This is a genomic window from Shewanella indica (genome assembly GCF_033842865.1).
GTDB classification, from domain to species: domain Bacteria; phylum Pseudomonadota; class Gammaproteobacteria; order Enterobacterales; family Shewanellaceae; genus Shewanella; species Shewanella indica.
Window position 1 is genome coordinate 4,046,327 of the sequence record NZ_JAWXXR010000001.1, and the last position, 230,686, is coordinate 4,277,012.

Genomic DNA, 230,686 nt, shown 5'->3' on the forward strand with positions numbered 1-230,686 from the left:
CACACCCAGGCCAAAGAAGTGGATGAACATGAGTTTTTCTACTCTCAGGAGACAGGCGGCACCATAGTTTCCAGTGCGCTGAAACTGATGCACGAAATTCAACAGGAACGCTATCCGGCCAATGAATGGAATATCTATGCCGCCCAGGCATCCGATGGCGACAACTGGGCAGATGACTCGCCCACCTGTTATCAGATCCTCGAAACACAACTGCTACCCGTAGTACGCTATTTCAGTTACATAGAAATCACCAACAGGGCGCACCAGACGCTCTGGCGTGAATATGAAACCCTGCAAAAACAATTCGATAATATGGCGGTACAACATATTCGCCAGGCGGAGGATATCTATCCCGTCTTCCGCGAATTGTTCAAGAAGCAGGCGGTTTAAGGGGAAGCGATTATGAGCAAAATGAAAACACGCCAGCCACTGAGCGACGGGCCTGAATGGACTTTTGAGCTGCTGGAAACCTATGAAAAGGAAATCGCCCGGGTCGCGGAGCATTATCGTCTTGGGACCTATCCCAATCAGATAGAGGTGATCACCGCCGAGCAGATGATGGACGCCTACGCCAGCATTGGGATGCCCATAGGGTACACTCACTGGTCCTTCGGTAAGCGTTTTATTGAAACCGAGCAGGGTTATAAGCGCGGCCAGATGGGGCTGGCTTATGAGATAGTCATCAACTCCAACCCCTGTATCGCCTATCTGATGGAAGAAAACACCCTCACCATGCAGGCCTTGGTGATAGCTCACGCCAGCTTTGGCCACAACAGTTTCTTCAAAAACAACTACCTGTTCCGCACCTGGACAGATGCCGGTTCCATCATTGATTATCTTGTCTTTGCCAAGCAATACATCAGTGAATGCGAGCGTAAATATGGCATAGATGAGGTGGAAAACTTGTTGGACTCCTGCCACGCCTTAATGAATTATGGCGTCGACCGCTACAAGCGCCCAACAGAAATCTCGTTTCGTGAAGAGCAGGCGCGCCAGAAAGAGCGCGAGGCCTATCTGCAAACCCAGGTCAACGACTTGTGGCGCACCATCCCTTCACAGCAGACCAAGGAGGAAGCCAAACAGCAAAAACGTTTTCCGTCAGAGCCACAGGAAAACATTCTCTACTTTATCGAAAAACATGCTCCATTGCTGGAGCCCTGGCAACGGGAACTGGTGCGTATCGTACGCAAGATGGGGCAGTATTTTTACCCGCAACGTCAAACCCAGGTAATGAACGAGGGCTGGGCCACCTTCTGGCATTACACCCTGCTCAATCATCTCTATGACGAAGGCTTGGTCACCGACAGATTTATGTTGGAGTTTTTACAAAGTCACACCAATGTGGTGGCTCAGCCCCCCTACAACAGCCCTTATTACAACGGCATTAACCCCTATGCCCTGGGATTCAATATGTTCTGCGACATTCGCCGCATCTGCGAACAGCCAACTGAAGAAGATAGATATTGGTTCCCGGATATCGCCGGCAGCGATTGGCTGAAAACGCTACATTTTGCCATGGAAAACTTCAAGGATGAGAGCTTCATCAGCCAGTATCTTTCCCCCACCATGATCCGCAAGTTCAAGCTGTTTGGTGTGCTCGATGATGAAAGCAAAAACTATCTGTCGGTATCTGCCATTCATGATGAACAGGGATACCGGGAGATCAGGCAAATTTTGTCTTCACAATATAATCTGTCCAACAATGAGCCCAATATTCAGGTACACAATGTTATGGTCAATGGCGATCGCTCGCTGACACTGAGGTATATCCCCAGTAACGGCATTCCTCTGGCAGACAGTTGCCGGGAAGTACTCAAACACCTGCATAGATTGTGGGGATTTGATGTAACCCTGGAGCAGAAAGAGGATGACGGCGAGATCAGAGTACTGGCCTCTTGTCCTGACAAAGGCGAATATATCTGACCGTCATCTGAGTAGGTTGTCCCACCTTGCCTCACAGGCCATTTACTCACAACGCAAAACAGAAGCTCCTGCTATACGCAAGAGCCTTTCTGTTTCATTGAGTTAGCTTCTACCTGTTAGTTTAGCGGCATCCTTAAACAGGGTAAAAAAGTTATCTGTGGTGTATTGGGCCAACTCTTCAAAGGACTCACCTCTGAGCTCGGCAACAAACTCGGCGACATCACGAACAAAGGCCGGCTGATTCTCTTTTCCCCGGTGAGGCACGGGTGCCAGATAAGGCGAATCGGTTTCGACCAGCAGCCTGTCTTTGGGGATTTTACGGATAACACTTCGTAGCTCACCGGCATTTTTAAAGCTGACGATACCGGAAACCGAAATATAAAAGCCCAGATCCATCGCCGCCTTGGCCATTTCCCAGTTCTCGGTAAAGCAGTGCAGTACCCCGCCGCACTGTTCAGCGCCACCGTTCTTCAATATGGCTATGGTGTCTTCTCTGGCATCCCGGGTATGAACAATCAAAGGCTTGGCCACTTCTCTTGCCAGCGCCACTTGTTGCTCAAAGCATTGTTGCTGCAAGGCCTTGGTATCATCGGCATAGAAATAATCCAGCCCTGTCTCGCCAATGGCCACAACTTTCGGGTCGGCGGCATAACGCTTGAGTTCATTGAGATCCAATCCCTCTTTCACATCCAGAGGATGCACCCCGGAAGACAGGAACACCTGCTCAAACCCGGCGACTTTGGCCTTCATCTCTGCAAAACCTTTTTGCCGGACATTGACGCAAAGAAAATAGTCTACCCCCCGAGCCTTGGCGGCATCGAGCAACTGACTGAGACTGTCGGGATCCGGCGCGGCTTTGAGGCGGTCGAGATGGCAATGGGAATCAACTAACACTTGAACATCCACCCAAAATAGAAAAGGACGGCAAGGATAGCGCCCTACATAGTGCAGGTCAAATCGCCCGAGGCCAGCTCTCTGGAGAGGAGTTTTTCGATATGATGCTTGTGTGATTCGGGATCCGAGAGAATTTTAACCCCTATTCCGGCCGGCCGTCCTCCGGAAGCGCCGAGCGGGTTAATCCACACCACGACCCCCTGAAACTCATTGACATGAGTGGAGCCCGGCAAACGATAACCTATCTGGATCTCCTGACCGAGGAAATGCCCCTCGGTCGTTGCCACAAACAGGCCCGCCGGCTGAATAAAAGGCATGTAAGCACGATACAACTGGTGCAGGGTGTCAAAATTCACTGTCAGATCGACCATAGGATACTTTTTAAGTTTTCAGTCTCTTATATTCTAAGACATAATTCTGGCAAAGCGCCAAGTAGTTGACACTCGGCATCTGGCTCAGACGATTACAGGTATCCATCACCTTGGCAGCCAGGGTCGCTATTCGCGTCCGTAGCAAGGGGTCCTCCCCTTCGGTGGTTAACAGCTCTCTATGCAACACCAAGTATAAAACTCTAAGTACATCAGAGATTTGTTCTTCACCTACTGCTAACAAACTAGCACAGAGATGACCCGTTAACAAACTGGCGCGCCAATCGCGGCGATAATCCAATAAGGTCTGGTATCTGTCAGATTGCAAAACCTCTGCCAATTTTAGCGGCCCGCCGACGACGGGCAAACACCAGGTAACATCGGCCGGCAGCGGCAATTGCTGCGCCAACCAGGACTGAATGGCACTCTTGTCCGGCAGTTTTACCTGCACTCTCTGACAACGACTGGATATGGTCGGCAGCAGCCCGGCGGTGCTGTCGGTCTGTAGAATAATCAGCGTCCCCTGCCCCGGCTCTTCCAGGGTTTTCAACAGTGCATTAGCCGCAGCTTGATTGAGGCGCTCGCTTTGGGCGATAAGCGCCACACGCTGCCCTCCTTGCTGGGCCGTGGAGGTCAGATCCTGACAAAGCGTCCGCACCTGATCCACTTTAATCTGTTTACCATCGGCTTCGAGAAGATGAAAATCGGGATGATTGCCGGCGAGCAGCAGTTGGCAGCTCTTGCAATGACCGCACTCTCCCCAAGCTGTGGGTTCGCTGCACAGGGCCGCCGCGGCTATCTCTTCGGCAAGCTTCAGGCCGCCATAGCCCTGGGAAAGCCCCAGCAGCAAGGCATGAGGCATCTGAGCCGAGTGCAGTTGCTGCATAAAACGGGCTTTGGCGTCACTCAACCAGGGCATGTCCACTTTCATCACTCCTTATACCGCGTGCTTACCAATCTTTGGTTTGCAACACAGCCAGAATATCTTTATGTACTTCGGCCATGCTCTGACTGGCGTCGATAACCGCTATGCTGTCGTCCTGTTGTGCCAGGCTCAGATAGGTGGCACGGGTGCGTTCAAAGAAGGCCAGTTCCTGCTGCTCGATTCGATCCAGCTCACCACGGTTGGCGGCGCGGGTTAGCCCAAGGCTTGGCTCTATGTCGAGATATAGGGTCAAGTCTGGTTTAAAATCCCCAAGGGTGGCGGCACTGACTGCGCTGACCAATGGCATCAAACCTCGACCACCGCCCTGATAAGCCAGGGACGACAGGTTGTGTCTGTCGCCGAGTACCCAACTGCCCTCGGCCAGTGCCGGCTTGATCACTCGGGCCACCAGTTGCGCCCTGGCGGCATACAGCAGCAGACATTCAGATTCATCACACAGAGGGTCGCTTGCATCGGCCACCTTCACCAAGTCGCGGATCTTCTCCGCCAACGGGGTACCGCCCGGCTCACGGGTACAGACAGGTGCCTTACCGGTATGTTTTTCGATAAAGTCTCGCACCAATGCGATGGCGCTGGACTTACCGGCGCCTTCCAGGCCCTCGATAACGATAAATTTTGCAGTGGCTTTTTGTGGCATTATCTCTTTCTCTGATACTGGTTCACGGCGCGGTTATGTTCGGCCAGTGTACGGGAAAATATATGACTGCCGTCATTGCGGGAAACGAAGTAGAGGTACTCTACGGCTTCCGGGTGTGCGGCCGCCAGCAAGGCTTCCCGCCCGGGCGCGGCAATAGGCGTTGGCGGCAGCCCAAAAATACGATAGGTGTTAAATGGCGTTTCTTCACGCAGATCTTTACGGGTGATATTGCCATCAAAGCGCTCACCCATGCCGTAAATTACGGTGGGATCTGTCTGCAAACGCATGCCTTTTTTCAAGCGATTGACAAATACCGCCGCTATTTTGCCGCGCTCCTCTGCCAGGCCAGTTTCCTTTTCTATAATGGAAGCCAGGATCAAGAGTTCATAGGGACTCTTGAGCGGAATACTCTGATCCCGCTGCTGCCAGATACTCTCCAACTGTTGCTGCATCTTGATAAAGCTTTGGGTCAACAGGGTATTGAGCTCAGTGCCGGCACGATACTGATAGGTATCCGGGAAAAATTTGCCTTCCGGCAAGCCGCTGCTATCCCCTTGGGCTTCGAGCACATCGATAAACGGCTCGTCGCTGACTTTTAGATGCACCAGGGTCTGCAGATACGCTTGCCACTCACGAATTGTCTTGCCCTCTACCAGCGTCAGGGTAAAGGTCTTCTCATCACCGGCCACCAGCCGCTCCAGCAAAGACACAGGTGTGTCGCCGGGTTCAATCTGGTAAAGACCGCTGCGAATGGCGGTCGTCTGCGGGTATAGCTTACCCCAAAGCTTCCAGTGCCAGTCAAACTCCAACAGCTGCTGATTTTGCAACTCTTGCCCCAACTGGTAAAAGGAGGTGCCTCGTTTCAGCAGCAGCTCTCTGGGTTCATCCAGCTTAAGCTCGGTGGCCGCAAAGCGGTTGAGTTCGCTATAACCCCAAAAACCGACGCCCAGTGCCAAAGTCATCAGGGTAAACACAAAGGCCAGGGCCGCAACTAAGCATTTTTTCATAATTGGATAGCAAGTGCCTTGCGAAGAGGTGTGCTGCCGGGCCAGAGTTCAAAGCTTTGCTGATCCACAGCAATAACATCGACCAAACCCAACAGACTGTTACTGATAAAGAGGTGCCGCGCCCGTTGCAGCATCTCTGTGTTGATAGGACACAACTGCACATCTATGCCCTGGTCGAGCAAGGCCACAATCAACTGCTGTCGCATCACTCCGGAGACACCGCAGTAATTCATGGCCGGTGAATATGCCGTCAGTTTACCTTGCTCATTAGGTAGTAGCAGAAACAGATTGGCCATCGAGGATTCGAGCAGTAAATCGTCGCAGTCCAGTACCAGCCAATCATCAAAACCTTCAGGCAATAACTGCGTCTTGATAAGCACCTGTTCCAGACGGTTGAGGTGTTTAATGCCGGCAAGCCTAGGCTGTTTGCCAAGCCTGATGGATGAGGTCTTGAGGGCAATCCCTTTTTGCTGCCAATCTGGGTAATGCGCCGGCAATGGCGCCAGGCTGATGACTTCGGTGACTAAAGCGTCTGCCGACGGCGTATAACCACGTCCCCCCTCTCCCCGGGTGAGCTGCAACTTAAGGCAGCTATGGGGATTGGCGGCGGCGATACGCTTGAGGCTTGAGCGCAAGGCATCCGATGCCTGCCAGACAAAACCCAAACGCAGCGCCCCCTGAGTCAAGCGGGCAAGATGTTCATTCAGAAAGGCTATCTGTCCCTTACCATCTACCGCCATGGTTGCAAACAGGCCATCACCATAGGTAAAGCCTCGATCGCGAACGCAGACGCTATCCTGCTCTTTTCCCTGAACCCAGACACCACTCATGCGCAATCCAGGGCTCAGTCCTGGCTGATCCGACTGGCGACCGCATCCTGCTGATCGCGATACTTGGCGTTCTTGCGGGTATTGTAGGGTCTGGCCACAGGACGAGACAGGCGCTCAAAGTTCAGTGCCCCTATGGTCATCATGGGACGAAGTGCCAGCGGTAATTTACCGCTGTTGTAAAACTCAAGCACAATCCGCCCCTGCCAGCCCGGATCGATACGGTGCGCCGTCACGTGCACCATCAAGCCCAGACGCGCCAGTGATGAACGACCATCAAGCCAACCGACTATGTCGGAAGGCAGGTGAACACTCTCATAGGTCACCGCCAATGCCAGCTCGCCCGGATGCAGAAAGAAGGCTTCGCCATCGGCGATATCAATCTGCTCGCTCATCACTCTATCCAGCGCGGCCTGCACTTCGGCCTTGGGACCACTGAGATCTATATAAGGCGCAGTGTGATCCTTGAACACCCGAAACTGGTTACCCAGACGCACATCAACACTCACGCCACTGATGGCCTCTATGCCGGGACGGGGATCTATGACTATGCTGCCCTCGTCCAGACATTGTTCAATTTCGATATCAGTTAATCGCATCTCGCCTTCTAGCTCCCTGGATACTTGTGGTTATTTCGCCAGCAAATGCTGGATTCTGGCCTTGAGAATATCGGTGGCAATCCGGTTCTTGCCGCCCTTTGGCACTATGATGTCGGCATACTGCTTTGAGGGTTCGATAAACTGCAGAAACATGGGTCTTACCGTTTTCTGGTACTGGCTGATAACAGACTCCATGGTGCGGCCTCGCTCGGCCACATCACGGGTCAGACGTCGCAGCAGACAGATATCCAGCGGTGTATCCATAAACACGCTGGCATCCATCAGTTCACGCAGCTTAGGGTCGGTCAACAGCAGAATACCTTCGAGAATGATGACCTTTTTAGGGGTCATCTTCAAGGTATCGCTGGTGCGGGTATGCTCGGCGTAGCTATAGCAGGGAATGTCCACTGCTTGCCCCTGCTTGAGCGCTACCAGGTGAGTGCTGAGCAGTTCATGGTCCAACGCCTTGGGATGGTCGTAGTTGGTCTTGACCCTCTCCTCCATGGACATATGGCTCTGATCCCGATAGTAGGCATCCTCATTGATAACCCCTATCTGATCTGTCCCTAAGTCTCGGCATAGCTCTTCAAATATGGTCTTGGCGATCAAACTTTTACCTGACGCCGAAGCCCCTGCTATCCCGATAACGACACACTGTGGCGAATTCATGCTGCGAAAACCTTACTCATCATCTGCTATTGCGATTGAAATACCGCTGTGATTCTTTTGTTTTGCCAGTTGGGCACCCACACGGCGAGCGATATCCCGGTAAATGCCGGCAACTTCACCCTCAGGCGCGGCCACCACAGTCGGCTCACCGTTATCCATATCCTCACGGATATTGATATGCAGAGGTAAGGCACCCAGCAAAGGCACTTGATAACGCTCGGCTATCTTGCTGCCACCATGAGTACCGAAAGGATGCTCTTTATGACCACAGGCAGGACACAGATGGAAACTCATATTTTCCACAATACCGACGACGGGGATGTTCACCTTCTGGAACATGGTGATACCTTTCTTGGCATCGGCCAGGGCGATATCCTGAGGCGTTGTGACTATCACGGCGCCGCTGACCGGCACTTTCTGCGACAGGGTAAGTTGGATATCCCCTGTGCCCGGAGGCATGTCAATCATCAGGTAATCCAGCTCAGGCCATTGGGTTTCATTGAGCAGTTGCGCCAAAGCGCCAGCGGCCATAGGGCCACGCCATACGGCGGCCTGATCATCGGTCAGCATGAAACCAATACTCTGGGCGCTGATACCGTGAGCCGTGGCGGCTGTCATATGCACGCCATCGGGGGATACAGGTCTGAATGTCGGGATCCCCAGCATCAATGGAATGGAGGGGCCATAGATATCGGCATCCAAAATACCCACCCGGGCGCCTTCTGCCGCCAGGGCCAAGGCCAGGTTAACCGCTGTGGTAGACTTACCCACACCACCCTTACCGGAAGCAACGGCAATCACCTGCTTCACGTTGGGAATAGGGGCAATATTGCCAAGGGCCGAGTAGCTGAAAGGCTCAAAGCCAATCTCGCACTCCACCTCGTCGATGGCATCGAGCTTGGACAACTCATTGGTCAGCGCAATCACAGTATCGCGATATTGGGTCTGACAAGGATATGGATACAAGATGGTCAGCAGCAGCCTTTTACCATCCAAATCCAACTTACGAATACAACCGGCATCGACTAAACCCTGGGCCAGGTATGGATCCTGAAACGCATTGAGAATGGCAAGAACCGGACCGAGCAGATCGTCACTGAGACGATAGTCCTGAGAAGCAGAAGACAAAACGCAATCCCCTTTTGATAAATTTCGCCAAGTGTACCAGATAATGATGCGATTATTAGAGTAGAATTAACTCACTCATGTCAGGTTTTGATGAAAAAGCCGGATTAATCGGTTAGTATCTATGCCATTCTTTCAGGGCCTAGATTTAACAGAGAAAAGATGGCAACTACACAACGTAAAATCCTTGTTACCAGCGCGCTTCCATATGCCAACGGTCCCATTCACCTGGGCCACATGCTCGAGTACATACAGACAGATATCTGGTCCCGCTTTCAAAAACTTCGTGGCCATGAGTGTCATTATATCTGTGCCGATGATGCCCACGGTACACCTATCATGCTCAAGGCCCAGCAGATGGGGATCCAACCCGAAGAGATGATCGCCAAGGTCAATCAAGAGCATCAGCAGGATTTTGCCGAGTTCAATATTGCCTTTGACAATTATCACAGCACCCACAGCGAAGAGAACCGCCAGCTGGCCAACGAGATCTACCTCAAACTGCGCGATAACGGCTATATCAAGAGCAAGACTATTTCCCAGCTGTTCGATCCGGAAAAGTCCATGTTCCTGCCGGACAGATTCGTCAAGGGCACCTGCCCCAAGTGTAAGTCTGAAGACCAATACGGCGACAACTGCGACGCCTGTGGCGCCACCTACAGCCCAACCGAGCTGATCAATCCGCGCTCTGCGGTATCCGGTGCCACCCCGGTCATGAAAGAGACAGAGCACTTCTTCTTCGATCTGCCTGCCTTTGAAACCATGCTCAAAGAGTGGACCCATTCAGGGTCATTGCAGAGTGAAATGGCCAACAAGCTGGATGAATGGTTCGAGCAAGGCCTGCAGCAGTGGGATATCACCCGTGATGCGCCCTACTTTGGCTTTGAGATCCCCGATGCGCCGGGCAAATACTTCTACGTTTGGCTCGATGCGCCTGTGGGCTACATGGGTTCATTCAAGAACCTCTGCGACAAGCGCCCGGAGCTGGACTTTGACGAGTTCTGGAATGCCGACTCAAAAGCTGAGGTGTATCACTTCATCGGCAAAGACATAGTCTATTTCCATAGTCTATTCTGGCCGGCCATGCTCAAAGGCGCCGGCTACCGTCAGCCAAGCAGTGTCTATGCCCACGGCTATGTCACGGTCAACGGCGCCAAAATGTCCAAGTCCAAGGGCACCTTTATCAAGGCCCGTACTTACCTGGATCATCTGGATCCTGAATATCTGCGCTACTACTATGCCGCCAAGCTCTCCAGCCGCATTGACGATCTGGACCTGAACCTGGAAGACTTTGCCGCCAGAGTCAACTCGGATCTGGTCGGTAAGCTGGTTAACCTGGCAAGCCGCACCGCCGGCTTTATCGTCAAGCGTTTTGACGCCAAACTGGCCAAAGTGGAAGACAACAGCCTGGCCGAATCCTTTCTGGCCAAACAGGAGCTGATCGCCGAGCTGTATGAAGGTCGCGAATACGGCAAGGCGATGCGTGAAATCATGGCGCTGGCCGATGTCGCCAACGCTTACGTTGCCGATGAAGCTCCTTGGCAATTGGTGAAAAACGAAGAAACCTTGGCCCGCGCCCATCAGGTATGCTCAGTGGCGCTGAATTTGTTCCGTATTCTGGTGACTTATCTTAAGCCGGTACTGCCGCGCTTGGCCGCCGATGTTGAAGCCTTCCTCAAGCTGGAACTCAGCTGGAGCGGCTTGGCAATGGATATGGCCGGTCACCAAATCAATCCGTTCAAGCCTATGATGCAACGTATCGAGCTCGATAAAGTGAGCGCCATGGTGGAAGCCTCCAAGGAAAGCCTCAAAGCAACCGAAGACACCCCCAAGGCCAGTGGTCCATTGGCGGATGACCCTATCAGCCCAACCATAGAGTTTGACGACTTTGCCAAGCTGGATCTGCGGATTGCGCTTATCAAGAAGGCCGAGCATGTCCCTGAAGCCAACAAGCTGCTCAAATTACAGCTAGATCTCGGCGGCGAAACCCGTCAGGTATTTGCCGGTATCAAGTCGGCTTATGCGCCGGAAGATCTCGAAGGCAAACTGACAGTAATGGTGGCCAACCTGGCTCCTCGCAAGATGCGCTTCGGCCTGTCTGAGGGCATGGTGCTGGCCGCGGGCCCTGGTGGTAAAGAACTGTGGATCCTTGAGCCCCATGAAGGTGCTCAGCCGGGCATGAGAGTCAAATAAACTCACATCCATAAATCCCCCTAAGGCCACTTCCGTGGCCTTTTTATTGGATCTACCCAGCTAAATTAGCAATTAGAGCTTGATAACTTGATGTCTCTGATGCCTTTGGTTACCCTCTGTGCATAAATAACAGCCCTAAAGGAAGGATCCTATGGCTGAATCCCCCTTCCATATCATGCTGGAGGAAACCGCAAAACTCCCCATCCGCCAAGCGGTATGGAGCGCAATGTCGGATTTGTTTCTCGATACCGATGTCACTCTGCACTACCCCGGCATTATCCGGGTATGTGCTCTTTCTCCTTATTCCCTAAAAGAACTGGAGCATATTCTGTATCGGGAAGTTGCGCCTGTTTGTGGCCCCAATTTATTCGACGTCTGTGGTGAGTGGGCGGGCTTCGATGAACAATGGCTCAAGGAGCAAATCTTACTGCGACTCAACAGTTCTCCCTGTCTTTGGCAAAGAGTAAAGCTGCACTTGGCAGAACGAATGTTCAATGATTATTTAACACCTCACTGGCAACTGCTATCGACACAGATTCATAGTAGGCGCAATAACACACTCGCTGACAAGCTTTGAAATAATATTGAATCAATTTTATGCAAGCTGTTGCATATATTAATATTTTTTTCAAAAAAACACTCAATGTCTGGTTTTTTATCTCAACTTTCGTGTTAAGGTTTGCGCCGTCTTTCACGACATAAACCTCCAGCCTAAACAGATAAGTAAGATCCAACCGTGGCCCATACAAATAGCCTTCCAGCCCCTTTGAATATTCTGCTGCCCATGCGTCGTTATCGGTTGAGCTTTCGTCATCAGCAGTTGGAAATCCTGGGTAAGGTCTCACGCTTTTTACTGCAGTCTTTTACCTTATACGGCGTAACTCAGGAACAGATCCAGCAAGTTACCGCACTGACAAGCTCACAACTAACGCCACTGCTGGAACGTTTATGTGCGCTCGGCTGGCTGGAAGATGACCTGCGCCAATTAACCCCACAAGGGAGTCAGATGGCGCTGGCTTGTGAACTGACTGAGCTGAGCTTTGTGCTGTGGCTTGATGTGATGGATCCACAACTCAATCCCGTTTGGTGCCACGATGAACAGCTGTTATTGAAAAACAACCCCTCCGAACCCTGGATGACCTTGAGAGAGTACGAAACAGACTGGAATATTCAGCAGGTGCTGCAACAGCAAAGACTGAACCGCCGACTGGCCTCCAGCCTGGAAAATCAAGGGGAGCTAACCGAGCTGATGCAACAGCTTTGTCCGGCCAAGTATCACAGGATGTTGCAGGAGCAGCGTACTGCCTGGCAGCCACAGCTTGAGATTATCGGCGATGAAACAGAGCTTCGTTATGCCTGGGTCGAGCTTGATAGCGAAACATCATTAACTTCGGAAAAACGCGGCACACTGCTATTAAAAGCACCGGTGCTCGAATATCAGGCCAATTACACAGTGCCGCCCCTGCTCGACTCAGCACTGGCAAGTCCCCCAACCAGTCAACTCCACTTGTGCCAGTTGAGCGGCGCCGTTATCAACACCAGCGAGCGAGTCGAGGGCAACGCTAGTTGGCCCAAGAGCGCTGAAAAGCCCATAAGCGAACTGTTGCAAGTCATCGCCGCGAAAGAGCAGCCCCTTGATACCGGCATTAGTCGTCACATCACTCTGAACCAGAACCTGCGCCCGCTGCGACTCGACAAGCCGCAGCTGATGACGGCACTCAAGGCACAATTTGAAACCTCGTTGGAGCCAAACCAATGAAAACTGTTTCACTGTTTGCCAGTAAGACCCTGGAAGTCGGCAGTGCCCGGCAAGCGAGGCTCTACCAGGCTGGCCGAATAGGTTATCAACTGATGCGCGGCGCCAAAGGGGTTAACCCTGTCTTGGTGTGGGTCGATGCCGCCATTTCTGTACTGGACTGCCTCAACTCCTATTTTAAGCTGCAGCGTGCCAAAGAAGTCACCGAGCAGTTGCAAGCTCAAAAACGTACGTTGCAGCATCAACTCAAAAACCTCAGCAAACAGATGGCACTGGAGCAAACGCTCTGGCAAATGGAGGCCGAGGAACGCATGACACTGCTGCAACACAGATTACAGCACGACAATCAACTGACGACTCAACTTGTCACAGAGCTGCAAAGTCGCCGCCAGAGTCTGGAGATCTTTCTTGGACAGTTGCAACACCTGAGAAGTACCGCGCGCCGTGAGTGCCCAGAGCTCAGACGACTCAGCAGACTGACCGATGAGTTAATGAAGGCACAACTCTTGTGCTTGGTCGGCGCTTTTGAGTAACACCAAGCTTAGTTAAAGATTTGCGATTCACTATCATCAACCCTATTCACCTAAATCAGGGCTATTGAAGTTCAGAGGGCATACACAAATGAAAACTCCCAGCCGTATTGGCACCAAGTCCCCAGCCAAAGCACAAAGCAAAACCCCGGAGCTAAGCGGCGCAGAAGTCGTTGCACTAGCCAAAGAAGCGGTCAGTGCTTATCAGAGTTACAACCAACTGGAAACTGCCAGAGCGGAAACTGAAAGAGTCAAAGCCGAAGCATTAAAAGAGATAGAGCTGTCCGACAACGAATTACGTCAGGCACAACTCAAACATCAGGAGCGCTGTCAGGAAATCGCCCTCGACAGGCTCAAGGCCGACAATGAACATCAACTCAATGAACAGGCCCACCAACGCTGGCAGCAGGATCATCAAAGTCGCGAGCAGACGATTGAGATTTTGCGCCGTAAGGTGAGTTTGGGTGAAGCCAGCGATGAAGAATATCAGCTGCTGCAACTGCTGCATAAATTGCCAAACCTTTAATCCAGGAGTTTATTGAGTGCTGCCAGCCATCATCATAGGCATAGGGGTTACTGTCACAGCAACTGCGACCGCTTGGTTGTTCGATAGAGCCACAGCTAAAGAGCATCAGCGCCACGACGAGTTGCGCGGAGACATAGACGCTCTCAATCGGCGTTATAACAGCATGGCGGCAGAGCACGACAGGCAGCAAGCTCTACAGTTAAGTCAGTCGCTGCAGCAACTCTGCTCCAAAATGGAAGCTCAACATCATGAGCTGCTGAATAAGGTCAGCCTGATAGACGCCGAACTCCAACTGTTACCCGAGCAAATAGCCACAGAGCTCAATGATGAGGGGCTCAGCCCCTATCGGCGCCGGGCGCTGCAGCAAAGTTATTGTCAGGTAGAAGATGCCCGCAGCCGCCTGGTTGCCTACAAAGACTATCTCGACTGGTATCTGGCACAACTCAAAGCCGTGCGGGATACGCTCGACACCGAGCCTTCAGTATCTGAACTCAAAAAACGCCTGGATGAGCTTACGCCACCGAGCCCGACCTTACCTGCAGAATGGCTCTATGTCGGAAAAGTGGTGCTGGTAGAGCAAGATGAACTGGATAGAGACCTGCCCTTCAACAGCAGGCTGCATCTTGGCAATAACCTGGGCTTGCAGGGCTGGAGCAACGACCTGCAGCGCAAGCTGTTTTTCAGCTATGACGATCCACAAGCCATTCCATTGCAAATAACTCACCAACGCAGCGGCAAGAATGGCACCCGGTTATTCTATGCCTGTGTCGCCAGAGGTGTCGCCTGGGTAGAGGCGATAATGGCGGCCAGGCCAATGGCATTTGAAATTGAACGCCGGGTAGCCAAAGGCTATCTGGCCCATACCCAAGGCAAGGCCATATCCGCCTTTCTGCCAAGGCAAATGACTCCCAACCCCATGTTGGAACTGTTGCCGGGCCAACAGATACAGGCTTGGCCTGAGCTTTACAACCTGACGCTGGATGCCAGTCCCGGCCAGCAGCAATCCCGGGGAAGAATTCAACTCAATATGCTGGACACGGCCGAACTCGGCGGCACAGATGAAGGCTCACTCTATCTTTACCTGCCTTCGGAGCTGTTTTCTGAGCAAGAGCTCATGGCGCTGCGGGCGGATGATCCAACCCCCTGGCGCTTGCTCCATTCAGATATGGAACAGGACAGTGGTGACTTGCAACTGGCCCGCCACACTCTGGCGCTAAACTGCCAAATTGATACCAAGCAAGCCTGTTTGCGGGTCAGCGATGTCGAAGACTTTGAAGACAGAGGTCAGGGGTATGAACTGCCCTTTATGTTGATCCCTGCAGACAGTGCTCTTGAGTCCAGTGTGCTGGCCAATCCGGATGGTATCAGTGCCCTTGTCGCCTTTATCAATCACTTGAGCAGCAGTGAAGCCGACAGCCAGGCGCGGATGGCACAACTGAAGATGCTGGGTCAGTGGCAAAGCGTGCTCGATTATCAGCAGGCGCAGTTGGATATCACCTTGGTGGGACGGGCCGACAAACTGCAGGAGCAAGATCAGGACTTACTGCTGCACTTTATAGTCGATGACAGTCAGCACCAGCTGCTGACAAATTTCAAAGCCGGGTTCAAAGCGCAGCAAAGCAGTGGTTTTTCGCCTCGTTGCACCCTCGAATACTGGGGCGAAACCGCTGCAGGCGAATTTGTCTGGCTCAATCCCCTTCCCGCCCGGCAACAAAACCGCCTGGAAGTGACTATCGATTCCGGTAGTTTGCAGCTGAGGCTACCGCAAAAATGGGCACAAGAGCTGCAATCCACTCAAGTCGGTGCAACAAAAACCAGCCTGCGGCTCAGTCTCAAGTTATTTGACGAAGCGCTGCAGCGACAACAAGCGGCTTTGGATGCATTTCGTAACGATGCCTTGGTCGAGCCCAGGCTGAAGCAGATACTTCTGGCACCGGGCAGCTATACGCCGCAACAGGACCCATTCTGGCAACACAGATTGCGTGAAGATCTTTGCTGGCAAAATACCCAACTGACCGAACGCCAGAAACAGGTTATCCGCACAGCACTCAGTGAGCAGCATCTTGCTCTGATCCAGGGGCCGCCGGGTACCGCCAAGACCACTTGCATAGTGGAGATGCTGCATCAGATTTTCCACCATCGTCCAGAGACCCGGGTATTATTGGTATCGCAGCAACATGCGGCGGTAGACAACGCCCTGGCACGCTTTATTGATTTACACCAAGCCTTGCTGGAAAAGCAAGAGGTGCGGCTATTGAGAATTGGGGCCGATGACAAGGTCAGTGGCAAGCTCAGTGACTACACCATTAAACAAAAACTGAATGACTTTGAACAGCGAAGTCGCCGCAGTGCCCTGGCCTGTACAACCGAAGCCGAACCTTTGCCTGAGCTGGCTCACCGTTGGCTGTACGGCGTTTTGGGCACAGAGCAGGAACAACAAAGGCTTGATAAAGAGCTCAACTGGATGTTACTGGCAGATCATAATCTGGTTGGCGCAACTTGCGTTGGGCTCGCCTCCAGACGTCAAAGCATAGATCAGCTCAGGTTCGACCTCGTCATCATTGATGAAGCCGGTCGCTCCACGGTACCCGAACTCATGATCCCTCTGCTCAGAGCCCGCAAGGTGATACTGATAGGCGATCATTTCCAACTGCCTCCCAGCGTTGCGCCGCTACTGCAGACAGATGAAGCCAATGACGAATTGCCCTTTTTGAACGAATGTTTCCTGGAAACCAGTTTCTTTGAAGGCCTCTATGATCAATTGCCGCCCACAAGCAAAAGCTTTTTGGCTGAACAGTTCCGAATGCCGGAAAAGATAGGCGATCTGGTCGCCGAGCTCTTTTACAGCCCCAATGGTGAGCGACAACTGTTCAACGGCCGACAACTGAATGAACAAGACTTCGTCCTGCCGCACACCTTGATTTGGAAAGATGTCGCCGGTCAACAGCAACAAGAAGGCACCAGTAAGTACAATCGCGAAGAAGCCGAGGCGATAGTCACCTTTATTAAGAACCTGGCAGACAAAAATAACCACCGGGGGAACACCACTGACGTGCGGGTGACTCATCAGCCTGCCACGCCTCTGGGCATAGCCGTCATCACCCCCTATGGCGCCCAGAAACGACTGATCCGTGCCCTGATGAGCGAGTTATCATCGCCCGCGGCAAGTGGCGAATATCGGTTGGGTCAGTTCAATATCCGCATCAATACGGTGGACAGCTTTCAAGGCAGCGAAGATGAGATAGTCTGTTATTCTACGGTGCGAACCCAGGGCAACCTGCGTTTTATTCTCGACTGGAAACGACTCAATGTGGCCTGCTCCCGCGCCAAGCAAAGCTTGCTCTTCTTCGGCGATCTCGAGTTTCTGAGTCGCCCGGGCGCCGCCGGGAAACACAGAAACCTGTTTGCCGAAGTGATAGCCAGAATTCCCAAACATTGCCGATTACGAAGAAAACCGGATGCCGACGGCAAAAGCCCAAGACAAGCTACGGGCAAAAAAGCGACACATTCACCCAAAAGACCAATGGGAAAACCGTTAAAGAACCGGCCTCCCAATGATAAACAATCAAGGCATAAACGGCACAAACTCGCGCCCAAGACCGAGCAGACGGTTTAATAACTGTCTGTTTTCCTTGGGCTTGGCCGGAAATGGAGTTCGGGCGCCAAACGACTATAACCCCTCAGGTAAGCCATGCTCACTTATCCGGAGTGTGGCTTTCAAGTAGCCGTAAACTTCAACTGCGCCCGAACAATTGCAAAGGCCTGATTATCAAAGCGACAGCAAGCCTTTTGTTCGTATTTTCCCTCCAAGAGCAAACTTAACTCTGACAACTCACCTTGTGAGCGCTCAGATACTTGCTCCATCTATCCTTTCGTCTGCAACAGCTCATTTGGTGTATCCATTTTGTCCCGGTTACAAAAGGTATTCCGGCATTCGATCACATTTTATCAAATGATAACAATTATCACTTGCGATCGTATTTATAGGTCTATAACTTTGTCCCCCACTTAACGCTTATTTACTCATTCGCTTCATTTGTTAATCAGGACAGATACTCATGCCTAGCTATAAATTTAAGCTCAATGCCCTGCTGCTCGCTATGCTGGCATCACCGGCCTTTGCCGACGATGCTGTCGAGCGCGGAAATCAATCAATCGAAAAAATTGTCGTTTTGGGGGAAAAGACAGAGAAATCATTGAAAGACGTGAGTTCATCTGTATCTGTCATCACCGAGGAGCAGCTTAAGACGCTGCAATACCTGTCGGTGCATGACGCCATCTCAGAAATACCCAACCTGGTAGTGCTGTCAGGGCAGATGCCCAATATCCGCGGGATTTCCGGTAACGGCGCCGCCACCGGCTTTAGTGGGGTTTCCGGCGGCGCCAAGACCCGGGTATCAACCATAACCGATGGTGTGGCAGAACCTTTTATGGCGGATTTGACCGGCGATACCGGCATGTGGGACATAGAGCAAATTGAAGTGTTTCGCGGTCCCCAATCCACCAGTAATGGCCGCAACAGCATAGGTGGCGCCATGTTTATCAAGACCAAGGATCCGACTTTTGACTGGCAGGGTGCCGCTCGGGTGGGTTACCGCAGTGAGAGCCAATATATAGACTCGGCCGCCGCCATCTCCGGCCCTTTGATTGAGGATGAACTGGCCTTTCGCCTATCGGCGCAGCATACCGATGGTGAAACTTACGCCAACCCGATTATCCATGAAGCTAACCCGCCGGGCTTTGATCTGAATAAGCTCAACACAGACAGAATAAGAGCCAAACTCCTGTGGGAGCCCGCAGCCATTGACGGCCTCAAGGCCATGCTCAGCTATGCCAAAAACCATGAGCGCGGCAACACGGGACGGCAATACTTCAGTGGTGACGATCCCTTTAAGTATCAGCCCATCAACCCCAGAAACATGGACACTGAATCAGATACCGGCAGCATCAAGCTGGACTACAGGATCGGTGACAATTTTTCGGTCGACTTCTTGCTGGCCAGAATGAACTACCACTGGGTGATGGATACCTATGACAAGGATCCTGCTACCGAGCAAGTGGTGAGTATGGAGGAGTCCAACACCACGGCTGAAACCAAGCTGCATTTTGGCCTTAACAGCGAGCTTTACAGCGGCTTTATCGGCCTCTACTATTTCAAGCGCGATCAAGACTTCAACAGTAGCGGCGGTACGGTTTATCGCGGCGACGACAATAGTGACTCCAAGGCGGTTTTCGGCGAATTTACCTATAACGTCACCGATGACTTCAGGATCACCGCCGGAGGCAGGGTTGAACGGGAATCCCAGCTGCGTAATTTCTGGATGAAGCAGCCGCAAACGCCCATAGAAGATACCCTGGACAACAGTAAGACCATCAAGTTGCCCAAGCTGGTATTGCAGTACGATATCAATGCCGAGACCACAGTCTCCTTAAGCGGTCGCCGTGGCTACAACGCCGCCGGTGCGGCGATAGGCTTCCCGGAAAATGAGTTCTACTTCTACGATGAAGAGTACGTTAACGCCTATGAACTTGGGCTGAGAACCAGCCTGGATGGCGGTAATATCAACCTGAGCGCCAACCTGTTCTACAACGACTACGACGGATATCAGGCCACGGGCTCTGCCAGACGGGTTATCAACATGGACAAGGTGATTACCTATGGTGCCGAGTTTGAAGCCTCAGCCATGGTGACCCGGGATCTGCGCCTGCACGGCGGCCTTGGGCTGTTGAGTTCGGAAATCAAGGAACCTGGAGAAGGTTATGCCTCTGCCAAGGGCAATGAACTGGATTCGGCCCCCTCAATGACCGCCAATCTCGGTGCCCAGTATTGGCTGACAGATCAGCTTACCTTCAGTGTCTCCGCCAACTATGTCGGTGAGTACTATGGTGACTTTGAGAACACAGAGGAACGAGTTGCCGGTGACTATGTGCTGGCACGTATGTCGCTCAATTATGAGACTGACAACTGGATCTTCAACGCCTTCGTCAACAACGCCTTTGATGAGAAAGCCGTGTTGAGTCGCTCTCCGGCTGCCCGTAACTACCCGGATGGCTATGCGGCAATAGTCGATCCCCGTAACTTTGGGGTCTCTGTCACCTACCGGTTTTAGCCTTAGATAAGCCCAAAGGCTCCAAAGGGAGCCTTTTTAATTTTATTGAAGCCCCTTTGACAAAGGGTTACGGTTTCAAAGCCGGTTCATGACTGAGCCGCAAACCACATGAAGTAGGCATAGTTTTACAGCATGCACTTGGCCAGGCTGCAGATACTCCCTGGATGCCGAAGGCCCAAAAAACGATACATCACAGTTATCGAGTTCGGCATTGAGCAAGGCCCAAGCCCCTGGAAGGATCGAATCACAAGGGCAGCAACAATTTTTGAATGGAGTTAGGGGCTAGTTCGTCGGCGGAATGGAATAAGTGCCCACGGCATGAGCCACAACTTCGCTGTGTCCATCTGAAAACACAGACACTTCGGCAATCGCCAATGATTTACCCAATTTCAGCAGCCTACAATCGGCAACTATGTCACACTCGGCGCTGGGTTTACGCAGGAAGTTGATATTCAGGTTGGTAGTTACCGCCAGAGGCACTATACCTATTTCCGCCAACAAGGCGATATAGATGGCAATATCGGCTAACTCCATCATGGCCGGCCCTGAGACAGTACCGCCGGGGCGCAGGTGCGCCTGAGTTATCGGCTTACGCACTCTGGCCGACTTATCTCCCAGATGTTCAATCACAATACCGCTCTGTGGCAGCTCGCGTTCGATAAAAGCTTGCAGCTCAGCGATAGTCACCATCTAAACCTCCTTGATTATTTGGTCAATCTTGCGGTATCAATGGGCCATGGGTATCACTTGAGCATTAACAGCCTCTGGTTTAGCCATGTTTGCCCTTCTACTCCTGTTTGGTTCTGGGCTTTGATACCGCTTTTAATTGTTGCCGCCGTTTAAGCTCCCGCCCCTGAAGGGTAAATATCAACCAGACTAACAGCAAAGGCAGCATTGGGACTATCCCCCAAAGCAAACCCATTAAGCTTGCTACCATGGTGTATTTAAGCTGATATACCGGCACCAACACCCAAAGGGGATAGCTGTAGAACAATCCTCGCACCAGACGCATAGACAAACTGCGACGCAGCTCGGCGCCGGGCAGCGAAGCAAACATCAAGGCAAACCAGCCCAAAACGCCCGTCAGCAGTGCAAAACCCAGCACAAACTGGATCAATAGTTCCGGCATTCCCTCTCCCTGAGTATAAGCTTCCAACCCTTTTGCCCGATTTACAGCGCTGACCGGAGATCGCCTGTCAGCCAGGAGTGGTCATCGCAGAAACAAAGGTCAAGCACCCACGGCCAACTCGCTCACTTTCAGCTTAATCACTGCCAGAATCACACCCCGGATCCGCAGCGGCGGTTTCCGCTGCACTATGGCCGGCACTGGCCTCATGCAGGCTAGCGACCGTAAAATCCTGTGGCCGACCAAAGATAACCTCCGCAGCTTCCCTTCTCAGTTGACCATAGTCCGGCTCACTGGAACCTTGAGTTATGGAGGTTTGCATCGAAATGCGGGAAAATTCGGCCGGTGAGCAGTACATGGCATAGGCATAATATTCGTTGGTCGAAATACCGCCATGACTATCACAGGCTCTGGGAGGACGCCTGAGCTTTTGTCTGATTAAAGCCCTTTCCAGCTGATTTCTGGAGTAATATCTCTTCTTGCCATAATGCTTTAGCAAATCCCTGGATAGCCTACGGGCATATTGCTTTATTTTTTGTTTTCGAAACAGATGGGCAAACATAAGAACTCACTCTGCTTGGCTCGCTTCTCCAATATGCCGCTTTGTGCTCAAAGCCTGATTGGATCCCACTTGCCGAGCGGCACCAAAAAACAGATATGGCGCGGCAAATAAGTTAATGATCAGGCTATAAAACAGCAGCAACGCCACACCCAAACCTGTCATGATGGTTTCGGCGCCGCCTGAGCCTTGTCCCAGAATCCGCAACAAACCGTAAATAAAGATAAGCCCGGCGGCCAACCAGCATACGTTCATGGCGCTCCGTCTTGTCGCCGATAAAACCAGCTTGCCGAGCGTATCAGACCAGGCAGTAAACTATGACCACAGCCCGGTTCAATTTCTCATCCTGGTTTCGCGGCTAGGCTTCCAGAGCCAACTGCAGCAAGAAGTCCAGTTGCACTCTGGCATCGCCTCTTTGAGTCTTATCAATAGCTGGTTCACCCCCGAGACGCAGTGCCGGGGTGTAAAAGTAGATCTGGTTTGGCTGCAGCCTGCCTTGCTGGTCGCTGACTTGTTGAAGTTCCCTCTTCCTGAAGAAGCTGGTTTGCACTTCATCGTCACAACACCAGTCGTTGAAGAAGTCTTCCATGTTCCAGGTGAGCACATCTGTCTGTGAAGTGTGGGGATCGATAAAGGCGATATCTTCATCCCCTTCATCGCTCAGGAGCCGATAATAAAAAATGTCGCCAAAACAGCTGATAGCGAACGGGATGCGACTCATGTCTTCATCCAACATCAGCCAGCCCCAGAGATTGTCCAGGTATTCATCCGGATCAATAAGTTGGATTAAACCATCACCATAGTGGCCAAAGCCATGTTGTTGCCACAGTTCCAATAAGCACTCGGGCAAATGGTCCTGATATTTGGCAAGAGTTGGCGCCGATACTGATTTGATATCTGCGCCGGGTGGCAGATGGTCGATAAAAGATTGCAGAAGCATTGAGGTAAAATTCCTTTTTCCTATCAGAATAACTGTCACAAAACCTTGGGTTTTCCGTGACCTTGATTTGAAAGCCTTAAGGCACCTAGGTATAGATATGAGACCTGGATAAGGCCGGCTTCGATTATGCGGCCTTTGATAGCATGATTGCAATCCCGAGAGACGCACCGGCTATACACAGAGCCCAAAAATCGCTGCGACAGTATCAGTATTTTTCCGGAAACATCTTCCGATAACAAAGCCCTCCACCATAAGTCAGGCTGTCACCACCGAATTCATCCATCACAGTAAGCGGCTGCCCCGCCACTTCAATAACGGCTTAGAGGTAATCACCCTCGGTTTGCTTAAATACTGCTTGCACGGCTTTCCTTATAAAATTCTTTTTTGAGGCTGTTTCTCAGTTGGTCACTGCTCAGCTTCTTTGGCCGCCAGCCACTCACATTCCGCGGTATTGGCCAATTCCCCCAATTGACGACGCTGATCCCGCCCTTGCAAACCGCAGCGAGTCCCCTTGCGAATAGGTACTGCATATTGAATATCACGGGCTTGTTGTTTAAGAAAGGCATTGCCGGAGCGGCGATACTCTGCCACTTCCCGCTCATTGAGCTGGATCATAAAGCGGTTGTTATGTCGGCAAAGCACGTCCAGATATAGCTGCCCTTCATGCTCCAACAAATACCATTGCCCTTGAGCCATCGCCAGTACTCTCATACTCAGCTCCCGATTATGCCGCTTTTGCCGAAAGAGGCACAAAATTACAGCAGCGTAAGCCACTCTGAGGTATCTGCCAGAATAAACTCATAGCGTTTGCCATCATTGAGAATGACCCGCAGCGCATCTGCCGATATAGGGAAAATACCGCCGCCAGTAGCCAGACACTTTTCTACCGCGCAGATATCATCTCGCTTGAGAGTGTAGGGCCCCAGCCCCAGTTGCTGATTGAAAGGCACAAACTTGAGTTCATTGCCGGTCAAAGAAATCTTGCCATCGGCTTTGGCCACTCCGTTCTGCACTGTAGTCATTGACGATTTGATCAGTTCTGCTGCCATCCTTGCTTCCTCTTGGGTGATGCCTTGCTTCCTTAAGGCCTTGTTGGCATAAGCCATCAATAATGTTCAAACTACCCCAATAAATGGGATTTGTCATCCCGATGAACAGGCACTGCTGCACTGCAGGGCTCAGGCGATAGCCTCTGGCAGGATGATCTCCGGCGCGCCAAAACAGTGAAGATAGCCATCAATAATGGCCAGCGCGTCTTCATCCGAGCAGAGATAAACGGGCAAACCATGCCGCTCTGCCACTTGCTTTGCACGCCGTTTTTGGCTGAGGCCATGGGATTGCTCTCGGCTCTGCGAATGAACCACATGGGGCACAAATAAAAGGTCGGCCAAGCCCAGCGCCTTCAGGTTTTCAAGGCCCACTGTATTGCTGTCACCACAAAGCGCCGCGGTTTCTATGTTGGCGGTCAGCAGCATGGCGCCGGCACTGACACCAACCAAGAGATGTCCGGATGCAGCATAACTCTTGAGTTTCTGCTGTTGATTGCGACTATGCAAGCCATGTAAAAAACGGTAAGTATCCCCGCCCGAGAGATGCACTAAAGGCTTATCCAGTAACCTCTGCATCACAGTGTTGTTAAAACCCTGTTCAAAATCCAGGTAGGTGTTGAGACCTATGCCAAGGCCTTGATAAAACGCCTGTGTTGGCCGGTAGAAATCCCCCTCGGGATCAGGCTCTGAACCTATGTAACCACCCGCTTGCCCTTTAAGCCCCAGAGCCTCAATAACAAACGCAAGCGCCTCACGGCCTCTTGCGCTTTGGTGATTACTGAGCAGCAGTAGATTCATACTTTTTCACTCCTTGAAAGTCGGCAACTTCTTACAACACCCTGAGTTTCCCACTCACAGCCTCAACGGCCATTCGCGCCGTGATTGATAAAGTTCTTCAGCCCAAGACATCAGCGCAGGGAGTCAAAAGCAGCCAGCAGTGCTTCATCTTCTCTTTCTAACAGGCATTCGCCAATCTCATCTATGGGTAACGTAGCGCTGAGGGACAACAGCTTAAGGGCTTCAATATGCTCAAGAGTCAGTTCATGCTCGGTAAGCAAGAGCGACCAATCGAAACTGTCGACAAGCGCCTGCTCGACACCATCGGCATACAGCTGGTTAAACCTTTTTGGGTTGTGACCGAAGATCAATGCCGCCAAGCAAGCATATTCGCCGAATTCACTGTCATCATCAAAGCAGTAATCCAACGCTATGCCCCGACTCAGCAAGGCTGCCAAAGCCTGTTCACCGGCTCCATCCAAATGGTATTCATTGTAAAACAAACAGGCCGCCGCCGTAGCCAGTGCCTCATGGGAGAAGGCGTATCTGGGCAGTAGAAAATTAAAAATGGCGTAAGCGTCAGACTCTCCTGCAAAGACCAATGCCAACAACCGGTTATGGTCCAAGCGGCCACCCACTGAAATAAACGCGCTAATAAAACCGAGATAAACATCGTGACACAGCCGGTAAAGATGTTCAGGGTCGTCTTCGACCAAGCTGCCATCCGGGCCGTTGACTTTGATGATGTCAAATAGCGGCGTAAACTGCTTCGGCTCGGAATAATACGTCACACGGCAATACATAAGGTAATAGATTTGATAGTCCTTGATAACGGCGTTCGCTCTGAGATAAGAGATGATCTCAAGCCCGGCCGGGTCTTTCTCTATCCTGAACATATATTGGGACCAGGCTTTCGGCATATGCTGGCGCAAATAGTCCAGATTGCCTTCTTCAATATGTTGTTTTATCTCATTTAATCCACGAAACACGGCATTCCTCTCATAACAGGTGTAAATCTTCTCCGGGAAATCCCGGGCCTGGTAGGTAAAAGACCTGAGTTAGGGCTGACTCAGTTTTTGCTCAAGCGCCCGGTTCTGAGCCATAATCTCTTCGAGAAAAACCGAATCATGCAGCCTGGCCAATTGCAGCGCCTTGATAGACGCCGCCATTGCCTTATCGAGCTGTTGGTTAAGCGTATAGGCCGTTGCCAGGCTGTCCCAAAGGATTTCCGAGCGAGCGAATTTCTCTACTCCTTGCTCCAATATGGCAACGCCCCAGGCAGTTTGGCCCTCATAGGCGGCCTTTAGGCCGTATACGTTGAATTGATGTGCCGACAACGGAAAGGTATAGCCATACTCGGCAGTTTTTCCCCTGTAGAACGCCAGCAGTTGTTGCAGTGGCATCACATCGACTTGTGGTACCGCGTTCCAGCCACTGAAGATGGCTTTAAGCCCCTCGACATTGCCAATCAAGGGAGTGCTGTCGTGGGTTTCTCGGGCAAAACGGGCATTGAAAACCTGTAGCTTTGACGGCTGTTTGGTTTCCAGTTTTTGCAGCATGGCGTCAAAGGCCTGCGCCATCTCGCCTGGCTCACTCGCCATACTGAGAAACCAGCGCATGGGCGCTTTGCGCTCGCGAGCCTGGTATTTGTCATAATCTGTAATCAAGGTGCCATCGTCCCACCAGAGGCTGGGACTAATGGCTATCGCGGCATTGAAGGAAGACGCCGGACCGAGCGCCTGATAACTGCTGTAAAGCCCGGCCAAAGAGTGGCCAAATATCGTCCGGTAAGGCGCCAGACGGTAACGTTCACTCAATGCAGGCAGCAGTTCCTCTGCGATAAAACGGTTATAAACATCAGCCTTTCCCGCCCTTGCGGCGAAATCTTCCGGCTCTGTGGGAGTAAAGTACTTGAGTCTGTCGCGGGTGCTTATGCCCACCACTATCATTTCCGGCACTATGGCGTATGTGCTCAAAAAGCCGACGCTGGATGCCACATGATGAAACTGGGTCGAACCATCAAGTACCAACAGCAAGGGGTAGTGAAAACTGTCTGAATGTCGATAACTCTCGGGCAAAGCAATCTGAACTGTCACGGCTTCATCGATAAGCCCGGCCGCAAGTGTAAAACGCTGCTGTTCGGCCAATACAGTCAGAGGCAGCAAGGCACAAAGCAAAAATACAAATCTCATGGAAATCCTTGTCAATAAAACGTCTTTAACGGGCTTTCAAAGGTCGGCCGGCGCGGGATGAAAGGCTGACGGTCAATAGCTGATGACTGCGGGCATCCGTCGTTGCCAAAAGTCTGTATTCACCTTCCCGGCGTCCTCTTTACCTGGATTTAAAAGCAGCCGGGTTACAAACGGCCTTTGAGCGGGTGCTGAGTTTGCCAACCGCTGGCTCCGCGGCTGCTGACAAAATACACCAGCAGATCAGCGGCACTGCGATGGCTGACCCAATGAATCAGTGACGTGGCCATTGAGCGGCTCGCCACCTGATACCAGAGACTATCCTGATTGTGCGTAGCGCCGCGGCTGTCGACTCGATAAACCAATAGATCGGCGGCCGCGCGGGAGCTGACTTCATATACCAACACCTTGGCCGCTCCCCGAACCTGAACCTCATAAATAAGTGCCATAAAACCTCCCTGTAGTAGCTTGGCTATTTGTAATGTGGATGTTAACTCCCGAGATAATCAGCAAACTCAAGATCCAATTACAATATTTTTCGGTATTACAATGACGACAGGTATAAACATCCTTCCTCTCAGACTCAAAGCCAGAGACTGGATTAGGAGCTCAACACTATGACCATGCAGTTTGGTTGGATGACTTAATCACCTTGATTGCACAGGCGTCACATTTCTTGTTTCTTATCATCCATGCCCAAAATAATCATTTACCCAAAATCGAGTGAGTTTGTGCATGATGCATTCATATTCAGTCGTCACTCGTAGTTGTGCTGCTTATGAGTTAAAACCAAATAGCGGCATATAGTCATTATTGTCTCCCAGGTTGACCTCTAAGCGCAGCACCTTGTAACACATGGCAAACAAAGACTCTCCCAACCAACGGGGATCAAAAGCCTCGAGGGCCCTGAGCATGCCTGCAGGGCCGGCATCGCCCTTGAGCTCTATAGGGGTCAACACATCGATAAAACTGGCCACCAAACCGTAGAGATCCCGTTCAGCATCTCCTTCCAGGGCCCAGAGATCCGGGTCGGCATATTGAGCAGCATAGTGTCTGGCCGCTATGTCCTGACCCAGGCCAAAGTTCAAAAGCACGGCGCTGTCGCCATTACAAATAATATTCTTCGGGCAGATGGCTCGATGGAAGATATCCAATCTGTGGAGATACTGCAGCGCCGTCAGCAACTGTCTAAACCAGCCTATCACCTGTTGCGGCGATTGGATCTCGGTGCAATCCAAAGCAACGCCCCGCTCCCAGGCCCTGGCAATGAAGACCCGGTCGCTGCCGCCAAGTTCGCCAAAGGCCAATACCCGCTCCACATTGGGGTGATAAATGCGGCTCAGGCTGCGGTATTGATGACATACACGCCCCACTCGCCGACCACCAGAGCATCCACCTCCATCGCTCGCCCGGACTGAGTCGGGATCTCAATATTGGTCAGCAGCAGATAATCTTTGGGTAACTCATCACCCAGCAGTTCAAAGGCCCAGCGCTCGGCGTCGTTGACCGGGGTTCCAAAACTGATGTGTTTGGCCATATCACTCTCCCTGAGATTGGCAATCAGTGGGGGCAGAATAAAAAGCTAGAGAATAAAAAGCCACCCAAATTTGGGTGGCTCAGGAAAAATTCACTTATCTTCAGTGGTGGCAGTGCTCATCACACTCATGGTCATCATCAGCAAACTCGTCATCGCCGTCCTGATGCTGCATCACGCCCCAACCATCTGTCATACCATCAAACTCGGCGGCAAAGCTGTTCAGCTCGGTTTCGCGCGCCACCAATGCCTGATACTCGGGCACCATATTGATGCAGACAATCAGCTCCCACTTTTCTATCTCTTCGTTGAACTGCAGCTCAACTTCGCCGGCCTGCTCGGATTGACTCAAATCTTCCAATGCCGATTCAGCGTCGCGCTGATCATCAAACACCAGGAAAAAGTCCACATCCAAAGGCTTGTTCAGGTCGATACCCGACTCCTGCATTGCCTGCAGCATCTTGCCGTTGTCATCATCTGGAAATTGCATTCTGTTCCCCTTGCGCTTATTGCGCCGCCACTATTTTAACCGTTTCGCCGTTGAAGCTGACCAGATCGCCCGGCAGCAATTTCTTGCGCTTGCGGGTTTCAACTTCGTTATTGACCAGCACCAGCCCTTCGGCAATCACATGCTTGGCCTCAGCGCCGGCACTGGTCATGCCTTCTGCCTTCAGCACCTTATAAAGCTCAATATACTCATCGCCGCTATTGAGGGTGAATTCGCTCATTTTCTGTGTCACTGTGACCTTGCCTTGCTGGAATTGACTCTATTTGGGGCGGATTATAGCAGCAAGCATCCGCTTGGGGGAGAGAAGTCAACGACGCTCATCACTGAGCAGGCCATAGGCCCTGTCATCCACCCAAAGTTCGCCGATACGGAAGTTGTGCCGCAATATTCCCTCAAGCTCGAAGCCGCACTTCTCCATGACCTTGGCCGAAGCCAGATTATCATTGGCGCAGTGACCGATGAACTTATGAATATTGAAGCTCAAACAGCCCCAATCTATTACCCCGCGCAGCGACTCAGTGGCATAGCCCTTCCCCTGCATATCTGGATGCAACAGGTAACCCACCTCGGCCTGCGCCAGCTCAGGATCGACGCAGTAAAAGCCGGTCAAGCCGACAAAGCTGTCACTGCCCAATTCTTCAATCACCAGCGTCAGCCAGTCGCCGGACTCATAACGCCAAGGCTGGCTTCGCTGCTCAAACTTGGCTTTGAGCAGTGGTTCGGGTTCGGGATCTCTAACAAAGCGGCCCACCTCAGGATCGCAATGCAGTGCCAGAAACGCCGGCCAATCTTGCTCCTTCAGAGTCCTGAGCCTGAGTCTATCGGTATAGATTTCTATCACTTGCTTAAACTCTTACAGCTTAACCGCGACTGGTAACTTCAAGCAGGTGAAAACCAAAAGCCGTTTTCACCGGCCCCTGTACTTCATTGAGCGGCGCGCTGAACACCACTTCATCAAACTCACGCACCATCATTCCCGGGCCAAATGAGCCCAGCTCGCCGCCTTGTGCACCAGAAGGACAGGCAGAATGTTGACGGGCCAACTCGGCAAAATCGGCGCCATCGATAATCTGTTGTTTCAAGCTGGCGCATTCTGCTTCGGTTTTTACCAGTAGATGTCTTGCTGTTGCCTGTACCATAATTTGCTCCTCAGTAATCTTGGCCAAGTGGCCTTTTTTCGGTCGGTCACCGAACAAACCCGGCCAGTATAATATCATTCTGTGTCAGAAGTTAACTGACACAACAATAATGGCAGGCCGTGAGTCGAAGCTAAAAAACGCCGTCAGATGACGGCGTTTTGAGTTTGCTTATCAAAGACTCGACTTAAATTCAGTCTCAGGCTGATGCTTTTTGCTTCAGCTGTTTTTCTATCCAGAGATCTATCTTGGCTTCCATCACCGCCATGGGTAAGGAACCAGTGGTAAGGATTTGATCGTGGAAGGCCTTGAGGTCAAAATTATCCCCCAGGGCTTTCTCGGCCCGGGCTCTGAGCTCCAGGATCTTCAGCTGACCAACTTTATAAGACAGTGCCTGACCAGGAATTGCCATATAGCGCTCCACCTCGGCGATGATGTCGCTTTCCGCCAGTGGAGAGTTGTCTTTCATATACTGAATCGCCTGTTCACGGCTCCAGCCCTTGGCATGCAGGCCAGTATCCACCACCAGACGCATCGCCCGCAGCATTTCATCCGAGAGCTTGCCGAAATACTGGTACGGATCTTCAAACAAACCCATCTCTATTCCAAGATATTCGGCATAGAGGGCCCAGCCCTCTTCAAAGGCGGTGTAACCGCTGAAACGTTGGAACTCAGGCACGCCCTGCAGCTCTTGCTTGATGGCTATTTGGAAGTGGTGACCCGGCGCCGCCTCATGCAATGACAAAGTGGTCATGCCCCACTTGGGCTGAGCTTTCAGATTATAGGTGTTGATGTAAAACACCCCTGGACGACTACCATCGACGGCCGGTGCTTCATAGGAAGCTCCCGCAGCCGATTTTTCACGGAAGCTTTCAACCGGCTTCACCACATAGTCGGCCTTGGGCATCACATTGAAGTAACCGGGCAATACGGCATTGATCTTGTCCTTAAGCACCATATAGCCGTCAATTAAGCCCTGCCTGTCACTGAAGAAGTACTCTGGCTCGGATGACAGTGAAGCAAAGAAGGCCTTGAGATCACCTTCAAAACCCACTTGCTGGCGCACCTTGTCCATTTCATCGAGGATCCGCGCCACTTCCTTGATGCCGATTTGGTGAATATCGTCCACAGCCATAGTGGTTGTGGTATGAGCATTGGCCAGATGTTGATACCAAACTTTACCGTTAGGCAGCGCCCACCAACCGTCAGTAGCCCGCGAGGCCGGCAGATAGGTTTGCTCGAAATATTGCTTGAGTGAGGCGATAGCCGGCAGCAGTTCTTGGCTGATCATCTGCTGGTATTCCTGCTCAATCAAGGCGCGTTCGGCGGCATTGAAACTCTCGGGCATCTTGGTCACAGGGGCGTAGAAAATGCTATCTTGAGGCTTATCCACCAACTGCGCCTGCAACTGAGGGATAAGCCGCTCGACCAATACCCGTGGCAGCACAACCTTGCTGGCAATGCCTTCATCCATACGCTGTTTCGCCAGCTCTGTCCATTTGACAAAACCTTTCACCCTCTGCTGCCAGTTGGCGTAATCCTGCGGGGTATTGAAAGGCTGGGCACTCTCACCACTGCCAAGCTGCACCATGGTAATCACTGTGCTGTAGAACTGGCTTATCGGCATAAAACGGCTGGGGAAGGTTTCATCCACCAACGCCATATCCCTGTCATAAACAAACATGTCGTAACTGAGTTGCAACTGTTCGGGCAAAGCTTGTTTGTCTATGGTCTTGGCCTGGGCGGCGTAGCGACTGTTAAGTTCATGGCGCTGCTTGAGGTAGGCCTCGGAGAGATCGCCACCGAAAGTATCGTTATAGTCATTGACCCCAACAAAGGTGGCGTAGATGGGCTCAAGCTTGAGGTAATCCTTGAAAAATTGATCCACCATGGCGAGGTAAGCCTGCTCTGCCGTTTGTACCATTGCCGCAGCGGGCTGTTGCTCCGCCTGTGGCTGAGTCACCAAACTGCTCTCCTCTTTAGAGCAACCGCTCAACGCCAAAATAATAGAGCACAGCAAAAACCCTTTTTTCATTGTCGTTATTCTCCTGTCACAACTCAGTAGATGGATTGGTTAACTATACTTGTAGCAGTCACTAGCTCGGAGCCAACCCATGATTTATTCCTTCAGCAACTCGGGTTTCAGGGATCCGGAAACCGGGGTCTATAACCGGACCTATTTTATGGAAGTCTTTCACCGTGAATGGTATCGCCATCTGCGAGATCACCAGAGTCTGGCGCTATTGTATCTTTGCCCTCACATACATGAAACAGTTAACCAACCTCACTTGCTGGAATTCTTTGCCAAACAGGTGCAGCAAGCCTTGCTGCGCAATACTGATCTATTGGGACGCATCAACCACCAACTGTTCGCCCTCGGTCTATTCAACGTCGATAAGATGGGAGCCCAAAAGGTCATCGAACGGATTAATGAGAAAATCAACAAGTTCAGCGAAGAATACAACAAATTTCATCACCTGCAGCTGGACTACCGTCTGGCGGCCTGTATTTGCCAACCCAACAGAGAACTGAAACCCGAAACCCTGTTTATTGATGTTGAAACCCTGACCCATCAATTGGAACAGCAAGACAACACGCTTTCCAGCGTCAGGGAGATCCACTGAATCAGTGCAAAAGGCTTATCGCAGAATCGCAAAGGTCTCAACAGCAGATTATTTATGACTAAACTGGTCAGGATAAAATGAACCTGGCCTTGGTTAGTTTTGCTGCCCCAAACGGCTGAAATAACCGGGTGGATACCCGAGCCAATGCTTGAAACTTTGACGAAAGTGACAACTATCACTATACCCCAAACGCTCGGCAATCTCGCTCACCGACAGTTGGCCTTCGAGGATCCAGCTTACCGCTCGCTGACACCTTTGCTGATCCACCAGGCGTTGATAACTGCTGCCGAGGGCCGCCAACTTGCGCCTCAAACTACGACTGCTCATGTGTAACCTGAGTGCCATGGTTTCCAACGTTGGCACCAAGGGGAAATCGCCATCAAGTTCGTCAATAATTTTTTCAACCAGCGAACTCTGCTGCTCAAAACTTTGACTGCGACCTGAGAACTGAGTCAGATCCACCGCAAGCGTCAGCCAAGATTTGTCGAGGCGCCATTCATTGAAATCACTCTGGAACTCCACCCGCTTGGCCAGTTTTACCAAACTTGCAGACTGCATCAAGATGCCGGTAACACTGATAGCGTTAAAAACTATCTCTTGTCCGGTCAACTCCCGCGCCAAACTCAGTAATGCGCCTATACTGTGAAGAAATTCACCACGATAGATTAACGGTTCGGCCCGGCCGGTATTAAGCCAGCGCAGACGGATTTGATGCTCATCCTCCAGCAGTAAAAGATCAGCAAAGCTGCCCACCCACTTGGGATGATTTAGCACAAACTCCAGGCACTCACCAAGGCTCCGACATTCTCCAAGCAAAGGCAACAGAAAACCCAAATCAGTTACCCGAGTGTAGAGCCCGGCCAACAGGCTAACATCCTCACGTCGACTGCGCTGCATTAGAAACGCTATCGTGGCGCTGAGTTGCCAAACCCTTACCCATTGGCACTCCTTGAGCTCATTGATACCCGTACCTATGTGCAGGCATATCTCTTCAGCAGCCTCGGTTCCCAATTGTGACTGAATAAAACGAATAAGGTTGGCCAGTTCAAAAGCCGGGTACGCCTGATCCCCAACCATCATATTGGCTCGGTATTTGATCTGCATAGCCATTGTTGTCTTTTTGTTAATTACCAAAAATGGTTTTAGCGTATCCAGCAAGAGAATTAAAGACACACCGCATAAAAAACCCCGGGAAGCCGGGGTCTGATTATCGAGTTAGCGAGATACCAAAGGTTAGATTGGTCGATTTTTCTCAGCCAACTTGTTATAGCAGGCGTTGAGCATCAAAGAAGCGCTGTGAGCCAACTTGTCGGCCAGTTTCTTACGCAGCTGATATTTCACTTTGATCACAGTCCGATCCGAGGCCAGCTTCAGCAAGAGGTCGTCACTGGTGCCCACTTCATCTATGAGTCCCAGCTCTATAGCTTGCTGACCATACCAATGCTCACCTGTTGCAACCCTGTCCAGCTCCAGTTGCGGCCGATAACGACCGACAAAGTCTTTGAACAGCAAATGGGTTTCTTCCAGTTCCTGTTGGAACTTGGCTCTGCCTTCATCAGTATTCTCACCAAAGAGTGTCAGAGTACGCTTAAAGTCACCGGCGGTATGCTGCTCATAATCAATGTCATGCTTCTTCAGCAGCTTATTAAAGTTGGGTAATTGGGCAACAACACCTATAGAACCTATGATAGCAAACGGTGCAGCAATAATACGATCGGCAACGCAGGCCATCATATAACCGCCACTGGCGGCTACTTTATCCACGCATATGGTCAACGGCAATCCGGCACTGCGGATCCTGTCCAGTTGGCTGGCTGCCAAGCCATACCCATGAACCATGCCACCACCACTCTCAACACTGGCTACGACTTCATCCCCTTCCTCTGCAATAGCCAAAATAGCGCTGATCTCTTCCCGCAGCGACGCGACTTCGGCGGCTTCTATGCCGCCTTTGAACTCGATGACATATACCTTGGGATCTTTGACGTCCCCGGCATCCAGTGCCTTGTCATGGGCTTTTTGTTCAGCTTTGAGTTGTTTCTCATAGGCCTTGAACGCCTTTTTGCCCAAGAGCTCAGCCTTGAGATGATGCTTGAGCGATTTGAGTTCATCACTGAGATGAGTCAGTTTCAACTCGCCCCTGTCACTCTTTTGTTTTACTGCCGATGCCACCACAATCACCACTATGGCGCCGATAGCAACCACCAGGGTAATCGCCTTGGCAAGAAATAGTCCGTACTCGTATAAAAATTCCACTAGGGGTTCCTTTCACCGCGAGAAAGCACACAAAATTGCGCTATTCTAGCAGGCCTTTTATGGATAAAAAACCCGATGCAAATCAGTTAAACGAACATCAATAAAATTAAGGGCTTCAGAGAGATTTTAACCATCCTTCTGCAGCCCTTGTTGTCTCTATGCTTTGTCTATTAAAACGCCGTTTTATTTTTCAGCCAAGTAATGAGTAAAACATGCCTGATTATCTAAAAAAGTGGCAAACTAATCCGCATTTGGCACTTGTATTCATCAATGCCTTTCTTTCACTCCCAAAATGGATCAATTCCTATGTCAAATATCACCGACCCGATTATCTACTTGGGTAACGATGCCTGATGGCCACTGACGAAGGCATCCAATGCAGTTCTAGCGCGGCTTTCGGCATCAGCCAGACTGTCGCTGGCCAGCATAGGCTCAACCACCTCGTAATAACACTTGATCTTGGGCTCGGTTCCCGAGGGACGCACTATCACCCGGGCACCACCTTCAAGGTGGAAGGTCAACACATCACTGGCCGGTAATTCGATGATCTCCCGCCGCCCATCGGCGTAACGTCGCTCGGCCGATTTGAGATCCTCGATCACCAATACTGCCATACCGGCGATGGACTCGGGGGGATTGGCCCGCAGATGGGCCCCGATATCCGGCGTTCCCGGCTTGAGCGCTATGCTCACTTGAGTATTGAGGTGCAAGCCATAGTCGCGATAGAGTTGTTCCAGTCTGTCCCAGATGGTTTTGTCCTGTGCCGCCAGCTCGGCTGTCAGCTGGGCAAAAGCCACCAGCGCCGACAGGCCGTCCTTATCCCACACCATACTGCCCACTGTGTAGCCCAGCGCCTCTTCATAGGCGAACAGGAATTTATTGTTGTCGCTCTGGCGCTGCATACCAACATTGGTGAGCCACTTGAAACCTGTGAGCGTGGTATAAAACTCACCGCCATTGGCCTTGGCGATTTTGGAGAGCAAGGTTGAAGATACGATAGTGGTTCCCAGCAGACGCTGATTGGCCGGCGCCTTAGACAATAGATAGTGGCCCAGCAAGGCTCCCACCTGATCGCCGGTGAGCATTTGATATTCGCCGTCATCGCGGCGCACGGCCACCGCCAGCCTATCGGCATCCGGATCGTTGGCACAGGCCAGCAGCGCCTGATGCTGCTTGGCCTCGGCAATCACCAGAACCATGGCGCCCTTCTCTTCCGGGTTAGGGAACTTAACCGTTGGGAAGTCACCGTCCGGTTTTTCCTGGGCGGCGACAGAATAAACCTGAGTAAAACCGGCATCCTTGAGCACTGTCTTGGCCATTTCTGCGCCAACACCATGCATGGCGGTATAGGCCAGGCTCACCCTTTCGGGCGCCGTTTTGTGCTGCAAGACATCGGCATGGAACACACCGCGGCGATAATCCTGATAAAAATCATCCTGCAGCCAGATGAGTTTACCCTGCTTGGTGGCTTCACTTTGCTCCAGCCAAGGCAGCTCTTCATTGGCAGCCTTGTCAATGCAGGCAGCAATACCTGAGTCGTGTGGCGGAATGATCTGCGCGCCATTGCCCCAATAGACCTTGTAGCCATTGTATTGCGGCGGGTTATGGCTTGCGGTCACTACGATACCGGCGGCAGCTTCAAAGTGTTTCACCCCAAAGGCCACCAGCGGCGTGGCAGCTACTTTGGCGGTGAGTCGCACCTTAATCCCCATGGCGGTCAACACGCTGGCGGCATCATGGGCGAAGGTACGTGAATCATGGCGGCCATCGAAACCTATCACCACACCGCGGCTGGCGGCATCCTTGACCTGGGCGAGCAGATACTGCCCCAGGCCCGCTGTGGTTTGGCGGATAACCAAACGGTTCATCCGCATTGGACCGGCGCCGACCACGCCCCTGAGACCGGCGGTGCCGAAGGCCAAGCGACCGGCAAAGCGAGCTGACAATTCAGTTTCATTGCCTTCGGCTTTAAGACTCAACAGCTCATCCCGGGTTGTAGGGTCGGGATCTATCTCCAGCCAATGTTTCAGTTGCAGCTCCAGATGAGTATTCATAAGTGGCCTCTTTGATAATCAGTTTCATTCCAAAGTAAGAAAAACTCAGGTCCGCGACAAGTGAATTTGCATTAATTTTATGATTTTACTCAGGCTTTAGCGCCTGTCTTCCCGCTTAAGCTAGCTGTTTATCGTCAGTTTGGGGTGTTGGCAGCGGTAATTAAGGACTAAGGAAGGTTGAGCGCTCGGCTTTCATAACACCTGTGACTGACAAACAGATAGATGCAACTATTTCAGCGGGACATATTAATGGAGATGACATTGTTGAAGATCTCCTTGTCAAATTGCTGCTCCAGTTGCTGCCGCCAAGGCATGGGGCAGACACGCACCAGAAAGAACTGCTCACGAGAAGTATCTGTCACAAACGCCATACCGTGCTGCATCAATTCATAGTGAATATCATGGACAAATACCATGGAAAAATTCTGCCGCCCGGTTAGCTGGTTGATATCCTCACGACTCATGCTGACCCCGTGTTCTACCTGCTCGAAGCGCTTATAAAGCCAGTCGGCAAACTCTTTGGCACTGACCATAGACATAATCCCATTCCTTATAGAAGTTTGAGCCACTCAAAGCTTTGTCAGCCGTTCGAAACCCAGCCAGATAGGCGATGGTATAGAGTGCCTATGACGAGACAAGTCAATTAATCATCGGCTGGCTATATTCATAAACTATAGTCGAGCACAGCAAACTAAGGAGTTGAATAGCCGTCAGCGCGGAAGGCGCCGCTGAATTGATAGGGAATACATGAGCAGAAAATGCCTCGCAAACTTAATTGCGAGGCATTTGGCTAAACGAAAGAAATTATTATAAGGTTTTCTAAAGCTTGAAAATATTATCCCCTGAATCCCTGTCTACCAGCTTGATGAAGGGATCGACCCCGACATAGGCAGGCTTTTCGCTCAGCACCAGTTCGAGATGATTCTCGCCGCTCTTGAGCCGGTATTTCTGCAGCGACAGCACCTGTTCATCCTGTTTGAGCTTGTCCGGGTTGACCTTGAAGGCGCCTATATCAATCCACTCGTCCAGCGGTACCTCCTGCTCAGCGCCCTTCTCTGAAGCGACCCGGCGCTGGGCATAGATATCCAGACTGACTTTAAACTGGCCTTCCGGCGTTTCGGTTACCTTGGCCTCGGTCAGACGCAGGTCATAGAGGCTGATTTCAGAGAAGGAGTCCTCAATGAAACGCGCCTCGGCGCCGTCCGTATCCCACTTCAGATAGCTGAGCAGGTCCAGAGTGGTCGGGAAAGGATCGCCGCGGAACTTGTAGCGCTCAAGGAATGCCTTCAAATTGGCATTGAGCCGTTCTTCCCCCAGGCGGTCACGGATCCCCATCATGATCACCGAGCCTTTCTGATAATGGATATAACCCTGCCCTTCACTGCGCAGTAACGGCTGTTCGCCCTTGCTTTCCGATGAGCGACCTCGCAGGTAGCGGTCAAGCTCATACTTGAGGAATCGGCGCAGCATCTGCGGGCCATACTTGTGCTCCATCACCATCAGCGCCGAGTATTGTGACAGGCTCTCGGAGATAACCGCACTGCCCTGTACATCGGCAGCACCAACCTGATGCCCCCACCACTGGTGTGCCACTTCGTGGGCCGTCACATAATAGACGGGGTCAATATTGTCCGAGTTGCGCAGGTCGGTGATAAAGCCGATACGCTCAGAGTAAGGCACAGTGTTGGCAAAACTCTGGGCAAAGGAGCGATAACCGGGAAACTCTACTATACGCAGTTGCTTGTGTTGATAGGGACCAAAAGCCTGGGTGTAATAGTCGATAGAGTCTTTCACCGACTCTATCATTCGCTCCACGTTCCAATAGTGGGCCGAATGGTAGTACACCTCGATCACTATGCCCTTGTACTGCTGCCGGTCCACTTCGAAACGTCCGGAGAGGATCGAATAGAAGTTCACCATGGGGCTGTCCATCTTGTAATGGAAGAAGTTGCGACCATTTTCACGCCATTGCCGCTGCAGGTATCCAGGAACCAGGGCCATCTGTTGGCCCGAGGTGGAAACCGTGGCTTCAAAGTCGATAAAGTCGCCGTCTACGCCAAAGAAGTTCTGCCGATAAAAGCGCGTGTCTTCCAGCTTATTGGCTCTTGGTTTGTCTTCAAGACCACGTTTCTCACGCTCGTGGCGATCGCTGAGTTCATAACCTTCCTGATACCCAAACTGAGGCAGCAGCTCGATATTATTGATAAAGGTGCCGTTTTCGACCACAGACAGATCGAAGTTGGACTCTTCAACCCCTTGGGTTTCCCGAATCAAATGAATGCGGCCGCTGATTTTCTCCCCCGGCGGCAACGGCTTGTCAAACACCAGCCAACTGATATTGAACTTATCGTCAAACTCGCCCAGAGTCGCCCCCGGTAAGATGATACTGAGATCTTCCGCGCGGGTGTGGGACGGTAGACTGACCAGTAATTTGCTTATCGGCTTGTCCTGTTTGTTGACCCAATCAAGCTTGATATCGGCCTCGATTCGCCGTGACTCGGGATAGATATCAATGTCGGCCTTGACCGCAGTGGTGGTCAGCACGGGCAAAGACGCATACTGCTTGAATTTCTTCTCATAGTCGGCACGCAGGTCGGTTTCCTCATCATTGGTATAGTAATGATTGACCACCTTGGTCTGGTAGAAGATATAGCTGCCGCTGGCAACAAACAGCAGCACACCAAAGGCCGCCAGCAAGCGTCCCTTGGCCCCCAGCTGACCGCCCAGCAGGGCAAACCTGTGTTTCAGAGGCTGTTTCGGCCCCCTGTGATAGAGACCATAACCCAGCACAAACAGCAGCAGTGAGAAACCGCCCCAATAGAGCATATACAGGCTGTGGCTCAAGAGTCCCCAGCCGTAACCATTCATATCCGAATAAACCAGGTAAGGGGAAGCGCCGAAGTTATACAGCGAATGACCAAATCCCCAACTTGCCATCACAAAGGTCGTCAGGTAGTAAGCGACAAACAGTCCCATACCGGCATACTTGTTCGGGCTGAGCACCTGAAAGAAGAACGCCAGTACCGCCGACATCAGCAGTGGCAACAGATAGTAAAAGCCCAACCTGATGGCGTATTGAGCCAATTCGAGATTGTACTGCCCCTTGAACAGTTGGAACGTAATTGTAGTCAGGGTCGCCAACAGGTACAACAGCGCCATCACCAACACCACAGCCACCAGTTTGGAAGCCCAGAACACCAGGTTCGGCACCGGCAGACTGTCGACTATGTCCCCCATTCCGGAGTTGCGCTCACGCCAGACAATCTCGGCGCTGTAGTAGATGAGTACTATCACCATCAACAAGCCGGTGGCCCCGGCAATATTATCGACCATGTCCTGGGTCAGCGGCCAGTTGGAGGTACCATACCAACCAAAATCACCGAACATGGGCCCAACCAGGTTAAAGACGGTGAGCAGCCCCAAAATCACAAACGGTGCTGTGTAGAGCACCTGGCGGATTTCAAAGCCGACTCGAGCCTTGAACTGCGCCGAAGTCGATGGCGAGCTTGCGCGGCTCAGTTGCTGCAAAGGCTGCAATGTCGGGGTTGCAGACTGCTTGCCGGCGCGTTTGTCCTTCTTGCGAGTAAGTGTTGGTTGGCGCCAAACCTTGGCTACAAGCAGCAAGATGACCGCCAGAGAAAGCCACATGGCGCGGTTGCTGAGCATAACACCGGTCAGCTCCACCAACTGGGTGTTTTTCTCGGCTATGGTCCAGTAACGGGTAAGGTCGGCAAAGGTGCGCAGTGCAAAGGGATCCAACATGGCCGCCAGGGTGCGAAACTGCGGCTGGCTGGCCAGTTCGCCGGTGAGGTTATAGATAATAAGCAGTGCTACGGCGGTCAGATACAAACCCATCATGGAGCGAAAACGGCTGGCCATGGCATAAAACAGCGCCGATATCAGCAACAGGCTAGGCGCGGCCAACAGCAGCAAGGGCAGCAGATAATAGCTGAGCCGATTTTCACCGAAACGGCTGGCATCGACCCAAGGCATAAAAGAGCCGAGCCACATCGCCAGCGGCACCATGGAAAACACCGCCATGACCACCAGATAACTGCCGAAAAAACGCCCCAACTGATAGGCCAGCGGTGTCAGCGGTTTGGAATAGATCAGTTCCTCCATCCCGTGCTGCTGGTTGCGCACCGCTGTGCTACCGACAAAGTTGACCACGGCAAACATGGAGATAAAGCTCATGATCAGCAGGGTCTGGGCAATGCTGAAGGGGCTGTTCTTCAGCACCTCTCCGCCACCACCTATCTGGACATTGTTGGATACAACGGATAGAAAGCTGATTAAAAACAACAGCAAAGAAACAACATAAAAAGATGGCTGCCGCAGATAGTAGCGCCATTCAAAGCGTAACATGGAAACAAACATGGGCAGTTCCTCAGGCAGCCTGAACCGGCTTGCTGTTGCGGTGGCGATGCAGGGTGCTGAAATAAAGATCTTCCAACCCCGGCGTTGCCTGAGTAAAACCTTCCGGCGCCGAATCGGCCCAGACATGCAGCACAGTGCGACCGGCAAACAGGCGTTTGGCAATCACATTGAGCTGTTGTTCAAGCTCGCTGGCCTCGGCCTGGCTAACGGTGCGAGTCCAAATTTTTTGCTCCAAAGAGGCCACCAAATCCATGGGATTACCCTGCAGCAGGATCTGACCACCGGCGAGCACCGCCATATTGGCGCAAAGCTCCGAGACATCTTCCACTATATGGGTCGAGAGGATAATCACCTTCTCTTCCCCCAGGCTCACCAACAGGTTGTGGAAACGGTTGCGCTCCTCAGGATCCAGGCCGGCAGTGGGTTCGTCGACAATCAACAGTTTGGGGTCGCCAAGCAGCGCCTGCGCAATCCCGAAACGTTGACGCATACCGCCGGAAAAACCGCTGACCGCCTTATTCTTGTGTTGATAAAGGTTGGTGTGTGCCAGTAAGCCATCCACCATCTCACGCCGTTCACCCTTGTTGTTGATCCCTTTGAGAATAGCCAGGTGATCGAGCAAGTCCCAGGCGCTGATCCTGGGGTAAACATTAAAATCCTGCGGCAGATACCCCAGGGTCTGGCGCAATTTTTGCGGCTGTTTGAGAATGTCTATGCCGTCGAAACTAATGCTGCCGCTATCGGCACTTTGCAATGCGGCTATGGTGCGCATCAAAGAGGATTTGCCTGCACCGTTGGGACCGAGCAGACCAAACATCCCTTTCTCTACCTGTAGATTTACATTATCCAGAGCCTTAACACCGTTATCATAGGTCTTGCTTAGGGCTTCGATACTGAGCATAGTTTCCTCATGCCGGAGAGATAAATGATGACCAAGCTAGCATGATTTAAACCTTGCGACCCGCAAAACTTGTAACAAAAAATCATACATTTAACATACTTTGTTCGCTAACGCCGATAACCTTTTACTGGACACTTTCTCTTGTGCCGTTTGCCAACGGCTCGCGGCATCATCAAGAAGAATTAGCAGATACATTGATTATCCTGAGCGGGCACCCCTGGTTCGCGCTCCAAAAGATGCCGCCGGTGATGGATTATGCTATGTGCAGCACCTTGGCTGGACTATTTCACTTTTTTGCAGCGCCACCTCAGGAAGGGGCTCAAGGCTGACTTGTCCCAGGCTAAGGCGACTGTCGGCAAGGGTGAGCCTGATACGTTTGGCATTGAATTCGATATAAATAAGCGCCGGCTTTGTGCCGGACAACAGCTGCAACATATCATTTGCTTATGATTTTCTTGAGCTTAGGGAAGCCGACTTCGACTTGCCCCTGCATGCCTTCAGTCAGATGCCTTGAACGCCAATTGCTGTGTAGCCACTCTCTACAAAAGAGAAGGCCACGAGGACTTATTCGCACCTTCCTTAGTTCGAGTGACCAAGAGAGCGCCTTAGCTTACTCATCCCCTGTTCCATACTGACGATAACCCTGTAATCCAAGTCACGCTTGGCGGCTGAGATGTCATAGTAATGGCTGCAGGAAAGCTGTTTGGCGACAAAGCGGGTCATCAACGGCTCCTGCTTGATAGCCAGCAGTCGGTATATTCCTTCGAGCATGGCGCCAATGGCGTAGGCCAAAGTGGCCGGCACCCGCTTTTCCACCGCGGGTAAATTGTCACAGGCAAGAATGCTGTCGAGCATGGCCGCCATAGTCAGGGGCTGATCGTTACTGACAAAATAGGCCTTGCCATTGCAGCGGCTAGGTTCGGCCAGCAGGCTCCTGGCTGCGCTCAGGTGGGCAAAGGCGGCATTGTCGATATAGATGGTGTCCACCAATTTGTCTTCACGGCCCACCAACTTGAGCCGGCCCTTGCGGCCTCGCTCCAGCACGCGGGGCACCAAATGAGGATCGCCAGGCCCCCAAATCAGGTGCGGCCGAATGGCCACTGTCTTCAAGCCCTCTTTGGCACCGGCCAGCACCAACTCTTCCGCTTCCGACTTGGAGGCGCCGTAATGGTTGAGATAACGCCTGGCGTAGGGAACCGACTCATCGATACCGGCCTCATCCTTGCCATCGAAGGTGACACTCGGCGTGCTGGTATAGACCAGATAACCAATCCCCAATTCACGGGCGCAGGCGATGATGTTTTCTGTCCCCAACACATTGGGGCGAAAATAGCTTGCTCTGCTGCCCCAGACTCCAGCCTTGGAGGCAACGTGAAAGATAAGCTCACAGCCATTGAGGGCTTGTTTCAATGCTTGCTTGTCGCAAATATCGGCGCGCACCATGGTGGCGCCCATGGCCTCGAGCGCCGGATAATGGCCCCTGGCCACCCCCACTACCTGAATACCGGCGGCCAGCAGCGGCCGACATATGGCCGCTCCCAAAAAGCCTCCGGCGCCTGTCACCAATACCCGCTTGACTCGGGTCGCGAGTTCCCGGGCCAGCGCCAACAGCTCGGGATGAAGTTCATCATGCCCTTTCTCTTGTGACAAAGCCGCTGTCTCTTGTAATAAAGCAGCAGTCTCTTGTGATAAAGCCGCTGGCAAATCCTGCGACGAGGCCGGTGAACAGTCCCGTGATGACGAGGCTATTGACTCAGGTGATTGAGATCGTGGTGCAGATGTGGCCATAGTGGGTTTCTGTCTCTGTTATCTATTTTGGTTTTCAGCCGTTTCCATCCAACTGTTTTTGCGCCCAAACGGCAAGTTGCTCGCGGAATATCTTGGCATTGTGGCGCACATCCATGGGAAACCCCGGATGCAACATAAAATGCCTGATGCCCCGGGTCAGTGGCTGCTTGTCGGCAAGTGCCTGCAACTCGGTAAACAGCTGTTGCTGCTCGACTGGCGATAGGGATTGCTCAAGCTCGATGCAGATAAGCGGCGCTTTTTCGGGCACAGTGCTATCAGGGGAAGTGCTATCAAGAGAAGTGCTATCAGCGCCAGTAGTATAAGAGAAAGTGCTCTCTTGGACTTTCCCACCGCCGCCAGGCTTATTCTGCGTCAGTTCAACGCCAACCAATGCCGAACGTTTAACCTGAGGATGGGTATTGAAAATCCGCTCACAGGGAATAGACAGATAGCGCTTTTGCAGCTCACCGTCCTCAATGACATCCACTCTGTGGGCCTTACGGCCACACATCCACAAGCTGCCCTCGGCATCAAGATAACCGAGATCGCCCATCCGGTGCAGTTGCCTGCCTTCATAGGCAATTTTGGCCTGCTTGTTGGCGCCTTCGCGGCGATAGTAGCTCTGGTTGACCACAGCGCCGTCAACGACGATTTCGCCTATCTCTCCCGTCGCCAACTCGAGAGTCGGCGACCAGCTGTCGATGGCCTCTTCACTGATCCCTATGATACTGACCCTTATTCCGGATACCGGCTTACCGACACAGATGCCGCCGCCCTTGTCGGTGATGGCGGCGGTAGCGCCAAGCGCCTTGCTGCCAATCATGGAGACAGGCAGGGATTCGGTGGCACCATAGGAGTTGAGCACTTCGACATCCTCGGCCAACATGGCGGAGAAACGCGCTATCGCCTTGGGATCGGCCGGTGCGCCGGCGGATATCACCCGCTTCAGGCTGTGCAGCCGGCGCCCGTTTCCGCCCTGTCCCAAACAGTCGAGCAAGGCGGGATTCACAAACATATTGCTGCAGGCATAGTGCTCTATGGCGGCAAACAGGTTTTCCGGTCTGGCGGTTATCGGTTTGCTGGCATCCATTTCAGGTACAATTGATGCCATCCCCAGCGCCGGACCAAAGAGGGCAAATAGCGGGAAGGTCGACAGATCCCGCTCGCCGGGACGAATGCCATAGTCATGTCGCAGCGCGGTTATCTGCGCCTCAAACATACCGTGGCTGTAAACCACGCCTTTTGGAGTGCCGGTGCTGCCACTGGTAAACAAGATAGCCGCCATCTGCTGCGCGCCGAGCTTCGCCATGGGAAATGTGACTGACTCAGGTGCCCTGGCCAGCAAACGGCTGACACTGCTGCCACCCCAAGGAGGGTTACGGCCAAGAAAGCCTTCACCTGCCGTCAACAACAAGCGGATACTGGGTTTGCCCCAACCGAACAGCAATCTGGCCACATGGGCCTTGGGGATCCCGATAAAGGCGTCGGGCTCGGCTTCCGCCAGACACTGCTTGAGCTTGGCGATCCCCATACCTGGGTCCACCATCACAGGGATGATCCCCGCCTTGAACAGGGCAAAGGTAAGCACAAAAAACTCTATCCCCGGAGTGACCATAAGCACGGCTTTCATCCCGGGCTTGAAGCCATAGTCGAGCAAAGCGCAAGCGAGTCGGTCGCTGTCGCTGTCCAGGGTCTTGAAATCAAGCTCCTGGTAACTGAACTTACCAGCGCGGCGACGCTGCACTGCAACCGCCAGGTCTTCACTCTGACTAATGGCCGCCTGCTTCAGGTGGCGACACAGGTTGTGCCCCTTGGCAGAGTTTGCCTCCGGGGCCGGTTCATTTGCAGCCGCTTGCGAGTCTTCGGCGGGTGGGAGCATCTCAGTCAGCGCTCCCGGCTGGGGTGATTTCCGCCGATACATTTTCTCTAGGGTTAGATGTTTGTTCGTCGGCGCTTTGAGCCACGGCTGTTTCAGCGATAAAGCGGCGAATATGGGCTATCACCTCATCACTGGCGTCTTCAAGAATATAATGGCCGCAGTCGGCAAAGGCGTGCAGCTCGGCTTTTGGCAAACGCTGCTGCCAACCTTCAAGGAAGTGCCGGTCAAAGACAAAGTCCTTGAGGCCCCAAAGAATAATGGTCGGCACTTGGGTAAACTGCTGCAAACTGGCATCAATCGACTGCACCAAGTCCCAGTTTCTGTCGCCGGGCTTGAGCGGAATATCCTGTACAAACCTCAAAGTCGAGATTCGATTTTGCCAGGAGTTGAATGGTGCCACATAAGCGCGGCGCACATCCGCAGCCATGGGCGCACGTTTGACGCCTACATAGGAAGCGGCGGACGAGAAAGCATTGAAGCCCCGTACCAGCAGGGTGCCAAGCGCGGTATCGCGGCAGATTTTCAGCGCCAGCGGTAAGGGCTTGCTCTTTGGCAAACCGAAGGCGGCGGTATTGAGCAGCACCAGGCGTTTAATCCGCTCGGGATAGCGGGCGGCATAGCCCATGCCTATCATGCCGCCCCAGTCATGCAGCACAAGTGTGATATTGCTGCGAATATCCAGACTGTCCAGCAGTGCTTCCAGATCGTCGATACGCTGCGCCAGAGTGTAGTCATAGGCATCATCGCCCGGTTTGTCGGACAAGCCGCAGCCGATATGATCCGGCACCACACATTCATATTGGTCGCTTAACGCCTGCACCAGGTTACGGTAGTAAAAAGACCAGCTGGGGTTACCGTGCACCATCACCACGGCATCGGGGCGTCGGCCGTTAATCCCGGCGGGTTTTTCATGCACATAATGCAGTTTGTGGCCGCCGAGCGTGATGAAATGACGCTTGAACGGGAAGAGTGTATCTAGGGTGGCCATTGGCTATCCTGTTGTTAATTTTGGTTATTTAGGCACTATTCTAATGGGCCCTGTCGAATGGGCATTGTCTAAAACCTGATCAAGGGCTTACCAGCGCAGCCCCAGCATCATGCAGTTGAGCCCAGAGCCTATGCCAAGAAAGCTCACCCGGTCGCCTGCCTGCAAAAAGCCTTCACCATGGGCCAGCGCCGCCGACACAGGCAAAGAGACAGTGCCCATATTGCCAAGGCGGGCAAAGGTGGGAAACTCTTTGTGCTCGGCAATGCCCAGGGCGCCCAGTACTTGCTTTCGGTTGGCAGCACCCACCTGATGACAGATAACCTTATCCACCTGTCCGGCAAGCCACTGGCGCTGCTGCAAAAACTGCTCCCAGGTCTGGCGCGCCAGCTCCACCCCCTCCTTCAAAAGGGCAACGGCATCTGTGCGCATCACCTCACGGTAGAGGCGGTTACCGACCTCGACAAAACCCCACTGACACATCTGATGATGCTCCGGCGCCGCCAACTGACTGGCACCGAGCAACTGATGCTTGCGGGAGGTGGTAAGCGGCAAGCTGCCATCTGTGAGGATAACGGCCACGGCACCTGAGCCGCCGGTCAGGGTGGCCAGAGACGCCGCAAAGTTTGCCATGCTGGGATCGGCCAGCATCTGCTCTATGGACGCCTCGACTATCTCCCGGGATGATTCACAGGACACCACCATACCGGCGCGGATCTGCCCCAGTTCAATACGGTTGGCCACATCCAGAATACCGGACAGGACTCCCAGGCAGGCGTTGCTGATATCAAAAACGGCGCAGTCACGCCCGATACCTATGGCAGAAGCCACAGCGCAAGCCGTGGCCGGCTCATGCTGGTCACGGCACACGCCGGTGTAAACCAAGGCGCCAAGTGCTTTGGGCTCCAGCCCAGTCTCGGCCAGCGCCTTTTGGGCGGCGCACACTGCACCTTGGGAAACCTTGAAGCCCTTGGGCCACCAACGACGCTCCTCAATGCCTGTCAGGGCAGCGAGTTGCCCAATGGGGATACGAAACTTTTGATAAAGCGGCGCAAGCCGGGATTCCAACTCGCGGCTGGACACCATTTCCGGCGCCAACTCATAAGCCAGACTATTGATATACACACGGGAATAATTCATGAAAAGCCAATCGCTCTCTCGGGCGCTCTGTGCCCTTGTTATCTTTTGGGGTCGTGATAATTAACTCTTATGCCCCAGGCTGGCGTCATTTGACCAAGAAACGCCGGGGTATTCAATAAAAAACGCATTAAGCCGGTACCTGGCGCCGACTAATTCCCCGCTTGCGAGACATCTCTGTCCAAGCGGGCCTTGTTATTTCATTTATCGGCCACCAGGCAACCAGGCATGGATCAAAGCGTTGCGCGGCGTGGTGGCCTGTTCGCAAAAGGCGCCGAGCTGTACCCGGTAACCTGCCTCCAACAGGAAACAGACCCTATCAAGCAGCAGGTACCGTTCAATAACCGGCCGAAACAGATGTGCCGCCAAGTCAATACGGGCGGTTAATCTGCGCCTTTGCTCCCCCAAGTGCTGATAGGCGGCAAAATCCACCGCCTCAGGCAATAGCACTCCCTTTTGCGCCGCGGCCCAAAGACAGAACTCCTTAAAGCTGCCGGACAACTGACTCTGCCGCACAGCAGGCAGTGGTAGATAAGTGTCCCGAGTGCGCACTTCACGCTGCAGACTATCGAATCCGAGCCGCCAACTGACCTCTTTGATCCTGTCGGCGCGCGCCTTTTGATTGGCAATAACACTGTGATTAAGCGGCAGTTGCAGCGCCGCCTTATCCAATCGCAGCGCCTGCTCTTGGGCACCTAGACTCAAGGGGGTGATATCGCCGGAGGGCAAGAGGTGATAACAACAAGGGGAAACCGAGACCACGGCGGTACCACTTGCAACCGCGCGGCGCAACAGCGTCAGGTGCAGCTCGCCGCAGGCATGCAGCGCAATGGCATGCTGCTTGGGCTTGAGATAACAAGGCTCGGCAGCAAAGGCATCGGCGCAGACAAATTGCTGCGGCAAGTTACGTTTTTTTGCCGCTAGCTCGCCGGCTTCGCACAAAGATGCTTGCCACTCCAGGCTCAATACCGCCTTGCCGCTCAAGGCGCTGAGCAGGCGCCCGAGATGCCCTTTCCCGGCGCACCACTCCAATAAAGGAAAGGGGTTGTTATGGGTGGCTATAGTATTGGCAAAGCGGCTTATCTGCTGCCATTTTCGGCCCTTGATACCGGCACTGAGCCGGGCCTCGGTTGCCGCGCAGAGCTTAGGTTGGCCATTATCCTTTTCAGGTGCCGGATAATCAAAGAGCTGCCAGGCAAAGTGTCTCTTGTCCCACAGGGCCAATTCCTGCTCGCTCAAACCTGCAGCCAAGGCTGGCCAAAGGGTTGCCAACAACAATGACTGACTGGCATCGACAGTCTCGAGCGCATCGTCATCAATAGCCCAGAGCGCTGCGGCCAGCTTGGCAAAGCGCTGCTGCCAGGGAAGCTTGTGGTGCTCGAAACTTCTGACACTCCAAAGCTCGCGGCTTGAGAGCAACAATTGGCTGAGCTGTTGAAGCTCTGCTTTCACCTCGGGCAAGCTGCAATCAACTGCCGTCAGCCGGGTTTCAACCCTGTAAGCCACTGGCTCGGCTTGCCGGGAGGAATTCTGTTGGCAGTCACACATTTTACTGGCCCGATTAACTTAAAAGGGCTGCATTATAGCCCCTGGCTGCCTTTGAGGAAAATAGCGATCCAAAGCAGCAAACTGGGGGCAAAGCCTTTGCGCAAGCTGGGGTTGAGTCTCCCGCTTGCTGATAGCTTTACAGCCAAAGGAAAAACCAGCAGTAAAGACAAATTCACATAACAAATTGATTAAAAATGGATAATTATTTCAATAAACTATGCCTAAAGCCCGAGTCATCATTTTTCCTGGCGGCCTGGCAACGAAAGCTGCCGCCGCTGTTTTCAGGTATAAATTTGCTCAAAGCTGTTACCGCGGCATCTGCCACAATAGACTGGTGCCCTCAAGCTGGCAAAACTATCGAACGAACTCAATCTAACGAACTCAATCTAACGAAATGGTCGAGTGAAATCGGTCGAGCGAAATCAATCGCGCCAATTCACGGCGCTACATTCGGCCGCTGAACAGAATATTGATAAAAAGGATGTTGAATGATCCAATCTCCCTGTGTGGCGCGCTGCGGCCTCAATGAAGATGACTTTTGTATGGGCTGCCTGCGCCATATAGATGAAATCGTCAATTGGAGCCGCTGCCCGGACGAAGATAAACGCGCCATTATTGCCAAACTCCCGGAGCGAAAACGCGCTTTTTCGGGCATGGAAAACAGCGGCATTATCAGTAGAGACAAATACCTCGAGGCAGAGGCCAGGCTTGGGCGCAGCGACAAGAGCAAAGCAAAAAAAGCGTGATACAACTTCTTAAGCGTTCAAGGCAACCAAGCCTTCAATAAAGAAAAAGACCGCTATTGCGGTCTTTTTGGAATTTATGGGTCACTCAGACATTACTGCGCTGAGCCGGCAGCGCCATTACCGTTATGGGAATGGTGAGTTTCTGTAAGACGACGCATCAGCGGCAATACCGCCAGCGCGATAAAGGTACAAACCAGCGCCGCAATCCCCAACTTGTTGAACAAGCTAGTATAGATAGGCAGAGTCTCAAGCGGATCTGTAATGTTCTTCGGCACACTGGCGAAGTTGGCCACCACCCCCCCAGATACTGAGAGATGCCCGAGGCGACAAAGTAAGCCCCCATCATAAAGCCACCCATGCGCTCAGGTACGTAACGGGCAATCATCGCCAAGCCCAAACCACTGACCAGCAGCTCACCGAGTGAGTATGCACCGTAACCCCAGATCATCACCCAGGAAGAGGTCTTGCCATCGACGGCGAACATACCGGCGAAGCTGTAGATGAAGAAACCCAGCGCCACTACGGCAAAACCCAGTGCGAACTTGGCAGCGATGGAAATATCCTTGTTGTTACGTCCGGCAGAGGCATAAACCCAGGCCAGCACAGGGCTAAGCAACATGATCCAGATAGGGTTCAAGGCCTGGAACTGCGCCGGTGACCAAGTCCACAGATCGACACCGAAGGCCTGGAAGTTCCAATCGACGTTACGCAGGGCAAACAGCGCCAGCGAGGTAGACATCTGCTGGTAGAACACAAAGAAGAATACAGTTTGTACCGTCAGTACCAAGGCGGCTATCAAACCGGCCCGCTCACTGGTTTCACTGTTTTTAATCAGGTAGATAAAGATACCGAGTACGGCAGCACCTGCGGTGTAAACAAAGGCGCGGGCCACATCTTCATATTCAAGGATAAAGGCTGAAGCCACTACAGAAAGGGCCGCCAGGCCGAGTACCGCAAACAGCTTATTCATTTCCACCGGACGGGTATCCGGCTCTGAGCCATAGTTGGCCAGAGTTTTACGCATCATGGCGTAGTTGCCCAGTCCCACCAGTAAGCCCACGCAGCAGACGGCAAAAGCCGCGTGCCAACCGAACTCGTTGCCATAGTTGGCGTTGACGTAATCTTTAATCCAGGGAGTCAACAACATGGAGAAAGTAGAACCTACATTCACCGCCATGTAGTAGATGGTAAAGGCGCTGTCTATCTTGGAGTCGTCCCCCTCATAGATTTTACGCACCAGGTTACCGGCATTGGGTTTGAACAAACCGTTACCGACAACAATTACCCCCAGAGCCGAAAACAGGAACCAGGTGTTTTCGGTTGGCACTGTCATCAAGGCATAACCCAGAGACAGAATACCGGCACCGAGCAACATGGTGCGCTTGGTACCGAGGATCTTATCCCCGACCCAACCACCAATCGCCGGCGACACATAAATCAATGCGGCACAGGCACTCCATACCAGGTTGGCGCGACTGTCCTCAAACCCTAGACGCTGTACCATGAAGTACACGATAAGCGCCTGCATACCGTAATAACCGAAACGTTCCCATAGCTCGATAAGTGACACAGTCATAAAAGAATGTGTCTTACTTACCTTAGGAGACCCTAATGTCATTTTGCTTGCTTCCATCTTGATTTGAAATAATTGTCAGACGAGTATAAAACTGCAGGCCGCACAATCCAACGCAAACTCTGGGGCAAAACACACTTTGTCGCAATTCTCCTACTCAGCTCAAATTCCATTGGCGACTTTTTCAACAATACTGGGTTATTCAAAAGAGTAAAGCGAAGCAAACCTAGCTGTAACAAGGTTTTTTACTGGTTAATGAGAATATTTATCAGTATCAAAATCACCGCAAAGCCAAGGTCAGAACCGCTTTTATCAGCGCCTTTGATATAAAAAAACCGCCCTTGGATAGACGGTTTCCATTGAGTAGCCTACGCCTTATCAGGCCGAGCAAGATAGGCGGTCAATCTTTGGCTGCCATTCTCGCCTTGAGATCGGCAAACGGATTGAAAGTGGCCGGCGCCTGTTTGGCTTCACTGGTGTCGCCGTACTGCACCAGCTCTTCAAACCTGGAATGCTCATTGTCATGGCAGTAGAGGCACAACAGCTCCCAGTTAGAGCCATCTGAAGGGTTATTGTCGTGATTGTGGTCTCTGTGATGCACAGTCAACTCACGCAAGTTCTTGTGGGTGAACTCCCTGGCACAGCGGCCACAAACCCAGGGATACAGCTTGAGCGCCTGCTCCCGATAGCCTTTTTCACGACTCGCCTGATACTCACGGGCCTGTGCCAGCACCCGATCCAATTTACTCTGTTCTGCCATCTTTCTTTTCCGATGAACGGGCCGCTTAGTGGCCCTCTACATATTCTGCACTGGACAGATGCAGATAGTGCAGGTATTTCTCATACTGAGTCACCACATCTGCCTGGATCTGCTCTTCCGTATAACCCATCACATCATAATACTGTCCACCATGTTCGAGAAAGACTTCAACCCGGAAGTAGTTATTTTGTGATTCATCCTCACCTTCTTCCTGAGTTTGATGGGTCACAGGCAGCGTAAAGGCACGGATCCGCAAGCCATAAACAAAAGTCTGCACCTCTTCATTTTCGATAACCAACCTCACCCTGTCTTCATCGTACTGGAGATCAGCATTGATACCGCGGGATAAAAATCCCTGAGAGACCTTGGACAGCGCCGGTGTTGCCACGTTGTCGACAAAGCGCCGCGCCTGCTCGTAAGAGGGATGCGACACCAGCACATCTATTCTGTCTTCCCAGGACACGCTGGTTCTGGCGTACTGCACACTGGTGGTATGCAGCTGCACACTATTGATTTTGAGCCAGTCATCCTGCAACGCCTTGAACAGGCCAAAGCAGATAAGCAACATCACCAACAAGAACGGCATGGCACTGGCAATCGCCGCCGTTTGCAGCGCCTGCAAGCCACCGGCGAGCAGCAGTACAGAAGCCACTAAACCCTGCATCAAAGCCCAAAAAATCCGCTGCCATACAGGTGCATCGGCATCACCGCCTGAGGTGAGGTTGTCGATAACCAAAGAGCCGGAGTCTGACGAAGTCACAAAGAAAGTCACCACCAGACACACGGCGATAATGGACAGCAGATTGGACAGCGGCAAATGCTCAAAGAAAGTAAACAGGGCGACCGATACATCGGTGGAAACCGCAGTAGCCAGATATTCTGCGCCATGATTCATGATGGCATCTATCGCCGAATTACCGAAAACCGTCATCCACAAGAAGGTGAAACCACTGGGAACAAACAAAATCCCCACCAGAAACTCACGAATGGTACGGCCACGGGAGACCCGGGCGATAAAGGTACCGACAAAAGGTGACCAGGAGATCCACCAGCCCCAGTAAAGCAGAGTCCAGCCACCGAGCCAATCATTCTTCTGCTCGTAGGCATAAAGGTTGAAGGTCTTGCTCACCAGTTCACTCAGGTAACCACCTGTGTTTTGCACGAAAGACTGCAGCAGAGCGACGGTTGGACCAAACAGCAGCACTATCATCATCAGCACAAAAGCCAGCCCAAGGTTAAGCTCACTTAAGCGCTTTACCCCCTTATCAAGGCCGGAAAACACAGAGCCTGTGGCGATAAGAGTAATACCTATGATCAGTGCCACCTGCACCCCGGTATTGATAGGGAATATATCACCCAATAGATAATTAAGCCCCGAGTTAACCTGCAATACCCCGAAACCCAAAGAGGTAGCCACACCAAACATGGTACCCAATACGGCAAAAGTATCGACACAGTGACCTATAGGGCCATAAATACGTTCGCCAATCAGAGGGTAAAGTGCGCTTCGTGGCAGCAGTGGCAACTTATGCCGATAACTGAAATAGGCCAGACTCAAGGCCACTACCGCATAGATGGCCCAGGCATGAATACCCCAGTGAAAGAAGGTGATCTTCATCGCCTCTTTGGCGGCTTCAACTGTATGGGGATCGGCGTCAGGCGGCGCCAGATAATGCATCACAGGCTCACCGACCCCAAAGAACATCAAGCCTATTCCCATACCGGCAGAGAACAGCATGGCAATCCAGCTCTTGTAGCTGTAATCCGGCTCGGCATGATCCGGCCCAAGTTTGATATCACCGAAGCGACTCACCATCACAAAGATGATAAATACCAGAAAAATCGCCACGCCCATGATGTAGAGCCAACCCGCCTTTAGCTCCAGCCAAGATTGAGCTGCCTTGAACAATTCCTGTGCCTCATTCGGCCAAACCGCGCCGACAAACACCAGAATAGCGATACAGATCAGTGACGAAAAAAACACCGGAGGATTAATACTCGACTTAATCAAATTTTGCGCTCCTTTTTACGGATAATTAGCGCCGCCTGCGAGCAAGTTCCTAAATTATAGCGGAACTCGGCCGGGGACAACGCTTATCCAAAGCCACACCAAAAGCTTATAGAGTGTTTATGTGCAATATGTGACACCCTTCCGCGGACAAGCTCTCGGCTTGATTTAAATGGAAGAGTTAGGGCCCACCGGGATCAAAGTGTTGGCGGGACAGACAAGATTACCGTGGCATAGTGAATGGCAATCGACTCAGACACAAACTGCTACTTTTGGCAACAATCGGCGCTGATTATACACAAAAATGAATAAAATGGGGAGTCTATAGCAACTCCAGCTCAAAGAATCATCACTTTAGTCCTTCACGACCTTGGGGGTTTGCGAAATGCCCGCTGTCAGATTAAAGCGCATCGCCTCCTCGAATGACCAATTCACCATGATCAAATCCTCTCGCTTGACCAGGCTGGTAACTCCGGCCATCTGGTAAGAGAGTTGAAACAGCACAGGCACCCAGTCCCCTTCGGGCAAGGCATCGAGCAGCGGCTGAGGTGGCTTGTCTGTCATGATAAAGCCGACCACAAAACCGCCGTTGGCCTGACGCACCAATACCGTCTGTTGCGACTTGGGCTTACTGCTATCACGGTTCATCAAAGAAGCGATATCACGAATACTGCCGTAGACAGACTTGAACAGGGGAAAGCGCATCAACTGCCGTTCAATCCAGCTCCAGAGCCAGACGATGGGGCTGACAGAAAACAGTAACCCGGCAATAAACACCAAGGCTGTGACCAATATAAAACCTGCCCCTATGAACACAGTATCCATGCCCAGCAAAGAAAAGAGTAACTTGCCCAGGCTGTCGAGAGATTCAAACAGGGACCAGAACAGCCAGAGACTAAGCGCCATGGGCAGCAGATTAAGCAAGCCGCGGATCAGGGTTTGTTTCATTAAATTCCTCTTGATATTTAAGACTGTATTAAGCGCAGGACAGAGGCGCAAAGGAAGGTTTCTCGGCGGCCCCTTCCCCAACAGGCACTCAACTCTGTATCCTGACAGAGACGCAAATCGATAGCAAAATGTTGTGCATTACCCCGAAAGGCCGCTGTGTCTCCCGGGGGCGATAAGGAGAATAGCAGCATGCGCGTAACCCGACTGGACCACCTGGTGTTGACCGTCCGCGACATAGAGCAAAGTGTCGCCTTCTACCAAAAATTGGGCATGAAACGCCAAACCTTTGCCGATAACAGAACGGCGCTGCAATTTGGCGATCAGAAAATCAACCTGCACCAACTTGGCCGCGAATATTACCCCAATGCCGCCAAAGCCCAAAGTGGTTCGGCGGACTTGTGTTTTATCACCTGTGGTTCACTCAAGGATACTATGGCACATCTCAGTGCCATGGGAATTGACATCGAAGAAGGTCCCGTCGCCCGTACCGGCGCCACAGGCCCGATAGATTCAGTCTATATTCGCGATCCTGACGGTAACCTGATCGAACTGGCAGAATATCGCGTTGACTAGGCTGCGTTTTGACTAGGCTGGGGTTGACCAAGAGCTCCGTTAACCAAGAGATCCGTTAACTAAGTGCTCTGTTGACCGCACGGTGCAGCCTACCGGGCTGCACCGCCCCAAACAGCGACAAAAAAGCCGCTTGAATCTAAGCGGCTTTCTCTGAGACTTCCGGATAAGAGCTTACAGCTCTTTTTCCATCTCCTCGTAGGAGACATGGCGTACGTCTTTGCCTTTTACGTAGTAAATCACGTACTCACAGATGTTTTTGCAGCGGTCCCCTACCCGCTCAACCGCGCGGGCAGCCCAGAGCACATCCAGCACGCCGGGGATAGAGCGGGGATCTTCCATCATGTAAGTCATCAGTTGGCGAATGATGCCTTCATATTCCTTGTCCAACTTGGCATCTTCCTTGTGCAGCTCCAACGCCGACTCGGCGTCCATCCGCGCCAGCGCATCCAGGGTCGAATTCAACATGCGGGTGGCATGACGCCCCATGGACTCAATGCTGACCAGCAGTGGCTGCTGATTATTGCTGCGCTTCTCCTGTGCCGCCTTGGCAATACGCACGCAGGCATCGCCGATGCGCTCAAGATCGGCAATCGTCTTGGAGATAGCTATCACCAGGCGTAAGTCGCTGGCCGCCGGCTGGCGCTTGGCAATGATGCGGGTACACTCTTCGTCTATCATCACCTCCATGCCGTTGACCTTGTGATCGCCCTCGATCACCTTCTGTGCCAGTTCGGCATCCAGGCTGCCCAGGGCATCCAGCGCCTGTTCCAACTGGCGCTCTACCATACCGCCCATGGCCAGTACCCGGTTGCGGATATCTTCCAGTTCAGCGCTGAACTGGCCTGAGATATGTTTATTCAGGTTCTTGTTTTCCATTTGCTTCCCCTTGCTCGGACGCAGCGTTTATTAACCGTAGCGGCCGGTAATATAATCTTCGGTCTTACTCTGTTTTGGCGTGGTAAAGATAGTGTTGGTATCCGAGTACTCAATCAACTCACCCATATACATAAAGGCAGTCTGATCCGACACCCTGGCCGCCTGCTGCATGTTGTGGGTCACTATCACCACTGTGTACTTGGACTTGAGCTCTGTGATCAGCTCTTCGATAGTCAGGGTCGAGATAGGATCCAACGCCGAAGTCGGCTCATCGAGCAGCAAGACTTCCGGCTCGATGGCTATCGCCCGGGCAATCACCAGACGCTGCTGCTGACCACCGGACAACCCGAAGGCGTTGTCATGCAGCCTGTCTTTCACCTCGTCCCAGATGGCGGCGCCGCGCAGTGAACGCTCACAGGCTTCATCCAGCTCACGGCGATTGTTCACGCCCTGTAGGCGCAGGCCATAGACGACATTTTCATAAATGGACTTGGGGAAAGGATTGGGGCGCTGGAACACCATGCCCACATTGCGTCTCAGCGCCGCGACATCGATTTTCTTGTCGTAGATGTTTTGACCATGGAGCAAGATTTCCCCGTCGATATGGCAGTTATCCACCAGATCGTTCATCCGGTTGATACAGCGCAGCAAAGTGGACTTACCGCAACCACTGGGGCCGATAAAGGCGGTGACCTTCTTCTTGGGGATCTTCATGGAAACATCAAACAACGCCTGCTTGTCACCATAGCGCAGATCCAGGTTACGGATCTCCAGCGCCGTCTCTTCGGCAGGCAGGTTCGCCAGATCCAGCGTCTCAGTATTCATTACCGATGAGTCTATCGAAATCATATTCTGTCCTATCACTTCAGGATAATCGTCAATTAGTGTTCAAGCGAGCGGTACTTTTCACGCAGATGGTTGCGCACGCTGATAGCCGTCAGGTTGAGTGCCACGATCACAGATACCAGCAGGAACGAGGTGGCATAGACCAAAGGCCTGGCAGCTTCTACGTTGGGGCTCTGGAAACCGACATCATAAATATGGAACCCGAGGTGCATAAACTTACGCTCAAGATGCACGAAGGGGAAATTCATATCCACAGGCAAGGTAGGCGCCAACTTGACCACCCCCACCAGCATCAAGGGTGCCACTTCACCGGCGGCGCGGGCAACAGCCAGAATAAGCCCTGTCATAATCGCCGGGCTGGCCATAGGGATAATAATCCGCCACAGGGTTTCGGCCTTGGTGGCCCCCAGAGCCAGGCTGCCCTGACGCACTGAGCTTGGAATACGTGACAAGCCTTCCTCGGTGGAAACAATCACCACAGGCAGGGTCAGAATCGCCAAAGTCAGTGCCGACCAGATAACCCCGGGAGAGCCGAAGGTGGGCGACGGCAATGCCTCTGGATAGAACAGCTGATCCAGCGAGCCGCCCAGCATATAGACAAAGAAGCCCAGACCAAACACCCCGTACACAATCGAAGGCACACCGGCAAGGTTGATTACCGCGATACGTATCATCTTGGTGATCGGCCCTTTCTTGGCGTATTCGTGCAGATAGATGGCGGCCACCACACCGAATGGTGTCACTATTACGGCCATCAGCAACACCATGAATACTGTGCCGAAAATCGCCGGGAACACCCCGCCCTCTGTGTTGGCTTCGCGGGGATCGTCACTGATAAAGCGTCCCAGGCCAACAAACCAGTGGCCGACCTTGTCGATAAAGCCCATGCGGTTGACATAGCTGACATCCAGCACCGAATCCAGACTGAGGGTCACTTCTTCGCCGCGCATGTCGCGTACTATCACAGAGTCGCGCCCGGCTTGCTCACGCAGAGAGAACAGCTGCTTTTCCAACCCTTGGTAATGCTGATCCAGTTGTTGACGCTTGGACTCAAGCTCGGCCTTGCGCTCAGGCGTCAGAGCATCGTCAAGCTCATAGCCACGTTCTTTGAGGCGCAGACGTTCGAGCTCATAGTTAACCGCGCCTATGTCCTGCTTCTGCAGTGTCATCGCCTGATCGGCCAGGTCCACTGCGCGCTCGATATGCTCCTCGAGTGAATTCTGCACATCGCCGCCGAGCTCCAGCCGCTGGCCCTTCTCAATCACCGCCACAGGGTAGCCGTAGAAGTTACCGTTCTTGGTACGCTCTATCATGGCCAAGCCTTCCGGGGTGGAGCGCGACACAATATCTGTCTCCAAAATCCAGCGGAAATCCAGGCCGACAAACTCACGGTTACCCGTCTTGACCAGATAACGGGTCACAAACTCACCCGGCTCTGAGTTGAAGTGATAACCGGCGGATTTCAACCGCTCGGTCGGCACTTCTTCTCTGTCGTACAGTTCACCTATCAGGGTGTAACGCTGGCCTTTATCATCCTGCATCTCCCACTGATAGATATCCGCGGGCCAGAAATAGCTCAGGCCACGCCAGGCGATGAGTAACAATAGCCCCAACACCGCAATCAAACTCAGGCTGACGGCGCCCCCTGTCATCCAGATCCAGGGAGAGCCTGATTTAAACCACTTACCCATTGCACAAACCCCTTAAGGTGATTGGCGAAACATCTAGTGTTCTATTCATAATTTCTCTCCTGTTACAGTGAGCTGTAGCGGTCGCGCAGACGCTGACGCACCACTTCGGCCACAGTGTTGAACAGGAAGGTAAAGATAAAGAGTACAAAGGCTGCGAGGAACAATACCCGGTAATGGGAGCTGCCAATGGCCGATTCCGGCATTTCCACCGCGATATTGGCCGCCAGGGTCCGCATCCCTTCAAACACGCTCCACTCCATGATGGCAGTGTTCCCCGTGGCCATGAGTACAATCATGGTTTCACCCACGGCGCGGCCAAGCCCCATCATGACTGCCGAGAATATCCCCGGGCTTGCGGTCAGCAGCACTACCCGGGTCAGGGTCTGCCAGGGGGTCGCTCCCAAGGCCAGGCTGCCGTTCGACAGGTGACGCGGCACAGAGAAGATGGCGTCTTCGGCAATGGAGAAGATGGTTGGAATGACGGCAAAGCCCATGGCAATCCCCACCACCAGCGCGTTACGCTGATCGAAGGTAATCCCCAATTCATTGGTGATGAACTGGCGGGTGTCGCCGTGGAAGAAGGCCACTTCGATTGCCGGACTGATGGCAAAAGAGAACCAACCGACAAAACAGATAACCGGGATCAGCATCAGTTCCTGATAGGTTTCCGGCAGTATCGCCTTGATGCGCCCCGGCAGCTTGGACCAGGCATAGGCACTGGTCACTATGCTTATCGGCAACAACAGCAGCAAGGCCAGAATGCCGGGCAGATGCTCTTCAATCAGCGGTGCCAGCCAGAGACCGGCCAGGAAACCGAGGATCACTGTCGGCAGGGCTTCCATGATTTCAATGGTGGGTTTGACTATGCTCCGCACCTTGGGCGACATGAAATAAGCGGTATAGATGGCGCCGGCAATCGCCAGAGGAACGGCAAACAGCATGGCATAGAACGCCGCCTTGAGTGTACCGAATGCCAGCGGCATCAGACTGAGCTTGGCTTCGAAATCATCCGAGCCGGAAGTGGACTGCCAGACAAACTGCGGCTCAGGGTAACCTTCGTACCATACCTTGTTCCACAGGGCGCTCCAGGAAACTTCCGGATGGTCGTTGTCAACCGCGTACAGGTGCAGCTTGCTGCCATCTTCAATGATCAAGGCATTGGAGCGGGGGCTGAAGCCCATAACACCCGGTGCCTTGAGATCGAACTTTTTATCGAACAGCTCGCGCTCACTCGTGGTGTAAAGCAAAGACAGTTCACCCTCTGGGCTCACAGTGGCAAAGCTCTTGCGATAGAACTCAGAGGCAATGGTGTCCACCTTACCCAAACCGCTAAACTCGCGGATCTCCTGATAGACACGGCCGCGGTCGCTGGCCACCTGAAAATACTGGGCCACTACACCGCTGTCGTAACCTACCAGCAATGAACTGGCGCCCGCCAACAGGCTCAAACTGGTGACCTTGGCCTTGGCTTTCTCGACATCTATCACCTGTTGCAGCGAGATTTCATCCACATACTGAATGTTGTAGACAAAAATCTTGTTGCCGGACTGCAGCAGCAGTTGGCGCTGATCCGGGGTCATGAGTTGATGTTCAGTACGGGAAGGTGCATCCGGCAGCGGCATGGTTTGTGTAGTCCACTCCACTTCCTCGGTCATCATGTTCTCTTCGCCGACCATCTTGGTCAGTTGCCAGCGATTCTGGCTGTCCTGATAGGCAAAGCTCATACTCTCGGAGCTATAGCCAAAGGCGAGACTCTTGAGCGGCGAGCCATCCTCGGCAACCGTCAGCGCAGACTCCCCCAGTGGATATTTGACCTTGGGCGTGATCAGGCGTTGGTTATTGGGATAGCTGACACCAAAATCCACCCCGGCCAACAAGAGTTGACCATTATCCAGTCCGAGGGCAAACAACTGCTGGCTTGGGGCGCTGACGGCGCTGCTGACCACTTTGCTCGAATCTGGCACTGGCAGTTTCACCTGCTGATGCAGCTGATCGCCTTTGACCCTGAAAAAATCCACCACGCCCTGGTCACCGACCCGATAGAGCAGTTCATTTTGCTCGTCACTGCCCACCATCAGCGTCTTGTCTGAACTGGCCGGCAGGCTCACTTCGGTGACGGGTTCAACACTGGCGCCGTCAAACACAGGTTTAATCACGTAAAGCAGATAGAAAAAGATCAACAAAAGGGCGACGAACACCATGGTTCCACCCACTGTTACCCCTATCTGCGCGGCCTTATCCTTGAAGGCTCTGCGGCCGGAGCCTTTGCTCACCAACAGATCTTTCGACGCAGAAGCAGGTTGAATGACCTGACTTTCCATTAAGAACCTCTATTATTAATAGCTGTTAGGCTTTTTACCGAATTAACCGTACGTTATTGCGTTTCGGCCAACCCAGGTAAGACCATCCCTTATCGAGTGGCTGGGATTATATGACGCAAAAATGACAATAGTGTTACATAGCTTTTTTTAACATTATTCAGGAGTCTGTCTACCATGCTTCGTTACCTTATCACACTGCAAGTCCCTGACAGAAAAGGATTGGTTGAGCAGATTGCCCATGCGGTCAGCCGCCACGGCGGCAACTGGCTCGACTCGGAATTACGCCATATCGACGGGATTTTTGCCGCCATTTTGCTGCTTGAGGTTCCCAGCGAACACTGGGATGACCTGCTTGATGCCCTGGAGTGCATCGATGGTATGGCGCTCACCAGTGCCAGGGCCGGCCAGCAGCAGAAATATATCAAACGCCTGAGTTTCAACCTGGTGGCCTACGACAGGCCCGGGCTGGTACTGGATATCTCCAACAGGATCAATGCCCTTGGGATCAATATCGAGCAATTCAGCAGCAAGTTTGAAACCGCGGGCCATACCGGCATCGCCTTGTTTCGGGCCACCATCAGCCTGGGATTAACCGATCCTATGCAGGAGGAACGCCTGACTGAATCCCTCTACAGCATAGGTGATGATCTGGTATTGGATAAGCTGAATCTGACTTGAGCTCAATACTGCAACTGCCTAACCTCTGACTCTTGATCGCCTGCAAAAGCAGCAACCGATGTGCAATCGATAATTCCTGTTAGGAAAACTGATACACTGGCGAAAATCACAAGAACAGAGCTTTGTCGTTATGCTTGGAACACTGAATAAGATGGCCGTCGCCCTGGACGAGAACCATCTGGCACAATACACCCTCAGAGTGGCTGAACAACGCCTGGCGTTGAACCCTTTGATTGGCAAGAGTTTAACCCTGAGTCACACGGGTAACATCTTCTGCTGCAACTGCGGTAAGAAGACCAAGAAGAGTTACTCACAGGGCCACTGTTATGTCTGTATGCAGAAGCTCGCCAGCTGCGATCTCTGCGTGATGAAACCGGAAACCTGTCATTATGATCAGGGAACCTGCCGCGAACCCGAATGGGGCGACACCCATTGCATGGTGCCCCACTATGTTTACCTGTCCAATACCTCGGGAATAAAGGTCGGTATTACCCGCCACAGCCAGCTGCCCACCCGCTGGCTGGATCAGGGAGCCACCCAGGGGCTGCCGATATTCAAAGTCAGCAGCAGGCAGCTTTCCGGCCTCATCGAAGTCGAACTGGCCAAACTGATTGCCGACAAAACCAACTGGCAGGCGATGCTCAAGGGCAACAACGACGAGATAGATCTCAAGGCCAAGGCCGAAACGCTATTGCCGAGTATCGAAACCCGCTTGCACGAGCTGGCAATGAGCCGCGGTGATTACAAGATAGAAAGATTGACCGAGACAGAGACGCAAATTCACTACCCGGTTAGAGAGTTTCCGAAGAAGATCAAGTCCCATAACTTTGATAAAGAAGCCGTTGTCAGTGGCACTCTGATGGGCATCAAGGGGCAGTACCTGATTTTCGATACCGGCGTAATCAATATCCGCAAGTTCACCTCTTATGAAGTGGAAGTCAGCTACTGATTTTTTAATTTGAGCAAACAAACGGCGCCGCTTGAATGGGCGCCGTATTTCATCCCTCAACACCTTTGGTGCTTGCCAGTACCCCAGAGGCTGCCTATGATGGCCGCCAATAACGCCCTTACACAGAGACAGAGCAGAATATGGCCACAGACTCCATGATGGGATCCCAGACTATCGCCGCCCAAACCCAGGCTTGGGTCAAGGAGGTGATCATGAAGTACAACATCTGCCCCTTCGCCAGGCGGGAAGTCGAGCGCGACTCGATTCGTTACACAGTTTGCGAACAAAGCCGCATGGATACTGCCTTGCAGGCGTTGCTGGACGAGTGCCAATATCTGGATGAGCACCCACAAGCGGAAACCAGCCTGTTCATTCTGCCGAGGGGCTTTGAAGGCTTTCACCTCTATCTGGATCTGTTGGCCTTTGCCGAGCAGCTGTTATTCGAAGAAGGGTATGAAGGGGTTTACCAGTTGGCCAGCTTTCATCCCGACTATTGTTTCGAAGGAGAGGCCCAGGATGATGCCGCCAACTATACCAACAGAGCGCCCTATCCGACTCTGCACATCATACGTGAAGCCAGTATGGAACAAGCCCTGGCCGAATATGATGATCCTGAGTCAATTCCGGAGCGCAACATCGCCTTTGCCCGCCGCAAAGGCAGCGAATTCTTCGCCAAACTGCTGCAAAACTGCCTGAGCCGCAAGCCATGAGTGGTAAAGAATAAATGCCCAGGGGTACCGTTTCGGCCAAATCGCACAAATAAGCCGAAACGGTGATCCCTGAAGATAATTACCGACGACCGAAATCTATCAGAGTGTTGCGATAAAGCTCAAGCAACGCCTCATCGCGTACCCCTACCCCAACACTCTGCGGCGGCATATCACTCCAATCATCGTGGGGATGGCGCCGCTCATAGGTTTTCTGCATTGTGTGACCAATGGCCGGTCCGGAGCAAACCACCCGTACAGGCCCCTTTCTCAGGGTAAACAGACTGGGGTCAATCACATAGGCAATGGCCGAGGGGTCATGCACGTGACAGCCGGAAATCCCCAGGCTACGCTGGTAAAAGTCGAGATAGAAACGGCTTATCTGGTGAATAAAGCGTCCCGGCTCACCGGCTTCATCGCGCAGCTTATCCAGATACTCGGGCGTAAAGAAACTCTCATGGGTCACATCCAGACCGATAATCACCACGGGCCAGTCGGCGGTAAATACAATATCGGCCGCTTCAGGATCATCATGGATATTGGCTTCGGCGAAAGGACTGACATTGCCCTGATGGCCATTAACCCCGAAGGCTCCCCCCATGACCACCACTTCCTTTACCAATTTGGTGATCCCGGGTTCATGCTGCAGTGCCAGTGCCAGATTGGTCAGAGGCCCAACAGCCACCAGAGTGATCTCCCCCGGCTGCGCCTTGAGCTGCTCGACAATATATTGCCAAGCCGGACGGGGATCGGCGCTCAGACTGACATCGGCGGCATTGACTTGCAGATCGCCAAAACCGGTTTCACCATGAACTATAGTGGTAGGGCCGACAGGAGGGCGCGACAACGGCTTATCCGCTCCCATGGACACGTCTGCCTTCATGCCATATTTCTGTTTCAGATACAGTGCATTACTAGTGCTGTTTTCAATGGTGGCGTTGCCAAATATTGTGGTGATACCGATAAGATCCACAGCTGCATGGCCTTCGGCAAACAGAATTGCCATAGCATCATCAATACCGGGATCTGTATCCAGGATAATTTTCTTCGTCACAATCCAGCTTCCTTTGCGATGTTATTGATATTATCTGTGCCACAACCAACCGGTAGCACCGAGCCATTCTAGCGCCAAATCTGGCGCTATGCGCTCCATAATGCCACGCGAAATAGCAAAAACGGTAGAGAAAGAACAGTATCTGTTCACTTAAGGTAATCACTACCCTATTTGGCTCTCATCCGGATAAGCTTGAAAGTCCTTGTAAGCAGCGAAACACGCAATAAAGAAACAAGAACTACCGCGATATTACGGGCAATTATTACTTTGCAGACAAACGCCTACAGCAAAAATGCTGTTATTGACAGCCGCGACCAAATAGGACTTTAGTCTGATATCAGCAACAACCACCTTCTATTAACATCAACACATCAAAACAACAACAAGAGGTGTCCCATGAATGCTGTGCTGTTGATGTTAATGGGCCTGGGCGCGATGGCGGCCGGCTATTTTGTCTATTCAAAATTCATCTGCGAAAAAATCTTCAAAGTCGATCCCAACTTCGTGACACCTGCACATGAGATGCAGGATGGTATCGACTATGTGCCCACCAATAAATATGTACTCTGGGGCCACCACTTTACCTCTGTGGCTGGAGCCGCGCCAATTATCGGCCCGGCCATTGCCGTTATCTGGGGCTGGGTGCCGGCCTTCCTCTGGGTGGTGTTCGGCACCATCTTCTTTGCCGGGGTGCACGATGCCGGCGCCATCTGGGCCAGTAACCGCAACAAGGCCAAATCCATAGGTGCGGTCACGGGTGATGTTATCGGCGAGCGGGCCCGCAGCATCTTTATGGTGGTGATATTTTTAGTGTTGCTCATGGTTAACGCCGTGTTTGCCGTTGTCATTGCCAAGCAGCTGATCAACTTCCCCAGCGCCACCCTGCCGGTTTGGGGCGCCATTGTGGTGGCACTCATCATAGGTCAGCTAATCTACCGCCGTCTTATCAACCTCTTGGTGGTGTCCATTATCGGCGTGGCGGCACTGTACGCACTCATTTATATCGGCCCGTCCATGCCGCTGGCATTGCCGGAAACCCTGGGGCCGCTGTCGGATAACCAGAGCTGGATCATCCTGCTGTTTGTCTATGCCGCCATCGCCTCGCTGCTGCCGGTATGGATGCTGCTGCAACCGCGGGACTATATCAATGGTATTCAGCTGTTTATCGGCTTAGGCTTGCTCTACGGCGCCGTGCTTCTGGGCGCGCCTGATATAGTGGCGCCGGCCTTTAATACCGATGTACCCGAAGGCACTCCATCCTTGGTGCCGCTGCTGTTCGTCACCATTGCCTGCGGTGCGATTTCCGGCTTCCACGGCCTGGTTTCCAGCGGAACCACCTCAAAACAACTGGATAAAGAGCCGGATGTGCGTTTTGTCGGCTACTTTGGCGCCATAGGCGAAGGCTCTCTGGCACTGGCCGCCATCATAGCCGCCACTGCGGGTTTTGCGACTCTGGCCGACTGGCAGGCCATCTATCACGCCTTTGGTCAGGGGGGCGTCAGTGCCTTTATCAAGGGCGGCGCCAATATCCTCGAATCCGGGATAGGCATGGATGAAACCATGGCGCAAACCCTGCTGACGGTAATGGTAGTGCTGTTTGCCGGTACCACCATGGACACTGGCTTGCGGCTACAGCGTTACATCTTCCAGGAATGGGGCAGCATCTATAACCTCAACTGGATGCAAAATGGCGCCGTCGCCACTCTGCTGGCCGTGGGCACCTGCTTGCTGCTGGCCTTCGGCGCCGGCGGTGACGGCTCGGGTGGCATGCTGATCTGGCCGCTGTTTGGCACCACCAACCAGTTGCTGGCTGGCCTGACACTGCTGGTAATCACAGTGATGCTGGTGAAACTGGGTCGCCCCATGTGGTATACCCTGGCTCCGCTTATCTTCCTGCTGGTGATGACCACCATGGGCCTACTTATTCAGCTCAAGGGCTTCTACGACAAGCAGGATTGGTTCCTGTTCACTCTGGACTTGGTGGTACTGATCGCCGCCATAGTCATTTCACTGGAGTGCAGTGCCACGTTGAGCCGCTCGCTCAAGGCGCGTAAAACCGCAGCGGAGAACGACTGATGAAGCTGGCGAAGATCAAGGCATTGGTCAAAGACCTGAGCCACCTGGCGGAAGAGGCGTATAACGCCCCTTTTCGCTCGGCAGTCGCCCGCGCCCGCAGGGAGCAGGACGATCTCTTTATGCTGCTGATCTTCTCCGAAATGATGGGGGTACCCAACCCGGCCAGTTACTACACTCTGGAGCTGCAGCCCTTGATGCTGGAAAAGTTCCATGACTGGCACCTGCGTATGGGTATGCCCCACTCACCGCTGGATCAGTTCAGATGCTGTTGAAACAAGATGTTAATTAAGGACGGGCTATGGCGCAGCTGACCGACAAACGTATTCTGTGGGTGGGTGGCAAAGGCGGTGTCGGCAAGACCACTGTCTCCTCCTCACTGGCCCTGTTGGCGGCCGGACGCGGCAAGAAAGTCCTTTTGGTGTCCACAGATCCGGCCCACAGCCTGAGCGATGCCTTTGCCAAGCAGATAGGCGATCACTACACCCGGCTGGCACCCAATCTGGATGCACTGGAAATCGACCCGGATGAGGAAGTGCGCCAACATCTCGACCGGGTCAGCCAACAGTTGAAAAGTTTTACCCGCCCGGAGATGTTCGCTGAAATTGAGCGGCAGATGCGTCTCACCCGACAGTCTCCCGGTGCCCAGGAAGCGGCTTTGCTGGAGCGGATTGCCAAGACCCTGGAAAGCGGCCTCGGTGAATACGATCTGATCATTTTTGATACCGCGCCCACCGGCCATACGCTTAGGCTACTGAGCCTGCCTGAGGCGATGGCCGCCTGGACCCAAGGTATGCTGAGCGCCAATCAGAAATCAGAAAAGCTCGGCGCCATGCTGTCGCATCTGACACCCGGGCGGGGCCGTGATGTCGATAACCCCTTCGACGATCCGGCCGAGCACGCCACCGCCGGAATGGCGCCGCGCAACAAGGCCATAGCAGAAACCTTACTGGCCCGCCAACGGCTGCTGCAGCGCACCCGTGAGCTGATTAAAGATCCGCAGCAAACAGGGCTGCTGTTTGTCCTGACCGCAGAAAAGCTGCCTATTCTGGAAACCCGCCGCGCCGTGGCCAGTTTGCAGGCCGAGCAGTTACCGCTGGCAGGTTTGGTAATCAATCGGTTGCTGCCACCCGAAGCCGACGGCAGCTTTCTTGCCAAACGCCGTCAGCAGGAAGCCGTGCACCTCGAAGAGATAGACGCAAACTTTAGCAAACTGCGCCGCTTTCGACTGCCACTCAAGGAAACCGATATCCAGGGCCTGAGCGGCCTTGAACAGATGGCGACCGAACTGGCCAAAGCCGGGCTGTAAATTCTCTTATTTGTTCAACCAAACTTGCCTCCAAAGCTTTGCCTGTTCCCTTTCCTAAATCGAGAATTTCTATTGGCAACAGATGATGGTTAATTTATGAAGAAATCCACAAAGAAAAAACACTAACAAACTAAATAACTGCTCCAAAAGTAGATCACTGAACCGATATCGTCTCCAAGTAGTAACTTGACGCAGTTAGAACACCAGCCTGATGAGGTGGGCTTCAGAATCACATATCCGGAAACTCTTGCGCCACAAGGGTTCAGCAAGATGTAGCACAAATAGGATCAGTTATTTAGTATTAAAGTTAATCCAATGAAAATAAATAAAAACCCTAAAAATAAACCTTTTGTGTTCGTTCTAAAATCTAGTTTATGCCTAAAGCCTATTATAGTTAAACCTACCACTACAAACCCGATTAAAATAAATTTTAACATCTTATATCCTGCTGAGGAGAGTCCTCCTCCGCTAACTAATTTAATCGTTGCATTACTGAGAATAAGCGTTTCCTTTCGTGATAGAACCCACCGCGAATTCAAAACCCAACTTCAGCAGTAATCATATTAATTTAAAAACAACTTTACAATAACAAAAAGAATAAAGCCAAGCCAAGAAAATGCTACGACAAAAATGATTAACTTAAAAATCATGCTCAACCCAAATGAATCCACCAAAGCGTACTCTGTAGGGAATAAATCTTCTACCTTCACTTTACTTAACCACTTCATTTCCACCTCCAACACTCAATAATGTATGACATGTAAACTCTGGCTAAAAGAATTACTAATATTACCAATAAAAACAACCTATGGAATAATGGATAACAACGGCAGCTAACATTAACTTTTTCAAAAACTGAAATATCGCAAGAGGAATACTAAAATCCTAAAGCTATAGAAAACTCAATATATAAAAACATTAAAAAACTAGCAAAATCCTAGAACATAATTTCTACTTACCTCTTTTAAAAATGTAAGCTAGCAAGATAACAACGTGCCCTACAATAAAAATTACAATCTTAGAAAGAGTGCCAATTGGGAAAATCAAAATAAAAACAAGTAAAACATACGCTAATATAATATATAAGTTTATATCTTTCATAATTAACTTTATCTGTTAATGGAAGGGGTTCCCCCCTTCCCATAAGATTATCTATAGCACACCGCAGCTGCTACAAATCCTCCGAAAAAGGCACCAGCCGATGCCCCACCAGTGAACCCTAGACCCAGAGAGAAGTATCCAGCAGCTATGCCGCCGGCAAGTGCAGAGCCTGAGACAATTGCAGCTGAACATACTCCAGAATTTATTCCACCATTCACTATCTCTGTATCTTTAACTGTTAATTCTTGCATTTTTCTCTTCCCCTCTTATAACATCGAACACATTGCCAAACCGAACCTTTGCCCTGTTGTAGCACCAAAAACACCTCCAGCAACCATACCTGCAGGCCCAAAAATTCCTCCAGCGATTACCCCAATAGTTCCTCCCATAATGGAAGTACTAAATAGCTTATATGGACACCTCTCCGATGCAAGCACCGGCAGGTCTCTTTCTGACAAAGTAGCCACACACATATATCCGGCTTCGTGAGCCCTGATGAACATCCGTACTCTCTGTCCTCATTAGTGCCATGGCTTTTAGCAGCCCAGCTATTTGTCAGGTTCACAGAGAGTCGGTTCTACCTGTCAGCACATCAACTCTTTGGACTTATTAAAATCAGTTAGTTACTTAACGATATACTCTGTTTTTTGGTTTATTAGCGCCCACGCTATTCGGGCATTTTTGTTAGCCAGCGCCACTACAGCTTTGTTTACGCCACTTCGGGCAATAATACCTTTCAGCCACCGCTGGAGACCTCCACATCGTTCTTCCGGAAGGTTGATGACCCGGTAAACCACTGAGCGGGCGCCATGAATAAGCAGTCCTCGCAGATAACCATCTCCGCGTTTTGTTATCCCGAGTAGTTTGACTTTACCACCACTGCTGTGCTCCTTCGGAACCAGCCCCAGATAGCTGGCAAAATGCCGGCCATTCTGAAAATCAGCACTGTCGCCCAGAGCTACCGTCAAGGCTGAAGCCCCTAATGGCCCGATACCAGGTATGCTTTTCAGTCTGAGGGTATCCTCATTTTGCTGGCTGATAAGCGCAAGGCGCAGATCCAGAGTTTTAATCCGCTGCTGATTGTCCTGAAGTTCCTGCAACATCTCATGGAACAGCTCCCGGCTGAGCGTGGTGAGCTCATTTTCTGCATCCTCCAGGTGCTCAGGCAGGTGGGCCATAATTTTATGAGCCCCTTCCGGTATGGCAATACCGTATTCCAGGCCTAGCCCCCGTATCTGGTTAATCAGCGCGGTTTTGTTTTTCATCAGCCGCTGGCGAACCCGGTGCAGACACTGAATATCCTGCTGTTCAATAGACTTCTCCGGCACATAGCGCATACCCGGGCGACTGTCAGCTTCGACAATTGCAGCTGCATCATTTTTGTCATTTTTACTGCCCATTCTGAAGGGGGCAACATATTGTGGACTGATTTGTTTAACTTCATGTCCGTATTGCCTGAACTGGCGTGACCAGTAATTTGCACTGCCGCACGCTTCCATCACAATACGGGACGGAGGCTGCTGAACAATAAACGCCGTCAATTTTTCACGGGTGATCATTTTATTCGCTTTCTTCTCACCCTGCGCAGATACGATATTCACCTGAAAAACTCGCTTTGCCAGATCAATTCCGATAATTTGTTCCATGGGACACCTCTTCATATTGCTGTTGGTTTGCACTTACAGCATGGCTCACTGAAGTCTTTGTGGGGAGGTGTCCATTTCATTAGTTCCTAAATGTAGATCACTGAGTTTCGAAAATAGAAGGAACTCGGCTCGATTCAAGCGATCTGATCAATCGCCAAACCAACCAACTCACACAAACCGAGCCGAGATCATGATTCTAACATTACCAACCCGCTCTGAAAGACGTCGAATACAAAAAAAGATGTATAAAACCAGAGATAAAGACGAGTGCCGTCGCCTGAATGCCATTCTCTTGTTGGCATCTGGACGTACTGTTACTGAAGTATCAGGCTTGATAGCTGCGGCGCGTTCTTCAATCAACAGATGGGTCAGTTGGTACACTGAATGTGGCATTGAGGGGCTGGAGTCTTCAACCAGAGGCCGTTCCTGTGTGCTTCCTTTCCAACAAATAACGAGTGTAATCAAACTACTGCTTCAATTGTCCCCCCAAGAGCTTGGATACCAACGTTCCCGCTGGAGTACTGAATTAATAGCTCTTGAGGTTAACCGCTTATTTTCGCTGCAGGTTCATTCCTCAACGATTCGGCGGTGGTTGCCTAAACTTGGCGTTGTTTGGCGTAGAGCCGCTCCCACCTTGCATATCAAAGATCCTCATAAAGATGAGAAGCTTGCGGAAATTAAGGCAGCTTTGAAGCGTTGCAATATAAACCATCCCGTATTTTATGAAGATGAAGTTGATATCCATCTCAATCCAAAAATCGGCGCAGAATGGATGCATAAAGGCCATCAAAAACGAGTGATAACGCCGGGACAGAATAGCAAACGATACTTGGCAGGAGTGCTACACACAGGAACGGGGAAAGTCAGTTATGTCGCCAGTTCCAGCAAAGATTCAATGCTATTTCTTTCAATGCTGAAATTGCTCAAAAGACAGTACAGACGAGCCAAAACGATTACGCTCATTATCGATAACTACATCATCCACAAGAGTAAAAAGACTCAAGCTTGGCTCAAGTAAAACCCAAAGTTTATCTTGTTGTTTCAGCCGGTTTACTCACCTTGGGTCAACAAAATAGAGCAGTTGTGGCACGCACTACATGAAACCGTTACCCGAAACCATCAGTGCAAAAACATCTGGAAGTTGATGGAGCGGGTTAAGTATTTTATGGACCATGCTTCACCATTCCCTGGTGGCGGGCATGGTCTCATGAAAGTGGAGCACAATTAGGAACACTTATTTAGGCTTTCAGCTGCTTTACGAGATTTTCTGGCGAACAGGCATACCCAGTCTTATGACTTTGTTGAATGCCTTAACCTCAGCCTGTTGATGCTGCGTCACGGTCGGCTGAAGCCCGCTGCAGCTGTCCAGGCAGCCCCCAGCTGAATAGGGCCAGACAGTTTCTGGAACACAGTTGCAGCAGTAACACCTCACTCCAGGAACTGGCCAGTCTGGTACAACTGCGCCTTTTGTGTTACTCAGGCAGTTCAGGGCACAATTTGGCTCAAACCCAGGCAAGATTAATTCTGGCGCGAACGTTGTTGCGGCTGGGCGCTTCCCCATCCAGGTGGCACAGGACTGAGGATTTTGCGACCAAAGCCATTTGAACCGTCAATTCAAACGGGCATTCGGCACGGCGTTGTTGATCAAATCATTCGCTTGAACGCAACTACCCCTAGGCTTTCAGCTGCTTTACGAGATTTTCTGGCGAACAGGCATACCCAGTCTTATGACTTTGTTTAATGCCTTAACCCCTGCCAATGCCTCACCCACCTGCCCGTTATAGTCACGCAAACTTAATTTGGCGCTAATGAGTTGTTTGTAGCGATACATGGCGGTCTCAGATAAGGAACGCTGATGGTAGTGATTCATCAATTTCCATTGCTTCAACTCTCCGGCCTTAAGTGCATCCACAGCTTCATTTCGAGGATGCCCTGGTTCCCAGTATCCGGCATTTGAGCGAGGTGGAATCGTTGGCTTCGCCTGCTTTCGTCGCAATAATTTATGACAAGCTTTGGTATCGTAAGCCCCGTCAGCGGAGACTTGTCTAAGCTTGCGTCTTAGGGGAGCCAGTAACGCTGGAAGTACTTCATTATCTGCTACAGTTTCAAGGCTTGTTTGCGCACCGATAATTTCATGTGTAGCGGCATCGATAGCCAAATGAAGCTTGCGCCAAACCCGACGTTTTTCTTTGCCATGCTTACGCATTTTCCATTCACCTTCGCCATACACTTTGAGGCCTGTGGCATCGACGACAACATGCGCTACCGCACCTCTTGAGGGATTGCGGTACTTGACGTTCACCGTCTTGGCGCGTTTACTGATACAGCTGTAGTCTGGAGCAATTAACGGTATTTTCATCAGCTGAAATAGGGAGTTGATGAACCCTTCGGTCGCACGTAATGACAGCTTAAAAATCCCTTTGAGCATCAAGGCGGTTTCGATGGCGGTGTCGCTGAATTGAAAGCCACGGCCACGACCGCCGTGATGCTTTGTGCAATGCCAAGCGTTAACCGCTGCCTCGTCCAGCCAGAAGGTAACCGAACCACGGTTGACTAATGCCTGATTGTATTGCTTCCAGTTGGTGATATTGCGTTCTGACTTACCCATGAAACTGACCGAAGACCTGTTATGCAAGATCAGATCATGGAAAGCGAAAAAGGTTCCGCTTATTTAGGCAACAACGCCATTCGGCACCACTCCGGGCCAATTTGTTAAAACAGAAAAATCATCAAGATGGAGTCAAGATTGACCATTCACAATCAGCAATCATCACGCATTCAGGAACTTAACCGGAGCCGCGAATTTTTACGGGGTACCCTGGCGGTAATGCCGCTGACTTTAGCTGTTATCCCTTGGGGAATATTGGCCGGTTCGCTGGCACTGGAAACCGGCCTCAGCGCCTTAGAGAGCCAAGCCATGAGCCTGTTTGTTTTCGCAGGCTCGGCGCAATTGGTCGCCCTCGGAATGATAAAGGCAGGTTCAAGCCTACTGGCCATTTTGGTTACCACGGCATTGATCACCTCTCGTCATCTGCTGTATGCCATGGCGATGCGTCCAGCCATCAGCCCCTTGCCACTGCGCTGGCGCCTGACACTGGGTTTTCTGCTCACGGATGAACTCTTTGCGGTAGCCAATCAAAGCAAGGAAAGTACCCTTAGGCCCTGGTACGCCCTGGGAGCTGGTTTGAGTTTTTATCTTGGCTGGAATCTGGCAACCCTGGCCGGAATTCTCGCCGGCAGCTCTATGGATAATCTCGGCTCTCTGGGACTGGATTTTGCCATCGCAGCCACCTTTATCGCTTTGGTGGTGCCGAGGATAGTCAATGTTGCCACCGCCTTATGTGTGCTCACGGCCATGTTGCTGAGCGTCCTGTGTGAAGCGCTGGCTATCCCGGGTGGCCTGCTGATCGCCGCCGTAACCGCCATGGCTGTGGGGTATCTCTATCAAAGCCTCTTGGGCGGCAGTCCAGTTAAACCGCTTGAGACAACGCAAGATAAAGGCAAGGAGCAGGCATGATTTGGTTAACCATACTGACCATGGCGCTGTTGGTGATACTCAGCCGTTATTTACTGCTTGAGCCCGGGCTACCGATACGACTTGGCAAGAAAACCCAGGCTTTCCTTGGCTTTTCGGCGCCGGCAGTATTAAGCGCCATCTTCGCCCCCATAGTGTTTCTGCGAGACGGCGAGTTGCAACTGAGCCTGAGCAATCCCTACCTCAGCTGCGCCCTGCTGGCGGCCTTACTGGCACTGTTGACCCGCAACACCCTGCTGACCACTATCGTCAGCATGGCGGTATTTTTCTGGATCTACTGAGGTCTCAGTCAATCACGGCTTTGGTGGCGGTCGCTCCCGACCAGGCCCGCAGCTTGTGGCCGGCAACGGCGTAATAAAGGATCATCCCATAACAGGGAAGGAGGATCCCGTAGGCGCTTTGATGGGGCACACCCTGGTGCACCAAGGCGCCATAGAGCAAGGGCAGCAAGGCACCACCGGCTATGCCCATGATGAGCAGTGCCGAGGCCACAGCAGTCAGGCGGCCGAGCCCTTCCAGCGCCAGCGGCCAGACAGCGGGCCAGACCAAGGCGTTGGCAAAGCCGAGTAGCGCAAGGTAAAGCAAGGGATCCGGCAGCGGCATTATCCCCAAAGGTTCGAGCAAGAGACTCGACAGCTGCGTGCTGGTTTCATCTCCAAGCATGATCCCCAAAGTAAACACCAACCCAGCCAGCGCCGAGCCCACCAAGGCGCTGCGCTGACTCATCACTCTTGGGATCAAGAGTATGCCGAGCAAATAGCCAAGCACCATAAATCCCATGGTGTAGGAGGTCAGAATGCCAAACTCGGCCACTTTAAGATGCTGGCCATAGAGGCCTATGCTATCACCGGCAATCACTTCGGCACCTATATACATAAAGAGAGTCAGTGCCCCGAGAATAGCCTGGGGATAGGCCAGAATGGCGCGCCAATCTGTTCTCGGTACCAAGCTGTCACAGCTTTTGGCCTGGCTGTCCTGTTCAAGTTGCAATTCGGGCAGGGGCGAAAATCGCACATACAGCAGCAACAGAGCCAAGACAACCGCCATCGCCAGGTAAGGCTGCACCAAACGGGCAGACAGTTGCTCCAATGCCGCAGTGCGCTCAAGCTCACTGAGCTGTGCCAACGCTTCCGGCGTAAAAGCATCCATACCTGTCAGCACCCAGGCACTGAACACCAAAGGAACAATAAAACCGGCGCCCTTGTTGACCACGCCCATACAGCTGATCCGCATGGCGGCGCTCTCTCGCGGACCAATGCAAACAATGTATGGATTGGCCGCAGTTTGCAGTATGGTAAGGCCGGTTCCCAAAACAAACAACGCCAGCAAAAACAGGCCAAAGGTGTGACTCAGCGCCGCAGGGATAAACAGCAGTGCGCCACTCGCCATTACCCCAAGGCCAATCTGTAGCCCGGCACGGTAACCGAAACGGGTCAACAGCCCGGACATGGGCAAGGCCATCACGAAGTAAGCGATGTAGAATACAAAGGCCACCAGATAGGCTTGCAGCTCATTGAGTTCGCAGGCGATTTTCAGAAAAGGGATCAGTGCACCATTGAGCCAGGTTACGAAGCCGAATACAAAAAAGAGTATTCCAATCAGCACCATGGGCAGTAAAGTGCCGCCTCCTCTATTCAGGGTGTTATTGTCCATTGTCGGCTACTCCTCTTGTTATTGTTATTCTCTGTCAATGATTATCCAGCGGCTGCCAAGGACAGATGTCCCTTGAAGCTGCTTATTTTCAAACGCTTTTACTGCGAACTTCGGCGCCCGCTGCGAGCCTGCCGCCTTGCCAGCGCTTTGACTGATACAGGGCATCGTCAAGCAGCAGCAAGTCAGCCCGCATGCCTTCGGCCAACATGCCTCTGTCATTCAGCCCGGCAAAAGCGGCTGGAGTACTGCTGGCCATGGCAACGGCCTGCTCCAGCGGGATCCCCAGCACCTTGACGGCATAGCGAACTGCCGTTGTCATCTCCAATACTGAACCGGCCAAAGAGCCGTTGAGATCCCTGAGCTCAGTACCGCGGCGCACAACTTTACCGCCGAAAAATTCAAACTCCTGCTCTTCAGAGCCCACAGGCGACATGGCATCTGTCACCAGCATCAAACGTCGACTCCCCTTGGCACGCCAGGCGAGAGTGGCGCTGACCGGGTGCAGATGATGACCGTCGAGAATAATGCCGCAAAATGCCCTTGGGTCACTGAGCGCCGTTCCCACCATGCCGGGGGCACGCGACTCCAGCTGTGACATGCCGTTATAAAGATGGGTAAAGCCGCTGGCTCCGGCATCCAGCGCCGCCATCACGGTCTCGGCGTTGGCATTGGAATGCCCCAAAGACACTCTGACACCGAGCGCCACCAGGCGGCGAACATCTTCAGGCCCTACCCTCTCGGGAGCCAGAGTCACCACACAAACACCCAGTTGGGACACAGCCTCGGCGTAGAGCGCCAACTCAATATCGCCAAGCTCCCTTAAGCGGGCTTCACTGTGGCAACCCTTGCGCTCCAGTGACAGATGCGGCCCCTCAAAATGGATCCCGGCTATGCCGTCAAGACCGGCTTCCCTGGCGCTGATGGCCGCCGCAAGTGCCGCTTGCATTACCCTGATATCGTCGCTGATAAGCGTCGGCAACATGCTAGAAGTGCCGAAACGGCCATGGGCGTCCAACATCAGCTTAAGGGTCTCAACGCAGGGCTTCCGGTTGAACATGCGGCCACCACCACCGTTGACCTGAGTGTCGACAAAACCGGGAACCAGAAGGCCTGCATAGTGAGTTGCCGCCTCACCTTCCTTGGGCACCTTGGCAATGGTATGAATACGGCCATCGACTATCCGCAGCCAAACCTCATTACTGCGGCTCATTTGCGGCCCGAGCAGGGCACCATCGGCACCAATCCAGAACGGGGCCTTGTCAGTGTTGCTGTTCATGCCAGCCTCCGGTCAACAAGGTATCCATATCCGCTACCTGCTCGTTGGCGCTCACGCTATTGCTCTGTTCCACTCTAGTCGCCAGCGCCTTTCCCAGCATGGCTGCGCCGCGAACGCCACTGGCGGCGCCGAATTGAGCGGCGCAAAACTCGGGCAACTGCACCCCCTTGAATATATGCCTGGCGGTAGCCTGCGGCAGTGCCGCCAAAATTTCCGGCACTTCGCTCAAGCCGCCGCCGAAGACAAAGATGTCCGGATCCAGACTGAGGATCTGTCCGGCCAACACACTGCCCAGGGCATCCAGATAAGCATCGAAACTGCGTTTGGCTATGGCATCACCGGCGCGCAGCGCCGCCAGCCAAGCGTATGTATCCCCCTCGCCGCCAAACTCCCGGTAGATACGGCCAAGGCCTGTGCCCGAGACATAGGTTTCGGCGCAGCCTTTGAGGCCACAGCCGCAATCATAAAGCGGCAAGCCATGGCGCAACAGCACGCTTGCCGCCATGCCCTGATGGCCGAACTCACCGGCCAGACAGTGAGCGCCGGTGATAAGCCGCCCTTCGATACAGATCCCGCCGCCAAGCCCGGTACCGAGTATGAGTCCAAGCACTCTGGCATGATCTTTCCCGGCTCCCAGTAAGGCTTCGGACAGAGCGAAACAACGGCAATCATTGCCAAGGGCCACAGGACGCGACAACAAGGCGCCCAGATCTTCGGCCACTTTACGCTGATTGAGGCAAGGCACATTGCTGGAGACCACAGTGCCATCGGCGCGGATCACCCCGGGCAGGGCTATCCCCACAGTGCCCAGGATGCCGGACTCGGCCGGCCAGCGCCTGTCGGCCTCGCTTATCTGCAAGGCGAGCGAGGCCAGAAAGCTCTGATAATCGTCACCCTGAGTCGCAATGCGCCATTTATCCAACAGACGCATTTGTGGACTGAACACCGCCAGTTCTATCTTGGTACCACCGATATCCACACCGTAGTACATGGCTCAATCCTCTGTGTTATCCCGGCTGCCGGGCCGAGTATAAACCGCAAGCGAATGCAGCTTCACCCCCTGCACCACTCTATTGACCTGGCCGCTGGGACAGGGATTATCCGCTGACACCCCAAGCTCTAACGCCTTGTAAAATGCAAGTAGTTGACAGTAAACAATAAAGGGCAGTGTCAACCAAGCCTCTTCCAGACTGGCCTGACCATCTTGGGCCAGTGCCTCTTCACTCAGATAACAGATATCCAGCGCCCGCTTATCGGCGCGCAGCTCTGCCAGAAGATCCAGATCGTAGGCTCTGGCATAGGGCTCAGAGCTGCCGAGCAGCACTATCTGGGTATCTTCATTCACCAGTGACTTGGGGCCGTGACGAAACCCCAGCGGACTCTCAAAACTGCTGATCACTATACCGGCCGTCAGTTCAAGGTACTTGAGCGCCGCCTCCTGAGCCGCCGCCTTGAGGGGCCCGGCGCCGAGAAACACTATCCGCTTGCAGCAATGAGCCGCGGTTTGCTGCACCCCGTCGAGCCGGGTTTCGAGCAGTTGCTCCGTCAGTGTCAGCACCCTGAATAACGATTTGTCTTCCTCGGCAAACAGTAGCAGGGTCGCCAGATACATACAGCTGAAGCTGCTGGTCATGGCAAAGCTGCGATCGTGGCTGTCTTGGGGCATCAACCACAAACAAGCCTTGTGACTGTGCTCGGCCGCATAGCTGGCCAAAGCGCCCTCAGGGTTACAGGTCAGCAGCAGATGACTGACATCTGTCAGCAACTCATCGGCCAACGCCAGCACAGCCAGGGATTCAGGACTGTTTCCAGAACGGCCATAGGAGACTATCAGAGTCGGCTGCAACGGGTTGAGATGCAGCCTGGGGTGAGAAACAATATCCGTGCTGGACAAGGCTTCCACCCTCTGGCCCGGCAATCTGAGCTGCCGCTGTAAAAAGGCTGCCAACGCCTCGCCGATATAAGCCGAAGTACCGGCGCCGGTGAGAATAATCCGCAGATTGTCCTTGGCCAGCAAGGGGTTGAGAAAAGCGCTGAGCTGCGCTTGCCTGTGTTTGAAATCGGCCTGTAATTCGCGCCAGAGTGTCGGCTGCTGGGCTATCTCGGTCGCCGTCCATTTACCACTCTCCGGCGCTTGCCAAAGCGGGTTGGCGGCAGATTTTGGATACAAGTGGGTCTTTGATAGGTCACTGACTTGCATTGATTTATCCTTCGATGGCAGCAGGCTGACAGGCGCTGGCATAACGGTTAAGCACCAGGCCGATATGATGGAGTACCAGCTCAATCGCAGTGGCGGGCAGCTCGCCTCTGACCACGGCCGGATAGGCCAGCGGCAGATATTGGCTGATAAGAGGCTCGGGAATGGGGTTTGCCAGATTGGCCAGCAGCTTGTCTATGGTCAGCGACAATTCGGGCCAGTAGTAGCGGATCCTGTCACTGTAACTGAATCCCAGTTGCCAATCCCGCAGCGCAGGATCTGTATAGAACGACTGCCAGTATTTGGGCTCAGACAGCATCCTCTGCTCACACAGTGCTCTAAGCCCTGAGCGTTTCGCCGCCGGCACCAGCAAGGCCTCTATATGATCCAGGGCAAACAGCCCCTCGCGCAGGGCAAAAGTCAACTGCGGCCCCACTTTGAGAATGGCAAAATGGCCGGCCACCAACTGGGCGTAATGCTCCGGCAGTTGATAATCTGTAGAGTGGGCTTCAAACACCAGATTGGGCTGCTCACGAATAAAGCGGCTCTGCTCTTTGGTGAGCGCATCATCATACTGATGTACCCCGGCATTGCCGAACTCCACACCCGGCTGCACCACCAGCGCAATCACCCGCTGCCAAACCTCTGCCCCAAGCCCTTCGGCGGCAAAGGCCTGTTTGTGGGCGCTAATGGTGTGTTTCATCGCCGCGACCGGGGTGACCTGCAGCCCCTCCTCCAGCGAACTGACACCACCGGGAGCGGGCACTTCAGTGCCTATCACATAACAGAGCTGTTGCCCCGGCGCCTTGGCCGCTTCTGCGGCGCGGCACAGTCTGGCGGCGCGCGCAGCAATCACCTCATCGGCAAGGGGCGTTTGTTCCTGATGACAAGCCATGCTGGCATCCAGATGAATTTTACAAAATCCCGCCTCGACATAGGCCCGCACCATGGCTTCGGCCTCGGCCATCGCCTGCTCGGCAGTCAGGTGTTTCCAGGCCACCGGCCCCAGGTGATCGCCGCCGAACAGCAACTGCGCTTCGGCAACACCTTCACTTTGGGCCAGGCTCTTCACAAAGGCGATAAAATCGGCGGGGGTCATGCCTGTATAGCCGCCGTGCTGATTGACCTGGTTGGCCGTAGCCTCAATCAGCAAGGGCGCCCGTTGCCGCGCCGCATGACGCAGAGCGGCGCGCAGTACCAGCGGCTGGGCCGAACAGACGGAATAAATCCCCGCCTGCTGCCCGGCCTTGTTGGCCTCAATAATGGATTTGAGTGCAGACATGCTTACCTCAACCTACAATGCCAAGCGGTTTGGCGCTCTGCCACACGCCTCGGGTAAAGTCGGGGAAGTCCTTGGAGTTACCGCGATCGGCCACTGAAGCCGCCGACAGAGGCTGCACCGCCGACCAGGCCGCACCGTCATACACATCCTGATCCAGCGGCTCGCCGTTACGCAGGCAGTAGATCATCCGCCAGCACATTAAAAAGTCCATGCCGCCATGACCGCCGTTCTTTTCGGCCGCCTCGCCCATCTGCAACCACAGCGGATGGTCATACTTGGCATACCACTGGGTCATATCCTGGTCCCAATGGTGGAAGCTGCCACTGCCGCCCTGCTCCAGCGCTATGCGGTTGGGGAAACCGGCAAACACCCCATTGGTGCCCTGAATCAGGTTATGGCGGCTGTAAGGACGCGGCGTTGTGGTGTCGTGTTGCACCATGATGGTTCGGCCTTTAACCGTCTTGATAAGACTGGTATTGATATCGCCGCAGATATAGTTGAGCTTGTTGCGGGCATGGTCGGCGGGGAATTCACGCTTGGCATAGGCAGCACGCCCAAGCGACGGAGAGCTCATGGAAGTGAGATAGTCGAACCTGTCCCCGCGGTTGATATTCATGTACTGGGACACAGGCCCCAAGCCATGGGTAGGATACAGGTTACCGTCAATCAAGGCGTGATACTTGGTGCGCCAAGAGCCCGTCTTGCGATCTATCTCCTTCATCTGCCAGCGCAGCTCGTGAATATAAGCGGCCTCACCGTGCAGCAGTTCGCCGAACAGCCCCTGGCGTACCATGTTGAGCACCATCAGCTCGTCGCGACCGTAGCAGACGTTTTCCATCATCATGCAGTTACGCTGGGTTTGCTCGGCTGTGTCCACCAGATCCCAGAGCTGCTCCATGGTGATCCCCATAGGCACTTCAACAAAGGCGTGTTTGCCGGCCAGCATAGCCTCTTTGGCCATGGGGTGGTGCCATTCCCAAGGTGTGGCAATGACCACTATGTCCACATCCTGGCGTGCCAACAATTCACGATAGGCGTGTTTGCCCTGGAAATAATAACCGGGCTGGGCCAAGCCTGCGTCACTCATTACCTTCTTGGCACGTTCTATGACCAGGGGATCGGTATCGCAGATAGCTGTTACCCTGGCGCCCTCTATGTTGTTGAAATGGTGAATGAACCCCACACCTCGCTCACCGACGCCGATTAGCCCCACCCGCACTTCGGCCATTTTCGGAACCACCAGCCCCATGACAGAGCGGCCACTGGCCTTGGGTGCCAGTGCAGATGAACCGGCATTGGCGGCGCAGCCAGCCAGCGCCGAGGCAGCAGCTGTGGCCACCGAAGCTTTCAGAAAGGAACGACGATCAAAACCAGACATAACTTCTCCCCTTGTTATTTGTTTTTATCTATCAGGTGCAGCTGCACCCCTTGCTTGGTGAGTTCTTCCACATAGCGCTCGGGAATGCCGTTGTCGGTCACCAGTTGCTGGATCTGCCGACTGGCACAAATTACATGAAACGCCTGTTGGTCGAATTTGGATGAATCGGTAACCACTATGATCTCGCTGGCAATCTCACACATCATGCGGTTGAGACTGGCTTCCTTCTCAAAATGGGTGGTGAGACCTGCCTTGAGATCAAAACCATCCACCCCGAGGATCAGCTTGTTGAAGTTGTAATCCCTGAGACTCTTCTCGGCGATGGAACCATAGAAAGACATCGACTTCTTGCGCAGCAAGCCGCCGGTGAGCATCACCTCAACGTCGTCGGAACGCGCCAGCTCAGTGGCTATGTTAAGGCCGTTAGTCATCACAATAAGATCTTGATGTTCAAGGAGGTTGGCCGCGACTTGCTGGGTAGTGGTGCCTGAGTCCAGCAACAGGCGGTCGCCATCATTAACCAAAGAGGCCGCCACCTTGCCCAGCTCCTGCTTCAGTGCCGAGTAGCAGTGGCCCTTCTCTTTCAGTGACAGTTCACGAATAAGGTCGGAGTTGACCATGGCGCCACCGCGGGAGCGCACCAACAATTGCTTTTGATCCAATACCGCCAGATCCGAGCGTATGGTGACTTCCGAGACCCCGAAGCGATTTGCCAGCTCGGTGACCGACACCTTTCCCTGTTGCTGGGTCAGCCGGACTATCTCCTGCTGCCTCTCAATAGTGTTGAGATTATTCACTGCACTCTTCCTGTTTTGTTTGTTGCGCTCTGGAGCAGGTGAACCTGCACTGGCTTTCGAAAGCTTTCAATCTACTAGCAACGTCGTCAAATCATAACAACAATTCTTATACCACAACGACTTAAGCCAAAACCAACAACAAATTTTCACTTTCAACTAGCTAAACTATGCACCAAACCGAAAATAATTAAAAGACATTTTACATTTTTTTATTGATCACATAGAGTTTTTAACGCTATAAATAAGCAATCGAAAGCATTTTGCTGTTTTTAATGCTTTCGAAAAATAACAAAAGCGAAAGGCATTAAGCCTGATAAAAACAAACAGCGGGGAACCCATGAAGCTCTTAGCCACCCAACCTGCCCTAATTGCCCTGGCAGTTGCCAGTGCGCTGGCAACACAGCCGGTTACGGCCAATGACGAGTCCGACAAGGAAAACAAGGCTCAAACACAACAAAACTCAGCTCAACAGCAGGATGCCGAGCTGGAAAGGATCCAGGTAACGGGTATCCGCTCAGCCATTAAGGAGTCGCTGTTTCTGAAACAGAATGCCACCGCAGTGGTGGATCTTGTGGTGGCCGATGATATAGGCAAGTTTCCGGATGAAAACCTGGCCGAAGCACTGCAACGTATTCCCGGAGTGACCATTACCCGCAACGGCGGCGAGGGGCAGAACATACTGATCCGCGGCCTGGGGGACGGCTACAACATCACTACCCTCAATGGCCGCAAACTGGCGTCGGACAACGCCGGGCGGGACTTCAACTTTGACACCATAGCCTCGGAGCTGGTCAATGTGCTGGCGGTTTACAAGTCTCCCGAGGCGCGGCTCACCGAAGGAGGCATAGGGGCAATTGTGGATATTCAGACCCGCAAGCCTTTGGATTTGGACGGTTTTACCCTGCAAGCCTCGGCCAAGGGTATCTATGAGTCGCGCACCGAAGACCTGCACCCGCACGCATCTCTCATCATAGGCGACAAGTCCGATGACGACAGTTTCGGCGCTCTGTTTTCCGCCGTTTACTCCAAGAAAACCCTCAGAGCCGACACCTATTCCGCCGATGGTTTTTTCGATGAAGAGGAAGGCTGGGGTGTCGACAGCGCCGGGGTGCCGGTAGACACCAACGGCAATGGTGTGATTGATGAAGGCGAAATCTACGCCTCCAAAATACCCAGTTACATGTACTATGCCAACGCCCAGGACGTACGCGAACGCATCGGTGGCACCCTGGCACTGCAATGGCGGCCACTGGATAATCTGGATGTCAATTTCGACGCCCTCTACTCTCGCTACAATACCGATGGACACAAATACCAGATAGGGCTTGTCAACTATGACGAGGAGTGGACACCGGGTACCCCGCTGTTCAGCGATGCGCAGTTCGATGAGCTGGGGCGAGTGGTTTCCATGCGCCAGCAGGGCGACAACACTATGGTGGAGCTGCTTAACCTGAGCACACCGCGCAAGACAGACACCTACCAACTGGCACTGAATACGGCGCTGTTTATCACCCCCAATTGGTCGGTCACCGCCGATCTTGCCTACTCGGCCGCCAAAAACAAGAACAAGGGCGACAATCGCTTCATCGTCGCCCGCGGCTTTGTCGACAGCATAGATATCGACTACACCAATGGCCAGATGCTGCCGGATGTGGTGATAGGCCCGGGACTCACCAGCGAGCAGACCTATGGTGCCCACTACAGCCTAAACAGTGGCACTGGCGTGGATGACAAGGTAACGGATCTTAAGCTGATGACCCAGTATTTGCCGGAAAGCGGCTTTATCAGCAAGCTGGATGCCGGGATAAACTATGTCAAGCAGGTCAAGAGCCAGAATGAGTTCAGATCGAAAAACCCCAGCCAATTCAGTCGCGGCGGCTACTATCTAACCCGCGACGGTTATGCTTTTGACGGCTCGGGAGTCTTCACTCAAGGCGAGTTTGAGCTGTTCCAAATTCCGGGCAATGTGTTTGTGCCCGCCAACTTCGATAACTTCCTCGACGGCGAAAACAGCATCTCACCGGATCCCTGGCCCAGCTTTGACTATGACAAGTTGCTGGAATACTACCGCTCCATCAACAGCGATGCCGCCAATGAGGCCATAGTAGCCAGTGCCAATCAGGCCGGTACTTATGAGGTAAGCGAGGCTGTGACCTCGGCCTATGTGCAGATAACTATTGAAGAGCTGCTGTTCGATCTGCCCTATATGCTCAATCTGGGGGTCAGGGCCAGTCGCACCCAAGTCGATTCCGAAGGCTTTGGCTATGACTTGAGCAAGGTAGTGCTGGATGATGCCGGTCAGCCGCTCAACGATGACTGGCGCACCGTCAGCCCGGTAAACTACAGCGACAGCTATACCAACATATTGCCAAGCCTCAACTTCAAGCTGAACCTGCAGGACGATCTGCTGCTGCGTATCTCGGCCGCCGAAGTATTGAGCCGCCCGTCACTCTACTCGCTCAGAGTCTGGGCTGCGCCCAACTTCACCAGTCAGGAGCAGGGCTTACCAACTCTGGTGCGCGGTAATCCCGGAGTTGAACCCGAGCAGGCCAAACAGGCGGATCTGGCGCTGGAGTGGTATTACGGCGACAGCAGTTCACTGAGCGGCGCCCTGTTCATCAAGGATATCGACTCCTTTATCTCTGATGAAAAGACCCCCATGGAGGTCGATGGCAACCGTTACCTGGTAAGCCAGCCGGTTTCCGGACAGTACGGTGCCAAAGTGCAGGGCTTTGAAATTGCCTGGCAACAATCCCTCGAACAGTGGTTGCCTGAGCCATTCAACGGCTTTGGCTGGCAGCTTAACTACACCTATGTGGACAGCAGTTATGACGATCCTGAGCTGAAAGCCAAGGATCTGCCCTTCAAGGGGATGTCCGAGAACTCCTACAATGCCGTGCTCTACTATGAGCAGTATGGTTTGCAGGCGCGCCTTGCCTATAACTGGCGCAGCAAGTTCCTGGTGGATCCGGATGCCTGGGGCGGCCCGGCCTGGATAGACGATTACGGCCAGTTGGATGCCAGCATCAGCTACGACATCACAGACGACTTGACCCTGTTCAGTGAAGCCTCCAACCTGACCAACAACCGCTACTCCGGTTACATCAAACGCGAAGATCAGGTGAATTATCTGGAACGCTTCGGTACCCAGATAGCCGTGGGTATTCGCGGCAGCTTCTAAACGGAGCCAAATGGATCCCCATAAGTAACCATCTGACTGAATCAAGCTGCACTAAACCCAAGGTGGGTATAAACTCGTTCCAAATACAGAAAGCCACCTGATTCAGGTGGCTTCTCTGCTTGAGTCTCGAATACCTTTATTGAGGATAGCGGTCGGATGAAGTCTCTGTGCTCCAGAGACTGGATAGGTAGTCCCCCCGATAAATCTGACCGGATAAACCAGTCGAGCCATTCTCAACATATCCACAGCAGCATCTCACATGGGGGTGAAAGATATCTGCTCATCAAGCACAGCTTGATAGATGGCTGGAGCGCGAAGCAGCTTGGCTGCGAGCTGAGGGGCACACACTGCGCCAGCAGCTTTGGGCTGCATGTCGCTGGAAACGAGACAAACAAAAGGGCCCTAGCTAAATGCTAGGGCCCTTTTGTTACTGTTTTGTCTTCACTCATTTCTTTGATAAAGAGTAAAAAGTGAAAACCAAAGTGGCGTCTGGCGATGGCCAGCTTCGAGCAAGCTCTGCGCGTTCGTTTGTCGCATCAAACTGAGTTTGATAAACACGACAACCTCACCCTACTCCACATGGGATTGTGCCTCACTGCGTTCGGACTCTTTATCTTCCCCATGTGAGAGTGGACATATCAAAATGCTATTAAAACGAAAAATCCCCAACACAGAGTGCTGGGGATTTTCATTTTATTGGGCGTCTGGCGATGACCTACTCTCACATGGGGAGACCCCACACTACCATCGGCGCGATTGCGTTTCACTTCTGAGTTCGGGATGGGATCAGGTGGGACCACAATGCTATTGTCACCAGACATAAAATTGTATGGAACAAATTTTAAACGCGCTTTAGCGCGGCCCGTTAGGGTCAAATACAGGGATGTATTTGATAAATTTATTCCTAAATTCAGAAAGCTGTTGCTTTGAAATATGGTGGTCGCTACTGGGATCGAACCAGTGACCCCCTCCTTGTAAGGGAGGTGCTCTCCCGGCTGAGCTAAGCGACCGGTATTCTTGGCTGTGCTCTTTTCAGAGCTGAGTTCAAACTTCAATCAAGTATCTAACTTCTTCAAGTCCGTAAAACCCATCTGGGTTGTATGGTTAAGCCTCTCGAGTCATTAGTACAGGTTAGCTCAACGCCTCGCAACGCTTACACACCCTGCCTATCAACGTCCTGGTCTCGAACGGCTCTTTAGAGGTCTCTAGGACCTAGGGATGACTCATCTTGGGGCTCGCTTCCCGCTTAGATGCTTTCAGCGGTTATCGATTCCGAACGTAGCTACCGGGCAATGCCATTGGCATGACAACCCGAACACCAGCGGTTCGTCCACTCCGGTCCTCTCGTACTAGGAGCAGCTCCCCTCAATCATCCAACGCCCACGGCAGATAGGGACCGAACTGTCTCACGACGTTCTGAACCCAGCTCGCGTACCACTTTAAATGGCGAACAGCCATACCCTTGGGACCGACTTCAGCCCCAGGATGTGATGAGCCGACATCGAGGTGCCAAACACCGCCGTCGATATGAACTCTTGGGCGGTATCAGCCTGTTATCCCCGGAGTACCTTTTATCCGTTGAGCGATGGCCCTTCCATTCAGAACCACCGGATCACTATGACCTGCTTTCGCATCTGCTCGACGTGTCTGTCTCGCAGTTAAGCTGGCTTATGCCATTGCACTAACCGTACGATGTCCGACCGTACTTAGCCAACCTTCGTGCTCCTCCGTTACTCTTTGGGAGGAGACCGCCCCAGTCAAACTACCCACCAGGCACTGTCCCTAATCCCGATAAGGGACCAAGGTTAGAACATCAACACTACAAGGGTGGTATTTCAAGGTTGACTCCACAAGAACTGGCGTTCTCGCTTCAAAGTCTCCCACCTATCCTACACATGTAGGGTCAATGTTCAGTGCCAAGCTATAGTAAAGGTTCACGGGGTCTTTCCGTCTAGCCGCGGGTATACGGCATCTTCACCGCAATTTCAACTTCACTGAGTCTCGGCTGGAGACAGCGTGGCCATCATTACGCCATTCGTGCAGGTCGGAACTTACCCGACAAGGAATTTCGCTACCTTAGGACCGTTATAGTTACGGCCGCCGTTTACCGGGGCTTCGATCATGAGCTTCTCCGAAGATAACCCAATCAATTAACCTTCCGGCACCGGGCAGGCGTCACACCGTATACGTCATCTTGCGATTTTGCACAGTGCTGTGTTTTTGATAAACAGTTGCAGCCACCTGGTATCTGCGACTGCCAGCAGCTTACGACGCGAGGTCTTCACCGCCGGCAGCGTACCTTCTCCCGAAGTTACGGTACCATTTTGCCTAGTTCCTTCAGCCGAGTTCTCTCAAGCGCCTTGGTATTCTCTACCCGACCACCTGTGTCGGTTTGGGGTACGATTTCTACTAACCTGAAGCTTAGAAGATTTTCCTGGAAGCATGGCATCAACCACTTCATCCCCGTAGGGACTCGTCGTCAGCTCTCAGTGTATGTGTGCCCGGATTTGCCTAAGCACACCACCTACTACCTTAAACGCGGACAACCAACGCCGCGCTGGCCTAGCCTTCTCCGTCTCTCCATCGCAGTTAGCAGAAGTACGGGAATATTAACCCGTTTCCCATCGACTACGCCTTTCAGCCTCGCCTTAGGGGTCGACTCACCCTGCCCCGATTAACGTTGGACAGGAACCCTTGGTCTTTCGGCGAGGGGGTTTTTCACCCCCTTTATCGTTACTCATGTCAGCATTCGCACTTCTGATACCTCCAGCGTGGGTTACCCCTTCGCCTTCAACGGCTTACAGAACGCTCCTCTACCGCACTGATGCAAGCATCAGTACCCGTAGCTTCGGTGAATTGCTTAGCCCCGTTACATCTTCCGCGCAGGCCGACTCGACTAGTGAGCTATTACGCTTTCTTTAAATGATGGCTGCTTCTAAGCCAACATCCTAGCTGTCTAAGCCTTCCCACATCGTTTCCCACTTAGCAATTACTTTGGGACCTTAGCTGACGGTCTGGGTTGTTTCCCTTTTGACGACGGACGTTAGCACCCGCCGTCTGTCTCCCGGATAGCACTCTTTGGTATTCGGAGTTTGCAAAGGGTTGGTAAGTCGGGATGACCCCCTAGCCTTAACAGTGCTCTACCCCCAAAGGTGTTCGTCCGAGGCGCTACCTAAATAGCTTTCGAGGAGAACCAGATATCTCCCGGTTTGATTGGCCTTTCACCCCCAGCCACAAGTCATCCGCTAATTTTTCAACATTAGTCGGTTCGGTCCTCCAGTTGATGTTACTCAACCTTCAACCTGCCCATGGCTAGATCACCGGGTTTCGGGTCTACACCTAGCAACTAAACGCGCAGTTAACACTCGGTTTCCCTACGGCTCCGCTATTCGCTTAACCTCGCTACTAAATGTAAGTCGCTGACCCATTATACAAAAGGTACGCAGTCACGGTCTCAAGTACCGCTTCCACTGCTTGTACGTATACGGTTTCAGGTTCTATTTCACTCCCCTCACAGGGGTTCTTTTCGCCTTTCCCTCACGGTACTGGTTCACTATCGGTCAGTCAGGAGTATTTAGCCTTGGAGGATGGTCCCCCCATATTCAGACAACATGTCACGTGTGCCGCCTTACTCGATTTCATCTCTGGTTAGTTTACATGTACGGGGCTATCACCCTGTGCCGCTGTGCTTTCCAACACATTCCACTAACACCCCAAAGACTTAAGGGCTAATCCCCGTTCGCTCGCCGCTACTTGGGGAATCTCGGTTGATTTCTTTTCCTGAGGGTACTTAGATGTTTCAGTTCCCCTCGTTCGCCTCAATACGCTATGTATTCACGTATTGATGACACCTTATGGTGCCGGGTTTCCCCATTCGGACATCGCTGGCTCAAATGCTTGTTACTAGCTCACCAACGCTTTTCGCAAGTTACTACGTCCTTCATCGCCTCTGACTGCCAAGGCATCCACCGTATACGCTTGGTCGCTTAACCATACAACCCGGATGAGTTTTCATCTCGCTTGTCAGTACTCATGTTGTCGTTATTGTGCTTTTCATTCGTCAGTCATGTAGCGCTGCTACACTCTTTCCTCACTCAAATCACCGCTTAGACACCATGTCGCCTGACTGCGCGCTGCCTTATCGGCAACATAGCGGAAAACACGGGTTGTATCGCAACCAGCTTAGGTTTACTTGTCTCACCTCCGGGTTAAGGAAGTGGACTCGCCTTGAAGAATTTCCAAAACACTTGATTGAAGTGTTTGAGAACTCAATTTGTATTCATCAATTCCAACTCCTAAGAGTCGTCTTGATGTCTACTATCAGCTTTCCAAATTGTTAAAGAGCGGGCTTAAAAAAGCCAAAGATAAATACTGACTTATCTTTGGCGTCTCTCGTCCTTTGTAGAGTGACGGTTCCAGCACTTCCAAGGGAAGTGGTGGAGCTATGCGGGATCGAACCGCAGACCTCCTGCGTGCAAGGCAGGCGCTCTCCCAGCTGAGCTATAGCCCCGTTTTCTTTGCGCTTCTTGTTACCGATTTTGTTGTTAGCTTTCGCCTCAAACTCGATAAAAAGCTCTCGCAAACAGTCTTGAACACCGTTCTGTTCATTCCTTCGACACTAATCAAGGCAGACAGGGAGGAAGTTTACTGGAGTAAACGACGACCTGTTTAACGCAGAATAGCGGAAGAATTGGTGGGTCTGAGTAGACTCGAACTACCGACCTCTCGCTTATCAGGCGAACGCTCTAACCACCTGAGCTACAGACCCCCATGCTCTACTTCTTTTATCAAGCAATCTGTGTGAACACTCAAAAGCACCAATTATCGCTTAGGTAAGGAGGTGATCCAGCCCCAGGTTCCCCTAGGGCTACCTTGTTACGACTTCACCCCAGTCATGAACCACACCGTGGTAAACGCCCTCCCGAAGGTTAAGCTATCTACTTCTGGTGCAGCCCACTCCCATGGTGTGACGGGCGGTGTGTACAAGGCCCGGGAACGTATTCACCGTGGCATTCTGATCCACGATTACTAGCGATTCCGACTTCATGGAGTCGAGTTGCAGACTCCAATCCGGACTACGACCGGCTTTATGAGATTAGCTCCACCTCGCGGCTTCGCAACCCTCTGTACCGACCATTGTAGCACGTGTGTAGCCCTACTCGTAAGGGCCATGATGACTTGACGTCGTCCCCACCTTCCTCCGGTTTATCACCGGCAGTCTCCCTAAAGTTCCCGGCATTACCCGCTGGCAAGTAAGGATAGGGGTTGCGCTCGTTGCGGGACTTAACCCAACATTTCACAACACGAGCTGACGACAGCCATGCAGCACCTGTCTCAGAGTTCCCGAAGGCACCAATCCATCTCTGGAAAGTTCTCTGGATGTCAAGAGTAGGTAAGGTTCTTCGCGTTGCATCGAATTAAACCACATGCTCCACCGCTTGTGCGGGCCCCCGTCAATTCATTTGAGTTTTAACCTTGCGGCCGTACTCCCCAGGCGGTCTACTTAATGCGTTAGCTTGAGAGCCCAGTGTTCAAGACACCAAACTCCGAGTAGACATCGTTTACAGCGTGGACTACCAGGGTATCTAATCCTGTTTGCTCCCCACGCTTTCGTGCCTGAGCGTCAGTCTTTGTCCAGGGGGCCGCCTTCGCCACCGGTATTCCTCCAGATCTCTACGCATTTCACCGCTACACCTGGAATTCTACCCCCCTCTACAAGACTCTAGTTTGCCAGTTCGAAATGCGGTTCCCAGGTTGAGCCCGGGGCTTTCACATCTCGCTTAACAAACCGCCTGCGCACGCTTTACGCCCAGTAATTCCGATTAACGCTCGCACCCTCCGTATTACCGCGGCTGCTGGCACGGAGTTAGCCGGTGCTTCTTCTGCGAGTAACGTCACAGATGTAAGGTATTAACTTACACCCTTTCCTCCTCGCTGAAAGTGCTTTACAACCCGAAGGCCTTCTTCACACACGCGGCATGGCTGCATCAGGGTTTCCCCCATTGTGCAATATTCCCCACTGCTGCCTCCCGTAGGAGTCTGGGCCGTGTCTCAGTCCCAGTGTGGCTGATCATCCTCTCAGACCAGCTAGGGATCGTTGCCTAGGTGAGCCATTACCCCACCTACTAGCTAATCCCACCTGGGCTTATCCATCAGCGCAAGGACCGAAGTTCCCCTGCTTTCCCCCGTAGGGCGTATGCGGTATTAGCAGTCGTTTCCAACTGTTATCCCCCACAAATGGGCAAATTCCCAGGCATTACTCACCCGTCCGCCGCTCGTCATCTTCAAAAGCAAGCTTTTGAAATGTTACCGCTCGACTTGCATGTGTTAGGCCTGCCGCCAGCGTTCAATCTGAGCCATGATCAAACTCTTCAATTAAAGTTTTGGTTGATTCCGAAGAATCGACTCAATGAATTCTGTTCGTATGAACACTCTTCATCGAGTTAAATCGTTTTGTCGATTTCTCAATGCCTGTGAGTGTCCACACAGATTGCTTGATAGATTGTTAAAGAGCAAAGGAAGCCAGCCAAACATTTTAGCTTAAAGCATTCGATGTTTGAACCTTTGACTTCCAGACCCTGTCGCGGGTCAGTGGTTGCGCATTATAGGGAGCCTGAATTTTTGCGCAACCCCTAAAAGGCGATTTTTCTTATCAAAGTCTTCAAGTGTTCACTATTGCGCCAAGGCGCGCGCTAATCGACCAACTCAGGCCAATGATGCCAAGTATTTAGGTACATCGGCAATGCTATCCAGTACTACGCTCGCCTCATCCATAGCTTCCTGAGTCACCTCTTTACCACTTCTGACCAGGATCCGCACCGGGATCCCCGCCGCTTTGGCAGCGCGCATATCATCGGCCTTGTCACCGACCATTACACTGGCGGCAAGTTCCAGCTTAAGGAAACTGGCTGCACTGTTGATCATTCCCGCCTTGGGTTTACGACAGTCACAATCCTGTTTGTATTCACCTATGCCCTTCTCCGGGTGGTGCGGGCAGTAATAGATGCCATCGAGATCCACCCCCTTGTCGGCAAAGTTCCAATCCATCCATTCGGTGAGACTGGCAAACTGATCTTCAGTGTAGAGCCCACGGGCAATTCCCGACTGATTGGTCACCACCACCAGCTTATAGCCTTGGCACTTCAACGCCAGGCAAGCATCAAAGACACCTTCAATATATTCAAAATCATCTATTTGATGTACATAGCCGTGATCGACATTGATTACACCATCTCTATCCAAAAAAACCGCTCGGTTCACTGTTTGCCTCCCAGAAAGCGAATGGCAATATTATTCCACTCATTGCGGCAAAATGCACTGTGAGAACAGGCTTATGTTGTGAGCTTGACGGCAGAGGATAAGAAAAACCGGGCATTGGAGCCCGGGATAGGTGCCTCGCCCGGATGTCTGATGCTCGGGAGCACGCCCGCAGGGAGGCATCAGACATCCAGACTCAGCATGACCATTCAAACGGGTCGTAATCAGCGAGCACTCTGGCATACTCAGGACTCAGACCATCGGTGGAGAAGTAATACCCCTTGCCATCGTTGCCTATGTCATAGCGTATGTCGTCATATTCCGGCATCGCCAATAACTGTTGTTGCAGCGCCTGCTGCGCTTCGGCATCCAAGCTATAAGGGGGATAGCCCAAAACCGAAGCCTCAAGCACAGCGGTATGGCGACAACTGGCTTCGCGTATCTGCTGCGCCAGGGTCGAGGCAACTTCCCCACGTTGCAGTGCCAACCAACGGTTGGCATAACTGTCTACCATGTAACGGTCTGAATAGAAGAAGTGTTCTCCCTCTGATACACGCATCTTCAGGTCCTTGTGTTCAGGCGCCAGGATCAAACGGATATACTCTTGCACCGCATCCACAGTCTTCTCTGAGTCATCCCCCGCCACAGCCAACAGCTGCGGCAGGGAAACCAGGCGTCCGTGTTGGCTGAACAACCGGATAAAGTCCACCAGTTCCAGCATGCTTTATCCCGGCAACAAGCCACGGGCCTCCAGAGCATCGGCTGCGTAACCCAGGCCGAATTTTTCCAGGGTTGATCTCAGCGGTGCCCCGGTTTGCCTGTCCCAACCAAAATCGTCATAGAACATATCCAACGCCTTTTGAATATCGTCCCTGTCCATCTTGATGGTGCCTTCATCGCCGAAGGCTTTATCGGGGTCCAGGTCGTAAACCCAATCGCAGAGCACATCGTGCTCATTGCGCATATTGATCTCATTCATTTGAATGATAGTCAGCGCCCGGTGCAGATGCAGTACCCGCTCGGCCATAAAGTCGAGCTCAGTCTCAGTCACTTCTTTACCTGTAACCAGAGAGAACATCTGGGATTCTATGGTGCTGTCTCCGCGGTAGTTACGATTCTTGTCCGGCGAAGCCAGCAAGGGGAACATCCAGTTACAGAGAGTCAATGAGTCGTGCAGCACGTTTTTCACCAAAGACCACTTGGCAAACTTAACCTTGGCCGGGTTTATTGGGGTATACCATTTCACCTTATCAAAGGCACCTTCGCCCCAGAATTCGGCGGCTATGGTTTCTATCATGTCCTGAGGCAAGCCACAGTTAACAATATTGATATGGGAGTGACACTGAGCATCGCGGTTGAACACCATATTGATCAGGGTGCCCACCTGCCCTGCGGTCTCACTGGCATGGTGCACAGCGGCGTTGGTCTTCTTATTGAAAATTTTCACCGAGGATTCTTTGTGGATATCCCAATAACCGAGATCCGGATTACGTCCATCCAGTTTCCAGCGCTCAATCAGATCCGACATGCCATCGGCCATATGGGCAATTTCCCCTTCGCGATAGGCGATACGGCGGTAAAAATCGATAAGGAACGCCGGATCTTTCTTGTCCCACAGATCCCAAGGGATGCTGTCAAACTCCTCTTTAGGCAACAGATATTGGAACATATCGTGTTTTTTAAGGTATTTGAACAGGTGCGAAATCAGACCATAGTTACACCAGATGCCATAATCGTCGATCAGGTTGCCCCCCAGAGCACCTGTCATCGCATGTTCTTCCGAGCCCTTCTTGGTATCCATCAGATACTGAGGCGCCAGGAATCCCATGCAGACGTTGGAGATATGTTCGCTCTTACGACCATATTTCTGTTTCAGCTCAGGCACCTTGAGTTCACAGAAGCAGCGAATGGGGCAGGCATGACAGCCACCGGTACGCTTCATCCATTTGTTGGCGTACTCTTCACCGAAGTACATCTCGGCCATTGAGGTACGGAAGCCTACCTTGTTACGTTCATTCCACGGCACCTCGCCCAGCTCAATCTGCTGATCCGACTGCCCCCATTTGAGCCCCGGACGCGCTTTCCAGCGGCTGATACCATTGGAGTATTCGGCCCAGGACTGCGGAGTTGAAGGTACAACCCCTTGGTTGTTGGCACCTATTATCCCCAGAATATGGTCATCGAGCCGACGCATGTTGGCATTATCGGCGGCAATAGCCACAGCCCCTGTGCCTATGATGCCTATCCCTTTAAAATTCTTTGACCCGAGCACGGCGCCATGACCACCGGCAGAATGCCCTCCCTGAGTCATAATCACTGACAGCGGCACCTGATTCTCCCCCGCCTGGCCTATGGCAGCCACCTGGGCATTGGGGCCCATCATTTCGGCTATCATGGCGTGGGTATCAAAAATCCCCTTACCCCAGAGCGCGGCGGCTGATTCCAATGTAACTTTACCGTCTTCAACTCTGAGCCATACCGGTGCGGCGGCGCGACCTTCAATGGCGATGGCATCAAATCCGGCATATTTCATTGCCGGTGAAAAATGACCACCGAAATGTCCATCAGAAATCAGATGATCTTTAATCACCGGGCTGCGGGAAGTAATAGTTGTACGACCAGTACAAATCACCCCAGAACCAGTTAGCGGGCCGGCGGAGAATACAATAATATTTTCAGGATCTGTGGCCTTGATATTATCTTTATGGCCATCCCAAAGAATCTTATAGCCTATCCCCATACCACCAATATAATCATGATACTTATCTGTTGACTCTGTTGTAATATCACCGGTTGTTAAATTAACTCTTAATACTTTACCGGCCCATCCGCCAAGTTTATCTGTCATTTTTTATTACCTCATTAACCGATCAGGCCAGTATATTTTTCATATTGTTCGAGTGCAGCTTCCGCCTGTTCCCAGGTATAAAACTTAATCGCACCGGTTGGACAAACCTGGGCGCAAGCCGGTTCGCCCTGACACAGGTCGCATTTCACGGCTTTCATTTTGCTACGTACAACTTTGATCACTTGTTGCGGACATTTATCGGCACAATAACCACAGCCGACACAGCGCTTTTCATCTATCACTTTAGCGCCGGTTTCCGGATGAGTTGAAATAGCCTGCTGCGGACAGACCTCTGTACAAACCTCACAATGGCGACAAGTGGCCGGCACCACAGTTCGATCGCCGCACTCACCCCGCTGCTCTGTGTAATTGAATTGCACACCATGAGGCCCATAGTTCATGTTGTGTTCGACTTTGACCCTTGCCAGGGTTGGGCTGCAATCACCTTCATGGTTCCAGCCACAGGCGATTTCACAGCGACGGCAACTGACGCAGATAACCGGATTAACCACCATCAATCCACCGGGTAACACCTCAACCTTTTCATCGCTGTCGTTGTCGCTGCCACAACCGGTAAGAAAGCTGATAAGCGTTCCACCATAGACAGTGCCTACGGCAGCTCCCATACTCCCTTTCAGCATTCCTCGTCTGGTAATCATATTGCGTTCCTTAATTAGTTTAAGAAATATTATTTAAATATGCATACACCAAAAACCCGACGACTCATGCTAATTAAATCCAGACATTTTTTCCCAATCTGAGTCACATTTACTCACAGGTAAGCCAGCCAATCTCATTATCTAAAACCATAATCAAATATTAAAATTACAATCTTCTCAAAATAGAAAAATACAACTTAGACTGAATCTGCGCTTATCAGTTATAGCTGGAACATATTGACGATGGTCACAGACAAATTATTCAAATCAAATAGATTAAGCCTCGCATACATTCCTAATTAGAAATCCCGACAGAATCTAAAAACTTAAAGGAATGGGAAATGATGAAATTCAAGCCTAAAAACGCCTGGTGGAAACTATCTCCACTGGTGGTTTGCTTATTGGCTGCATGTTCCGATGGCGATGACGGCCAAGTGGGTCCTCCTGGCGAAGTGGGGATCAATATTGCCAAAGCCAAATCACTGCAGGCCAATATCGAAGCCGTCACCATAGATGAGCAGACCCGGGTTTCGGTCGACTTTTTCTTAAGCGACTCCAACGGTGTTGCCGTGACAGGACTGGAACAACTGGAACAGGTTTCAGCCTTGGCCATGGGCATAGCCAAGTTGGGCAGCGCCCAGCCCATGTACGGCGATTCAAAGCCGGCAGAGGGACGCTATGCAATAAGCCGCGCCCCCCAATGGATAAGCTATATCAATAAACTGGTTGAGCCGGGGACAGGGGCAACAGCACAGGCCGCAGCGCAGTGGCAAGCCGGGATTGAGAGTGACTGCAAACTCGACTGCCTACAGAGCCTAGGCCAGGGGCGTTACCGTTATCAATTCAGCAAGGCACTCAATCAATACCCAAGCTTTGAAGGGCTCGATACCCAGTATGAGAGTGATAAGACTCACAGGGTCTATCTGGAACTCAAACCCGCTGCCGACAGTTCACCGAGCAGTATGCTTATCAACAGTGTCTATGACTTTATTCCGGCAACCGGCCAAGCCGCCGCAGCCGAAGACAGCCGGGTACTGATGGATCAGCAGCAGGCATGTTATCGCTGCCACGGCAGTGACAGGGATAACAGTGAGGCGCGTTTGTTAATGCACGGCAGTAAGCGTTTTGCCTTTGAAGGCTGTGTCATGTGCCACACCAGTTATTCGGGCGACCCTGAAACCGGCTCAGCGCTTGATATGGCGACCCTGACACACAAAATTCACCAGGGCGACTATAAGGTCGTTGGCTATCGGGGCCATGAATATGACTACAGCCAATTACACTATCCCGGTGATATCAACGACTGTAAAAGCTGCCATATTCCTGATGCGGCGCCGCAGGCCAGTCAATACTTTATTCCCGGCAGTAACAGTTGCCTGAGCTGTCACAGTAAAGATGCCCCGGATGACTGGAATGGCAGTGCCAGTGCGTTATTCCACGATAGAGAACTCTTCCCCAGAGGGTGGCAACAGAGCTGCTCCGGTTGCCATCCGGACGCCAGTAATCCTGAGGGCGCAGGTAAAATCCACCTGAGCCTTGGCAGGACAAGCAAACTCATCAAACAGGAGTACGCCTTTGCGATCTCCTCCGCCGCTATCAATGGCGACAAGCTGAGTATCAGCCTGGATTTTCGCAGTCAAGGCCGCCTGCCTGCAGACGATCCGGCCATTGAGTCTTTGTGGCTGACCGTCAGTGGCGATCCTGAGCCGCTTAATCGTCCGCTCAACAATGGTCAGCGCAAGATTTGGAATTTGACCAACCCTGGGGATGACGTCACCCTGGCCATGCAGGGGCACAGTCTCAACGCCGCCATAGGCCCGCTTCAGATAGCGGATTTCGGTGAGCCGGACAAGACTCAAGTTCGGGCAAAACTGGTTGTCTGTGCCGATCCCAATACAGGTTTTGCGGTGGCTTGCGATACCAGCTCTACCCGAATCGAAGTGATTGCCGCTAACCCCTTGTCGCTCATCGGCGCCCCGGCGAGCAGCAAAGCCATTGCCGATGAAACCGCTTGCCAGCGCTGTCATGACAACGATATGCAGCAGCGGGTTGTCAGTGCTCATACTCTGGCCAGTCATTTCCAGCCAGGTAATGACAGTTGCGGCAGTTGTCATGCGCCTCAAGGTGCCACGGCGCTGACCGACAAGAGCTGCAACGACTGCCACAACAATGACACCAATATGTACTTAAATGCGGGGCTGAAACACACTCCGGGCATGGATCAGATAAAAGCTGTCCGTACCCTGAATAACAGCCTGAATTACAGGGAAATGGTGCATTCGCTGCACAGTGGTACCCGTACTGTGGCCGGTATGGGTGGCGATCGAGAAACAGCCACTTATCCCAAGCCAGCCAATGATTGCCGCGCCTGCCATAGCAAGGGTCAACTTACATTGGATGGACTGAGCCAGAGCGCCTCCGTGTTGGTCGCCACTCCCGGCGCCACCGAGAAAGGCCAAATAGCCGAGTATTCTCCAACGGTTGCAGCCTGTGGTGGTTGCCATGTCCAGGTGGACGATTGGGCCAGCCATGCCGAAGCCTTCGGTGGCGTTTTCCAAAAGGATGCCAGTGGTGGACCTGTATATCTGAGCGGCAGCGAAAGCTGCGCCATCTGTCATGCCGAGGGACGTAATAACGGTGTCGACAAGGTACACGGCCTCGGGGATTGAGCCTCATTGCCTTATCGGCCAAAACGGCGCTTCGGCGCCGTTTTTATATGCAGTTTTTATCAATTCAGGAGCTCAAACCTGCCAATCCGACACAGCTGCCATGATAGCGCCAACTGAGCACTGCTCTGCTCGAAATCCACCATCATCTTGATCGATGCAGAAACAGGAAGCACTAGTGGTTTCCCTTTATTTATCTGAATATTCGCTGTAGTCTTAATCGGATCAAAACCGAATAACGTATACAAAGACGGGATCTATGAGTCGAACTACCCCCATCGTTCATAAAACGCGCACTCAGGTTGTGGTCGAAGTGTTGCGGGAAAAAATTCTTTCAGGGGAAATCGCAGCCGGTGAACCGTTGCGTCAAAGCGCCCTGGCAGAAGAGATGAATGTCAGCCGGATTCCGGTCAGGGAAGCCCTTTTGCAACTGGAAGCCGAGGGGTTGGTCAAGTTTGAAGCCCATAAAGGCGCCACGGCTACCGAACTATCGGTTGAACAAGTCAGCGAGTTATTTGAACTCAGAGCACTGATTGAAACTGATCTCCTTGCCAAAGCCATTCCAAACCTGCAGGATGAAGATCTGCGTCAGGCCGAAGCCGTACTGGACAAACTGGAATCCGCCTTTAAACAGGATGATGCCGTGGGCAGTTGGAGCGAACTCAACACAGAGTTCCACACAAGTTTGTACCGCGCCGCCAACCGTCCCCATACCATGGAAGTCGTACATGGTCTGAACACCAACTGTGATCGCTATATCCGCTTACAGTTGTTGCTGACAGGCGGTATCCCCCGAGCCGAACAGGATCACAGGGATCTACTGCAATTATGTCGGCAAAAGAAAATAGATGAGGCCGTGGTCCTGTTGAGGGCCCACATACTGCACGCTGCCAATGCCATTCGCGAATTGGTAGCCCAACAGGTGAGCTGAAAAATCACGACCCTTTCCAAGCAATAGCGCTTTAGTTGTCCAAAAGACAGATCTGGCTTCTGTCTTTTTATTTTGAGAGTAAATTCAATGCAGTACGCCACTATTACCGGCTGGGGAAAGTGCGTTCCCCCTGCCGTACTGACCAATCATGATCTGGCCACCTTTATCGATACTTCCGATGAATGGATTAAACCCAGAACAGGGATTAGCCAGCGTCATATAAGCCACGTCAACACTTCTGAATTGGCCACAGTCGCTGCCCAGCATGCACTGGCCGCCGCCGGCATAGAAGGTAGCGAACTGGACATGATTATCCTGGCCACCGCCAGCCCGGACACCCTGATCCCCAACATAGCCTCGACCGTGCAGGCCAATGTAGGCGCAACCTGTGCCGCCTTTGACATCAACGCCGCCTGCAGTGGCTTTCTCTATGGCGTAGGCCTGGCCACCGCCCAGATAAAGAGTGGTCAATGCAAGAAAGTCCTGGTTATCGGCGCCGAGCGTCTCAGCTTCTATCTCGACTGGTCAAGAAGAGAGACCGCAGTACTGTTCGGTGATGGTGCCGGTGCTGTGGTGCTGGAAGCAACAGACAGCCCATGTGGCGTACTGGGCTATGAGCTCAACAATGACCCAGGTGGCCGCGATATTTTGAAGGCCAGTTTCGGGACGGGTATGGATAGATTTGTCGCCGAGTCGCTGGACTTCTACATTCAGTTCGACGGCCAGGAGATTTTCAAACGTGCCATCAACGGTATGGGTAAACTCAGCGCCCAAGTATTGGATAAATGTGGCTTGGATAAAGAACAAGTCGATTGGGTAATCCCCCATCAGGCTAACGAGAGGATCATCGACACTCTGGTACACAGAATGAAGATCCCCAAAGAGAAGGCCTTCGTCAATATAGCCAACTATGGCAACACCTCGGCCGCGACCATTCCCATCGCTATCTGTGATGCGTTGGAAAAAGGCATGATCAAGCCAGGACAACACATTCTGTCCTGTGCCTTCGGCGCTGGCCTCACCAGCGCGGCCTTGCTGCTGAAATGGGGTGATAGAGTCACACCGCTGAAACAGAGCGATGCCGAGCTGCCGCCATGCGAGCAGACAGGTATTGAACTGGTAAAACGCGCAGTAGACTATTTCTGCCATCGCGATAAGGCTTAAACGAATTAAGCAGAACCCCAAACAAAATGCCGTTCACTTTCAATGAACGGCATTTTCGTTTTTAGATGCCATACTTGGCCAGGAATAACATGTCCGGTCGCAACAAAAAGTTGCGCTGACGAATATAGAGTAAAATGCTTGCCGAAATAAACTCACTCAATTATACCGCTTTCTAAAAAAGAGAAGGCCTCGAGGTCTTATTCGCACCTTCTCTTAGGTCAGTTCTTGGCCCTACTTGAGCGGTTTGCTTATCCGGATGACTACCCGACGGTTACGGACCCGTTCATCACTGGAATCATTGGATGCCACATGCCGCCGTTCGCCGTGTCCTTCAGTATGGATCCTGTCTCCCGGGATACCCCGTGCGACAAAAAAATCTTTAACGGAATCAGCTCTCTGTTGTGAAACCTTCTGGTTAATGCTGCGGCCGCCATAACTATCGGTATAGGCATCAATCAGCACCAGCTCCACTTCAGGATCATAGGCCAGATACTCCTGCACCCGCGCCAGCTGCGCCTTGGAATAACGGGTCAACTCAGTACCGCCCATCTCATAGGTAAGCACGGTAAAGGCGATATCATCGAAACTGTAAGGCAGTAGATTGGCCAGACACTGCTTGAACTCGCGGTATTTCTGGGCAAAGTTGGCCGCGGAAAGGCCGACCGCCACCGTGTGGCTTTGGTTGTACCAATCGCTGTAGTAGAAAGTGGGTTCCATGCCGCGATCCAGCTCAGTCAGCATGGACCAGGCGGCCTGTTTCGGCACTTCGCCATTGAAGTATTTCTGGTAGCTCAACTCGGTAATCGCCTTTGATGTCACCCCGGGACGCCAGGCCGGCGCTTTGCTCATCAAGCGAGCATGAGTCACTGCATCAGGCTTTTGCCACATGTCCAGAGTAAACTGCAGATTCAGCTCTTTACCCGCATGACTGGAAAACACAGCTTTGCCGTAGGAGGGAATATCGTGCTCGAGGCTGCAACCTATGGGGGTGTTTTGCGCCACACGCCAATGAGAGTCGTCGAGTGACGCCACATAGTGCCTGAGATCCGCCATCGCCGACCACGGCAGACAAAGAGTCGACAGCAGAAACAGTTTACGCCACATAGAAATCTCTCTTTTCACACACCATGTTGTCTCTATCGGCAAAGAAATTCATTCCTTTAGCCTATAAAAACAACAATCGAACATGACACCCTGTTGATGTTTTAGCATAATAGCCGCTTCGTTATTTTCCAGGGGAAATGCATGACTCAGCCAAGCCTAGCCAACCAACTCAAGCACAGATTCAGGGGCTATTTCCCTGTGGTGATCGACGTGGAGACCGCTGGCTTCAATGCGCAGACAGACGCGCTGCTGGAGATTGCCGTCAGTCTGCTGAAGATGGATGCCGAGGGCAATCTGGGAATAGACAGAACCCTGCACTACCATATCGAACCTTTTGAAGGCGCCAACCTCGAGCCGGAGGCGCTGGCATTCAACGGCATAGATCCCAACAACCCCCTCAGGGGCGCCGTCAGCGAGAAAGAAGCTTTTCTGGAGATATTCAAGGCGGTGAAAAAAGCGCAGAAAGCAGCCGACTGCCACAGATCTATCATAGTGGCTCATAATGCCGCCTTCGATCACGGCTTTGTCAGCAAAGCAATCGAGCGCAATGATATCAAGCGCTCGCCGTTTCATCCCTTTGCTACTTTTGACACCGCCACGCTGGCCGGATTGGCCATAGGACACACAGTACTGGCCAAGGCCTGCAGCTTGGCCGGGATCCCCTTTGACAACAAAGAAGCCCATTCGGCGCTTTATGATACAGAGCGCACCGCCGAGCTGTTCTGCTACATAGTGAACCGCTGGAAAGCTCTTGGCGGCTGGCCTTTGCCTGCCACTGCCGAAACCGACACCCCGCAAGGGGATATCTAAACCGGCTCAGACATATAAGCCGACTAAAACTCTGGGATTTCCTGGCCTCAAGCCAAACTATTTGAGCGTTTGGCTTGAGGGTGCATCAGCAACCACCGACCAGTGACCAGAAAACAAAGACAGCCCGGCTCAAAACCAAGCTCTTGAGCCTCATATTTAAAGCCCGGTGCGACTGTCGAGTTTAAGAGCCTTAATCAAATCGAACACTTCATGGATCTCTTTAAACACTTGCTCTATGTCTGCGCTGAGATCCAGCGGCTTGAGTAGATCAAGTTGCGGCTCAAAATAGCTATGCTGACAGGCTATTTTGACAAACAATCGCCCCTGTTTAAAACAGGCTTCCAGCTCACCTTGATAAAATCCTGATAGTGACAACAAACGTTCCATGGTCACTGTATTAAGCACATATCTGGCTTCAAGCTGATCGTCACTGTAAACTTCAAATCTACGCTCAAAGTCCGGGTCTTCCAGCTTTACCCGCGTGAGTTTGCTTCTAAACTGCGCCAAGCCATTGGCCATAAAACCTTTATCGCGGCGCACCTGGATGGTGGCGGAAAATCTCTTTGGCAGCTCGAACTCTATCACTATGCCATCGAATAGCGTCTTATATTGGGGACCATTATCGTTCTTGCCTGTGCGTTCGAGTAACGTCAGTTCCCTAAGCAGAAAAGGCACATTAAGATACTTGCCTCTGACTGAGTTTTGAAAATAACCTTTGTCATAGTCGGGAAAGAGACCATAGTCTTTATAGCTTTCCAGTTCAGGCAATCCCGGAGGATTGAACGCAAAGCTTTTACCGAAATAACCCAGCAGTAAAGGATAGATCTCCTCGACTATCTGGGTACGCAGTTCACCTATCTCACTGCCTGCCCAGATATTGGCCAACACCACCAATCCCAGGGATACCAAGGCGCCGCCAAAACCAATGAAAAACACCCCATCTTTAAAATCCAGCATGAAAGCGCCATAGAAACTCATGGCAAAAAACAGCAAAAATGCCGGAATGCCGATAAAGGTGAGAGGCGCAACTATCTTTCTACGCTCTTTATACCTGGCAGCGGCGGCCTCTCGTACCGACTCATAACGCCGACACTTGGGGGCAATCTTTTTCCCGTAATACTGGCCGAAGGCCAGCTTGTCCTGCTCCGGGATCTCCAACTCCATTGAATTCATCCTGTTTTCTTTATTTTTGCCATTTTTGCCGAGCCAGCCCGTGACTATCCGACAATAGTCTCTAAGCCTCAGACTAAGCAGTTGGCAAAATGCACAACGAACACTGAGACTAACACTTCCCCCATTTACCGCAGCAGTTCACCAAAGGTCTCTTTTACTCCGGTAACCCGGCGTGCTCCAGAGAACAAAAACGCTGTCGAATAAAACTATTCTTACGTAGGGCTTTAAAGAGACAAAAATCCGATGACTCTTGTCATCGGATAATATTTATTTCGATAATATTGACGGCATTACAGCTTTCCTTTTCAACAAGGAGCCACTGCGGGTTTTATACCCGGAACAACAACAAACTTGTCTCGCTGCGCCGACAAAACTCAGGCGGCGATTCGTTGTTTCAGTTCTAACCAAGCGTTATCCACCAAACGATAGTCGGCATCTTCAAGCTCTTTAGCTGCCAGTTTCAGGCATTGTTGCATCCGCTCATTCAAGGCATCCAGCCCTTGCTCTGACTCGTTTTCCAGCTCGGCCAGCACCACGGCAAAATGGCCTTGAAGGTAACCGCTGGCAAACAGGGCATCATCGTCACCGCCGGCCACTATCTCGCCAATCCACTGCTCCAATGCCTGTTCGTACTTCTCTAACATGCTCTACTCCGCTAAGTCTGGGTTGGCCACCTGATACATCACGTAATCCCGGTAACCTGTCACAATTCGATAATAGCCACTAAGTTCGCTATCCAATTTCTGGTCGCCACTATCCACGATAAGCGGCCTGCCTTCAAGTGCTTTTAGTTTGCTTTTGGTGGCAAGAATGATGATATTTTCCTTGCCAATGCGCCGGATAAGCTCGGGCGACAACTGCTGATTGCCACGGCCAAGAATGTGCCCTTGCCCACCTATCAGGGTAATGATCAACTTAACCTTTTGATTTTCAGTGGCGCTCAATAACTGCGCCGCATTAAGATCCGAGGCCAGCAGGGTCTTGTTCTGCACCAGATCTACCCCGAGCAAGGTATTATCGAGCCCCAGCTCCTCCATCACGGCCGCCACTGTACTGCCGGAGCCCATGATATAGAGCTCATCTTCCATATCGCCGACCACCTCGGCGGCAATATCCGCCAGCACCAGTTCATCTACCTCGCGGCCACCCATCTTCACCGCCTGGATATATCGCGGCTCGGCAGGTACTGTCATTTCACCATAACGCCGCGCCCTTACCGTGCCTTGGCGGAAGGCCTCTTCATCTATGTCCATCACATCGGCGCTCATCAGACTCACCAGGGCACCTTCCAGCAGCTGCTTCAATACCAGCCCGGATGCGTGGGGAGTAATGCCGTAAACACCCGAATGAATTTTGACCCCGGCCGGTACACCGAGTACGGGGAAGTGCTCACCGACAACGCCGTAAATATCCCTTGCCGTGCCATCGCCGCCGGCAAACAGTAGCAAGTCCAGCTCCTGCGCCATCAAGGCCTTGGCGGCAGCCTGGGTATCACTGCGACTGGTATCCGTTGCCGCCTGGTAACACACCTCGGTGCGAAAACCCAGCTTTTGCGCCAAGTCGGCGCCCATGTTCCCCGAGGCGGTATAGATTTGCAGGCGCTCGGCAAAAGGTGTTATCACAGCCAAGGCCTGTTCCATTCGCAGACCGGCCTTGGGGGTGGCACCCAGGCTCAGCGCCTCTTTTGCCACACCGTCACTGCCCTTGAGGGCCACACTGCCTCCAAGCCCGGCCAGCGGATTAATGATAAGGCCCAGTCGAAACATTTTACTCATAACTCTCTCCGGCAAATGATGCTCTGCTCTTGTAAGAAATCATCAGGCGTCAATGGGGTCACTCTGTGATTGACGCCTGGAGTCGCTACCCGGAATAGCCAGCACGGCCAACATGGACAGCAAGGCGCACGCGGCGGCAAACACCCAACACCAGAAGGCGCCGCTGCCATCGCCCCAAATCAGGCCACAGATCCAGGTACCCAAAGCGCCGCCGACGCCAAAGCTCAAACTGGCATAAAGTGCCTGGCCCTTGCTGCGGTGACTGATATCAAAATTACGGTGCACAAACTGGATGGATGCCGCATGGGTCAAACCAAAGGTAAAGGCATGCAGCAGTTGGCTGAGCCCCAAAAGCAACATGCTTTCGGCGCCAAAAGCCACCAGCAGCCAACGCAGCGCGGTCATGCCTATGCTCACCAGCAGCAGCGTCTTGACCCCATAGCGACCGAGTAACCTGGGCGCTATCATAAACATGAAGATTTCCGCCACAGCCCCTAGCGCCACAAAAATACCGGCGCTGGCCTCTGTGTAACCCACCTGTTTGAGATAAAGCACGAAAAAGCCGTAGAAAGGCCCGGCGCTGGCTTGTAGCAACATGGCAGACAGTAAAAACCACAGCAGCGGCCGCCCGAGTTTAAGTGCCGGCTTATCCTGCCCGGCCCCCGCCGAGGCGCGATTCGAAGGCAAAGGTAAGGCACAGCCCAGTAACCCGAGAAACAGACTCAGCCCGACATAGAGCAGCACCTCGGGGCCAAACTCCTTGATGGCCCAGCCAGTACCCACCACCAGCACGATATAGCCGACACTGCCGAAACTTCGAATGAGGCCATACTTGTTGGCTTCAGTACCCAGGGTCTCCAGGGTGATCACCTCAAGTTGCGCCAGAATCGCATTCCAGAAAAAGGTATAAAGGGCCAGACTCAGCGCCAGATAGAGAAAGCCGCCATGATAAAAGAAACTCAGATAGGTCAAGGCGGCGGCAAAGGCGCCGAGCTTGATAAGCTCAGAGCGCATGCCGGTGCGATCCGCCACCAGCGCCCAGACATTGGGCGCGACTATGCGGGTTGCCATGAGTATGGCCAGCAGGAAGCCTATTTCGGCGGCATCGAAACCGCGGTTGTCAAAAAATACCCCCAGATAGGGCACCATGACACCGAGTATGCCAAAGAAGAAAAAATAGCAGGCAGAAAGCCAGGCGAGCTGTCCCCCTGCGGGAAACAGTCCGCGCATTTATCGCATTCCAAGTACAGGTGTAAGGCTGCTGACATCCTGGTTTTGGGCCCGATGACGCAGCAAGTGATCCATCAAGACTATCGCCAACATGGCTTCGGCAATGGGCACGGCGCGGATCCCGACACAGGGGTCGTGCCGCCCCTTGGTCACCACTTCGGCCTCTGTGCCCTGCACTGTCATGCTCTTGCCTGGCACGCTGATACTGGAAGTGGGTTTCAGCGCCATATGGGCCACTATCGGTTGCCCGGAAGAGATACCCCCGAGCACGCCGCCGGCATGGTTGCTGTCAAACCCGGCAGGCGACATCAGATCTCTGTGCTCTGAGCCCTTTTGGTTAACAACGGCAAAACCATCGCCGATTTCAACGCCCTTGACCGCATTAATCCCCATCAGTGCATGGGCAATATCGGCATCGAGACGGTCAAATACCGGTTCGCCAAGGCCGACCGGCACATTTGTGGCCACCACACTGACCTTGGCACCGATGGAATCACCGGATTTTTTCAGCTCGCGCATATAGTCATCCAACGCTTCCAACTTGGAGGCATCGGGGAAGAAAAAGGGGTTCTGTTCCACCTGCGCCATATCCAGAGTGTCGGCGCAGATAGGCCCAAGCTGGGAAAGATAACCCTGGATCTCAATGCCGTGTACTGCCTTGAGGTATTTCTTCGCCACAGCCCCTGCCGCCACCCGCATGGCAGTTTCCCGCGCCGAGGAGCGGCCACCGCCGCGATAATCGCGCAGGCCATATTTTTGTTGATAGGTATAGTCGGCATGTCCGGGACGGAACAGATCTTTAATATTGGAGTAGTCCTGACTGCGCTGATCGGTATTTTCAATCAACAGGCCGATGGAGGTGCCTGTGGTCTTGCCCTCAAACACGCCGGAGAGAATACGCACCTGATCCGGCTCGCGCCTGGCGGTAGTGTAACGGGAAGTCCCCGGACGGCGACGGTCGAGGTCCTGCTGCATATCGGCTTCAGTCAGCTCAAGCCCTGGCGGGCAGCCATCGATAATGCAGCCCAGTGCAAGCCCATGGCTTTCACCAAAAGTGGTGACGACAAAGTTCTGACCTATGCTGTTTCCCGACATCCGCTTAATTTCCCCCTAGAGATAAAGTGACCGGCCGTAGAGGTTCGGCCATCCGAACCTCGGCTTTACAGGCCCATTGGCTAATGGGCCGCTTTATTATTCACTGTCTTTATAGATGGCGAACAGTGATTGATTTTCAACTAACTGATCTTTTGTCAGCACAAACACCCCATCGCCGCCATGTTCAAAGCTGACCCAGGTGAAAGGTACATCGGGGAAAAGCTCAATCAGATGCACCATGGAGTTGCCCACTTCCACCACCAGAATACCCTCATCTGTGAGGTAATCGGCGGCGTTGGCCAGAATGCGCTTGGTGATATCCAGGCCGTCTCGACCGGACGCCAAACCAATTTCCGGCTCATGGCGATACTCATCCGGCATATCGGCAATATCTTCGGCATCGACATAAGGTGGGTTGGACACAATCAGATCGTACTGCGGCGCTCGTGGCACTGCGCTGAAAAGGTTGGACTGCATGGGAAACACCCTGTCCATCACACCGAGCGACTCAACGTTTATCTGTGCCACTTCCAGTGCATCCTCGCTGATATCCAGCGCATCGACCTCGGCTTCTTCAAACTGATAGGCACAGGCGATGGCGATACAGCCACTGCCGGTGCAAAGGTCGAGGATCCGTCTTACCGGCTTGTTGTAGAGCCAGGGGCCGAATCCGTTTTGGATCATCTCGGCAATCGGTGAGCGAGGCACAAGCACCCTTTCATCCACATAGAAGTCCAGCCCGGCAAAACGGGCGGTGTTGGTCAGATAAGGCACGGGTAAACGCTCGCGTACCCGGCGGATGATAAGCTCAACTATTTTGTGTTTTTCGCTGCTGGTGAGATTGGCGTGGATCACCTGCTGACCAATGTCATCGGGCAGATGCAGGGCGTGAAATACCAGGGAAACCGCTTCGTCCCACGCGTTATCTGTACCATGACCATAATAAACATTGGCGTCATTGAAACGGCTGACGGCCCAGCGCAACATGTCGCCTACCGTCCGCAATTCGGTGACGGCTTCATCCACAAAGATCTTATCCAAAATCTGACTCCGGCTTTATTCTTATTCCGCCCCCATTGTAACTGAAGTCTGTTCAGAAGAAACAGGATTCAATAAAATAGCCTAATGAACGAAGAAAACGACAAAGAAGGCCTGGCGGAATTTCAGGCACTGGTATCCGGGATCACCCCGCTCGACCAGGATAAGCGCCATTTCCGCCCGCCGAGTAAAACCAAGAAGCAACTGGCTGAAAAAGAAGTTCAGATCCAGGCGGACAGTTATTTTTCAGACGTTTACCAGCCATTATTGCCAGTTAACGGCCCTATGCGTTGGTGTCGGGACGATGTAGACGCCATGGAAGTCAAACGTCTGCGTAGAGGCGATTATGTGCCTGACTTTCTTTTGGATCTGCATGGTTACCGCCAAACCGAAGCCAAGCTGGAACTGGCGGCCTTGATCCAGGCCTGTATCCGTGAACACAGCCCTTGCTGTAGTGTCATGCACGGCTACGGCACCGGCATTCTCAAACAACAGTTGCCCATGTGGCTGGCGCAGCACCCCAAGGTCAAAGCCTTTCATCAGGCCCCCAAAGAATGGGGCGGCGATGCGGCGCTGCTGATACTGATAGATATTGGCGAACATCCCCACCGACGCTAACCGCAGTTGAGCTGCCCCTTTACAGACTTAGCACTATAAATGCAAAGAACCCGGTCATGGCCGGGTTGCTTGTTTTGCTGGTACTTTGCCCAAGAGTCACCTTTTTAATCAGTTAAGGCGCTTGAGTTTAGGTTAATCGCCGCCCTGAAGGCTGCTCTAATCTGGAACCACTAGGCGATATTGTGCGGTCCTTGTTGCCACATCACACTTGCCTGCTGCCCATGCACATCGATAAGTGCCACTGACGAAGTTGCAAATAACGGCGGCTCAATACCGGCCACCAATTCACTGACCATATAACCCAATAATGGCATGTGGCCTATCACCAACACCTTGTCTGCCTTAAATTGTTCGGCGTAAGCCTTAACCAGGCTGGCAGCCATTTCCGGGTCGGCCGATGGCACCAATTCATCCAATACCATCCATTTACGCGGTTCAGGAAAATGCTTTCCCAGCTCCTGCCAGGTCTGCTGTGCTCTGAGATAAGGGCTCACCAGCACCAGATCAAAGGCAGAGACTGAATCATTCAGCCAGTTGCTCATCTGTATCGTATGGAGGCGTCCGGCATCAGTCAGTATTCGCTCCCGATCCGAGGGTGCGTCGAAACTGGCCTCACCATGGCGCATTAGAAAAAGCTGCATACGTCACTCACTACAGAAAAAAGTTCTTATGGTTCTTTGTCAATTGTAGCCCTTTATAGCGCGGCAACAAACCGCACAGCTCTCAATCTTTAGTCGAAAAATCCAAGAGATATTTGCCAAAAAAGCATAAGGCTATCAATATATAACAATCTGTCTATACGGGAGTTATCCCTTGAGCACTTGCCAGTCTGTCATTTCCAGCCCCAATGACCACCGCAGCTATCGTCATCTGACTCTGACCAACGGCCTGCGGGTATTGCTGGTGCAAGATATGCATTCTGCCCAGGCCGCCGCATCCATGGCGGTTAATGTCGGCCACTTCGATGATCCCCAATCCCGCCCCGGAATGGCGCATTTTCTTGAACACATGTTGTTCCTGGGGACAGCCAAGTTTCCCGAGGCCGGAGGCTATCACAGTTTTATCAACCAACATGGTGGCAGCAATAATGCCTGGACGGGTACTGAGCACACCAACTTCTTCTTTGCCATAGATCCCCTGGTATTTGCCGAGGCGCTGGACAGATTCAGCCAGTTCTTTATTGCGCCGCTGTTCAATCAGGAATTGGTTGAAAGAGAAAGACACGCCATAGAATCTGAGTTCAGTCTCAAGCAGAAAGACGATATCCGCCGTATCTATCAGGTATTGAAAGAGACGGTTAATCCGGGGCACCCTTTTTGCAAATTTTCCGTCGGGAATCTACAAACGCTGGGCGGAGACGAGCAACAGCTCAGGGAAGAACTGCTTGCCTTCTACAACAGCCATTACAGCGCCAACCTGATGACCCTGTGTCTGGTGGCTCCGATGGCAATTGATGAGCTGGAGCAGTATGCCAGACGCTATTTCTCGTCAATAAAAAATCATGACCTGCAAAAATCCTATCCCGAAGTGCCACTGTTCGCCAGTGAGCAACTGCAAAAGCAGATCCACATAGTGCCGCTTAAAGAGCAAAAGCGCCTGACCCTGAGCTTTGCCCTGCCCGCTATCGATCGCTTCTATCGCAGTAAACCACTGACCTTTATCAGTCACCTACTAGGAAGCGAGAGCCACGGCAGCCTGTTTTCCAAACTCAAGGACGCCGGCCTTATCAACGGACTATCTGCCGGTGGTGGCATCAACGGCTACAACTTCAAGGAATACAGCATCAGTATTCAGCTGACCGACAAAGGTTTGAACCAAACCGACAGGGTGGTTGCAGCCTGCTTCGGTTATATCAAACTCATTGCCGATAAGGGATTGGAAGATTGGCGCTATCAGGAAAGAGCCAATCTACTCAAACTGGCATTTCGCTACCAGGAACAGATAAAAGCACTGGATCTGGCCAGTCACCTAAGCATCAATATGCAGCACTATCAGGTTGAAGATACCGTCTATGGCGACTATCGCATGGATGGCCTGGATGTCGCTGAAGCCAGGGCACTGATGAGCCTGATGACTCCGGATAATATGCGCCTGCAACTGGTGGCCCAGGATCTGGATACCGAACAACAGGCGGCCTGGTATCACACCCCGTATCAAATTAAGCCCATAGAAGACGCCAGGCTGGCACTGTGGCGCAGCGCCGAGGCTGAAACCGGAATGGAGCTGCCAAAACCCAATCCTTTCATCGTTGAAGACGCCATAGCCCGAAGTGAACCCAGTCGGCATCCTGAGCCGGTGATTGTCGCCGAAGGCGCCGGTTATCGTATCTGGCACAAGAAAGATGATGAATTCAATGTCCCCAAGGGGCATCTGTATCTGTCTCTCGATTCGGATCAGGCCAGCCCCACTCCAAGACATGCCGCCTTGACCCGGCTGTATGTGGAAATGCTGCTCGATCATCTGACCGAACACACCTACCAGGCGGAAGTGGCTGGCCTCAGCTACAACATCTACCCCCATCAAGGCGGGCTGACCCTGCATTTAACCGGTTTTACCGGCAATCAGGAAACCCTGCTGGCACTGCTGATAAATAAAGCCCGGGAGCGCAGTTTTACCCAAGAGAGATTCAACCTTATCAAACGCCAGTTGCTACGCAGTTGGTATAACCATGCCCAGGCGAAACCCATCTCCCAGCTGTTCACAAGCTTGACGGTAACCCTGCAAAAACGCAGTTATGAACCACTGCGGATGGCAGAGCTGTTGGAAGATATCACCCTGGACGATCTGCATGACCATGTGAGCGCCTTCTATGAAAAAATCTACCTGGAAGGCCTGGTCTATGGTGACTGGCTGGAACAGGAAGCCCAGTCTCTGGGAAAACGACTCAGCCATATTCTGTCACTGGTTTCCAAGCCCAGCCGTGAATCGGCAAGGGAGTTGGTCAACCTTCAGGGTAAAGGCACCGTACTCAGGGAGCTGAACATAGCTCACCCGGACAGCGCCATCATAGTCTATTACCAATCCGTGTTTGCCACTCCGGAGAAAATGGCGTTGTTCAGCCTTTTGAATCACACCATGTCATCGACTTTCTTCCACGAGCTGCGAACCCAAAGACAGCTCGGTTATATGGTGGGCACTGGTTATCTGCCGCTGAACCGCCACCCGGGAATGATCTTCTATGTACAGTCACCGACCGCCGGGCCACTGCAGTTACTGCAAGCCATAGATGAGTTTATCGCCGACTTTAACTACGCCGTGATGCAGATAACCAATGAGCAGTGGGAAAGCACCAAGCAGGGATTGATCAACCAAGTCATGGAACATGACGCCAACCTCAAGACCCGCAGCCAACGTTATTGGGTCAGCATAGGCAATAAGGATTACCACTTTAATCAGCGCGAACTGGTGGTGGCACAAATCAAGCGCCAAACCCGGGCCGGGCTGATTAAGTTTATGATGGATAAAATGCGTACCAAACACAGTGACCGTCTGGTGCTGTTCAGCACAGGAGAGCAACACAGGCACCTGGAACGCCTACAAGCCGGTTCCTTGATCACTGATTTACGTGCCTTCAAACAGCAGGCTGAGCAGTTTAACCTTTAATCTCTGGGCTGCACTTGCTTAAACGGGGATTTTTTCATCCCCAATCGGTATCGCAGATTATCCCAAGAGTAAGTAAATCAGCAGCTGGAAACAAAAGGTATTATATTCAATATCAGCACAGCGTGCTTTTTAGCTGTCATTACAGTTCAATCTACCAACAGTAACATTGAACAAATTTGAGGTAAGCTTATGTGATAGAAAGGTTTAATTTTGACAATCAGGTAACTTTCTGAAAGAGTTATCACTCACGATACTGGCATCACTCATTATAAAATTTACTAAATTTATGCCTAATTTCCTGCTCTACCTCACAATGCTCTGGTGTTTGGTTATCGCCTTTGTCCCGGCTACAGTTGCAGCACTTCCTCTGATTGATACTCCCGCTCCGATCCTTCTAAAAGCAGAAACATACGGCGTTCCTGAAGGGCTCTCACAAAGCACAGTCACATCGATAACCGAGGATTCGGATGGTTATATCTGGGTAGGAACTCTCAATGGTCTTAACCGTTTCGATGGCAAGGAGTTCAAACAATATTTCGCCAATGACGGGACTGGTCTGAGAAGTTCATTCATCCAAAGTTTATACTCACACAAAGACCTTCTTTTAGTTGGCACCAACCATGGTCTCTATACCTATAATAAGGAAAAAAACACTTTTGTACCCATAAGCAGTATGAACAGTGCAGTTTGGTCTCTCCAACGAATGGAAGATTCAATATTAGTTGGTCTCAACGACAAAATAGCTAAAGTAGATCAGATAACTACTACAACCCCTAAAATCACATTATTGCAATCAGAAAATTTTCTTAATGTAAAACAGATTATCTCCTACAAAAATCTTTATATAACGCGCAATCACGATGGTTCTGTCTATCAGACAAATAAAGATTCGCAAGCAAGTAAATTAATATCAAAAGAGTCAATATCAATCAGCCAAGGAACGGAATGCATTTACATTTTAAAAGAAGATGGTATACACAGATGGAAAGATAATAAACTAACAAGCATATCTGTAGAAAAATACAATAACATATTCAGCTTGAGAAATGACTTATACGCCTTAAAAAATAACAAAGTATTCAACATTTCATCTAAAGGAGAAGAAAAGTTTCTAGGTCTAATCAAGGATGTGGCTCTCTCTACGTCAATGAGTTTCATTTATGCAGAAAAAGGCCGCATTTACATTCCATCTCTCAATAAAGGGTTTTCTGCGATAGATATTAAAAGCCAACTCGCTTCGACTCTTGCCAGTAATACTCAAAGCGTCTGGAATATACAAAAAAACCAGAAAAAAGACCTTCTAATATCAGATGACACACAAGTTCTTAAACTGCTGAATGAAGACCTCAACGTGATCTTATCTGTTGATACAGGACTAAAAGGCCCCAAAACAGCAGGACTTGTAAATGACACTATTTTCTACGGCTCTCTAAATGGATTGTATGCTATAAATGTCAATACTGGAACACGGTATCAAATAATTGATAGCCCTATAGTCGCATTAGCTGTCAATGAGGATGAAACACGAATTGCAATAAGTACTGCAAATTCCCTAATACATGAAGTTGATGTAAAAACACTCGGCATCGTCAGCCAATATGAAATAAGTGAAAAACCATCAATATTCAACATTGCTTACGAAAGCAATCAACTTTATATCGCAACTCAAGTTGGTGTCTTTACTGCCAGTAACACTACAGGCGTCAAACATATTTTTAGTGATGAGATCACTTACAGCATCGCACCAACAAAATCAGGCACATACTTAGGCACTGGGACAGGCCTAAAATTCTACAATAAAGCTACAAAAAAAATATCAACAACGTATATCGCCAACAGTCCAATTTACTCAATCGCAACTGATTCTGATGGTAATTATGTTGCCACATCCATCAGAAAAGTAATAATAGGAATCTCTGGTGAAACATATCTTTTAAATGAAGATTTCGGTAGTCAATATGAATACAATACACAAAGCGCTTCAACTTGGAGAAATGGATTCCTACTGGGAGGGATCTCCGGGTTAACCATTATTTCACCCAATGACATTGTTAACTTCAAAAATAGTCATGCGCCAAAAGCCAACCTCAATGAACTATTGATATTTAATATCCCCCAATTCGTCGATAATAGTAAACTCTCCTCAGTTCTTTCGCTGTCAAATGAGATCAAACTAAAATACTCCGATTACCCCTTCACTCTTAGATTCAATAGCCCAAAGTATTCTCATATTAAACTCGAGTACGAGTACCGGCTACAAGGGCTTTCTGACGACTGGATCAGCTCCAAAGGCATTAATTCTGCAACCTATACCAATCTTTCTCCCGGAAGCTACACCTTTCAGCTCAGAGCAATAGATCCCATCACAGGTAAAAAAGGCCAAAATACCGAACTCCAAGTAGAAATAACCCCGCCTTGGTGGCTCTCCAACATTGCCAAGGCGCTCTATGTTTTGATAATGCTGCTAATACTGACGGTTATCACCAAAGCCGTGCTGCGCAAGAGAGAGATCCAGCGCCAAATAGCCTTGAGTGAGGAGAGGCTAAAGCTCTCTCTCTGGGGTAGCGGTGATGAGATGTGGGACTGGGATATAGAAACGGGTCAGATATACCGCTCCAATATCTGGGGCTCCCTCGAGTTTCCCCGCGACGGCCAGCGTTCCGGCCATCATGGTGAAGAGAGCAATATTCACCCTCAAGATAGAGAGCGGGTAAGAGAAGCACTCAACAAACACTTTTACGGTGAAACAGATCATTTTGAAGCAACCTACAGGGTTAAAAGCAAAAATGGTGAATGGCTGTGGATCCTCGACAGAGCCAAAATTGTTGAGCGGGATGAGCATGACAATGCCCTGCGTATGACGGGAACCATCAAAAACATCAACAGTTTCAAGACAGCAGAAGAGCAGCTACGCCTATTCGAGCGGGCGATAGAGAATATCTCGGAAGGCATGTTTATTCTGGATGCCGATTTCCATTATGTTGAGGTTAACGAAGCCTGCTGTGAACTCACCCAACACAGCCGCAACCAGTTGCTCGGCACAACGCTGCAATTCAGCCGTTATCCTGACAATTACAATCAACAAATAAAGCAGTTATTGCAGCAATACGGCCGCTGGAGTAACGATATAGAAGCCATTAAGGGCGACGGTTCAGAGTTCCTGATGGAGCTCACCATAGATGCGATTTACGATGAGCAAGGGATCCTGACCCATTATGTTGGGGTGTTTTCCGATATCTCCCGTCGTAAACAGCAGGAAGAAGAGCTGCGTAAGCTCACCAACAATGATCTCCTGACCGGTCTTCCCAACCGCTCCAACTTGCAAGTCACCCTAGGCAACCTGGTGAAGAAAGATCATCACCACACCCTGATGGTACTTGACCTGGATAATTTCAAAAAAATCAATGATTCACTTGGTCACCAGATAGGTGATGAGCTTTTGATCCTGGTTGCACAGAGGCTGCAGCAATCTATACCCGGACACACCAACCTCTATCGCCTAGGTGGGGATGAATTTGCCATTCTGGTGGACAAGAATCCGGACATAGGTTCCAGTGCAGTGATAGCCAACCGGGTCATAGACGCCTTCGGTCAAGCCTTTGAACTGGTAGGCGAACAACTGGTTGTCGGCGTTAGTATAGGCATAGTGCTTTATCCCGAAGACGAGCAAAATGAGCAGGCACTGCTGAGAAAGGCCGATATTGCCATGTACCATGCCAAGTCTGCCGGAGGTAACCGCTATCAGTTCTACTCTGAATCCTTGAACCGCAATGCAATTAGGCAGTTGGAGGTAGAGAATCTCATCCGCGAAGGCCTGAAAGACGATCTGTTTGAAGTCTATTACCAGCCCAAAATAAATCTGCGTAGCGGTTTAGTGTCGGGTATGGAGGCCTTGGTCCGCTTGAATCATCCTCAGCATGGATTAATCCCACCCAATGACTTTATTCCGCTGGCAGAGGAAAATGGTCTAATTATTGAAATAGGCGACCTTGTTATGCGCAAGGCCTGCTTTGCCGCCCAGCAGTGGCGTGAACAGGGATTGTTTGATGGCCGTGTGGCTGTCAATTTGTCGTCGCGACAATTCGCCCTACCCGATCTGCAGCAAAGAATCGCGTCAATTTTACGTCTGACACGCCTACCTGCTGCTAATCTGGAACTGGAAATCACTGAAGGGACTGTTATCAAGCATCCTGAAAAAGCCATTAAAGTCATGCAACAACTGGCAAAAATGGGAGTCTGTCTGGCACTTGATGACTTTGGCACCGGCTATTCGTCCCTGTCGTATCTGAAGCGATTCCCCATTCACAGCTTGAAAATAGATAAAGCCTTTGTTGACGATATCGATAAATCGGACAGAGATTTAAAGATGGTCGACTCCATCATCACCATAGCCCACAATATGGGGCTTTCCGTTGTGGGCGAAGGCGTAGAAGAACCCTCACAGCTGAGTATTTTAAAAGCGATAAATTGTGAAGAAATACAAGGGTTTATTTATAGCAAGGCGGTTTCTGAGGCTGAATTTTCTGAATATTTGAAACAAAATATGCCTGAATTATCAAGTAAAAAGAACACGGTTTAGCAACAAAGTTCGAACAGCATAAAAACCAAAAAGTCATCAAAGAAAAATCAATTTAAAGTTAAGACAACATTTCTGGCATGACTCCTGCTTTATCTCTCTCAGCGTCAAGAAGTTAACCGCTGACTGTTACCACTACCCTGAGAGAGATAAGATAATGATTAAATTTATAGTTGCTACCGCCGCCGTTGTTACCAGTTCACTGGCTTTTGCCGCTGCACCAAACGTCAAATTCAAACCTGTTGAACTTGCTGCCGCGCCTAATGTGAAGTTCAAGCCTGTCGAGCTGGCTGCTGCTCCGAACGTGAAATTCAAGCCTGTCGAGCTGGCTGCTGCTCCAAACGTAAAATTCAAGCCTGTAGAGCTGGCTGCTGCTCCGAACGTGAAATTCAAGCCTGTCGAGCTGGCTGCTGCTCCGAACGTAAAATTCAAGCCTGTTGAGCTGGCTGCTGCTCCGAACGTAAAATTCAAGCCTGTTGAGCTGGCCGCAGCCCCGAACGTGAAGTTCAAACCTGTCGAGCTGGCCGCCGCGCCTAATGTGAAGTTCAAACCTGTCGAGCTGGCCGCCGCCCCGAACGTGAAATTCAAACCTGTCGAGCTGGCCGCCGCCCCTAATGTGAAGTTCAAGCCTGTAGAGCTGGCCGCAGCTCCGAATGTGAAATTCAAGCCCTTCGAGCTGGCTGCCGCGCCTAATGTGAAATTCAAGCCTGTCGAGCTGGCCGCAGCCCCGAACGTGAAGTTCAAACCTGTCGAGCTGGCCGCCGCGCCTAATGTGAAATTTATATACGCCTGACCCCGGGCCTTGGAGGACTAATTATGATCATATCAATCAAAAAGTTATTGGGTCTGACCAAACCAGAGCGTAAAAGAGTGAAACTGCCGGAGGGTCTGTGTCACCTGGAAGTGGTGCCAGCCAGAGGCTGGTGGAACTAATGGAACAGCGAAAAAATAAGGGAGCATTTATGCTCCCTTTTGCTGTGATTTGGAATCAATAGACAACTCTAGAAAGCATGCTTGCTATCGCCGGGTCGAGTGGTTTTGCGGTGCGCCAATTGCCTATGTGCATTAAATAACAACATGGCTGCGGGTCCCAAAAACAACCCGGCAGCCACCCAACGTTTAACCCCCATTCCTGCCTTGAAGGCTGAATGTCCCAAAGTGTAAGCGGAGACGCCCATAGTCCCCGCCAAAGCCATCGCGCCTGCCAGTATCAGTGTCAACTTGCCTCACCTCACTTGTTGCAGCGCATCCCTTCACTGTCCAAAAGAAAGTCGGAATACTACCCCAGCAACGCTCAAAATAACAGCAAAAGGTCAGTAATTCACCACCCAAGCCAGGCAAAAAAATGGTTCGACAAAATTGCCTGACAACCTACCCCCTGGCGCTACTCCAGCCTTAACAGCTCACCACAGGACTTTTGCAGCAGACTGCGACAACGCCACAAGCCAAGTAGTGCCACCAACAAGGCGCCACTGAGGGGAGCCAACAGCCACCATTGCCAGTGAGGACTGACTCTGAGTTCAAACACCTGAGTTTTCAAAAGCCAGAGCGCAAACTCCGCCACTGTGACCGCCAGAATGCCTGCCACGGCACCTAGCAGTGCAAACTCCAACGCCGTGGCAAGCTTAAGCAAGCTTCCCGGCGCGCCAAAGGTGCGTAGAACCGCCAGTTCTCGTTGGCGACTGGCCATGCCGGCTTCGGTCTGCGCTATCATCACCAGGGCACTGGCCAATACCACCAGCACCAACACCAGCGTCAGCGCCAAAGATACCTGGGCGACTATCTCTTTGAGCTGAGCCACCATGGCCCCCACATCTATGATAGAGACAGTGGGGAAATTACGGATAATCTCAAGCACAACGGCCTTTTGACCATCATCCAGATGAAAACTGGCCATTGAGGTATAAGCAAAGGGCGCCAAGGCTTCCTGACTGAAAATCATAAAGAAGTTGGGTTGCAAAGTTTCCCACTGCACAGAACGAATACTGGCCACCTTGACAGTCAGCGTTTGGTTATCGATAACAAAACTCAGGCTGTCTCCAACAGTAATTCCCAAACGCTCGGCCACCCCGGACTCCACTGACACCTCATCGGTTTGCCGATTAAAATGGCCGTCAAGGATCTCATTGTTGGGCGGCAAGGTATTTCGCCAGGTGAGATTCAGCTCCCTTGAAATCCCAAGGCGCCCTCTCTGCCCCTGTTCCTGCTCTTCGGCAGTGATCACCTCCTCACCATTGATGGCGCTGAGCCGACCGCGGATAACAGGATAGATATCTGTGGCAGCAATCTGGCGCTGAGCCATAAAGTCCGCCAGCGGCTCTACTTCGTCCGGGGCTATGTTAACCAGAAAATAGTTCGGCGCATCCTCAGGCAACTGCTTCTGCCATTCGCTGAGCAAGTCCTGACGCAACGCCATTATGGTCAGCAATAACACCAAGGCGCTGGAAAAGCCCACCAGTTGTACAGCGTTTTGTCTGGCGCGGCGCCGAAGGCCCGCCAGTGCCAGCGACAAGGGGTTGGTCGTGCGCATACCAACACTCTGCCCCAGGCGGATTAACAAAAAACCCATCAGGCTGAGCAGCACCCCGAGCAACACCACACTGGCCACCACGGTCAGAGTTAAAGGCAAAGAGCGCGAGTAAAGCCAGCCGAGCAATCCCATAGCCGCCAAACTCAGCAGCAGATGCAACCACATACCCAGACGTATTCCTTCAAGCTGGCGTTGCAACACCCTGAGCGGCGGAATAGCCAGCAGCCGCATCAGCGGATAGGCACTGAACATAAAGGCGCTGATAAACCCTGTAGCCAGCCCCAAGAGAAGCGGTCTGAACATAGGCGGAGAATAGGCGGCAATTTCCGCAGGCAAGGCTCGGCTGATGAGATAATCCAGCACCAGACCACCGAAGATCCCCAAGATCACTCCAAGAAAGGTCACCAGCAGCAAGTGCAGACCGAACAATAAACGGATTTGTCTTGCACTGGCGCCAAAGGTTTTCAGCATGGCAACCACATCATAGTGACGCTGACAATAACGCTGGGCAGCAATCCCTATAGCGGCGCAGGCAAGGGCTATCCCCAATAAGCTCGCCAGCAGCAAGAACCGCTCTGCCCGCTGCACCGCCCCGGCAATCGGCGAATCGCCGGATTGTACATCCACCCAACGTTGGCTACTGGTCAGCAGTGGCTTGGCATATTCTTCAAAACGGCTCAGCGCCTGGCTGTCCCCGACAAACTGATAAAGATATGTCACCCGGCTGCCGGGCTGAATGACCCCGGTTGCCGCCACATCATCAAGGCGCATCAACACCAGGGGGGAAGAAGCAAATGGATTGAAACCGGCATCGGGCAGCCTGTCTATCTCCTTGGCCAACGCCATCTGAGCGTTACCCAGCTCAACACTCTTGGGATACCCCAGCAATCCCCCAAGACGCATTTCAAACCACAATTCACCTGGCTGCGGCAAGGCACTGGTTTCCCCTTGACGCAAGACAATTTTACCCTTGAGCGGATAGGCACTATCAACTGCCCTGACAGTGACCAACTGAAAGGCATCACCGCTGTAAACCATAGAGTTGAACTGCAAACTATGCGATTGCTTCAGCCCTAACGCGTTGGCCTGCTGCAGTATGCCTGCATCTATGGGGACGGGTGAATTAATGATTCGGTCGGCGGCGATAAACTTGGCCGCCTGGCCATTGATGGCGAGCTGCAATCTGTCACTGACCCGGGCCAGACCGGTCACAGACAACACCGCCAGGGTCAAGGCCAGCACTATCAATACCAACTGCCCTTGCTTGAGTTCGCGGCGAAACAGGCGCCATGCCAGCGTCCATTCCATCAGCGCCCCTCCTCTGCCGTTACCGATGCCGCCAGAACCTGGCTTTCTGTCTTGGCCTCATGCAAACCGGCCTCTTCCGGCAGGGTTTGCTGCCCCTGTTCATACAATCGCCCTTCGTGCATCTCCAACTGGCGCTCACAACGACTGGCCAGTTGCATATCATGGGTCACCAAAATCAAGGTGGTCGAACTCTCGCGATTGAGCTCAAACAGCATGTCGGCAACCCTGTCGGCGTTGTGTTTGTCCAGGTTGCCCGTGGGTTCATCGGCAAACAGCACCTTGGGTTCGCTGATAAAGGCTCTGGCGATAGCAACCCGCTGCTGTTCACCGCCGGAAAGCTGTTTCGGGTAATGATTGAGCCTGTGCCCAAGACCAACTCGCTCCAGCATGGCTTTGGCTCGCTCTCTGGCATCCTTGATACCCGCAAGTTCAGCCGGCAGCATGACGTTTTCCAGGGCATTGAGGGTATCAACCAACATAAAAGACTGAAAAATAAAGCTGACTTTCTGTTTACGCAGCGCAGCCTTCTGCTCTTCATTCAGCCCGGCCAAGGCACTGCCATCGAGCCAAATCTCACCGGACGAGGGGGTATCCAATGCAGCCAGCAGGCCCAGTAGGGTTGATTTGCCTGAACCTGATGGCCCAAGAATGGCCACACTCTGGCCCGGCTTGACATCCAAATTGATGCCACTCAGGATAGTCAGGTCACCTTCCTGGGTAGTGACAGTTTTTACGAGATGGGAAACCTTAATGGCACTGTTCTTCAAAATTACTTCCTTATGCTTGCGTCCGCTGGCATTGATACCATTCATATTCTTGTTCTCTGCGCAGCCCGTCAAGGCCGCTGATATACTGATCCTGGGTGACAGTCTGGGAGCCAGTTACGGCATGGCCGAGAAACAGGGCTGGGTCGAAGGGCTAAGACAAGCCCTGCCCGAGCATAACATTGTTAATGCCTCTGTCAGCGGCGAAACCACGGCCGGAGGCCTCAGAAGATTGCCTCAGTTGCTGGAGTCGGTAAAACCCTCGCTGCTGTTGGTGGAGCTAGGCGGCAATGATGGTCTGAGAGGCTTTTTGCCAACGGAGCTAAAAAACAATCTTACAAAAATCATTGCGTTGGCCCAGCAATCCGGCACCAAAGTGCTGCTTTCCGAAGTCATGGTGCCGCCAAACTACGGCCCCAGATATGCCAACGCCTTCAGCGCCGTTTACAGTGAGCTGGCCAAGCAGCCCAACGTCACCCTGATGCCCTTCTTTATGACAGAGATAGCGCCCTTTCCCGAATTGATGCAGGCCGATGGGCTGCACCCGAACGAAAAGGCCCAGCCCAAGATCACCGCCTTTGTGCTGCCCTGGGTTGAATCGGCAATCGAATCTATCAAAGCCCCCACCACGGACGCATCTGCGCCGGCAACAGGCGGATAAGGCAATCACCGGACATAATAGCAGCCGGACATAATAGCCGCAGGACGACATAGCTAAAAACGACTAAAGGCTGCACCTGAATACCCTCACCTTGTGCCCCATCAGTTCACTTTCTTCCTGCGGCAGCATCCCTAACTTAAGGGCTATCGCTTCCGAACCCAGGTTGCCATCCATGATCAGGGCTATCAACTCATCCACGGCGCAAATCGCTTTTATTTTTGGCAATGCATGGCTGGCGGCTTCATAACCCAGCCCCTGGCCCCAGTATTCAGGCAGATATCTGTATCCCAACTCAACCTTGCCGAACTCCCGCAGAAACTTAGGACCGCAAAAACCTATCACCTTGCCGTCGGCCTTATGCTCAACCGCCCAGCGACCATAACCATACTTGCGGTAGTCGGCAAAAATAACCTTTTCAAGCACCTGACTGGCCTCTTCAACATCCTTCAACGGCTCGCCGGGGATATATCTCAGGACTTCGGAAGTACTGTTCATGGCGAACAAGGCCTGCTGATCACCATCACGGAACTGTCTCAAAATTAATCTGGGGCTTTCGATAATCAAGATTAATCACTCCTTGTGGTTCAGCTTGTTGCCTTAAGGTTGGCTAAATTTTATTAATGTTTAATAAATCATAACCATAGATTACACTAGGGCGGGCGCGATAAGTCTATAGCCGATCGGATTGAAAGTTGTTTTGTCGCAAAGAGAGTGCTGTGCAACCCGGCTAGTATGCCCATACCAGCGTGATAACATGAAACAAGGAAAGCATATGTCCCTGCAAAAAGTCTATATTCCCCTGGCCACCCGTACCAGCCAGTACATCATGGCTGAAATACTGATGACAGATGCGCTGCTCAGTCACTATGCCAGTTACGAAAACTGCTACCGCGAGATCAGCAAGTTAGTATTCCAGTTGGCAGAAAAGGAAGATCTGCACAACATTCATGTGATCGCCAATGACAAACTGCCTGTGGTGCGTTTTCACACCGAGGCCTACTGCTTCCAAACTGCCGAACAGATCCTGTTCTTTTACAACCCAGCCTACCATGAAGCCCAGAATCTGTTCTTCCAGCCGGACTACAAGGCCCGCAAGTTAAGACTGCTGTTTTTGGCTACCGGTAAGGAGATTCGCGCCAACGCTGCCAACTTCCACAACCGGGTCAACGCCGTATTGAATGGGGTGTTGGACAACCTGCCGGAGCAGGAGTTAAAGGTCAAAGTCCGCGATCACCAGCACATGGCCTACGATCTCTTCGCCCGTGCCAAGGGTGAGAAAAAGACCTATGGCTACAAACTAAGAGATATCTATCAGCGCTACAAGTCGCGCAGGTGCAAACTGCCGGAAGATCACAGCTCACTGGCCTATGTCACCGTCAGCCTGCCGTTGAGCCGCCGCCTGAAACAGAGCGTACTGGAAGAGGAGCATACCGAAGACTTCAGCCCGCTGTACCAGTTCCTTGAGGACAAGTTCCGCAGCGCGGCGGCAGGCAAGCAATTACACCGCACCGCCATGGTAGCCAATGGCTTGATGCCTTTGGTTCGCAACAGTAAGTTCGAGAAGGTGGAAAGCACTGCCGAAGCCCAGATGATAGGCTTTGATCCTGCGGCAACCGACACCCAGTTTGTCAGCCATTGGGATGGAGGTAACTTGGTGGAATCGGTGCACTTTTTGCTGGTCGCCGGTAAAGAGGATTACACAGAGCCGGGTTATGGCCGCTATATGAACCAGGTGGAAGCAGCTTTGAAAGACTTTGCCGAAGCCATAGGTTTGGATCCGGAGCGCCATGAACTGGTGCTGAGATTCCATCAGCACATCAGTTACAAGCGTTAAGACTCAAAAAAGCCGGGCTAGCCTGTACAATACCGCTCAGCCCGGCTTTTTACTTTGTTATTATGAGTGTGCTATGAATGAGTCCCCAGGGCTTAATGGGATACTTGTTTTTACTCATTTTTAACGCACGTGGATAGGCTCTATCGCGTTTCCCATCAAGCTTGAACTGCCTCGCATTACGCACTATGTCCAAGACATCTCTCGGGACATTCCCTGGCGTTTGAGATGACAGCTGAGTCAGTTTAAAAATGATATAACTCGATGCATCTCTAAAACTTAATTGGTTCGGATGTAACGACGGTAAGCTTTTAGCCATCAACACCATCTTGTATCTAATGAGGTTATAGGCCAACAGTACCCCCCATAATTCCTGGGTAACCAGCTCTGGCAATTGACTGCGTAACGTAAAGCGACTCTCCAGAAGATGCTGCTTCATCTCCCGATAGCCCACTTCTATCTCCCATCGATGAGCATATAAATCCGCTATTTCTGCCCCCGGATAACGCAAGGGGTCCGTTAATGAGGTCAAAATGGAAACCGACTTACCTTTTATCGTTTTCGTCAGTAAGCGAGCTTCAATATTCTCAGGCAGCATAGGCCACTTCTTTCTGGCTTGAGGCGTGGTGGTTAACCGCACCAGTTGGTCGTGTTTTCCTAAAGAGCGTACCACTTCATATTGCGTCCCTTTCTTCAACGGCAGCAGCCAGTGACTGTTAGGTTGAGCCTGTTGCCAGGCGTGCAAAAGCCCTAACGAATAAAAGCCTCTGTCAAACAGCGTCAGGCTGTTATTGGGGATGCTTGATATCAGTTCGGCGGCTAAATTCATTTCACTGACAGCAACAGAATCAAAGGCGCTGTTCAATACCAAGTGACTGCTTAACTCCATCATGCAAACCATGCGAATTTGAGGATAGGCAGCATCACCAGAAGCGTTGGCAGTTTTGGCAAAAGCCTGATTGTTTTGCTCACTATCAGGTGTTCGCCACACGACACCATCGACCCCATAGAGGTTGAGCCCACACCAATGCGGATGCTCAGCTCTCTCATGCCAGGTCTTGGCACTTCGCTTAAACACATCCTGAACAACGTCAGAGCCCAGCCGCTTGCGCGCTTGAGTGACAGCACTGCGCGCAACGTAATCCACCTCTTGAGGTAAGACGATATCAAGCTTATTGATGAGAGAGCGGACGGACTCGCCTCTGAATAGAGCCATACCAATCACCGCCCAAATCATGGCATCCATAGGTAACTTACGCCGCCTTAAACTGGCAACACCATGTGAATCAAGGCACGACTGAATTAACTCAGGCTCAAGCACATCGGCCAGACAGGTGAATTCGGTAAGACGATTGATATGAGTACGCGCCAAAGCTTCTGAAAGTTGCATAAAAAAATCCGATGACATGAGGTCATCGGATTTTGATCCTTTCAGTGAGATCGTCAAGCGATCTGTCTTAACTGATCGGCATTACCCCAGGGCTCGGCTATTTCCGCCCTGTGGCCACATTGATTCTGGCAACATCCACCAAATCGCTCACCTGATACTTGTCGAACAGATCCAACAAAGCATCGCTGCCCTGCTCCAGTTTCAACATCATCTCTTCTTCATAAAGCGGCACCAGGCTATAAAAACTGATGCACTTGTCCTGGTCAATCTCCAAGGTGTGGAATGCATTATCAAGTAGCAGTGACGGCAGAACTATCATGCCATTTTGACGGGTATTTTCGGCAAAGGGTTCGGCAGGATCACCATTGGGTATTGTGTGTCCCCAGCCCAGCCAGCTGTCGTATTTATGCGGAAAGCGCGCCAAAAACTTAAGCTGCCTTATAGGCCAGTACCACTTTTCATCGCTGAAGGCTTCCTGACTTATCTGCCAATGCGCCGGCAAAGTGATCATCAGCTCCATAAACCTGGGGATATCCGCCCCTTCGGGGGTACTCATAGGCAAGTCACTCATGCCGGAAGTCACCAGAGTATGGAAAGGTCGCTCGTCTGTCGGTGCCACATAATGCACATCAATATGCACAGTATCCGAGATAACTTCATGAAAGACCCAGGTGACTTCACCAATATGGCGCTCAATATGTTCGCTTATCTGGACGATACACTCTTCACCCATAGGTGACTGCCATTCCTTTTCACCATCCGTGTATCTGAAAATGGGATCACCGGAAAGGCTGTATTCTTGTTCATCCTTACTCATGCCAACTCCTTTTGATTCTGACGCTTGAGGTTTTATCACTGCCTGCGAACGAAATCCAGAATAAATGATAAAAAACAAACGGTTGTTAAAATAGTGTTTATATATGGCGATAATGCCTCAATTTGTTATCTGCTGCTACTTGCATTATTTGACGCTAATTTGGCCGGATTTCACATTGTCAGTCGGGAAATGAATCGGGATCTTGTTAACGGAATAATAACAATTATCAGGAGAGATTATGTTCAACAAGAAAAACCCCCTGACTTTGGCGTTGCTGGCAGCCGGGTTAACCCTGGGACTCATTGCCTGCTCGGATGACGACAATACATCTCAAACCACTGAACCACAGGTCGTGACGCCACCGCCGCTAACCAGCCCCTTCCCCGAAGGCGCCATCATGGTTGAAGCCGGAGACAATCTGACAACCCGAATTCAGGAAGCTCTGATCAACGCCCAGAGTGGCGCTGTGATCGTGTTGCCAAAGGGCCGATTTGAGATAGATGCCACCTTGTTGTTTGACGGCGATGTCGACGGTGACGGCAGCTATGCCCGCAATGTCACTGTCATGGGCTATGGCCGCGATGAAACCATTCTCGACTTTGCCAATGCCAACGCCGGTGACGGTATTTTTGTGCAAAACGCTCTCAATATCACCATCAAGGATCTGTCGGTCTATGAAGCCAAAAACAACGGCATCAAGCTGAAAAATACCAATGGCATCATACTGCGCAATGTCTCCGCCGTGTGGGAAGGTGAGCTGGATCAAGGCAATGGCGCCTACGGCCTTTACCCGGTGGAATGCGAGAATATTTTGATTGAAGACAGCTATGTCCGCGGCAGCGCCGATGCCGGTATCTATGTGGGCCAGTCTGAGTACATAGTCGTCAGACGCAATGTCGCCAAGGAAAACGTCGCCGGTATCGAAGTGGAAAACTCGCGCTTTGCCGATGTCTATAACAATGAGGCCATGGGCAATACCGGTGGTATTCTGGTGTTCGACCTTCCCATAGGCAACCACAAGTACGGCTCCAGCGTACGGGTATTCAACAACAAGGTTTATGACAACAATACCCACAACTTCGCCAACGCCTCTGCCAACCCGGCCGGAGTGCATATTGTTCCTCCCGGCACCGGGGTGATCATACTCTCCACCAACGATGTGGAAGTGTTCAACAACCAGATCAGCAACCACGATACCCTGGCGGTCACTGTCTCCAGCTTCTTCATCGCCGAGCCGGATGTCTCCACCTTTGCCGCCAGCTATGCCCTGCCGGGTCAGGCCATTGAAGATGGCTGGCGCGCCACACCACGCAACATCTATATCCATGACAACCAGATAAGCGGTTTTGCCACCAAGCCCAACGGTTATCTTATCGAGGATATCATCAAGGCCTACATCTACAGCCATGGCCGCTTCCCGGGGATCCTCTACGATGGCCTGGGTGAACTGCTCGCCAATAATGGTACCGGCGCCTATCTCGGCTTTGGTGAACTCCCCTTCAACCCTGACGGCAGTGAAAATGTCTGTGCCAGCAACAATGGAGATGTCAGCGTTGGCCGGCTCTACGGCAACAGCAATACCGATGTCAGCATTCCCGATGTCATGTACGAAACCAAACAGCAGCAACTGTTGCAATGCTCTTTGGTCAGCCTACCTGTGCATACCGTCACTTTCGGCGAACAGATCTTCGGCTGCGGCGTGGATGATGATACTGAAGGTTGTGACGGCGGCGTGCTGGTCGGCGGTGGCGGTACTATAGGAGAAGGTGAAGGCGGCCTTGAAGGCGATGGCGACCTGTCGCTGTGCAGCGCTCAAGGCTCTGGTGTGAACTGGGATGCTCTGACGGGTGCCAATTGCAGCAGCCTGGCACAATACCGCCTGTTTGCCGACGCCTCTATGCCGGCGGCCATGTCAAACAGTGGCGGGATCCCTTACAAACTCAACACACCGCTGTTTACCGACTATGCCAGTAAGTACCGCTATGTGTTCGTGCCGGAGGGGAAACACGCCAACTACAGTAGCAATGAGGCCTTTGACTTCCCGGTAGGCACAGTACTGGTGAAAACATTTGCCCTGCCCGCCGATACCGCAACCAGAGGCGTGGACAATGAAACTCTGATTGAAACCCGGTTGTTGATCCACAGGGAGTCGGGCTGGACCGCCCTGCCCTATGTCTGGAATGCCGAGCAAACAGATGCCTCTTTGGCCAAGGCCGGTGCCATTCAAGGCAAGAGCGTGGTGCACAAGGGGCAAACCCTGAACTTTGACTATGTTGTCCCGTCAATGAATCAGTGCAAGCAGTGTCATCAGTTCAAGGCCGACAGCGCCAGCCAGGCGGTGTTTATGCCGATTGGTCCCAAGGCCCGCCATCTGAACCGTGACTACCCCTACCAGGATGGCAGCGCCAACCAACTGCTTCATTGGCAAAGCGCAGGTATTCTGAGCGGCCTGCCACCCCTTACCAGCGTCGATAAGGTACCAGCCTATGTGGATAGTGATGAAGCCACTTTGACTCAGCTAAGTGACAGCGAGTTGATGCAAACGGCCAAGGGCTACCTGGATATCAACTGCGCCCACTGCCACAGACCCGAAGGCAATGCCTCCAATACCGGGCTGAAACTGGAATATCAGCGCAGCTATGATGAAGACAACGGCTTCAGCCACGGCACCTGTAAATCGCCTGTCGCCTATGGCGGCGGCACCCTGGGCTACGATGTGGTACCGGGTAATCCGGCCGAGTCCATCATGCATTTCCGGATGCAGAGCAATGAACCGGGCGACAGAATGCCCGAAATTGGCCGTAGCCTCAGCCACGATGAAGGAGTTGCGCTGATAAGCGAATGGATCAAACGCTTGCCTGCGGCCAGCTGTTCAAAATAAAGCTGAAGCCAAGCTGGCGTATAAAAAGTAAATCATAGATTAATTCGTATCCAGAAATGAAAACGGTTGAGAAGTTATTGGTTCGTTACCAAGTAACAAATACTAAGACTCCAGCCGTTTTTCTGTCTAATCTTTGTTCAAGCTTTGAAGTCATAGTCATAAATATGAATACTGCCCTCAAGTTAGCGCACCTGATGCCTTGTCTCAAAATAGCTATGCTCGGCTTGATATTATTGCCAAGTACAGCAGGGGCCATTGGCAATGCCGCTCTCAGGCAAACTTGTCGGTCTAAGTATGGATAACCTGGCCTACAGCTTACTCAAAACAACCGCAAGCTAACTGATAAACAGACGTGATACGAGGCAATAACCTTACAAAAACATAACTAAAGCAATATGGTTTTAGGTTGACCAAGCAGAACCTTAGGCCAATGCTGACAGCAAATGACTAATGCCCTTGGTTGAGCTGTACCGAAAATCGATTAACAGGAGTGAGTAACAAAAACAAACTGCCGAAGCTAATGGGGGCATGGATAGCTGGATACCGCCTAATTTTTTTCGACGTCAGAGTAGCGTTTTGAAAATCAAAGTGGCGTTCGCCGCAGATCCGCAATGAACCAAAAAAATGAAGCCCCTTACGGGGCTTCATTTGGCTGACATCGCATTAAAGTGAAACGTTATGGATCCGCGCTTTCTCTTTTATGTATGACAGGTAGCTAGTGGCGCTACGTGCTGTCTTGGAATCTTTTGAGGCCAATTCAGCACGGCGGTAAGCCGACTTATAGTCTTTCAGGTTCAGGTAGGCCAGTGCCAGCTCAAACTGAGCTTCACCAGGGTTTTCGAGCCCGGCATCCAGCGCTTGCTTGAATACTGGAATCGCTTCCTTGAACTGCTGATCCAAAGCCAGCAAACGACCTTGTTTCAGGTACAACTTACCATCATTACCGACAGCAGCAGCTTGACCATAATAGGCCGCGGCCTTCTTCAGCTCCTTGGCGTTGTGGAAGAAACCGGCCAACATAGACAGGTTTTTCTCACTTTTTTCGATAAGCCCTTGTTTCATGTGCTTCTCGAAAATCACCGCACCACGATAAGCGGAACCTTTGGACGCCAACAGTTGCGACAAACGAGTGATGTTATCAGCAGTTTCCAGGAAACCGTTCTGATAGGCCAGATCGTATGTCACTGTAGCCTTGTCGAAGTCCTCGGTCAGCAGATAGAGCTGAGCCAACTGAACCCAAAGACGCTTATCATCCTGAAACAGGGGTACCATAGTTTCCAGAACACCAACCGCTTTCTTGTACTGCTTGAGGTTGAAGTAAGCCTGGAACTTAAGCTGGTACAGGTTCTTGTCGGGCGTTTCGGCCAATGACAAACCTTTGTCCGCTGTTTTCAGCACGTTTGGATAGTCTTTCAGTTCTGTATAAGCAATACCGATACGGCGGTAGACCACAGGATCTTGCTTACAGGAGAAGTCCATCCACTTGTTGTAGTAGGTGATAGCTTCTTTAAACTTCTTCTCCTGCAGCAGCAGATCCGCATACAACTTAAGAGTTGCACTGTGGTCGGTTCCACCGAGGATATCGGCTTCTACTGCCTGCTTAAGGTACTTGATGGAAGTGCCCATCTGACCTTTTTCAGCGTAGAAGTTACCCAGCATACGGGCAATATAGGCCTTGTCGAAGTCATTACGGGCGTTGGCTTCCAGCAATACTGCAATTGCTTCGTCCAGATTACCGTCCTGATAGGCTTCAAAGGATCTCTGCACCTTTTTGGCAGCAGTTTGACCCACCGCCTTCGCCTGACGCTGGTCGATAGGACACTTCTCAGCGGCCTGGGCGATTGGCGCCATCAGTACTGCACTGCCTGACAAAGTCAACAGCATGGCTGCAGCAAGCTTATTCACTTTTTGCATCTTATCTGTCTCCTTGGTTCAGGGTGAAGTCCAGCTGAACTGTCATACCGGGTTGCTTCATCGGCTTACCGTCAACAATCTTCGGCTTGTACTTCCACTTCTTCAGTGCACGAACCGCTTCACGATCAAAGATCCTTCTTGGTTCAGCCTGGATAACTTCAACATCATCAACACCACCGAGTTCGTTGATGGTAAAGCGCAGTTGTACCCAACCTTCTTTACCGTCACGCGCCGCAGCAATGGGATACTGAGGTTCAATCCGCACTATAGGTGTTGCATCACCATCGCGGGTCATCATGTTGCCCAGCTTAAAGCCTGTGCTTGGACCGCCTGCTTCTACTCCACCCATATTGAATGCCATATTGGTATCAATATCAGAAGAGCTATCCGGTGGCGTTTCCGCTGGCTTCGGTGGCTGCTCTGGTGGTGGGGGTGGCTTAGGTGTCACCCTTGGTTTCTTCTGTGCCTTCGAATCCTGCTTGTCCATTGTGATCTCGATAACTGGCGTTTCGGTTGAGGTGTCGCCACGTTGAGCGCCACCTCCGACCAGGAATGCCATAAACCAGAACAGACCAAAAGTCACAGCAGCACCAATAATGATAGATACTAGTGCTCTTAACATATCAGTCGTTCCCCGCAGATACCGAGACCTTATCAATACCAGCAGCCTTCACCTGATCCAGTACTTTAACAACCAAGCCGTGTTGGGCTTCTTTGTCTGCCTGGATCAGAACGGCGGCTTCTGGTGCCTCTGCCAACATACGTTCTACGTTAGCGGTTACTCGTTCAATATCAACCTGACGGTTTTCCATCATAATTACGCCTGTTTTACTGACGCCGATAAAGATGTTCGCCGAAGGTTTTGAAGTCGCTGTGGACGCCTTGGGTTTGTTGTAGTCCAAACCGGATGGCTTCACAAACGAGGTGGTCACAATGAAGAAGATCAGCATGATGAACACGATGTCGAGCATCGGGGTCATATCGATCTGTGCTTCCTCTTCTACACTGGAATGCTTCTTACGTGCCATGTTCAATCTCTCTCTAGTGGTGTGGCAGGCTGTCTTTCAGCTTTTCCAAGCTGATTTTCATCTTGGCGTCCAAACGAGTGCTGAAGAACACCCCGGACAATGCCGCGACCATACCAGCCATAGTAGGCATAGTGGCCATAGAAATACCAGCTGCCATCAGACGAGCATTACTCGTCCCCTGAACTGCCATAACATCGAACACTGAAATCATACCTGTCACAGTACCCAGCAGACCTATCATAGGACAGATGGCTACCAATGTTTTGATGATCAGCATACGTGCATTCATATCTTGCTTCGCTTGGGATACCCAAGCTTCACGGATACGGTGTGCATACCAGGAGGTGGTTTCCTCCCTGGCATTCCATGCAGTAATGATCTCTTTATGATTCTTAGGTGATACCCAGTTCAGATACCAGAATCTTTCAAGCATCAATACCCACATGAGAAACAGCACCGCCGCTACAAGCCAGAGGACATCGCCTCCGGAGGCCATGAAGCCCCTGACGGAATCCCAAATGTCCATCAGGTATAGCATCATTAGTCAGCCCTCTTCTCTGCGTGTTCAGCAATAATACCGGCACTTTGCTCTTCAAGGATTTGAACAATAGACTTACTGCGAGCCACAACAATAGCATGACACAGCATCAGTGGCAGAGCCGCAATCAGACCCTGTACTGTCGTTACCAGTGCCATAGAGATACCACCGGCCATCAGTTTTGGATCACCCGTACCGAACAACTGGATGCTCTGGAAGGTTGCAATCATACCGGTTACGGTACCCAGCAGACCCATCATAGGAGCGATAGCCGCCAATACTTTGATGATGGAGATACGCGTTTCCAGCGCTGGTGTTTCTTTCAGGATGGCTTCATCCAGTTTCAACTCCAGAGTCTCAACGTCAACATCTTTGTTCTCTTGGTACACTTTCAGTACACGGCCCAGAGCGTTGTTACCTGGGTTGGCAACATTCTTGGCCTGAGACTTAACACGGGCACCGATAACAGTCAGAGTCACCAGACGCTCCAGCGAGATCAGCAGACCCAGAGCCAGCAAGGCGATGATGATGTAACCAATGGTACCACCGGCCTCAATACGGTCTTGGAAGCTGGCCTTCTGAGTGAAGATGTTCAGCAGAGTACCGCGGGCAGGGTCAACATACAGCTTGGCTGTACCTGAAGTGGCTTTTTCGAAGTCAGCGATAGGCTTAACCTGATAACCTTCCGGCTGCTGAGACAGCTCCTGGATCAGACCCAGCTCGTGGTTCAGAACCACATACTTGTTATCAGCCAACAGGTTAAAAGCACCGACACGATAGATGGTGGTGTTGTTCACGTTACCATCAATGTCAGTTACAGAACCTTCAAACTTAACGACTTTGCCGGATTCGGCCATTTCGAAAAGTTGCTCTTCCCAGAAACGTTCCAGCTCTTCAATCTTAGGTAGTTGCTTACGGGCACCCAGGTCCTGAACGAACTTGTCACGTCCTGGATACTGGGCACTGACGTTGGAGTTGATCAGCTTACCGGCGAAATCGCCAGCTTCGCCTTTAACTACACCGAACATTTCACCCAAGTCGCCCTGAGCGGTTTTCAGGTCTTCTTCAAGTTGAGCAATTTTACGCTCGTTATCGAGGAAGGCCTGGTTCAGGTCTTTACCACGTTGAGTTTCAGCAGCCAGCGCATCTTTTTCACGCTTCAGCAGGGCGGCCTTGTCGCCACGCTCAGCTTGGAACTCTTGTTCACGCTTAGCATTGATTTTGCCTTGAGCGGCACGTTCAACTTTAACTTGCTGCAGCAGTTGATCAATCGTCTTAGGCGCCTCTGCGGCACTGGCCATACCGGCAGACAGTGAGAAACTGGCAGCAACGACGGCGGTAGTGATTAGCTTTTTCATTATTGTGCAGCCTCCGCAGCTGGAATTGGTAGTGCGAACAGATCCAGAGCCCCTTGTTTACGGGCGATACGAATACCCTTGGTGATGTCACGCAGATAGCTGTCATCCAGCTTATCCCAACCCTTGGTTTCAGAGTTGTACATCCAGGCAGTCTTCTGGTCCAGGCTCTGAGCATACAGAGCTACGCGGCCCAAGCGGAAGAAATCAACCAGCACTTCTTTACCATCAAGGTTCAGCTTACCGGTTTCAACGTCAACAAAGCTGCCGTACTCACGCTCGATGCTGTAAGCATCCAGGATCAAACGGAACTTTTCAGCCAGAGTCACTTCGGCAGTGTTAAGCAGGTCTTTGAGGTTTTTAACGCGCTGTGCACGGTCTTCAGATTTGAATGGCAGATCCAGAGCCACGAACTGCTCCAGGGCATCAACCATTTTAAACATCAAAGGAACAACACCTTGACGCAGTTTGTCTACGCCATTGATATCGTCCTGAATGGATTTCATTGTGGCTTCCTGGTCAGCGACCAGACCAGCCAGATAATCATTGTAGGCTTTGAGAGATTCACGCTCGTCAGCAACGGCGGAATATTCGAAAAGCATATCTTGAGCCTGGTCAAAATACTTATCGATCTTCTTCTGTGACGCAACGGCGTCTGACTGCAGACGACCCGCGGCTTTTTGCGCGTCGGTAAGAGGATCTGCAACGACTAAGTTGCTGCTGGCGAGTGCCAGCGCGCCAACAAGCGCAGAAGCGATTTTTGTTCTATTGCTTACCTTGGACATAGTTCCCAACCAATTTGAAGTGATTAAAAAGGTTTAACTTTTCAGCAACAGCGCCCCGAATATCCCTATTTCAACGGCAGATGATGCTATCAAGTATGTCTTTCTCTTGTGATTGTTAGTTTTTTATCTTCCCTTTCCTATGCCCCTGAAGGCATAGACCCGCTGGCATCATTTCACAAAATGTTGACCTGTGTCAACATTTGAAATGAGACGAAAACGCTGGAAACTAAGGCTAACTGTGTGATTAATCATCAATGGCTTTTTTTTACATTTAGTGATCAAATATGTGTCGCCTTCCTGAGCCAAGAATAACCGCAAAAACAGCACAAGCTAATATTTAACCTTATGATTTATTTATAATTAAAAAGCATAAGGCGGTGCGTTATATTTTATAAATCTTTGAAGGAATCAATTCTGCAGACCGATGGCAATCCACTTTTTCCAAACGATTACTATCCAGGGGAAGCCAGTTTCGCTACAAACTCATTCGCCCTATTCACTGGTCAAAGAATCAATTGGCAACCGGGGCTTATTCCAGTTGTTACGTAATAGTGTTTTGTGAGTTTGGATGGATCCGCTACCTATATGTAGTATGAAAAACAAAAACCCCGGGTATCATCCCGGGGTTTCATTCTTTGAAGCTAACTTAATTCATCCAAAGATGAAGTGTGTCATTAGAACTTCATGCTGGCACGAACGAAGAAGTAGCGGCCCAACATATCATAGGTATAAGGGTCGGTATTCGAGTCGTTGTTACCAGTGTAGTACGGAGGCTCTTTGTCAAACAGGTTGTTAACACCGCCGGATACACGGATGCGGTCGGTGATATCGTAAGAACCTGACAGGTCATGGTAAACCACGCTGTCTACTGAAGGCGCGTAGCAGCTGCCATCATTTTTCTTACAAGCAAACGAGTCCATACCGTCGATGTAGCGAGCTTCATAAGTGACAGTCCAATCATCACCGGCAGCGGTAATGTTCAGGTTGCTCTTGAACTTGGCATAAGCACCCACGCCACCTGTGATATAGCCACGATAGTCAACTGCATTACCATCCGGGTCAAACTCTTCATACTCACTCAGGATAGAGCTGTCCCAGCCGGCCTTCCAGTCCAGACCGAAGGCATCGAATACGTAGGCAACGTTGATGTCGTAACCTGAGGTATTGGTAGCACCTATGTTCTGCAAACCGTTGTCGAACTTGATACGACCGCTATTGTCGAGTTCAATGTTGGAAGACTGACACAGCGCAGTGCCTGTGTTGATCTTGTTACCACCGGCATCCAGACACTGGTTGGCAATATAGTTGTTGTCAACTGAAGTAATAGTGTTGGAGATCTCGATGTCATAGTAATCGACGGTCAGAGACAAACCTTCTACAAAGCTTGGTGAATACACCAGACCCAGAGTAGTGATATCAGCTTCTTCAGGGGTCAGCATTTCGTTACCACCAACAGTCACTTCAGCCTGATCCTGATCGGTAGCAGGGTGAACAATCTGCTCGAATGATGGTGACTTACCACCATACAGTTCATATACAGTTGGGGCACGGAAGGCAGTGGACATACCACCGCGGATCATCAGGTCATCAAAAACACGCCAGGTCAGACCCAGTTTCCAGGTAGTATCATCACCGAAAGTGCTGTAATCGAAGTAACGCATAGCGGCGCTCAGATCCACTTGCTGCGCCAAAGGCAATTCGCTAAGCAGTGGGATTGCCAATTCTGCGTAAAATTCATTAACACTGAAGTCACCGGAGGTTGGCTCTACGCGAGGATCGTTTGCCAAGCCCTGGGAAGTCAGGGAATCAGGAGTATAATGCGCAGCCTCTTTACGATGCTCGTAACCCGCTGCAAAGCCCATTATACCGGCAGGCAGTTCAAACAAATCTCCGGACAGAGTCGCTGCAATAATATCCAACTCGCTGCCACCGCTGTTCACTTCGGTATATATGTATGGCTTGATGCTCTCACCTTCCCATGATGATTGCAGGAAAGGATCAAAAGTGCCCTCAAGAACCGCAGCGTTGATGGAGCCCAAGTTGTGCAGGTTAGCCAGAGTATCGGTTGAGTCGTTCTTACCTTTGTTGTAAGAAGCATCCCAGGTCCAGCCGTTTTCAAACTCACCTTCCAAGCCAACAACGATACGAATAGTGTCTACTACTTGGTCAAAGTCACGGGTACCGGACTCAACCATACGACGGCCATAAGCCAGTGCTTCACCGGGTTGAACCCAAGGCAGCAGTTCATCGGTCATCCAGCCACCGGCTGACTTAGGATTGTAAACCCAAGCAGAGTTGTTCCAGATTGGCTGAGGCGCCATCTGCTGATTGGACCAACGCTTGGAGTACATGGCTTCGGTGAAGAAACGAATCGATTCGGTCAGTTCATAAGTACCCGCCATGGACAGGTTCAAACGCTCCATTGGCGTCGACAGGTAACTGTCCTTGGCGTAGTTGTATCTGTCGGCATCGCTGAACTCATGATAAGTTCCACCCAAGCCGCTCAGATCCGCCTCAGACATGCCATCAAAGTATTGGAACTTAGGCTTGCCCTCACCGTTATCAACATATTCACCATAGTAGCCCTTGTCTCCTATGGCATAAGCGCCTTCTGGTCCTGTGCCCACGATACCAAAGTTGTTGTCACCCCAGATGTGACCGCCTTGAGAATAGCTACTACCGCCGCAGTACAGGCTACGCTCACCCTTTGGACCTGTCTCTGCAATCGGGCACTTTGAGAAATCACGGTCAGCCTGGCTGGCATCACCACGCTTGGTGTATTGAGCATTAACAACGACATTACCTTTCTCAAAGGTGTTACCCAGTGTCATGTCGATGCTGGACTCGTCAGCGTCACCTTCACCGGAAAGGCCTGTTTGAACGTTGATTTCAAAGCCGTCGAAATCTCTTTTCAGAATGATGTTAACCACACCGGCAATCGCATCGGTACCATAAATGGCAGAAGCGCCATCTTTCAGTACTTCGACACGCTGGATCATAGATACCGGAATGGTGTTAAGGTCAACAGAAGATGCCGCACCGGTACCGGATGCAATCATACGGCGACCATTCACCAGAACCAGAGTGCGGTTATCACCCAAACCACGCAAGTTAATGCGCGAGTTACCGCCTGAGCCATTGTTGATACCGGCGTTGGTCATGGCACCACCGGCTGAGGTCATTTTTTGCAGAACGTCGTCAATATTCACTGCGCCTGACGCTATGATAGATGAAGCATCGATCACACTGACAGGGCTTGCGGTTTCCATATCGGTGCGCTTGATACGAGAGCCTGTAACCTGAATACGCTCTACATTGTCAGCACCTTCTTCGGCCGCCAAAACGGTTGGAGCGCTAAAAGCAGTCGCTGCAACACCACCAACCAATGCCAGACGCACTGCGTTGGTTAACGAATTATTCTTATACATACTTATCTCCCTTTCGACATCTTGTGTCTTGGTAACGGATCCAAATGCTTTGTCCGGATCCTTTAGTTGTTTGCAGGTATACACGAGTGACCAGCAACAATTTCACGCAAATAAAATCACATAACAAACATTTTATCAACATTTGAAACATTAATATTGCACATAAAACCAACAACAAAAGAGAGATAAGATTATTTCATTGAGTATGAATATAGTGTCTCTTACAGCAGTAACAGCTTATCTTAACCAGAATATCGTTATGTAAGGCCATGAAGTAAATGGAGTTTATCAAAACCCGCCCCCACTCACCCAAACGTAACAAACCCGTTACACATCTCTTTCTGGTAAGCTGTGCGAACACTTTTTTTTCCAATAAAAAAGCGCCTTTCGGCGCTTTTTTAAACAGTTCTATTAACAATCAAAGGGTGTAACGAATACCAATAGCGATGCCATCATCCTCTGATAATGACATTCTGGCTTCTTGCGCTTTGTCGGCACTGGTAAAGTCGCTGTAATCTTTACGTGCTTCAACATAGAGAACCGTATTCAGATCCCAAACAAAGTGTAAACCTACAACCACAAACTGACGCTTGAACACATCGTTAGGATCGGCATTAAAGTTTGGTTGAATAACGTAGTCTTTCCCTGCATCCAGAATGTTATAAGACACAAAAGAACGTAGACCATTATCAAACTTGTAAGAAACTAAAGTTTCAACACCATAGGCATCTTTAATCAAGCGGCCGATGTTATCAGTATCATGGTTTTCTTCTTTGTGAACGTTTGCGGCAACATATAAGCCATTCTGGTCAAAATCACCCCAAGTCGCGCCCACACCATAGATTAAATCAACAGCTGTTTTTTGCTCACCTGTACCATAGACCACATCAAACTCACCACGGTTAACACCCGCCATTAAGCTGAATTTATCAGTAGCCTTGTAGGTCAAAGATGCACCATAGGTGTAATCGTAAGTAACTTGTTGCGCTTCTTTCTTACCTGCATTCCATTCTGCTTCACAGGCACTCTCAGTGATGTTTTCGATGTCGCAGGTATAGAAACTGCTATTTTTTAATTGTGCCTGGACCGCAAAGCTCACATCTCCGATGCTGTTACGGTATTGAACGACTTTATCACCACGACCAACACCGTTTACCGCGCCATCGTCTTTGTTGAAAGTGTATACACCAGCAGCATTACCATCCCATACAAAACCGTAGTTAGTGTTGTATACCACGTCATACCAAGCACCCCATTGTTTACCAATAGTAATAGTGCCATATTTATCATGGCTAATGCCTGCATAGCCCAGACGGTTGTAGAAGAACTCATCCTGCACCGATTCGAAACGGTTGTTATAAACAATGTCGCTGCTGCCAACAGGGTTCACGCCCCATTCCAATTTGGCAAATGTGTTCCAACCGTGGGTTAACTCACGGCTAAAACCAAAATTAATCCTGGAAGCACCATTGACAACTTCCGTTTCACCCTGAGTATTGATTACTCGGACATCAACGAAACCGCCGATTGAGACTGCATTTTTCTGATCTTTATAGATTTCAATAGCTTGAACCGATGGAACGGCCAAGAGTCCTGCCAGGACGGATGCGATGAGAGTCTTGTTCATTTGTTGTAACCTTAAGTGTTTTCAGTCTGCCTACCCCATTCCGTTGTTTTATTTCCTTCCAAGGGGAGCGAAGATTAGCAAAAGCTCAGTAAAGCGGCAAAGACAAAAATCACATTTTTTATTACTTTTGCCTTAAAAAAAACCATAAAGGCCGTAAAAATCCAGAAATAAAACCAACCATTAACCTTGTTAACTTTTTGAAACAATTTTGGTATTAGATTAAACTCAACTGTCCCGTGCTGATAGAGGTAAAACTTTCTTTCATTATAGAAAGTATTGGATCGGCTATCGGCTTGATTTGTCTTTCAATATAGTAGTTATAATCAATGGCTGAACGTCTGAGGGAAACAGCTTCGGGGCCATTGATTGTGATCAGGTAGTCTATACGGGTGCCCAAACGACCATAACGCGGATCACAGGTCTGCTCCAACAATTGTCTGGCCGCCTTGACATGGGGTGACGCCTTGGCCTGATAAGCATCCAATTTACGCCTTAGTCGCTTGGAGAAAATAAGCTCGTTATCATAATCGCCGCGTTTAAGCGCTTCTATTTCCGTAGCCAGAAAGCCCACCACATCCAAGTCATTGAACATACGCCGGTACAGCTCGTATTGAATCCGTCTGGCCAGAGGACTCCAATCACTGCGAACCTGCTCCATGCCTTTGAAAATAATATCCAATTGACCTTGACTATTGCGACTGGCACCGACATAGCGCTTTTTGGAGCCTTCTTCTGAATCCCTGAGAGTGGGCATCAGAAACTGTTCATAATGACGCTCAAACTCGAGTTCCAAATGACTTTGCAACTGAAAATGCTCCGCCAAATGCTGTTGCCACTTGGCGGTTATCCTGGCGGCCAACTCTCTGCCGAAGGCTTGCGGCTCTGTGATGTCATGCTGTTGTCCCAGCCAAACAAATGTGGAATCTGTGTCGCCATAGATGACACTCATGCCTTCGTCCTCAATCCAACGTTTGGTCTGCTGCATTATCTCATGACCGCGCATAGTAATTGAGCTTGCCAACCGGGCATCGTGAAACACACAGCCCCGAGACCCCAGCACCCCATAAAGCGAATTCATGATGATCTTGATTGCCTGAGACAAAGGCGCATTGGCTTGGGCCTTGGCACTTTCCCGCTCTTGGGCCAACTTGGCGATAAGCGTTGGCAAGATAGCTTGTTTGCGGCTGAATCTGGCCCCGAGAAAGCCGGGTACCGTCTCGGCTTCGGGCTCACCCATACCCTGCACCAACCCCATGGGATCGATCAAAAAAGTGCGAATAATCGAAGGGTATAGACTCTTGAAGTCCAGTACCAGAATGTCCCGGTAAAGGCCCGGAATGGAGTCCATCACATAGCCGCCGGGGCTTTCCAGGCCATCACTGGCCGGTGCTGCCGGCGCCACAAATCCACCGCGGTGCAAGTGTGGCAGGTAGAGATGATTGAACGCCGCCACCGAAGCCCCTACCCGGCCAAACTCCAACCCGGTCAGCTGCGCCCGGGCGAGGGCAAAATTCAATAGATCGGTTTTATCGAAAATATCCAGCACCAGACGGCAATCGGTCAGATTGTAGTGGGCCAAGGCCAATTTATCCTCTTGAAAGAGCTGTCTTATCTCTTGGCCGCGATCTTCAACTTGATCTATCGCCTTGCCCTCACTCAAGAGTGCGCGGGAGACAAACTCGAGCGAATAGCGCTCAAACTGATAGAAGGCGGCCTTGAGCCAGTCTATGCCGTCCAATACCACTCTCCCGGGCAAAGAGAGGGTTTCCGGCCGATACTTGCCTTCCACCAACCAGGACATGGGCACGCCTCCGCGCCCAAGCCGTGCTTCAATACCATGATGGGCGTAGCGTCGGCTCAGCAGTGCCAGGTCAAAATTGACAACCGACCAACCTATGATAATGTCCGGGTCCCAGAGACAAAACCAGTCAATCAAAGCCTGCAACAAGGCTGCTTCATCCCTGACCCAGTGGATATAGTCTGGCCCGTCCTGGGCTTGACCTATCATGTACACGCGCTGAAACAGCGCTCCATTGCGGTCACGACCGTAGAGTCCGACGGAATAGAGCTCGCCCTGCATGCTGCATTCAAGATCGAGGGAAATAACAGCCAAACCTACATTGTTCAGCGAGGCTTTCCTGGCGCGGCTGGCAACAAACCGTGTCAGTGCGCCGCTTTCCTCGCTGAAATAACCGTAAAACTCGGCATCGAGCGCAATAAAGCGCTCAATCAAGAAACGCTGCTGGGGTTTAAGATCGGCTTCATACAAGGGCATTCCCTGATCCTGGGCCTGCTTTTGCAGTAACCGCATCTGTTGCCGACTGCGACTGTAAAGCGCCGCAACCTTCTCTTTAGCGAAGTTTCTCAGCGCCAGCGGCTGGGTCCGTACCTGGCTTAAACTTTGACATAAAGCCGCCGCATCCTTCTCTTTGGCAAAGCAAATCTGCTCCTGTCCCGGCACCTCAACCAACACAGGCCCCTGCTCGGTGGCCAGATAGTATTGCAGGCATAACCCCTCGTCTCTCTGAACCAGATGACGGGTAAGAATACGGCCTTTCAGGGTTTGCGGCGTGTTTTGGGGCATGAGTCGGGACAATCGTGTTTTAGAGGTTTATTAGCATAAGAAATTACTGGTATTATATACAGGATAATTTTCCAGAACCGAGTCTCATGCTAGCAGCCCATGTAAAGACCCAGATCCGCGAGATCTACAAGGACATTGCCTCCGCACTGCCCAACTTCCGTTCCCGCCGGGAGCAGAATTATATGGTGGCGGAGATCTCCAAGACACTTGCCGGTGAATACGACAAGCAGCGGCGCATCATGGTGATTGAAGCGGGCACAGGTATAGGTAAATCCCTGGCCTATATTCTGGGAACCATACCTCTGGCGCTGGCCAGCAAGAAAAAAGTCTGTATCGCCACCGCCACTGTGGCGCTGCAGGAGCAGTTGCTGCATAAAGATCTGCCGTTTTTTCTGCAACACTCCAAACTCAACTTCCGCTTCGGTCTGGTCAAAGGGCGTCAGCGTTACGTGTGCCTGGCTAAGCTTGAGATGTTGGTAGGTGACGGCAACGGCAGCCAGATGGCCATGTGGCAGACCAAGCCGGATACCTCACAGGTTGAGCAGTTGCAGGCGCTGCTCAAAGACTATCAGGATGGCCGCTGGAATGGTGAACTTGATACCCTCAAAACGCCGCTGCCGGACCACCTGTGGCAACAGATAGCCTGTGACAAACACAGCTGTCATCGCCAACTGGCCAGTCACAGCCACTGCCCCTTCCACAAGGCCCGCGAAGATATTGATACCTGGGATGTGCTTATTGCCAACCATAGTTTGTTACTGGCCGACCTTGAACTGGGTGGCGGTGTGATTCTGCCGGATCCGGAAGAAGTCTATTACGTTATCGACGAAGCCCATCACCTGCCGAATGTAGCCAGGGATTTCTCCAGCGCCCAGGCTACGCTCAGAGGGGCCTGTGATTGGCTGGAGAAAGTCAGCAAGACCACGGCCAAACTGCAAAACCAAATAAAGAGCAACAATATTATTGCCCCGGCGCAGGCGATGCTGGATCGCATCGAAGAATTAACCGGCCTGCTGAATCAGGTTGCCCACTACTGTGATACCCAGCCCAAACTCTTTGCCAACCCGGAAAACCGCCTGCGGTTCGAACATGGCAAGCTGCCGGACGCCCTGTTGATTCAGGCAGAAAACCTGGCCACGGCCTCCAACGATGCCCTCAAGCAATTCAACAAGATGCAGGCTATTCTCAGCGAAAGCGTCAAGGATGGTGAATTACCAAGGCATCAGGCCGAAGCCCTATTGAGTGAAACCGGCTTTATGATGCAGCGCCTGGAAAACCTGCAAAAGCTCTGGAAAATGATGGCCAAGGAGGACAGCCCCAAAGGTGCCCCCACCGCCCGCTGGATTGAAGCCCTCAGCGGCAAGCAGCAGGACTACCTTTTCAGTGCATCGCCAATCGAAGTCGGCTATATGCTGGAACATATGTTGTGGGAAAAAGCCGCCGGTGTCGTGCTATGTAGCGCCACCCTCAGAGCGCTGAACCGCTTTGAGCATTTTGCCTATCAGGTTGGCCTGTCACTCAATGATGGCAGTCGCTACCTGGCGCTGCAGTCGCCTTTCGATTTTGAGAACAACGCCACTCTCTACCTGCCGAAAATGCGCACCGAGCCAACCGAAGACGCCTACACAGAAGAACTCGCCAGCCAGATAAAGCAGTTGGTAGAGGGTGAAATGGCCACTCTGGTGCTGTTTGCCTCCTACTGGCAGATGGAAAAGGTAGCCGATTTACTGCGCAACAAATTGGTATCCGAACCGCTGATCCAGGGCAGTGCCCCACGCCAGCACTTGCTCGAGCAACATAAGCAAAAATGTGACAAAGGTGAGCCCAGCATTATCTTTGGTACCGGCAGTTTTTCCGAGGGTCTCGACCTTCCCGGCGACTACCTGACTAACCTGATAGTAACCAAGCTGCCGTTTGCCGTGCCAACCTCGCCGGTAGAGCAGGCCCACGCAGAATATGTCAAAATGAAAGGCGGTAACCCGTTTTTACAATTGACTATTCCGGATGCGTCACGGAAACTCATCCAGAGTTGCGGCCGCCTGTTGCGAAAAGAGCAGGACTATGGCCGAATAACCATATTAGACAGGCGTTTGGTAACCAAAAGATACGGGTCGTCGCTGCTTGATGCCCTGCCGCCTTACCGTCGCGTTATCGAATGATGCGCTCAATCAGGATGTAAAGTGGATATTCTGCTCGAACCCAGCAGCTGGGCCATATTGGCCGCAGTCGGCCTGCTGGCCGGATTTATTGATGCCGTAGTCGGTGGTGGCGGTCTACTGTCCATTCCCACCTTGCTGACAGTGGGCATGCCACCTCATCTGGCGCTGGGGACCAATAAACTGGCTGCCTGCTTCGGCTCCTCCATGGCGGCATTTACCTATTACCGCAAGCAGTTGCTGACCCCCAAGTTCTGGCTGTTCGCCTTTATTGCTACTGCCATAGGCGCCGTTATCGGCAGTATTGCCGTTTATCTCATCGACACCCGTTGGCTGGAAAAAATTCTGCCACTGCTTATTATCGCCATCGCGTTCTATTCGCTGTTTTCACCCGGAGCCATGGGCTGCAGCCAATGTAAACCCGTCACCGAAGCGCCGGCCAAGCATAAACAGATACTTCAAGGGCTGGGGCTTGGCGCCTACGACGGCTTTGCCGGCCCGGGCATTGGCGCCTTTTGGGCCGTCAGCTCGACCGCGCTGTACCGCCTGCCCTTCCTGCACAGCAGTGCCTTGGCAAGGGCAATGACTTTTGTCAGCAATATCACGGCATTGATGATTTTCTTGCTGCTAGGTAAAGTGCACCTTTTGGTAGGCGTGGTGATGGGCTTGTGTATGATGCTGGGTTCTTATATCGGCGCCCACTCGGCTATCCGCTTCGGAATGCCGTTTATCAGGCCACTCTTTATTGCTATTGTGGTACTTATCGCCGCTAATCTAGCCTGGAGTGCCTGGTTTTGAACACCAATCAACTGGTACAACGTCTGCGGGAACAGCTCAGGCAGTTGGAGCAAGAAGTGCTGCAACATGATGCCTCTTTGCCAGCGGCACAGCGCAAACTACTGCAGGATACTGAACGCTTCAACAGCGAGTTGTTTATTCAGCATGGTGCCCAACTCTATCCCTGTGTGGAACAGCTGCACAAGAGCATAGATCAGTTGGAAAAACAGTTACGCCATCAGTTGGCCCAACACACTATCGCCTTAAGCTGCGAACGCATTCAGGACAGGTTTGTCGCCCTGAAACGGGCCTTGGGAACCACAGGTCTCAACGCCAGGATCCAAAAGCTGCAGCAGACCAGTAAGCGGCAAAGCTACCAACAACGTCAGGGCCGCCGACACCAGGAAAGTGGTTTTGGCTGGATAGCCGCGGGTGTTATGCAAAACAGCCATCAATTGTACGAAGAGCTGAACAAACATCTGAACTGGGCCAAAAAAATAGAACAAAAGATTGAACAATTGCAATCAAAGCTTGAAAACTGTCATAGTACTGACAAAATCCCCGTCCAGAATGACATCCTTTTGATGCATCGCCGCCTCGGTAAGTGCAGGCAGGCGATCAGCTATATTGAAGATCGCATTCAGGCATTCGAACGTCCGCATCAGAGTTACAATCGTTAAGGAGCAACAATGAAACTACGCTTGACCGCCTCGGCCATACTGGCCCTGCTCAGCACTTCCTCGGTATTTGCGGCCAATCTGACCATCCCTATGTCTTTTGAATATCTGGCTCTGGATGGCAAAGAAATTGAAACCAGCAACTTCAACCACAAATCTGAGCTGGCACTATCCGAAGGTGTCCACAAGATTGCTATTCGTTATCATGACATGGTCGATGATGAGTTTTCCGACAGTCAGAGCTTCGTTAAATCTTCTCCTTTCATTCTGACCCTGAAAGCCGAAGGCGACAACGAGTACATCCTTAAGCCTGCCGATGGTGACTACGTCAAGAAGCCCAAAGAGTTTGCCAAAACTCCCAAGGTCGTCATTACCCGCGCCGATAAGGGCCAGGTCAACTACCAGGTGGAACTGACTCAACTGAAAGAAACCAGTTTCCTGTCACAGCTATTCAATGGCAACAAGGGGCCAGATGTTGAAACCGCTGCTGCAGCCGTAACCTCAGGCAACATGGCCGCCAACCAACCTGTGGCACCTGTATCCCAGCCATCACCTGTCAGTGCCATGACAATGCCAGCGGCTTCCAAGGCCGGTAGCCAAGGGGGTGACAGTGCCGCCCATGCCCAGCAAATGCTGCAATACTGGTGGTTACAGGCCGATGAAGCAACTCGCAAAGAGTTCATGAGCTGGGCCATCAAACAGCTCTGATAAATGATCCCTTTGGTGTATCACGCCAGCTACTCCAAACTGGCGTTACCATCCCGGCACAGATTTCCCATCAGCAAATATCAACGCCTGTTTGAGTATCTGTGCCAAACTCCTTTTTCCGGGCAATTTAGCCTCTGCTCCCCAAAACCTGTAAAACAAATCGCTCTCGCCTCTGTGCATTGTCCTCAATATGTTGCCGGGTTTATTCACAACCAACTAGATCCCAAGGCAATGCGCCGCATAGGGTTTCCCTGGAGCGAGCATCTGCTGGCTCGGACACTGCACTCGGTCGCAGGCACCGAGCTTGCGGCACGAAAAGCACTTGAGCACGGCATAGCGCTGCATATCAGCGGCGGTTACCATCACGCTCACCAGGACTTTGGCAACGGTTACTGTGTTTTCAACGATCTAGTCTACAGTGCCAGACGCATGATAAACCAAGGGCTGGCAGACAAGGTTCTGATTATCGACTGCGACGTCCATCAAGGCGACGGCACCGCCACCATGACAGCCGGCGATGCGAACATCATCAGCTGCTCAATACACTGCCGGCAAAACTTCCCTACCCGGAAGGCAGACTCTCACTATGATATCGAGCTTGAAAAAAGCGCCGGTGATGACGAGTACCTCTCAACGCTTGAGCAAATACTGCCTTTGCTGATCTTGACTCATAGACCGGATCTCATTCTTTATGACGCCGGAGTCGATGTACATGCTGAAGATGAACTCGGCTTGTTGCGGCTCAGCCTTGAGGGCATATCCCGGCGGGATATGAGCGTATTGGGTCATGCCAGAGAAGCGGCAATACCAATAGCCTGTGTCACGGGAGGCGGATACTGCAAAGACCCTCTACAATTAACACTCAGACACAGTCAATTATTTCGCGCCGCGACTACGCTGTATCGCTAAAGGCTACGAACCAATTGTTACCAACCAAACCGAACACAGCAAAGAACTTTGGGAGCGTCACCTATGCAGCTGGAAATCCGCAACTACTACGAAGTGATGTTAATGGAAATCCTCGCTGAAGAGGGGTTGATGGATGAGCTGCCAACCGACTATGTGGCCGATCTGGCTTGTATCACGCTCAATCAACTACCAGTGCGCTACATTCACCATCTGGTGGACACCTATTTCTACGGCGACTATCAAGAACAAGATAGAATGCGCAACGAAATCTACCAGGCATTAGAGAAGTCACGGGCGTTTTTGAAATCCAAACTACCCCCGAAACTGGAAACCGATCAGCAAGCGCAGGGGTAACACAGGCATCTGCAATCAAGAAAGGTGCATTTCCTGAATCCAGGGCTCACCAAGAGAGCTTATATCTCTTGCGAACTGTGCTTCTGGAAAGTACATTTCCACCATCGCTCCGGGCTAGCTATTAACCCGATAAAAGTATCATCATAAAAAAATCAGGACATCCTAAACATTTTACGGACCACCTGGAAGCACAAAAAAATCAGGACATCCTAAACATTTTACGGACCACCTGGAAGCATACCTTGCGGTCTCAATCTCTTATAAATGACGATGAATTATTAGAAGTAGACTCTCTGAAACGAGTAATCTGCGTGCTTCATACAAGAACTGCGATTGCCAGGCATGCTTTCGGCAGGCTTAAGCCTGTTGCTGCAAAATCACCAAGGGTTTAAGGTTAATGGGGATGTATTGCTTGGCTTTGTTGCTTACCCCGGCACCATTTACCACCATATTTGGCCTTCATCGCACACATGGCATCCCATCGGCCACTCATGCCACTGTACTGACGGCGAAACTCCTTGGCAGAAGTTATCCAGGCATCGTCGCTGATACCAAGCTCAAGCAGCAGTTTGGGCCTGGAACAGGCAATAAAGCCATGCTTGTCTTCCCGCACCGCCCGGCCTGTCCAATCAATCAGCTCCAGATAGTCGGCAAAGTGAAATGGGATGCCGCTTTGTTCGGTGGCAGTGGCTGCACCATCAAATTGAAGCAGCGGCTTAAGTGAAGTGTTGGCAGTTGCAGGCTCAGCATGTTCTTCTATGCGCTCCTGAATGGATGTGTAATCAGAAGTTTGCAGTGAATCAGCAATACCGGCGCGAATGGGATTTAAATCCACATACATCATGCATGCCAGCAGCGCCTGTTCATCGAGCAGTGCCTGCGACTTAAAACGTCCTTCCCAGAATACGCCCTTGCAACCATCTTCTCGATTGGCCTTGCGGGCGATATCTTCGTTTAAACAGCGCATAAACCAACTGATACTGCCAAGGCGTTCCTGCCAATCGCTAATCAGCGAATCCAGCAGTATTCGCTCACCTTCCGAGAGACTATCGCCCTTAAGGAACTTTGCCGCCACAGGATTGCCACTAAAGAGCCCTGTCCAACGCTCAATGACTTCAAATGGCGACAACGATTGTTGCGTAGCAAGGTCGATTTTGAGCACCAAATGGTAGTGATTACTCATGACCGCATAAGCGCAAACGTCGATGCAGAATATTGACGACAACTGCCTGATTTTATCCACTATCCAGCCACGTCTATGCTCGTAACTGCGCCCCGACAGTGCATCTTCACCACACAAAAATGCCCTTCTCACGCAGCGGTTAATCACGTGATAAAAGGGCGTACTTTCAGCATCTATCAACTGACGACGGGCTGTGGTCACAACCAACCTCGACTGAGCTTTGATGGGTATTTCAAAGCCTAGTCAAAGCTGTGCGAAACATCAAAAAGATTTGGCTGTCCTGTATTGTCCCGACAGTGCATCTTCACCACACAAAAATGCCCTTCTAACGCAACGGTTAATCACGTGGTAAAAGGGCGTACTTTCAGCGTCTATCAACTGGCGGCGGGCAGTGGTCATAACCAACCTCGACTGAGCTTTGATGGGTATTTCAAAGCCTAGTCAAGCCTGGGCGAAACATCAAAAAGATATGGCTGTCCTATCTTTCGTCATTGATGGGTATTTCAAAGCCTAGTCAAGCCTGGGCGAAACATCAAAAAGATATGGCTGTCCTATCTTTCGTCAAAAAAGATATGGCTGTCCTATCTTTCGTCAATCTTTCGTCCGGCAAAGAGGTGAGACGACGTCCGGAATACTCAATCAAAGAATCGCATTTTCGCTGGGCTTGGGGTGAATTTCTTAAACTGGTTAACACCTCTGGGAGGCCCGAATTATGAGGGGATCCTCCAGCGCCCACATTTGCGGCTGGTTTGGAGCGCAGCGGAAAACCAGTCCGACAACATGTGCTTGTTAGCCATTTTGTGCCACCTTGCTCTCTACGAAATTAATGAACGCCGAACAAACGACCATAAAAAACTTCGCGTCTTCAAATCGTATATTTTCACTTTCAAGTAGGGCGTGTCGTATCCCGCCCTCATCAGACGTATATCCGTAAAGGCTGCTAAAAGCAGTTTTTAGAGCTGGGTGTAAATTGATTTCATCTTCGAGCTTCTTAATGAGTTGCCCAAGCGTACCTTTTGAGCCAAGAACGAGACCTACAAGGCTCTCAACGGCACATACAGATTCTTTAATTGAGTTTCTATAATCAGGTGCTTCTCTACTGGACAGCAGCTCTAGCGATCGCCTCAAGTGCGTATGAACAGGGCCTCTACTTTCTTCAAGCGCCTTTTCAATTTCATCAAGCTGCTCCTGTTCAGTGATCTGGGAGATTAGCCCATCAATAAATCGATACGCAGACATTTCTTTTTCCAATGCCGCGTTGCATGAGGAAGTAAATTTTTCCTTAAATTGATAACGCTCATAATTTTTCGCACAGAACTCGATGAAGTCATAAAGCTCGTACCATTCACACTTAAAGAAATAGGTTCTCAACTGTTTTAGAACTTCTGACCAATCGTGATCCAATGTATCCAAAGGCTTCTTGAAGTAGTTAAACCACAACCTTTGACATAGAGCGTATGTTTCTCTGTTTTCATCAGCTGATATGTAATAGCCACCATAAATTCCTGTGGATGCTCGAACTTGATCCCAAATATGGACTTTCAAAAGGCTCCATAAGGCATTTTTCAAGGGCTCATCTATAGATTCGATTTGAACTATATCTCTAACTTTCTTATGTCCATACCTTTCAGAAAAACGCACATTGTCTCCTTAGATGGCTAACGCCGCGCTCACCGGTAAATTTGAAGCGCAGCGTAAAATTTAGCCGAGTGCAGCGCTTTGTTAAACGCCAAAGTCACCAGACTTTAGCTGTTCCTTTGCTTTTCTCATTCCAGATAAAAAACCTTCAACCATATAGCCTGACACTTTGACGATTTTTTCTTTAGTACCAAAAAGTTTTAATTCAAAACCATCCCTGTGTTTATTCAAAAACTCTTCACTAATTGTTACTCCAACAGTCTCTGTTAATTTACAACCAAACATATCAGAGTTACTACAGTCTATATCAGTTGAAATCTTTACCACCTCATGGCTTGCACCATCTGTGTCAATGGCATTAGAAATAAAGCCCCATTTATCGAAAAAAGTAAGGTCCACATAAAGCTGAACAAGTGATATTGATTGATCCTTGGCATTTAATGACCCTCTGATAAGCATGTCGTCATAGTATGGCGTTTTTACTTTGAGTCTTTTATCAAAACGGTCATACTCAATCATCGCATCCATACTTTTTTTTGCTAACGGTTCACTTCCATAAAACGCCAATACATCATCTTCATTAATTTTTGTACCATCTGTATTCACGATGCTAGATAATAAAGATTTAACAATGGTTCCACCACTCAGATAATAAATTGAGCAGTCTTCTGTCACCAACTTAGATGAGAATGCTTTATCTCTTACATAAGGCATACCTTTTATATCATCTTCACTATATCTGTATTTGGAAAGATATGGCTGTCGTGACTTGACGTCTTCTTTAGTAACGACCCCCGTCTCAACTATTTTGAACTTTTGAGAAGTCAAGGATGAGTAATTACCTTTCTCAAGCTGCCAGACCTTTTCCTTTTCGGAATCGTAGAAAAAGCTATTGGTTACATATTTTTTAAAGTCAGGAGCAATCAAATACGCTTTGCCAGTGATTTGGTCGAAACTACAACTTTTTGAATTTGTCGCAGCTATCGACTGGGTATTGCCAGTGTATGTCTTAGGCCCAGTACTCTGACAACCAAGCAATGGCAAAACAGCCATTATTAAAATTCCAATTTTCTTCATCTATCTCTCCTAGAGGTTGTTAGCGTTTAACGCCTGCATTTGGGGCCGTAGTGAAGCGCAGCGTAACGGAGGTCCCAGCCCACGCAGTGGGCGACCAACATGCGTTTGTTAGGCCTTTGATTTGCAATCATTTATTCTTTGTTCCAAGTTGCTTACCAATGACTCTACTGAAACCAAGAGTTCTTGGATGTTACCAATAGAGCTTGGCAGCTCTTGTTCAATTATTAACTCCGAAATCATTACGTGAACTTCATCCGTTGTAATTGGATAATTTCCACGTAGACCTTTGGTTATTAAGTCTTCGGCTGCCTTAATTGCCCAGTCACCAGAATATCCCATAGCTCCTCCGACATCTGTACGCAAACCACACTCAATCCTCTTGGCTTTAGGGATTTCCCAATACTCCTCTTTGCACCATAGAAGCCTGTCGTACAGCTCTCTTAATCTCATGGAGTTTATTTCATGGCTGGCAGTACTTGCGGCTTCGGCCAAAGAAGTCACGTGAACATTTGTCAGTGCCGCTGCCTCTATAGCACCACTTTGAAATCCATTTTCTGCCAAGAGGATTCCGCGATCGGCCCCTGTATCATTAACTATTTCGCGAAGTCCAAGTACATGAAGTTTAGAAACTTTGGACTTCCAGTGTTTACACTCAACAAGCCAGGTTATATCAAAACCAGCGTGGTGTGATTTCACCAACACATCAATATCATGTTTTGTTCTTGCTCCTTGGATAGTAACGTCAGTCTCGGCTTCCAAGCCGAGAGAACGGAAAAATTCAGCAGCTTCTTCTTGATAATCTTTCCAATCCAAGTGCATCTCCTAAAGCAACGCATGAACTATGTAGGCCTAACGCCGTGCTAAGGGGCCGCAGCAGCGTAGCTGCGGAGGTCCCAGTGAGTGAAACGAACGATCTTGAGCGCCTTGTTATGGAAATCAAACTCCGCACAAGACCCGATAAATAGAGGAAAAGAACTGGAAACCATGTTGCCTGTACCTTCCCTGTTTCAAGCCGCCCCACGCCGACCATTTTGTGACTGCCAAACCTGATGCGCCAACTGACGGCACCGGGGTTGATGTGACTACCTGGAAGCAGCCACGGACCAAAACCGAAGCACTCAAGGCCGAAACCTCCCAAAGCCTCGGCCACTACCCAAGCCTTCGACCGCACCGAGAACGCTGGCACGATTTCCTTGCCACCGCCCTACTCAGCTATGGCACCTATAAAACCACAAACTGGCCGATTTACATAACGCCCAATTAAGGTGTGAGTAACGCTACCACAATACTCAACCATACCACCGTAAACACTGAACTCAATGATTGAATGAGAAATGCCAAGCGTTAGGAATCACTCTTAAATTGTTTGTTATGTGCATTTTTCAGCCCATTTAAAATCCCAGAAAAAGAGATACCCAAAATACCGTTATTTGTGACCATTTTTTCGAATGTAACACCTACTAACATAGGTTCAATCAACTCACTAGGCTTTGAAAAGTTGTATGTCCGATAGATCGGCCCTCCACTGATACCTTGAGGTTTAGGGGGCTTGATTTCTTTCTGCTCACCAGCAAACACTTTTTTCAAGGATATATCAACACCAATGTACTCATTTCCATAACCTTGGCTTTTAAGGGTATCAGGCGATAAATTTCTACCAAAATAACCATAAGGTACATTTGATAATATATCCGTTTGCCAACGTATTTTATTTTTTGACTCAGGAAAACCATATGCGCAGATATAATCATCCGAAGATAGTGCGCCCGAGTATATATCCGCTTCAGAAATATAACATTCAAATACATTGCTCCAGCAAATCAGCTTCGGCTTGATCGCAACAACATCTAACTGCGCATTCTTAGAGTCAAAAACATTGTATTTATCAAATGATTCTATTTGAGATAACGTACCATCTACAATTGCAAATATTTGATCATCTGCGTCTTTAGAGTAATTTTCATTCTTCTTGAGAACATGTGCAGCTGTAATAAAGTAAACTTCATCATCAACTTTAACAGCAAACATTGTTCCTGCATGATAAGGGGTTGAGTCATCTCTTATTTTAAAAACCGGGGTTACCGCTCTTGCAAATTTCTCTGGTGCCATATCTATATGTTTTTTAATTTCTTCCACCATACCTAACTCTCAATATTCAATTCACGAGGCTTCTGCACATAACAGCTGTATAGTGCGCATACGCGTTTCAGTCCTCGGAGGAGTGTAAACGCGCATCGCTATCTGTTTGTATTAGCTGGATATAATACCATTTAGTCCAAATATCCCTTGCAGCTAAACGCGCATGCGCGGTTTCCAAACCTATTATCTACCTGCTGTATTTTTTAACTTTATGAATTTAAAGCTATTTTCTAAAATGTTACAGAAATAACGCGCAAACTTAGCTGCAAATTTCCGGCATTTTGTCCATAACGTCAATAATACTGTATAAAAATCAGTTCTGAGGTGCTTGTCATGAGCGCTTCAAGTCGTACAACCAAGGGCCCCACAACCCAGGCCCTACAAAAAACGTTAAATAAAACCAAAGCTACCCCACAAGTCCAAACTCTGCTCGTCCCTACATTCCGCTGAGCACGGAAAAATGCCACTGCCGCCGACTTTGAGCCGCTGAGCTTAAGGAAGTGCTAAAGCTAAGCGGTTGAATTAGTTATACAATACTCAGTACTGAATGTTAAAACAATTAGCCAAAGGTCAAGTTTTTGACAAAGGCCACAAAACCCTGATTTGGCTGATTTTTGCAATAGAATTGACTGGCTTTGAAATCTAAAGCGAATTTCCCTGTTAATGGGCCTGATTCAGTCACGCTGGCTGGTGTCGAACAGACAGGTATTGTTGGTTGGAACTTTAGCCTTTGAGCCCGATACGGGCGAAATAGATGGCGGTTTTGCCCTCATGGCTTGAGTAGTACACCAGCTTGAGTTCATCGCCGTCCAGCTCGATACCGGCGTAGCTGGTATCGCCGCCGGATGGCAGGGTTAAAAGCTCGGTGACCTTGGCTGTGGCGCTATCGATTTCCACCAGCGAGGTACGCACCTTATTGTCATAGAGGCGCACCACGGCCAGCAGACGGTCGTTATAGAAAAAGGCGACCGGGCCACCGATACGGCAACTGAGCTGCTGCCATTGCCAGGTTTTGAAAGGTGCCAAGGCGCTGCCGAGCAGCCCGGTTTCTTGTGCGTCCCACACAGGATCGCGCCTTAGCAGACAAAGCGCTTCTGTATCTGAAGAGGTTTGATTAGAGCGACTCTGCTCGCCGCCCCGAAACACTCGAAACAGCAGTGATGATTCGTTGACATAGCCGTCATTTTGCAAGGGGGCCACCCAGGGCGTAAATTGCAGTTTACCGGTTTGTGATGCTTGCAGGCGCTCACTGCGATAGAGCCTGACATCACCATCGGCTCCGGGGCGATAGCCCACGCCATAGAGGCCATCTTCGGCCTCGGTCACCCGCCAGAGCCAGTATCCGCTATCGGCGACTTTTTCGGGCGCCGACCAGTTGATGCCATCCAGCGAGTGCCACATCAAGGACTGCAGCGGCGCCTTGCCATGTTTGGAGGCTGCGCCAAAAAGCCATAAACGGCCAGCATGGGCGAGCAGTTTGCCGTCGCGCAGATCGCCAAGCTCGCTTTGAATAAGCGCCTCGGCCTGCCAGCTTTGGCCATCGTCGGCAGATTTAAGCACTCTCAGCGCACCATCATCAGACACATGGGCCTGGCCCTCCCGAAAGACGCAGTAGAGCGCCCCCTGCCAGCGGCATAGATCGCAAAAGGCGTTGTGTTCGCCTTGGTCCCAAATTTTTGTGTGTGAGATCAGCTGCATGCCTTGGCTCCCTGAGTTGCTGTTCCTTTATCTTATACCATTACTGAACTGCGCCAAGGTAAGTGGACTTTTTACGGTAAAAAGTAATGGCAAAAAACTTTGGTAAAAAGCTATGGCAAAAACAACGACAAAAACAACGACAAAAACTATGCAAAAAAGCAGCGAGAAACAGTGGCAAAAAGCTAAGAAAACGAGCAACAAAAAAGGCCGCCGCGGCGACCTTTCATTGCATTGGAATCACATCTTTAGATGGGATTAGATAGGCTATCGACAAGCTGTAACACACTGCCGATAAGGCCTTGGCGGCATCAGCTGCGCTGCCGGGTTGGCTTGGGCTTGCCCGCCGCCGTCTTGTGTTTACGCACGGCGCGGCGCACCTTGGCACTGCGCACCTTGTTACGGGCCACGCTGTGTTTGTCGGCGCCCAGCATGGAGCGGGTTTCCGGATCCATGCCCGCCAGTTGGCGCAGGTAGTTGACCTGCTCCAGCGGCAGTTCGACCCAGCCGCCACGGGGCAGGCTCTTGGGCAGTTCTATCATGCCGTAACGCACCCGAATAAGGCGGCTCACCTGCACTTCCTGGGATTCCCACAGACGACGCACTTCACGGTTACGCCCTTCACGCAGGGTAACGTGCCACCATTGGTTGATGCCTTCGCCACCGGCGGCCTTGATGTGGTCAAACTGGGCCGGGCCATCCTCCAGCATAACGCCGCTGCGCAAACGCTGCAGCGCCGCTTCCGGCACTTCACCGAAGGTACGCACGGCGTACTCACGCTCCACTTCATTGGAGGGGTGCATCAGGCGGTTGGCCAGCTCACCATCTGAGGTGAACAGCAACAAACCCGAGGTGTTGATATCCAAACGTCCCACGGCGACCCAGCGGCTGTCGCGGGTGCGGGGCAGACGATCGAATACTGTGGGCCGGCCTTCGGGATCTTTGCGCGAGCAGATCTCCCCTTCCGGCTTGTGGTAGGCCAGTACCCGGCAGATCACATCATCGGCAGATTTCAGCGATACCGCACGGCCATCGATACGTACCTTGGCGTCGGCTTCGATGCGATCACCCAGTTTGGCGATTTCTCCGTCAATACTCACGCGACCTGCAGCAATCCATGCCTCCATCTCACGACGGGAGCCATGGCCTGCACGGGCCAAGACTTTCTGCAATTTTTCGCTCATTCAAGTTGACTCTTCTAAGGGTTCCAGCGGTGTTTTCATCCCCGAAAATACCGCCTCTAATGATTCGGCGTCAGACAGAGGCGGCAGATCCGCTATGCTGTCCAGACCGAAGTAAGCCAGAAACTCTGTAGTGGTGGCGTATAACGAAGGCCTTCCCGGCACCTCTTTGTGCCCCACAACGCGGATCCAGCGTCTGTCTGTTAAATTCTTGATAATCTGGCTGCCGACAGCCACCCCTCTGACCAGCTCAATTTCGCCGCGGGTCACAGGCTGACGGTAGGCGATAACCGCCAGGGTTTCCAATGTTGCCCTGGAATACTTGGGCGCCTGCTCCTGCCACAGAGGTTGCAGCAAGGGGCTAAGGCTGTCGCGGGTCTGAAACCGATAACCACCGGCAACCTTGACCAGTTGTACTCCGCGCTCCTGATAATCCAGGGTCAATTCATCCACCGCGGCGCGAATACGCTCGCGGGAGACACTGAAATCGGCCAGCACGGTTTCTCTCAGCGCCTTCAAGGTCATGGGCTTGGCCAGCACAAACAGGCTAGCCTCGATCAGTTGTTTCAGCTGAAGGTCGTTAATCTTCGCCAAGTCGGCTCCCGTCAGTACGCCTTGAGATAAATTCGCGATAAAGGTTCAGCCTGGATCAGTTCCACCAGCAGTTCCTTTACCAATTCCATCAACGCCAGAAAGCTGACCACCACTCCGGCGCGCCCCTCTTCCACCTTGAACAGGGCTTCAAAAGGGGTGTAATGCTCACTGGAGAGCATGGCCAGAATTTGGCTCATCCGCTCCCGGGTAGAGAGCTGCTCGCGCTGCACCTGGTGAGAAGTGCCGGCTTCCACCCGCTTGAGCACTTCGCCAAAGGCCCGGGCCAGTTCGGCCAAAGACACATCCGGCGGCACCAGCAAGGGCTTGATATCCGGCGCCTTGCCCGCTTTGGCCTGGAATACATCCCGCTCGAGCCTTGGCAGTTCATCCAGCCTCACCGCTGCCTCTTTGATGGCTTCATAAGCCTTGAGTTGGCGGATCAGCACGGCTCTGGGGTCTTCCTCTTCCTCGACTTCCAGCTCCGGCCTTGGCAACAGCAAACGCGACTTGATTTCCGCCAATGTTGCCGCCATCACCAGATAGTCGGCCGCCAGCTCTACCCTGGCGCCCTGCAGCAGCTCGATATATTCAAGATACTGGGCGGTGATCCTGTGGATGGGCAGATCTACCACATCCATTTTTTGCTTGCGGATCAGGTAAAGTAGCAAGTCGAGCGGCCCTTCAAACGCCTCAAGAAACACCTCAAGCGCCTCGGGAGGAATAAAGAGATCGGCAGGCAGCTCTCTAAGCGCCTCACCCCGCACTACGGCAAGCGGCAGACTCTGTTGAACGCCTTCACTCAAGCCGTTTTCTCTCCTCTGGCAGCATCCTTAAGGCGGCATAGGCCAACCAAACGCGCGATTATACCTTTATTGAGCGGTTAAAGAAATGGGCTGATATCGCCACTGCCTTCACGGACTATGACCATTTCGCCTTCAGACATGTCTATCACTGTGGTGGGCTTTTCGCCCAGGTAACCGCCGTGGAGAATGGCATCTACCTGATGTTCGAGAATATCGCGGATATGCTCGGGATCCGACTCGGTAAAGTCGTTGCCGGGCAGAATAAGACTGGTGGACATCAAGGGTTCACCCAGAGCTTCCAGCAGCGCCAGGGCGATAACATTGTTCGGTACCCGAATACCTATGGTGCGTTTCTTTTCGTTCTGCAGTCTTCTTGGCACCTCTTTGGTGGCCTTAAAGATGAAGGTGTAACAACCCGGCGTGTTGTTCTTCAGAATGCGAAACGCCTGGTTATCGACTCTGGCATAGGTCGACAGCTCAGATAAGTCGCGGCACATCAGCGAAAAGTTATGATCATTGTCTATCTGGCGAATTCTGGCGATACGGCTCATGGCGTCTTTATCGCCAATCATACAACCCAGCGCATAGCCGGAATCTGTGGGGTAAACTATGACCCCGCCGCTTTTCAGAATGCTCACCGCCTGGCTTATCAGACGGGTTTGAGGATTCACCTCATGTACGTAGAAAAATTGACTCATTTAGTTATTGTCCATTGCTTGCATTGCCAGACCCAGTTCAATCCCTGGGGCCGATACAGATTCTTGCCCAGTTCCAGCCAGCGGCCGGGAAAGTGGAAATCTGATCCCACCGAGGCGTAGAGGCCGTTGAGAGTGGCCAGCGCGCCTAAATTATTTCTGTCGTCTGTGGTTTGCTGCCCGAGCACCACCTCCATGGCATCGCCACCGGCGGCCTTGAATTCGCGTACCAGGCGTTTGAGCCACTTGGCCGACAGTTGATAGCCACTGGGGTGGGCCAACACGGCCACTCCACCTGCGTTGTGGATCACCTCTATGGCCGTCGCCATCTCGCCCCAGTTGTTGGGCACATAGCCCGTTTTGCCGCGGCCAAGAAACTTCTTGAACACGCTGGCACTATCCGGCGCGTGCCCCTGCTCGGCCAGGAAACGGGCGTAATGACCACGGCTCAGCGCCGCATCACCGGCGAGCGCCCTGGCGCCTTCGTAGGCCCCGGGAATACCGGCCTTTTCAAGCCTTGCGCCTATCTCGCGAGCCCGCTCTTCCCTGAGCTCACGTTGCCGCTCGAGAAAGGCAAGCAGGTTTTCGTCGTGGCGATCGATATCCAGCGCCACGATATGAATATCATAGGCGTGCCAACGGGTAGAGATCTCAACCCCGTCCACCAAAGTCAAAGGCGCGCTCTGCCCGGCATTGAAAGCATGGGCCTCATCCAGCCCGGCGACTGTGTCATGATCGGTAATCGCCAGCAGCTCAACCCCCTTTTCCAAGGCGCGCTCGAGCAGCTGAGATGGTGTCAGTTGGCCATCTGAGGCTGTAGTATGGCTGTGAAGATCGGCCAAAGTATTTTCAGTTATCATAACGCTATTGTACTTGGTTTTGTTGGTAAAATGCGATTTATCTCCGCTGGGCGACGGCAAATTGGCATAAATTTGCATAAATTAAAAATATTCAATTGACATTGGCGGGCAGCTGGGTTTCTCTATAGGTCAAACGTCGAGAGGACAAATTTTCAATGACACACTTCAACGCTTCACTCAACATCATCTGGTGGTGGCACTTCCCTTAACGCGGGTAGTGTGAAGCGCTGTGCACGATTGAAAATAACGCAGCCAAATTCAACAAAAAGCCCGCAAGAGATTGCGGGCTTTTTTGTGCTTAACGGTCAGGAAAACCCCGCAGCCAGGCTAAACAGCGGAACAACAGGAAGAACAGATGAACAGAATCGAGCCAATCGCCAGAGTACACCGCCAGACGCGGTCACTGCCCTATTACGACGATCCCCTGAAACTGTATCAGCAACTGACGCGGGACAAGCCTCACAGCATGTTGCTGGAGTCGGCCGAAATCGACAGCAAGGATCACCTGAAAAGCATTATCCTCAGCCACGCGGCGCTGGCCATTCGCTGTGACGGGTCGACCTTGAGCTTCGAGGCTTTAACAGACAACGGCGCCGGACTGCTGCCCGCGATTCACGACTTCTTTAACTCGCGCGGTGAGGTCAGCCTGGAACAGCAGAGCCTCAAGGTCGTGCTGCGCCCGATCACTGCCGAGCTGGATGAAGATGCCAGACTCAAGGCAGGCTCGCCGCTCGATGGCCTGAGATTACTGCAGCAGGGTCTGGTTGATGAAAAGGAGAGCCAGTTTGAAACCGGATTTCTGGGCGGCGTTTTAGGGTACGACCTTATCGCCAGCACAGAGCCGCTGCCAAGCGTAAGCCAGGGCGCCAACCACTGCCCCGACTATCTGTTTTATCTGGCTGAAACCCTGATAACAGTAGATCACCAAAAGGGCTGCGCCGAAGCCGTGGTGATGGAGTTTAATGGCAACAACGAGGTGCAGGCCGAGCTTGGTGCCAGACTGGATGCCATAGAAACCAACTGCCAGCTGCTGGAAGATGTTGCCCCTTTGAGCGGCGTACATGCCGAGGCCAGCGTCAATATCAGCGACGCCGATTTTTGCCGCCAGGTGAGCCGCCTCAAGGAGCATATCTGCGCCGGTGATATCTTTCAGGTTGTGCCATCACGCAGTTTCAGCCTGCCCTGCCCCAATACTCTGGGCGCCTATCGGGCACTGAGACTGACCAACCCCAGCCCCTATATGTTTTACCTGCGCAGTGCCGACTTCACCCTGTTTGGCGCCTCTCCGGAAAGCGCCCTCAAGTATGAAGCCAAGGGCAATCAGGTTGAGGTTTACCCCATCGCCGGTACCCGCAAACGCGGCAAGACCCCGGATGGCGAGATAGATTTCGATCTCGACAGCCGCATAGAGCTGGAGCTGAGACTCGATAAGAAAGAGCTGTCGGAGCACATCATGTTGGTGGACTTGGCCCGCAACGATATCGCCCGCATCAGCCAGAGTGGCAGTCGTAAAGTGGCCGAGCTGCTGAAGGTAGACAGATACTCCCATGTGATGCATCTGGTCAGCCGGGTAACCGGGCAGCTTAGGGAAGATCTCGACGCCCTGCACGCATATCAGGCCTGCATGAACATGGGCACCCTGGTGGGTGCCCCCAAGGTGCGCGCCGCCCAACTCATTCGTGAAACCGAGCAGCAGCGCCGCGGCAGCTATGGCGGCGCCGTAGGTTATCTCAACGCGCTTGGCGATATGGACACCTGCATAGTGATCCGCTCTGCCTTCGTCAGCGAAGGCATGGCGCACATCCAGGCCGGGGCCGGAGTGGTCTATGATTCAGATCCCCAGGCCGAGGCCGACGAAACCGCGCAAAAGGCGCAGGCAGTGATCAGTGCAATCAAGATGGGAGGTGGCCTGTGAAACTCTATCTATTGGATAACTTCGACTCCTTCACCTACAACCTGGTGGATCAGTTCCGCAGCCTGGGCTTTGAAGTGCTGGTGTACCGCAATAATGTCAGTGCCCAGTTGCTCGCCGAGCGGATGCTGGCGGAACCGGGTCAGGCAGCGCTTATTTTGTCTCCCGGCCCGGGTGCCCCCGGAGAAGCCGGTTGTATGATGGAACTTATTGCGCTGCTGGCCGGCAAACTGCCGATTCTCGGTATCTGCCTTGGTCACCAGGCCCTGGTTGAACATTACGGCGGCAAGGTTGAGCGTGCCCCCCAAGTGGTACACGGTAAGGCCAGCCCGGTAGAGCACAACTGCGATGGCCTGTTTGCCAACCTGCCATCCCCCTTGCCTGTGGCCCGCTATCATTCACTGGTGGCAACCAAGGTGCCCGACTGCCTGGAGGTGATTGCCACTACAGAAGGCATGCCTATGGCCATCAGCCATCGCTGTGATGCCGCCGTCGGTTTCCAGTTCCACCCCGAATCGATTCTCACCACCCTTGGCAGCACCTTGCTGGTGCAAACACTGCAATACCTGACCATGAGCCGCGAGGAAACCTGCCATGACTGAACTGCAACCTCTGTTTGACCGCCTGTACCGGGGCGAGTCTTTGAGCCGTAGCCAGGCCGCCAGCCTGTTTGCCGAGCTTATCGACGGCAAGCTCAGTGAAAGCCAGATGGCGGCCATGCTGATCGCGCTCAAGCTCAAGGGCGAAACCATAGACGAGATCAGCGGCGCCGCCGATGCCCTGCTGGCCGCCGCCAAGCCGTTTCCGCACCAATGTCAAAGGGTAGTGGATATTGTCGGCACCGGCGGTGACGGCCACAACACCATCAATATCTCTACCACGGCCGCCTTTGTTGCCGCCGCAGCCGGAGTCAATGTTGCCAAACATGGCAACCGCGGAGTGTCCAGTAAGTCGGGCTCTTCCGATCTGCTGGCACAGTTCGGCATAGACTTGACCATGTCGCCCGAATGCGCCGCCAAACACTTGGCAGACAACGGCCTGTGTTTTCTGTTTGCACCCCATTATCACGGTGGAGTGCGGCACGCAGTGCCTGTGCGCCAGGCGCTCAAGACCCGCACCCTGTTCAATGTACTCGGCCCGCTGATTAATCCGGCTCGCCCCGACTATATGCTGCTCGGGGTCTACAGCCCGAGCTTGGTTCGCCCCATCGCCGAAGTGTTGCGGGCCCTTGGCGTCAAAGGCGCCATGGTCGTTCACGGCAGCGGCCTGGATGAAGTGGCACTGCACGGCGCAACCCAGGTGGCTGAACTCAAGGGTGAAGAGATAGTGGAATATCGCCTCACCCCAGCAGACTTTGGCGTGCCGCAGGCTACGCTGGCCGAGCTGGAAGGTGGTACCCCGGCAGAAAATGCCCTGATTACCCAAGCGCTGTTTGCCGGTAAAGGCAGCGCCGCCCAGCGTCACGCCGTGGCTATCAATGCCGCCTGCGTGCTCTATCTCGCCGGCAAGGCTGACAATCTCAGGCAGGCCACCCAACTGGCACTGGCCACCCTGGATGATGGCCGCGCCTGCGCCAAACTCAATGCCCTGGCGGACAAGGCCCACCAAACCCAAACTGAAAACAATGACGCCAACTCACCACAACCCAGCAGGCAGGAGCTATATCATGAGTAACGTGCTTGAGCGTATCGTCGCCACCAAGCAGCAGCATATTGAAGCCCTCAAGCTGCGTTTTCCCGAAGGGAACCTGACGCCCAAGACGTCGGATCGCAGCCTGTATCAGGCACTCAGTGCAAAAGGCGCCGGCTTTATTCTGGAATGCAAGAAGGCCAGCCCCTCCAAAGGGCTTATCCGCAAAGACTTCGATCCGGTTGCCATTGCCGATGTTTACAGCCGCTACGCCTCCGCGGTGTCGGTACTGACAGACGAGGCCTTCTTTCAGGGTGACTTTCGTTATTTGCCCAAAGTGCGGGCCAGAATCAAACAGCCGGTATTGTGCAAAGACTTTTTTGTTTCGCCTTATCAGGTTAAGTTAGCGGCCCATCAGGGTGCCGATGCCATCTTGCTAATGCTGTCGGTACTGAGCGATGAGCAGTATCGATTGCTGGCGAGCGAAGCCGAGCAATATGCCCTCGACACCCTCACGGAAGTTTCCAACGAGGAAGAACTCAAGCGGGCGCTGGCTCTGGGCGCGCCGATTATTGGCATCAACAACCGCAACCTCAGGGATCTGAGTACAGATCTGGCGATGACAGAATACTTAGCCCCCAAGATCCCCGAGGGGACACTGATCATCAGCGAATCCGGGATCTACAGCCGTGAGGATGTACGCCGCCTCAGCCCGCTGGTCAACGGCTTTTTGGTGGGCAGCTCGCTGATGGCCGAGGCCGATTTGGATCTGACCTGTCGCCGCCTTATCTATGGCAACAACAAGGTGTGTGGCCTGATCCGGGAGCAGGATCTGCTGGATGCGGCAAAATCCGGCGCCGTCTATGGCGGCCTCATCTTCGCCGCCAAGTCCCCCCGTTGTGTCAGCCGTGCCCACGCCGCCGAGCTGTGCCGTTACAACGCCGAGCAGCCGCGTAAACTGGCGATGGTGGGGGTATTTGTCAATGAATCACCGGCTAAGATGGCCGAGCTGGCCAATGAGCTGAAACTGAGCGCGCTGCAGCTTCATGGCAGTGAATCAAGCGAAGATATTGCCAAGCTCAAGCAGCTGCTTGAGCAAAATGGGCACCAGGCCGAGATCTGGAAGGCTGTTCCGGTCAATGTCGACGGCGGCGAGCTGCCAGCCTTGCCGGAAGGCGCCGACCGCTATCTCTATGACAGTAAAAGCGGCGACAACTTTGGCGGTACCGGCAAACATTTCGATTGGCAGCAAAGGCTTGCCCAGCGTGAGCGCGCCATGCTTGCCGGTGGCCTGGGTCCGGAAAACGCCGCCTTGGCTGCCACCCAGGGCTTTTTCGGGCTGGACTTTAACTCAGGGGTGGAAAGCACCCCCGGCATCAAAGACAGAGCAGCACTGCAGGCGGTGTTTAAGCAGCTCAAAGCCTGACAAGAACAACAGTATTCGCCTGTCAGACAGGCGCAACAAGTATCCTAAGGAAAGCAGTATGAGCGAGTTAAAACTCAACCCTTATTTCGGGGAATACGGCGGCATGTATGTGCCGCAGATTTTGATGCCGGCGCTGAAGCAGTTGGAAAGTGCCTTTGTCGAGGCCCAGAATGATCCCGCCTTTCAGGCCGAGTTCACCGAGCTTTTGAAAAACTATGCCGGGCGTCCCACCGCCTTGACCCTGACCCGTAACCTGTCGCCCAATGACAAGGTGAAAATCTACCTCAAGCGGGAAGATCTGCTGCACGGCGGCGCCCACAAGACCAACCAGGTGCTGGGACAGGCGCTACTGGCCAAGCGCATGGGTAAAAAAGAGATCATCGCCGAAACCGGCGCCGGTCAACACGGGGTGGCCACCGCCCTGGCCTGCGCCCTGCTGGGTCTTAAATGTAAAATCTACATGGGCGCCAAAGATGTGGAGCGCCAAAGCCCCAATGTGTTCCGCATGCGTTTGATGGGCGCCGAGGTCATTCCTGTCACCTCAGGCTCGGCCACTCTCAAAGATGCCTGCAACGAGGCGATGCGCGACTGGTCCGGCAGCTATGACAAGGCGCACTACCTGCTGGGTACCGCCGCCGGGCCTCACCCTTTCCCTACCATAGTCAGGGAGTTCCAGCGCATGATAGGCGCCGAAACCAAGGCGCAGATCCTCGAGCGTGAAGGCCGACTGCCGGACGCCGTCATTGCCTGTGTCGGCGGCGGCTCCAACGCCATAGGTATGTTCGCCGACTTCATAGATGAAGCCTCGGTGCGCCTCATAGGGGTCGAGCCGGCCGGGAAAGGCATAGATACGCCGATGCACGGCGCGCCGCTGCGGCACGGCAAGACAGGCATCTTTTTTGGCATGAAGGCGCCCTTGATGCAGGACAGCAACGGCCAGATAGAAGAATCTTACTCCATCTCTGCCGGGTTGGATTTCCCCTCTGTGGGCCCGCAACACGCCCACCTCAACGCCACCGGACGCGCCACCTATGAGTCGGCCACCGATGAAGAGGCGCTGGAGGCCTTCCAGTTACTGGCCCGCTGCGAAGGGATTATTCCGGCGCTGGAGTCGGCCCACGCGCTGGCCTATGCCATCAGGCTGGCCAAAGAGTGCCGCGAAGAAACCATACTGGTGGTTAACCTCTCCGGCCGCGGCGATAAGGACATATTTACCGTTTCCGATATCCTGGCAGAGCGCCAGGCTGCATCTGCGCAGTCAGATAAATCACAGGAGTCACAGGCATGAGTACACGTTATCAAACCACTTTTGCCCGGCTGCAGGCCGAAGGCCGCGGCGCCTTTGTTCCCTTTGTGACACTGGGCGATCCCGGCCCTGAGCTGTCGCTGCAGATTATCGACACCCTGATTGCCCATGGTGCCGACGCCCTTGAGCTGGGCTTCCCCTTTTCCGATCCGTTGGCCGATGGCCCGGTGATCCAGGGCGCCAACTTACGGGCGCTGGCTGCCAGCACTACTCCAGCCAAGTGCTTCGAGCTTATCGCCGAGGTACGTAACCGTTATCCCGAGTTGCCCATCGGCCTGCTGTTGTACGCCAATCTGGTATACGCCAACGGCATCGACAACTTCTATCGCCGCGCCGCCGAGGCCGGGGTGGATTCAGTCCTGATAGCCGACGTGCCGGTTGAGGAAGCCGCACCTTTTATAGAAGCCGCCAAGACCCATGCCATAGCGCCTATCTTTATTGCGCCACCCAATGCCGATGATGATACCCTCAAGGCGGTGAGTGAAGCCGCTGAAGGCTACACCTATCTGCTGTCCCGCGCCGGGGTAACTGGCGCCGACAATAAGGCCGGTATGCCGGTGGATGAGGTACTGGCCAAGCTTAAAGCCTTCGATGCGCCGCCTCCACTGCTAGGATTCGGTATCGCCGAGCCGGCTCAGGTCAGCGCCGCAATTGCCGCCGGCGCCGCCGGTGCCATCTCGGGCTCTGCCGTGGTCAGGATCATTGAGCAACACCAAGACGCACCCGATATGCTACTGAGCACTCTGGCCGACTTTACCCGTACCATGAAGGACGCCAGCTAAGGGAGGACTTATTCGCCCCTCCCTCTTTAATCCTCCAGCCAGGGTATTCCCTGGCTTTTTTATGTCACGCACAACCCAATACACTCATTTACACTTGATTTTCAATTGAGCAACGGGATATCTTCAAATATCATCTTTTGTAAGACAAGCAAAATAAAAGAGTCATTTTTTTAACACCTTAGGGTACTTGGTCTCACACTGTTTCTTAAAGTTATAGGTTAAGCACTCTATTAATGCTCCCAAACTTTGGGAAGGTGCAGGGCCAAAGTATCAATATAAAATGTGAACATTAGCCCACAAAAAAATATTCACATTAAATAAACTTACGTTGCAAAATGTAACCAATAAATTAAGGAACCCAAAAATGAAACGCAGTTTATTTACTGCCGGTACACTCGCTTTAGCTCTCGGTGGATGCGCAACCCAATCTCCACAAGTTGAGTCCCAGGAAAGCCCTCACTCTCAACAAGCTCAAATTGAAGCACAAAAAGCAGCCATGGAGGCATCGGTTACTAATCCTATCCTAAAACGTAAATTAGCTCTTGGCCGAATTACTAATGAAACCATCTACGGCAAAAGCCTTTTGCGAGATGACAAAGGCGATGTACTTGGGAAACAAGTAACCGACATGTTATCAAAAGCTCTGACAGAGTCAGGCCAATATCTCGTGTTTGAACGTCCAGATATTGAGCGCCTTAAAGATGAGGCAAAGCTTACTGGTCAAAAGCTAAATCTAGTAGGTGTTGATACTTTAATAATCGGCTCTCTCACTGAATTTGGCCGTAAAACAGAAGGGAAAAGTGGATTCCTTTCTTCCACTAAAAAACAAGTCGCCTTTGCTAAAGTTGACTTACGCTTAGTCGACAGCAAAACTGGACTGGTTTACCACTCTCTATCAGGAGCTGGGGAAAGTAGTTCTGAGGCTGCTTCTGTTGCAGGCTTTGGTTCTAAAGCTGCCTACGATGGAACACTCAATGATGCTGCGATATCTAACGCGATATCCGATGCTATCAGCAAATTGACCGCCGAAATGCAAACCCGTCCTTGGCAAACCGATATTCTAGCTGTTGAAGATGGGATGATTTACATCAGTGGCGGTAAGTCACAAGGAATAAAGCAAGGAATGAGTTTTAATATCGAAACTCAGGGAAAAGTCATAAAGTCAAAACAAACTGGTTTCGATATTACATTACCAGGAAAGAAAGTCGCTACTGTTTCAGTAATACAGCTTTTTGGCGACAATGAAACAAATGAAGGCTCAATAACCAGTATTTCCAGCGGTTCAATTGATGGTCTTAAATACACAGAACTTAATGTGGTGGAGGCGAAACAATGAAGTTGAAATTAGCCCTGATACTGAGTGTGTTATCCCTCAATGTAGGTTGTGTACAAATGCCAACCACTACTAGTTCAACTGTAGACAATCGTCCTCAAATTGTATTTAAAGTAAGCGATACTTCTGATGTAGAAGGAATGCGTGTAATCGTTGACGGACTCGACAATGGCCCTGTCGCACCATTCACTAATGGTACTCAAGCTTTGCGTATTCTTCCTGGTACTCACATTATTGAGATCCTGAATGGTGATACTGTTATTTCATCGCAGAAAATCTATGTATCCGATGGCGTGACAAAAGAGGTCTTGATCAAATGAACCGTATCAAACTTGGCCTATGTGTATTGGTAATGCTTGGCTTAGCTGGCTGTAAATCGACAACTTTATATAACTGGGGAGTTTATGATGAAGGCCTGTACGAATACTATCACGATCCCGTCGCAGCTAAGGAGTTCCCTATAGCACTTGAAGATCACCTGAAACAAATTGAAGATAATAAACAACGACCAGCACCTGGGTTATATGCTGAAGTCGGAACTTTCAAGCTCAAATCAGGTGATATAACCGGAGCAATATCTTTTTATGAAAAAGAAGCGAACACATGGCCGGAAAGCGCAGCCTTAATGAAGACTCTAGTGCAAAACCTTCAACGTCAAAACGGTAATAAGCAATGAAATTTATCAAATTAACTTTTTCAGTTGCGTTAGTTGCCTTACTTTCCGCATGTCAAACAACGACAGCTCCACGTCAAACTGGTTTTGAAGAACACAATCCAAGCTCAATTCTGATACTCCCAGTCATAAACCACAGCGTTGATGTCGATGCGCCGCTTGCGGTGTATAGCTCTTTACCTGTAATGCTTGCAGAGAAAGGTTACTATGTCTATCCATCGAATACAGTGAAGACAATTCTTGAATATGAAGGTCTTTACGAGCCTCAAGAGATACATCAGCTACCCGTGACCTCTTTGGTACAAATGTTTGGTGCAGATGTGGTTCTGTATGTCACGATAGAGCGGTGGGATACCACATATATGCTTATTTCAAGTACGACAGAAGTAGAGTTTACATACGCATTCAAAAACAAAACCGGGGATACGATTTGGCAAACCTCAAAAAAAATGCAATATACGCCCCAAAATAGTTCTACCGGTAACCCGTTGGCCGATCTCATAGGGGCTGTCATCACAGCAACAATTAACCGCGCGGCTCCCGATTATATGCCTCTGACCCGGATGGCTAACTACCAGGTTTTCTATAGCGATCAATCGACCTACTTACCTAATGGTCCATACAAACCCAAAGAGATTAAGTAGCTCAAAAAATCAGTTAAGCTTTTTTCTTGCTCAAGCCAGGGTATTCCCTGGCTTTTTTAGGCATCGCAAACGACAAAAGCCTAAGCTGGTTTCAATCCGGGGCGTTTTCTGAACCATGCAAACCTTGTCGAGAGCTCTGCACCGCAGCCGGAACAGTATTAAACAAACATCTGAATTTTATTAGATTTTTACGCATTTCCGCCCAAACAATGGATACTTTACGATATTAATTGAGCGAATTTCTCAACTGAGTCTTTGGGGAGATGATTAAGTCAGAGAAAATGATTAATTGGAAGCAAGCTGCTTCCGGTTTTATCCAAGCAACCAAGATGGAAGACTATTTCAGAGCAAGGTACTCACTGATAAAAAGGCCATCTTTGCAGATGGCCCTTTATTAAATATTTACAGTTAAAAAAGCTTACTTATAAAAGGCTTCTACTGTGCCTTTGATGGTCATCAACAAGGGCTGGCCACGGCGGTCGAGCGCTTTGTGAGAAGCAACTTTAATCCAGCCTTCGCTAATACAGTACTCTTCCACGTCATTGCGCTCTTTGCCATTGATGCGAATGCCCACATCGAACTCAAACACTTCAGCCACATGGTGTGGGCTGCGTGGGTTGATAGAAAGGCGATCCGGCAGAGCTGGTGGTACTTTGGTATCGGTCATAATCTTCATCTTGGGTAAATAAAACTCGCGATATTGTAGGCAATCCCCCAATCCACCTCAATAGTGGCGAATAGCTTTATCCACACGGATTATACCCTTTTTATCAATCGAATCAGCCAATTTGGTTGTTTGGCCATGAGCTAAACTTTATCTGACTCTATAGCACGCCCGTTGATAAGCGAATCAATAGAGTCAGGTTCCAAAAAATTAACTGCGTATGCAACGAGCCGGCAGCTTAAGTTGGGTATTCGGCCAAATACCTCATCCTCAAACCCAATGGAAATGGCATTTGGAAAAATCCAGCAAAAAACGGCGCAAAGCCAAAGCCTGCGCCGATTTCATGGGATGGTTATCCCCCTATGACTTGTTTACATCAGCCGTCAGCGATTACTGCAAATCGAACCTATCCAGCTCCATCACCTTGGTCCAGGCTTTGGCAAAGTCCTCAACGAAGCGGGTCTTGCCATCGTCTGCGGCATACACTTCAGCAACGGCTCTGAGTTCTGAATGGGAACCAAACACCAAGTCGACAGGCGTAGCCGTCCATTTGAGTTTGCCGGACTGACGATCAAGCCCCTGATAGAGACCAGCCTCCTTGCCCTTTTCCCAACGAGTAGACATATCCAGCAGGTTAACGAAGAAATCGTTACTGAGCTTGCCGGGGCTTTGGGTGAACACCCCATGCTTACTACCGCCACTATTGGCATCCAGCACTCTGAGACCGCCAACCAATACCGTCATTTCAGGAACCGTCAGGTTAAGAAAGTTCGCCTTTTCAATCAGAGCTTCGGCCGGTGAAGCCGGGCTTTGATCACTGAAATAGTTTCTGAAACCATCGGCCTTGGGCTCTAGCACGGCAAAGGAGTTCACATCCGTTTGGGCCTGAGTCGCGTCCATCCGCCCGGGATGGAAGGCAAGATTGACTTTAACCCCGGCATCGGCTGCGGCTTTTTCTATGGCGACACTGCCGCCCAATACAATGAGATCAGCCAGCGACACCTTTTTACCGTCCTTGGCTTTCTTGTTGAAATTCTTTTGGATTTTCTCAAGTTTACCAATGACTTTCGCCAATGCCTTGGGATCATTAGCCGCCCAATCGCGCTGGGGCTTCAGGGCGATTCTGGCACCATTGGCGCCGCCACGCATATCTGTGCCACGAAAAGATGACGCCGCGGCCCAGGCGGTTTTCACCAGTTCAGGCACGCTGAGGCCTGAATCCAAAATAGCCGCTTTCAGTTGTTTGGTATCGGCCGCGTCGATCAGTTGATGATCGACGGCTGGGATAGGGTCTTGCCAGATCAGATCTTCATAAGGCACATCTTTACCCAGGTAGCGGCTCTTCGGCCCCATATCTCTATGGGTCAACTTGAACCAAGCCTTGGCGAAGGCCAGTTCAAACTCGGCCGGATTATTGAGGAAACGGGTCGTGATCTCGCGGTAAATAGGGTCTTCCTTCAGCGCGATATCACTGGTGAACATGATAGGAGCATGACGCTTGTCGGGAATATGGGCATCTGGCACCAAATTGGCGGCCTTGCCATCGGCAGGGATCCATTGAATGTGGCCGGCCGGACTCTTGGTTTGTACCCAATCGAAAGTATAGAGCCAGGTTAAGTATTCCATGGTCCACTTGGTGGGATTGGAAGACCAGGCGCCTTCCAGGCCGCTGGAAACCGTATCTTCCGAGTGACCTTTACCGCAGCGGTTTTTCCAGCCAAGGCCCTGCTCTTCTATTCCGGCGGCAGCGGGTTCTGCGCCGACACACTTGGCTGGGTCATGGGCGCCATGAGCCTTACCGAAGGTGTGACCACCGGCGATCAGCGCCACGGTTTCTTCATCATTCATGGCCATACGGCCAAAGGTATCGCGTATTTCCTGGGCAGATGCCAAGGGATCGGGCACGCCATTGGGCCCCTCAGGGTTCACATAAATGAGTCCCATCTGGGTGGCTCCCAAAGGTTTTGCCAACTCACCTTTTTCATTATGGCGTTTATTGTCGAGCCACTGTTTTTCGGCGCCCCAATTTACCTTCTCGGCTTCCCAGTCATCAGTGCGGCCACCGGCAAAACCGAAGGTTTTAAAACCCATGGACTCCAGGGATACGTTACCCGCCAGTACCATGAGGTCGGCCCAGGAGATCTGGCTGCCATACTTTTGTTTAATTGGCCAAAGTAAGCGGCGAGCCTTGTCGAGACTGACGTTATCGGGCCAACTGTTGAGAGGTTCAAAACGTTGCTGACCACCACTGGCACCGCCGCGACCGTCAAAGATGCGATAAACACCGGCACTGTGCCAGGCCATACGGATAAAGAAAGGGCCATAGTGACCATAGTCGGCGGGCCACCAGTCCTGGGAAGTGGTCAACGTGGTTTTAATATCGGCTTTGACTGCGTCCAAATCCAAAGAGGTAAAGGCCTTGGCATAATCATAATCGGCGCCGTAGGGATTGGATTCAGCGCCGTGCTGGCGCAGCGGCGATAGATCCAGTTGCTGCGGCCACCAGTAAGCGTTGGTTGTTGCGGCCTGAGGCTGAGCGGCCGATGGCGACTGCGCCGCTTGGGTACTGGCTGCGCCAAATACCATGGCAACAGACAGCGCCACCGCGGTCAAAGATGGGATACTTGATTTCATGTTGGAAGTCCTCTTCCTTGGTGAAGGGGGTGGGATAAGCCACTCCCCCGATTCAAGTGCCGCGAATGCCGGCGCCTTTGGTTAGCGCGCCTTAACAAACGGGCACAGTTAAGCAGCGACGGATACGGCCTGTCGCTGCTTATTCCAAGGTAGTGAGGAAACCTATTCGCGACTAACGATTAAATCAGATTATGGTAATCTAAAAAGAAGCGAATACTAATTTAGGGGGCGGCATTCTGTAGTTGTCCAACCATTTTCTAAGCCAAAGATTGGAAGTCAGTGGTTGCTATCAAATGTTCGTTTTCAAGCCCAGTGTTGAGCGCTAAAGGGCTTGGCCTGTCTGTCTTTGGCTGAGAGTAATGGCTCACCCAGTGCGATATTCAGCGGCCAGTCAATCGCTAACTCGGCATCGTTCCAGACAATGGCGCCTTCATCGCCAGGTTGGTAATAATCACTGCACTTGTACAGCACCTCAGCTGGGCCCTTGGTCACATAAAAACCATGGGCAAACCCCGGTGGGATCCATAACTGGCAGCGATTTTGTGCCGATAAAAGCAAACCGTGCCATTTACCAAAGGTGGGAGACTGGGGACGAATATCGACGGCGATATCGTATATCTCACCGCTGATAACCCGAATCAACTTACCCTGGGGATATTGGCGCTGAAAATGAAGCCCCCTAAGCACGCCCGTGCCAGAACAGCTGTGATTCTCCTGCACCAGAGTGACTGGATCTTGACCGGAATCCATCAAGGCTTTTTCAAAGACAGAGGCTCGAAAGCACTCCATAAAATAGCCCCGAGCATCACTGAAAATCTCGGGCGTAAACAATATCAGACCGGATAAAGGGAGAGATTGAACTTTCATTAAAGTACACAAAAAACATTAATTGATGAGGATTGTAGCAGGAGTCAAAGCGGTAAGACGATAGCCTTTCGATTGCATTGCTTAAACAAGCCGGTTACGTGACTGAATAGGCTCTGAACCATAACCAAGATGGTGTGACAAAAGCCTTACACCCGGTAAAACAGCTGTGCTAGCCTGAAGGCCAACTTAGGTAACTTAAGGGAATAAACCATGAACAAATCCACTATTTTTGCGCTGTTGATGACAAGTGGTATGGCGCTGGGTCTGGCTGCTTGCCAAGATCAGGAAAGCCAATCTCCAGGGACAAACGGCCCAGCAGAAACCGCTACGGCCCCGGCTGAACAAACAGCCCAAATACCAATGGGTGATACCAGTCAAAACTCGCTGGACTGGGACGGAAGCTATAAAGGACTGCTGCCCTGTGCAGATTGCTCAGGAATAGAAACTACGCTGACGCTCAAAGAAGATAACAGCTATCGCCTGCAGCAAATGTATCAAGGTAAGGACGAGAGCATATTCAGCGAAACCGGCAAGTTCACCTGGGATGCCAGCGGCAGCAAAATCACCCTGGAGGATGGCAGTAAATATCTGGTAGGGGAAAATCAGTTGTTTATGCTGGACAGAGAAGGCAACCGCATCACCGGCAGCCTGGCTGATAACTACAGGTTAAATAAAGAGAACTAAATACGGCGCATGAATACTGCAAAATGATGAGATAAAGCCATAGCGCGTTTCAGTTCTGAAGCGCGCTATGGCTCTTTTATCAATAAAAGGCTTTATACCAATCGGCAAAGGCTTTGACCCCTTCAAGGATCCCAACTCTAGGCTTATAAGCCACGGCACTATATAGATCTTCGGTATCAGCCCAAGTGGCCTGGACATCACCATCTTGCATAGGCAGCATAATTTTTTCAGCTTTTTGCCCGAGCGCTGCTTCAAGCTCACTGATAAAATCCAATAAACGAACCGGGCTGCCATTACCTATGTTATAAACACGATATGGCGCACTGCTGGTTGCCGGGGAGCCCTGTTCTACCGTCCATTCGCTCTGCCGTATTGGCACTTTATCTGCCACTCTGATGATGCCTTCGACGATATCATCGATAAAAGTAAAATCACGGCTCATATTCCCCTGATTGAACACCTTGATGGGCCTGCCAGAAGTAATGGCATCGGCGAACAGCATAGGTGCCATATCCGGGCGTCCCCAAGGGCCATAGACAGTAAAAAACCTCAGTCCAGTTGTGGGCAAGCCATAAAGATGCGCATAGCTATGTGCCATCATCTCATTGGCTTTCTTAGTCGCCGCATAAAAAGACACCGGATGGTCGACCGAATCATTCGTCGCGAATGGCATCTTCTTGTTGAGGCCATAAACCGAGCTGGAAGAGGCATATACCAGATGTTCAATGCCATGATGACGGCAGCCTTCCAACACAGTAAGCGTACCGATAAGATTACTGTCCGCATAAGCATAGGGGTTTTCAATTGAATAGCGAACCCCAGCCTGAGCCCCCAAATGGATGACCCGCTTAAAACCACCTTTGGCAAAGAGTTCAGCCATAGCCTCCCTGTCAGCCAAATCAAGCTTTTGAAAATGGAAATGGTTAAAGTCAGCCAGTTTTTGCAATCTGGCCTGCTTTAAACCGATATCGTAGTAATCATTGAGATTATCGATACCAACAACTTCAAACCCCGCTTCACACAAACGTTCGCAGACGCGGGCCCCGATAAAACCGGCTGCGCCGGTAACCAAATATTTCATACCACTGTTCTCATTTAACTTTCAGCATGGGAAGCCGCTTTCAATCGTTACCAAAGAGATCCCGGGTATAAACTTTATCCGCAACATCTTTTAGTTCATCAACCATACGGTTCGAAATAATGACATCTGAAACTTTTTTAAATTCAGTAACATCGCGTATCACTCTAGAGCGGAAAAACTCATCACTTTCCAGCACAGGTTCATACACCACCACTTCAATCCCTTTGGCCTTAATTCGTTTCATCACACCTTGCACCGCCGAAGCGCGGAAATTATCAGATCCGGACTTCATGATCAGTCGGTATACGCCAACTACTTTGGGTCTTTTGGCAATGACGGAATCTGCAATAAAGTCCTTACGGGTTCGGTTGGCATCAACGATTGCCGCTATCAGGTTGTTGGGAACCTGGTTGTAGTTAGCCAGTAGTTGTTTGGTATCTTTAGGCAAACAGTAGCCACCGTAACCAAATGAAGGATTGTTATAATGACCGCCAATACGGGGATCCAAACACACCCCCTCTATTATCTGCTTTGGATCCAGGCCATTGGTTTCCGCATAAGAGTCAAGTTCATTGAAATATGCGACTCGCATAGCTAAATATGTATTGGCAAAGAGCTTAATAGCTTCAGCCTCCGTACTACCGGTAAAGAGCACGGGAATATCTGGCTTTAACGCTGCGTCAACAAGCAATTGAGCAAATCGTTCGGCTCTCTCTGAGCGTTCACCAACAATAATTCGAGAAGGATAAAGGTTATCGTACAAAGCCTTACCTTCTCGCAAGAACTCAGGTGAGAATATGATATTGGCCGTACCATGCCTGTTTCGCAATGCTCTGGTAAAACCAACAGGCACAGTAGATTTAATGATGATACAAGCGGCAGAATTAACCGCTATCACATCTTCTGCCACGGCTTCTACTGTGCTGGTGTCAAAGTAATTGGTCTTGGGATCGTAATCCGTTGGCGTAGCAATAATCACATAATCTGCGCCCCGATAGACCTCTTTGTCCGTTGTAGCAGTTAACTGCAACTTATTGCTCACCAAGTATTGCTCAATAAGCTCATCGGCTATGGGCGAGCGACCGGCATTGACCATTGCCACTCTTTCTGATGAGATGTCCAACGCCCACACCTGATTATGTTGTGCCAGCAAAACTGCGTTTGACAGGCCAACATAACCTGTTCCAACAACCACTATCTTCATTTTTTCCCCCAACTGCTTACGCTGTACGCTAACTTAACACAGTGGTGAAACCAGAGATATACACAACGAGTCTAGCCCCTAAGGGGATTAGACTGGTGGCTGCTATGCTAATTATTGACAAACACCGTCCACTTACGCCATGGCACAGCCGGGATAACCGAACCATAGCGCAGCAATGAGCAAGGACTTTGCATAAAGAGAAGAAAAATCTCCCTATTACAGGGTTGAAGCTGAAAGCACGGAACTGATACTTGTCGTCAGTCTATAAAACCGGCTCAGACCGAAGACAAGGCTTTCATGCAGCGGTTTCAGCGCAGCGGCAATTCGACATCAGCAAACATCTGTTCTATCAGCTGTGCATCACGCAGGGCCACTGCCTTATCCACTACATCCCGGGTCAGATGCGGCGCAAACCGCTCAATAAAATCATACATGTAGCTACGCAGGAAACTGCCCTTTCTAAAGCCTATCTTGGTGGTGCTGTGGGCAAACAGATGGCTGGCGTCTATGGCGACCAGATCCTTATCGATTACAGGGTCGATCGCCATGGAGGCGATTACGCCCACCCCGAGTCCCAATCTGACATACGTCTTGAGCACGTCGGCACTGGTGGCACTGAAAACGACCCTGGGCTCAAGCCCCGCCCCATGAAAACCACGCTCAATTTCCGAGGCCTTATCAAAACCAAACACATAAGTGACCAGAGGGAAGCGCGCCAATTCTTCAATGCTGATCCGGCTACGGCTGGCGAGCGGGTGATCCCTGGATACCACCACAGAACGATTCCAGTGATAACAAGGCAACATGATGAGGTCGGAATAAAGATGCATCGCCTCGGTGGCAATGGCAAAGTCGGCATCACCACGGGCAGCTGCTTCGCTTATCTGTGAAGGCGTACCTTGATGCATATGTAGATTCACCTTGGGGTAACGTTCGATAAAATGCTGGATAATCTGTGGCAAAGCGTAGCGGGCTTGGGTATCTGTGGTGGCAATGTTCAGTTCCCCCTGATCCGGCTTAGTGTATTCTTCAGCCACCTTCTTGATACTTTCGACTTTACCCAGGATATCGTTGGCAATTTTAATGACCAGCTCGCCGGCCGGTGTCACATGAGTCAAGTGTTTGCCGCTGCGCCCGAAGATCTGGATCCCCAGTTCATCCTCCAGCATGCGTACCTGCTTACTGATCCCTGGCTGAGAGGTGTAAAGGTTCTCAGCGGTCGCGGAAACATTGAGGTTATGATTAACCACTTCTGCAATATATCTGAGCTGTTGCAGTTTCATCTTTAGATCCTTGAACTTCAGCCCCATTCAGGAGCAGAATTGAGTGTTGGAATACCGGACATCTATAATTAATGGTTATAGTATAAAGCAATAACTAAATCAAACAGGAATATAGCCGCGAATGCGAGCTATCTTCAGGACAGATACCTGGTGCTGGGCTAAGATAACTAGGCTAGTTTATTGATTTATTGTAGCATTAACATAATGATAAAATTTACGGACAGGCTATGGCATTTACTCTCGTACTGCTGCTGATAGGTGCGCTTCTTTTGCTGGTTATCGGTATCAATGTTATTCAGCAACAAAAAGAGCGAGTCGAGGCCGAACGTCGTACTGAGTTGGCTCGTCAACGAGCGATTTTGGACGAAACTGAAGAAGTTCTCTCCAATACCGGCATGTTTCCATGCTCTTCACAAATCGTTTTGGTGCTCTACAAGCGCATTCAGGATGCCGCAAGAATTGCCGTTACCCTGAGTAAAGCCAACCAAAAGAGTGACTATGAACGACGGCTGACCGACCTTGACGCGCTGATCACCAATCTGCAAAACAGTCCCCAACAAACACCTGCGATAGAGAGTTTTCGTCTGCCGGACAACGACCGTCAGGTATTGGTACTGGTACAGACTTTGAAAAAGCTCAAGGCGATTTTGCGTGCCGAGCATAACAAGGGCAAAGTCGATCCTACTGTTTTTTCCACTGAAGAAGGCCGTATCGATAGCCTGCAACTCAGGATCAATGTCGAGAGTATGCTATCCCGCGCCCGTGCCGCCAGTTATATGAAACAATATGGCTCATCGAGGCAGATGGTGACTAAGGCCCTCGGCACCTTGCATACCATCAAGGCGCAAACCCCGAACGATCCTTTCATTGCCCGCAAAGTGGATGAAGCCAAGCAACTACTCGATGAAATCATGGGGGCACAAAAGATGGCTCAGCCCAGTGCCCCAAAAACCAAAAGTGATGAAGATGATATCGACGTGTTGTTCCAGCCTAAGAAGAAATGGTAAGCCGTCAACTTGACCTAAAGTAGCTTCAGGCAAGCACAGTTCAAAAAGCGCCTTCAGGGTGCTTTTTGGCTTAATCCTGTCCAATCAAGACTCTATTCTCCGATTACCTCTCTGCCAAATCCATCTTGAATAATCCAAGCGGGTAACAGTTGTTTCCAATGACGACCAAACATAGGCCTCCGGAAACAAGAAAGCCCTGCAACGGCAGGGCCTTCTTAACTCAGGTCTTTACCTGAAACTTAACTCTTGGCTTTCTTTTTCTTGGTGTTTTCAGCAAACCACTTGCCATCACGATAATGAGCAACCCAGCCGGTAGCCTTACCGTCAACTTCGCTGGCCACATACTGCTCTTTAGTCTTGCGACTGAACTTCACCAGAGTCGGATTACCTTCATCATCTTTCACCGGCGCATCGGCCAGGAACTGATATTTGGGCCACAGCAACTCGCGATACTCCACCAGCTCAGAGACCAATGGTGCACGGGTTTCGCGGGATCTCGGGAAAGTACTGGCAGCCAGGAAGATGCCTGAAGCCCCATCACGCAAGACAAAATGAGCGTCTGACTTGCTGCACTTGAGCTCAGGTAAGGGAATAGGATCTTCCTTAGGCGGCGCCACTTCACCATTTTTAAGCAGCTTACGGGTATTTTTGCACTCACTGTTGGTGCAACCAAAATACTTACCGAAACGACCGTTCTTTAGCTCCATATTACTGCCGCAGCGGTCACATTCTATTACAGGGCCTTCGTAGCCCTTGAGCTTGAACTGTCCCTTCTCGACTTCATATCCAGGGCAAGCAGGATTGTTACCACAAACATGCAGCTTGCGAGTTTCATCCAACAGATAGCTATCCATGGCAGTACCACAGATGCCACAGCGATGCTTGGCTCTGAGTGCCTCGGTTTCGGCATCTTCACTCTCGCTAATCGCTTCTTCACCCGGAGTCAGGTTCAGCGTGGTCTTACAACGCTCTTTGGGTGGCAGCTCATAGCCGGAACATCCCAGGAACACACCAGTAGTACCAGTTCGGATCCCCATTTGGCGACCACAAGTAGGACAAGCTATATCTGTCAGCACCATCTGGTTGGGGCGCATACCGCCCTCTTCCGGTGGCAGCTCAGCATGTTGCAACTGCTTGGTAAAATCTTTGTAGAAGCCATCAAGCACCTGTTTCCAGTCGAGTTGCCCCTGAGCGACGTTATCCAAGGTCTGCTCCATACCGGCGGTAAAGTCATAGTTCATCAGGTTGGAGAAGTTTTCCACCAGACGTTCACTGACGATTTCACCCATCTTCTCGGCGTAGAAACGGCGGTTTTCCACCTTCACATAACCACGATCCTGGATGGTGGAAATAATAGTGGCGTACGTAGAGGGGCGACCTATGCCACGCTTTTCCAATTCTTTAACCAGAGAGGCTTCACTGTATCGCGCCGGTGGCTTGGTAAAGTGCTGTTTGGGATCCAGTTGTTTCAGATCCAGTTTATCGCCCTTGGCCAGATATGGCAGAGTGACTTCTTCTTCATTCTTGCGCTTGACGGCAGATTGTACCCGGGTCCAACCATCGAATTTCAGGGTGCGACCGCTGGCTTTCAGCTCAAACTCACCGGCCTTGACCGTGAGTCTGGTGGCATCATATTGAGCAGGAGTCATCTGACAGGCAACAAACTGGCGCCAGATAAGCTCATAGAGCCGCTGAGCGTCACGCTCCATGTCGGTCAGTGACGCAGCGTGCACAGAGACATCTGAAGGGCGAATCGCTTCGTGAGCTTCTTGTGCGCCCTCTTTGCTGCCATAACGAATCGGTGCATCCGGCAGGTACTTGTCGCCGAACTCTTTGGCAATCATGGTTCTGACGTTATCCAGCGCTTCCTGGCTCAGATTGGTAGAGTCGGTACGCATATAAGTGATATGACCCGCCTCATAGAGACGCTGGGCCATCATCATTGTCTTCTTCACTCCAAAGCCGAGACGGGTACTGGCTGCTTGTTGCAGTGTCGAGGTAATAAAGGGAGCGCTGGGCTTGCTTTGAGTGGCCTTATCTTCGCGGCCAATTACCTCATAACTGGCCGATTGCAGTGCGGCCACCGCGGCCAGCGCCTGAGATTCATTAACCGGCTCAAATGCTTTGCCGTTTTGCTTGACCACTTGCATGGTCAGGGCATCATCGGTAGCAGTCGCCAATTGTGCATGCAGATCCCAGAACTCTTCCGGCACGAAGGCTTTGATCTCGGCTTCCCGCTCAACCACCAAACGCACGGCTACCGACTGAACCCGCCCGGCAGAAAGGCCTCTGGCGACCTTTTTCCACAGCAGTGGCGAAACCATAAAGCCCACAACTCGGTCGAGGAATCTCCGCGCCTGCTGAGCATTGACCATGTTGTTGTCAAGATCACTGGGTTTGCTGAAAGCATCCTGAATAGCGCTCTTGGTGATCTCATTGAACACCACCCGCTTATAACGCGAATTGTCGCCGCCTATTACCTGCTGCAGGTGCCAGGCAATCGCTTCCCCTTCTCTATCCAAATCCGTCGCGAGATAGATTTCATCGGCAGAATCGGCCAGCGCTTGTAGTTCTTTTACCACCTTCTCCTTACCAGGCAGAATTTGGTAGTTGGCTTTCCAGCCGTGCTCAGGATCAACCCCCATACGGGCAACCAGAGCCTTTTTCTCTTTCACCTTCTTGTACTTGGCCTTTTCTTCAGGTGACATCTTACGCACTTCAGCGGCGCTTTTGGCCTTGCCGTTGGCGTCGGCGGAGGAGGAAGTCGGCAAGTCACGTATGTGACCCACACTCGACTTAACGATGAATTCTTTACCAAGATATTTGTTGATAGTCTTGGCTTTGGCCGGCGATTCGACAATAACTAGCGATTTACCCATAGTGTGATTTGCGCCAAACGATCTCAGAACGGTGAAAATTGGCACCATATATAGAGGGTTGTCCACGGACTTTCAAGTTAATCCCTCTTTTATGTGTACCGGCGACTCAATTTTTAAGCAGGGTTAAAAAATTGTACAAAATAATATTGCGTAATTAAAAACTAATATTTCATTATTTCACGGCAAGCAAGTAATAGTTATGCATTTGTGATGAAAAAGCACTTTTTGCAGCCTTCCTGGTCGACTTGTGAAGCCTTGGGGCTCAAGTATACTGGAGCCAGTCCAAGGCCTGGATTGGGCCTCTATAACAACCTCAAATACCCCAAAAGGACAAGCAATGAAGCATTTTGAAGCGAATTTTGACGGATTGGTGGGCCCCACCCACAACTATGCAGGCCTGTCGTTCGGCAATGTCGCCTCCCTGAACAATGCCGCCCAGGCAGCCAACCCCAAGGCGGCGGCCAAACAGGGCTTGCAAAAGGCCAAGGCCCTGGCCGACATGGGGATGGTCCAGGGCATTCTGGCGCCGCAAGAACGCCCTGATCTACATACACTGCGCAGAATAGGCTTCAGTGGCACGGATAAAGAAGTGTTGCAAAAGGCAGCCGCGCAGGCACCTGCTGTTCTCAGAGCCTGTTGCAGTGCTTCCAGCATGTGGACCGCCAATGCGGCAACCGTATCCCCAAGTGCCGATACCCATGATGGCCGCGTGCACTTTACGCCGGCCAACCTGGTGGATAAGTTGCATCGCTCAATCGAGCCGCAAACCACGGGCAACATTCTCAAGGCCATTTTCAGCGACAGTCGCTATTTTGTACACCACCAGCACCTGCCGGAACACAGCAGTTTTGGTGATGAAGGCGCTGCCAACCACACCCGCCTGTGTCAGGAATATGGTCATGCCGGAGTCGAAGTCTTTGTTTACGGCCAGGAAGCTACCAACCCTCAGGCCATAAGACCGAAGAAGTTTCCCGCCAGACAAACGCTGGAAGCCTCGCAGGCAATCGCCCGTTTACATCGTCTCGATGAAGACAACACTGTCTTTATTCAACAAAATCCTGAGGTGATAGATCAAGGCGTATTCCATAATGATGTGATCGCTGTCGGTAACCGCAATGTGCTTTTCCATCACGAGCAGGCCTTTGTCGATACCAAGGCCAAGCTGGTAGAGATCCGCGCCAAGTTGGAAGGTGATATCCATTTCATTGAAGTACCGACCGCCAAAGTCAGTATTCAGGATGCGGTCAAATCCTACCTGTTTAACACTCAGCTATTGAGCATGAGTGACGGCAAGATGGTTATCATAGCGCCAACCGACTGTGCCGAGAATCCAGCGGTAAAAGCCTACCTGGATGAATTGCTGACTCTGGATACACCAATTCAGAAAGTTGAATACTTTGATGTTAAACAAAGCATGCAAAACGGTGGTGGCCCAGCTTGCCTTCGCCTGAGGGTGGCTATGAATGATGCCGAGTTGGCAGCCATCAATCAGCACGTTCTGCTCGACGATAACCTGTTTACTCGCCTCAACGCCTGGGTGGACAAACACTACCGCGATCGCTTGTTACCCGCAGACTTGGCCGACCCACAATTGCTAGTCGAGTCCCGTACCGCACTGGATGAACTGACTCAGATAATGAAACTCGGCAGTGTTTATCAGTTCCAGAGATAAGTTTTAGCTTAATTTCTACATTTCAAATCACTTCCGCACAATATCGGCCTCTGTTCTTGAGGCCGACTTTTTGCAACTAAAAAATTTCCGTCAGGCACTTGGGGCTCTTGTCAGAGCGCCATCTATATCCTTGATGAGTAACCAAAAGAATAATGGGCAGGTGAATGATTAATCCGTTGGAAGTCGTGACGTTAATCAGTAACCTGTCGGCATCTGTCTATTCGGCACCAGCAACCGCCACTCAGCACTCCGTTGCGCTATTTTGATTGGTTCACCTCAGGTAATCAAAATGCATAAAAATCCCCCAACCTAGGTTGAGGGATTTATCGTTAATCAATTAAATATCCTAATTGAGGGAGTTAACTGCCAGCGGATCCTTTGTTGGCTTGCTCAACTTGAGTTGGTCTAGTGTACTAAGACCTTTATGGCTGATCCCACCACTGTACACTTTGCTCCCATCCGGGTTGGTCATAGAAGTTTCACCAACATTCCAAGTGGTAAAGAAGTCACGTAAGTCGTAACCGGACACGTATGAGCTGCATACCATCATAAGATCACCGTTAGATAAGCCCGTTGCCTGTGAACTACAGTAGTTTATACCGCCATTATCACCTTGCACGTCGCCGCGAGCCTTACGATGCATCAACTTGAACATATTCCAACCTTCATCTGCACCATAGATGGATGGTTTATCCTCCGAATCTGAGTACCAGTCATCAATTTTAAAGTGTGCTTTGGCCCAAAGTTTAAGTTGACCGAACATCACCAAACGCATCCCCGCATCACCATGGGACCAGGCATGACCGGCATTGCCATCAAGCCACAATGGCGCTTTTTGGATATCAGCCGCTATACGATCCATTCGAGGATTGTCATTACGGCCCTCAAGCTCCTGCATATACAACGCCAACAGGTTATTGGTAACTTCTGTACTGCCGGGAGCATTAAAAGGAGCAGAAGCTAGGTTGTGCCCCACTTCATGCCACAGCAACCAATCATTTATGGCATTGGTTGGAACACTAGTGGCATCGGCGTTAAAGCCAGAGTTCATCACAGGGTAACCCGAGTGCGCAGCACCAATGGAGATCTGCATATCGTTAACAAAGCGATGACGGAACTCTTTCAGATCTGTGTAGGTAAAGCGGCGATGCCGGCCTTCATCAGTTCTTTCATCACGACCATAGAAATCGCTTGCTGCCTCAGCAAAACGGTTCATATCCGCAGCGAATTTATCGACATTCATCAACTGCACATTCTGTACCGGCGTAGTGTAAATAAATGACTCGGTATCAATTTCAGCAATAGGTGCCGTTGCGGACTCCAGGCTGTGTATCCATTGCCCCTCCTTCCACCATGCTGCGGTTTCTACTCCTTCCAGGTTAAAGGTAACTTCGCCTAGCCCCTGCTCTTTAGGCTGAATATAAATCAAACCACCATAAGGCGTTTTAAAGGACTTACGTACACCATTATAGTCGTAGCTGGTTTGCATCCGTGGTGGACGCTTTAAACCCAACTCATGGTTTGACCTACCCGTTAGATCATCTGCCATCATGACAGTAATGGTCGCTTCCACTCCCCCGGTAATGGTCACCTCTTGCAGTTGAGGAGCCCAGTAACCTGTGGATTGATTATTACCTGCAGAGTAGGTGACAGCGTTACCATCCGTTTGAATGTGAGCTGTGCCGTTAGACACCACCCCGGGGGTGCGTCCCGGATATTGAGTGGTATCGACAACAATGTCATGATCCCAGAATGAACGTCCCAACATGATTCGGGTTAATGGTTTTTCCATATAGTTCAATGGATAACTGGGATTCATTTGACCTTCTAGGTCACCAGCACCATAGATCATGCCGTTACTGACCAGGGAGGCTTTCAAATCCAGCGGACATTTGGCTTCCTGGGTATCAGCTTGATGCTTATCGTCCGTGTAACAGTTCAGGAACTGCACCGCTTGTTTAAAGCCCAGTTCATCTTGAATTTCTGTCTCATAACGGTAAGGGTTGTCATTCCACATCCAAATCGCCAGATTATCGTAAGTTTGATTCAGCTCGGTCGCTGATAAACGACTACCTTGTTTGCCTTTGGTGCGGTAGTAAAGCTCATGCTTGTATAATGCGGTAAAGTTCGCGCCCAGGTTTGCGGCTTTCACCATACTTTCGACAACATCTTTACTCACTTCATAACGGTCAAAATCCGGCCGGTGATAGGCACCACGAACTGTGTAACCATGCCCGGAACGAGTTTCAATACAGTTAAACTCATACTCGTAGGCATTGTTACACACAGGCGTGCCTTCAAAGGCAGCTTGAAGCTCTGCGATTGCCGCTTCACGTTCTTCAGCTGTATTGACAAAGATACGAGCATGTTTTTTCAACATTACAGGGTTGCCCTGCGGATCAAACTCTGGATTACCGTCGGCATTTAACTTAGGTACCTCGTAGGTCGGGATCTCAAATTTGATCTTGGTTTCATCTTTGAGCCACTCGACAGTGCCATCCTGATTGACAGTAAATGGCTGCTTACCCTCATGGTCTTGAAAGCGCTCCAAAACCACCATCTCCGAACCACCTTTTACATGCAGGTTTGGATAGGCTTCCTGACAATAATAAGAACTGCCACAAAATGCTTGATTTGTCGGGGTCACATTTTGGCCGCCGACAGAGATACCCGCCGCATCGGCCAATCGGCCAATCGGCTCTGGGTTTGCGGTTTGAATGGCATCCATAAACAAGATATTACCGCCGTCATTCACATACTTGATTAGTGCAGTAACATCACTTTGAGTCAGGTTCGGATTATCCAAATCTGCCACGAACTGATTTGTCATCCCATCTTGGATCAGTTTTGGTGGATATGCCTGCAAAATCAAAATCGGGGTGGCTTTGGCTGAAATATTGCTAAAGCTACCTTTACTCAGTTGAGTAAGCTCACCAAAACCAAAATCAGGACTAACAAAAAAGTCATATTGCATCCCTAAGCCACTATTGGCATGAGCAAAATATGCTTTATCTATGTTAGTACCAATAGCGATACCTTGTGTTGGGTTATTATTATTAAACCACTGGAACAAGTTAACAAAGAACTGCTTCATACTGCCATGGTCATCATGCTTTGGGTTTTCAACCTTAGTGGAAGTACAGCTCTTAGCCGAACTGTCGATCTTAACAGAACGGTTATTCCAATAATTGTCCGGGCATGAAAGAATGCTTGGGTACAATCCATTTCCCATCATCACAATCTTACCTTGGCCAATCTCACCTGCTGTAACAAATGGGAAGCCAAAGGTTGCGTTGTCTTTACTCACTGTTGGAATCGCAGGCATATCAATACCCGGCCAAGTCGCGATATAAGGGCGCCCCTCGCGGGTCCACGCTTGTGGTTCACCAAAATCAAGTTCACGGTTTATATCAGAGCGCGGCATCATCACAGGAAACGCGCGATTGGAAAGATTCAATGCCCGCATGCCACGAGTATAACCGGTTGCACCGTAAAAACTGCCGTTATCATTAAATACATGGAATGTATTTACATCGCGAAAAATGGCGTTTAATGATTCAGTTACGTATTTACTATTATCTAACGAAAAAACCTGTGGTTGAGATTGCGAATAACTGAATGCCATCGGCTGACGTAATTCTTGATCTATCCAGGCAGTCAAACCTTTACTGAACTGTTCATCGAACTCATTGGGCAAATTAAAGTCAGAACCCTCAAGCTTTCCGCCATTTGGCAGTGAAAGGTTGATAAGCTCATTAATTACGTTTGGATACATAGCAAACGTATCCCTGATCTCTGTGGTAATTTCAAACTTACCATTCAAGTTTACAGCATAACGCTCAATGAGTGCCTGGATATTGGCTTTCGTGACATCATTATCCGTTACATCGGTTAGCTTATAGTCAACTTTATTACCAACAACCTTACCAAATTCAAAAGTGTCAATACCAAAGGTTAAGGTATCACCCCAAAGGTATTCAAACTCACCATTATCATCCGTTAAACCTATAGAGTTTGCGGAGAAATAACTTACACCAACAAGAGGTTGACCATTTATATCCGTCAGCTTACTGCGGGTAAGAACTTTGCCTTCTGCAGTTGGTTTATAAGCGTAGCTCGACTCAGCATTAGCAGATACAAACTTTGCATTCAGATCGCTATCAGCATCTGCGTCAACCGCTGGTGTCACTTTGTTATCAACGTGAGAGCTTGGCGCCTTACCGACTTGGTCCGTGGCCGCCTCCTCTTTCGAGGCAAAGTAGGCATCAATGACTTCATCACTTAGACCTTGACTAAACACTTCTTCGATATCAAATGAATCAATCTCTGTTAAACAGATTGCATCTTCATTCTCGCAAGCATCGATTGATTGTAAGACTTCAGTGACCCGCTTACCGTGCAGGCGAGTCAGTTCAAAAGAGGTTTCTATCTTGCCATTTTGGATCTGATCACGAGTCTCATTCGGAAATGGAGCGGTAAATTCACCAAGAACAACATTGCCCACACGACAGTCAAAGGAAATCCCTTGAAGGACTTCGAATCTACCATCAATAACTCGCTGCCCATTACAGTCCACTTCACCTTTAATGAGTTGTCCTGATGATTGGAGCTGACCTATATAAGTTATTGGTGGAATGATCTCTGTAGGTGGAACCACATCTGTCGGAGGAATAACCTCCGTAGGTGGCACCTCACCCAATGAATCATCATTATTGCATCCTGCCAGCATCGCAGATAAAACCATTATAGAAATAATACTTTTCTTCATTTAGTTTCTCTAGAGATTATTGACAAAGTACTCGTGTTAAATACTCGCTCGCCTTGCATTAAAATAAGGCTTACTGAAACAACAAGTTTCATTTACCTCTTGGCAAGAAAACCTTGTTATTGAACAGTAACAAATATTGACGACCTATTTAAAACCCATAAAAAACAGTTAAACCAACTTTATCGAAACATATTCAAAGCCAACCAACCTCAAGACGCAAAACGTTTGAGAGCAGTCGCCTTTTGGCTTAGTGATAAATTATATTGACTCATCAGTTAACCCGAGCTATAACTGGCTCTGCGAACAGAAATTTTGACCCAAAAACTATCGCAGAAAACCAGGCGCGCGTAATTTAATAAAACTATTTGGCCATGTCGATAACTTCTTTACCGCACATCCGATTTTTGACTAGACTTCAGTTGTAGAATCGTACTTATTGTCACAATCGTACATGCATTTGTTAAAGACGCAACATCGGAAAAGTGGTTTACAACAAATATAATACCCCACGTTTATCCCCTCCAATTACCTCTTACCTTGTGGCGAATAAAGGGTTCTCTTTACGCACCTGTGTTATCCAATACTTGCCACCTTCATCAAAGAGCAACCACTACCGACTGAGTGAGGTTTAGAAACAAAAAAGTCCGCAACGATGCGTAATGCCGTTCACTTAGTGTGAACGGCATTTTCTCTATACAAAAAATCCGATGACATAAGGTCTTCCGATTTTGATCCTTTCAATTAGATCGTCAAGCGTTCTGTCTTAACTAATCGCCATTAGACGTAAGGCATACACCTTTTGCTATCAACTATTTAGCTTTATCAACTGCCAAGCTATTGAATGACACTAAGCGCTACTCCCAATCCAGAGCCTCAACCACTCTGAGCAGGTTGTTTACCTTGTACTCCTTCCCGTAGCGGTCGAAGGTAATTGAGCCATGGGGATGCCCCAATAACCCGGCGACCAAATCAGAGCTAAACTCCTTGCGCTTCAACTGGGTTGCCACCGCATGGCGTATACCGTGCAAGGTCTCTCGCTCTCCCCAGTCCAGTTTCCTTTTGAAGTTGTGGAACCACTTAGAAACAGCATGGGAGTAACCCCGAGCCTCCTGTTTAGGCAACTCAGGGAACAGGCGCTGATGACCTAGGCTTCGCTGTCTCTCAACAAAATGCAGGAAGCCCAGAGCTATCAGCTTAGGGTGAATGGGGATGGCCCGCTCGCTGCTTGAGGTCTTAATTGATTGGTCTGGGTGACTGGCTCGGATAAGGATGCACGGATGACCATCAATTACCGTGAAATCATCCAGATACAACTGAGCCAACTCCCCGACTCTGGCCCCAGTGTACGCCGCAAGCCGAGGCACCCAGTACCTGTAGGCGTACCTTTTAGCGTTACCTATGGGCAGTGCTTGAAATAGCTGCTTGATTTGGAATGGAGTCAGCGCCTCCCGCTCTTTAGACACCTTCACCTTTGCCGACACACGAATGCTCATTCCTGCCATGGGATTAGGTGTTCCATAGTGAACAGGTGTCACATAGTGAGCTGAGGCCCACTGTAACAAGGCGGTGACCCGAGTCAGGTACTTGTTGATTGTCGCGACAGACAGGTCAGTCTTGGCACTGTAGTGCTGCTTATACCTCTGAGCCAGCTCCTTGGTGAACTGGTCAATCCTAAGGTCGCCCAGCAAGGCAATCATGTCTCTGAATGTCTTGCGGTTGACGCTCTCAGTATGTTTCGACCATGCACCACCCAAGACCTTTTCCCGGCTGTATTCATCCGCTATCTGGCTCAACTTAGGTAACTGGGGGGATACGGGGGGAATCTCAGGAGGGACTGGGGCCGATACCACAGCACGACCTTGAGAAGACTCCAAGCTGGCTGATGGGGATTGTGTCGCCGATGCTTTGCCTTTAGCCAAGGCATGCAGAGCCTTAAGCACATCCCAAGACCTCAGGACAGCCTCGCGCTTGTCTTTAGTGGCAAGTGTCTTGCGGAGTTCACGTTTCCCTATGGCATCTCTACGGTCTTCAGGAACGACTACACGGGCATACCAAATACCATGCCGGGACAGGAAGAGATAAGGACTGGATGATGTTCTGGCCGAGCTCAAAGTGGACCACCTTGTGTACCACCAAGGTTTATCTCAAGCTAACCATTTGAAAAGGTTTGGAATTGGAGGTTCCCCCAGAGCCACACCCCGGCACATGAGTCACTTGCTACGGTTGCTCCCTTCCGGGCCTGGCCGGGTTCACAAGTTATCATTGCGGGGGGACCCTGGGGTCACCACAGATTTGCAGCCTTGCTGCAACGCCGTGGATTATCCATCATGCCCTCGTCTGGATCAAGGGAAATAACCTCCGTTTGGCCGCGATTGCTTTTAAGTGAACATAAGATAAACAAAAGCTTGTGTTTCTCTTATGGTCAAAGTACCAATAGATGTTTATTCTGTTCGACCAGTTTAGGCCCAATCCCCTTTACCTGAGCCAACTCATCAATGGATTTGAATTTTCCTTGGCTGCTGCGATATTCCACAATCGCTTTGGCCTTGGCCTCTCCTATCCCTTTCAGTAGCTGCAACTCAGATTCCGAGGCAGTATTAATATTGATTTGGTGAACCTGTGCTTGTCCGGCTGGTGACGTTTGTGAAGTTTTGTCTTTAGTGGGCTCTCCGGCGTACAGGGGGAAACTCAGACTGGTTGCAAGTAATAAAGCATAGAATGGTGTTTTCATTGAAGACTCCTTGTCATGGTCATTGAGGCCGAGATCCCTTTCCTTGGCCTAAAAGAAATGTAGACCAGCGCACGGATATTGCCAAATTATTGCAACTAGACATTAGTACAACAGCCTAATGTGACACAGATCACCGTTTCAAACTTTCATTCTCTTTCAGTAATATAAAGGCAACGCCTCTTGGCTAACCGTTTGAAACAAAAAAACGCCCAAAGGCGACAAATTTAAGTGATCCAGCTCTCCAATTTACCAATTTCGTGATAGATTCCTCACACAAATGTATTAGGCAAGGTGGTTAAGTTACCCAATAAAGCCCTTTGCCAAATGTGAGCTATACCCTAAATTGCTTGCCATAAAAACAAGACGAGGAAGTTAACAATGTCTTTAGAACAAACGGAAAGCTTACCCCCTTCGCAGACAGAGAAGAGCACCCAACAACGTAACATGTTGATTTTGGCCGCAGATATCTTGCTGCTTTTTCTATTGCACAATTTTTTACCTTTTGAACCCGGGGTAAATACCGGTCTGTCTATCTTGGTATTTGCCGCTGTGCTCTGGCTTACTGAAGCCATTCATCTGAGTATCACGGCGATACTCATTCCGGTTCTGGCGGTATTTTTCGGTGTGTTTGAAACCAAAGCTGCCATGAGCAACTTTGCTAATCCAATTATCTATTTGTTTTTTGGTGGTTTTGTATTGGCTGCAGCCCTGCACCATCAAAAAATCGATACCCTTATCGCCCAAAAGGTGTTACTGGCTTCCAAGGGTAAACTCAGTATCGCCTGTATGATGCTGTTCGGGGTAACCGCGTTGCTGTCTATGTGGATCAGCAACACAGCCACCGCTGCCATGATGTTGCCTCTGGCGTTGGGAATTTTGCAGCAACTGGATAGAGAGAGCCAGCACAACACCTATGTCTTTATGTTGCTGGGTATCGCTTATTCGGCCAACATTGGTGGCATAGGTACTCTGGTGGGCAGTCCGCCAAACGCCATCGCCGCCGCCCAAGCCGGCTTGAGCTTCAGCGACTGGCTGGAGTTTGGCCTCTTGACCGTGGCTTTGATGTTGCCAACCATGCTGATCGCCCTCTATCTGTATTTCAAACCGGACTTATCGGTGGAATGTAAACTGGATATCGAAGATCAGAAACTGAGTTTTCAGGGAAAACTGACTCTGCTTATTTTCCTGGCCACAGTTTGCTGCTGGATCTTCAGTAAGCCCTTATCAGAGGCGCTCGGTGGTATCAGCCAGTTTGATACCATAGTCGCGCTTTCTGCAGTGGTTTTGCTGGCAGGACTTGGCTTGGTTGGTTGGAAGAAGATAGAAAAAACCACCGACTGGGGTGTACTGATACTGTTTGGCGGCGGTCTAACCCTGAGCGCCGTACTGAAAACCACGGGTACCAGCGTCTTTCTGGCACACTGGATGACAGACATCTTCGGCAGTACCCATATGTCGCTGTTCGTGTTCGCGGTCATTTTCTTTGTGGTGATGCTGACCGAGTTTGCCAGTAACACCGCCAGTGCCGCTCTGCTGGTACCTGTGTTTGCTGCCATAGCCGAAGCATTGGGGCTATCGCCCGTAATGCTGTCAGTGCTCATAGGTATTTCGGCATCCTGCGCCTTTATGCTGCCGGTGGCCACGCCCCCCAACGCCATAGTCTATGGCTCAGGCTACATAAAGCAATCTGAAATGATGCGAGTCGGTGTTATCATCAACTTCATCAGTATGTTGGTGCTCTATATCATAGCCCACACCTTCTGGGGCATTTGATTCTCTAAAGCCCGAAAAACAAGGCGAGCCATGCTCGCCTTGTCTCTTTTAACTGATCACTGTCAGTGCCTGCTCCAGATCAGCTATCAGGTCATCCACATCCTCAAGCCCGGCCGAAATTCGCAGCAGACTGTCACCTATACCGGCTTTAATACGCGCCTCCTGGGTATAGGGTGAATGGGTCATGGACGCCGGATGCTGAATAAGTGACTCACAATCCCCCAGACTCACAGCAATTTTGAACAGTGCCAGTCGATTGACAAAGGCCATGGACTGCTCCAAATCGGCCTTAAGCTCAAACGCCAACACCCCACCGGCCCTGCGCATCTGCGAGCCGATAAACTGATGGCCCGGATGGGAAACCAACCCGGGATAATGTACCTTGGCCACGGCTTGATGGGATTCGAGATACTGCGCCAAGCGCTCGGCATTATCGCAATGACGTTCGAGTCGCACCGAGAGGGTTTTCAGGCCTCGCAAAATCAACCAGGCATCGAAAGGCGATAGCACGGCGCCAATATCTTTTAGCTGTTGTTGCTTGATGGCCATTATCGCCGCTTGCGAACCACAGATGATACCGGCAATAACATCGCCATGGCCATTGAGATACTTGGTGGCGCTGTGAACCACAAGATCAATCCCCAACTGCAGAGGCTGCTGCAGCAGCGGGGTCATAAAGGTGTTGTCCACTATGCTGGTCAGTTGATGACGCTTGGCGATAGCGGCTATGGCACGGAGATCATATACGGCCAGATGCGGGTTCACCGGGGTTTCACAAAAAATCACCCGGGTGTGGGGGCGAATAGCCGCCTCGACCGCCGCGAGATCGGCAAAATCCACCAGAGAAACTTCAATACCGAAGCGGGCAAACTGCTCTGTCATCAATGAAAAAGTACAGCCATAGACGGCCGAGGAAGCCAACAGATGATCGCCACAGCTCAAGTATGCCAGCAAGGCCGCCGATACCGCGCCCATACCGGACGCGGCAGCAGCCGCTGCTTCAGCGCCTTCAAGCAACGCCAAGCGCCGCTCAAACTCGGCAACCGTCGGGTTACCCAAGCGGGTGTAGATATAGCCCTCTTCTTCACCGGCAAAGCGGCGACCACCGCTTTGGGCGGTATCAAAACAGAAGGTGGCACTCTGATATAAAGGCGATACCAGTGCCCCGGAAGGCTCGCCAGAGTGGCCGCCATGAATAGCCAGTGTGGCTGAGTGCAGTGCTTTTGGCTGCTTGTGTTGCATGCTTAACTCCCCATGTCAGTCCGACCATCCCTTATATTGTTATTCGGCTTATCGCCCGGGATGATTCAGTTGTCCTGTCACCAACATACTGAGTCAGCAAGACTTGCCCAAATCGGCAAGCAAAAATCATTACTCCTTGGTTGTAAAATCTTTGTTACGTTCGGGTTTCCTCACCAGCACAGAAGCGGAAAAATCCTTTAGCTCCAACAGCAGTTCTTTATGGATCCGCGACAGTTTGGGCTTGCTGGCACTGGAAAATGCCAGCGGCCGACAAAGCGCCATCGCCTGATAGCCAAGTCTCGCCGTCAACAAACCGCCCCCCAGTCCCTGACCGAGCCGCGCCGAAAGCTTGCCGGACATCTCTACCGACAGCAATTGGGTACCCAAGTCGGTGGCAAGCTCTGTGGTGCCGGCATAGAGAATATTGACCAGGATCCCGCGGATCAGCCGAATACGGCTCCAATAACCCAGTTCAACCCCATAACAGCGGGCAATATCCTGGATCATCTTCTGATTACGCCAGAGGATCAGCGCCATATCCAGTACCGCCAGCGGGCTGGCCGCCAGCAATAGGGCCGATTCGGCCGCATAACGGCGCACCAGCTTCATGCCAACCTTGTCACGCTCGGTCAGCACTACCTGATCAAACAGCTGCAACTGCTCGGCGTCATTCTGCTCCGGATTCAGCAGCGACTGCAGCCTGTCCTGCTCCGGCCCCTTGGGCATCTGCTTGCAAATACCATAGATAAAATCGCGCGCTTCGCCCATCTGCATACTGCCGAGCAGGCGTTGCCCGGTTTGCTGGGTATCTTCCACCTGGCGCAGGCGTTTGAGTTTGCGCCATTCCCCGAAACAAAGCTTGCCTACCCAGGCCAGCACCAAAGCGAGCACCAGGCTGTAAAAACCAAACAGCCAAGGGCTGTCGCGCCAGGCATCGATAAGACCCAGCAGTGTCTGCAGCACCACTGCCGCCATCACGCCCAGCAGGGCCAAACGCGCCAACCAGGACCAGCGTTTGGGCTTGAGGGAGATGAGTTCATCCGCCTTGGGCTGTGCACTCAGCACTTGCTCCAGTTCGGCTTCTGTGGGGTATTCAACAAAGTCATCGCCTTGGAAATCCTTGGCCGCGGCCAATTCGGCGGCGGATTCCGGCTGATGACTGAAAATTCTCTGTGGCGCCAACTCTGTGGTTTGCGCCTCATCAGCGTGACTGCCGTTGTCGGCAGCATTATCAACATGCTTTTCTGAACTGTGTTTTGCCACGACTTACCTCAACTTGTCGCCCAAAAGAAACTCCAGCAGGTGATCGAGCCGGATATGTTCATAGCCTTGTTCCGGTTGACTGTCGGGCGGCGCAAACTCACAGAAATGAAATCCCTGCCTTTGCCAGAACGCTTTTTCAGGCAAGGCTCTGGGCACCTCGCCCGGATACAGGGTCACCTTCTGTCCATCGCTCATGCGCCGGCCACAGACCACTTCCACCTCCACGCCATCGGCATCTTTGACCATACCGTGACGAGTCGCCTTGATGGCGCTGATGGCCATGGTTTCAACCCGACTGCCGGCAAATCCGGCCTGTTGCCGACTGGGTGCCAACATAGCGCTGAGCAGTGACAACACATTGCCCTGCTGATCCCGGGTCACCTGATCGACTTTACTGGCAGCAAACAGCAGGGTATCTATTCGGGGAGCAAACAAACGTCGCAGCAAATTGGACTGCCCATACTGGAAGCTGGCACTGATGGCATTGAGAGCTTCGGCCATATCTTCAAACTGCGCCTTGCCACGATTAAGGGCGCTGAAGCAATCCACCAGAATTAACTGACGGTCGAAACCGGCAAAATACTCCTGATAGAAGGGCTTGACCACCTTGGCCAGATATTGCTGATATCTGTGCTTGAGCACCTGATAATTACTGCGACGTCCGGCCGATGCCAGTTGCTGCTTGTCTTTGAGTTGCTCGGGTAACAGGGGAAAAAAGGCCAAAAGTGGCGTACCGGCCAGCTCTCCGGGCAGCAACATTCGCCCCGGCTGTGCCTGATAAAACCCCTGTTGATGCACCAGATCCAGCAGTAGTAACCGATAACTTTCGGCAATGGCGGCCAGCGCCTGATCGTCGGCATCGGCGTACAAATCCAGCGTCGCCAGCGCCGCAGCAAATTTAGGGTAAAGAGGCGAGGATTCCAGGGTTGATTGCCGGGCAAAGCGGGTTTCAGACCAGCGGTTAAAGTCCTGGCTCAACATGGGCAAATCCAGCAACCACTCCCCGGGATAATCGACTATGTCCAGATGCAGCTTGGCGCTGTCGGCCAATTTTGCCAACATCCCTTTGGTAGGCACATATTTGAGCGTCAGCCGCAGCTCACTGATGCTGCGGGTCGATGCCGGCCAACTGGGCCTGGCCGCGGTCAAACTGGCAATCGCCGCATCAAAATCAAAACTGGCTATGGTCAAATCCGGCTGCAGCTCCCGCCTTACCCCGAGTAACCGTCCGTCGCGGCACACCTGAAATAGGGGTAAGCCCCTGCCATCAGGCTCGGTGCCTGCGCGCAACAGTCTATCCACCAGCGCGGTAATGAAGGCCGTCTTGCCGGCGCCGGAAAGGCCGGTAACCGCCAACCTAAGATGCCTGTCTGTGGTGCGCTGTGCCAACTCACGAGTTTTGTGTTTGAGTTTGCCGAACTCTTGCCTGACGCTTGCCATAATTCTCCTGATACAAACAAACGGGGCGGTAAGCACCGCCCCTTGAACAAGGATTTATAGGTTGTTGAACTGTCTTTTCAACTCGAATTGCTCAGAGGTGACATGTTGTTCGAGTGCCCTGAGCCTATGCTCCAGCGATTGAAAGCGATTGCTTACATCTCTGAGCGCTTGCCCGGCGGGTTCCCCGGCTTGCCAGACCTTTTTCTTGACCCCAATGTCCTTATGGGTGTCTTTGGCTGTCCAAGGTTTGACATCCAGTATCATCCACAGCACCAGATAGGTGATAATCACCATTCCATAGCCACCGAGTAAAAGGATTGAAACCGTAGCGACCCGAACCAACCAAGGTTCCAGATTAAAGTACTCGGCTACCCCGGCACAGACCCCGGCTATCTTCCTTTGCTGGGGAATGCGGTAAAGAGTACGCTTGCCTGATTCAGTCATGACGTTGCCTCCATTCCGGGGACTCGGCATCCAGGATGGCTTCCAGTGTTTCAATCCTTTGGCCCATCTTGTCAGCTGTGTCTATCAAGTCGTTAAGCTGTTTGAACTCTGCCTCGGTAAGCCCCTGGCTCACCTGACGTTTACTGCGGTAATGCAGAATCAACCAGATTGGCGCCACAAAGATCATGAAGATAATCAGGGGTGCCAGCAGTAAGTCCATATCCATAAATCACCTCTGAGTCTGTATTATTTTTTGGTTTTGGCGCTATCGCCCTTCACCTTGGCCTTCAAGGCTTCCAGCTCGGCGCTGACAGAATCTTCGGCCTTGAGTGCCGCAAATTCCTCTTCCAGACTGGACTTCTTGCCACCCAGATCATAGGACTCAACTTCAGCCTCCAGCCCTTCGATGCGACGCTCATACTGTTCAAACTTGAGCATGGCATTGTCGATTTTGCTGGAATCCAGCTGCTTTTTCACTTCCAGGCGTGAAGAAGCGGTTTGCTTGCGCATTATGATGGTCTTCTGGCGAGCCTTGGCATCGGCCAGCTTTTCCTGCAGTTGACCCACTTCCTCTTTCAGGCGGGCGATATGCTCTTCAACTACCTCGAGCTCTTGCTCCAGGGTTTGCGCCAGCGCTGCGGCTTTTTGCTTTTCAACCAGCGCGGCCTTGGCCAGATCTTCCCTGTCCTTGGTCAGTGCCAGCTCGGCCTTTTCCTGCCAATCCTGCACCTGAAGTTGCACTTTGCCAATACGGCGGAGTAACTCTTTCTTCTCTGCCAATACTTTAGCCGAAGTAGAACGTACTTCAACCAGGGTATCTTCCATTTCCTGAATGATCAGGCGCACCATTTTTTCCGGATCTTCTGCCTTGTCCAGCAAGGCACTGATGTTGGCATTAATGATGTCGGCAAAACGTGTGAAAATTCCCATAATCCTGTCCTCTACATTTATTGTGGGTCTCGACTCTTGTAATACAGATCCCGTGCCAACTTTTAATTTATCAAAAATATCAATGGCATAATATAAAACTTAACTTTTACTTTATTTATTTAACCTACCCGCATATTATGATTTTCACCAATTATTAGCGTTTAAGACTAACTGTTATCGTGGCCAATCCCTATCAACAAGACAATCTTATCGGTCAATCCAATGCCCTGTTGGAGGTGTTGGAGCACGTTTCCCAAATCGCACCTCTGTCCAAACCTGTGCTTATCATAGGCGAGCGGGGGACGGGTAAAGAGCTGATCGCCGAACGTCTACACTATCTTTCCCAGCGCTGGGATCAGAGTTTTATCAAACTCAATTGTTCCTCTCTGAGTGAAAATCTACTGGAAAGTGAACTGTTTGGCCATGAGTCCGGCGCATTTACCGGCGCCAAGGGGCGTCATGAAGGCCGCTTCGAGCGCGCCGACGGCGGCACCCTGTTTCTCGATGAACTGGCCAATACGTCCGGCCTCATTCAGGAGAAGCTGCTGCGGGTCATTGAATATGGCGAATATGAAAGGGTGGGCGGCAGTAAAACCCTCAATGCCGATGTTCGACTTATTTGCGCCGCCAATGAAGACTTACCCAGTCTGGCGGAAGCCGGCGAGTTTCGAGCCGATCTGCTCGACCGTTTGGCGTTCGATGTGATCACCCTGCCGCCGCTGCGCTGCCGCCGGGAAGATATTCTGCCATTGGCCGAATACTTTGCCGTGGGGATGGCGCGTCAGCTCAAGCTGGAGCTGTTTACCGGTTTTGCCGCCGAAGCCGTGGCGACCATGATGGATCACAGCTGGCCGGGTAATATTCGGGAGCTGAAAAACGCCATAGAGCGCAGCGTCTATCGCCATGGTCATAACCCCGAACCGATTGAGAACATAGTGCTCGACCCTTTTGCCTCGCCCTACCGGCCCACCAAGCGGGTCAAGACCCATAGTCGCCAGCTGGTGACCGCTGAAGTTGACAATGAAGTCCTTAACGGCAGTGCCGCCGCAGCGACAAACGATAGCCCGGAACCTTCGGCAAACCAGATACAGTTCCCGGTGGACTTCAAACAGTGCTGTGAAGACTTCGAGACCGACCTGATTCAACGTGCGCTCAGTGCCAGCCAGTTCAATCAAAAGAAAACCGCCGAACTACTGGGACTTAGCTACCATCAGCTCAGAGGCATACTGAAAAAATACAATTTGCTCGATAAGGCATAAGCCGATTGCCCAGGTAACGGCTGCACTGCTAAAATGTTCGGTCAACATCTGAATAACTAACGATTTTGCAATGAATCTGCTGACGTTACGCCCCGGGCGAAGCTCTGAAGCAATAGCGCAAGTCTCCAGGAGCAAGCTCTACGGAGATCTTGTGGCAGGGCGATTATTCCGCTCATGCCGGCGCCTGAAGCTGACCGGGAGCATATTGACCGGCCTGGCTCTGACAATGCTGCTTGGCGGCTGTGGTCAACAGAAAGTGCCCTCCGGCCTGGTATACTGCTCCGAGGGCAATCCCGAGTCCTTCAACCCACAGCTGGTGACCTCAGGAACCACTATCGATGCCACCTCGCACCAGATTTACAGTCGCTTGGTTGATTATGATCCCGAGAACGGCGATATCACCCCGGCACTGGCAACCGAGTGGCAAATAAGCGAAGATGGGCTCAGTTATGAGTTTGAGTTGCGCCAGGGTACCCGGTTTCACGAGCAGCCCTACTTTCACCCCAGTCGGCCTTTTAACGCCGATGATGTACTATTCAGTTTCAATCGCATCATAGACAAACAGCACCCTTTCCACGACGTGGCCCAAGGCGGTTACCCCTTTTTCCAAAGTATAGGCTTTGCCGGGCTGATAAAATCCATCAGCAAACTGAGCGAATACAGAGTCAGATTTGAACTCACCCAGCCCGATGCCTCATTCCTGTCCAACCTGGCCACCGACTTTGCGGTGATCCTTTCCAAAGAATATGCCGATCAGCTTCTCGCCCAAGGCAGCCCGCAGCAATTGGATAACCAGCCGGTTGGGACAGGCCCCTTTATGCTGGTGCAGTATGTTAAGAATGAATATATCCGTTATCGACGCCACCCAGGTTACTGGGGCAATATGCCGCAGTCTGAAATGTTGGTGTTCGATATCACGCCGCGAAGTACCACCCGCCTGGCCAAGCTGATCACCGGCGATTGCAGCGTCTCGGCCTTGCCCAAGGCCGGTGAGTTGCCGGTGATTGAGCAGCACGACAACCTGGTTTTGGAGAGTCGCCCCGGAATGAACGTGGCCTATTGGGCCTTCAATACCCAAAAGCCGCCATTCAACGATGTCAGGGTCAGACGGGCGCTGGCTTACGCCATCGACAAGCAAAACCTGCTAAGGGCCGTTTATCAGGACACCGCCGTAGAGGCAACCGGTATACTGCCGCCCTCTTCCTGGGCTTATTCCGACTCGGCCAAGAGTTATGACTATGCCCCGGACAAAGCCAGGGCGCTGCTGGACGCAGCCGGCATAGAGAAACTGGAACTGGATATCTGGGCTATGCCTGTGGCACGAATTTACAACCCCAATGCGCTGAAGACCGCCGAGCTGATCCAGGCCGATTTGGCGACCATAGGTGTCAAGGTCAATATCGTCAACTACGATTGGAGTGTCTTTACCCAAAAACTGGCACGCAGTGACTATGACTCGGTACTCATCGGCTGGAACGCCGACAACAGCGATCCGGATAACTTCTTCACCCCCTTGCTCAGTTGTGGCTCCATCGCTTCCAACAACAACCGTTCCCGCTGGTGTAACCCCAGATTTGACGCCCTGCTCAACCAGGCCAGACGCGTGACAGACAGAGAAAGTCGCAGTTTGTTGTACCGCCAGGCCGAGGCGATTCTGGCACAAGATATGCCGCTGGTCAGCCTGGCACATGCCAAACGTATGGCGCTAAAAAATGCCAGTGTAACCGAAACCAGCCTAACGCCTTTTGGCGGCATCGCCTTTGCCAACATAGGCCACAGCAATAAAGCGGCAGCAGATGCCCCAATGCCGCCCGCCAAGGATCAAGAATGATGGCTGCTTACCTATTGCGCAGACTCAACCTCTTTGTCGCCACCTCTCTGTTGCTGATTGGTGTACTCTTCTATGCCACCAGTTTGTTTCCGGTTGACCGCATTTACGCCCTGACCGGGATCCAGGCACCGAGTGATACCCAGGAGGCGCAAATCATCGCCGATTATCATCTCGATGGCGGCTCTTTGGCCCAGTTTATGGGGTATTTAACCCAGAGACTCAGTGGCGATCTCGGTATTTCGGTGACCTCTCAAAGGCCGGTAGCAGAAGAGCTGTTGGCGGTACTGCCGGCCTCTTTCGAGCTGGCAACTGTATCCGGTTTATTTGCCATCATCTTCGGGGTACCGCTCGGAGTGCTGGCCTCGCTGAGTAAACAGAAACTGACCCAAAATGCCATCATGGCGGTAACACTGACAGGTTACTCGATTCCGGTATTTTGGCTCGGGCTATCCCTATCACTTTGGTTCGGGGTCAGGCTGGGTTGGCTGCCAATTTCAGGGCAGATAAACCTGCTCTATGAAATAAAGCCTGTGACTGGCTTTATGCTGATAGATACCCTGCTGTCCGACTCGCAATATCGCTTATCCGCCTTTAAGGATGCCGCCTTGCACATAATCCTGCCGGCGCTGACCTTGTCTGTGTTGCCCTTTACCGTGGTGGTACGTATTACCCGCTCGGCGATGATGAATGTGATGAACCAGACCTATATCCGCGCCGCCGAAGCAAGAGGCCTGCCAACCAGTAAAATCGTATTGCGCCACGCCCTGCCCAACGCCTTGATCCCCCTGCTCAAACACTTGGGACTTATGCTGGGGCCATTTGCCAGTTATGCCATAGTGGTGGAAGTGATCTTCAGTTGGCCCGGGGTAGGCTCCTGGCTGGTATCTGGTATCTATCAGCGGGATTACACTGTGATCCAGGGCGGCACACTGGCGGTGGCGCTGCTGATTATCTTTCTGAGCATTTTGATTGAAGTGCTGCACACGGCCACCAATCCGCTCAGCAGGAAGGAACTCTATGCCTCAAATTAAGATTTATCAGGAAGACGATATTCCATCCCCCAGCCTCAAGCTCTGGCGTACCTTTGCCGCCAATCCTTTTGCGCTTGCCGGGCTTTGGGGCGTGCTCTGTCTGCTGATCCTGACTATGTTCGGGCCCATGATGGCCCCCTACCCGGCCGATTTTCAAGATCCCAATGCCCTGTTACTACCGCCATCCTGGGACGATCTCGGCACGGTTGAGCACTTTCTCGGTACAGATGATCTCGGCCGGGATATCTTTTCCCGCCTGCTACACGGCACCAGCTATACCTTCGGCATGGCACTGGCAATTGTCGCCACCGCGCTCCTGGTCGGATTTATCATAGGTTCATTCTCGGGGATGATGCGCGGCCTCAAGTCCAGTATCCTAGGGCACCTACTTGATGCCTTGCTGTCGATTCCATCACTCTTGATGGCTATTCTGGTGGTCGCGGTAATGGGCCCCGGGCTGATGAACGTATTCTGGGCCGTGGGGATTGCACTCACCCCTCAGTTTGTGCGCGCCATACATCAGGCCGTGCATGAAGAGTTACAAAAAGAGTATGTCACCGCCGCCAAGTTGGATGGCGCAAACGGTCTACAGATATTCTGGTTTGTGATTATGCCCAATGTCTGGGAGACTGTGATTATTCAAACAACGCTGGCAATTTCAGCGGCCATTTTGGATATCGCCGCGCTGGGATTTCTCAACCTCGGCGCCCAGGCACCCAAATCCGAATGGGGCGCCATGGTATTCCAGGGACTGGATAACCTGCTGACCGCCCCCTGGACTGTGACCATTCCGGGAGCCGCTATCCTGTTGAGTGTGTTGGCCGTCAACCTGGTTGGCGATGGACTGAGATCGGCGCTTGCGCCCATCAGAAACTGATTATGCCGTTACTCGATATACGAAATCTCACCATAGAACTGGACACGCCTCAGGGACGGGTCAAGGCGCTGGAAAAAGTCAGCCTGACGGTCAATGCCGGTGAAATCCATGGTCTGGTCGGTGAATCCGGCTCGGGCCGTTCTCTTATGGCACGGGCCATTCTCGGGATCCCCGGCCCCAACTGGACTGTCACCGCCGATCGCATGATGTGGGATGGCCGCAACCTGATGGAGATGACCCAGTCGGAGCGGCGCAGCCTTATGGGCTCTGATATGTCGATGATATTTCAGGACCCCTCCGGCAGCTTTGACCCGGCACTCACTGTGGGCAGCCAATTGATTGAAGCCATGCCGTTAAATAGGCAGATACCTTTCTTTCGCCGCGGTAAAGAGCGGCGCCTCACTGCCCAGAAATGGCTGCACAAGGTGGGAGTCAAGGAACCGCGGCGGGTGCTGGGCAGCTATGCCTGGGAGCTCTCCGAAGGTGAATGCCAGAAAGTGATGATCGCCATGGCGCTGGCCAACCGTCCCAAGCTGTTGATTGCCGATGAACCCACGGCTTCGATGGAACCCAGTACCCAGGCGCAGATATTCCGCCTGTTGACCCAGCTCAATCAGTTGCAGAACGTCGCCATCTTGCTGATCAGCCACGAGTTGGACACACTGTCGAACTGGTGTAACCGGCTAACAGTGCTCTACAGCGGCCAGGTGATGGAATCCGGACCTACCACAGAGCTACTTGAACAGCCTTATCATCCCTATACCAAGGCGATGTTGGACAATATGCCGGACTACTCCGGCCCTGCAGCCCACAAAACACTGATGCCGACTCTGCCGGGCTCGGTACCGGCGCTGCAACATCTGCCGATAGGTTGCCGTCTGGGGCCTCGCTGTCCGGAAGCCCGTAAACAATGTGTGGTGCAACCGCAGCTGAGCCATCATAAAGACAGATACTACGCCTGCCATTTCCCCTACCAGAGTGAGCCTATTGATGACGACTCCCTTGCTTAAAGTCACGGACCTGAGCAAACGCTATTTCAGCGGTTACAAGGGCTTTCGCCGCCAATATACTGAGGCCTTGGCGCCCATTTCTTTCGAACTCAACAGTGGCGAAACCCTGGCTATTGCCGGTGAAGCCGGCTCAGGCAAGAGTACTTTGGCCCGCATTTTGGTCGGCGCCGAGTATCGCAGCGGCGGAGAAATTCTGTTCAATGGCGAGCCGCTCGACAGCCATGATCTGAAACACCGCTGCAGACTTATCCGGATGATATTCCAGGATCCCAACACCTCACTCAACCCAAGGCTAACCATAGGGGAACTGCTCAATGAGCCGCTGAGGTTCAATACCCGGCTGTCGGCCCATGCCCGTAGCGAGCAGGTGGTTGAGACTTTACGTAAAGTGGGCTTGCTGCCGGAACATGTGGAGTTTTACCCCCACATGATTTCCGAAGGCCAGAAGCAGCGGGTGGCGGTGGCTAGAGCCTTGATGCTCAACCCAAGGATCATTATCGCCGATGAAGCTCTGACAGCCCTGGATCTCTCGGTGCGGGCCCAGATCCTCAACCTGCTGCTCAAGCTGCAAAAAGAGATGGGGCTTTCCTATATATTTGTGTCCCACAATCTCAATGTTATTCGTCATGTCAGCGACAAGATCATGGTGCTACACAAGGGCGTAATGGTGGAAAAGGCCGCCACCGAGACCCTGTTCAATGATCCGCAACACGAATACACCCAAAGATTGTTGCAGGAGCAGGCACAATTGACCCGCAAGCGTTGAGAATAAGTCGAACTGCTCCAACCACTACCCTGTTGGCAGGCTTTTTGAAAAAATCAGTACCAATTCAAGTTGAAATACTTATCCTAATGACAGTTTTCGGAAGAAGAAGCTAAGACATGATTATTAAACCTAAAATTCGTGGTTTCATTTGTACCACTACTCATCCTCTGGGCTGTGAAGCCAACGTGCTGGAACAGATCAACACCACCAAGGCCAAAGGCAAGATAGCCAATGGCCCCAAGAAAGTACTGGTGGTAGGTTCTTCCAGTGGTTATGGTCTCTCCTCCCGTATTGCCGCCGCCTTTGGTTCCGACGCTGCCACTATCGGGGTCTTTTTTGAGAAACCCGGCACTGAGACCAAACCCGGCACAGCCGGTTGGTACAACTCGGCGGCGTTTGACAAGTTTGCCAAGGCTGAAGGCCTGTATTCCAAAAGCATCAACTGTGATGCCTTCAGCCATGAAGCCAAAGCCAAGGTAATTGAGCTAATCAAGGCCGATCTGGGCCAGATAGACATGATAGTTTATTCACTGGCCTCACCCGTGCGTAAACTGCCTGACAGCGGAGAAGTGATCCGCTCGGCCCTCAAGCCTATCGGCGAGTCATATCGCTCTACCGCGGTAGACACCAACAAAGACACCATCATTGAAGCCTCGGTTGAGCCGGCCACAGAGCAGGAAATCAACGACACTGTTACTGTGATGGGGGGGCAGGATTGGGAACTGTGGGTAGATGCCCTCGACAAGGCCGGTGTGCTGGCCGATGGCTGCAAAACAGTTGCTTACAGCTATATAGGTACAGAGCTGACCTGGCCTATCTACTGGCACGGCGCTCTGGGTAAAGCCAAGATGGATCTCGACCGCGCCGCCAGTGAGCTAAACCAAAGACTGGCCGCCAAGGGTGGCAGCGCCAATGTCGCTGTGCTCAAGAGTGTGATCACTCAGGCCAGTTCGGCTATTCCGGTAATGCCACTGTATATCGCCATGGTCTTCAAGAAGATGCGCGAAGAAGGCCTGCATGAAGGCTGCATGGAACAGATTTACCGTATGTTCAGCGAGCGCCTTTACAAGGCCGATGGCAGCAAGCCAGAAGTAGACGATGCCAACCGCCTGCGCCTGGACGATTGGGAACTGAGAGAAGATATCCAGCAGCATTGCCGTGATCTCTGGCCACAAATCACCACAGAAAACCTCAGTGAGCTGACCGATTACCGTGAGTACAAGGCCGAATTCCTCAAGCTGTTTGGCTTTGGTATCGAAGGCATAGACTATGATGCCGACGTTAATCCAGCCGTTGAGTTTGACGTGATTGAACTCTAAATTGAAACAATAACGCTGACCGAAAAACGCCGCTATCAAGCGGCGTTTTCTTTTACCACCACAAGTAAAGGGTAAATTATAAGCTTTCAGGCGATGAATCGACTGTGGGCATTTTACCTATGGTTGCAGAATCAGCGCTTGGAGCCCAAATTTGTCGCTTAGGCATCCATCTTGAAGACGATTGAGTTTATACTCTTTACCTTGCTAATTATTCTTCCAGGAGAAAACCATGAAAATCAGTGCACGCAACTGTCTTGGCGGTACCATCAAAGCCATCGAAGAAGGCTCTGTAAACAACGAAGTCACCATTGAACTGGCTCCGGGTGTTGAGCTCACCTCTGTGGTCACCAAAGCCTCCTGTGAGCGTTTGGGGCTTAAAGTAGGTGACAGTGCATACGCACTGATCAAAGCCAGCAGCGTAATGCTGGGTGTTGACGAATAATCAATGAGCAGCGCCGCAAGGCGCTGTTTTTTTTGTTATATACGGATATCTATTGGGCCAAAGTAGTGGGCCCTGAAAAACAACAAGCCTATTTTCAAGAGACGCTGGCCTATATCAACGCCGAGCGTGCCCGGGGAAAGGTCATCAAGCCTCCCAAAACTAACACCTTCAACGCTCTGCGTTATACGCCATTATCAGAAGTCAAAGTAGTGCTCCTGGGACAAGATCCCTATCATGGTCCATCAAGCCCACGGCCTGTGCTTCTCAGTGCCCAAAGAGGTGGTGCCACCGCCATCATTACAGAACATATTTCAGGAGCGGGCCAATACTGTCCCGGGGTTTAGGGGGGGGCGAATAAGTCCTCGTGGAACTCTCGCTTCATGGTAACCCTAGGAGATAAATGCCAGACATAAAGAAGCCGGTCATTTGGACCGGCTTCTACGCTAAATCATTGAAGTTATTTACTCATCGCTTTCAGGGTAAACAATTTCAGCTTTGGCCTTCAACATATTGATAACGGCGCGATAGTCATTCTCACCGTACTGACTGTTAAGACCTTGCTTGATGGCCGCAACCTGATCGGCCGGTGCACTTTCTGCATCATGAATGGCATCCAGTACCACCACGGCATAACCGGTCGCCAGCGACACAGTATCAACGCTCAAACCCTCTTTGGCCTTGGCCATCTGGAATGCCTTGCTCACCAAAGCCGAATCTACATCCTGGGTGAAACGTCCTAAGTTGGCATGGCTCTGCAGCGCGATATCAGCATTACCTTCTTTGAGCTTGACCATGTATTCCTGCGCCTTGTCACGAGCAATCTCATTGGCTTTTTGCTGCTTGAGACGTACTTCAATGGCAGGCTTAACCTCGGCGAACTCAAGTGTGCCGGCTTGCTGATGTTCCTTAACGCGGATAACCACGACATGGTTGCGCTCCACTTCCAGCAGCTCACTATTCATACCTCCCAGTACATCACTGGAGAAGGCGGCTTTGGACAGTTCCGGCTTATCGAAAGGTGCTGGCGCGTTGTCACGGCCGAACAGTCGGGTAGTCTTGATCTCTGCACCAACAGCCTTGGCCGCTTCTTGCAGGTTATCAGGGATTTCATAGCTGGTATCGGCCAATTTCTGCTGCAGACCATAGAATTGGCTGACTGCTTCATCTTGCTTGAGCTGCGCGACTATCTTGTCTTTCACTTCGGCGAAAGGTGCAGTCTGACCGCTCTGGATATCCAGCAGCTTGATGATATGGAAACCGAAAGGCGTCTTGACCACTTTAGAGACATCACCCTTGCTCAGTGCAAACAGGGCGTCATCAAAAGCAGGATCCATCACACCAGGCTCAAACCAACCCAATTCCCCGCCCTTCTCACCGCTCAGGGTATCCTGAGAGTCTGACTTGGCCAGCGCAGCAAAATCAGCGCCGTTTTCCAGTTGCTTGTGAAGATCCTCAGCCTTGGCTTCGGCGTTGTCGGTCGAGGCATCGATCAGAATATGGGCTGCCAGACGCTTTTCGGCTGTCTGATATTGATTCTGATGCTCATCATAGTAAGTCTTGGCTTGCTCATCACTGACCTGAATGCTATCGGCCAAATCTTTGGCATCAAGCTCAACATATTCCAGGCTGATCATTTCCGGACGTTCAAATTGGGCCGGATTGGTGTCGTAGAATGATTTAACTTCCTCTTCGGTCACTGTCGCTTGGTCCAGGAAAGGCTCAGCGTCAACCAGGAGATAGCGAATATCACGGGTTTGTCCCTGCAGCTTAGCCAGAGCTTCGGCTTCACCGTTGAGAACAAACTCGCTGCCAATCAAGGCACTGATCAGCTGACGACGAGTCATATCCACCCGCATACTTTCACGGAAAGTCGCTTGTTGATAGCCCAGTTGGCGCAGAATGGCTTCGAAGCGATCATTGTCAAACTTGCCTTCAGTCTGGAAGGCCGGCTCTTGTCTAATGGCTTCTGCAATTTGAGCATTGGACACTCGCAAGCCCATTTCAGCGGCGGCTTGATCCAGCAGCTTTTGCGCTACCAGACGTTCAAGCACGCCTTGCTTGATACTGGCCAAGTAAGCATCATTGGCCGCCAGGGCGTCAAACATCTCACCCAACTGTTGTTCCAGACGGGCACGCTCGCTTTGATAGGCCTGGTCCAGTTCGGTTGTGGAAATCTCTTCACCATTGACTGTGGCGGCCGGAGCCACTGAGGAGGAACCCAGGTAACTGCTTACACCAGCAAATGCAAAGGAAAGTATCACCAGCACCAAAATAGCTTTGGCTATTACGCCCTGTGACCCTTCGCGAATCTTCTCTAACATCAGACGTCTCGCTTAGCGATTAATAGTAAAAAAAAGGCGCATCTCTTGTGGGATGCGCCTATCTGTAACATGAATGGAGTCTGCAGACGCTACTTCAGCCTATCCTCACACTCCGAAACGTCGGCTAATCCGGCGTTTCTCAATCCGTAAAAAGCACTGCCTGGCAGTGCTTAATCTTTACGAAAGCCTACAAAGGCTACGATGTTAATTAGTTAACAGCGTCTTTCAGAGCTTTACCTGCCTTGAATGCAGGGATTTTAGCTGCAGCGATTTTGATCTCTTTCCCGGTCTGTGGGTTACGACCAGTGCGCTCAGCGCGCTCACGCACTTCAAAAGTACCGAAACCAACAAGAGAAATTTTGTCGCCTTCTTTCAGACCATCAGTCACAGCTGCGATGAAAGAGTCCAGTGCGCGGCCGGCAGCGGCTTTAGAAATGTCAGCACCAGAAGCGATTTTCTCGATTAGTTCAGATTTGTTCATGTCATCCCCTTGAATGTAGTTTTCGCGCCGCAACCAAATCCTTCTCTAGAGCGGTCTGCGGAGGCTTTTATAACAAGCTTGATACCAAAGTTCAAGCTCAGTTGGAAAACCAAAGAATTTAAATTGGATACAGCTCAAAGCCAGTTGCCCCAAGGGCTTGGCACAACTGGCTCTCCACAGACCTAGGCTACCACAGGTCTGGGTTTTGTTAAGCCCCTTTTTTCATTTTTTTTAGTGGCATAGGACATTTTCTTGCGTTAGCCCAAATTTTTTACCACTTCAAAGCCTTCGACTGGTCGCTCAAGCGCCAATTGCAGCACTTCGTCTATCCAACGAACCGGACGAATATCCAAGTCTGCCACTACGTTAGCCGGAATTTCTTCCAGATCCCGTTCGTTCTCCTTGGGTATCAATACCAGTTTAATACCACCTCGGTGGGCCGCCAGCAGTTTCTCTTTCAAGCCACCGATTGGCAGTACTTCACCTCTCAGGGTAATTTCACCTGTCATGGCGACTTCACCCTTGACCGGGTTACCTGTCAGGCTGGAAACCAAGGCAGTACACATAGCGGCACCGGCAGATGGACCATCTTTCGGGGTTGCCCCTTCGGGTACGTGCACATGGATATCACGCTTCTCGTAAAAGTCAGGGTTGATCCCCAACTGCTCGGCGCGCGCCCGAACCACAGTCATAGCGGCCTGGATAGACTCCTGCATCACATCACCCAGCGAACCTGTATAGGTGAGTTTGCCCTTACCGGCCACTGAGGTGGCTTCGATGGTCAGCAAGTCGCCGCCCACTTCGGTCCAGGCCAAACCTGTCACCTGGCCAATCTGGTTCTTGGATTCTGCTTTGCCATAGTCAAAACGCTGTACCCCGAGGAAAGACTTGAGGTTGTCCTGATTGACATCCACATGCTTGGTGTCTTTCTCCAGCATGATCTGCTTCACCACTTTACGGCAGATCTTTGACAACTCACGCTCCAGTGCCCGCACCCCGGCTTCACGGGTGTAATAACGGATCACCCCGAGAATGGCGCTGTCATCGACAGTGATTTCAGTCTTCTTCAGGCCGTTACGTTCAATCTGCTTCGGCAGCAAGTGCTGCTTGGCAATATTGAGTTTCTCATCTTCGGTGTAACCGCTAAGACGGATAACTTCCATCCGGTCCAGCAAGGGGCCAGGAATATTCATCGAGTTGGAGGTGGCCACAAACATCACGTCGGACAGATCGTAATCCACTTCCAAGTAGTGATCGTTAAAGGTCGCGTTCTGCTCTGGATCCAACACCTCCAGCAGAGCCGAGGCCGGATCGCCACGCATGTCCGAACTCATCTTGTCGATTTCATCGAGCAGGAACAGTGGGTTCTTCACCCCGACTTTGGCCATCTTCTGGATAATCTTGCCCGGCATAGAACCTATATAGGTACGGCGGTGACCACGGATTTCCGCTTCATCACGCACGCCGCCCAATGCCACCCGCACATACTTACGGCCGGTTGCTTTGGCAATAGATTGCCCCAGAGATGTCTTACCTACCCCCGGCGGGCCAACCAGACACAGGATAGGGCCCTTGAGCTGTTTCACCCGGCTCTGTACCGCCAGATACTCGAGGATCCGCTCTTTAACCTTCTCCAGACCATAGTGATCTGTATCCAGCACCTGTTCGGCCTTGGATAGGTCACGCTTAATCTTGGAGCGCTGTTTCCAGGGCACTGAAGTCATCCAGTCAACATAGCTGCGTACCACTGTGGCTTCAGCCGACATCGGAGACATCATTCTCAGCTTGTTAAGCTCGGCAGACGCCTTCTCTTTGGCCTCTTCCGGCATGCCGGCTTCTTCAATCTTGCGGCCCAGGCTTTCAAATTCATCATGGCCCTCATCAAGATCGCCAAGTTCCTTCTGAATAGCCTTCATCTGCTCGTTGAGATAATACTCACGCTGGCTCTTTTCCATCTGTTTCTTGACCCGAGAGCGGATACGTTTTTCTACCTGCAGCAGGTCGATTTCCGCTTCCATCATGGCCATCAGATATTCAAGCCGCTCACCGACCTTGACCATCTCAAGTACAGACTGTTTGTCTGCCAGCTTGAGCGGCATATGCGCCGCCATGGTATCGGCCAGTCTGTCGGCCTCTTCGATACCTGAGAGTGAGGTGAGCACTTCGGGAGGAATTTTCTTGTTCAGCTTGATATAGCCTTCAAACTGACTGATTGCGCTGCGTACCAGCACCTCTTCTTCCTTGTCGTCCAGCGCTTCTGACTCCAGGTAGTGTGCGGTGGCAACAAAGAACTCTTCTTCCTGGGTATAACGTTCTATGCGGGCGCGCTTACCGCCTTCGACCAATACCTTGACAGTGCCATCAGGCAGCTTCAGCAGCTGCAAAATGGAAGCGACTGTACCTACGTCGAAAATATCGTCTATGCCAGGCTCGTCCAGATCCGCATCCCGCTGCGCCACAAGAATGATCTGTTTATCCTGCGCCATGGCAGTTTCCAAACAACGGATGGACTTTTCACGTCCTACGAATAACGGAATTACCATATGGGGATAGACCACCACGTCTCTCAGTGGCAGCACGGGCAATTCGATTCGCGCTTCACGCTCTAGGGTCATAGTTCGATTCCGTTTCAGTTAAAGATTACATTGAGTATATTGGGACGCTTTCCCGGCTTTCAATGGTAAAGATAAAAAAAGGAGCCCCAGTGGACTCCTTAATTTTCAACCTGATAGCTTATTGCTCAGTTATTGGTCACCGGCAGCAGCCTGGGAGTCATTATTCTCGTAGATAAGAATAGGCGCTGACTCACCTTTCACCACAGACTCATCGATAACCACCTTGACCACATTATCCATGGACGGCAGGTCATACATGGTATCAAGCAGTATCGCTTCAACGATGGAGCGCAAACCACGGGCCCCTGTCTTACGGGACATGGCTTTTTGTGCTATCGCCTTGAGAGCGTCATCGCGAAACTCAAGTTCGACATTTTCCATCTCGAACAAAGTGGCAAACTGCTTGGTGATGGCGTTTTTGGGCTCGGACAGGATCTGCACCAGAGCCGCTTCATCCAGTTCACCCAAGGTCGCAACCACAGGTAAACGCCCGATAAACTCAGGAATAAGGCCATACTTGACCAAGTCTTCCGGCTCAACCTGCAACAAAGTATCTGTGATGGTGGCCTTTTCAGCCTGACCTTTAACCTGAGCGCCAAAACCTATGCCACTACCCACATGGGAGCGCTGCTCAATCACCTTCTCAAGGCCTGCAAAGGCACCACCACAAATAAAGAGTATCTTGGAGGTATCAACCTGCAGGAACTCCTGTTGCGGGTGTTTACGACCGCCCTGAGGAGGCACGGCGGCAACAGTGCCTTCAATCAGTTTCAGCAGTGCCTGCTGCACCCCTTCACCGGACACGTCTCGGGTGATGGAAGGGTTATCTGACTTACGGCTGATTTTGTCAATCTCATCGATATAGACAATACCACGCTGTGCCTTGTCAACATCATAGTCGCACTTCTGCAGCAACTTCTGAATGATATTTTCAACGTCTTCCCCCACATAACCGGCTTCAGTCAATGTGGTGGCATCCGCCATGGTAAAAGGCACATTCAGGAACCGCGCCAGGGTTTCTGCCAGCAAGGTTTTACCGCTACCGGTTGGACCGATAAGCAGAATATTACTCTTGCCAAGCTCCACACCATCTTTGGGGGCACTGTTTTTCAGGCGTTTGTAGTGGTTATAAACCGCAACAGACAACACCTTCTTGGCCTGCTCCTGACCGATAACATAATCATCCAGATGAGCGCGCAGTTCATGGGGAGTCGGCAGTTTGTCCTGATCCCGATTGGGCGAAATCTCTTTTATCTCTTCGCGAATGATGTCGTTACACAGTTCGACACATTCGTCGCATACATACACAGATGGCCCGGCGATCAGCTTGCGAACTTCATGCTGGCTTTTTCCGCAGAAAGAGCAATACAGCAATTTGCCGCTATCACCGTTGCCTTTGTTGTCACCCATTACTCTACCTCTTTTGCAGTCTGCTCTACTGCCATACACTTAAGCGTCTTCAATCTGAGCATAGCCCAGCCATAAGCAAAAATCAGCTTTAACGTTTGGTCAGAACCGAATCCACCAAACCGTATTCCATGGCCTGAGAAGCACTCATAAAGTTATCTCGGTCGGTATCTCGCTCGATGATTTCCAGTGGTTGGCCTGTGTGCTCGGCCAACATCTGGTTCAGCTTCTGTTTAATCCCCAGGATCTCTTGGGCATGGATAGCGATATCCGATGCCTGGCCCTGGAAACCACCCAAAGGCTGATGGATCATCACCCGCGAGTTCGGCAAACAGTGACGCTTACCCTTGGCACCACCGGCCAACAGGAAGGCGCCCATACTGGCCGCTTGCCCGATACATACAGTGCTGACATCCGGCTTAATAAACTGCATGGTGTCATAAATAGCCATACCAGCAGTGACAGAGCCGCCTGGTGAGTTGATATAAAGAGAGATCTCTTTATCCGGGTTTTCTGATTCCAAAAACAGCAACTGTGCCACGATCAAGTTGGCCATGTGCTCTTCAACCTGACCAACCAGGAAGATCACCCGCTCTTTCAACAAACGTGAATAGATATCGTAAGAGCGTTCTCCCTTGGCGGTTTGCTCAACCACCATAGGAACGAGTGCATTAAGTACTGATTCTGGCGCGTTATGCATCATTAACTTTCCCTAAATAAAAAACGGCCCGCATGAGGGACCTCATACGAGCCATTATAAATGGCGAACAACCAAGCAAGTCAAGCTTAGGTTATGCGCGGCCAGTAGCCTTGTTCATAAATTCTTCAAAAGCGACATCTTTCTTAGTCACTTTGGCTGATTTCAGAACCGCTTCAACGGCTTGCTCTTCCAGAGCCAGGTTGCGCATGTTCTGCATCAACTCTTCGTTACCGTTGTAGTATTCGATCACTTCTTTTGGATCTTCGTAGGCAGAAGCCATGGAAGCGATCAACGCCTGTACACGCTCTTCTTCAGCTTTCAGCTCATTGGACTTGATCACTTCGCCAAGCAGCAGACCGACTTTAACACGGCGCTCGGCTTGTTCAGTGAACAGCTCGGCAGGCAGTTCAGGCATGTTGGCACCTTGACCACCGAAACGTTGCATGGCCTGGCGACGCAGAACGTCAACTTCACCGTCGATCAGCGCTTTTGGCAGTTCGATTTCATTGGCAGCCAGCAGGCCTTCAAGAACTTGTTCTTTCACATTGGCTTTCAGAGCTTGTTCCAGCTCGCGGCCCATGTTCTTGCTGATCTCAGCTTTCAGAGCGTCGATGCCACCATCGGTGATACCGAACAGCTTGGCGAACTCGTCGTTAACTTCAGGCAGGTTGGCGCCCTTGACTTCTTTCACTGTGATAGCGAACTTGGCGGCTTTGCCTTTCAGGTTTTCAGCGTGGTATTCCTCAGGGAAAGTCACGTCGATGTCGAACTCTTCACCGGCTTTGTGGCCTTTAACGCCTTCTTCAAAACCAGGGATCATGCGACCGCTGCCCAGTTGCAGTTCAAAGTCTTCGGCCTTGCCGCCTTCAAACTCTTCACCGTCAACGCTACCAACAAAGTTGATAACCACTTTGTCACCGTCTTCGGCAGCGCGCTCAACCGCTTCGTAAGTCGCGTGTTGCTTGCGCAGGGTTTCGATCATGTTATCAACGTCGGCTTGTTGTACTTCGGCAACAGGCTGCTCAACTTCGATACCGTCCAAGCCTTTGATTTCAACTTCTGGATAAATTTCAAAGGTCGCGGTGAACTCAAACTTTTCGGCGTCAGTGGCACCTGGGGTAAAGGTAGGAGCACCGGCAGGGTTCAACTTCTCGGCAATGATGGCCTCAATGAAGTTGCGCTGCATTACTTCACCGGTAATGTCTTGGCGAATCGCTTTGCCGTAACGCTTTTCAATCACGCTTGCTGGGACTTTACCTGGACGGAAGCCTGGGATACGGGCACGCTTGGCTTCGCGTTGCAGGCTGTCTTTAACCAGTTTTTCGATCTGCTCTGCAGGAACAGAGATGGTCAGGCGACGCTCCAGGCCTTGGGTTGTTTCAACAGAAACTTGCATTGTTTTACCTCGAAATGTGTCTAACGTCCTTTGCAATAGCCGATTGTTTCAACTATTCAGGTATTCGTTTCTTGATCTTTAACTTGACTTAAATGCCCATCAGAAGTGAATTCTGGCACCGGTCGCACATTGTTGATTGTTATCAAGACGCAGCATTATATCGACCGTTCTTAGTGGAGTCGAGCCTCAATGCCACAGAAAAGGGCATAAAAAAAGCGACCTAAGGTCGCTTTTTTTAATAAAGAGTGGGGTGACTGATGGGGCTCGAACCCACGACAACTGGAATCACAATCCAGGGCTCTACCAACTGAGCTACAATCACCACCGAAAGTGGTACGCCCGGCAGGATTCGAACCTGCGACCATCCGCTTAGAAGGCGGATGCTCTATCCAACTGAGCTACGGGCGCAGGACCTGCAAATTCAATTTGCATCCTAAGCGGTACTGACAATGCTATCCACACTGCCCTTGAAATCTGGTCGGTGATAGAGGATTCGAACCTCTGACCCTCTGCTCCCAAAGCAGATGCGCTACCAGGCTGCGCTAATCACCGAAAATTTTCTCCAAGCGCGGTTACAACCGGCTCGCGTCGAGAACGGAGCGCATCTTAGCCCCTCACCCGACAAGCGTCAACGATTTTTTTAAGCACTTTATCTGCTTGGCGAAATTACGTGCTGCTTTAACGAAATTCTGTGTTCTGAACCCTGTTTGTCCATGACACTCCCAAGCCTCACTGGTAAAATGGCGCCGTTTTCAACATCATCGCGCCATACAAAGGATATCCTACACCCATGACAGCCCAACTAATAGATGGCAAAGCGATTGCGCAATCCATAAGACAACAGCTAAAGCAAAAAGTCGCTGCACGTCAAGCAGCGGGACAACGTATCCCAGGCTTGGCTGTTATTCTGGTGGGTGCTGATCCTGCCTCTCAGGTTTATGTCGGCAGTAAGCGTAAAGCCTGCGAAGAAGTGGGGTTCATCTCCCGCTCCTATGATCTGCCTGAGTCCACCAGTGAAGAAGAACTGCTGGCCCTGATAGACTCGCTCAATGAAGATGCCGCCATAGATGGCATTCTGGTGCAGCTGCCGCTGCCAGAACATATTAAAGAATCCAAGGTCATTGAGCGGATCCGTCCCGACAAAGATGTCGACGGTTTCCATCCTTATAATGTCGGCCGTTTGGCTCAACGGATCCCGGTACTGCGCTCCTGCACCCCCATGGGGATCATGACCCTTATCAAATCTACCGGTATCGATACCTATGGACTGGATGCGGTTGTGGTTGGCGCCTCCAATATCGTGGGCCGTCCCATGACTCTGGAGCTGCTGCTGGCCGGCTGCACCACAACTACTTGTCACAGATTCACCAAAGATCTCGAGGATAAGGTCAGCCGCGCAGATCTTCTGGTGGTTGCCGTCGGCAAACCCGGCTTTATCCCCGGTAGCTGGATCAAACCAGGCGCCATAGTCATAGACGTGGGCATTAACCGTCTAGACAGCGGCCGTTTGGTGGGCGATGTTGACTTTGATATTGCCTGTGAGCGCGCCAGCCACATCACCCCTGTTCCCGGTGGCGTGGGTCCAATGACCATAGCCAGCTTGCTGGAAAACACCCTGTTTGCCGCGGAGCAATATCACGACTAAGGGTAGATTGAAACCAACCTCAGTTTGGTTTCAATTTCAAGCGATAAAAAACGCCGGCTTCAACAGCCGGCGTTTTCGTTTCGATTATTGGCAAAGAAGGATTACTTCTTGCGCCAGCTGGTTCCTTGTGGGCCATCTTCCAGCACCACCCCCAGCTCATTCAATCTGTTGCGGGCAACGTCGGCAGCAGGCCAATCCTTTTCGGCACGGGCACGGTTACGCTCGGCAATAAGCGCTTCGATCTCAGCCACTTCATCGTCGCTGCCCTCGCCTTTGAAGAAGGCTTCAGGTGTAGAGCTGACAATTCCCAAAACATCGGCCAGTTGTTTCAGTGACACGCCAAGGGCCGAGGCGGCCGCCATATCCACGCCCTTGAGGCGGTTGATTTCACGCACTATCTCAAACAACACAGAGTAGGCTTCGGGAGTATTGAAGTCATCATCCATCGCCGCCTTGAAGCGCTCAACGTACTCTTCGGCAGGCGCGGCTGTAACACTCAGGTCAAGATCTTTGAGCGCTGTGTAAATTCGCTCAAGCGCAGCTCTGGCCTGTTTGAGGTTGTCTTCCGAATAGTTCAGTTGACTGCGGTAGTGGCCGGACAACAGGAAGTAGCGCACAGTTTCGGCATCATAATGTGCCAGCACATCGCGAATGGTGAAGAAGTTACCCAGCGACTTGGACATCTTCTCTTTATCGACCATCACCATGCCGGTATGCATCCAGTAGTTCACATACGGCGTGTCATGGGCGCAGCAAGACTGGGCGATTTCATTTTCATGATGCGGGAACTGCAGATCGCTGCCGCCGCCATGGATATCGAAATGCAATCCCAGGTGTTTGCTGTTCATGGCAGAGCACTCAATGTGCCAACCGGGACGACCCGGGCCCCAAGGTGAATCCCAAGTGGGTTCGCCAGGCTTGGACATCTTCCACAACACAAAGTCCATAGGATCGCGCTTATGTTCGTCCACTTCGACCCGGGCACCGGCCTGCAACTGCTCCAGGTTCTGCCCGGAAAGCTTGCCGTATTCAGGGAAAGAAGCAACGCTGAAAAGTACATCGCCATCATCGGCTACATAGGCATGACCACGGGCGATCAGCGCCTCCACCATTTCGATAATCTCGGCAATATGCAGAGTCGCCCTTGGCTCCATATCGGGGCGCAGCATATTCAGGGCATCAAAATCTTGGTGCATCTGGCCGATGAGACGCTCGGTGAGGCTATCGCAGCTCTCGCCATTTTCATTGGCGCGCTTGATGATTTTGTCATCCACATCTGTAATATTGCGCAGGAAGTTAACCTGGTAACCTGCGTAACGCAGGTAGCGTACTATCATGTCAAAGGAAACAAAGGTCCTGCCATGACCGATATGACACAAGTCGTATATGGTGACACCACATACATACATACCCACTTTACCTGGGTTAATCGGTTTAAATTCCTCTTTTTGGCGGCTCAGACTGTTGTATATCTTCAACATTGACTTTCTCTTCAACAATATAGGATTAGTGGGTAAAACGAATCTGGCAGTTTAACATTGCCACAAGCTCTTGAATACTGCCCTTTATAGCCGGAGTCGGATAAGTTAGAATCCGCCAACAAAATTTATCCTGAGGATCCGATCATGATTACATTGCACACCAACCACGGCGACATCAAACTGGCGCTGGATAGTGAAAAAGCCCCTCTGACTGCGGCCAACTTTATCAAGTACGCCCAGGAAGGCTTCTATGATGGCACTATATTCCACCGCGTTATCGATGGTTTTATGGTTCAGGGTGGCGGCTTTACCGAGCAGATGTCACAGAAACCTACCAATGCCCCTGTGCGTAACGAAGCCAACAACGGTCTGTCAAACAAGACAGGAACCATAGCCATGGCCCGCACCTCTGATCCTCACTCCGCCACCGCGCAGTTCTTTATCAACGTCAACGACAACACCTTCCTGGATTTCAAAAACGAGTCAATCCAAGGCTGGGGGTACTGTGTATTCGGTGAGGTGGTAGAAGGTATGGACGTGGTTAATGCCATCAAAGGCGTAAGCACTGGCAACCGCGGCATGCACCAGGATGTGCCTCTGGAAGCCGTGATCATCGAGAAAGTGACCATAGCTGACTGATAACTTCTGAATGCGCACTCTCTTTATCGGCGATCTGCACCTAAGTGCCGATCGCCAAGATATCCTAAACGCCTTCTATCACTTCCTCGATACCTGTCTTGAACAGGTCGACGCCCTCTATATTTTGGGGGATCTGTTTGAGGTTTGGGTCAGTGATGATTTGGCTGAGCCCTTTGCCCTGGCGCTGGCCGAGCGTCTCTATGAAGTCAGCCGCACCCTGCCGATATACTTTATCCACGGCAACCGCGACTTTATGCTGGGGAAAGAATACGCCGCCAAAGCGGGGATGACCTTACTGCCCGAAGTGTATCGACTGGAGCTCTATGGCCACAAGACAGTGCTGCTGCATGGCGACAGCCTCTGCACTCTGGACAAGGCCTACCAGCGTTTTCGCCGGTTTCGCAATATGGCATTGCCCCGCTGGATATACCGCCATCTGCCGAAAAAGACCCGCAGCAATATTGCCGCCAAGCTCAGGCAAAACAGCCAGATGCAAAATCAGCTTAAGAGTATTGAGATAATGGATGTTGAGCCGAGTGCTGTGGATGAACTGTTTGCCAGTACCGGCGCCGAGTTGATGATCCACGGTCACACCCATAGACCGGATATCCATCAATTAGTGGCTAATAAGCAGCGCTTGGTGGTGGGTGACTGGTATGAGCAGGGAAGTGTCTTGAGTATCAGTGCCGAGAACATAGAACTGACCAGCCTGCCTTTTATAGAGAAAAGCCCACAGACCCGACTTTAGTTGAGCTCATTCAGCCCCAGTTTTATCTGTGTGGCTGTGTCGCCCCGCATTGAATCTGGCCTGCCCTGGTAACCGATAAAACCCATCCAATCAGTCAGCTGCCGACCCTGTCGGCATCTGCATTTACCTAGTATTGGCGCAACATCGAGTAGCTTAAAGCGGCGCGCCGCTGTGAAACCTGAATTCATCATCCGACGCTAGAATAAGCTCGGCTTCCACCTCGGCAAAATAAGCCACTCTGGCGCTGATATCCTCGCCGGCAATTGCCTCAGCCAATGAAAGATAATCCTGATAGTGACGCGCTTCAGAACGCAGCAGTGAAATGTAAAAACGTTTAAGCTCATCATCGAGCCAAGGCGCCAGCTTGGCAAAACGTTCACAGGAGCGGGCCTCGATAAAGGCGCCCACTATGAGTTTATCTATCAGAGTCGCTGGCTCATGGGTGCGAACATGCTTCATCATCCCCTTGGCATAACGGCCGGCGCGGATGTTGCTGTATGGGATATTGCGCGCCAACATCAGCTCCAGCACCTGTTCAAAGTGATGAAACTCCTCTTTGATAAGGCGGATCATCTTGGCGATAAGTTCAGGGCCATGGGTGAACCCCGCCCTGGGTGTCAACTCACCAATCAACTCGTTCTTCTTCACTTCTCTGGCCAGAAATGCCGCCATATCCCTGTCGTTTCGATAAACAAACTCTTCGTAGGGCTTGGCCCAGATCAGCAACTGCTCGCCACTTTGCTTATCCACCGCATACTTGCGTACCAAAAACATCGCCGTCTGCGCCGCCTTAAGCTCACAATTACAGTGATCTATCAGCAATTCGGCCAGTCTATGATCCTCTTTAGCAGCTGCTATCCAGCTGTCCGGGGTTTCACAGGCCAGAAATTCTTTTACAGGGGCGAGTAACTGTTGCATTGAGGTCAAGCTTCCACAAGAGTTTTCAAGGCCGCCAAGTCTACCAGCAAGCCAATGCTATGCCCACTGCCTCTCGGCGCGCAAACTTGACGCCCCGCCATTTTTGTTCAATAAATAGACTCAGAGCGGTAAAACGCTCGTCTGCAGTTTGACGAGCAAAAGTCAAAGCGGAATAAGGATAATTATAATGGTATTGAATCACTTAATGGGGTTGTATACCCATCCTAAACAGGAATGGCAAACCATAGAACAAAACCATGAGGCATTGAAAAGTTGTCTCAGTCACCTGCTACTCATTGCGCTCATCCCTTCTATCTGCAGTTATATCGCCGCTGTGCATATCGGCTGGAATCCCGGTGCCGGCGAACCTCTTTTTCTAACGGCCCAAAGCGGCTTCTTTATGTGTGCCGGTATGTACTGTAGCCTGGTATTCGGCGTATTTGCCCTCGCCTATCTGGCCTATTGGATGGGTCAAACCTTTGATGCCCACCCGGACTTTACCCAGTGTCTGGAACTGGCTTCCTATACCGCCACGCCGCTGTTTATGGTGGGGCTGGCGGCGCTTTACCCTGAACTCTGGTTTATTATGGTGATAGGGTTGATAGGTCTTAGCTACTCCGTATACCTGCTGTATACCGGGGTCCCTATCATAATGAACATTCCCGAAGAAAAAGGCTTTATCTATGCCAGCTCTGTTGTCACCGCAGGCTTGGTGCTCCTGGTGGCGCTGATGGCCGGCAGTGTGATCCTCTGGAGCATGGGACTCGGCCCAATACTGCAATAGTAAACGCGGCTGACATGAAAAAGGCGCTCAATGAGCGCCTTTTCTATCTGTATCCTCGAAGTATTAAGCGAATGAATCTCTTAATGCCACAGTGCGGTTAAATACCAGCTTATCTGGACTTGAGTCCTTGCTGTCGGCGCAGAAGTAACCTTCACGCTCAAACTGATAGGCCTTTTCGGCCTCTGCTTGCACCAGACCGGCTTCAACCAGACCATGCTTAACCACCAAAGATTCCGGGTTCAGTACTTCATCCACCGTTTCTGCCGCGGCCGGATTAGCGTCAACGAACAAGCGATCATAGAGACGGAACTCGGCAGGTACAGCGCTGCTGGCTTCGACCCAGTGGATCACGCCCTTAACCTTGCGGCCATCGGCAGGGTTTTTACCCAGAGTCTCAGGGTCATAACTGCAGTATATGGTGGTGATCTTACCGTCAGCGTCCTTGTCGCAACGCTCGGCTTTAATCACATAGGCGTTGCGCAGACGCACCTCTTTGCCCATCACCAGACGCTTGTAGTGCTTGTTGGCTTCTTCACGGAAGTCGGCCGCATCGATATAAAGTTCACGGCCAAAGGCCAGCTCACGATTACCCAGTTCTTCCTTATTGGGATGCACCGGCGCACTGACATGCTCCAACTGCCCTTCTGGATAGTTCTCAATGATCACCTTAACCGGGTCGATAACCGCCATGGCTCTCGGGGCATTGTCGTTAAGCTCTTCACGGATACAGGCTTCGAGCATACCCACTTCCACCAGGTTATCCTGTTTGGTCACGCCGATGCGATCACAGAACTCACGGATGGAGGCCGGGGTGTAACCACGGCGGCGCAGACCGGCGATAGTCGGCATGCGGGGATCATCCCAGCCATTAACCAACTGACGCACCACCAGCTCGTTGAGCTTACGCTTGGACATCAGGGTATATTCCAGATTCAGGCGTGAAAACTCATACTGACGGGTACGGTTGGGGATCTTGAAATCATCCAGATTATCCAGCACCCAGTCATAGAGGCGACGGTTATCCTGAAACTCCAGCGTACAAAGGCTGTGAGTGATATTTTCCAGTGCATCAGAGATACAGTGGGTAAAGTCGTACATGGGATAGATGCACCACTTATCACCCGTCTGATGGTGATGAGCGAACTTGATCCGGTAGATCACCGGGTCGCGCATACACATGAAAGGTGATGCCATGTCTATCTTGGCCCGCAGTGAACACTCGCCTTCTTTAAACTCACCGGCGCGCATCTTTTCAAACAGCGCCAGGTTTTCTTCAACGCCGGTGTCACGATAAGGGCTATTCTTGCCGGGTTCTTTCAAAGTGCCGCGATACTCGCGCATCTGCTCGCCATTGAGAAAACACACATAAGCCAGACCTTTTTTGATCAACTCAACGGCATAGCCGTAGAGGTTATCAAAGTAGTCTGACGAGTAATGGATATCACCTGCCCACTGGAAGCCCAGCCATTGCACGTCCGCTTTAATGGAATTCACATAGTCGATATTTTCCTTTTCCGGATTGGTATCGTCAAAGCGCAGATTACACTGGCCCTGATAATCCCTGGCAATACCGAAATTCAAACAGATAGATTTAGCATGACCTATGTGCAGGAAGCCATTAGGCTCTGGTGGGAAACGGGTGTGCACATTGGTGTGCTTACCGCTCGCCAAATCTTCATCTATGATATTGCGAATGAAGTTACTTGGACGTACTTCGGTGTCCACATGACTCATGAAATTCCTCTTTGCGAACAATGGCAGTCTAACGAAAAGAGGCATGATCCTACAGATCATGCCCGGTTACAATCCTTCTAGAATAAAAACTGCGGCGCACTTCGTCAAACCCGGCGCCGTGATCAAAAAAGCAGCCTCAAAGGCTGCTTTCTTGCTTGTGACTTTACTCAGTCACTATCTTGATACCCGGAATAATCTCTTGGGTCTTGCGACCTTTGCGCTTCAGCCACATATAGAAACCAATCAGGGCAAGAACAAAGAAGCTAATCCAAGCGCTGGACTGCAATGGATGCTCGGCAAAAGTCGCACCTTGATAGACCACAGTGGCACTGCCGTAAGCCAGTGCAAAGGTCCAAGTAGCCGCGAAAGTAGCCCAACGACTGCCAAACTCATTCACCAGTGCGCCCATAGCGGCCACACAAGGGGTATAGAGCAAAATAAACAGCAGATAAGAGAAGGCCGCCAATTGTCCGCTGAACCCTGCCTGCAACGCCCCGAATGTTGACTGATCAACCCCCTGCTCTTCGGCAGCCAGGTTTTTATCTTCAACATGGCCCACAGACAACTTGAGCGGATCTTCCATCACTATGCCGAACAGATTGGCCGGAATGGTCGCCAGCGCCTCGGAGAAGCTGTCCATCAAAGGAGTAAGCTCACCATCACCGCCATCAGCCGTGCTATACAAGCTATTGAGCGTACCCACTACCGCTTCTTTGGCGAAGATCCCTGTCACTATCCCAACCGTGGCCGGCCAGTTGTCTTCCTCTATCCCCATAGGTGAAAACACCGGGGTGATTTTTTGACTGGCGACACTGAGCAGCGATTCCTGGCTGTCTTCATGGCCGAAGCTGCCGTCAACCCCTATGGCATTGATAAAGTTAAGCAGTGTTACTACGACCACAATGGTCTTGCCGGCGCCGAGAATAAAGCTCTTGGTACGCTTACCTGTGCGGGAAGCCACAGCTTTTAGCTTGGGCATTTCATAGCTTGGCAGCTCCATCACCACGGCACTACTGTTACCTGGCAGCAAGGTATTACGCAGCAGTAGACCTGTGCCTATCGCCGCCAAAATACCTATAAGATAGAGACCAAACACCAGGTTCTGACCTGAGTCAGGGAAAAAAGCCGCCGCAAACAAGGCGTATACCGGCAATCTGGCACCACAGGACATAAAGGGCGCCATCATACCCGTGACGATACGTTCACGTTCACTACCCAGGGTGCGGGTCGCCATGATGGCAGGCACAGAGCAGCCGAAACCAACAATCATGGGCACAAAAGCCTTGCCGGGCAGGCCGATGCGACGCATCAAACCGTCAACCACAAAAGCGGCACGGGCCATATAGCCGGAGCCTTCCAACACAGATAAAGCCAAAAACAGCGCCGCGATAACCGGAATAAAGGTCGATACCGTCTGAATACCCTGACCTATACCACCGGCCAGCAGAGTCACCAACCAGGCAGGAGCACCTATGTTGGTCAGCAAGGCCCCGAAATGATCAACAAACAGTGCACCGGCACTGATATCGAAGAAGTCGATAAAGGCACTGCCCACGTTGATGGCAAACATGAACATCAGGTACATCACCAGCAAAAATACCGGGATACCCAATACAGGATGCAATACCAACTTATCAAGCCTGTCACTCAAGGTCAGTTGACCGTCGGCATTGACAGAACCCTTGTAAACGCGCTCGACAAAGTCAAAACGTGTTGTGGCGACCATGATCTCTATATCTTTGCCTTCGAGTGTCAATTGATCTGTCACTCTGGAGACTTGTTCATCGAGTAAATTGTTTTGACAGGAACCACAACCCAGACCATTAGCCAACATAGCCAAGGCTCGGCCACGACTCAGTTGAGCGTCACTGCCCATAATGGCAGCGACGCCGGTTTCAATAGTGGCATCATACTGCAGCATCAAAGGCGACTCTGAAACCCGCCCTTCCAGCAGTGCTATCACCTGTTCCTTGACCCGCTCGACGTCTTGGGCTTCTCTAGAAGTCACGCCTATCACAGGGCAACCCAATTCTCGACTCATGGCTTGGGTATCGACCCGAATGCCGCGCTTGACCGCCGCATCCATTTTATTGAGTACCACAACCATGGGTATGCCAAGTTCACGCAGCTGCACTGTCAGATACAGGTGACGTTCGATATTGGTGGCATCTACCAGATTGATGATGCCATCGACTTTCTGGCTGGCCAGATACTGCTGGGCAATCTGCTCATCCAGCGAGCAATCACAGTTGTTGCCAGCGGGAAGAAGATCGTAAATGCCGGGTAAATCAGTGAGAAAGACATCATCACCGTTTAGCGAAAAGTGACCGGTTTTCTTTTCAACTGTCACCCCGGACCAGTTACCCACCTGTTGATTGGCACCTGTCAGGGCATTGAACAATGTCGACTTACCGGCATTGGGGTTGCCGACAGTGACACAATGAAACTGCTTAGTCATTGGCCTTTTCCACCTCTATAATCTGTGCCAGATCCTGACGCATGCACAACTTACTGCCGCGGATGTCCAATTCCAACCCGGATCCCATGGGAGCTCGACGGATCAAAGAAAAACGGGTATTTGGAGTGATCCCCATGGACAGGAGCTTGCGTTTGACCACTGCAGGCAGATCCAGATGGCCAACTTCGGAAATCATGGCGCGATCACCGGGTTTCAATTCACTTAACTTCATTGCCTCTACCACTGAAAACAGCATGCAAGCATGCGGGTAATGATTCGATTTTACCTGAAACCGTCAAATAAGAACTTTATCTGGATCAAGCTTTTCAACTGGTAACGATAATAGTTTTCAATTGTGTTGGCTATTATGAGACAAAAGCGCTCGGGAATAAACCGCTTAAGCGCAAATAACCGAAACTGAATCCGGTATTTTTCTGCTTCAGATCCCAATTTCAGCTTAAAGAGCGGCACGACAAAATGTGGCGCAGATCACACTTTGTTGTTTTCTTTTTTAAATCAGCCTTCTTTATACATAAGCATCATTAAAAAGTTATCGCCTTGTCATTTTTTTGCTCTATTCTTTAACATTAGCAATTCAGTAAATTACTGAAGCATACCCAATAACTATAAATCGGCAATGAATGCGCTCAGGATGGAATGATGAAAATGGATAACTCGAGTAAACCAAACCTTTGGGGGTTGGGTTGCGCTCTCCCCTTATTGTTTTTGTTGGCCTTTGTGGCCGAAGCCACCCCATGGGACGACAAGGATCCGACCGAGGTTGAAGCCATTCTGGATGCCAAGTTTGCTGAAGGAAAATATTCTCCCAAGGGTGCTGACAGCTGCCTGATGTGCCACAAAAAGAACCAGAAAGTGATGGCGCTTTTTGATGGTGTCCACGGCAACCCCAATGTTGCTCAATCTCCGATGGCCGATCTGCAATGCGAAGCCTGCCACGGCCCCATGGGAAAACACAACCGCGGTGGTAAGGAGCCGATGATCACCTTTGGTGCCGACTCGCCGGTACCGACCGACAAACAGAACAGCGTCTGCCTCAGTTGCCACCAGGATGAACAACGCCTGGGCTGGAGTGCCAGCCACCACGACACCGCCGGAGTCTCCTGTGCCAGCTGTCACCAAGTGCACACAGGCCAGGATCCCATCCAGAGCCGTGAAACCGAAGTCGCCGTTTGCAGCAGTTGTCACTCAGAGCAACGTGCCGACATTCACAAACGCTCCGCTCATCCGATACGCACAGAGCAGATGGTCTGCAGCGACTGCCACAATCCTCACGGCAGCTTGGGGGATGCCAGCTTGAAACAGATGACGGTCAACGAAAACTGTTACAGCTGCCACGCCGAGAAGCGTGGGCCCAAGCTGTGGGAACACGCTCCGGTTACAGACAACTGCGCCAGCTGTCACAACCCTCATGGCAGCGTCAACGAAGCCATGCTGCTGGCCAAACCGCCTCAGTTGTGTCAGCAGTGCCATGCCTCCGACGGCCATGCAGCCAGAGCCTACTTCCCGGCCAATGAGCAAACCGGCTTGATGCCCAACGCCTATAACGCCGGCAACTCCTGCCTGAACTGCCACACCCAGGTGCATGGTTCCAACCATCCATCCGGCAAACTCTTGCAGCGATAAGGAGCAGAGTATGGTTATCGAGAAACAGACACAGATGAAACTGTCACTGCTGGCGCTCACCATAGCCTGCGTGATGCAGCCTGCCTGGGCCGGTGGCTATTCGCTGCAACAGGTCAATCGCACCGAGCTCAAACAGGACAAGTGGAGTTGCGGCCAGTGCAAGTTGCCACAGGAAAGCCGCGGCACACTTGAAGCCGGTGTGGCCTACAATGACGGCGACAATGCTGTGTTTGCCAATACTAGTGGCACAGATGCCGATGGCGCCACCGGGCACCTTGGCGGCGATGTCGTCTTTTATGGTGAGCGGGGTTACCGCACTCACATTGAAGCCGACAAACTGGGCTACGGCACCGGCAGCGCCAGCCTGAGCATGGGAAGACCCGGCCAATTTGATATCCGTCTTGGTTATCGCGCCTTGGCCAACTTCGGCCCGGACAATGGCATGAGCCCCTATATCAATCAGGACAACAGACTGATGTTGCCGGACAACTGGCAAGCAGCAGCCCTCACTTCGCAAATGCCTGGGCTTTATGACAGCCTGACAAGCCAGCGACTGGAAATGAAGCGGGATCGCTTCACGCTGGATGCCCATTACCTGGGCAGCTTTTATAAGGCGGGGCTCAATTACCGTCACGAGCAACGCGATGGCACCCGCCAAACCAACGGCAACTTTCTTACCAACTCCATGGCATTGGCCACCCGAGTGGATGACAGTACCGACGAGCTTGAAGCCAAACTCTATTTCAAAGGAAAGGGCTGGCTGGCCGGATTCAATTCGACCCTGAGCCAATACAGTAACGACTATCAGGCACTCTATTGGGAAAACGCCTTCTTTCCCAC

At 51.4% G+C, this 230,686-nt stretch carries 190 protein-coding genes, 6 tRNA genes, 3 rRNA genes, 1 other RNA gene and 4 pseudogenes (2 of these 204 cut by a window edge); 69 read left to right on the plus strand and 135 right to left on the minus strand.

Going from position 1 to position 230,686, the window contains the following annotated elements:
* Both SIL79_RS18135 and SIL79_RS18140 read left to right on the plus strand, forming a co-directional pair.
* Positions 1 to 390, plus strand: the 3' end of a protein-coding gene (locus SIL79_RS18135; RefSeq protein WP_162206975.1) for a YeaH/YhbH family protein. 879 nt of this gene lie to the left of the window's left edge; the window shows 390 of its 1,269 coding nt (coding positions 880-1,269); its start codon lies off the left edge, out of view; it ends in the stop codon at positions 388 to 390.
* Positions 391 to 402: 12 nt separating this feature from the next.
* Positions 403 to 1,923, plus strand: a complete 1,521-nt coding sequence (locus SIL79_RS18140; RefSeq protein ID WP_162206976.1) for a SpoVR family protein — start codon at positions 403 to 405, stop codon at positions 1,921 to 1,923.
* Between the two features lie 102 nt (positions 1,924 to 2,025).
* Here SIL79_RS18140 and SIL79_RS18145 read toward each other — a convergent pair whose 3' ends face one another.
* Genes SIL79_RS18145 through apbC form a run of 9 tightly spaced genes read right to left on the minus strand, consistent with a single transcriptional unit; the run spans position 2,026 to position 8,998 of the window.
* Positions 2,026 to 2,817, minus strand: coding sequence for a TatD family hydrolase (locus SIL79_RS18145; RefSeq protein WP_039034016.1), 792 nt, complete (start codon positions 2,815 to 2,817; stop codon positions 2,026 to 2,028).
* Positions 2,818 to 2,861: 44 nt separating this feature from the next.
* Positions 2,862 to 3,188: a PilZ domain-containing protein gene (locus tag SIL79_RS18150; RefSeq protein WP_025011164.1), complete on the minus strand. Its 327-nt coding sequence runs from the start codon at positions 3,186 to 3,188 to the stop codon at positions 2,862 to 2,864.
* Between the two features lie 10 nt (positions 3,189 to 3,198).
* Positions 3,199 to 4,116: a DNA polymerase III subunit delta' gene (gene holB / locus SIL79_RS18155; protein WP_162206977.1), complete on the minus strand. Its 918-nt coding sequence runs from the start codon at positions 4,114 to 4,116 to the stop codon at positions 3,199 to 3,201.
* Between the two features lie 19 nt (positions 4,117 to 4,135).
* On the minus strand, positions 4,136 to 4,768 hold the full coding sequence (gene tmk / locus SIL79_RS18160; RefSeq protein WP_025887713.1) for a dTMP kinase: 633 nt from the start codon (positions 4,766 to 4,768) through the stop codon (positions 4,136 to 4,138).
* On the minus strand, positions 4,768 to 5,775 hold the full coding sequence (gene mltG, locus SIL79_RS18165; protein ID WP_144361280.1) for an endolytic transglycosylase MltG: 1,008 nt from the start codon (positions 5,773 to 5,775) through the stop codon (positions 4,768 to 4,770). Before mltG ends, tmk begins: the two co-directional genes overlap by 1 nt.
* Entirely contained in the window at positions 5,772 to 6,605 is an 834-nt protein-coding gene (gene pabC / locus SIL79_RS18170; protein WP_144361279.1) for an aminodeoxychorismate lyase, read from the minus strand. The genes mltG and pabC overlap by 4 nt, the downstream gene beginning before the upstream one ends.
* A gap of 14 nt (positions 6,606 to 6,619) precedes the next feature.
* Positions 6,620 to 7,201: a dCTP deaminase gene (gene dcd / locus SIL79_RS18175; RefSeq protein ID WP_071477180.1), complete on the minus strand. Its 582-nt coding sequence runs from the start codon at positions 7,199 to 7,201 to the stop codon at positions 6,620 to 6,622.
* Between the two features lie 30 nt (positions 7,202 to 7,231).
* Complete coding sequence (gene udk / locus SIL79_RS18180) at positions 7,232 to 7,870, minus strand: uridine kinase (protein ID WP_039033964.1); 639 nt, start codon at positions 7,868 to 7,870, stop codon at positions 7,232 to 7,234.
* A 12-nt stretch (positions 7,871 to 7,882) separates the two neighbouring features.
* Positions 7,883 to 8,998 (minus strand): iron-sulfur cluster carrier protein ApbC, encoded by a 1,116-nt coding sequence (gene apbC / locus SIL79_RS18185; RefSeq protein WP_039033963.1) that lies wholly within the window; start codon positions 8,996 to 8,998, stop codon positions 7,883 to 7,885.
* A gap of 159 nt (positions 8,999 to 9,157) precedes the next feature.
* Here apbC and metG point away from each other — a divergent pair, with 159 nt between their 5' ends.
* The 7 genes from metG to SIL79_RS18220 all read left to right on the plus strand — a co-directional run bounded on the left by metG (position 9,158) and on the right by SIL79_RS18220 (position 20,110).
* Positions 9,158 to 11,188, plus strand: coding sequence for a methionine--tRNA ligase (gene metG, locus SIL79_RS18190; protein ID WP_039033962.1), 2,031 nt, complete (start codon positions 9,158 to 9,160; stop codon positions 11,186 to 11,188).
* A 151-nt stretch (positions 11,189 to 11,339) separates the two neighbouring features.
* Complete coding sequence (locus tag SIL79_RS18195) at positions 11,340 to 11,765, plus strand: DUF7079 family protein (protein ID WP_071477179.1); 426 nt, start codon at positions 11,340 to 11,342, stop codon at positions 11,763 to 11,765.
* Positions 11,766 to 11,924: 159 nt separating this feature from the next.
* Positions 11,925 to 12,947 (plus strand): non-structural maintenance of chromosomes element 1 family protein, encoded by a 1,023-nt coding sequence (locus tag SIL79_RS18200; protein WP_071477178.1) that lies wholly within the window; start codon positions 11,925 to 11,927, stop codon positions 12,945 to 12,947.
* Positions 12,944 to 13,477, plus strand: a complete 534-nt coding sequence (locus SIL79_RS18205) for a hypothetical protein (RefSeq protein WP_039033960.1) — start codon at positions 12,944 to 12,946, stop codon at positions 13,475 to 13,477. Before SIL79_RS18200 ends, SIL79_RS18205 begins: the two co-directional genes overlap by 4 nt.
* Before the next feature lie 88 nt (positions 13,478 to 13,565).
* Entirely contained in the window at positions 13,566 to 14,000 is a 435-nt protein-coding gene (locus SIL79_RS18210) for a hypothetical protein (RefSeq protein WP_039033959.1), read from the plus strand.
* A gap of 16 nt (positions 14,001 to 14,016) precedes the next feature.
* Positions 14,017 to 17,616, plus strand: coding sequence for a DEAD/DEAH box helicase (locus SIL79_RS18215; RefSeq protein ID WP_162206978.1), 3,600 nt, complete (start codon positions 14,017 to 14,019; stop codon positions 17,614 to 17,616).
* Positions 17,617 to 18,058: 442 nt separating this feature from the next.
* The gene (locus SIL79_RS18220) at positions 18,059 to 20,110 is read left to right on the plus strand and encodes a TonB-dependent receptor (protein ID WP_162206979.1); all 2,052 of its coding nucleotides are present in this window, start codon (positions 18,059 to 18,061) and stop codon (positions 20,108 to 20,110) included.
* A gap of 282 nt (positions 20,111 to 20,392) precedes the next feature.
* Here the strand turns inward: SIL79_RS18220 and SIL79_RS18225 are convergent, their stop codons facing one another.
* The 18 genes from SIL79_RS18225 to SIL79_RS18310 all read right to left on the minus strand — a co-directional run bounded on the left by SIL79_RS18225 (position 20,393) and on the right by SIL79_RS18310 (position 31,963).
* Positions 20,393 to 20,800 (minus strand): PaaI family thioesterase, encoded by a 408-nt coding sequence (locus SIL79_RS18225; RefSeq protein WP_162206980.1) that lies wholly within the window; start codon positions 20,798 to 20,800, stop codon positions 20,393 to 20,395.
* A gap of 97 nt (positions 20,801 to 20,897) precedes the next feature.
* Positions 20,898 to 21,239: a hypothetical protein gene (locus SIL79_RS18230; RefSeq protein WP_144361275.1), complete on the minus strand. Its 342-nt coding sequence runs from the start codon at positions 21,237 to 21,239 to the stop codon at positions 20,898 to 20,900.
* Between the two features lie 133 nt (positions 21,240 to 21,372).
* Positions 21,373 to 21,798: a DUF6559 family protein gene (locus SIL79_RS18235; RefSeq protein WP_039033955.1), complete on the minus strand. Its 426-nt coding sequence runs from the start codon at positions 21,796 to 21,798 to the stop codon at positions 21,373 to 21,375.
* 6 nt (positions 21,799 to 21,804) lie between these two features.
* Entirely contained in the window at positions 21,805 to 22,050 is a 246-nt protein-coding gene (locus tag SIL79_RS18240) for a hypothetical protein (RefSeq protein WP_101096642.1), read from the minus strand.
* Positions 22,051 to 22,153: 103 nt separating this feature from the next.
* Positions 22,154 to 22,735, minus strand: coding sequence for a GAD-like domain-containing protein (locus tag SIL79_RS18245; RefSeq protein ID WP_039033953.1), 582 nt, complete (start codon positions 22,733 to 22,735; stop codon positions 22,154 to 22,156).
* Between the two features lie 405 nt (positions 22,736 to 23,140).
* The gene (locus tag SIL79_RS18250; protein ID WP_162206981.1) at positions 23,141 to 23,446 is read right to left on the minus strand and encodes a hypothetical protein; all 306 of its coding nucleotides are present in this window, start codon (positions 23,444 to 23,446) and stop codon (positions 23,141 to 23,143) included.
* 44 nt (positions 23,447 to 23,490) lie between these two features.
* On the minus strand, positions 23,491 to 23,784 hold the full coding sequence (locus SIL79_RS18255; RefSeq protein ID WP_025889069.1) for a hypothetical protein: 294 nt from the start codon (positions 23,782 to 23,784) through the stop codon (positions 23,491 to 23,493).
* A 129-nt stretch (positions 23,785 to 23,913) separates the two neighbouring features.
* Positions 23,914 to 24,582: a Type 1 glutamine amidotransferase-like domain-containing protein gene (locus SIL79_RS18260; RefSeq protein ID WP_162206982.1), complete on the minus strand. Its 669-nt coding sequence runs from the start codon at positions 24,580 to 24,582 to the stop codon at positions 23,914 to 23,916.
* Between the two features lie 110 nt (positions 24,583 to 24,692).
* Positions 24,693 to 25,550 (minus strand): hypothetical protein, encoded by an 858-nt coding sequence (locus SIL79_RS18265; protein ID WP_233962332.1) that lies wholly within the window; start codon positions 25,548 to 25,550, stop codon positions 24,693 to 24,695.
* Between the two features lie 69 nt (positions 25,551 to 25,619).
* Positions 25,620 to 26,753, minus strand: a complete 1,134-nt coding sequence (locus SIL79_RS18270) for an alpha/beta hydrolase (protein WP_071476232.1) — start codon at positions 26,751 to 26,753, stop codon at positions 25,620 to 25,622.
* Between the two features lie 164 nt (positions 26,754 to 26,917).
* Positions 26,918 to 27,199: a DUF6150 family protein gene (locus tag SIL79_RS18275; RefSeq protein WP_039033949.1), complete on the minus strand. Its 282-nt coding sequence runs from the start codon at positions 27,197 to 27,199 to the stop codon at positions 26,918 to 26,920.
* Between the two features lie 327 nt (positions 27,200 to 27,526).
* Positions 27,527 to 28,123, minus strand: coding sequence for a serine/threonine-protein kinase (locus SIL79_RS18280; protein ID WP_143078385.1), 597 nt, complete (start codon positions 28,121 to 28,123; stop codon positions 27,527 to 27,529).
* Complete coding sequence (locus tag SIL79_RS18285; protein ID WP_162206984.1) at positions 28,090 to 28,287, minus strand: nuclease-related domain-containing protein; 198 nt, start codon at positions 28,285 to 28,287, stop codon at positions 28,090 to 28,092. Before SIL79_RS18285 ends, SIL79_RS18280 begins: the two co-directional genes overlap by 34 nt.
* Positions 28,288 to 28,387: 100 nt before the next feature.
* The gene (locus tag SIL79_RS18290; RefSeq protein ID WP_071476229.1) at positions 28,388 to 28,774 is read right to left on the minus strand and encodes a ribonuclease E inhibitor RraB; all 387 of its coding nucleotides are present in this window, start codon (positions 28,772 to 28,774) and stop codon (positions 28,388 to 28,390) included.
* A gap of 16 nt (positions 28,775 to 28,790) precedes the next feature.
* The gene (locus tag SIL79_RS18295) at positions 28,791 to 29,012 is read right to left on the minus strand and encodes an RNA-binding S4 domain-containing protein (protein ID WP_037475159.1); all 222 of its coding nucleotides are present in this window, start codon (positions 29,010 to 29,012) and stop codon (positions 28,791 to 28,793) included.
* Positions 29,013 to 29,099: 87 nt separating this feature from the next.
* Positions 29,100 to 29,633, minus strand: coding sequence for a GNAT family N-acetyltransferase (locus SIL79_RS18300; protein WP_162206985.1), 534 nt, complete (start codon positions 29,631 to 29,633; stop codon positions 29,100 to 29,102).
* Between the two features lie 19 nt (positions 29,634 to 29,652).
* Complete coding sequence (locus tag SIL79_RS18305; protein WP_071476228.1) at positions 29,653 to 29,931, minus strand: peptidylprolyl isomerase; 279 nt, start codon at positions 29,929 to 29,931, stop codon at positions 29,653 to 29,655.
* Positions 29,932 to 30,127: 196 nt separating this feature from the next.
* A complete protein-coding gene (locus tag SIL79_RS18310; RefSeq protein WP_162206986.1) occupies positions 30,128 to 31,963 on the minus strand; it encodes a DUF885 domain-containing protein in 1,836 nt (611 codons plus the stop codon).
* Positions 31,964 to 32,042: 79 nt separating this feature from the next.
* Between SIL79_RS18310 and SIL79_RS18315 the strand changes: the two genes are divergently transcribed.
* A complete protein-coding gene (locus SIL79_RS18315) occupies positions 32,043 to 32,552 on the plus strand; it encodes a diguanylate cyclase domain-containing protein (protein WP_071476226.1) in 510 nt (169 codons plus the stop codon).
* 93 nt (positions 32,553 to 32,645) lie between these two features.
* Here the strand turns inward: SIL79_RS18315 and SIL79_RS18320 are convergent, their stop codons facing one another.
* From SIL79_RS18320 to SIL79_RS18375, 12 genes are all read right to left on the minus strand, one after another.
* Positions 32,646 to 33,656 carry an AraC family transcriptional regulator gene (locus tag SIL79_RS18320; RefSeq protein ID WP_186300035.1) on the minus strand — a complete coding sequence of 337 codons (1,011 nt, stop codon included), beginning with the start codon at positions 33,654 to 33,656 and terminating at the stop codon, positions 32,646 to 32,648.
* A 129-nt stretch (positions 33,657 to 33,785) separates the two neighbouring features.
* Positions 33,786 to 34,808: a protease SohB gene (gene sohB, locus SIL79_RS18325; RefSeq protein ID WP_162206987.1), complete on the minus strand. Its 1,023-nt coding sequence runs from the start codon at positions 34,806 to 34,808 to the stop codon at positions 33,786 to 33,788.
* A gap of 332 nt (positions 34,809 to 35,140) precedes the next feature.
* Positions 35,141 to 36,862 carry a phospho-sugar mutase gene (locus SIL79_RS18330; protein WP_162206988.1) on the minus strand — a complete coding sequence of 574 codons (1,722 nt, stop codon included), beginning with the start codon at positions 36,860 to 36,862 and terminating at the stop codon, positions 35,141 to 35,143.
* A gap of 233 nt (positions 36,863 to 37,095) precedes the next feature.
* Positions 37,096 to 37,401 (minus strand): hypothetical protein, encoded by a 306-nt coding sequence (locus SIL79_RS18335; RefSeq protein WP_025009827.1) that lies wholly within the window; start codon positions 37,399 to 37,401, stop codon positions 37,096 to 37,098.
* Between the two features lie 280 nt (positions 37,402 to 37,681).
* On the minus strand, positions 37,682 to 41,239 hold the full coding sequence (locus SIL79_RS18340) for an ABC transporter permease/M1 family aminopeptidase (protein ID WP_162206989.1): 3,558 nt from the start codon (positions 41,237 to 41,239) through the stop codon (positions 37,682 to 37,684).
* Positions 41,240 to 41,249: 10 nt separating this feature from the next.
* Positions 41,250 to 42,140, minus strand: coding sequence for an ABC transporter ATP-binding protein (locus tag SIL79_RS18345; RefSeq protein WP_039033939.1), 891 nt, complete (start codon positions 42,138 to 42,140; stop codon positions 41,250 to 41,252).
* Positions 42,141 to 42,398: 258 nt separating this feature from the next.
* A complete protein-coding gene (locus SIL79_RS18350; RefSeq protein ID WP_162206990.1) occupies positions 42,399 to 42,575 on the minus strand; it encodes a hypothetical protein in 177 nt (58 codons plus the stop codon).
* Between the two features lie 144 nt (positions 42,576 to 42,719).
* The gene (gene oleD, locus SIL79_RS18355) at positions 42,720 to 43,790 is read right to left on the minus strand and encodes a 2-alkyl-3-oxoalkanoate reductase (protein WP_405130421.1); all 1,071 of its coding nucleotides are present in this window, start codon (positions 43,788 to 43,790) and stop codon (positions 42,720 to 42,722) included.
* Positions 43,791 to 43,962: 172 nt separating this feature from the next.
* Positions 43,963 to 45,807, minus strand: coding sequence for a fatty acid CoA ligase family protein (locus tag SIL79_RS18360; RefSeq protein WP_162206992.1), 1,845 nt, complete (start codon positions 45,805 to 45,807; stop codon positions 43,963 to 43,965).
* Between the two features lies 1 nt (position 45,808).
* Positions 45,809 to 46,795, minus strand: coding sequence for an alpha/beta fold hydrolase (locus tag SIL79_RS18365; RefSeq protein WP_162206993.1), 987 nt, complete (start codon positions 46,793 to 46,795; stop codon positions 45,809 to 45,811).
* 87 nt (positions 46,796 to 46,882) lie between these two features.
* On the minus strand, positions 46,883 to 47,932 hold the full coding sequence (locus SIL79_RS18370) for a 3-oxoacyl-ACP synthase III (RefSeq protein WP_039033935.1): 1,050 nt from the start codon (positions 47,930 to 47,932) through the stop codon (positions 46,883 to 46,885).
* A 201-nt stretch (positions 47,933 to 48,133) separates the two neighbouring features.
* Positions 48,134 to 49,435, minus strand: coding sequence for a class I SAM-dependent methyltransferase (locus SIL79_RS18375; protein WP_233962330.1), 1,302 nt, complete (start codon positions 49,433 to 49,435; stop codon positions 48,134 to 48,136).
* Between the two features lie 27 nt (positions 49,436 to 49,462).
* Between SIL79_RS18375 and SIL79_RS18380 the strand changes: the two genes are divergently transcribed.
* Complete coding sequence (locus SIL79_RS18380) at positions 49,463 to 49,657, plus strand: hypothetical protein (RefSeq protein ID WP_071476219.1); 195 nt, start codon at positions 49,463 to 49,465, stop codon at positions 49,655 to 49,657.
* A 311-nt stretch (positions 49,658 to 49,968) separates the two neighbouring features.
* Positions 49,969 to 50,223 carry a DUF1289 domain-containing protein gene (locus tag SIL79_RS18385; RefSeq protein ID WP_039034010.1) on the plus strand — a complete coding sequence of 85 codons (255 nt, stop codon included), beginning with the start codon at positions 49,969 to 49,971 and terminating at the stop codon, positions 50,221 to 50,223.
* A gap of 92 nt (positions 50,224 to 50,315) precedes the next feature.
* Here SIL79_RS18385 and SIL79_RS18390 read toward each other — a convergent pair.
* The 4 genes and pseudogenes from SIL79_RS18390 to SIL79_RS18405 form a co-directional block, all read right to left on the minus strand.
* Positions 50,316 to 51,841: pseudogene (locus SIL79_RS18390) on the minus strand (peptide MFS transporter).
* 355 nt (positions 51,842 to 52,196) lie between these two features.
* Positions 52,197 to 52,556, minus strand: coding sequence for a YajD family HNH nuclease (locus SIL79_RS18395; RefSeq protein ID WP_025009816.1), 360 nt, complete (start codon positions 52,554 to 52,556; stop codon positions 52,197 to 52,199).
* Positions 52,557 to 52,581: 25 nt separating this feature from the next.
* A complete protein-coding gene (locus tag SIL79_RS18400; RefSeq protein WP_039033931.1) occupies positions 52,582 to 54,567 on the minus strand; it encodes a BCCT family transporter in 1,986 nt (661 codons plus the stop codon).
* A gap of 351 nt (positions 54,568 to 54,918) precedes the next feature.
* A complete protein-coding gene (locus tag SIL79_RS18405) occupies positions 54,919 to 55,512 on the minus strand; it encodes a DUF502 domain-containing protein (RefSeq protein ID WP_071476218.1) in 594 nt (197 codons plus the stop codon).
* A gap of 189 nt (positions 55,513 to 55,701) precedes the next feature.
* Here SIL79_RS18405 and SIL79_RS18410 point away from each other — a divergent pair, with 189 nt between their 5' ends.
* The gene (locus tag SIL79_RS18410; RefSeq protein WP_039033929.1) at positions 55,702 to 56,085 is read left to right on the plus strand and encodes a VOC family protein; all 384 of its coding nucleotides are present in this window, start codon (positions 55,702 to 55,704) and stop codon (positions 56,083 to 56,085) included.
* A 171-nt stretch (positions 56,086 to 56,256) separates the two neighbouring features.
* Here the strand turns inward: SIL79_RS18410 and phoU are convergent, their stop codons facing one another.
* The 4 genes from phoU to SIL79_RS18430 form a co-directional block, all read right to left on the minus strand.
* Positions 56,257 to 56,961, minus strand: a complete 705-nt coding sequence (phoU, locus tag SIL79_RS18415; protein ID WP_039033928.1) for a phosphate signaling complex protein PhoU — start codon at positions 56,959 to 56,961, stop codon at positions 56,257 to 56,259.
* A gap of 30 nt (positions 56,962 to 56,991) precedes the next feature.
* The gene (gene pstB / locus SIL79_RS18420) at positions 56,992 to 57,810 is read right to left on the minus strand and encodes a phosphate ABC transporter ATP-binding protein PstB (protein WP_144361262.1); all 819 of its coding nucleotides are present in this window, start codon (positions 57,808 to 57,810) and stop codon (positions 56,992 to 56,994) included.
* 32 nt (positions 57,811 to 57,842) lie between these two features.
* Complete coding sequence (pstA, locus tag SIL79_RS18425; protein WP_039033926.1) at positions 57,843 to 59,498, minus strand: phosphate ABC transporter permease PstA; 1,656 nt, start codon at positions 59,496 to 59,498, stop codon at positions 57,843 to 57,845.
* A gap of 62 nt (positions 59,499 to 59,560) precedes the next feature.
* Complete coding sequence (locus tag SIL79_RS18430; RefSeq protein ID WP_071476216.1) at positions 59,561 to 61,819, minus strand: ABC transporter permease subunit; 2,259 nt, start codon at positions 61,817 to 61,819, stop codon at positions 59,561 to 59,563.
* Positions 61,820 to 61,993: 174 nt separating this feature from the next.
* Here SIL79_RS18430 and SIL79_RS18435 point away from each other — a divergent pair, with 174 nt between their 5' ends.
* From SIL79_RS18435 to SIL79_RS18445, 3 genes are all read left to right on the plus strand, one after another.
* Positions 61,994 to 62,497, plus strand: a complete 504-nt coding sequence (locus SIL79_RS18435; protein ID WP_025009810.1) for a glycine cleavage system protein R — start codon at positions 61,994 to 61,996, stop codon at positions 62,495 to 62,497.
* A 130-nt stretch (positions 62,498 to 62,627) separates the two neighbouring features.
* Positions 62,628 to 63,446, plus strand: coding sequence for a DUF2797 domain-containing protein (locus tag SIL79_RS18440; RefSeq protein ID WP_319619854.1), 819 nt, complete (start codon positions 62,628 to 62,630; stop codon positions 63,444 to 63,446).
* Between the two features lie 140 nt (positions 63,447 to 63,586).
* A complete protein-coding gene (locus SIL79_RS18445) occupies positions 63,587 to 64,156 on the plus strand; it encodes a DUF1415 domain-containing protein (protein WP_143078384.1) in 570 nt (189 codons plus the stop codon).
* Between the two features lie 79 nt (positions 64,157 to 64,235).
* Here SIL79_RS18445 and SIL79_RS18450 read toward each other — a convergent pair whose 3' ends face one another.
* Positions 64,236 to 65,207 (minus strand): nucleoside hydrolase, encoded by a 972-nt coding sequence (locus tag SIL79_RS18450; protein ID WP_101096669.1) that lies wholly within the window; start codon positions 65,205 to 65,207, stop codon positions 64,236 to 64,238.
* Between the two features lie 396 nt (positions 65,208 to 65,603).
* Between SIL79_RS18450 and SIL79_RS18455 the strand changes: the two genes are divergently transcribed.
* The 3 genes from SIL79_RS18455 to SIL79_RS18465 are packed head-to-tail and all read left to right on the plus strand — an operon-like array spanning position 65,604 to position 68,589.
* Positions 65,604 to 67,283, plus strand: a complete 1,680-nt coding sequence (locus tag SIL79_RS18455) for a carbon starvation CstA family protein (RefSeq protein WP_039033918.1) — start codon at positions 65,604 to 65,606, stop codon at positions 67,281 to 67,283.
* A complete protein-coding gene (locus SIL79_RS18460; RefSeq protein WP_025009799.1) occupies positions 67,283 to 67,555 on the plus strand; it encodes a cory-CC-star protein in 273 nt (90 codons plus the stop codon). The genes SIL79_RS18455 and SIL79_RS18460 overlap by 1 nt, the downstream gene beginning before the upstream one ends.
* A gap of 26 nt (positions 67,556 to 67,581) precedes the next feature.
* Positions 67,582 to 68,589, plus strand: a complete 1,008-nt coding sequence (locus SIL79_RS18465) for an ArsA family ATPase (protein ID WP_101096670.1) — start codon at positions 67,582 to 67,584, stop codon at positions 68,587 to 68,589.
* Between the two features lie 563 nt (positions 68,590 to 69,152).
* Here SIL79_RS18465 and SIL79_RS18470 read toward each other — a convergent pair.
* The 3 genes from SIL79_RS18470 to SIL79_RS18480 form a co-directional block, all read right to left on the minus strand.
* Complete coding sequence (locus tag SIL79_RS18470; protein ID WP_177192596.1) at positions 69,153 to 69,317, minus strand: hypothetical protein; 165 nt, start codon at positions 69,315 to 69,317, stop codon at positions 69,153 to 69,155.
* 420 nt (positions 69,318 to 69,737) lie between these two features.
* Positions 69,738 to 69,941 (minus strand): bacteriocin-like peptide, encoded by a 204-nt coding sequence (locus tag SIL79_RS18475; RefSeq protein WP_082014269.1) that lies wholly within the window; start codon positions 69,939 to 69,941, stop codon positions 69,738 to 69,740.
* Between the two features lie 372 nt (positions 69,942 to 70,313).
* Complete coding sequence (locus SIL79_RS18480; RefSeq protein WP_144362223.1) at positions 70,314 to 71,336, minus strand: IS110 family RNA-guided transposase; 1,023 nt, start codon at positions 71,334 to 71,336, stop codon at positions 70,314 to 70,316.
* 190 nt (positions 71,337 to 71,526) lie between these two features.
* On the opposite strand from SIL79_RS18480, the pseudogene SIL79_RS18485 reads away from it, so the two are divergent.
* A pseudogene (locus tag SIL79_RS18485) lies at positions 71,527 to 72,564 on the plus strand (IS630 family transposase).
* Between the two features lie 462 nt (positions 72,565 to 73,026).
* Here the strand turns inward: SIL79_RS18485 and SIL79_RS18490 are convergent.
* The gene (locus SIL79_RS18490; RefSeq protein WP_071238787.1) at positions 73,027 to 73,944 is read right to left on the minus strand and encodes an IS5 family transposase; all 918 of its coding nucleotides are present in this window, start codon (positions 73,942 to 73,944) and stop codon (positions 73,027 to 73,029) included.
* A 138-nt stretch (positions 73,945 to 74,082) separates the two neighbouring features.
* Here SIL79_RS18490 and SIL79_RS18495 point away from each other — a divergent pair, with 138 nt between their 5' ends.
* Entirely contained in the window at positions 74,083 to 74,853 is a 771-nt protein-coding gene (locus SIL79_RS18495; protein ID WP_267962990.1) for an AzlC family ABC transporter permease, read from the plus strand.
* A complete protein-coding gene (locus SIL79_RS18500) occupies positions 74,850 to 75,152 on the plus strand; it encodes an AzlD domain-containing protein (protein WP_025009838.1) in 303 nt (100 codons plus the stop codon). The genes SIL79_RS18495 and SIL79_RS18500 overlap by 4 nt, the downstream gene beginning before the upstream one ends.
* A gap of 4 nt (positions 75,153 to 75,156) precedes the next feature.
* Here SIL79_RS18500 and SIL79_RS18505 read toward each other — a convergent pair whose 3' ends face one another.
* From SIL79_RS18505 to agaR, 7 genes are all read right to left on the minus strand, one after another.
* Positions 75,157 to 76,524 (minus strand): MFS transporter, encoded by a 1,368-nt coding sequence (locus tag SIL79_RS18505; protein ID WP_319619855.1) that lies wholly within the window; start codon positions 76,522 to 76,524, stop codon positions 75,157 to 75,159.
* A gap of 88 nt (positions 76,525 to 76,612) precedes the next feature.
* Complete coding sequence (gene nagA / locus SIL79_RS18510; protein ID WP_319619856.1) at positions 76,613 to 77,800, minus strand: N-acetylglucosamine-6-phosphate deacetylase; 1,188 nt, start codon at positions 77,798 to 77,800, stop codon at positions 76,613 to 76,615.
* Positions 77,784 to 78,791 carry an ROK family protein gene (locus tag SIL79_RS18515; RefSeq protein ID WP_071477235.1) on the minus strand — a complete coding sequence of 336 codons (1,008 nt, stop codon included), beginning with the start codon at positions 78,789 to 78,791 and terminating at the stop codon, positions 77,784 to 77,786. Before SIL79_RS18515 ends, nagA begins: the two co-directional genes overlap by 17 nt.
* Before the next feature lie 3 nt (positions 78,792 to 78,794).
* The gene (locus tag SIL79_RS18520) at positions 78,795 to 80,000 is read right to left on the minus strand and encodes an SIS domain-containing protein (protein ID WP_039036106.1); all 1,206 of its coding nucleotides are present in this window, start codon (positions 79,998 to 80,000) and stop codon (positions 78,795 to 78,797) included.
* A 4-nt stretch (positions 80,001 to 80,004) separates the two neighbouring features.
* Positions 80,005 to 81,279, minus strand: coding sequence for a class II D-tagatose-bisphosphate aldolase, non-catalytic subunit (locus SIL79_RS18525; RefSeq protein WP_319619857.1), 1,275 nt, complete (start codon positions 81,277 to 81,279; stop codon positions 80,005 to 80,007).
* A 7-nt stretch (positions 81,280 to 81,286) separates the two neighbouring features.
* Complete coding sequence (locus SIL79_RS18530; protein ID WP_319619858.1) at positions 81,287 to 82,657, minus strand: Gfo/Idh/MocA family protein; 1,371 nt, start codon at positions 82,655 to 82,657, stop codon at positions 81,287 to 81,289.
* Between the two features lie 14 nt (positions 82,658 to 82,671).
* Positions 82,672 to 83,454, minus strand: a complete 783-nt coding sequence (gene agaR / locus SIL79_RS18535; RefSeq protein WP_319619859.1) for a transcriptional repressor AgaR — start codon at positions 83,452 to 83,454, stop codon at positions 82,672 to 82,674.
* 337 nt (positions 83,455 to 83,791) lie between these two features.
* Here agaR and SIL79_RS18540 point away from each other — a divergent pair, with 337 nt between their 5' ends.
* Positions 83,792 to 86,635 carry a TonB-dependent receptor gene (locus tag SIL79_RS18540; RefSeq protein WP_319619860.1) on the plus strand — a complete coding sequence of 948 codons (2,844 nt, stop codon included), beginning with the start codon at positions 83,792 to 83,794 and terminating at the stop codon, positions 86,633 to 86,635.
* Positions 86,636 to 87,337: 702 nt separating this feature from the next.
* On the opposite strand, the gene rrf is transcribed toward SIL79_RS18540, so the two are convergent.
* From rrf to SIL79_RS18590, 10 genes are all read right to left on the minus strand, one after another.
* A 5S ribosomal RNA gene (gene rrf, locus SIL79_RS18545) occupies positions 87,338 to 87,453 on the minus strand.
* Between the two features lie 116 nt (positions 87,454 to 87,569).
* Positions 87,570 to 87,645: transfer RNA gene (locus SIL79_RS18550), tRNA-Val, on the minus strand.
* Positions 87,646 to 87,735: 90 nt separating this feature from the next.
* Positions 87,736 to 90,627, minus strand: a 23S ribosomal RNA gene (locus tag SIL79_RS18555).
* Between the two features lie 442 nt (positions 90,628 to 91,069).
* Positions 91,070 to 91,145, minus strand: a tRNA-Ala gene (locus tag SIL79_RS18560).
* A 181-nt stretch (positions 91,146 to 91,326) separates the two neighbouring features.
* Positions 91,327 to 91,403, minus strand: a tRNA-Ile gene (locus tag SIL79_RS18565).
* Between the two features lie 65 nt (positions 91,404 to 91,468).
* Positions 91,469 to 93,013: ribosomal RNA gene (locus SIL79_RS18570) — 16S ribosomal RNA — on the minus strand.
* The 16S, 23S and 5S rRNA genes sit together here with 3 tRNA genes alongside, the layout of an rRNA operon.
* A gap of 327 nt (positions 93,014 to 93,340) precedes the next feature.
* Positions 93,341 to 93,895 carry a D-glycero-beta-D-manno-heptose 1,7-bisphosphate 7-phosphatase gene (gene gmhB, locus SIL79_RS18575; RefSeq protein ID WP_039035626.1) on the minus strand — a complete coding sequence of 185 codons (555 nt, stop codon included), beginning with the start codon at positions 93,893 to 93,895 and terminating at the stop codon, positions 93,341 to 93,343.
* 193 nt (positions 93,896 to 94,088) lie between these two features.
* Positions 94,089 to 94,613: a hypothetical protein gene (locus SIL79_RS18580; RefSeq protein ID WP_071476171.1), complete on the minus strand. Its 525-nt coding sequence runs from the start codon at positions 94,611 to 94,613 to the stop codon at positions 94,089 to 94,091.
* Positions 94,614 to 94,616: 3 nt separating this feature from the next.
* The gene (locus tag SIL79_RS18585) at positions 94,617 to 96,740 is read right to left on the minus strand and encodes an aldehyde ferredoxin oxidoreductase (protein WP_071476170.1); all 2,124 of its coding nucleotides are present in this window, start codon (positions 96,738 to 96,740) and stop codon (positions 94,617 to 94,619) included.
* A gap of 14 nt (positions 96,741 to 96,754) precedes the next feature.
* A complete protein-coding gene (locus tag SIL79_RS18590; protein ID WP_039035623.1) occupies positions 96,755 to 97,399 on the minus strand; it encodes a 4Fe-4S dicluster domain-containing protein in 645 nt (214 codons plus the stop codon).
* A 341-nt stretch (positions 97,400 to 97,740) separates the two neighbouring features.
* Here SIL79_RS18590 and SIL79_RS18595 point away from each other — a divergent pair, with 341 nt between their 5' ends.
* From SIL79_RS18595 to SIL79_RS18605, 3 genes are all read left to right on the plus strand, one after another.
* Positions 97,741 to 100,068: an OmcA/MtrC family decaheme c-type cytochrome gene (locus SIL79_RS18595; protein ID WP_319619861.1), complete on the plus strand. Its 2,328-nt coding sequence runs from the start codon at positions 97,741 to 97,743 to the stop codon at positions 100,066 to 100,068.
* 256 nt (positions 100,069 to 100,324) lie between these two features.
* Entirely contained in the window at positions 100,325 to 100,996 is a 672-nt protein-coding gene (locus SIL79_RS18600; RefSeq protein ID WP_039035620.1) for a GntR family transcriptional regulator, read from the plus strand.
* 87 nt (positions 100,997 to 101,083) lie between these two features.
* The gene (locus tag SIL79_RS18605; protein WP_039035619.1) at positions 101,084 to 102,160 is read left to right on the plus strand and encodes a ketoacyl-ACP synthase III; all 1,077 of its coding nucleotides are present in this window, start codon (positions 101,084 to 101,086) and stop codon (positions 102,158 to 102,160) included.
* A 231-nt stretch (positions 102,161 to 102,391) separates the two neighbouring features.
* Here SIL79_RS18605 and SIL79_RS18610 read toward each other — a convergent pair whose 3' ends face one another.
* Positions 102,392 to 103,264, minus strand: a complete 873-nt coding sequence (locus SIL79_RS18610) for a flagellar protein MotY (RefSeq protein ID WP_039035618.1) — start codon at positions 103,262 to 103,264, stop codon at positions 102,392 to 102,394.
* Positions 103,265 to 103,405: 141 nt separating this feature from the next.
* Between SIL79_RS18610 and rnt the strand changes: the two genes are divergently transcribed.
* Positions 103,406 to 104,074 (plus strand): ribonuclease T, encoded by a 669-nt coding sequence (gene rnt / locus SIL79_RS18615; protein ID WP_039035617.1) that lies wholly within the window; start codon positions 103,406 to 103,408, stop codon positions 104,072 to 104,074.
* 156 nt (positions 104,075 to 104,230) lie between these two features.
* On the opposite strand, the gene SIL79_RS18620 is transcribed toward rnt, so the two are convergent.
* From SIL79_RS18620 to prmB, 6 genes are all read right to left on the minus strand, one after another.
* Positions 104,231 to 105,247, minus strand: coding sequence for a DUF3137 domain-containing protein (locus SIL79_RS18620; protein WP_162207284.1), 1,017 nt, complete (start codon positions 105,245 to 105,247; stop codon positions 104,231 to 104,233).
* Positions 105,248 to 105,621: 374 nt separating this feature from the next.
* Positions 105,622 to 105,891, minus strand: a complete 270-nt coding sequence (locus SIL79_RS18625) for a YfcL family protein (protein ID WP_039035615.1) — start codon at positions 105,889 to 105,891, stop codon at positions 105,622 to 105,624.
* Between the two features lie 3 nt (positions 105,892 to 105,894).
* Positions 105,895 to 107,022 (minus strand): ATP-NAD kinase family protein, encoded by a 1,128-nt coding sequence (locus SIL79_RS18630; protein ID WP_039035614.1) that lies wholly within the window; start codon positions 107,020 to 107,022, stop codon positions 105,895 to 105,897.
* Positions 107,023 to 107,064: 42 nt separating this feature from the next.
* A complete protein-coding gene (locus SIL79_RS18635) occupies positions 107,065 to 108,252 on the minus strand; it encodes an MFS transporter (protein WP_039035613.1) in 1,188 nt (395 codons plus the stop codon).
* On the minus strand, positions 108,253 to 109,347 hold the full coding sequence (gene aroC, locus SIL79_RS18640; protein ID WP_025010457.1) for a chorismate synthase: 1,095 nt from the start codon (positions 109,345 to 109,347) through the stop codon (positions 108,253 to 108,255).
* A gap of 96 nt (positions 109,348 to 109,443) precedes the next feature.
* Positions 109,444 to 110,388 carry a 50S ribosomal protein L3 N(5)-glutamine methyltransferase gene (gene prmB / locus SIL79_RS18645; protein ID WP_039035611.1) on the minus strand — a complete coding sequence of 315 codons (945 nt, stop codon included), beginning with the start codon at positions 110,386 to 110,388 and terminating at the stop codon, positions 109,444 to 109,446.
* A gap of 84 nt (positions 110,389 to 110,472) precedes the next feature.
* Here prmB and smrB point away from each other — a divergent pair, with 84 nt between their 5' ends.
* Positions 110,473 to 111,003 (plus strand): endonuclease SmrB, encoded by a 531-nt coding sequence (smrB, locus tag SIL79_RS18650; RefSeq protein WP_039035610.1) that lies wholly within the window; start codon positions 110,473 to 110,475, stop codon positions 111,001 to 111,003.
* 170 nt (positions 111,004 to 111,173) lie between these two features.
* Here smrB and sixA read toward each other — a convergent pair whose 3' ends face one another.
* Positions 111,174 to 111,644: a phosphohistidine phosphatase SixA gene (gene sixA / locus SIL79_RS18655; protein WP_039035609.1), complete on the minus strand. Its 471-nt coding sequence runs from the start codon at positions 111,642 to 111,644 to the stop codon at positions 111,174 to 111,176.
* A gap of 172 nt (positions 111,645 to 111,816) precedes the next feature.
* Between sixA and SIL79_RS18660 the strand changes: the two genes are divergently transcribed.
* The 3 genes from SIL79_RS18660 to SIL79_RS18670 all read left to right on the plus strand — a co-directional run bounded on the left by SIL79_RS18660 (position 111,817) and on the right by SIL79_RS18670 (position 119,975).
* Positions 111,817 to 114,606: an insulinase family protein gene (locus tag SIL79_RS18660; RefSeq protein WP_319619862.1), complete on the plus strand. Its 2,790-nt coding sequence runs from the start codon at positions 111,817 to 111,819 to the stop codon at positions 114,604 to 114,606.
* A gap of 286 nt (positions 114,607 to 114,892) precedes the next feature.
* Positions 114,893 to 119,185: an EAL domain-containing protein gene (locus SIL79_RS18665; RefSeq protein WP_319619863.1), complete on the plus strand. Its 4,293-nt coding sequence runs from the start codon at positions 114,893 to 114,895 to the stop codon at positions 119,183 to 119,185.
* A 154-nt stretch (positions 119,186 to 119,339) separates the two neighbouring features.
* On the plus strand, positions 119,340 to 119,975 hold the full coding sequence (locus SIL79_RS18670) for a hypothetical protein (protein WP_319619864.1): 636 nt from the start codon (positions 119,340 to 119,342) through the stop codon (positions 119,973 to 119,975).
* A 591-nt stretch (positions 119,976 to 120,566) separates the two neighbouring features.
* On the opposite strand, the gene SIL79_RS18675 is transcribed toward SIL79_RS18670, so the two are convergent.
* A complete protein-coding gene (locus SIL79_RS18675) occupies positions 120,567 to 123,020 on the minus strand; it encodes an ABC transporter permease (protein ID WP_319619865.1) in 2,454 nt (817 codons plus the stop codon).
* Positions 123,020 to 123,832 carry an ABC transporter ATP-binding protein gene (locus SIL79_RS18680; protein WP_083399785.1) on the minus strand — a complete coding sequence of 271 codons (813 nt, stop codon included), beginning with the start codon at positions 123,830 to 123,832 and terminating at the stop codon, positions 123,020 to 123,022. Before SIL79_RS18680 ends, SIL79_RS18675 begins: the two co-directional genes overlap by 1 nt.
* Here SIL79_RS18680 and SIL79_RS18685 point away from each other — a divergent pair.
* Complete coding sequence (locus SIL79_RS18685; protein WP_319619976.1) at positions 123,831 to 124,445, plus strand: arylesterase; 615 nt, start codon at positions 123,831 to 123,833, stop codon at positions 124,443 to 124,445. The genes SIL79_RS18680 and SIL79_RS18685 overlap by 2 nt on opposite strands.
* A gap of 63 nt (positions 124,446 to 124,508) precedes the next feature.
* On the opposite strand, the gene SIL79_RS18690 is transcribed toward SIL79_RS18685, so the two are convergent.
* Complete coding sequence (locus tag SIL79_RS18690) at positions 124,509 to 125,009, minus strand: GNAT family N-acetyltransferase (protein WP_319619866.1); 501 nt, start codon at positions 125,007 to 125,009, stop codon at positions 124,509 to 124,511.
* Positions 125,010 to 125,217: 208 nt separating this feature from the next.
* On the opposite strand from SIL79_RS18690, the gene SIL79_RS18695 reads away from it, so the two are divergent.
* Positions 125,218 to 126,279, plus strand: coding sequence for a DUF3083 family protein (locus SIL79_RS18695; protein ID WP_039035604.1), 1,062 nt, complete (start codon positions 125,218 to 125,220; stop codon positions 126,277 to 126,279).
* A 49-nt stretch (positions 126,280 to 126,328) separates the two neighbouring features.
* Here SIL79_RS18695 and SIL79_RS18700 read toward each other — a convergent pair whose 3' ends face one another.
* Positions 126,329 to 127,666: an IS4 family transposase gene (locus SIL79_RS18700; RefSeq protein ID WP_319619867.1), complete on the minus strand. Its 1,338-nt coding sequence runs from the start codon at positions 127,664 to 127,666 to the stop codon at positions 126,329 to 126,331.
* Positions 127,667 to 127,763: 97 nt separating this feature from the next.
* Positions 127,764 to 128,483, minus strand: a complete 720-nt coding sequence (locus tag SIL79_RS18705; protein WP_162207297.1) for a suppressor of fused domain protein — start codon at positions 128,481 to 128,483, stop codon at positions 127,764 to 127,766.
* A 238-nt stretch (positions 128,484 to 128,721) separates the two neighbouring features.
* Here SIL79_RS18705 and SIL79_RS18710 point away from each other — a divergent pair, with 238 nt between their 5' ends.
* Positions 128,722 to 131,364: an SO2930 family diheme c-type cytochrome gene (locus SIL79_RS18710; RefSeq protein WP_319619868.1), complete on the plus strand. Its 2,643-nt coding sequence runs from the start codon at positions 128,722 to 128,724 to the stop codon at positions 131,362 to 131,364.
* 663 nt (positions 131,365 to 132,027) lie between these two features.
* Here the strand turns inward: SIL79_RS18710 and SIL79_RS18715 are convergent.
* From SIL79_RS18715 to SIL79_RS18755, 9 genes are all read right to left on the minus strand, one after another.
* On the minus strand, positions 132,028 to 133,278 hold the full coding sequence (locus tag SIL79_RS18715) for a tetratricopeptide repeat protein (RefSeq protein WP_039035601.1): 1,251 nt from the start codon (positions 133,276 to 133,278) through the stop codon (positions 132,028 to 132,030).
* 1 nt (position 133,279) lies between these two features.
* The gene (locus SIL79_RS18720) at positions 133,280 to 133,900 is read right to left on the minus strand and encodes an energy transducer TonB (RefSeq protein WP_039035600.1); all 621 of its coding nucleotides are present in this window, start codon (positions 133,898 to 133,900) and stop codon (positions 133,280 to 133,282) included.
* Position 133,901: 1 nt separating this feature from the next.
* Positions 133,902 to 134,306: an ExbD/TolR family protein gene (locus SIL79_RS18725; protein ID WP_025011238.1), complete on the minus strand. Its 405-nt coding sequence runs from the start codon at positions 134,304 to 134,306 to the stop codon at positions 133,902 to 133,904.
* Between the two features lie 13 nt (positions 134,307 to 134,319).
* A complete protein-coding gene (locus tag SIL79_RS18730) occupies positions 134,320 to 134,847 on the minus strand; it encodes a MotA/TolQ/ExbB proton channel family protein (protein ID WP_082014355.1) in 528 nt (175 codons plus the stop codon).
* Positions 134,847 to 136,202 (minus strand): MotA/TolQ/ExbB proton channel family protein, encoded by a 1,356-nt coding sequence (locus SIL79_RS18735; RefSeq protein ID WP_039035599.1) that lies wholly within the window; start codon positions 136,200 to 136,202, stop codon positions 134,847 to 134,849. Before SIL79_RS18735 ends, SIL79_RS18730 begins: the two co-directional genes overlap by 1 nt.
* Positions 136,202 to 136,984 carry a DUF3450 domain-containing protein gene (locus SIL79_RS18740; protein ID WP_039035598.1) on the minus strand — a complete coding sequence of 261 codons (783 nt, stop codon included), beginning with the start codon at positions 136,982 to 136,984 and terminating at the stop codon, positions 136,202 to 136,204. The genes SIL79_RS18735 and SIL79_RS18740 overlap by 1 nt, the downstream gene beginning before the upstream one ends.
* Positions 136,985 to 137,658: 674 nt before the next feature.
* Positions 137,659 to 140,412 (minus strand): TonB-dependent receptor, encoded by a 2,754-nt coding sequence (locus SIL79_RS18745; protein WP_144362146.1) that lies wholly within the window; start codon positions 140,410 to 140,412, stop codon positions 137,659 to 137,661.
* Between the two features lie 418 nt (positions 140,413 to 140,830).
* Complete coding sequence (locus tag SIL79_RS18750; protein ID WP_039035597.1) at positions 140,831 to 142,039, minus strand: porin; 1,209 nt, start codon at positions 142,037 to 142,039, stop codon at positions 140,831 to 140,833.
* A 214-nt stretch (positions 142,040 to 142,253) separates the two neighbouring features.
* Positions 142,254 to 144,623 (minus strand): DNA polymerase II, encoded by a 2,370-nt coding sequence (locus SIL79_RS18755; RefSeq protein WP_071476157.1) that lies wholly within the window; start codon positions 144,621 to 144,623, stop codon positions 142,254 to 142,256.
* Between the two features lie 86 nt (positions 144,624 to 144,709).
* Between SIL79_RS18755 and dinG the strand changes: the two genes are divergently transcribed.
* From dinG to SIL79_RS18785, 6 genes are all read left to right on the plus strand, one after another.
* Positions 144,710 to 146,782, plus strand: coding sequence for an ATP-dependent DNA helicase DinG (dinG, locus tag SIL79_RS18760; protein ID WP_025011234.1), 2,073 nt, complete (start codon positions 144,710 to 144,712; stop codon positions 146,780 to 146,782).
* A gap of 21 nt (positions 146,783 to 146,803) precedes the next feature.
* Positions 146,804 to 147,577, plus strand: coding sequence for a TSUP family transporter (locus SIL79_RS18765; protein WP_144362145.1), 774 nt, complete (start codon positions 146,804 to 146,806; stop codon positions 147,575 to 147,577).
* Positions 147,574 to 148,236, plus strand: a complete 663-nt coding sequence (locus tag SIL79_RS18770; RefSeq protein ID WP_039035593.1) for a primosomal replication protein — start codon at positions 147,574 to 147,576, stop codon at positions 148,234 to 148,236. Before SIL79_RS18765 ends, SIL79_RS18770 begins: the two co-directional genes overlap by 4 nt.
* Before the next feature lie 9 nt (positions 148,237 to 148,245).
* Positions 148,246 to 148,941 carry a DUF2057 domain-containing protein gene (locus SIL79_RS18775; protein WP_071476156.1) on the plus strand — a complete coding sequence of 232 codons (696 nt, stop codon included), beginning with the start codon at positions 148,246 to 148,248 and terminating at the stop codon, positions 148,939 to 148,941.
* Positions 148,942 to 148,944: 3 nt separating this feature from the next.
* Positions 148,945 to 149,850, plus strand: coding sequence for a histone deacetylase family protein (locus SIL79_RS18780; RefSeq protein ID WP_319619869.1), 906 nt, complete (start codon positions 148,945 to 148,947; stop codon positions 149,848 to 149,850).
* 63 nt (positions 149,851 to 149,913) lie between these two features.
* Positions 149,914 to 150,204, plus strand: a complete 291-nt coding sequence (locus SIL79_RS18785; protein ID WP_039036194.1) for a late competence development ComFB family protein — start codon at positions 149,914 to 149,916, stop codon at positions 150,202 to 150,204.
* A 394-nt stretch (positions 150,205 to 150,598) separates the two neighbouring features.
* Here the strand turns inward: SIL79_RS18785 and SIL79_RS18790 are convergent, their stop codons facing one another.
* From SIL79_RS18790 to rnm, 12 genes and pseudogenes are all read right to left on the minus strand, one after another.
* Positions 150,599 to 151,588 (minus strand): transposase, encoded by a 990-nt coding sequence (locus SIL79_RS18790; protein WP_319619870.1) that lies wholly within the window; start codon positions 151,586 to 151,588, stop codon positions 150,599 to 150,601.
* Between the two features lie 84 nt (positions 151,589 to 151,672).
* Positions 151,673 to 151,786: pseudogene (locus SIL79_RS18795) on the minus strand (alpha-amylase family glycosyl hydrolase); the annotation flags it as partial.
* A 390-nt stretch (positions 151,787 to 152,176) separates the two neighbouring features.
* Positions 152,177 to 153,028: an AbiJ-NTD4 domain-containing protein gene (locus SIL79_RS18805; protein ID WP_319619871.1), complete on the minus strand. Its 852-nt coding sequence runs from the start codon at positions 153,026 to 153,028 to the stop codon at positions 152,177 to 152,179.
* Positions 153,029 to 153,109: 81 nt separating this feature from the next.
* A complete protein-coding gene (locus tag SIL79_RS18810) occupies positions 153,110 to 154,102 on the minus strand; it encodes a hypothetical protein (RefSeq protein ID WP_319619872.1) in 993 nt (330 codons plus the stop codon).
* A 108-nt stretch (positions 154,103 to 154,210) separates the two neighbouring features.
* Positions 154,211 to 154,915, minus strand: coding sequence for a restriction endonuclease (locus SIL79_RS18815; RefSeq protein WP_319619873.1), 705 nt, complete (start codon positions 154,913 to 154,915; stop codon positions 154,211 to 154,213).
* A gap of 531 nt (positions 154,916 to 155,446) precedes the next feature.
* Positions 155,447 to 156,241, minus strand: coding sequence for a hypothetical protein (locus tag SIL79_RS18820; RefSeq protein WP_319619874.1), 795 nt, complete (start codon positions 156,239 to 156,241; stop codon positions 155,447 to 155,449).
* A 723-nt stretch (positions 156,242 to 156,964) separates the two neighbouring features.
* On the minus strand, positions 156,965 to 157,939 hold the full coding sequence (locus SIL79_RS18825) for a sialidase family protein (RefSeq protein ID WP_319619875.1): 975 nt from the start codon (positions 157,937 to 157,939) through the stop codon (positions 156,965 to 156,967).
* A gap of 308 nt (positions 157,940 to 158,247) precedes the next feature.
* Positions 158,248 to 159,120 carry a 23S rRNA pseudouridine(2605) synthase RluB gene (gene rluB / locus SIL79_RS18830; protein ID WP_025010665.1) on the minus strand — a complete coding sequence of 291 codons (873 nt, stop codon included), beginning with the start codon at positions 159,118 to 159,120 and terminating at the stop codon, positions 158,248 to 158,250.
* Positions 159,121 to 159,711: an SMC-Scp complex subunit ScpB gene (gene scpB, locus SIL79_RS18835; RefSeq protein WP_100142453.1), complete on the minus strand. Its 591-nt coding sequence runs from the start codon at positions 159,709 to 159,711 to the stop codon at positions 159,121 to 159,123. It lies immediately after the preceding gene.
* Between the two features lie 11 nt (positions 159,712 to 159,722).
* Positions 159,723 to 160,514 carry a segregation and condensation protein A gene (locus SIL79_RS18840; RefSeq protein ID WP_100142452.1) on the minus strand — a complete coding sequence of 264 codons (792 nt, stop codon included), beginning with the start codon at positions 160,512 to 160,514 and terminating at the stop codon, positions 159,723 to 159,725.
* A 77-nt stretch (positions 160,515 to 160,591) separates the two neighbouring features.
* Positions 160,592 to 161,212, minus strand: a complete 621-nt coding sequence (locus SIL79_RS18845; protein ID WP_025010668.1) for an L-threonylcarbamoyladenylate synthase — start codon at positions 161,210 to 161,212, stop codon at positions 160,592 to 160,594.
* Positions 161,209 to 162,069, minus strand: coding sequence for an RNase RNM (rnm, locus tag SIL79_RS18850; RefSeq protein WP_025886778.1), 861 nt, complete (start codon positions 162,067 to 162,069; stop codon positions 161,209 to 161,211). The genes SIL79_RS18845 and rnm overlap by 4 nt, the downstream gene beginning before the upstream one ends.
* A gap of 355 nt (positions 162,070 to 162,424) precedes the next feature.
* Between rnm and SIL79_RS18855 the strand changes: the two genes are divergently transcribed.
* From SIL79_RS18855 to SIL79_RS18900, 10 genes are all read left to right on the plus strand, one after another.
* Positions 162,425 to 163,984, plus strand: a complete 1,560-nt coding sequence (locus SIL79_RS18855; protein WP_319619876.1) for an anthranilate synthase component 1 — start codon at positions 162,425 to 162,427, stop codon at positions 163,982 to 163,984.
* Positions 163,981 to 164,583 carry an aminodeoxychorismate/anthranilate synthase component II gene (locus SIL79_RS18860; RefSeq protein WP_071477071.1) on the plus strand — a complete coding sequence of 201 codons (603 nt, stop codon included), beginning with the start codon at positions 163,981 to 163,983 and terminating at the stop codon, positions 164,581 to 164,583. The genes SIL79_RS18855 and SIL79_RS18860 overlap by 4 nt, the downstream gene beginning before the upstream one ends.
* On the plus strand, positions 164,576 to 165,655 hold the full coding sequence (gene trpD / locus SIL79_RS18865) for an anthranilate phosphoribosyltransferase (protein ID WP_319619877.1): 1,080 nt from the start codon (positions 164,576 to 164,578) through the stop codon (positions 165,653 to 165,655). Before SIL79_RS18860 ends, trpD begins: the two co-directional genes overlap by 8 nt.
* Positions 165,648 to 167,036 (plus strand): bifunctional indole-3-glycerol-phosphate synthase TrpC/phosphoribosylanthranilate isomerase TrpF, encoded by a 1,389-nt coding sequence (gene trpCF, locus SIL79_RS18870; protein ID WP_319619878.1) that lies wholly within the window; start codon positions 165,648 to 165,650, stop codon positions 167,034 to 167,036. Before trpD ends, trpCF begins: the two co-directional genes overlap by 8 nt.
* A 58-nt stretch (positions 167,037 to 167,094) precedes the next feature.
* Positions 167,095 to 168,324, plus strand: a complete 1,230-nt coding sequence (gene trpB, locus SIL79_RS18875) for a tryptophan synthase subunit beta (RefSeq protein ID WP_062793538.1) — start codon at positions 167,095 to 167,097, stop codon at positions 168,322 to 168,324.
* Positions 168,321 to 169,124 carry a tryptophan synthase subunit alpha gene (trpA, locus tag SIL79_RS18880; RefSeq protein WP_319619879.1) on the plus strand — a complete coding sequence of 268 codons (804 nt, stop codon included), beginning with the start codon at positions 168,321 to 168,323 and terminating at the stop codon, positions 169,122 to 169,124. Before trpB ends, trpA begins: the two co-directional genes overlap by 4 nt.
* Before the next feature lie 364 nt (positions 169,125 to 169,488).
* Positions 169,489 to 170,460 carry a CsgG/HfaB family protein gene (locus SIL79_RS18885; protein WP_071477075.1) on the plus strand — a complete coding sequence of 324 codons (972 nt, stop codon included), beginning with the start codon at positions 169,489 to 169,491 and terminating at the stop codon, positions 170,458 to 170,460.
* Positions 170,457 to 170,777, plus strand: a complete 321-nt coding sequence (locus tag SIL79_RS18890; RefSeq protein ID WP_071477076.1) for a hypothetical protein — start codon at positions 170,457 to 170,459, stop codon at positions 170,775 to 170,777. Before SIL79_RS18885 ends, SIL79_RS18890 begins: the two co-directional genes overlap by 4 nt.
* Positions 170,774 to 171,133, plus strand: a complete 360-nt coding sequence (locus SIL79_RS18895; protein ID WP_071477077.1) for a DUF4810 domain-containing protein — start codon at positions 170,774 to 170,776, stop codon at positions 171,131 to 171,133. Before SIL79_RS18890 ends, SIL79_RS18895 begins: the two co-directional genes overlap by 4 nt.
* On the plus strand, positions 171,130 to 171,774 hold the full coding sequence (locus SIL79_RS18900) for a DUF799 domain-containing protein (RefSeq protein WP_071477078.1): 645 nt from the start codon (positions 171,130 to 171,132) through the stop codon (positions 171,772 to 171,774). Before SIL79_RS18895 ends, SIL79_RS18900 begins: the two co-directional genes overlap by 4 nt.
* A 418-nt stretch (positions 171,775 to 172,192) precedes the next feature.
* Here SIL79_RS18900 and SIL79_RS18905 read toward each other — a convergent pair whose 3' ends face one another.
* The 3 genes from SIL79_RS18905 to rfbC all read right to left on the minus strand — a co-directional run bounded on the left by SIL79_RS18905 (position 172,193) and on the right by rfbC (position 175,939).
* Entirely contained in the window at positions 172,193 to 172,441 is a 249-nt protein-coding gene (locus SIL79_RS18905) for a DUF3297 family protein (protein WP_025011888.1), read from the minus strand.
* 387 nt (positions 172,442 to 172,828) lie between these two features.
* Entirely contained in the window at positions 172,829 to 175,072 is a 2,244-nt protein-coding gene (katG, locus tag SIL79_RS18910) for a catalase/peroxidase HPI (protein ID WP_319619880.1), read from the minus strand.
* Positions 175,073 to 175,375: 303 nt separating this feature from the next.
* Entirely contained in the window at positions 175,376 to 175,939 is a 564-nt protein-coding gene (rfbC, locus tag SIL79_RS18915; protein ID WP_039035867.1) for a dTDP-4-dehydrorhamnose 3,5-epimerase, read from the minus strand.
* A 210-nt stretch (positions 175,940 to 176,149) separates the two neighbouring features.
* On the opposite strand from rfbC, the gene SIL79_RS18920 reads away from it, so the two are divergent.
* Positions 176,150 to 176,623, plus strand: a complete 474-nt coding sequence (locus SIL79_RS18920) for a copper resistance protein NlpE (RefSeq protein ID WP_319619881.1) — start codon at positions 176,150 to 176,152, stop codon at positions 176,621 to 176,623.
* A gap of 79 nt (positions 176,624 to 176,702) precedes the next feature.
* On the opposite strand, the gene SIL79_RS18925 is transcribed toward SIL79_RS18920, so the two are convergent.
* The 3 genes from SIL79_RS18925 to cysB all read right to left on the minus strand — a co-directional run bounded on the left by SIL79_RS18925 (position 176,703) and on the right by cysB (position 180,191).
* Entirely contained in the window at positions 176,703 to 177,704 is a 1,002-nt protein-coding gene (locus SIL79_RS18925; protein ID WP_319619882.1) for an NAD-dependent epimerase, read from the minus strand.
* A gap of 40 nt (positions 177,705 to 177,744) precedes the next feature.
* Positions 177,745 to 178,908, minus strand: a complete 1,164-nt coding sequence (locus tag SIL79_RS18930) for a nucleotide sugar dehydrogenase (protein WP_039035870.1) — start codon at positions 178,906 to 178,908, stop codon at positions 177,745 to 177,747.
* 308 nt (positions 178,909 to 179,216) lie between these two features.
* Positions 179,217 to 180,191, minus strand: a complete 975-nt coding sequence (gene cysB / locus SIL79_RS18935; protein WP_319619883.1) for an HTH-type transcriptional regulator CysB — start codon at positions 180,189 to 180,191, stop codon at positions 179,217 to 179,219.
* 227 nt (positions 180,192 to 180,418) lie between these two features.
* Between cysB and SIL79_RS18940 the strand changes: the two genes are divergently transcribed.
* Positions 180,419 to 181,198 carry a hypothetical protein gene (locus SIL79_RS18940; RefSeq protein ID WP_039035872.1) on the plus strand — a complete coding sequence of 260 codons (780 nt, stop codon included), beginning with the start codon at positions 180,419 to 180,421 and terminating at the stop codon, positions 181,196 to 181,198.
* Between the two features lie 239 nt (positions 181,199 to 181,437).
* Here SIL79_RS18940 and topA read toward each other — a convergent pair whose 3' ends face one another.
* The gene (gene topA / locus SIL79_RS18945) at positions 181,438 to 184,077 is read right to left on the minus strand and encodes a type I DNA topoisomerase (protein ID WP_039035873.1); all 2,640 of its coding nucleotides are present in this window, start codon (positions 184,075 to 184,077) and stop codon (positions 181,438 to 181,440) included.
* 337 nt (positions 184,078 to 184,414) lie between these two features.
* Here topA and astB point away from each other — a divergent pair, with 337 nt between their 5' ends.
* The gene (gene astB, locus SIL79_RS18950) at positions 184,415 to 185,749 is read left to right on the plus strand and encodes an N-succinylarginine dihydrolase (RefSeq protein ID WP_319619884.1); all 1,335 of its coding nucleotides are present in this window, start codon (positions 184,415 to 184,417) and stop codon (positions 185,747 to 185,749) included.
* Positions 185,750 to 186,095: 346 nt separating this feature from the next.
* Here astB and SIL79_RS18955 read toward each other — a convergent pair whose 3' ends face one another.
* The 5 genes and pseudogenes from SIL79_RS18955 to SIL79_RS18970 form a co-directional block, all read right to left on the minus strand.
* Positions 186,096 to 190,517, minus strand: a complete 4,422-nt coding sequence (locus SIL79_RS18955; RefSeq protein WP_319619885.1) for an SslE/AcfD family lipoprotein zinc metalloprotease — start codon at positions 190,515 to 190,517, stop codon at positions 186,096 to 186,098.
* An 854-nt stretch (positions 190,518 to 191,371) separates the two neighbouring features.
* Positions 191,372 to 192,310 (minus strand): site-specific integrase, encoded by a 939-nt coding sequence (locus SIL79_RS18960; protein WP_144361117.1) that lies wholly within the window; start codon positions 192,308 to 192,310, stop codon positions 191,372 to 191,374.
* A gap of 138 nt (positions 192,311 to 192,448) precedes the next feature.
* Positions 192,449 to 192,628, minus strand: a pseudogene (locus tag SIL79_RS20715) (DUF6538 domain-containing protein); the annotation flags it as partial.
* Positions 192,629 to 192,699: 71 nt separating this feature from the next.
* Positions 192,700 to 192,796: signal recognition particle sRNA small type (gene ffs / locus SIL79_RS18965), an RNA gene on the minus strand.
* Between the two features lie 143 nt (positions 192,797 to 192,939).
* Positions 192,940 to 193,248, minus strand: coding sequence for a ComEA family DNA-binding protein (locus tag SIL79_RS18970; RefSeq protein WP_039033902.1), 309 nt, complete (start codon positions 193,246 to 193,248; stop codon positions 192,940 to 192,942).
* Positions 193,249 to 193,626: 378 nt separating this feature from the next.
* Between SIL79_RS18970 and SIL79_RS18975 the strand changes: the two genes are divergently transcribed.
* Entirely contained in the window at positions 193,627 to 195,021 is a 1,395-nt protein-coding gene (locus tag SIL79_RS18975) for a DASS family sodium-coupled anion symporter (protein WP_039033901.1), read from the plus strand.
* A 48-nt stretch (positions 195,022 to 195,069) separates the two neighbouring features.
* Here SIL79_RS18975 and SIL79_RS18980 read toward each other — a convergent pair whose 3' ends face one another.
* The 6 genes from SIL79_RS18980 to pspA form a co-directional block, all read right to left on the minus strand.
* Positions 195,070 to 196,263 carry a trans-sulfuration enzyme family protein gene (locus SIL79_RS18980; RefSeq protein WP_101096000.1) on the minus strand — a complete coding sequence of 398 codons (1,194 nt, stop codon included), beginning with the start codon at positions 196,261 to 196,263 and terminating at the stop codon, positions 195,070 to 195,072.
* Between the two features lie 129 nt (positions 196,264 to 196,392).
* Positions 196,393 to 197,526, minus strand: coding sequence for a TIGR01620 family protein (locus tag SIL79_RS18985; protein WP_319619886.1), 1,134 nt, complete (start codon positions 197,524 to 197,526; stop codon positions 196,393 to 196,395).
* Between the two features lie 3 nt (positions 197,527 to 197,529).
* Complete coding sequence (locus tag SIL79_RS18990; RefSeq protein WP_144361119.1) at positions 197,530 to 198,966, minus strand: YcjX family GTP-binding protein; 1,437 nt, start codon at positions 198,964 to 198,966, stop codon at positions 197,530 to 197,532.
* A 54-nt stretch (positions 198,967 to 199,020) separates the two neighbouring features.
* Positions 199,021 to 199,410: an envelope stress response membrane protein PspC gene (gene pspC / locus SIL79_RS18995; RefSeq protein ID WP_039033898.1), complete on the minus strand. Its 390-nt coding sequence runs from the start codon at positions 199,408 to 199,410 to the stop codon at positions 199,021 to 199,023.
* Positions 199,403 to 199,636, minus strand: coding sequence for an envelope stress response membrane protein PspB (gene pspB / locus SIL79_RS19000; protein WP_025011223.1), 234 nt, complete (start codon positions 199,634 to 199,636; stop codon positions 199,403 to 199,405). The genes pspC and pspB overlap by 8 nt, the downstream gene beginning before the upstream one ends.
* A gap of 20 nt (positions 199,637 to 199,656) precedes the next feature.
* On the minus strand, positions 199,657 to 200,340 hold the full coding sequence (gene pspA / locus SIL79_RS19005) for a phage shock protein PspA (protein ID WP_039033897.1): 684 nt from the start codon (positions 200,338 to 200,340) through the stop codon (positions 199,657 to 199,659).
* A gap of 179 nt (positions 200,341 to 200,519) precedes the next feature.
* Between pspA and pspF the strand changes: the two genes are divergently transcribed.
* The 9 genes from pspF (at position 200,520) to SIL79_RS19050 (ending at position 209,219) form a co-directional block, all read left to right on the plus strand.
* On the plus strand, positions 200,520 to 201,599 hold the full coding sequence (gene pspF, locus SIL79_RS19010) for a phage shock protein operon transcriptional activator (RefSeq protein ID WP_144361120.1): 1,080 nt from the start codon (positions 200,520 to 200,522) through the stop codon (positions 201,597 to 201,599).
* A gap of 226 nt (positions 201,600 to 201,825) precedes the next feature.
* The gene (locus SIL79_RS19015; protein ID WP_226683883.1) at positions 201,826 to 203,430 is read left to right on the plus strand and encodes an ABC transporter substrate-binding protein; all 1,605 of its coding nucleotides are present in this window, start codon (positions 201,826 to 201,828) and stop codon (positions 203,428 to 203,430) included.
* Positions 203,430 to 204,461, plus strand: coding sequence for an ABC transporter permease (locus SIL79_RS19020; RefSeq protein ID WP_039033913.1), 1,032 nt, complete (start codon positions 203,430 to 203,432; stop codon positions 204,459 to 204,461). Before SIL79_RS19015 ends, SIL79_RS19020 begins: the two co-directional genes overlap by 1 nt.
* Positions 204,448 to 205,338: an ABC transporter permease subunit gene (locus tag SIL79_RS19025; RefSeq protein ID WP_039033894.1), complete on the plus strand. Its 891-nt coding sequence runs from the start codon at positions 204,448 to 204,450 to the stop codon at positions 205,336 to 205,338. The genes SIL79_RS19020 and SIL79_RS19025 overlap by 14 nt, the downstream gene beginning before the upstream one ends.
* 2 nt (positions 205,339 to 205,340) lie before the next feature.
* Entirely contained in the window at positions 205,341 to 206,348 is a 1,008-nt protein-coding gene (locus tag SIL79_RS19030) for a peptide ABC transporter ATP-binding protein (RefSeq protein ID WP_319619887.1), read from the plus strand.
* Positions 206,329 to 207,114, plus strand: a complete 786-nt coding sequence (locus SIL79_RS19035) for a peptide ABC transporter ATP-binding protein (RefSeq protein WP_039033892.1) — start codon at positions 206,329 to 206,331, stop codon at positions 207,112 to 207,114. Before SIL79_RS19030 ends, SIL79_RS19035 begins: the two co-directional genes overlap by 20 nt.
* A 116-nt stretch (positions 207,115 to 207,230) precedes the next feature.
* Complete coding sequence (gene fabV, locus SIL79_RS19040) at positions 207,231 to 208,433, plus strand: enoyl-ACP reductase FabV (RefSeq protein ID WP_039033891.1); 1,203 nt, start codon at positions 207,231 to 207,233, stop codon at positions 208,431 to 208,433.
* 229 nt (positions 208,434 to 208,662) lie between these two features.
* Complete coding sequence (locus SIL79_RS19045) at positions 208,663 to 208,875, plus strand: TOBE domain-containing protein (RefSeq protein ID WP_025010701.1); 213 nt, start codon at positions 208,663 to 208,665, stop codon at positions 208,873 to 208,875.
* Between the two features lie 32 nt (positions 208,876 to 208,907).
* Positions 208,908 to 209,219: a uracil-DNA glycosylase family protein gene (locus SIL79_RS19050; protein ID WP_319619888.1), complete on the plus strand. Its 312-nt coding sequence runs from the start codon at positions 208,908 to 208,910 to the stop codon at positions 209,217 to 209,219.
* 117 nt (positions 209,220 to 209,336) lie between these two features.
* Here SIL79_RS19050 and SIL79_RS19055 read toward each other — a convergent pair whose 3' ends face one another.
* The 9 genes from SIL79_RS19055 to SIL79_RS19095 form a co-directional block, all read right to left on the minus strand.
* Positions 209,337 to 211,196 (minus strand): SurA N-terminal domain-containing protein, encoded by a 1,860-nt coding sequence (locus SIL79_RS19055; protein ID WP_234501453.1) that lies wholly within the window; start codon positions 211,194 to 211,196, stop codon positions 209,337 to 209,339.
* A 208-nt stretch (positions 211,197 to 211,404) separates the two neighbouring features.
* Positions 211,405 to 211,677 carry a nucleoid-associated protein HU-beta gene (gene hupB, locus SIL79_RS19060; protein WP_025010704.1) on the minus strand — a complete coding sequence of 91 codons (273 nt, stop codon included), beginning with the start codon at positions 211,675 to 211,677 and terminating at the stop codon, positions 211,405 to 211,407.
* A 257-nt stretch (positions 211,678 to 211,934) separates the two neighbouring features.
* On the minus strand, positions 211,935 to 214,292 hold the full coding sequence (lon, locus tag SIL79_RS19065; protein WP_039033889.1) for an endopeptidase La: 2,358 nt from the start codon (positions 214,290 to 214,292) through the stop codon (positions 211,935 to 211,937).
* Between the two features lie 129 nt (positions 214,293 to 214,421).
* On the minus strand, positions 214,422 to 215,702 hold the full coding sequence (gene clpX, locus SIL79_RS19070; RefSeq protein ID WP_039033888.1) for an ATP-dependent protease ATP-binding subunit ClpX: 1,281 nt from the start codon (positions 215,700 to 215,702) through the stop codon (positions 214,422 to 214,424).
* A gap of 88 nt (positions 215,703 to 215,790) precedes the next feature.
* Complete coding sequence (gene clpP / locus SIL79_RS19075) at positions 215,791 to 216,399, minus strand: ATP-dependent Clp endopeptidase proteolytic subunit ClpP (protein WP_039033912.1); 609 nt, start codon at positions 216,397 to 216,399, stop codon at positions 215,791 to 215,793.
* A 91-nt stretch (positions 216,400 to 216,490) separates the two neighbouring features.
* Positions 216,491 to 217,795 carry a trigger factor gene (tig, locus tag SIL79_RS19080; protein WP_039033887.1) on the minus strand — a complete coding sequence of 435 codons (1,305 nt, stop codon included), beginning with the start codon at positions 217,793 to 217,795 and terminating at the stop codon, positions 216,491 to 216,493.
* 246 nt (positions 217,796 to 218,041) lie between these two features.
* Positions 218,042 to 218,117: transfer RNA gene (locus SIL79_RS19085), tRNA-His, on the minus strand.
* A gap of 9 nt (positions 218,118 to 218,126) precedes the next feature.
* A tRNA-Arg gene (locus SIL79_RS19090) sits at positions 218,127 to 218,203 on the minus strand.
* Positions 218,204 to 218,270: 67 nt separating this feature from the next.
* Positions 218,271 to 218,347 (minus strand) — tRNA-Pro (locus SIL79_RS19095).
* A gap of 238 nt (positions 218,348 to 218,585) precedes the next feature.
* Between SIL79_RS19095 and folD the strand changes: the two genes are divergently transcribed.
* Positions 218,586 to 219,440, plus strand: a complete 855-nt coding sequence (gene folD / locus SIL79_RS19100; RefSeq protein ID WP_039033886.1) for a bifunctional methylenetetrahydrofolate dehydrogenase/methenyltetrahydrofolate cyclohydrolase FolD — start codon at positions 218,586 to 218,588, stop codon at positions 219,438 to 219,440.
* 101 nt (positions 219,441 to 219,541) lie between these two features.
* Here folD and cysS read toward each other — a convergent pair whose 3' ends face one another.
* The gene (gene cysS / locus SIL79_RS19105; protein ID WP_162206698.1) at positions 219,542 to 220,921 is read right to left on the minus strand and encodes a cysteine--tRNA ligase; all 1,380 of its coding nucleotides are present in this window, start codon (positions 220,919 to 220,921) and stop codon (positions 219,542 to 219,544) included.
* Between the two features lie 144 nt (positions 220,922 to 221,065).
* Here cysS and SIL79_RS19110 point away from each other — a divergent pair, with 144 nt between their 5' ends.
* Together SIL79_RS19110 and SIL79_RS19115 are read left to right on the plus strand one after the other, a co-directional pair.
* A complete protein-coding gene (locus tag SIL79_RS19110) occupies positions 221,066 to 221,560 on the plus strand; it encodes a peptidylprolyl isomerase (RefSeq protein ID WP_039033884.1) in 495 nt (164 codons plus the stop codon).
* 10 nt (positions 221,561 to 221,570) lie between these two features.
* Entirely contained in the window at positions 221,571 to 222,308 is a 738-nt protein-coding gene (locus SIL79_RS19115; RefSeq protein ID WP_319619889.1) for a UDP-2,3-diacylglucosamine diphosphatase, read from the plus strand.
* Positions 222,309 to 222,461: 153 nt separating this feature from the next.
* Here the strand turns inward: SIL79_RS19115 and miaE are convergent, their stop codons facing one another.
* Positions 222,462 to 223,226: a tRNA isopentenyl-2-thiomethyl-A-37 hydroxylase MiaE gene (gene miaE / locus SIL79_RS19120; protein ID WP_234501451.1), complete on the minus strand. Its 765-nt coding sequence runs from the start codon at positions 223,224 to 223,226 to the stop codon at positions 222,462 to 222,464.
* A gap of 187 nt (positions 223,227 to 223,413) precedes the next feature.
* On the opposite strand from miaE, the gene SIL79_RS19125 reads away from it, so the two are divergent.
* On the plus strand, positions 223,414 to 224,010 hold the full coding sequence (locus SIL79_RS19125) for a Yip1 family protein (protein ID WP_039033881.1): 597 nt from the start codon (positions 223,414 to 223,416) through the stop codon (positions 224,008 to 224,010).
* 63 nt (positions 224,011 to 224,073) lie between these two features.
* Here SIL79_RS19125 and glnS read toward each other — a convergent pair whose 3' ends face one another.
* From glnS to SIL79_RS19140, 3 genes are all read right to left on the minus strand, one after another.
* Positions 224,074 to 225,744 (minus strand): glutamine--tRNA ligase, encoded by a 1,671-nt coding sequence (glnS, locus tag SIL79_RS19130; RefSeq protein ID WP_039033880.1) that lies wholly within the window; start codon positions 225,742 to 225,744, stop codon positions 224,074 to 224,076.
* 163 nt (positions 225,745 to 225,907) lie between these two features.
* Positions 225,908 to 228,202: a Fe(2+) transporter permease subunit FeoB gene (gene feoB, locus SIL79_RS19135; protein ID WP_071476457.1), complete on the minus strand. Its 2,295-nt coding sequence runs from the start codon at positions 228,200 to 228,202 to the stop codon at positions 225,908 to 225,910.
* The gene (locus tag SIL79_RS19140; RefSeq protein ID WP_039033911.1) at positions 228,195 to 228,434 is read right to left on the minus strand and encodes a FeoA family protein; all 240 of its coding nucleotides are present in this window, start codon (positions 228,432 to 228,434) and stop codon (positions 228,195 to 228,197) included. Before SIL79_RS19140 ends, feoB begins: the two co-directional genes overlap by 8 nt.
* 428 nt (positions 228,435 to 228,862) lie before the next feature.
* Here SIL79_RS19140 and SIL79_RS19145 point away from each other — a divergent pair, with 428 nt between their 5' ends.
* Both SIL79_RS19145 and SIL79_RS19150 read left to right on the plus strand, forming a co-directional pair.
* Positions 228,863 to 229,846, plus strand: a complete 984-nt coding sequence (locus SIL79_RS19145; protein ID WP_039033877.1) for a DmsE family decaheme c-type cytochrome — start codon at positions 228,863 to 228,865, stop codon at positions 229,844 to 229,846.
* Positions 229,847 to 229,856: 10 nt separating this feature from the next.
* Positions 229,857 to 230,686: the 5' portion of an MtrB/PioB family decaheme-associated outer membrane protein gene (locus tag SIL79_RS19150; protein WP_319619890.1), read on the plus strand. It continues 1,282 nt past the right edge of the window; only the first 830 of its 2,112 coding nucleotides appear in the window; the start codon lies at positions 229,857 to 229,859; the stop codon falls past the right edge of the window.

What these genes read in the sequence shown, in the direction of transcription:
- SIL79_RS19035 (WP_039033892.1), top strand. Translation starts at nt 206,329, where the DNA reads ATGACGACTCCCTTGCTTAAAGTCACGGACCTGAGCAAACGCTATTTC.
- pabC (WP_144361279.1), bottom strand. Translation starts at nt 6,605, where the DNA reads ATGAGTGGTGTCTGGGTTCAGGGAAAAGAGCAGGATAGCGTCTGCGTT.
- trpA (WP_319619879.1), top strand. Translation starts at nt 168,321, where the DNA reads ATGAGTACACGTTATCAAACCACTTTTGCCCGGCTGCAGGCCGAAGGC.
- SIL79_RS18780 (WP_319619869.1), top strand. Translation starts at nt 148,945, where the DNA reads ATGATCCCTTTGGTGTATCACGCCAGCTACTCCAAACTGGCGTTACCA.
- SIL79_RS18240 (WP_101096642.1), bottom strand. Translation starts at nt 22,050, where the DNA reads ATGAACGTATGCTGGTTGGCCGCCGGGCTTATCTTTATTTACGGTTTG.
- SIL79_RS18990 (WP_144361119.1), bottom strand. Translation starts at nt 198,966, where the DNA reads ATGGCAAGCGTCAGGCAAGAGTTCGGCAAACTCAAACACAAAACTCGT.
- SIL79_RS18775 (WP_071476156.1), top strand. Translation starts at nt 148,246, where the DNA reads ATGAAACTACGCTTGACCGCCTCGGCCATACTGGCCCTGCTCAGCACT.
- pspB (WP_025011223.1), bottom strand. Translation starts at nt 199,636, where the DNA reads ATGGATATGGACTTACTGCTGGCACCCCTGATTATCTTCATGATCTTT.
- SIL79_RS18755 (WP_071476157.1), bottom strand. Translation starts at nt 144,623, where the DNA reads ATGCCCCAAAACACGCCGCAAACCCTGAAAGGCCGTATTCTTACCCGT.
- SIL79_RS18140 (WP_162206976.1), top strand. Translation starts at nt 403, where the DNA reads ATGAGCAAAATGAAAACACGCCAGCCACTGAGCGACGGGCCTGAATGG.
- SIL79_RS18515 (WP_071477235.1), bottom strand. Translation starts at nt 78,791, where the DNA reads ATGTACTACGGTGTGGATATCGGTGGTACCAAGATAGAACTGGCGGTG.
- SIL79_RS18580 (WP_071476171.1), bottom strand. Translation starts at nt 94,613, where the DNA reads ATGCTGGAACTGGTGGACTTTATCCGGTTGTTCAGCCAACACGGACGC.
- SIL79_RS19020 (WP_039033913.1), top strand. Translation starts at nt 203,430, where the DNA reads ATGGCTGCTTACCTATTGCGCAGACTCAACCTCTTTGTCGCCACCTCT.
- SIL79_RS18970 (WP_039033902.1), bottom strand. Translation starts at nt 193,248, where the DNA reads ATGAAAACACCATTCTATGCTTTATTACTTGCAACCAGTCTGAGTTTC.
- pspA (WP_039033897.1), bottom strand. Translation starts at nt 200,340, where the DNA reads ATGGGAATTTTCACACGTTTTGCCGACATCATTAATGCCAACATCAGT.
- nagA (WP_319619856.1), bottom strand. Translation starts at nt 77,800, where the DNA reads ATGAACAGCAACACTGACAAGGCCCCGTTCTGGATTGGTGCCGATGGT.
- SIL79_RS18225 (WP_162206980.1), bottom strand. Translation starts at nt 20,800, where the DNA reads ATGGTGACTATCGCTGAGCTGCAAGCTTTTATCGAACGCGAGCTGCCA.
- SIL79_RS18460 (WP_025009799.1), top strand. Translation starts at nt 67,283, where the DNA reads ATGAAGCTGGCGAAGATCAAGGCATTGGTCAAAGACCTGAGCCACCTG.
- SIL79_RS18620 (WP_162207284.1), bottom strand. Translation starts at nt 105,247, where the DNA reads ATGAATTCAATGGAGTTGGAGATCCCGGAGCAGGACAAGCTGGCCTTC.
- trpB (WP_062793538.1), top strand. Translation starts at nt 167,095, where the DNA reads ATGAGCGAGTTAAAACTCAACCCTTATTTCGGGGAATACGGCGGCATG.
- SIL79_RS19055 (WP_234501453.1), bottom strand. Translation starts at nt 211,196, where the DNA reads ATGTTAGAGAAGATTCGCGAAGGGTCACAGGGCGTAATAGCCAAAGCT.
- SIL79_RS18270 (WP_071476232.1), bottom strand. Translation starts at nt 26,753, where the DNA reads ATGAGATTTGTATTTTTGCTTTGTGCCTTGCTGCCTCTGACTGTATTG.
- SIL79_RS18925 (WP_319619882.1), bottom strand. Translation starts at nt 177,704, where the DNA reads ATGAAATATTTGGTTACCGGCGCAGCCGGTTTTATCGGGGCCCGCGTC.
- SIL79_RS18245 (WP_039033953.1), bottom strand. Translation starts at nt 22,735, where the DNA reads ATGCTTCTGCAATCTTTTATCGACCATCTGCCACCCGGCGCAGATATC.
- SIL79_RS18525 (WP_319619857.1), bottom strand. Translation starts at nt 81,279, where the DNA reads ATGTCTGCACTCAAATCCATTATTGAGGCCAACAAGGCCGGGCAGCAG.
- SIL79_RS18920 (WP_319619881.1), top strand. Translation starts at nt 176,150, where the DNA reads ATGAACAAATCCACTATTTTTGCGCTGTTGATGACAAGTGGTATGGCG.
- cysB (WP_319619883.1), bottom strand. Translation starts at nt 180,191, where the DNA reads ATGAAACTGCAACAGCTCAGATATATTGCAGAAGTGGTTAATCATAAC.
- SIL79_RS18310 (WP_162206986.1), bottom strand. Translation starts at nt 31,963, where the DNA reads ATGAAAAAAGGGTTTTTGCTGTGCTCTATTATTTTGGCGTTGAGCGGT.
- SIL79_RS18365 (WP_162206993.1), bottom strand. Translation starts at nt 46,795, where the DNA reads ATGGCCACCCTAGATACACTCTTCCCGTTCAAGCGTCATTTCATCACG.
- SIL79_RS18940 (WP_039035872.1), top strand. Translation starts at nt 180,419, where the DNA reads ATGGCATTTACTCTCGTACTGCTGCTGATAGGTGCGCTTCTTTTGCTG.
- SIL79_RS18220 (WP_162206979.1), top strand. Translation starts at nt 18,059, where the DNA reads ATGCCTAGCTATAAATTTAAGCTCAATGCCCTGCTGCTCGCTATGCTG.
- udk (WP_039033964.1), bottom strand. Translation starts at nt 7,870, where the DNA reads ATGAATTCGCCACAGTGTGTCGTTATCGGGATAGCAGGGGCTTCGGCG.
- SIL79_RS18710 (WP_319619868.1), top strand. Translation starts at nt 128,722, where the DNA reads ATGTTCAACAAGAAAAACCCCCTGACTTTGGCGTTGCTGGCAGCCGGG.
- trpCF (WP_319619878.1), top strand. Translation starts at nt 165,648, where the DNA reads ATGAGTAACGTGCTTGAGCGTATCGTCGCCACCAAGCAGCAGCATATT.
- SIL79_RS18955 (WP_319619885.1), bottom strand. Translation starts at nt 190,517, where the DNA reads ATGAAGAAAAGTATTATTTCTATAATGGTTTTATCTGCGATGCTGGCA.
- fabV (WP_039033891.1), top strand. Translation starts at nt 207,231, where the DNA reads ATGATTATTAAACCTAAAATTCGTGGTTTCATTTGTACCACTACTCAT.
- SIL79_RS18320 (WP_186300035.1), bottom strand. Translation starts at nt 33,656, where the DNA reads ATGCAGATCAAATACCGAGCCAATATGATGGTTGGGGATCAGGCGTAC.
- dcd (WP_071477180.1), bottom strand. Translation starts at nt 7,201, where the DNA reads ATGCGATTAACTGATATCGAAATTGAACAATGTCTGGACGAGGGCAGC.
- SIL79_RS18430 (WP_071476216.1), bottom strand. Translation starts at nt 61,819, where the DNA reads ATGGAAAGTCAGGTCATTCAACCTGCTTCTGCGTCGAAAGATCTGTTG.
- pstB (WP_144361262.1), bottom strand. Translation starts at nt 57,810, where the DNA reads ATGATTTCGATAGACTCATCGGTAATGAATACTGAGACGCTGGATCTG.
- SIL79_RS18230 (WP_144361275.1), bottom strand. Translation starts at nt 21,239, where the DNA reads ATGCCGGAACTATTGATCCAGTTTGTGCTGGGTTTTGCACTGCTGACG.
- astB (WP_319619884.1), top strand. Translation starts at nt 184,415, where the DNA reads ATGAAGCATTTTGAAGCGAATTTTGACGGATTGGTGGGCCCCACCCAC.
- SIL79_RS18670 (WP_319619864.1), top strand. Translation starts at nt 119,340, where the DNA reads ATGATTAAATTTATAGTTGCTACCGCCGCCGTTGTTACCAGTTCACTG.
- rnm (WP_025886778.1), bottom strand. Translation starts at nt 162,069, where the DNA reads ATGATAACTGAAAATACTTTGGCCGATCTTCACAGCCATACTACAGCC.
- cysS (WP_162206698.1), bottom strand. Translation starts at nt 220,921, where the DNA reads ATGTTGAAGATATACAACAGTCTGAGCCGCCAAAAAGAGGAATTTAAA.
- SIL79_RS18395 (WP_025009816.1), bottom strand. Translation starts at nt 52,556, where the DNA reads ATGGCAGAACAGAGTAAATTGGATCGGGTGCTGGCACAGGCCCGTGAG.
- rfbC (WP_039035867.1), bottom strand. Translation starts at nt 175,939, where the DNA reads ATGAAAGTTCAATCTCTCCCTTTATCCGGTCTGATATTGTTTACGCCC.
- phoU (WP_039033928.1), bottom strand. Translation starts at nt 56,961, where the DNA reads ATGGAAAACAAGAACCTGAATAAACATATCTCAGGCCAGTTCAGCGCT.
- SIL79_RS18595 (WP_319619861.1), top strand. Translation starts at nt 97,741, where the DNA reads ATGATGAAATTCAAGCCTAAAAACGCCTGGTGGAAACTATCTCCACTG.
- SIL79_RS18715 (WP_039035601.1), bottom strand. Translation starts at nt 133,278, where the DNA reads ATGCAAAAAGTGAATAAGCTTGCTGCAGCCATGCTGTTGACTTTGTCA.
- SIL79_RS18340 (WP_162206989.1), bottom strand. Translation starts at nt 41,239, where the DNA reads ATGTTTGTTTCCATGTTACGCTTTGAATGGCGCTACTATCTGCGGCAG.
- SIL79_RS18590 (WP_039035623.1), bottom strand. Translation starts at nt 97,399, where the DNA reads ATGATTACCAGACGAGGAATGCTGAAAGGGAGTATGGGAGCTGCCGTA.
- dinG (WP_025011234.1), top strand. Translation starts at nt 144,710, where the DNA reads ATGCTAGCAGCCCATGTAAAGACCCAGATCCGCGAGATCTACAAGGAC.
- SIL79_RS18890 (WP_071477076.1), top strand. Translation starts at nt 170,457, where the DNA reads ATGAAGTTGAAATTAGCCCTGATACTGAGTGTGTTATCCCTCAATGTA.
- SIL79_RS18195 (WP_071477179.1), top strand. Translation starts at nt 11,340, where the DNA reads ATGGCTGAATCCCCCTTCCATATCATGCTGGAGGAAACCGCAAAACTC.
- SIL79_RS18490 (WP_071238787.1), bottom strand. Translation starts at nt 73,944, where the DNA reads ATGGGTAAGTCAGAACGCAATATCACCAACTGGAAGCAATACAATCAG.
- SIL79_RS18725 (WP_025011238.1), bottom strand. Translation starts at nt 134,306, where the DNA reads ATGGCACGTAAGAAGCATTCCAGTGTAGAAGAGGAAGCACAGATCGAT.
- SIL79_RS19045 (WP_025010701.1), top strand. Translation starts at nt 208,663, where the DNA reads ATGAAAATCAGTGCACGCAACTGTCTTGGCGGTACCATCAAAGCCATC.
- SIL79_RS18305 (WP_071476228.1), bottom strand. Translation starts at nt 29,931, where the DNA reads ATGGTACAGGCAACAGCAAGACATCTACTGGTAAAAACCGAAGCAGAA.
- SIL79_RS18360 (WP_162206992.1), bottom strand. Translation starts at nt 45,807, where the DNA reads ATGCTCCCACCCGCCGAAGACTCGCAAGCGGCTGCAAATGAACCGGCC.
- SIL79_RS18275 (WP_039033949.1), bottom strand. Translation starts at nt 27,199, where the DNA reads ATGGCACTTATTTATGAGGTTCAGGTTCGGGGAGCGGCCAAGGTGTTG.
- topA (WP_039035873.1), bottom strand. Translation starts at nt 184,077, where the DNA reads ATGGGTAAATCGCTAGTTATTGTCGAATCGCCGGCCAAAGCCAAGACT.
- holB (WP_162206977.1), bottom strand. Translation starts at nt 4,116, where the DNA reads ATGAAAGTGGACATGCCCTGGTTGAGTGACGCCAAAGCCCGTTTTATG.
- SIL79_RS18435 (WP_025009810.1), top strand. Translation starts at nt 61,994, where the DNA reads ATGCTTCGTTACCTTATCACACTGCAAGTCCCTGACAGAAAAGGATTG.
- glnS (WP_039033880.1), bottom strand. Translation starts at nt 225,744, where the DNA reads ATGAGTCATGTGGACACCGAAGTACGTCCAAGTAACTTCATTCGCAAT.
- SIL79_RS18260 (WP_162206982.1), bottom strand. Translation starts at nt 24,582, where the DNA reads ATGAATCTACTGCTGCTCAGTAATCACCAAAGCGCAAGAGGCCGTGAG.
- SIL79_RS18410 (WP_039033929.1), top strand. Translation starts at nt 55,702, where the DNA reads ATGCGCGTAACCCGACTGGACCACCTGGTGTTGACCGTCCGCGACATA.
- SIL79_RS18500 (WP_025009838.1), top strand. Translation starts at nt 74,850, where the DNA reads ATGATTTGGTTAACCATACTGACCATGGCGCTGTTGGTGATACTCAGC.
- SIL79_RS18625 (WP_039035615.1), bottom strand. Translation starts at nt 105,891, where the DNA reads ATGTTAGAGAAGTACGAACAGGCATTGGAGCAGTGGATTGGCGAGATA.
- SIL79_RS18630 (WP_039035614.1), bottom strand. Translation starts at nt 107,022, where the DNA reads ATGAGTAAAATGTTTCGACTGGGCCTTATCATTAATCCGCTGGCCGGG.
- SIL79_RS18235 (WP_039033955.1), bottom strand. Translation starts at nt 21,798, where the DNA reads ATGTTTGCCCATCTGTTTCGAAAACAAAAAATAAAGCAATATGCCCGT.
- SIL79_RS18370 (WP_039033935.1), bottom strand. Translation starts at nt 47,932, where the DNA reads ATGAATTATTCCCGTGTGTATATCAATAGTCTGGCTTATGAGTTGGCG.
- SIL79_RS18600 (WP_039035620.1), top strand. Translation starts at nt 100,325, where the DNA reads ATGAGTCGAACTACCCCCATCGTTCATAAAACGCGCACTCAGGTTGTG.
- SIL79_RS18855 (WP_319619876.1), top strand. Translation starts at nt 162,425, where the DNA reads ATGAACAGAATCGAGCCAATCGCCAGAGTACACCGCCAGACGCGGTCA.
- katG (WP_319619880.1), bottom strand. Translation starts at nt 175,072, where the DNA reads ATGAAATCAAGTATCCCATCTTTGACCGCGGTGGCGCTGTCTGTTGCC.
- SIL79_RS18895 (WP_071477077.1), top strand. Translation starts at nt 170,774, where the DNA reads ATGAACCGTATCAAACTTGGCCTATGTGTATTGGTAATGCTTGGCTTA.
- SIL79_RS18845 (WP_025010668.1), bottom strand. Translation starts at nt 161,212, where the DNA reads ATGAGTCAATTTTTCTACGTACATGAGGTGAATCCTCAAACCCGTCTG.
- SIL79_RS18205 (WP_039033960.1), top strand. Translation starts at nt 12,944, where the DNA reads ATGAAAACTGTTTCACTGTTTGCCAGTAAGACCCTGGAAGTCGGCAGT.
- rnt (WP_039035617.1), top strand. Translation starts at nt 103,406, where the DNA reads ATGACTCAGCCAAGCCTAGCCAACCAACTCAAGCACAGATTCAGGGGC.
- SIL79_RS18475 (WP_082014269.1), bottom strand. Translation starts at nt 69,941, where the DNA reads ATGCAAGAATTAACAGTTAAAGATACAGAGATAGTGAATGGTGGAATA.
- SIL79_RS18635 (WP_039035613.1), bottom strand. Translation starts at nt 108,252, where the DNA reads ATGCGCGGACTGTTTCCCGCAGGGGGACAGCTCGCCTGGCTTTCTGCC.
- clpP (WP_039033912.1), bottom strand. Translation starts at nt 216,399, where the DNA reads ATGCATAACGCGCCAGAATCAGTACTTAATGCACTCGTTCCTATGGTG.
- SIL79_RS18675 (WP_319619865.1), bottom strand. Translation starts at nt 123,020, where the DNA reads ATGGAATGGACGCTGGCATGGCGCCTGTTTCGCCGCGAACTCAAGCAA.
- rluB (WP_025010665.1), bottom strand. Translation starts at nt 159,120, where the DNA reads ATGAGCGAAAAATTGCAGAAAGTCTTGGCCCGTGCAGGCCATGGCTCC.
- SIL79_RS18585 (WP_071476170.1), bottom strand. Translation starts at nt 96,740, where the DNA reads ATGACAGATAAACTTGGCGGATGGGCCGGTAAAGTATTAAGAGTTAAT.
- SIL79_RS18285 (WP_162206984.1), bottom strand. Translation starts at nt 28,287, where the DNA reads ATGGCCAAACACATCAGTTTTGGAACCCCGGTCAACGACGCCGAGCGC.
- pspC (WP_039033898.1), bottom strand. Translation starts at nt 199,410, where the DNA reads ATGACTGAATCAGGCAAGCGTACTCTTTACCGCATTCCCCAGCAAAGG.
- SIL79_RS18695 (WP_039035604.1), top strand. Translation starts at nt 125,218, where the DNA reads ATGTCCCTGCAAAAAGTCTATATTCCCCTGGCCACCCGTACCAGCCAG.
- SIL79_RS18720 (WP_039035600.1), bottom strand. Translation starts at nt 133,900, where the DNA reads ATGTTAAGAGCACTAGTATCTATCATTATTGGTGCTGCTGTGACTTTT.
- SIL79_RS18975 (WP_039033901.1), top strand. Translation starts at nt 193,627, where the DNA reads ATGTCTTTAGAACAAACGGAAAGCTTACCCCCTTCGCAGACAGAGAAG.
- SIL79_RS18150 (WP_025011164.1), bottom strand. Translation starts at nt 3,188, where the DNA reads ATGGTCGATCTGACAGTGAATTTTGACACCCTGCACCAGTTGTATCGT.
- SIL79_RS18540 (WP_319619860.1), top strand. Translation starts at nt 83,792, where the DNA reads ATGAAGCTCTTAGCCACCCAACCTGCCCTAATTGCCCTGGCAGTTGCC.
- SIL79_RS18290 (WP_071476229.1), bottom strand. Translation starts at nt 28,774, where the DNA reads ATGCAATTTCCAGATGATGACAACGGCAAGATGCTGCAGGCAATGCAG.
- SIL79_RS18730 (WP_082014355.1), bottom strand. Translation starts at nt 134,847, where the DNA reads ATGATGCTATACCTGATGGACATTTGGGATTCCGTCAGGGGCTTCATG.
- SIL79_RS18520 (WP_039036106.1), bottom strand. Translation starts at nt 80,000, where the DNA reads ATGCAAGTCAGTGACCTATCAAAGACCCACTTGTATCCAAAATCTGCC.
- SIL79_RS18405 (WP_071476218.1), bottom strand. Translation starts at nt 55,512, where the DNA reads ATGAAACAAACCCTGATCCGCGGCTTGCTTAATCTGCTGCCCATGGCG.
- SIL79_RS18610 (WP_039035618.1), bottom strand. Translation starts at nt 103,264, where the DNA reads ATGTGGCGTAAACTGTTTCTGCTGTCGACTCTTTGTCTGCCGTGGTCG.
- SIL79_RS19140 (WP_039033911.1), bottom strand. Translation starts at nt 228,434, where the DNA reads ATGAAGTTAAGTGAATTGAAACCCGGTGATCGCGCCATGATTTCCGAA.
- SIL79_RS18505 (WP_319619855.1), bottom strand. Translation starts at nt 76,524, where the DNA reads ATGGACAATAACACCCTGAATAGAGGAGGCGGCACTTTACTGCCCATG.
- SIL79_RS18330 (WP_162206988.1), bottom strand. Translation starts at nt 36,862, where the DNA reads ATGAATACTCATCTGGAGCTGCAACTGAAACATTGGCTGGAGATAGAT.
- SIL79_RS18210 (WP_039033959.1), top strand. Translation starts at nt 13,566, where the DNA reads ATGAAAACTCCCAGCCGTATTGGCACCAAGTCCCCAGCCAAAGCACAA.
- SIL79_RS18750 (WP_039035597.1), bottom strand. Translation starts at nt 142,039, where the DNA reads ATGAACAAGACTCTCATCGCATCCGTCCTGGCAGGACTCTTGGCCGTT.
- SIL79_RS18825 (WP_319619875.1), bottom strand. Translation starts at nt 157,939, where the DNA reads ATGCAGCTGATCTCACACACAAAAATTTGGGACCAAGGCGAACACAAC.
- SIL79_RS18605 (WP_039035619.1), top strand. Translation starts at nt 101,084, where the DNA reads ATGCAGTACGCCACTATTACCGGCTGGGGAAAGTGCGTTCCCCCTGCC.
- metG (WP_039033962.1), top strand. Translation starts at nt 9,158, where the DNA reads ATGGCAACTACACAACGTAAAATCCTTGTTACCAGCGCGCTTCCATAT.
- miaE (WP_234501451.1), bottom strand. Translation starts at nt 223,226, where the DNA reads ATGCAACAGTTACTCGCCCCTGTAAAAGAATTTCTGGCCTGTGAAACC.
- tig (WP_039033887.1), bottom strand. Translation starts at nt 217,795, where the DNA reads ATGCAAGTTTCTGTTGAAACAACCCAAGGCCTGGAGCGTCGCCTGACC.
- SIL79_RS18705 (WP_162207297.1), bottom strand. Translation starts at nt 128,483, where the DNA reads ATGAGTAAGGATGAACAAGAATACAGCCTTTCCGGTGATCCCATTTTC.
- SIL79_RS18440 (WP_319619854.1), top strand. Translation starts at nt 62,628, where the DNA reads ATGCTTGGAACACTGAATAAGATGGCCGTCGCCCTGGACGAGAACCAT.
- folD (WP_039033886.1), top strand. Translation starts at nt 218,586, where the DNA reads ATGACAGCCCAACTAATAGATGGCAAAGCGATTGCGCAATCCATAAGA.
- feoB (WP_071476457.1), bottom strand. Translation starts at nt 228,202, where the DNA reads ATGACTAAGCAGTTTCATTGTGTCACTGTCGGCAACCCCAATGCCGGT.
- trpD (WP_319619877.1), top strand. Translation starts at nt 164,576, where the DNA reads ATGACTGAACTGCAACCTCTGTTTGACCGCCTGTACCGGGGCGAGTCT.
- SIL79_RS18700 (WP_319619867.1), bottom strand. Translation starts at nt 127,666, where the DNA reads ATGCAACTTTCAGAAGCTTTGGCGCGTACTCATATCAATCGTCTTACC.
- SIL79_RS18445 (WP_143078384.1), top strand. Translation starts at nt 63,587, where the DNA reads ATGGCCACAGACTCCATGATGGGATCCCAGACTATCGCCGCCCAAACC.
- SIL79_RS18350 (WP_162206990.1), bottom strand. Translation starts at nt 42,575, where the DNA reads ATGTTGCAGCTGTTGTCCGGCACAAAGCCGGCGCTTATTTATATCGAA.
- SIL79_RS19125 (WP_039033881.1), top strand. Translation starts at nt 223,414, where the DNA reads ATGGTATTGAATCACTTAATGGGGTTGTATACCCATCCTAAACAGGAA.
- SIL79_RS18530 (WP_319619858.1), bottom strand. Translation starts at nt 82,657, where the DNA reads ATGTCTGGTTTTGATCGTCGTTCCTTTCTGAAAGCTTCGGTGGCCACA.
- SIL79_RS18315 (WP_071476226.1), top strand. Translation starts at nt 32,043, where the DNA reads ATGATTTATTCCTTCAGCAACTCGGGTTTCAGGGATCCGGAAACCGGG.
- SIL79_RS18930 (WP_039035870.1), bottom strand. Translation starts at nt 178,908, where the DNA reads ATGAAGATAGTGGTTGTTGGAACAGGTTATGTTGGCCTGTCAAACGCA.
- tmk (WP_025887713.1), bottom strand. Translation starts at nt 4,768, where the DNA reads ATGCCACAAAAAGCCACTGCAAAATTTATCGTTATCGAGGGCCTGGAA.
- SIL79_RS18345 (WP_039033939.1), bottom strand. Translation starts at nt 42,140, where the DNA reads ATGCTCAGTATCGAAGCCCTAAGCAAGACCTATGATAACGGTGTTAAG.
- SIL79_RS18980 (WP_101096000.1), bottom strand. Translation starts at nt 196,263, where the DNA reads ATGCAACACAAGCAGCCAAAAGCACTGCACTCAGCCACACTGGCTATT.
- SIL79_RS19115 (WP_319619889.1), top strand. Translation starts at nt 221,571, where the DNA reads ATGCGCACTCTCTTTATCGGCGATCTGCACCTAAGTGCCGATCGCCAA.
- SIL79_RS18465 (WP_101096670.1), top strand. Translation starts at nt 67,582, where the DNA reads ATGGCGCAGCTGACCGACAAACGTATTCTGTGGGTGGGTGGCAAAGGC.
- SIL79_RS18810 (WP_319619872.1), bottom strand. Translation starts at nt 154,102, where the DNA reads ATGAAGAAAATTGGAATTTTAATAATGGCTGTTTTGCCATTGCTTGGT.
- SIL79_RS19015 (WP_226683883.1), top strand. Translation starts at nt 201,826, where the DNA reads ATGCTGCTTGGCGGCTGTGGTCAACAGAAAGTGCCCTCCGGCCTGGTA.
- SIL79_RS18740 (WP_039035598.1), bottom strand. Translation starts at nt 136,984, where the DNA reads ATGTCCAAGGTAAGCAATAGAACAAAAATCGCTTCTGCGCTTGTTGGC.
- SIL79_RS18905 (WP_025011888.1), bottom strand. Translation starts at nt 172,441, where the DNA reads ATGACCGATACCAAAGTACCACCAGCTCTGCCGGATCGCCTTTCTATC.
- SIL79_RS19145 (WP_039033877.1), top strand. Translation starts at nt 228,863, where the DNA reads ATGAAAATGGATAACTCGAGTAAACCAAACCTTTGGGGGTTGGGTTGC.
- smrB (WP_039035610.1), top strand. Translation starts at nt 110,473, where the DNA reads ATGAACGAAGAAAACGACAAAGAAGGCCTGGCGGAATTTCAGGCACTG.
- SIL79_RS18665 (WP_319619863.1), top strand. Translation starts at nt 114,893, where the DNA reads ATGCCTAATTTCCTGCTCTACCTCACAATGCTCTGGTGTTTGGTTATC.
- mltG (WP_144361280.1), bottom strand. Translation starts at nt 5,775, where the DNA reads ATGAAAAAATGCTTAGTTGCGGCCCTGGCCTTTGTGTTTACCCTGATG.
- SIL79_RS18470 (WP_177192596.1), bottom strand. Translation starts at nt 69,317, where the DNA reads ATGAAGTGGTTAAGTAAAGTGAAGGTAGAAGATTTATTCCCTACAGAG.
- SIL79_RS18295 (WP_037475159.1), bottom strand. Translation starts at nt 29,012, where the DNA reads ATGAGCGAATTCACCCTCAATAGCGGCGATGAGTATATTGAGCTTTAT.
- clpX (WP_039033888.1), bottom strand. Translation starts at nt 215,702, where the DNA reads ATGGGTGACAACAAAGGCAACGGTGATAGCGGCAAATTGCTGTATTGC.
- SIL79_RS19025 (WP_039033894.1), top strand. Translation starts at nt 204,448, where the DNA reads ATGCCTCAAATTAAGATTTATCAGGAAGACGATATTCCATCCCCCAGC.
- SIL79_RS18335 (WP_025009827.1), bottom strand. Translation starts at nt 37,401, where the DNA reads ATGTCTATGGTCAGTGCCAAAGAGTTTGCCGACTGGCTTTATAAGCGC.
- SIL79_RS19110 (WP_039033884.1), top strand. Translation starts at nt 221,066, where the DNA reads ATGATTACATTGCACACCAACCACGGCGACATCAAACTGGCGCTGGAT.
- SIL79_RS18745 (WP_144362146.1), bottom strand. Translation starts at nt 140,412, where the DNA reads ATGTATAAGAATAATTCGTTAACCAACGCAGTGCGTCTGGCATTGGTT.
- SIL79_RS18820 (WP_319619874.1), bottom strand. Translation starts at nt 156,241, where the DNA reads ATGGTGGAAGAAATTAAAAAACATATAGATATGGCACCAGAGAAATTT.
- SIL79_RS18255 (WP_025889069.1), bottom strand. Translation starts at nt 23,784, where the DNA reads ATGGCAGCAGAACTGATCAAATCGTCAATGACTACAGTGCAGAACGGA.
- SIL79_RS18900 (WP_071477078.1), top strand. Translation starts at nt 171,130, where the DNA reads ATGAAATTTATCAAATTAACTTTTTCAGTTGCGTTAGTTGCCTTACTT.
- SIL79_RS18455 (WP_039033918.1), top strand. Translation starts at nt 65,604, where the DNA reads ATGAATGCTGTGCTGTTGATGTTAATGGGCCTGGGCGCGATGGCGGCC.
- aroC (WP_025010457.1), bottom strand. Translation starts at nt 109,347, where the DNA reads ATGTCGGGAAACAGCATAGGTCAGAACTTTGTCGTCACCACTTTTGGT.
- sixA (WP_039035609.1), bottom strand. Translation starts at nt 111,644, where the DNA reads ATGCAGCTTTTTCTAATGCGCCATGGTGAGGCCAGTTTCGACGCACCC.
- SIL79_RS18680 (WP_083399785.1), bottom strand. Translation starts at nt 123,832, where the DNA reads ATGAATGGTATCAATGCCAGCGGACGCAAGCATAAGGAAGTAATTTTG.
- SIL79_RS18885 (WP_071477075.1), top strand. Translation starts at nt 169,489, where the DNA reads ATGAAACGCAGTTTATTTACTGCCGGTACACTCGCTTTAGCTCTCGGT.
- SIL79_RS18785 (WP_039036194.1), top strand. Translation starts at nt 149,914, where the DNA reads ATGCAGCTGGAAATCCGCAACTACTACGAAGTGATGTTAATGGAAATC.
- SIL79_RS19030 (WP_319619887.1), top strand. Translation starts at nt 205,341, where the DNA reads ATGCCGTTACTCGATATACGAAATCTCACCATAGAACTGGACACGCCT.
- lon (WP_039033889.1), bottom strand. Translation starts at nt 214,292, where the DNA reads ATGACCCTAGAGCGTGAAGCGCGAATCGAATTGCCCGTGCTGCCACTG.
- hupB (WP_025010704.1), bottom strand. Translation starts at nt 211,677, where the DNA reads ATGAACAAATCTGAACTAATCGAGAAAATCGCTTCTGGTGCTGACATT.
- SIL79_RS18250 (WP_162206981.1), bottom strand. Translation starts at nt 23,446, where the DNA reads ATGAGAGTACTGGCGATGGCTCAAGGGCAATGGTATTTGTTGGAGCAT.
- SIL79_RS18735 (WP_039035599.1), bottom strand. Translation starts at nt 136,202, where the DNA reads ATGAAAAAGCTAATCACTACCGCCGTCGTTGCTGCCAGTTTCTCACTG.
- pstA (WP_039033926.1), bottom strand. Translation starts at nt 59,498, where the DNA reads ATGGGTAAGTGGTTTAAATCAGGCTCTCCCTGGATCTGGATGACAGGG.
- SIL79_RS18480 (WP_144362223.1), bottom strand. Translation starts at nt 71,336, where the DNA reads ATGGAACAAATTATCGGAATTGATCTGGCAAAGCGAGTTTTTCAGGTG.